211 protein-coding genes, 3 tRNA genes and 3 pseudogenes (2 of these 217 only partly in view) are annotated in these 230,686 nt (G+C 61.2%); 107 read left to right on the top strand and 110 right to left on the bottom strand.

Features of this window, described 5'->3' with window-relative positions; translation table 11 throughout:
* A protein-coding gene (locus B9N88_RS19250; RefSeq protein WP_027605619.1) for a YybH family protein crosses the window boundary here: on the bottom strand, positions 1–97 show its start. 323 nt of this gene lie to the left of the window's left edge; 97 of the gene's 420 nt are visible here — the first part of the coding sequence; its start codon is at positions 95–97; its stop codon lies off the left edge, out of view.
* 145 nt (positions 98–242) lie between these two features.
* Here B9N88_RS19250 and B9N88_RS19245 point away from each other — a divergent pair, with 145 nt between their 5' ends.
* Together B9N88_RS19245 and B9N88_RS19240 are read left to right on the top strand one after the other, a co-directional pair.
* A complete protein-coding gene (locus tag B9N88_RS19245; RefSeq protein ID WP_027605618.1) occupies positions 243–734 on the top strand; it encodes a GNAT family N-acetyltransferase in 492 nt (163 codons plus the stop codon).
* Positions 735–894: 160 nt separating this feature from the next.
* Positions 895–2,079, top strand: coding sequence for an NHL repeat-containing protein (locus tag B9N88_RS19240; RefSeq protein WP_081744426.1), 1,185 nt, complete (start codon positions 895–897; stop codon positions 2,077–2,079).
* Between the two features lie 41 nt (positions 2,080–2,120).
* Here the strand turns inward: B9N88_RS19240 and B9N88_RS19235 are convergent, their stop codons facing one another.
* Positions 2,121–2,603, bottom strand: coding sequence for a GyrI-like domain-containing protein (locus B9N88_RS19235; protein WP_027605616.1), 483 nt, complete (start codon positions 2,601–2,603; stop codon positions 2,121–2,123).
* Between the two features lie 196 nt (positions 2,604–2,799).
* On the opposite strand from B9N88_RS19235, the gene alaC reads away from it, so the two are divergent.
* On the top strand, positions 2,800–4,011 hold the full coding sequence (alaC, locus tag B9N88_RS19230; protein ID WP_027605615.1) for an alanine transaminase: 1,212 nt from the start codon (positions 2,800–2,802) through the stop codon (positions 4,009–4,011).
* Between the two features lie 95 nt (positions 4,012–4,106).
* On the opposite strand, the gene B9N88_RS19225 is transcribed toward alaC, so the two are convergent.
* On the bottom strand, positions 4,107–5,459 hold the full coding sequence (locus B9N88_RS19225) for a GntP family permease (RefSeq protein ID WP_027605614.1): 1,353 nt from the start codon (positions 5,457–5,459) through the stop codon (positions 4,107–4,109).
* Positions 5,460–5,543: 84 nt separating this feature from the next.
* A complete protein-coding gene (locus B9N88_RS19220) occupies positions 5,544–6,077 on the bottom strand; it encodes a gluconokinase (protein WP_027605613.1) in 534 nt (177 codons plus the stop codon).
* A gap of 212 nt (positions 6,078–6,289) precedes the next feature.
* Here B9N88_RS19220 and B9N88_RS19215 point away from each other — a divergent pair, with 212 nt between their 5' ends.
* The 7 genes from B9N88_RS19215 (at position 6,290) to B9N88_RS19185 (ending at position 12,455) form a co-directional block, all read left to right on the top strand.
* Positions 6,290–7,321: an HTH-type transcriptional regulator GntR gene (locus B9N88_RS19215; protein ID WP_027605612.1), complete on the top strand. Its 1,032-nt coding sequence runs from the start codon at positions 6,290–6,292 to the stop codon at positions 7,319–7,321.
* A gap of 93 nt (positions 7,322–7,414) precedes the next feature.
* Entirely contained in the window at positions 7,415–8,047 is a 633-nt protein-coding gene (locus B9N88_RS19210) for a glutathione S-transferase family protein (protein ID WP_027605611.1), read from the top strand.
* Positions 8,048–8,057: 10 nt separating this feature from the next.
* Entirely contained in the window at positions 8,058–8,795 is a 738-nt protein-coding gene (locus B9N88_RS19205; protein WP_027605610.1) for an NAD-dependent epimerase/dehydratase family protein, read from the top strand.
* A gap of 12 nt (positions 8,796–8,807) precedes the next feature.
* Positions 8,808–10,217: an MFS transporter gene (locus B9N88_RS19200; protein WP_027605609.1), complete on the top strand. Its 1,410-nt coding sequence runs from the start codon at positions 8,808–8,810 to the stop codon at positions 10,215–10,217.
* A 133-nt stretch (positions 10,218–10,350) separates the two neighbouring features.
* On the top strand, positions 10,351–10,851 hold the full coding sequence (locus tag B9N88_RS19195; RefSeq protein WP_027605608.1) for a hypothetical protein: 501 nt from the start codon (positions 10,351–10,353) through the stop codon (positions 10,849–10,851).
* Positions 10,852–11,138: 287 nt separating this feature from the next.
* On the top strand, positions 11,139–11,576 hold the full coding sequence (locus tag B9N88_RS19190; protein WP_027605607.1) for a GNAT family N-acetyltransferase: 438 nt from the start codon (positions 11,139–11,141) through the stop codon (positions 11,574–11,576).
* Between the two features lie 60 nt (positions 11,577–11,636).
* Entirely contained in the window at positions 11,637–12,455 is an 819-nt protein-coding gene (locus B9N88_RS19185; RefSeq protein WP_027605606.1) for a class I SAM-dependent methyltransferase, read from the top strand.
* Positions 12,456–12,494: 39 nt separating this feature from the next.
* On the opposite strand, the gene def is transcribed toward B9N88_RS19185, so the two are convergent.
* The 3 genes from def to B9N88_RS19170 form a co-directional block, all read right to left on the bottom strand.
* Positions 12,495–13,034 (bottom strand): peptide deformylase, encoded by a 540-nt coding sequence (gene def / locus B9N88_RS19180; RefSeq protein ID WP_027605605.1) that lies wholly within the window; start codon positions 13,032–13,034, stop codon positions 12,495–12,497.
* Between the two features lie 3 nt (positions 13,035–13,037).
* A complete protein-coding gene (locus B9N88_RS19175; protein WP_027605604.1) occupies positions 13,038–13,988 on the bottom strand; it encodes a YihY/virulence factor BrkB family protein in 951 nt (316 codons plus the stop codon).
* 167 nt (positions 13,989–14,155) lie between these two features.
* Complete coding sequence (locus tag B9N88_RS19170) at positions 14,156–14,341, bottom strand: CsbD family protein (protein WP_016973106.1); 186 nt, start codon at positions 14,339–14,341, stop codon at positions 14,156–14,158.
* Between the two features lie 201 nt (positions 14,342–14,542).
* Between B9N88_RS19170 and B9N88_RS19165 the strand changes: the two genes are divergently transcribed.
* On the top strand, positions 14,543–14,920 hold the full coding sequence (locus B9N88_RS19165) for a hypothetical protein (RefSeq protein ID WP_027605603.1): 378 nt from the start codon (positions 14,543–14,545) through the stop codon (positions 14,918–14,920).
* A gap of 55 nt (positions 14,921–14,975) precedes the next feature.
* On the opposite strand, the gene fadD1 is transcribed toward B9N88_RS19165, so the two are convergent.
* Both fadD1 and fadD2 read right to left on the bottom strand, forming a co-directional pair.
* Entirely contained in the window at positions 14,976–16,667 is a 1,692-nt protein-coding gene (fadD1, locus tag B9N88_RS19160; RefSeq protein ID WP_027605602.1) for a long-chain-fatty-acid--CoA ligase FadD1, read from the bottom strand.
* 336 nt (positions 16,668–17,003) lie between these two features.
* A complete protein-coding gene (gene fadD2 / locus B9N88_RS19155; RefSeq protein WP_027605601.1) occupies positions 17,004–18,692 on the bottom strand; it encodes a long-chain-fatty-acid--CoA ligase FadD2 in 1,689 nt (562 codons plus the stop codon).
* A gap of 223 nt (positions 18,693–18,915) precedes the next feature.
* Between fadD2 and B9N88_RS19150 the strand changes: the two genes are divergently transcribed.
* Both B9N88_RS19150 and B9N88_RS19145 read left to right on the top strand, forming a co-directional pair.
* A complete protein-coding gene (locus B9N88_RS19150; RefSeq protein ID WP_027605600.1) occupies positions 18,916–19,860 on the top strand; it encodes an alpha/beta hydrolase in 945 nt (314 codons plus the stop codon).
* Positions 19,861–19,917: 57 nt separating this feature from the next.
* A complete protein-coding gene (locus B9N88_RS19145) occupies positions 19,918–20,388 on the top strand; it encodes a MaoC family dehydratase (protein ID WP_027605599.1) in 471 nt (156 codons plus the stop codon).
* A 137-nt stretch (positions 20,389–20,525) separates the two neighbouring features.
* On the opposite strand, the gene B9N88_RS19140 is transcribed toward B9N88_RS19145, so the two are convergent.
* Positions 20,526–20,993 (bottom strand): ferritin-like domain-containing protein, encoded by a 468-nt coding sequence (locus B9N88_RS19140; protein ID WP_010208206.1) that lies wholly within the window; start codon positions 20,991–20,993, stop codon positions 20,526–20,528.
* A gap of 207 nt (positions 20,994–21,200) precedes the next feature.
* Between B9N88_RS19140 and B9N88_RS19135 the strand changes: the two genes are divergently transcribed.
* Together B9N88_RS19135 and B9N88_RS19130 are read left to right on the top strand one after the other, a co-directional pair.
* Entirely contained in the window at positions 21,201–21,437 is a 237-nt protein-coding gene (locus B9N88_RS19135; protein WP_017139191.1) for a DUF3820 family protein, read from the top strand.
* Positions 21,438–21,447: 10 nt separating this feature from the next.
* Entirely contained in the window at positions 21,448–22,623 is a 1,176-nt protein-coding gene (locus B9N88_RS19130; protein WP_027605598.1) for an aminotransferase class V-fold PLP-dependent enzyme, read from the top strand.
* A 101-nt stretch (positions 22,624–22,724) separates the two neighbouring features.
* Here the strand turns inward: B9N88_RS19130 and B9N88_RS19125 are convergent, their stop codons facing one another.
* From B9N88_RS19125 to zwf, 3 genes are read right to left on the bottom strand one after another with little or no spacing between them, the layout of a single operon-like run.
* The gene (locus B9N88_RS19125; RefSeq protein ID WP_026067364.1) at positions 22,725–23,390 is read right to left on the bottom strand and encodes a bifunctional 4-hydroxy-2-oxoglutarate aldolase/2-dehydro-3-deoxy-phosphogluconate aldolase; all 666 of its coding nucleotides are present in this window, start codon (positions 23,388–23,390) and stop codon (positions 22,725–22,727) included.
* A gap of 17 nt (positions 23,391–23,407) precedes the next feature.
* A complete protein-coding gene (gene pgl / locus B9N88_RS19120; RefSeq protein ID WP_027605597.1) occupies positions 23,408–24,121 on the bottom strand; it encodes a 6-phosphogluconolactonase in 714 nt (237 codons plus the stop codon).
* Positions 24,108–25,574: a glucose-6-phosphate dehydrogenase gene (gene zwf, locus B9N88_RS19115; RefSeq protein WP_027605596.1), complete on the bottom strand. Its 1,467-nt coding sequence runs from the start codon at positions 25,572–25,574 to the stop codon at positions 24,108–24,110. Before zwf ends, pgl begins: the two co-directional genes overlap by 14 nt.
* Before the next feature lie 220 nt (positions 25,575–25,794).
* Here zwf and B9N88_RS19110 point away from each other — a divergent pair, with 220 nt between their 5' ends.
* A complete protein-coding gene (locus B9N88_RS19110; RefSeq protein WP_169898656.1) occupies positions 25,795–26,655 on the top strand; it encodes a MurR/RpiR family transcriptional regulator in 861 nt (286 codons plus the stop codon).
* 77 nt (positions 26,656–26,732) lie between these two features.
* On the opposite strand, the gene B9N88_RS19105 is transcribed toward B9N88_RS19110, so the two are convergent.
* The 10 genes from B9N88_RS19105 to B9N88_RS19060 all read right to left on the bottom strand — a co-directional run bounded on the left by B9N88_RS19105 (position 26,733) and on the right by B9N88_RS19060 (position 37,821).
* Entirely contained in the window at positions 26,733–27,578 is an 846-nt protein-coding gene (locus B9N88_RS19105) for a D-hexose-6-phosphate mutarotase (protein ID WP_027605595.1), read from the bottom strand.
* Positions 27,579–27,678: 100 nt separating this feature from the next.
* Positions 27,679–29,025 (bottom strand): carbohydrate porin, encoded by a 1,347-nt coding sequence (locus B9N88_RS19100; protein ID WP_027605594.1) that lies wholly within the window; start codon positions 29,023–29,025, stop codon positions 27,679–27,681.
* An 85-nt stretch (positions 29,026–29,110) separates the two neighbouring features.
* Complete coding sequence (locus B9N88_RS19095; RefSeq protein WP_027605593.1) at positions 29,111–30,271, bottom strand: ABC transporter ATP-binding protein; 1,161 nt, start codon at positions 30,269–30,271, stop codon at positions 29,111–29,113.
* 2 nt (positions 30,272–30,273) lie between these two features.
* Positions 30,274–31,119: a carbohydrate ABC transporter permease gene (locus B9N88_RS19090; protein WP_027605592.1), complete on the bottom strand. Its 846-nt coding sequence runs from the start codon at positions 31,117–31,119 to the stop codon at positions 30,274–30,276.
* Positions 31,112–32,020, bottom strand: coding sequence for a carbohydrate ABC transporter permease (locus B9N88_RS19085; RefSeq protein ID WP_003175732.1), 909 nt, complete (start codon positions 32,018–32,020; stop codon positions 31,112–31,114). Before B9N88_RS19085 ends, B9N88_RS19090 begins: the two co-directional genes overlap by 8 nt.
* An 80-nt stretch (positions 32,021–32,100) precedes the next feature.
* Positions 32,101–33,387 carry an ABC transporter substrate-binding protein gene (locus tag B9N88_RS19080; RefSeq protein WP_027605591.1) on the bottom strand — a complete coding sequence of 429 codons (1,287 nt, stop codon included), beginning with the start codon at positions 33,385–33,387 and terminating at the stop codon, positions 32,101–32,103.
* A 104-nt stretch (positions 33,388–33,491) separates the two neighbouring features.
* The gene (locus B9N88_RS19075; protein ID WP_027605590.1) at positions 33,492–34,751 is read right to left on the bottom strand and encodes a D-mannose isomerase; all 1,260 of its coding nucleotides are present in this window, start codon (positions 34,749–34,751) and stop codon (positions 33,492–33,494) included.
* A gap of 152 nt (positions 34,752–34,903) precedes the next feature.
* Positions 34,904–35,749 (bottom strand): ATPase, encoded by an 846-nt coding sequence (locus B9N88_RS19070; RefSeq protein WP_027605589.1) that lies wholly within the window; start codon positions 35,747–35,749, stop codon positions 34,904–34,906.
* Between the two features lie 127 nt (positions 35,750–35,876).
* Positions 35,877–36,875, bottom strand: a complete 999-nt coding sequence (locus B9N88_RS19065; RefSeq protein ID WP_027605588.1) for an NAD-dependent epimerase/dehydratase family protein — start codon at positions 36,873–36,875, stop codon at positions 35,877–35,879.
* Between the two features lie 52 nt (positions 36,876–36,927).
* Positions 36,928–37,821: a LysR family transcriptional regulator ArgP gene (locus tag B9N88_RS19060; RefSeq protein WP_027605587.1), complete on the bottom strand. Its 894-nt coding sequence runs from the start codon at positions 37,819–37,821 to the stop codon at positions 36,928–36,930.
* A gap of 99 nt (positions 37,822–37,920) precedes the next feature.
* On the opposite strand from B9N88_RS19060, the gene B9N88_RS19055 reads away from it, so the two are divergent.
* The 6 genes from B9N88_RS19055 to B9N88_RS19030 all read left to right on the top strand — a co-directional run bounded on the left by B9N88_RS19055 (position 37,921) and on the right by B9N88_RS19030 (position 45,384).
* On the top strand, positions 37,921–38,322 hold the full coding sequence (locus B9N88_RS19055) for an ACT domain-containing protein (RefSeq protein ID WP_027605586.1): 402 nt from the start codon (positions 37,921–37,923) through the stop codon (positions 38,320–38,322).
* A gap of 5 nt (positions 38,323–38,327) precedes the next feature.
* Entirely contained in the window at positions 38,328–38,927 is a 600-nt protein-coding gene (locus tag B9N88_RS19050; protein WP_027605585.1) for a LysE/ArgO family amino acid transporter, read from the top strand.
* Between the two features lie 178 nt (positions 38,928–39,105).
* Complete coding sequence (locus tag B9N88_RS19045) at positions 39,106–39,702, top strand: superoxide dismutase (RefSeq protein ID WP_003212997.1); 597 nt, start codon at positions 39,106–39,108, stop codon at positions 39,700–39,702.
* Positions 39,703–40,239: 537 nt separating this feature from the next.
* Positions 40,240–42,291 (top strand): putative bifunctional diguanylate cyclase/phosphodiesterase, encoded by a 2,052-nt coding sequence (locus tag B9N88_RS19040; protein ID WP_027605584.1) that lies wholly within the window; start codon positions 40,240–40,242, stop codon positions 42,289–42,291.
* 126 nt (positions 42,292–42,417) lie between these two features.
* Positions 42,418–43,761: an imelysin family protein gene (locus tag B9N88_RS19035; protein ID WP_027605583.1), complete on the top strand. Its 1,344-nt coding sequence runs from the start codon at positions 42,418–42,420 to the stop codon at positions 43,759–43,761.
* A gap of 168 nt (positions 43,762–43,929) precedes the next feature.
* Positions 43,930–45,384, top strand: coding sequence for a TrkH family potassium uptake protein (locus tag B9N88_RS19030; protein ID WP_027605582.1), 1,455 nt, complete (start codon positions 43,930–43,932; stop codon positions 45,382–45,384).
* On the opposite strand, the gene B9N88_RS19025 is transcribed toward B9N88_RS19030, so the two are convergent.
* Complete coding sequence (locus tag B9N88_RS19025) at positions 45,341–46,399, bottom strand: AraC family transcriptional regulator (RefSeq protein WP_027605581.1); 1,059 nt, start codon at positions 46,397–46,399, stop codon at positions 45,341–45,343. The two genes, B9N88_RS19030 and B9N88_RS19025, sit on opposite strands and share 44 nt — an antisense overlap.
* A 162-nt stretch (positions 46,400–46,561) precedes the next feature.
* Between B9N88_RS19025 and B9N88_RS19020 the strand changes: the two genes are divergently transcribed.
* From B9N88_RS19020 to B9N88_RS19015, 3 genes are all read left to right on the top strand, one after another.
* Positions 46,562–46,873, top strand: a complete 312-nt coding sequence (locus B9N88_RS19020) for an Mpo1-like protein (RefSeq protein ID WP_027605580.1) — start codon at positions 46,562–46,564, stop codon at positions 46,871–46,873.
* Positions 46,874–47,240: 367 nt separating this feature from the next.
* A complete protein-coding gene (locus tag B9N88_RS32680) occupies positions 47,241–47,414 on the top strand; it encodes a hypothetical protein (protein ID WP_162844272.1) in 174 nt (57 codons plus the stop codon).
* A 104-nt stretch (positions 47,415–47,518) separates the two neighbouring features.
* Positions 47,519–48,715: an MFS transporter gene (locus B9N88_RS19015; protein ID WP_027605579.1), complete on the top strand. Its 1,197-nt coding sequence runs from the start codon at positions 47,519–47,521 to the stop codon at positions 48,713–48,715.
* Here the strand turns inward: B9N88_RS19015 and arfB are convergent.
* The gene (arfB, locus tag B9N88_RS19010; RefSeq protein ID WP_017139168.1) at positions 48,712–49,125 is read right to left on the bottom strand and encodes an alternative ribosome rescue aminoacyl-tRNA hydrolase ArfB; all 414 of its coding nucleotides are present in this window, start codon (positions 49,123–49,125) and stop codon (positions 48,712–48,714) included. The two genes, B9N88_RS19015 and arfB, sit on opposite strands and share 4 nt — an antisense overlap.
* A gap of 70 nt (positions 49,126–49,195) precedes the next feature.
* On the opposite strand from arfB, the gene B9N88_RS19005 reads away from it, so the two are divergent.
* Positions 49,196–49,570: a cytochrome c gene (locus B9N88_RS19005; RefSeq protein ID WP_027605578.1), complete on the top strand. Its 375-nt coding sequence runs from the start codon at positions 49,196–49,198 to the stop codon at positions 49,568–49,570.
* Between the two features lie 66 nt (positions 49,571–49,636).
* Here B9N88_RS19005 and B9N88_RS19000 read toward each other — a convergent pair whose 3' ends face one another.
* A complete protein-coding gene (locus B9N88_RS19000; protein WP_027605577.1) occupies positions 49,637–51,058 on the bottom strand; it encodes an amino acid permease in 1,422 nt (473 codons plus the stop codon).
* Positions 51,059–51,696: 638 nt separating this feature from the next.
* Between B9N88_RS19000 and B9N88_RS32675 the strand changes: the two genes are divergently transcribed.
* Positions 51,697–51,834: a hypothetical protein gene (locus B9N88_RS32675; protein ID WP_003175756.1), complete on the top strand. Its 138-nt coding sequence runs from the start codon at positions 51,697–51,699 to the stop codon at positions 51,832–51,834.
* Positions 51,835–51,907: 73 nt separating this feature from the next.
* Positions 51,908–52,867, top strand: a complete 960-nt coding sequence (locus tag B9N88_RS18990) for a M29 family metallopeptidase (protein WP_027605575.1) — start codon at positions 51,908–51,910, stop codon at positions 52,865–52,867.
* Positions 52,868–52,992: 125 nt separating this feature from the next.
* On the opposite strand, the gene rluB is transcribed toward B9N88_RS18990, so the two are convergent.
* The 5 genes from rluB to B9N88_RS18965 all read right to left on the bottom strand — a co-directional run bounded on the left by rluB (position 52,993) and on the right by B9N88_RS18965 (position 57,784).
* Complete coding sequence (rluB, locus tag B9N88_RS18985; RefSeq protein WP_027605574.1) at positions 52,993–54,240, bottom strand: 23S rRNA pseudouridine(2605) synthase RluB; 1,248 nt, start codon at positions 54,238–54,240, stop codon at positions 52,993–52,995.
* Positions 54,241–54,531: 291 nt separating this feature from the next.
* Positions 54,532–55,446, bottom strand: a complete 915-nt coding sequence (scpB, locus tag B9N88_RS18980; RefSeq protein ID WP_027605573.1) for an SMC-Scp complex subunit ScpB — start codon at positions 55,444–55,446, stop codon at positions 54,532–54,534.
* 12 nt (positions 55,447–55,458) lie between these two features.
* On the bottom strand, positions 55,459–56,157 hold the full coding sequence (locus B9N88_RS18975) for a segregation and condensation protein A (protein WP_177327731.1): 699 nt from the start codon (positions 56,155–56,157) through the stop codon (positions 55,459–55,461).
* Positions 56,158–56,277: 120 nt separating this feature from the next.
* Positions 56,278–56,907 carry an L-threonylcarbamoyladenylate synthase gene (locus tag B9N88_RS18970; RefSeq protein WP_027605571.1) on the bottom strand — a complete coding sequence of 210 codons (630 nt, stop codon included), beginning with the start codon at positions 56,905–56,907 and terminating at the stop codon, positions 56,278–56,280.
* Positions 56,908–56,920: 13 nt separating this feature from the next.
* On the bottom strand, positions 56,921–57,784 hold the full coding sequence (locus B9N88_RS18965) for a PHP domain-containing protein (protein ID WP_027605570.1): 864 nt from the start codon (positions 57,782–57,784) through the stop codon (positions 56,921–56,923).
* 87 nt (positions 57,785–57,871) lie between these two features.
* On the opposite strand from B9N88_RS18965, the gene B9N88_RS18960 reads away from it, so the two are divergent.
* The 7 genes from B9N88_RS18960 (at position 57,872) to B9N88_RS18930 (ending at position 63,378) form a co-directional block, all read left to right on the top strand.
* Entirely contained in the window at positions 57,872–58,468 is a 597-nt protein-coding gene (locus tag B9N88_RS18960; protein WP_027605569.1) for a septation protein A, read from the top strand.
* A 1-nt stretch (position 58,469) separates the two neighbouring features.
* Positions 58,470–58,769: a YciI family protein gene (locus B9N88_RS18955; protein WP_027605568.1), complete on the top strand. Its 300-nt coding sequence runs from the start codon at positions 58,470–58,472 to the stop codon at positions 58,767–58,769.
* A 106-nt stretch (positions 58,770–58,875) separates the two neighbouring features.
* On the top strand, positions 58,876–59,283 hold the full coding sequence (locus B9N88_RS18950) for an SH3 domain-containing protein (RefSeq protein ID WP_027605567.1): 408 nt from the start codon (positions 58,876–58,878) through the stop codon (positions 59,281–59,283).
* A 7-nt stretch (positions 59,284–59,290) separates the two neighbouring features.
* Positions 59,291–59,968: a response regulator transcription factor gene (locus B9N88_RS18945; RefSeq protein ID WP_027605566.1), complete on the top strand. Its 678-nt coding sequence runs from the start codon at positions 59,291–59,293 to the stop codon at positions 59,966–59,968.
* 143 nt (positions 59,969–60,111) lie between these two features.
* The gene (locus B9N88_RS18940) at positions 60,112–60,576 is read left to right on the top strand and encodes an LTXXQ domain protein (RefSeq protein ID WP_027605565.1); all 465 of its coding nucleotides are present in this window, start codon (positions 60,112–60,114) and stop codon (positions 60,574–60,576) included.
* 68 nt (positions 60,577–60,644) lie between these two features.
* Positions 60,645–61,988: a sensor histidine kinase gene (locus B9N88_RS18935; RefSeq protein ID WP_027605564.1), complete on the top strand. Its 1,344-nt coding sequence runs from the start codon at positions 60,645–60,647 to the stop codon at positions 61,986–61,988.
* A 40-nt stretch (positions 61,989–62,028) separates the two neighbouring features.
* Positions 62,029–63,378: a CoA transferase gene (locus B9N88_RS18930; RefSeq protein WP_027605563.1), complete on the top strand. Its 1,350-nt coding sequence runs from the start codon at positions 62,029–62,031 to the stop codon at positions 63,376–63,378.
* A 107-nt stretch (positions 63,379–63,485) separates the two neighbouring features.
* On the opposite strand, the gene arcD (B9N88_RS18925) is transcribed toward B9N88_RS18930, so the two are convergent.
* Positions 63,486–64,913 carry an arginine-ornithine antiporter gene (gene arcD, locus B9N88_RS18925; RefSeq protein WP_027605562.1) on the bottom strand — a complete coding sequence of 476 codons (1,428 nt, stop codon included), beginning with the start codon at positions 64,911–64,913 and terminating at the stop codon, positions 63,486–63,488.
* A 442-nt stretch (positions 64,914–65,355) separates the two neighbouring features.
* On the opposite strand from arcD (B9N88_RS18925), the gene arcD (B9N88_RS18920) reads away from it, so the two are divergent.
* From arcD (B9N88_RS18920) to B9N88_RS18895, 6 genes are all read left to right on the top strand, one after another.
* Complete coding sequence (gene arcD, locus B9N88_RS18920; protein WP_027605561.1) at positions 65,356–66,783, top strand: arginine-ornithine antiporter; 1,428 nt, start codon at positions 65,356–65,358, stop codon at positions 66,781–66,783.
* Positions 66,784–66,807: 24 nt separating this feature from the next.
* Positions 66,808–68,064, top strand: coding sequence for an arginine deiminase (gene arcA / locus B9N88_RS18915; RefSeq protein ID WP_027605560.1), 1,257 nt, complete (start codon positions 66,808–66,810; stop codon positions 68,062–68,064).
* 12 nt (positions 68,065–68,076) lie between these two features.
* Positions 68,077–69,087, top strand: coding sequence for an ornithine carbamoyltransferase (locus B9N88_RS18910; RefSeq protein WP_027605559.1), 1,011 nt, complete (start codon positions 68,077–68,079; stop codon positions 69,085–69,087).
* An 82-nt stretch (positions 69,088–69,169) separates the two neighbouring features.
* Entirely contained in the window at positions 69,170–70,099 is a 930-nt protein-coding gene (gene arcC, locus B9N88_RS18905; RefSeq protein WP_027605558.1) for a carbamate kinase, read from the top strand.
* A gap of 18 nt (positions 70,100–70,117) precedes the next feature.
* Entirely contained in the window at positions 70,118–70,480 is a 363-nt protein-coding gene (locus B9N88_RS18900; RefSeq protein ID WP_027605557.1) for a DUF5064 family protein, read from the top strand.
* Between the two features lie 119 nt (positions 70,481–70,599).
* On the top strand, positions 70,600–72,108 hold the full coding sequence (locus tag B9N88_RS18895; RefSeq protein ID WP_027605556.1) for a sigma-54-dependent transcriptional regulator: 1,509 nt from the start codon (positions 70,600–70,602) through the stop codon (positions 72,106–72,108).
* Between the two features lie 8 nt (positions 72,109–72,116).
* Here B9N88_RS18895 and B9N88_RS18890 read toward each other — a convergent pair whose 3' ends face one another.
* Positions 72,117–76,784: a hypothetical protein gene (locus tag B9N88_RS18890; protein ID WP_027605555.1), complete on the bottom strand. Its 4,668-nt coding sequence runs from the start codon at positions 76,782–76,784 to the stop codon at positions 72,117–72,119.
* Between the two features lie 347 nt (positions 76,785–77,131).
* Here B9N88_RS18890 and gcvH point away from each other — a divergent pair, with 347 nt between their 5' ends.
* From gcvH to B9N88_RS18860, 6 genes are all read left to right on the top strand, one after another.
* Positions 77,132–77,515: a glycine cleavage system protein GcvH gene (gcvH, locus tag B9N88_RS18885; RefSeq protein WP_027605554.1), complete on the top strand. Its 384-nt coding sequence runs from the start codon at positions 77,132–77,134 to the stop codon at positions 77,513–77,515.
* 10 nt (positions 77,516–77,525) lie between these two features.
* On the top strand, positions 77,526–80,366 hold the full coding sequence (gcvP, locus tag B9N88_RS18880; protein ID WP_027605553.1) for an aminomethyl-transferring glycine dehydrogenase: 2,841 nt from the start codon (positions 77,526–77,528) through the stop codon (positions 80,364–80,366).
* Positions 80,367–80,543: 177 nt separating this feature from the next.
* Positions 80,544–81,920, top strand: a complete 1,377-nt coding sequence (locus B9N88_RS18875) for an L-serine ammonia-lyase (protein ID WP_027605552.1) — start codon at positions 80,544–80,546, stop codon at positions 81,918–81,920.
* 39 nt (positions 81,921–81,959) lie between these two features.
* The gene (gcvT, locus tag B9N88_RS18870) at positions 81,960–83,084 is read left to right on the top strand and encodes a glycine cleavage system aminomethyltransferase GcvT (RefSeq protein WP_027605551.1); all 1,125 of its coding nucleotides are present in this window, start codon (positions 81,960–81,962) and stop codon (positions 83,082–83,084) included.
* A gap of 393 nt (positions 83,085–83,477) precedes the next feature.
* Positions 83,478–83,690: a cold-shock protein gene (locus B9N88_RS18865; RefSeq protein WP_014339904.1), complete on the top strand. Its 213-nt coding sequence runs from the start codon at positions 83,478–83,480 to the stop codon at positions 83,688–83,690.
* A gap of 94 nt (positions 83,691–83,784) precedes the next feature.
* Positions 83,785–84,273, top strand: coding sequence for an RDD family protein (locus B9N88_RS18860; protein ID WP_027605550.1), 489 nt, complete (start codon positions 83,785–83,787; stop codon positions 84,271–84,273).
* A gap of 75 nt (positions 84,274–84,348) precedes the next feature.
* Here B9N88_RS18860 and nadA read toward each other — a convergent pair whose 3' ends face one another.
* From nadA to B9N88_RS18755, 21 genes are all read right to left on the bottom strand, one after another.
* The gene (gene nadA / locus B9N88_RS18855; protein WP_027605549.1) at positions 84,349–85,407 is read right to left on the bottom strand and encodes a quinolinate synthase NadA; all 1,059 of its coding nucleotides are present in this window, start codon (positions 85,405–85,407) and stop codon (positions 84,349–84,351) included.
* A 281-nt stretch (positions 85,408–85,688) separates the two neighbouring features.
* The gene (locus tag B9N88_RS18850; RefSeq protein ID WP_027605548.1) at positions 85,689–86,072 is read right to left on the bottom strand and encodes a MerR family transcriptional regulator; all 384 of its coding nucleotides are present in this window, start codon (positions 86,070–86,072) and stop codon (positions 85,689–85,691) included.
* A 162-nt stretch (positions 86,073–86,234) separates the two neighbouring features.
* Positions 86,235–86,813, bottom strand: coding sequence for an NAD(P)H-dependent oxidoreductase (locus B9N88_RS18845; RefSeq protein ID WP_027605547.1), 579 nt, complete (start codon positions 86,811–86,813; stop codon positions 86,235–86,237).
* 192 nt (positions 86,814–87,005) lie between these two features.
* Positions 87,006–87,081: transfer RNA gene (locus B9N88_RS18840), tRNA-Lys, on the bottom strand.
* Positions 87,082–87,144: 63 nt separating this feature from the next.
* The gene (gene queC / locus B9N88_RS18835; protein ID WP_027605546.1) at positions 87,145–87,822 is read right to left on the bottom strand and encodes a 7-cyano-7-deazaguanine synthase QueC; all 678 of its coding nucleotides are present in this window, start codon (positions 87,820–87,822) and stop codon (positions 87,145–87,147) included.
* A gap of 1 nt (position 87,823) precedes the next feature.
* On the bottom strand, positions 87,824–88,471 hold the full coding sequence (gene queE / locus B9N88_RS18830; protein ID WP_027605545.1) for a 7-carboxy-7-deazaguanine synthase QueE: 648 nt from the start codon (positions 88,469–88,471) through the stop codon (positions 87,824–87,826).
* Positions 88,472–88,634: 163 nt separating this feature from the next.
* Positions 88,635–89,471, bottom strand: coding sequence for a tol-pal system protein YbgF (ybgF, locus tag B9N88_RS18825; RefSeq protein ID WP_027605544.1), 837 nt, complete (start codon positions 89,469–89,471; stop codon positions 88,635–88,637).
* A 6-nt stretch (positions 89,472–89,477) separates the two neighbouring features.
* On the bottom strand, positions 89,478–89,978 hold the full coding sequence (gene pal, locus B9N88_RS18820) for a peptidoglycan-associated lipoprotein Pal (protein WP_003209827.1): 501 nt from the start codon (positions 89,976–89,978) through the stop codon (positions 89,478–89,480).
* Positions 89,979–90,033: 55 nt separating this feature from the next.
* A complete protein-coding gene (gene tolB / locus B9N88_RS18815; protein WP_043293513.1) occupies positions 90,034–91,314 on the bottom strand; it encodes a Tol-Pal system beta propeller repeat protein TolB in 1,281 nt (426 codons plus the stop codon).
* A 17-nt stretch (positions 91,315–91,331) separates the two neighbouring features.
* A complete protein-coding gene (gene tolA, locus B9N88_RS18810; RefSeq protein ID WP_027605542.1) occupies positions 91,332–92,405 on the bottom strand; it encodes a cell envelope integrity protein TolA in 1,074 nt (357 codons plus the stop codon).
* Complete coding sequence (gene tolR / locus B9N88_RS18805; protein WP_161793227.1) at positions 92,405–92,857, bottom strand: protein TolR; 453 nt, start codon at positions 92,855–92,857, stop codon at positions 92,405–92,407. The genes tolA and tolR overlap by 1 nt, the downstream gene beginning before the upstream one ends.
* Before the next feature lie 23 nt (positions 92,858–92,880).
* The gene (gene tolQ / locus B9N88_RS18800) at positions 92,881–93,576 is read right to left on the bottom strand and encodes a protein TolQ (RefSeq protein ID WP_015885609.1); all 696 of its coding nucleotides are present in this window, start codon (positions 93,574–93,576) and stop codon (positions 92,881–92,883) included.
* Between the two features lies 1 nt (position 93,577).
* Positions 93,578–94,033 carry a tol-pal system-associated acyl-CoA thioesterase gene (gene ybgC / locus B9N88_RS18795; RefSeq protein WP_027605541.1) on the bottom strand — a complete coding sequence of 152 codons (456 nt, stop codon included), beginning with the start codon at positions 94,031–94,033 and terminating at the stop codon, positions 93,578–93,580.
* A gap of 140 nt (positions 94,034–94,173) precedes the next feature.
* A complete protein-coding gene (gene ruvB / locus B9N88_RS18790; RefSeq protein ID WP_003175801.1) occupies positions 94,174–95,232 on the bottom strand; it encodes a Holliday junction branch migration DNA helicase RuvB in 1,059 nt (352 codons plus the stop codon).
* Positions 95,233–95,844 (bottom strand): Holliday junction branch migration protein RuvA, encoded by a 612-nt coding sequence (gene ruvA, locus B9N88_RS18785; RefSeq protein ID WP_003175802.1) that lies wholly within the window; start codon positions 95,842–95,844, stop codon positions 95,233–95,235.
* Positions 95,845–95,911: 67 nt separating this feature from the next.
* A complete protein-coding gene (gene ruvC / locus B9N88_RS18780) occupies positions 95,912–96,436 on the bottom strand; it encodes a crossover junction endodeoxyribonuclease RuvC (protein ID WP_027605540.1) in 525 nt (174 codons plus the stop codon).
* A 157-nt stretch (positions 96,437–96,593) separates the two neighbouring features.
* Positions 96,594–97,340 (bottom strand): YebC/PmpR family DNA-binding transcriptional regulator, encoded by a 747-nt coding sequence (locus tag B9N88_RS18775; RefSeq protein WP_027605539.1) that lies wholly within the window; start codon positions 97,338–97,340, stop codon positions 96,594–96,596.
* Between the two features lie 135 nt (positions 97,341–97,475).
* Positions 97,476–99,251 (bottom strand): aspartate--tRNA ligase, encoded by a 1,776-nt coding sequence (gene aspS, locus B9N88_RS18770; RefSeq protein ID WP_027605538.1) that lies wholly within the window; start codon positions 99,249–99,251, stop codon positions 97,476–97,478.
* Between the two features lie 107 nt (positions 99,252–99,358).
* Positions 99,359–99,580: an FmdB family zinc ribbon protein gene (locus tag B9N88_RS18765; protein ID WP_010208103.1), complete on the bottom strand. Its 222-nt coding sequence runs from the start codon at positions 99,578–99,580 to the stop codon at positions 99,359–99,361.
* A 178-nt stretch (positions 99,581–99,758) separates the two neighbouring features.
* Complete coding sequence (locus B9N88_RS18760) at positions 99,759–100,100, bottom strand: ribbon-helix-helix domain-containing protein (RefSeq protein ID WP_027605537.1); 342 nt, start codon at positions 100,098–100,100, stop codon at positions 99,759–99,761.
* Between the two features lie 179 nt (positions 100,101–100,279).
* The gene (locus B9N88_RS18755) at positions 100,280–100,753 is read right to left on the bottom strand and encodes a Dps family protein (protein ID WP_027605536.1); all 474 of its coding nucleotides are present in this window, start codon (positions 100,751–100,753) and stop codon (positions 100,280–100,282) included.
* 428 nt (positions 100,754–101,181) lie between these two features.
* On the opposite strand from B9N88_RS18755, the gene B9N88_RS33065 reads away from it, so the two are divergent.
* On the top strand, positions 101,182–101,784 hold the full coding sequence (locus B9N88_RS33065; RefSeq protein ID WP_005790922.1) for a cold-shock protein: 603 nt from the start codon (positions 101,182–101,184) through the stop codon (positions 101,782–101,784).
* A gap of 70 nt (positions 101,785–101,854) precedes the next feature.
* Here the strand turns inward: B9N88_RS33065 and B9N88_RS18745 are convergent, their stop codons facing one another.
* Together B9N88_RS18745 and B9N88_RS18740 are read right to left on the bottom strand one after the other, a co-directional pair.
* The gene (locus B9N88_RS18745; RefSeq protein WP_027605535.1) at positions 101,855–102,061 is read right to left on the bottom strand and encodes a SlyX family protein; all 207 of its coding nucleotides are present in this window, start codon (positions 102,059–102,061) and stop codon (positions 101,855–101,857) included.
* A gap of 3 nt (positions 102,062–102,064) precedes the next feature.
* Complete coding sequence (locus tag B9N88_RS18740) at positions 102,065–102,490, bottom strand: HIT domain-containing protein (RefSeq protein WP_027605534.1); 426 nt, start codon at positions 102,488–102,490, stop codon at positions 102,065–102,067.
* Positions 102,491–103,235: 745 nt separating this feature from the next.
* Here B9N88_RS18740 and B9N88_RS18735 point away from each other — a divergent pair.
* Positions 103,236–104,528 (top strand): OprD family porin, encoded by a 1,293-nt coding sequence (locus B9N88_RS18735; protein ID WP_027605533.1) that lies wholly within the window; start codon positions 103,236–103,238, stop codon positions 104,526–104,528.
* Between the two features lie 190 nt (positions 104,529–104,718).
* On the opposite strand, the gene B9N88_RS18730 is transcribed toward B9N88_RS18735, so the two are convergent.
* Together B9N88_RS18730 and B9N88_RS18725 are read right to left on the bottom strand one after the other, a co-directional pair.
* Positions 104,719–105,561 carry a mechanosensitive ion channel family protein gene (locus tag B9N88_RS18730; protein ID WP_027605532.1) on the bottom strand — a complete coding sequence of 281 codons (843 nt, stop codon included), beginning with the start codon at positions 105,559–105,561 and terminating at the stop codon, positions 104,719–104,721.
* A 135-nt stretch (positions 105,562–105,696) separates the two neighbouring features.
* On the bottom strand, positions 105,697–106,182 hold the full coding sequence (locus B9N88_RS18725) for a YajQ family cyclic di-GMP-binding protein (RefSeq protein ID WP_003175814.1): 486 nt from the start codon (positions 106,180–106,182) through the stop codon (positions 105,697–105,699).
* A 123-nt stretch (positions 106,183–106,305) separates the two neighbouring features.
* Between B9N88_RS18725 and B9N88_RS18720 the strand changes: the two genes are divergently transcribed.
* Genes B9N88_RS18720 through B9N88_RS18710 form a run of 3 tightly spaced genes read left to right on the top strand, consistent with a single transcriptional unit; the run spans position 106,306 to position 109,884 of the window.
* Positions 106,306–107,223: a putative 2-dehydropantoate 2-reductase gene (locus tag B9N88_RS18720; protein WP_027605531.1), complete on the top strand. Its 918-nt coding sequence runs from the start codon at positions 106,306–106,308 to the stop codon at positions 107,221–107,223.
* A 46-nt stretch (positions 107,224–107,269) separates the two neighbouring features.
* Positions 107,270–109,303, top strand: a complete 2,034-nt coding sequence (locus B9N88_RS18715) for a sensor histidine kinase (protein WP_027605530.1) — start codon at positions 107,270–107,272, stop codon at positions 109,301–109,303.
* A gap of 2 nt (positions 109,304–109,305) precedes the next feature.
* Positions 109,306–109,884 carry a cob(I)yrinic acid a,c-diamide adenosyltransferase gene (locus B9N88_RS18710; protein WP_027605529.1) on the top strand — a complete coding sequence of 193 codons (579 nt, stop codon included), beginning with the start codon at positions 109,306–109,308 and terminating at the stop codon, positions 109,882–109,884.
* Between the two features lie 129 nt (positions 109,885–110,013).
* Here B9N88_RS18710 and B9N88_RS18705 read toward each other — a convergent pair whose 3' ends face one another.
* The 3 genes from B9N88_RS18705 to secA form a co-directional block, all read right to left on the bottom strand.
* The gene (locus B9N88_RS18705) at positions 110,014–110,958 is read right to left on the bottom strand and encodes a Nudix family hydrolase (RefSeq protein WP_027605528.1); all 945 of its coding nucleotides are present in this window, start codon (positions 110,956–110,958) and stop codon (positions 110,014–110,016) included.
* Between the two features lie 18 nt (positions 110,959–110,976).
* Positions 110,977–112,194 (bottom strand): bifunctional glutamate N-acetyltransferase/amino-acid acetyltransferase ArgJ, encoded by a 1,218-nt coding sequence (gene argJ, locus B9N88_RS18700; RefSeq protein WP_027605527.1) that lies wholly within the window; start codon positions 112,192–112,194, stop codon positions 110,977–110,979.
* 123 nt (positions 112,195–112,317) lie between these two features.
* Positions 112,318–115,053: a preprotein translocase subunit SecA gene (gene secA / locus B9N88_RS18695; RefSeq protein WP_027605526.1), complete on the bottom strand. Its 2,736-nt coding sequence runs from the start codon at positions 115,051–115,053 to the stop codon at positions 112,318–112,320.
* 294 nt (positions 115,054–115,347) lie between these two features.
* Between secA and B9N88_RS18690 the strand changes: the two genes are divergently transcribed.
* Positions 115,348–115,803: a DUF721 domain-containing protein gene (locus B9N88_RS18690; protein WP_027605525.1), complete on the top strand. Its 456-nt coding sequence runs from the start codon at positions 115,348–115,350 to the stop codon at positions 115,801–115,803.
* 4 nt (positions 115,804–115,807) lie between these two features.
* Here B9N88_RS18690 and B9N88_RS18685 read toward each other — a convergent pair whose 3' ends face one another.
* The gene (locus tag B9N88_RS18685) at positions 115,808–117,286 is read right to left on the bottom strand and encodes a helicase HerA-like domain-containing protein (protein ID WP_051429346.1); all 1,479 of its coding nucleotides are present in this window, start codon (positions 117,284–117,286) and stop codon (positions 115,808–115,810) included.
* A gap of 191 nt (positions 117,287–117,477) precedes the next feature.
* Between B9N88_RS18685 and B9N88_RS33320 the strand changes: the two are divergent.
* From B9N88_RS33320 to B9N88_RS18670, 4 genes and pseudogenes are all read left to right on the top strand, one after another.
* Positions 117,478–118,509 (top strand): annotated as a pseudogene (locus tag B9N88_RS33320) (cache domain-containing protein); the annotation flags it as partial.
* A gap of 93 nt (positions 118,510–118,602) precedes the next feature.
* Positions 118,603–119,367 (top strand): methyl-accepting chemotaxis protein, encoded by a 765-nt coding sequence (locus B9N88_RS33315; RefSeq protein ID WP_370671262.1) that lies wholly within the window; start codon positions 118,603–118,605, stop codon positions 119,365–119,367.
* A 106-nt stretch (positions 119,368–119,473) separates the two neighbouring features.
* On the top strand, positions 119,474–120,595 hold the full coding sequence (locus B9N88_RS18675; RefSeq protein ID WP_027605522.1) for a glycosyltransferase family 4 protein: 1,122 nt from the start codon (positions 119,474–119,476) through the stop codon (positions 120,593–120,595).
* Positions 120,588–121,325, top strand: a pseudogene (locus B9N88_RS18670) (DUF2334 domain-containing protein); the annotation flags it as partial. The gene B9N88_RS18675 and the pseudogene B9N88_RS18670, both read left to right, overlap by 8 nt.
* Positions 121,326–121,333: 8 nt before the next feature.
* Here the strand turns inward: B9N88_RS18670 and B9N88_RS32945 are convergent.
* Both B9N88_RS32945 and purU read right to left on the bottom strand, forming a co-directional pair.
* Positions 121,334–121,519, bottom strand: coding sequence for a hypothetical protein (locus B9N88_RS32945; RefSeq protein WP_081744424.1), 186 nt, complete (start codon positions 121,517–121,519; stop codon positions 121,334–121,336).
* A gap of 88 nt (positions 121,520–121,607) precedes the next feature.
* Positions 121,608–122,456, bottom strand: coding sequence for a formyltetrahydrofolate deformylase (gene purU, locus B9N88_RS18660; protein ID WP_027605521.1), 849 nt, complete (start codon positions 122,454–122,456; stop codon positions 121,608–121,610).
* A gap of 348 nt (positions 122,457–122,804) precedes the next feature.
* Here purU and mvaT point away from each other — a divergent pair, with 348 nt between their 5' ends.
* The gene (gene mvaT, locus B9N88_RS18655) at positions 122,805–123,179 is read left to right on the top strand and encodes a histone-like nucleoid-structuring protein MvaT (RefSeq protein ID WP_003175830.1); all 375 of its coding nucleotides are present in this window, start codon (positions 122,805–122,807) and stop codon (positions 123,177–123,179) included.
* Positions 123,180–123,268: 89 nt separating this feature from the next.
* Here mvaT and sbcB read toward each other — a convergent pair whose 3' ends face one another.
* Positions 123,269–124,696 (bottom strand): exodeoxyribonuclease I, encoded by a 1,428-nt coding sequence (gene sbcB, locus B9N88_RS18650; protein WP_027605520.1) that lies wholly within the window; start codon positions 124,694–124,696, stop codon positions 123,269–123,271.
* Between the two features lie 166 nt (positions 124,697–124,862).
* Between sbcB and B9N88_RS18645 the strand changes: the two genes are divergently transcribed.
* From B9N88_RS18645 to B9N88_RS18620, 6 genes are read left to right on the top strand one after another with little or no spacing between them, the layout of a single operon-like run.
* Complete coding sequence (locus B9N88_RS18645; protein ID WP_027605519.1) at positions 124,863–125,555, top strand: RDD family protein; 693 nt, start codon at positions 124,863–124,865, stop codon at positions 125,553–125,555.
* A complete protein-coding gene (locus tag B9N88_RS18640) occupies positions 125,552–126,532 on the top strand; it encodes a stage II sporulation protein M (protein WP_027605518.1) in 981 nt (326 codons plus the stop codon). The genes B9N88_RS18645 and B9N88_RS18640 overlap by 4 nt, the downstream gene beginning before the upstream one ends.
* Positions 126,519–128,039 (top strand): DUF4129 domain-containing protein, encoded by a 1,521-nt coding sequence (locus B9N88_RS18635; RefSeq protein WP_027605517.1) that lies wholly within the window; start codon positions 126,519–126,521, stop codon positions 128,037–128,039. The genes B9N88_RS18640 and B9N88_RS18635 overlap by 14 nt, the downstream gene beginning before the upstream one ends.
* Positions 128,036–129,193 (top strand): DUF4350 domain-containing protein, encoded by a 1,158-nt coding sequence (locus tag B9N88_RS18630; RefSeq protein ID WP_027605516.1) that lies wholly within the window; start codon positions 128,036–128,038, stop codon positions 129,191–129,193. The genes B9N88_RS18635 and B9N88_RS18630 overlap by 4 nt, the downstream gene beginning before the upstream one ends.
* Positions 129,190–130,185: an AAA family ATPase gene (locus B9N88_RS18625; protein WP_027605515.1), complete on the top strand. Its 996-nt coding sequence runs from the start codon at positions 129,190–129,192 to the stop codon at positions 130,183–130,185. Before B9N88_RS18630 ends, B9N88_RS18625 begins: the two co-directional genes overlap by 4 nt.
* A gap of 7 nt (positions 130,186–130,192) precedes the next feature.
* Positions 130,193–131,524 (top strand): DUF58 domain-containing protein, encoded by a 1,332-nt coding sequence (locus tag B9N88_RS18620; RefSeq protein WP_027605514.1) that lies wholly within the window; start codon positions 130,193–130,195, stop codon positions 131,522–131,524.
* A gap of 60 nt (positions 131,525–131,584) precedes the next feature.
* Here the strand turns inward: B9N88_RS18620 and B9N88_RS18615 are convergent, their stop codons facing one another.
* Together B9N88_RS18615 and B9N88_RS18610 are read right to left on the bottom strand one after the other, a co-directional pair.
* Positions 131,585–131,944, bottom strand: a complete 360-nt coding sequence (locus B9N88_RS18615; protein WP_027605513.1) for a PilZ domain-containing protein — start codon at positions 131,942–131,944, stop codon at positions 131,585–131,587.
* Positions 131,945–132,169: 225 nt separating this feature from the next.
* Positions 132,170–132,544 (bottom strand): tol-pal system YbgF family protein, encoded by a 375-nt coding sequence (locus B9N88_RS18610; protein ID WP_025854787.1) that lies wholly within the window; start codon positions 132,542–132,544, stop codon positions 132,170–132,172.
* Between the two features lie 175 nt (positions 132,545–132,719).
* Between B9N88_RS18610 and pyk the strand changes: the two genes are divergently transcribed.
* The gene (gene pyk, locus B9N88_RS18605; protein ID WP_027605512.1) at positions 132,720–134,171 is read left to right on the top strand and encodes a pyruvate kinase; all 1,452 of its coding nucleotides are present in this window, start codon (positions 132,720–132,722) and stop codon (positions 134,169–134,171) included.
* Positions 134,172–134,269: 98 nt separating this feature from the next.
* On the opposite strand, the gene B9N88_RS18600 is transcribed toward pyk, so the two are convergent.
* Complete coding sequence (locus B9N88_RS18600; RefSeq protein WP_027605511.1) at positions 134,270–135,019, bottom strand: enoyl-CoA hydratase-related protein; 750 nt, start codon at positions 135,017–135,019, stop codon at positions 134,270–134,272.
* 30 nt (positions 135,020–135,049) lie between these two features.
* Positions 135,050–135,982 carry an iron-sulfur-binding ferredoxin reductase gene (locus tag B9N88_RS18595; protein ID WP_027605510.1) on the bottom strand — a complete coding sequence of 311 codons (933 nt, stop codon included), beginning with the start codon at positions 135,980–135,982 and terminating at the stop codon, positions 135,050–135,052.
* A gap of 217 nt (positions 135,983–136,199) precedes the next feature.
* Here B9N88_RS18595 and B9N88_RS18590 point away from each other — a divergent pair, with 217 nt between their 5' ends.
* From B9N88_RS18590 to B9N88_RS18575, 4 genes are all read left to right on the top strand, one after another.
* A complete protein-coding gene (locus B9N88_RS18590) occupies positions 136,200–137,723 on the top strand; it encodes a fumarate hydratase (protein WP_027605509.1) in 1,524 nt (507 codons plus the stop codon).
* A 219-nt stretch (positions 137,724–137,942) separates the two neighbouring features.
* Entirely contained in the window at positions 137,943–139,709 is a 1,767-nt protein-coding gene (locus B9N88_RS18585; protein ID WP_027605508.1) for an ATP-binding protein, read from the top strand.
* Positions 139,703–141,037 (top strand): sigma-54-dependent transcriptional regulator, encoded by a 1,335-nt coding sequence (locus tag B9N88_RS18580; RefSeq protein WP_027605507.1) that lies wholly within the window; start codon positions 139,703–139,705, stop codon positions 141,035–141,037. Before B9N88_RS18585 ends, B9N88_RS18580 begins: the two co-directional genes overlap by 7 nt.
* A 167-nt stretch (positions 141,038–141,204) precedes the next feature.
* Complete coding sequence (locus B9N88_RS18575; protein WP_027605506.1) at positions 141,205–142,524, top strand: MFS transporter; 1,320 nt, start codon at positions 141,205–141,207, stop codon at positions 142,522–142,524.
* Positions 142,525–142,812: 288 nt separating this feature from the next.
* On the opposite strand, the gene B9N88_RS18570 is transcribed toward B9N88_RS18575, so the two are convergent.
* A complete protein-coding gene (locus B9N88_RS18570; RefSeq protein WP_027605505.1) occupies positions 142,813–143,568 on the bottom strand; it encodes a COG4705 family protein in 756 nt (251 codons plus the stop codon).
* 177 nt (positions 143,569–143,745) lie between these two features.
* On the opposite strand from B9N88_RS18570, the gene B9N88_RS18565 reads away from it, so the two are divergent.
* Entirely contained in the window at positions 143,746–144,378 is a 633-nt protein-coding gene (locus B9N88_RS18565) for a flavin reductase family protein (protein ID WP_027605504.1), read from the top strand.
* A 125-nt stretch (positions 144,379–144,503) separates the two neighbouring features.
* On the opposite strand, the gene B9N88_RS18560 is transcribed toward B9N88_RS18565, so the two are convergent.
* Both B9N88_RS18560 and B9N88_RS18555 read right to left on the bottom strand, forming a co-directional pair.
* Positions 144,504–144,749 (bottom strand): hypothetical protein, encoded by a 246-nt coding sequence (locus B9N88_RS18560; RefSeq protein ID WP_027605503.1) that lies wholly within the window; start codon positions 144,747–144,749, stop codon positions 144,504–144,506.
* A 42-nt stretch (positions 144,750–144,791) separates the two neighbouring features.
* Positions 144,792–145,133: a putative quinol monooxygenase gene (locus tag B9N88_RS18555; protein ID WP_027605502.1), complete on the bottom strand. Its 342-nt coding sequence runs from the start codon at positions 145,131–145,133 to the stop codon at positions 144,792–144,794.
* 328 nt (positions 145,134–145,461) lie between these two features.
* Between B9N88_RS18555 and B9N88_RS18550 the strand changes: the two genes are divergently transcribed.
* A complete protein-coding gene (locus tag B9N88_RS18550; protein ID WP_027605501.1) occupies positions 145,462–146,391 on the top strand; it encodes an AraC family transcriptional regulator in 930 nt (309 codons plus the stop codon).
* A 63-nt stretch (positions 146,392–146,454) separates the two neighbouring features.
* On the opposite strand, the gene B9N88_RS18545 is transcribed toward B9N88_RS18550, so the two are convergent.
* From B9N88_RS18545 to edd, 4 genes are read right to left on the bottom strand one after another with little or no spacing between them, the layout of a single operon-like run.
* Positions 146,455–147,924, bottom strand: a complete 1,470-nt coding sequence (locus B9N88_RS18545) for an ATP-binding protein (RefSeq protein ID WP_027605500.1) — start codon at positions 147,922–147,924, stop codon at positions 146,455–146,457.
* Complete coding sequence (locus B9N88_RS18540) at positions 147,914–148,648, bottom strand: response regulator (protein ID WP_024077192.1); 735 nt, start codon at positions 148,646–148,648, stop codon at positions 147,914–147,916. The genes B9N88_RS18545 and B9N88_RS18540 overlap by 11 nt, the downstream gene beginning before the upstream one ends.
* A 33-nt stretch (positions 148,649–148,681) precedes the next feature.
* The gene (locus tag B9N88_RS18535) at positions 148,682–149,638 is read right to left on the bottom strand and encodes a glucokinase (RefSeq protein WP_027605499.1); all 957 of its coding nucleotides are present in this window, start codon (positions 149,636–149,638) and stop codon (positions 148,682–148,684) included.
* Positions 149,635–151,461 (bottom strand): phosphogluconate dehydratase, encoded by a 1,827-nt coding sequence (edd, locus tag B9N88_RS18530; RefSeq protein ID WP_027605498.1) that lies wholly within the window; start codon positions 151,459–151,461, stop codon positions 149,635–149,637. The genes B9N88_RS18535 and edd overlap by 4 nt, the downstream gene beginning before the upstream one ends.
* Before the next feature lie 221 nt (positions 151,462–151,682).
* On the opposite strand from edd, the gene gap reads away from it, so the two are divergent.
* The 8 genes and pseudogenes from gap to B9N88_RS33305 all read left to right on the top strand — a co-directional run bounded on the left by gap (position 151,683) and on the right by B9N88_RS33305 (position 160,658).
* Positions 151,683–152,684, top strand: a complete 1,002-nt coding sequence (gene gap, locus B9N88_RS18525) for a type I glyceraldehyde-3-phosphate dehydrogenase (protein WP_027605497.1) — start codon at positions 151,683–151,685, stop codon at positions 152,682–152,684.
* A gap of 137 nt (positions 152,685–152,821) precedes the next feature.
* Positions 152,822–153,340 (top strand): RNA polymerase sigma factor, encoded by a 519-nt coding sequence (locus B9N88_RS18520; RefSeq protein ID WP_027605496.1) that lies wholly within the window; start codon positions 152,822–152,824, stop codon positions 153,338–153,340.
* A gap of 74 nt (positions 153,341–153,414) precedes the next feature.
* Positions 153,415–154,383 (top strand): FecR family protein, encoded by a 969-nt coding sequence (locus tag B9N88_RS18515; protein WP_027605495.1) that lies wholly within the window; start codon positions 153,415–153,417, stop codon positions 154,381–154,383.
* 117 nt (positions 154,384–154,500) lie between these two features.
* Positions 154,501–157,065, top strand: coding sequence for a TonB-dependent receptor (locus B9N88_RS18510; RefSeq protein ID WP_027605494.1), 2,565 nt, complete (start codon positions 154,501–154,503; stop codon positions 157,063–157,065).
* A gap of 136 nt (positions 157,066–157,201) precedes the next feature.
* Positions 157,202–157,810, top strand: coding sequence for a biliverdin-producing heme oxygenase (locus tag B9N88_RS18505; protein WP_027605493.1), 609 nt, complete (start codon positions 157,202–157,204; stop codon positions 157,808–157,810).
* A gap of 168 nt (positions 157,811–157,978) precedes the next feature.
* Entirely contained in the window at positions 157,979–158,380 is a 402-nt protein-coding gene (locus tag B9N88_RS18500) for a YbaN family protein (protein ID WP_027605492.1), read from the top strand.
* A gap of 85 nt (positions 158,381–158,465) precedes the next feature.
* Positions 158,466–159,800: pseudogene (locus tag B9N88_RS33310) on the top strand (HAMP domain-containing protein); the annotation flags it as partial.
* 102 nt (positions 159,801–159,902) lie between these two features.
* On the top strand, positions 159,903–160,658 hold the full coding sequence (locus B9N88_RS33305; protein WP_371263365.1) for a methyl-accepting chemotaxis protein: 756 nt from the start codon (positions 159,903–159,905) through the stop codon (positions 160,656–160,658).
* A 63-nt stretch (positions 160,659–160,721) separates the two neighbouring features.
* Here B9N88_RS33305 and B9N88_RS18490 read toward each other — a convergent pair whose 3' ends face one another.
* A complete protein-coding gene (locus tag B9N88_RS18490; RefSeq protein ID WP_027605490.1) occupies positions 160,722–161,285 on the bottom strand; it encodes an NAD(P)H nitroreductase in 564 nt (187 codons plus the stop codon).
* Between the two features lie 140 nt (positions 161,286–161,425).
* Between B9N88_RS18490 and B9N88_RS18485 the strand changes: the two genes are divergently transcribed.
* From B9N88_RS18485 to B9N88_RS18475, 3 genes are read left to right on the top strand one after another with little or no spacing between them, the layout of a single operon-like run.
* Positions 161,426–162,865, top strand: a complete 1,440-nt coding sequence (locus B9N88_RS18485) for a di-heme oxidoreductase family protein (protein ID WP_027605489.1) — start codon at positions 161,426–161,428, stop codon at positions 162,863–162,865.
* Between the two features lie 31 nt (positions 162,866–162,896).
* The gene (locus B9N88_RS18480; protein ID WP_027605488.1) at positions 162,897–163,961 is read left to right on the top strand and encodes an imelysin family protein; all 1,065 of its coding nucleotides are present in this window, start codon (positions 162,897–162,899) and stop codon (positions 163,959–163,961) included.
* Between the two features lie 2 nt (positions 163,962–163,963).
* Positions 163,964–165,061, top strand: coding sequence for a DUF1513 domain-containing protein (locus B9N88_RS18475; RefSeq protein WP_027605487.1), 1,098 nt, complete (start codon positions 163,964–163,966; stop codon positions 165,059–165,061).
* 121 nt (positions 165,062–165,182) lie between these two features.
* Here B9N88_RS18475 and B9N88_RS18470 read toward each other — a convergent pair whose 3' ends face one another.
* From B9N88_RS18470 to colR, 5 genes are all read right to left on the bottom strand, one after another.
* Positions 165,183–165,410 carry a hypothetical protein gene (locus B9N88_RS18470; RefSeq protein WP_027605486.1) on the bottom strand — a complete coding sequence of 76 codons (228 nt, stop codon included), beginning with the start codon at positions 165,408–165,410 and terminating at the stop codon, positions 165,183–165,185.
* Positions 165,407–166,126: a lipopolysaccharide kinase InaA family protein gene (locus B9N88_RS18465; RefSeq protein ID WP_027605485.1), complete on the bottom strand. Its 720-nt coding sequence runs from the start codon at positions 166,124–166,126 to the stop codon at positions 165,407–165,409. The genes B9N88_RS18470 and B9N88_RS18465 overlap by 4 nt, the downstream gene beginning before the upstream one ends.
* 4 nt (positions 166,127–166,130) lie before the next feature.
* The gene (locus B9N88_RS18460; RefSeq protein ID WP_027605484.1) at positions 166,131–166,811 is read right to left on the bottom strand and encodes a class I SAM-dependent methyltransferase; all 681 of its coding nucleotides are present in this window, start codon (positions 166,809–166,811) and stop codon (positions 166,131–166,133) included.
* A 188-nt stretch (positions 166,812–166,999) separates the two neighbouring features.
* Positions 167,000–168,280: a sensor histidine kinase gene (locus B9N88_RS18455; RefSeq protein ID WP_027605483.1), complete on the bottom strand. Its 1,281-nt coding sequence runs from the start codon at positions 168,278–168,280 to the stop codon at positions 167,000–167,002.
* Entirely contained in the window at positions 168,270–168,953 is a 684-nt protein-coding gene (colR, locus tag B9N88_RS18450) for a two-component system response regulator ColR (RefSeq protein WP_027605482.1), read from the bottom strand. Before colR ends, B9N88_RS18455 begins: the two co-directional genes overlap by 11 nt.
* A 201-nt stretch (positions 168,954–169,154) precedes the next feature.
* Between colR and B9N88_RS18445 the strand changes: the two genes are divergently transcribed.
* Both B9N88_RS18445 and B9N88_RS18440 read left to right on the top strand, forming a co-directional pair.
* Positions 169,155–171,104, top strand: a complete 1,950-nt coding sequence (locus B9N88_RS18445) for an LTA synthase family protein (RefSeq protein WP_027605481.1) — start codon at positions 169,155–169,157, stop codon at positions 171,102–171,104.
* A 51-nt stretch (positions 171,105–171,155) separates the two neighbouring features.
* Complete coding sequence (locus B9N88_RS18440) at positions 171,156–171,875, top strand: phosphatase PAP2 family protein (protein ID WP_027605480.1); 720 nt, start codon at positions 171,156–171,158, stop codon at positions 171,873–171,875.
* A gap of 79 nt (positions 171,876–171,954) precedes the next feature.
* Here B9N88_RS18440 and groL read toward each other — a convergent pair whose 3' ends face one another.
* The 5 genes from groL to B9N88_RS18415 all read right to left on the bottom strand — a co-directional run bounded on the left by groL (position 171,955) and on the right by B9N88_RS18415 (position 176,571).
* Positions 171,955–173,601 (bottom strand): chaperonin GroEL, encoded by a 1,647-nt coding sequence (gene groL / locus B9N88_RS18435; RefSeq protein ID WP_027605479.1) that lies wholly within the window; start codon positions 173,599–173,601, stop codon positions 171,955–171,957.
* Positions 173,602–173,651: 50 nt separating this feature from the next.
* Positions 173,652–173,948 (bottom strand): co-chaperone GroES, encoded by a 297-nt coding sequence (groES, locus tag B9N88_RS18430; protein WP_003175874.1) that lies wholly within the window; start codon positions 173,946–173,948, stop codon positions 173,652–173,654.
* Positions 173,949–174,195: 247 nt separating this feature from the next.
* Entirely contained in the window at positions 174,196–174,672 is a 477-nt protein-coding gene (locus B9N88_RS18425) for an FxsA family protein (protein ID WP_027605478.1), read from the bottom strand.
* A 66-nt stretch (positions 174,673–174,738) separates the two neighbouring features.
* Positions 174,739–175,470 carry a HugZ family pyridoxamine 5'-phosphate oxidase gene (locus B9N88_RS18420; protein WP_027605477.1) on the bottom strand — a complete coding sequence of 244 codons (732 nt, stop codon included), beginning with the start codon at positions 175,468–175,470 and terminating at the stop codon, positions 174,739–174,741.
* 93 nt (positions 175,471–175,563) lie between these two features.
* Complete coding sequence (locus B9N88_RS18415; protein WP_027605476.1) at positions 175,564–176,571, bottom strand: DUF481 domain-containing protein; 1,008 nt, start codon at positions 176,569–176,571, stop codon at positions 175,564–175,566.
* Between the two features lie 144 nt (positions 176,572–176,715).
* Here B9N88_RS18415 and B9N88_RS18410 point away from each other — a divergent pair, with 144 nt between their 5' ends.
* The 4 genes from B9N88_RS18410 to B9N88_RS18395 all read left to right on the top strand — a co-directional run bounded on the left by B9N88_RS18410 (position 176,716) and on the right by B9N88_RS18395 (position 181,499).
* Positions 176,716–177,078, top strand: coding sequence for an MGMT family protein (locus B9N88_RS18410; protein ID WP_043293512.1), 363 nt, complete (start codon positions 176,716–176,718; stop codon positions 177,076–177,078).
* 43 nt (positions 177,079–177,121) lie between these two features.
* Entirely contained in the window at positions 177,122–178,654 is a 1,533-nt protein-coding gene (locus B9N88_RS18405; protein ID WP_027605474.1) for an AmpG family muropeptide MFS transporter, read from the top strand.
* A 155-nt stretch (positions 178,655–178,809) separates the two neighbouring features.
* Positions 178,810–180,525, top strand: a complete 1,716-nt coding sequence (locus tag B9N88_RS18400; protein ID WP_027605473.1) for a proline--tRNA ligase — start codon at positions 178,810–178,812, stop codon at positions 180,523–180,525.
* A 20-nt stretch (positions 180,526–180,545) separates the two neighbouring features.
* Complete coding sequence (locus B9N88_RS18395) at positions 180,546–181,499, top strand: hypothetical protein (RefSeq protein WP_027605472.1); 954 nt, start codon at positions 180,546–180,548, stop codon at positions 181,497–181,499.
* A 68-nt stretch (positions 181,500–181,567) separates the two neighbouring features.
* Here B9N88_RS18395 and dinB read toward each other — a convergent pair whose 3' ends face one another.
* Positions 181,568–182,626, bottom strand: coding sequence for a DNA polymerase IV (gene dinB, locus B9N88_RS18390; protein WP_027605471.1), 1,059 nt, complete (start codon positions 182,624–182,626; stop codon positions 181,568–181,570).
* A 283-nt stretch (positions 182,627–182,909) separates the two neighbouring features.
* Between dinB and B9N88_RS18385 the strand changes: the two genes are divergently transcribed.
* The 4 genes from B9N88_RS18385 to B9N88_RS18370 all read left to right on the top strand — a co-directional run bounded on the left by B9N88_RS18385 (position 182,910) and on the right by B9N88_RS18370 (position 187,521).
* A tRNA-Met gene (locus B9N88_RS18385) sits at positions 182,910–182,986 on the top strand.
* Positions 182,987–183,255: 269 nt separating this feature from the next.
* Positions 183,256–183,332, top strand: a tRNA-Met gene (locus tag B9N88_RS18380).
* Positions 183,333–183,598: 266 nt separating this feature from the next.
* Positions 183,599–186,241 carry a bifunctional lysylphosphatidylglycerol flippase/synthetase MprF gene (gene mprF, locus B9N88_RS18375; protein WP_027605470.1) on the top strand — a complete coding sequence of 881 codons (2,643 nt, stop codon included), beginning with the start codon at positions 183,599–183,601 and terminating at the stop codon, positions 186,239–186,241.
* Complete coding sequence (locus B9N88_RS18370) at positions 186,241–187,521, top strand: virulence factor family protein (protein WP_027605469.1); 1,281 nt, start codon at positions 186,241–186,243, stop codon at positions 187,519–187,521. The genes mprF and B9N88_RS18370 overlap by 1 nt, the downstream gene beginning before the upstream one ends.
* Positions 187,522–187,654: 133 nt before the next feature.
* Here the strand turns inward: B9N88_RS18370 and recJ are convergent, their stop codons facing one another.
* Positions 187,655–189,364: a single-stranded-DNA-specific exonuclease RecJ gene (gene recJ / locus B9N88_RS18365; protein ID WP_027605468.1), complete on the bottom strand. Its 1,710-nt coding sequence runs from the start codon at positions 189,362–189,364 to the stop codon at positions 187,655–187,657.
* A 96-nt stretch (positions 189,365–189,460) separates the two neighbouring features.
* Positions 189,461–190,003 (bottom strand): YaeQ family protein, encoded by a 543-nt coding sequence (locus tag B9N88_RS18360; protein WP_027605467.1) that lies wholly within the window; start codon positions 190,001–190,003, stop codon positions 189,461–189,463.
* A gap of 148 nt (positions 190,004–190,151) precedes the next feature.
* On the opposite strand from B9N88_RS18360, the gene B9N88_RS18355 reads away from it, so the two are divergent.
* Both B9N88_RS18355 and B9N88_RS18350 read left to right on the top strand, forming a co-directional pair.
* Positions 190,152–191,351: a CaiB/BaiF CoA transferase family protein gene (locus tag B9N88_RS18355; protein ID WP_027605466.1), complete on the top strand. Its 1,200-nt coding sequence runs from the start codon at positions 190,152–190,154 to the stop codon at positions 191,349–191,351.
* A complete protein-coding gene (locus B9N88_RS18350; protein WP_027605465.1) occupies positions 191,351–192,235 on the top strand; it encodes a TIGR02285 family protein in 885 nt (294 codons plus the stop codon). The genes B9N88_RS18355 and B9N88_RS18350 overlap by 1 nt, the downstream gene beginning before the upstream one ends.
* Before the next feature lie 170 nt (positions 192,236–192,405).
* Here B9N88_RS18350 and B9N88_RS18345 read toward each other — a convergent pair whose 3' ends face one another.
* Positions 192,406–192,690: a DUF3509 domain-containing protein gene (locus tag B9N88_RS18345; RefSeq protein ID WP_027605464.1), complete on the bottom strand. Its 285-nt coding sequence runs from the start codon at positions 192,688–192,690 to the stop codon at positions 192,406–192,408.
* 311 nt (positions 192,691–193,001) lie between these two features.
* On the opposite strand from B9N88_RS18345, the gene B9N88_RS18340 reads away from it, so the two are divergent.
* Entirely contained in the window at positions 193,002–193,223 is a 222-nt protein-coding gene (locus B9N88_RS18340; RefSeq protein WP_027605463.1) for a hypothetical protein, read from the top strand.
* Between the two features lie 85 nt (positions 193,224–193,308).
* Here B9N88_RS18340 and thrC read toward each other — a convergent pair whose 3' ends face one another.
* The 9 genes from thrC to ffh form a co-directional block, all read right to left on the bottom strand.
* Positions 193,309–194,718, bottom strand: coding sequence for a threonine synthase (gene thrC / locus B9N88_RS18335; RefSeq protein ID WP_027605462.1), 1,410 nt, complete (start codon positions 194,716–194,718; stop codon positions 193,309–193,311).
* Between the two features lie 67 nt (positions 194,719–194,785).
* Positions 194,786–196,090, bottom strand: a complete 1,305-nt coding sequence (locus tag B9N88_RS18330) for a homoserine dehydrogenase (protein ID WP_027605461.1) — start codon at positions 196,088–196,090, stop codon at positions 194,786–194,788.
* Positions 196,091–196,219: 129 nt separating this feature from the next.
* Entirely contained in the window at positions 196,220–196,951 is a 732-nt protein-coding gene (locus B9N88_RS18325) for a thioredoxin fold domain-containing protein (RefSeq protein ID WP_027605460.1), read from the bottom strand.
* A 142-nt stretch (positions 196,952–197,093) separates the two neighbouring features.
* On the bottom strand, positions 197,094–197,990 hold the full coding sequence (xerD, locus tag B9N88_RS18320) for a site-specific tyrosine recombinase XerD (protein WP_027605459.1): 897 nt from the start codon (positions 197,988–197,990) through the stop codon (positions 197,094–197,096).
* A gap of 112 nt (positions 197,991–198,102) precedes the next feature.
* The gene (gene rplS / locus B9N88_RS18315; protein ID WP_003175895.1) at positions 198,103–198,453 is read right to left on the bottom strand and encodes a 50S ribosomal protein L19; all 351 of its coding nucleotides are present in this window, start codon (positions 198,451–198,453) and stop codon (positions 198,103–198,105) included.
* A gap of 45 nt (positions 198,454–198,498) precedes the next feature.
* A complete protein-coding gene (trmD, locus tag B9N88_RS18310) occupies positions 198,499–199,272 on the bottom strand; it encodes a tRNA (guanosine(37)-N1)-methyltransferase TrmD (RefSeq protein ID WP_177327730.1) in 774 nt (257 codons plus the stop codon).
* The gene (gene rimM / locus B9N88_RS18305) at positions 199,254–199,790 is read right to left on the bottom strand and encodes a ribosome maturation factor RimM (RefSeq protein ID WP_027605457.1); all 537 of its coding nucleotides are present in this window, start codon (positions 199,788–199,790) and stop codon (positions 199,254–199,256) included. The genes trmD and rimM overlap by 19 nt, the downstream gene beginning before the upstream one ends.
* A 5-nt stretch (positions 199,791–199,795) precedes the next feature.
* Positions 199,796–200,047 (bottom strand): 30S ribosomal protein S16, encoded by a 252-nt coding sequence (gene rpsP / locus B9N88_RS18300; RefSeq protein WP_003238923.1) that lies wholly within the window; start codon positions 200,045–200,047, stop codon positions 199,796–199,798.
* 250 nt (positions 200,048–200,297) lie between these two features.
* Positions 200,298–201,674 (bottom strand): signal recognition particle protein, encoded by a 1,377-nt coding sequence (ffh, locus tag B9N88_RS18295; protein ID WP_003175900.1) that lies wholly within the window; start codon positions 201,672–201,674, stop codon positions 200,298–200,300.
* Positions 201,675–201,908: 234 nt separating this feature from the next.
* Here ffh and B9N88_RS18290 point away from each other — a divergent pair, with 234 nt between their 5' ends.
* The 3 genes from B9N88_RS18290 to B9N88_RS18280 all read left to right on the top strand — a co-directional run bounded on the left by B9N88_RS18290 (position 201,909) and on the right by B9N88_RS18280 (position 205,531).
* Positions 201,909–202,721, top strand: a complete 813-nt coding sequence (locus B9N88_RS18290; RefSeq protein WP_027605456.1) for a cytochrome C assembly family protein — start codon at positions 201,909–201,911, stop codon at positions 202,719–202,721.
* Between the two features lie 12 nt (positions 202,722–202,733).
* Positions 202,734–203,972 (top strand): transporter associated domain-containing protein, encoded by a 1,239-nt coding sequence (locus B9N88_RS18285; protein WP_027605455.1) that lies wholly within the window; start codon positions 202,734–202,736, stop codon positions 203,970–203,972.
* Between the two features lie 245 nt (positions 203,973–204,217).
* Complete coding sequence (locus tag B9N88_RS18280; protein ID WP_027605454.1) at positions 204,218–205,531, top strand: MFS transporter; 1,314 nt, start codon at positions 204,218–204,220, stop codon at positions 205,529–205,531.
* 63 nt (positions 205,532–205,594) lie between these two features.
* Here the strand turns inward: B9N88_RS18280 and purT are convergent, their stop codons facing one another.
* From purT to B9N88_RS18255, 5 genes are all read right to left on the bottom strand, one after another.
* Positions 205,595–206,776 carry a formate-dependent phosphoribosylglycinamide formyltransferase gene (purT, locus tag B9N88_RS18275; RefSeq protein ID WP_027605453.1) on the bottom strand — a complete coding sequence of 394 codons (1,182 nt, stop codon included), beginning with the start codon at positions 206,774–206,776 and terminating at the stop codon, positions 205,595–205,597.
* A gap of 69 nt (positions 206,777–206,845) precedes the next feature.
* On the bottom strand, positions 206,846–207,313 hold the full coding sequence (locus tag B9N88_RS18270) for a VUT family protein (RefSeq protein WP_027605452.1): 468 nt from the start codon (positions 207,311–207,313) through the stop codon (positions 206,846–206,848).
* 164 nt (positions 207,314–207,477) lie between these two features.
* Positions 207,478–207,693: a DUF1289 domain-containing protein gene (locus B9N88_RS18265; protein WP_027605451.1), complete on the bottom strand. Its 216-nt coding sequence runs from the start codon at positions 207,691–207,693 to the stop codon at positions 207,478–207,480.
* Entirely contained in the window at positions 207,690–208,214 is a 525-nt protein-coding gene (locus tag B9N88_RS18260; RefSeq protein ID WP_027605450.1) for a gamma carbonic anhydrase family protein, read from the bottom strand. Before B9N88_RS18260 ends, B9N88_RS18265 begins: the two co-directional genes overlap by 4 nt.
* 35 nt (positions 208,215–208,249) lie before the next feature.
* Positions 208,250–208,852, bottom strand: a complete 603-nt coding sequence (locus B9N88_RS18255) for a CoA pyrophosphatase (protein ID WP_015885706.1) — start codon at positions 208,850–208,852, stop codon at positions 208,250–208,252.
* A gap of 146 nt (positions 208,853–208,998) precedes the next feature.
* On the opposite strand from B9N88_RS18255, the gene B9N88_RS18250 reads away from it, so the two are divergent.
* The 7 genes from B9N88_RS18250 (at position 208,999) to nagE (ending at position 217,502) form a co-directional block, all read left to right on the top strand.
* Positions 208,999–209,547, top strand: a complete 549-nt coding sequence (locus tag B9N88_RS18250; protein WP_027605449.1) for an NUDIX hydrolase — start codon at positions 208,999–209,001, stop codon at positions 209,545–209,547.
* A 37-nt stretch (positions 209,548–209,584) separates the two neighbouring features.
* Positions 209,585–210,088: a L,D-transpeptidase family protein gene (locus B9N88_RS18245; RefSeq protein ID WP_027605448.1), complete on the top strand. Its 504-nt coding sequence runs from the start codon at positions 209,585–209,587 to the stop codon at positions 210,086–210,088.
* Positions 210,089–210,350: 262 nt separating this feature from the next.
* A complete protein-coding gene (locus tag B9N88_RS18240) occupies positions 210,351–211,109 on the top strand; it encodes a GntR family transcriptional regulator (RefSeq protein WP_027605447.1) in 759 nt (252 codons plus the stop codon).
* A 10-nt stretch (positions 211,110–211,119) separates the two neighbouring features.
* A complete protein-coding gene (gene nagA / locus B9N88_RS18235) occupies positions 211,120–212,226 on the top strand; it encodes an N-acetylglucosamine-6-phosphate deacetylase (RefSeq protein WP_027605446.1) in 1,107 nt (368 codons plus the stop codon).
* A complete protein-coding gene (locus B9N88_RS18230; RefSeq protein ID WP_043293508.1) occupies positions 212,219–213,229 on the top strand; it encodes an SIS domain-containing protein in 1,011 nt (336 codons plus the stop codon). The genes nagA and B9N88_RS18230 overlap by 8 nt, the downstream gene beginning before the upstream one ends.
* A gap of 29 nt (positions 213,230–213,258) precedes the next feature.
* Positions 213,259–215,769: a phosphoenolpyruvate--protein phosphotransferase gene (ptsP, locus tag B9N88_RS18225; protein WP_027605444.1), complete on the top strand. Its 2,511-nt coding sequence runs from the start codon at positions 213,259–213,261 to the stop codon at positions 215,767–215,769.
* Positions 215,770–215,795: 26 nt separating this feature from the next.
* The gene (gene nagE / locus B9N88_RS18220; RefSeq protein ID WP_027605443.1) at positions 215,796–217,502 is read left to right on the top strand and encodes an N-acetylglucosamine-specific PTS transporter subunit IIBC; all 1,707 of its coding nucleotides are present in this window, start codon (positions 215,796–215,798) and stop codon (positions 217,500–217,502) included.
* 127 nt (positions 217,503–217,629) lie between these two features.
* On the opposite strand, the gene B9N88_RS18215 is transcribed toward nagE, so the two are convergent.
* Positions 217,630–217,893, bottom strand: coding sequence for a DUF6124 family protein (locus B9N88_RS18215; protein ID WP_027605442.1), 264 nt, complete (start codon positions 217,891–217,893; stop codon positions 217,630–217,632).
* Between the two features lie 410 nt (positions 217,894–218,303).
* Here B9N88_RS18215 and B9N88_RS18210 point away from each other — a divergent pair, with 410 nt between their 5' ends.
* The gene (locus B9N88_RS18210; RefSeq protein WP_027605441.1) at positions 218,304–224,021 is read left to right on the top strand and encodes a membrane-targeted effector domain-containing toxin; all 5,718 of its coding nucleotides are present in this window, start codon (positions 218,304–218,306) and stop codon (positions 224,019–224,021) included.
* Between the two features lie 95 nt (positions 224,022–224,116).
* Here B9N88_RS18210 and B9N88_RS18205 read toward each other — a convergent pair whose 3' ends face one another.
* Positions 224,117–224,428, bottom strand: coding sequence for a YqfO family protein (locus tag B9N88_RS18205; RefSeq protein ID WP_027605440.1), 312 nt, complete (start codon positions 224,426–224,428; stop codon positions 224,117–224,119).
* Positions 224,429–224,432: 4 nt separating this feature from the next.
* The gene (purL, locus tag B9N88_RS18200) at positions 224,433–228,329 is read right to left on the bottom strand and encodes a phosphoribosylformylglycinamidine synthase (protein WP_027605439.1); all 3,897 of its coding nucleotides are present in this window, start codon (positions 228,327–228,329) and stop codon (positions 224,433–224,435) included.
* 286 nt (positions 228,330–228,615) lie between these two features.
* Here purL and mltF point away from each other — a divergent pair, with 286 nt between their 5' ends.
* Positions 228,616–230,076, top strand: coding sequence for a membrane-bound lytic murein transglycosylase MltF (gene mltF, locus B9N88_RS18195; RefSeq protein WP_027605438.1), 1,461 nt, complete (start codon positions 228,616–228,618; stop codon positions 230,074–230,076).
* 40 nt (positions 230,077–230,116) lie between these two features.
* Here the strand turns inward: mltF and B9N88_RS18190 are convergent, their stop codons facing one another.
* Together B9N88_RS18190 and ptsP (B9N88_RS18185) are read right to left on the bottom strand one after the other, a co-directional pair.
* Positions 230,117–230,395, bottom strand: coding sequence for a PTS transporter subunit EIIB (locus tag B9N88_RS18190; RefSeq protein ID WP_027605437.1), 279 nt, complete (start codon positions 230,393–230,395; stop codon positions 230,117–230,119).
* A 2-nt stretch (positions 230,396–230,397) separates the two neighbouring features.
* A protein-coding gene (ptsP, locus tag B9N88_RS18185) for a phosphoenolpyruvate--protein phosphotransferase (protein WP_027605436.1) crosses the window boundary here: on the bottom strand, positions 230,398–230,686 show its 3' portion. It continues 2,237 nt past the right edge of the window; the window shows 289 of its 2,526 coding nt (coding positions 2,238–2,526); its start codon lies beyond the right edge, outside the window; the stop codon is at positions 230,398–230,400.

The following is a 230,686-nucleotide window of genomic DNA, read 5'->3' as shown; positions in this document are numbered from 1 at the left end:
CGATATCGTCGGCGTAATAGCTGACAATCTCATGGATATTCCGGGAAAGCACGGCTTGCTTCCATTGCTCGATCAGGGTGTTGATGGCGGTACTCATGGCGATACTCCTTCGGGTTGGAAAATCACGGAAGACACCCTTAGTCGAACGGCCCTCGGGCAAATCGACAGCCCGTTGAAAAATAATGTCGTCCAGCACAAACCCGATAGACTGCGCCCTTCCTTGCCGCTGTTCGGACACGCCGATGCAAACCCGCCTTGTCGCCTACGAGACGCTGAATGCCGTGCAACAACAGCACGTCAGCGCCATCGAAGTTCACCCTGAACAGCTGCCGTTTTGCGGCGACATGTATTGCGCCCTCAATTCGCTCCTGGCCAAGCCCAGCCCCGGCGTCAAAGGCTTTGCCCTGCTGGCCGACGACACTCCGGTGGTCTTCCTCCTGCTTAAACGCCCACCCTGCCTGCCCCACTGGGCCGATGAACACAGCGCAACGCTGCATGCATTGCAGGTGGATCGGCAGCAGCAAGGGCGTGGATTCGGCAAGGCCTGTTTGCAAGCCTTGCCGGCGGCGGCATTGCAGGTGTGGCCGCAGATCAAGGCGCTGGAGTTGTCGGTGGACACGGACAATGTGGCGGCGATGGGGTTGTATCTGGGCGCAGGATGGGTGGACAGCGGGGAGGCGTATAAGGGCCGGATTGGGTATGAGCGGAGGTTGAGGTGGGTGTTTGCCGAGTGACACTTGAAGCCTGACTGATACCCGGCCCTCGGTGTCTACTGTCAGATTTCACAGCTATACAAACATTGTTCATTGCCCTGTACTGGAATGCCAACGTTGTCGCTCATGGTTAGCAACGAGCAGGAGTGGAAACTCGCGACTTCCGGTATGGAGAACGACCATGAGTACCCCATCAACGAAAAAAAGGCGAAACACCGCAGGGCACCCAGACCTATCCTTTGGCAACTCAATGCCTAAAGACGGCACGGTTATCGCAGAGCCTTCGGGCGGACTGTCCCGTGTACTTAGCGACGGTTCGACGATTACGGTGGGCCTGACGGCTGTTGAAAAAACCAAAGTTATCGTTGTCAGCAAACACACGCTTGCCGGGGAACTGGATAAGAATTACGGGGTTTGGATGACCCCCGTTCCAAACACCTTTGTCCTCGTGGACCTGCTCATTCAGCGTGATAACAAGCCCCTCTTATTGAGCGCACAGGGAGACCTGTACACTGCATGTGTTACTCGATTCAATGCCGATCAGGGCACTGTGGACTTTTCGTTTGGCGATAAAGGTACAACTGAACTGGGCGATTCATTCAACCCGCATTTGTTGATAGCCGGCGCTATTGCAGTGCAGGCCACCGGGCATATCGTCGTTGTATTCAATGATGCTGAAACCAGCTTCATCTACCAACTCAACAGCAACGGTCAGGAAAGCAACTTCGGAAATCAGGGTCCGATTGAAGCACCCAACACCCGACTCGATAGGGTGTTGATTACCGACCGCGGTTTTGTCCTTGCCGGTTCCAGTGCAAGGAAGGCCCATATTCTAGGGCTTCTGCACGACGGCGAACTGGACCACAGTTTTGGCAGCCAAGGCGTTGTCGTATTGCCATTTACGACCAATGAAGACAGAAAAGTCGATGCGCTTGCCAAGGACCAGAATGGCCAAATCGTTGTCATAGGTGGCAGTTTCGGGATCCCGCAAGGGATGAACTTCGTAGCCGTTCTGCTTGCCGGCGGCCAACTTGATCCACAATTTAATGAAGGGAAACCTCTGGAAAGCGAAGCCAGCTACGGTAACTACACCAGTGGACTGGTCCAGCCCGATGGGAAAATTGTGGTATTGGCTCGCTACGGTAATGGCAGCATCGTCCGACTGCTGCGGTTCAATCCGAACAGTCAGCCGGACGCTACCTTCGGTATAGGAGGCATCGCGGATGCGTGGCGAGACCCACAAGGAAGACCTGAGCACACCGAAATCAACCGGGTGGAGTGGGTGACGGTCAATAGCACATTGCAAAGCAGCGGTATCCTGCACACCTCGCGCGCATCCTTCATCGGGCGCCTGCTCAGCCAGTGACGCTAGCGGCTGAACTGCCAAGGCAGCTCAGCCGTGTTGCATCAAGCCTTGGGCTCCACCGGCAACCAGATCTCCACCGTGCCCGTGCCCTTGCGCCCATCAAAATCCGCGCTATAGCGCTCGAAATCCGCCCCCGCCACCTTGTAGCCCGAGTGCGGCAACCACTCGAACATGATGCGCTCATAGGTCTGCTCCAGTGCCTGCACCGGGCCATAGTGCGGGAACACCGCGTAGTGGTGCGCAGGCAGTTCGACGGACTCGAAGTTGCTCGGCACATCGCCCTTGGACGGTACTTCCACCCCGGCCATGTAATCGAATTCACCGTGGCTGGGGTTATGGCAAACGCCGTAGGTCACCCCGCCGACGCGTTTCTTGATGTGTTTTACGCTTTCGTCGAACACACTCCACAACTTGGGGATATCGCCCACGGTGGCCTTGGAATAACGCCCTTGCACCCCGGCGATCACCAGGGCCTTGCCGTCTTCCATGCGCGGCTCTAACGGTTGTTTTGTCTGCTGATCCATCTGAACAGTCTCCTTCTTATGAGGGAACAAACCCGTATCGAGTATAGGGGCATATCCTTGCAGTACTCCACGCAGAAAATTTCCCGACACATCTGGACAACTGGCCATCATCAACCGTATTGTCTGCCCCGCAGGCCACCGCAGTGGCCGACGTCGCTCGGACGGTTCCGGGCGCTTACGTACTCTCGAGGCAACAATGGCAGACCTTGGTTCGCCGCGCCGCTTTGCGCGCATAGATCGACTCCCCCCTTACGTTTTCAATATCACTGCCGAGCTGAAGATGGCTGCGCGTCGGCGCGGCGAAGACATCATCGACTTGAGCATGGGTAACCCCGACGGCGCCACGCCTCCCCATATCGTGGAGAAGATGGTCACCGTCGCCCAACGGGAAGACACCCACGGCTATTCCACCTCCAAAGGCATTCCACGTCTGCGCCGGGCAATTTCGCGCTGGTACAAGGATCGCTACGAAGTGGACATCGACCCCGAAACCGAAGCCATCGTGACCATCGGTTCCAAGGAAGGCCTGGCACATTTGATGCTGGCCACCCTGGACCAGGGCGACACGGTGCTGGTGCCCAACCCGAGCTACCCGATTCATATCTACGGTGCCGTGATTGCCGGCGCCCAGGTGCGTTCGGTGCCGCTGGTGCCTGGCGTGGACTTCTTCGCCGAGCTGGAACGGGCGATCCGTGGGTCGATCCCCAAGCCGAAGATGATGATCCTCGGCTTCCCCTCCAACCCGACCGCGCAGTGCGTGGAGCTGGATTTCTTCGAACGGGTGATCGCCCTGGCCAAGCAGTACGACGTGCTGGTGGTGCATGACCTGGCCTACGCCGACATCGTCTACGACGGCTGGAAAGCCCCGTCGATCATGCAGGTGCCGGGGGCCAAGGACATTGCGGTGGAGTTTTTCACCCTGTCCAAGAGCTACAACATGGCCGGCTGGCGCATCGGTTTCATGGTGGGCAACCCGGAACTGGTCAATGCCCTGGCGCGGATCAAGAGCTACCACGACTATGGCACCTTCACCCCGCTGCAAGTCGCCGCGATTGCCGCACTGGAAGGCGACCAACAGTGCGTGAAGGACATCGCCGAGCAGTACCGCCAGCGCCGCAACGTGCTGGTCAAGGGCCTGCATGAGCTGGGCTGGATGGTGGAGAATCCCAAGGCGTCAATGTACGTCTGGGCGAAGATTCCCGAGGCGTATGCCGCCATGGGTTCGCTGGAGTTTGCCAAGAAGCTGCTGCTGGAAGCGAAGGTCTGTGTGTCGCCGGGGATTGGGTTTGGCGAGTATGGGGATGATCATGTGCGCTTCGCGCTGATCGAGAACCAGGACCGGATTCGCCAGGCGGTGCGCGGGATTCGCGGGATGTTCCGGGCGGATGGGCTGGTCGCTAAAGCCTGACCCGTTCCACCTGAACAAATGTTGTCAAACTGTGGGAGGGGCTTGCCCCCTCCCACAGTTGATTGGGTTTTCACCCTTGCCTTGTAGTGTGTCGGTTAGACCACCAACGACAGCAACATGATAAAGATCAGTGCCACAACGGACAGGATGGTCTCCATTGCCGTCCAGGTCTTGAAGGTCTCGGCCACGGTCATGTTGAAGTACTGCTTCACCAGCCAGAACCCCGCATCGTTGACGTGAGACAGGATCAACGAACCCGCCCCCGTCGCCAACACCAGCAGCTCACGGTTAACCCCGGGAATCATCCCCACCACCGGCACTACGATGCCCGCGCCGGTAATGGTCGCCACGGTGGCCGAACCGGTCGCCACACGAATCACCGCCGCCACCAGCCACGCCAGCAGGATCGGGTTGATCTGTGCGTTCACCGCCATGTGGCCGATCACGTCACCCACGCCGCTGGTCACCAGCATCTGCTTGAAGCCACCACCGGCACCGATGATCAGGATGATCGCGGCGGTCGGCGCAAGGCTGGCGTCGAGCAGCTTGAGGATCTGCTTGGAATGGATGCCCTGGCGACTGCCAAAGGTGTACAGCGACAGCAGCAACGCCAGCAGCAAGGCGGTGATCGGGTGACCGATCATGTCCATCCAGTTGCGCACCACGTTGCCTTCGGCAAAGGCGATGTCGGCGAAGGTTTTGAGCAGCATCAGGAACACCGGCAGCAGCACGGTGACCAGGGTGATACTGAAGCTCGGCAGGTTTTTGTTCTCAGGCTCGCGGGCCAGTTGGTCGACCAGTTCCTGGGACGGGTTGCCCGGGATGTACTTGGCGATAAACGTACCGAAGATCGGGCCAGCGATGATGGCCGTCGGCAGCGCGACGATCAGGCCGTACAGGATGGTCTTGCCGATGTCGGCGCCAAACACCCCGATGGCCAGCAGCGGGCCCGGGTGCGGCGGCACCAGGCCGTGGACTGCCGAGAGGCCGGCGAGCAGCGGGATGCCGATCTTGATCAGCGACACGCCGGTGCGGCGCGCAACGATAAACACCAGCGGGATCAGCAGTACAAAGCCGATCTCGAAGAACAGCGGAATGCCCACCAGGAACGCGGCGAACATCATGGCCCACTGGACCTTGTCCTTGCCAAAGGCGCGGATCAGGGTCTGGGCGATCTGATCGGCACCGCCGGATTCGGCCATCATCTTGCCGAGCATGGTGCCCAGCGCGAGGATGATGCCGACAAAGCCAAGCACCCCGCCGAAACCGTCCTGGAACGCCTTGATGATCTTGTCCACCGGCATGCCCGAGGTCAGGCCAAGGAAGCCGGCCGCGATGATCAGCGCGATAAACGGGTGAACCTTGAAGCGGGTGATCAAGACGATCAGCCCGATGATGGTAACGACTGCATCTAACAGCAGGTACGACTCGTGGGACATGCCAAACATGGGGGGTCTCTCCTGTTTGTTGTTGTTATTAAAGCGGGTGTTGAATTTCCTGCCGGGGATAGCGCTATCTTTTCCGGCAAAAAATCAGTTGGATGGTTCAAAACCGTGTGTCAGCCACCAGGCGTTGGTCTGCCTGGCCAACTCCTCGACGCTGTCTTCGCTGGCGTTGAGGGCCAGGGTCAGCGGCTCGCCCTTGGGCGATTCAAGGGTGGCGAACTGGCTGTCGATGAGGCTGGCCGGCATGAAATGGCCGGGGCGATGGGACACGCGGTCGGCGGCGACTTCGCGGGTCAGCTCCAGGAATACAAAGCCCAGGCCCGGCGCGGCTTCGCGCAGGTGGTCGCGGTATTTCTTTTTCAGCGCGGAGCAGGTGAGTACCGGATGTTCACCGGCCTTGAGCGAACGGCGCAGTTCATCGCACAGGATGTCGAGCCAACCGGCGCGGTCGTCGTCGTTGAGGGGGTGGCCGGCGCTCATCTTTTCGATGTTCGCGGCGGGGTGAAAGCTGTCGCCTTCAATGGCGGTGGCACCGTTCAGGCGGCACAGGGCCTCACTGACGCTGGTTTTGCCACAGCCGGCAACACCCATGATGACCAGGGCGGTAACAGGTTGACTCATGAAACACCTCAAGACGCAGATAGCGCTACCTTTGCACGCGGTGAGGCAAGTGCAAAAACAGGCTTTTCCCGCGCCGTCTTGTCATTTTTATGGAGTGACGCGTGCATCCGCTCCAATCATTTGAACCGGATCAGGCAACCCATAGTTCAATAATTTGCAGCCTTTTGGAGACAGCGCTACCTTAGTGCCTCGATTTTTGTTTGGCAAGCCGCCTGATGACCTCCAAGAACGATAAAAATACCCGCACCACCGGTCGCCCTACCCTTAACGAAGTTGCCCGCCTGGCCGGCGTCAGCCCGATTACCGCCTCCCGCGCGCTGCGCGGCATCAGCACCGTGGCCACCGAGTTGGTGGAAAAAGTCCAGCACGCCGCTGCCGAACTCAACTACGTGGTCAACCCCGCCGCCCGCGCCCTGGCTTCGGCCCAGAGCCATTCGGTGGTAGTCCTGGTGCCGTCGCTGTCCAACCTGCTGTTTATCGAAACCCTCGAAGCCATCCACCAGGTGCTGCGGCCCAAGGGCTTTGAAGTGCTGATCGGCAACTCCCACTATTCGCGCGACGAAGAGGAAAACCTGCTGCGCAACTACATGGCCTATCAGCCACGGGGGTTGCTGCTGACCGGCTTCGATCGCACCGAAAGCGCCCGACGGATGGTCGAGGCCAGCAATGTGCCATGTGTGTACATGATGGACCTGGACCCCAACGCCGGCGTGAACTGCGTGGGCTTCTCGCAGTTGGCGGCGGGTGAAACCGCGGCCGCACATTTGATCTCCCGTGGGCGCAAGCGCCTGGCGTATATCGGCGCGCAACTGGACCAACGCACCCTGCTGCGTGGTGAAGGCTTCCGCCGCGCGCTGCAACAGGCGGGCCTGTACGACCCGGCGCTGGAACTGCTGACACCACGCCCTTCCTCGGTGGGCCTGGGCGGCGAGCTGTTCCTGCAACTGCTGGCCACCCATCCGGATGTGGATGCGATCTTCTTCGGCAACGACGACCTGGCCCAGGGCGCGCTGCTGGAAGCCATGCGCCACGGCATCAAAGTGCCAGAACGTGTCGCGGTGCTGGGCTTCAACGACTTGCCGGCGTCGTCCTTCATGGTGCCGCGCCTGAGCAGCATCAGTACCCCCAGGGAAGCGATCGGGCGGCGGGCGGCGGAGCATTTGTTGACGATCATGGCGGGCAACAGGATCGCCAAGCCGGTGGTGGACATGGGATTTGAGTTGCAGGTTCGCGAGAGCACGTAGTCCCTCCCACATTTTGACCCCGCCCGCTCGGAGGCATCGCCGTAGCTTCTCCCGCCTGCTAGATTGGCTGTTCTCCATCGCAAGGAAAGCACCATGGCACATTCACTGAAAATCCTGGGTCGCACGTCCTCCATCAACGTGCGCAAAGTGCTCTGGACCTGCCAGGAACTGGGCATCGACTACGTGCGCGAAGACTGGGGCATCGGCTTCCAGCCCACCCAGTCCGCCGAATTCCTCGCCCTGAACCCCAACGCGCAGATACCCGTGCTGATCGACGACCACGGAGTGCTGTGGGAGTCCAATACCATCTGCCGCTACCTCGTGGGGCTTTACCAGCGCCACGACCTGCTGCCCATCGAGCCCGCACCACGGGCCCGGGTCGAGCAGTGGATCGACTGGCAGGCCGTCGAGCTCAACCGTGCCTGGGGCGATGCTTTCACCGCCCTGGTACGCAATAACCCGGACGGCCTGGACGCGGCGCAGATTGAAGCCGCCGTGCAACGATGGAACGACAAGATGGGCATCCTCGAGCAACAACTGAGCAAAACCGGGGCCTTTGTTGCCGGCGATGAATTCACCCTCGCCGACATCCTCATCGGCCTCTCGGTGCACCGCTGGCAGATGACGCCCATGGCGCGCCCGGCCTACCCCGCCATTGCGGCCTACTACCAGCGCCTCGGCCAGCACCACGGCTTCCAGCTCTTCGCCCTCGACGGGCATAACTAAGGACATGCCCGTGAAAGGACTCAACGTACTGCTCACCGGCGCCTGCGGCAGAATCGGCAAGACGTTTTTCGAAGCCTCGAAAGACCGCTACCGTTTCACCCTCACCGACCGCATCGCGCCTGATTTCGACCTGGGCGAACACCGCTTCGTGCACGCCGACCTCAGCGACAAAGCCAACCTCGCCAGCCTGCTCGAAGGCATCGATGTGATCGTGCACCTGTCGGGCATCCCCCACGCCAGCGCCACGTTCGACGAATTGCTGCCGAACAATATCCTCGCCACCACCTACCTGTTCGAAGCCGCCGTGGCGGCGGGTGTACAGCGCCTGGTGTTCGCCAGCAGCGCACAAACCATCGAAGGCTACCCGGTAGACCGGCAGATCACCCCAGGCATGCAGGTGATGCCGGCCAACCTGTATGGCGTGAGCAAATGCTACGGCGAAGCGCTGTGTGGCTACTACGCGGCGAAAACCCCGCTGTCGACGATTGCCCTGCGCATCGGCGCGTTCGAATTCGTTGAAACCCACGACCTGAACAACGCCCGCGACCTCAGCGCCTGGCTCAGCCCGCGGGATGCCGTGCAGCTGCTGCAGCGTGCAGTGGAGGCCGAGGGCGTGAAACACCTGATCGCCCATGGCATTTCCAATAACCGTTTCAAGCGCCTGGACCTGAGCGAAACCACGCGGGTGTTGGGTTACCATCCGCTGGACGATGCATTTCAGACCTTCGATATCCCCATCACTGACTGAGTTTCCCCCGCCATGCCTGCACTCCCTGCTACAGACGGCATCGACCCGATCCGCGCCGCCCATATCAGCGCGCGTATCGACCGCCTGCCCGCCGTCGCCACGGTCTGGCGCCTTGTAGCGCTGCTGTCGATCGGCGGCTTTTTCGAGCTGTATGACTTGTTCCAGACCGCCTACATCAGCCCCGGCCTGATCAGTGACGGGATTTTCCACACCGGCAGCGAGGGCGTGTTTGGTTTCTCCGACCAGGCGGCGTTCGCCTCGGCGACCTTCCTCGGCCTGTTCCTCGGCGCCAGCCTGCTCAGCCCCATCGCCGACCGCTTCGGGCGCCGGGCGATCTTCACCTTCGCGCTGATCTGGTACACCGTCGCCACGGTATTGATGGGCATTCAGACATCCGCGCTGGGCATTATCGGCATGCGTTTCCTGGTGGGTATCGGCCTGGGCATCGAGCTGGTGACCATCGACGCGTATCTGTCTGAACTGGTGCCCAAGCGCATGCGCAGTTCTGCGTTCGCCTTTGCGTTTTTCATCCAGTTCCTGTCGGTGCCGGCCGTGGCATTGATGTCATGGTGGCTGGTGCCCCAGGCGCCGTTCGGGGTGTCTGGCTGGCGCTGGGTGGTGCTGAGCAGTGCGGTGTTCGCGCTGTTTATCTGGCAACTGCGCAAGCGCCTGCCGGAATCACCGCGCTGGCTGGCGCAGAAAGGTCGCTTCGAAGAAGCCGGCAGGATCATGGACACCCTGGAGGCGCGCTGCCGGAAAGACCATGGCAAACCGCTGGATGAACCCGAACCCGAAGCCGTCAGCGTGCAAGGCAGTGGCCGTTTTGCCGACATCTGGCAACCGCCGTACCGCCGCCGCGCGTTGATGCTGATTGTGTTCCATGTGTTCCAGGCCATCGGCTTCTTTGGTTTCGGCAACTGGTTGCCGGCACTGCTTTCGGGCCAGGGTGTCAGCGTGACCCACAGCTTGCTGTACGCCTTTATCATCACCCTCGCCTACCCGCTGGGGCCGTTGCTGTTTGTGAAGGTGGCCAACCGCTTTGAAAACAAATGGCAGATCGTCGGCTCCGCCATGGGTGCGGTGATCTTCGGCAGCCTGTTCGCGTTGCAGACCACGGCGGTGGGGCTGGTGATCTGCGGGGTGATGATCACCTTCTGCAACGCCTGGCTGAGCTTCAGTTACCACTCCTACCAGAGCGAGCTGTTCCCGACCAATATCCGCGCGCGGGCGGTGGGGTTCTGCTATTCGTTCAGCCGCTTGTCGACGGTGTTCAGCAGCCTGTTGATCGGTTTTATCCTCGAACACCTGGGCACACCCGGTGTGTTGGCGTTTATTGCCAGCAGCATGCTGATCGTGATGATCACCATCAGTTGGTTCGGCCCGCGTACGCGCAACCTGGCCTTGGAACATATCGCCCATTGACGGCAACGGTTGGCCGCCTGCGGGACAATGTTTGCCGCGGCGGCCAGGCCAAATCCAGTCAAACCGGGGTTATCGGACCCGGCATGTTATTTGCTCCCGCTATGGCACCGAACATTTTCCCAGGTGACCGATCATGCTGGTTAACAACAATCCCCAAGCCGTGTCGACCCTTCAAAAGATCACGCGTCCCGACATGGACCCGGCCAACGCCGCCGCCAGCACGCTGTACAGCGGTGCCCTGCAAGCGGCGCAGCAAAGCGTGACCCTGCCGGCCGCGCAGAAGGATCTGGACAAGGCCGGCGATCGCATCGACGAAGCTTTCGCCAAGACCCGCGTGCAGTTGCAGGCCAGCACAGCGGCCACCACGGTGACGACGGATGTCCCCGCCACCAGCTCCGCCCGCGCAGACTTCACCGATTACATGAGCAAAACCCCGGCCGAGCGTATCCGTGAGCAATTGCTCAAGGAACAAGGGTTGACCGAGGCGGATGTGCAGAACATGTCGCAGGAAAAGCAGGACGCCATTTCCAAGCAAGTGGCCGAACGTTTGAAGCAGCAGCAAGAGCAGCAGGTAGCGGCGAAGACCACTGACCCGCAGGCGCAGGCAGTGAAAGAAACCCTGGCGGCGATCTAAGTCACAGGTGGGGCGCCGAGCGTCCCTGGCGGCATTCCCACGCGGGTGCGTGGGAATGATCATTAACTCAGTGACCGAACAGGCCCGTCTCGGTTTTCTTGGCTTTCTTGTCGGCGCGTTTTTCGTCGGCGGTCTTTGCCGGTTTCTTCTTCGCGGCTTTCTTTGAATCCATACCTTTGGCCATGATGCATGCTCCACTTACAGGGGATGTAACACTGGGTATACCACCTATTGCCGCACAGAAGGCGCTTATAATCCCCGGCCCTTGATTATGTTGCCCAAACACCATGCCCGAACTGCACATCGCCCCCCTGGCTGAGCCGCTGTGGCCGCTGCTGAACAAGTTTTATCGCCGTCATGACTCCCCGATGAAGGCGCTCAAGGGCGGGCGTTTGTGGGTAGCGCGCGACAGCGAGATTGTCGCCGGCCTGTGCCTGACACCCGTGGTCGGCGGACAGTGGTTGACCGGCGTGTTTGTCGACCCGGCGTATCGCGGCCAGGGGTTGGCGGGGCGATTGATAGCCGCGGCGGCGGCCGAGGTGCAAGGCACGCTGTGGTTGTTGTGCCATCCGGACCTGGAAGGTTTGTATCAGCGCATGGGTTTCACCCAGGACACGCTATTGCCGCAATCCCTCAGCGAGCGGCTGGTGCGCTACAAGCGCAACAAACCGATGATCGCCATGGGCTTAGATCGTTTAGTGAGGTCGTCCTCGGATAATGTGTGATCGCCCCGTATGGGCCCCATGCTAGCCTCGGCGACACAGTGGCCCACTTTTCGGATGATCATGAAAGCGACCTTTGCAGCTCTGTCCCTTACCGCACTCCTCGTTCCCACGTTCAGCCAGGCCGCCGACGCACCGATCAGCGCCCAGCAATACGCCAGCGTGTTGGCCGGCAATTGGCGCGACCCGGCCAACAGCGCCCGCGACGGCTATCGCCACCCGCAGCAGACCTTGGAATTCTTTGGCCTGGGCGCCAGGCAGACGGTGATCGAAATTACCCCAGGGGGCGGTTGGTACAGCGAACTGCTGGCGCCGTTGCTCAAGGATCACGGGCATTACATCGCCGCCGTGCAAGCGCCAAGCAGCAGCGCCTATGCGCGCACGTCCGAAGAGAACCTGAAAAACAAATTCGCCGCCGACCCGACGCGCTATGCCAAGGCAGTCGTGGTCGAGTTCGACCCCAAGGCACCGGTGTTCGGCAAACCTGCTTCTGCGGACGCCGTGCTGACGTTCCGCAATGTGCATAACTGGGTGCTGGCCGATACCGCCGAGGCCACGTTCCGCGCGTTCTACACGGTGTTGAAACCGGGTGGCGTGCTGGGTGTGGAAGATCACCGGGCCAAGGACGGGGCCGAGCTGGAGGCGATCAAGGACAGCGGTTACCTGACCACCGCCCAGGTGGTGAAACTGGCCACCGATGCGGGGTTCAAGCTGGCAGGCCAGAGTGAGGTCAACGCCAACCCGAAGGACACCAAGGATTATCCCGCCGGCGTGTGGACGTTGCCGCCGACGTTGAAATTGGGGGAGCAGGATAAGGCGAAGTATGTGGCGATTGGCGAGTCGGACCGGATGACGTTGCGGTTCGTCAAACCGGCCAAATAACCTGGTCCCGCCCACATTTTGTTCTCAACGGGCCGGCGATTACTCGTCAGCGGTTGGGTCCATGTCGGGAAACATCACTTCAATAAAGCCGAACTTGCTGAAGTCGGTAATGCGCGAGGGGTACAGCCGGCCGATCAGGTGATCGCATTCATGCTGCACCACCCGCGCGTGGAAGCCATCGGCAAAACGTACGATCGGCTCGCCCTTCGGATCAAAACCCTCGTAGCGAATCTGCTGGTAACGGTCCACCGCACCACGCAGTCCGGGCACCGACAGGCAGCCTTCATAGCCTTCTTCCAGCACCGGGCTGAGCGGCGTGATCAACGGGTTGATCAGGATGGTCTGCGGCACCGGCGGCGCATCCGGGTAGCGCTCGCTGGCTTCGAACCCAAAGATCACCAGTTGCAGGTCGACGCCAATCTGCGGCGCGGCCAGGCCGACGCCGCCCACGTGCTCCATGGTCTGGAACATGTCGTCGATCAATTGCCACAGCTCGGGGCTGTCGAACATTTCCGGCGGTACCGGTGGGGCGATACGCAGCAGGCGTTCATCGCCCATTTTCAGGATTTCACGGATCATCGATCAGACTTCATCGGTAGTGGGTTTGGAGTGGTCGCGGCCGAGGCCGGAGACATGTTGTTTTTCGTGCGCGGGCGCGGGCTCATCGAAATCCTTTGCGCCTGGCTCCTTGCCTTCGGCCGACATGTGCTCGATCACGGCATTCATCTCCGCCCCCAGCAACAGCACGGCGGCGGAGATGTAGAAGTACAGGAGCAACACGATGATCGCACCGATGCTGCCATACATGGCGTTGTAGTCGGCGAAGGTTTTGACGTAGTAGCCAAAACCGAGGGAGGCGACGATCCACACCACCACCGCAAGCACCGAACCCGGGGTAATAAAGCGAAATTTCTGCTCCACGTCCGGCATCACGTAATACATGAGGGCCACGGCAAACATCAGCAGGATCACGATCAGCGGCCATCGCACGATGGTCCACAAGGTCACCACGAATTCCTGCATGCCGATCTGGCCGGCCAGCCATTCCATCACCTGCGGGCCGAGCACCATCAGCGCGGCGGCGGCCAGCAGCATGCCGGCGATGCCGATGGTGTAGAAAACCGACAGCGGAAAACGCTTCCAGATCGGCCGGCCTTCCACGACGTCGTACGCGGCGTTCATGGCGCTCATCATCAGGCGCACGCCAGCGGAGGCGGTCCACAGGGCAATCACGATACCCACCGAGAGCAGGCCGCCCTTGGATTGCTGCAACTGGTCGATCACCGGGTTGACCTGCTCCAGGGCCTGGGGCGGCAGCACCAGTTCCGATTGCAGGCGCAGCCAGGTGAAAAAGTCCGGCAGGTGCAGGAAACCGATCAGGGCGATAAGGAACAGCAGGAAGGGAAACAACGAGAACAGCATCTGGTAGGCCAGTGCCGAGGCGTAGGTGGACATCTCGTCATCGACGAATTCCTTGACGGTGCGCACCAGCACTGTGTGGAGCTTGAGACCATCGAGAACCGGAAAAATCATAGCGTCTCCTTTCGCCGCAAAAAGGGGGGTCATGGGCGACTCAGGGGCCGTTTTCTACATCAAGGTAGCCTATTTGGCGACCTTGAAACAATTTCGAAACTTTAATCACTGCATGTGACATAAAAACGGCCATCCGTGGATGGCCGTCCGGCTGCACGATGGCAGTCTTACTTGGTCGCTTTTTTCACCGCGTCCTTGGTGTCGCCCACGGCTTTTTCAACCTGGCCTTTCTTTTCCTGCACGACGCCTTCAGCGCGCAGTTTGTCGTTGCCGGTGACTTTGCCGACGCCTTGCTTGATGTTACCGACGGCTTCGTCTTTCAAACCTTTTGCCTTATCCGCTGTGCTGCCCATGGTATTTCTCCGAAAGAACAATCAAAGGGTTTTGGTCATTACGTAGAGATTGACCCGAGGCCGTTCGGCAGAGTTTCAATTATTTTTCGGTGAACATTTCATCGCCAACGACAGGTTTGGCTTTATGTTTTGCAGCCAACCCACGAGAATGCCCGGCACATTCAGGCTCCAACGCTGAATAACAGATCCCGTAGGAAGGTTATGAAACTCAATAAAGCACAGGCCATCGCCCGCAGAAACCAGGAACTGGGCGGTGCCGTACTCGGCGTCAACAACTGCCACTTCACCGACCTGGACCGCAAACGCAACATCTGGTGGTTCGATCTGCCGGTGGGGCGTATTGCCGTCGGCCAGTACGAGTGGATTCACCTGTTGATGCACAACGCCGAGACCGACCAGCTGCTGCACCTGAAGGTGCCGACCGTGTTCCTGCGTGAAAAGCTCGAGGGGCTGGTGGTGCGCAACGCGGGCAAGCGCAAGCCGGAGATTACCCTGGAGCTGAGCGCGGATAAGGACTCGTTCTTGAAGGATGTGCGGCCGGCGGGTGCGGGTGTGAGCTTCGCGCAGTTCGCCGTGTAAGAACGCGGTCAAAAAAATGTGGGAGGGGGTAAGCCCCTCCCATATTTGGATTGGATTACTTTTTAAGACCGAGTTTCTTCAGTTCTTCATCGCGCAACTCGCGGCGCAGGATCTTGCCCACGTTGGTGGTCGGCAACGCATCGCGGAACTCCACGGCCTTGGGCACCTTGTAGCCGGTGACGTTGGCGCGCATGTGCTCCATGACCTGCTCCTTGGTCAGGGTGGCGCCCGGCTTGACCACGATGAAGAGCTTGATGTGTTCCCCGGATTTTTCATCCGGCACACCGATGGCCGCGCACTGCAGTACGCCCGGCAGGCCCGCCAGCACGTCCTCCAGCTCGTTGGGGTACACGTTGAAACCGGAGACCAGGATCATGTCCTTCTTGCGATCGACGATGCGCATGTAGCCATCCGGCTGGATGATCGCGATGTCGCCGGTCTTCAGCCAGCCTTCGCTGTCGAGCATCTCGGCGGTGGCGTCTTCACGCTGCCAGTAGCCCTTCATCACCTGCGGGCCCTTGACGCACAGTTCGCCGACTTCACCCAGGGCCAGCTCGACACCGTCGTCGGTGATGACCTTGCACAGGGTCGACGGCACCGGAATGCCGATGGTACCGATCTGGATATGCTGGATCGGGTTCACCGTGGCCACCGGGCTGGTTTCGGTCATGCCGTAGCCTTCGCAGATGCCGCAACCGGTCACCGCTTTCCAACGCTCGGCCGCCGCCAGTTGCAGGGCCATGCCGCCCGACAGGGTGACCTTCAGCGCGGAGAAGTCCAGCTTGCGGAAGGCTTCGTTGTTGCACAGCGCCACGAACAGAGTGTTCAGGCCGACAAAGCCGCTGAACTTCCACTTCGACAGTTCCTTGACCATCGCCGGCAGGTCGCGCGGGTTGCTGATCAGGATGTTGTGGTTGCCGATCAGCATCATCGCCATGCAATGAAAGGTGAACGCATAGATGTGGTACAGCGGCAGCGGCGTGATCAGGATCTCGCAACCTTCATTGAGGTTGGAGCCCATCAGCGCCTTGCATTGCAACATGTTGGCGACCAGGTTGCGGTGGGTGAGCATCGCGCCCTTGGCCACGCCGGTGGTGCCACCGGTGTATTGCAATACGGCCACATCGCCGCTGGCCGGGCAGACTTCGTTGACCGCTTGCCCCTGGCCCTTGGCGAGTACGTCGTTGAACTTGATCGCCTTGGGCAAGTGATAGGCCGGGACCATTTTCTTCACGTACTTGATGACGCTGTTGATCAGCAGGCGCTTGAGCGGCGGCAGCAGGTCGGCGACTTCGGTGACGATCACATGCTTGACGGCGGTCTTGGGCACGACCTTTTCCGCCAGGTGGGCCATGTTGGCCAGGCAGACCAGCGCCTTGGCGCCGGAATCATTGAATTGGTGTTCCATTTCCCGCGCGGTGTACAGCGGGTTGGTGTTGACCACGATCAGGCCGGCACGGATGGCGCCGAACACGGCGACCGGGTATTGCAGGACGTTGGGCAACTGCACGGCAATGCGATCGCCGGGCTTCAAGTCGGTATGCTGTTGCAGGTACGCGGCGAAGGCGCCGGACAGTTCGTACAATTCACCGTAGGTGATCGTCTTGCCCAGGTTGCTGAAGGCCGGTTTGTTGGCGAAGCGCTGGCAGGACTGCTTCAATACCGCCTGAATATTCGGATACTCGTCTGGATTGATTTCTGCAGCAATCCCGGCGGGGTACTTATCCTTCCAAAAGTCTTCGTGCATGGAAGCCCACTCCTCAGCGACGCGAATTCATCATCGCATTTGATGCGATTATTATTGGTGTATGTTTTTTTTTGGTGAATCTGGCGCTTTCAAGCAGGCCTAGACGTCACAAAGCGCGCCGAGAGTAGCAGCTTTGCCAAGGGCCGACTAGAGCCTAAAGAGGGCCCCGCAGTCATAATCACGACTGTCCTACAATATTTGGTCACACTTTAAACAGAAGTGAAATACGTTGATGAAAGGCTCTGGAATAAGGCCTTCAGGACGACACACGATAAATGTGGGAGGGGGCAAGCCGAATCGTCGCACCGCGACTCCCACATTTTTACCGAATCCACATCAGGCGATGTCGCGTAGTTCCCTGCGCAGGATCTTCCCTACCGGCGTCATCGGTAACGAGTCGCGCAAGACAATGTGCTTGGGCACCTTGTAACCCGTGAAGTTGGTCTTGCAGTACGCCTTCAACTCCTCAAGGCTCACCCCTTCTGCGCGCGCCACCACGAACAGCTTCACCGCCTCCCCCGTGCGCTCGTCCGGCACGCCGATCACCGCGCAGTTGGCCACGGCCGGATGGGCCATCACCACGTCCTCGATTTCGTTGGGGTACACATTGAAACCCGAGACGATGATCAAATCCTTCTTGCGGTCGACAATGCGCACAAACCCATCTTCGTCGATCACCGCGATGTCACCGGTCTTCAGCCAGCCTTCGGCGTCCAGGGCCTCAGCAGTGGCCGCCGGTTGCTGCCAATAGCCCTTCATCACCTGCGGGCCCTTGATACACAACTCACCGCGCTCGCCCAGGGGCAGCTCGGTGCCTTCGTCATCAATGACCTTCATCGCCGTGGCGGGCACCGGGATGCCCACGGTACCCAGGCGTGATTTGTTGCCGTAGGGGTTGGTGCTGGCCACCGGCGAGGTTTCCGTCAGGCCATAGCCCTCGCCGATCGAGCAGCCGGTGATCTGCTCCCAGCGTTCGGCCGTGGCCTTGATCAGGGCCGTGCCACCAGAGTTGGTGAGCTTGAGGTGGGAGAAATCCAGGTTCTTGAACTCCGGGTGGTCCATCAACGCCACAAACAGCGTGTTGAGCCCCAGCAGCCCGGTAAAGCGCCACTTTTTCAGCTCCTTGATAAACCCGCCGATGTCCCTGGGGTTGGTGATCAGTACATTGTGGTTACCCGAGACCATCATGCACATGCAGTTCGCGGTGAAGGCATAGATATGGTACAGCGGCAGCGGCGCGATCATCACCTCCTGCCCTTCCTTGATCAGTGGGTGGCCGTCATCGCCGGTCTGGGACATACAGGCGCGCACCTGTTGCATGTTCGCCACCAGGTTGCCATGGGTGAGCATCGCGCCCTTGGCCAGGCCGGTGGTGCCGCCGGTGTATTGCAGCACGGCAATATCGTCCAGGTTCACCGGATGGCGCGTCACGCCGAGGCCCGCGCCCATGCGCAGGGCGCGCTTGAACGACACCGCACGCGGCAGGTGGTAGGCCGGGACCATCTTCTTGACCTTGTCGACCACGGTGTTGACCAGCCAGCCTCTGGCGGCGGGCATGAAGTCGCCCATCCTGGCTTCGATCAGGTAGTCGATCTCGGTGTCTGTACACACGTCCTGCACCCGCGAACCGAACAGGTTGAGGTAGACCAGGGCACGCACGCCGGCGTCCTTGAACTGGTGGCGCATCTCGCGCGGGGTGTAGAGCGGGTTGGTGTTGACCACGATCAGCCCGGCGCGCAGTGCGCCGAACACGGCAATCGGGTAGTGCAGCACGTTGGGCATCTGTACGGCGATGCGCTCGCCGGGCTTGAGGTCGGTGTGCTGCTGCAGGTAGCCGGCGAACGCCGCACTCTGGCGCTCAAGCTCGGCGTAGGTCAGGGTGACGCCCATGTTGCTGAATGCCGGACGGTCGGCAAAGGCCTTGCACGAGCGCTCGAAGACTTCGATTACCGACTTGTAGGCCGACAGGTCGATGTCATTGGGAACGCCCGCCGCGCGTTTGTCATTCCAGAAATCAGGTTGCATTATTCTTGTCCCCTTACCTGAAGGTGTCCGGCCGCTTTTATAGAAAGCGGAGCTTGGGGGACGTTAGCAGCTATGGCCAAACAGGCAAATACAGCAAATTGCGTCATTGATTGTATGAATCTTGTCCCTGATGCGCAGGCAGATACCCCGTCGCCTGACAGATGAGCTATACACTGCAACAACGTCGATCAGACCTTGAGCAGACCTTGAGAAAGGGAACCCCATGAACCACAGCACCTTCTGGCTGACCGCGAATGACCGCAGCCGCCTGTACGTCAATCATTGGATGCCCGACGGGCCGGCCAAGGCGGTGGTCATGCTGTCCCACGGCATGGCGGAGCACAGCGGGCGCTATGCGCGGCTGGCCGAAGCCTTGTGCAGTGCAGGCTATGGCGTGTATGCGCCGGACCAGCGTGGCCACGGCCGCACCGCCGACGAAGGTACGCTGGGCCTGTATGCCGAAAAGGACGGCTGGAACAAAGTGGTGGGCGACCTGGCCAGCCTCAACCAGCACATCGGCCAGCAGCATCCGGGGCTGCCGATCATTTTGCTCGGCCACAGCATGGGCAGCTATATCGCCCAGGCCTACCTGCTGCACCACAGCGCCAGCCTGCATGGAGCGATTCTCAGCGGTTCGAATTTCCAGCCGGTGGCGCTGTACCGCGCCGCACGGCTGATCGCTCGCGCCGAACGCCTGCGCCAGGGTGTCCGTGGGCGCAGTGCGTTGATCGAGTTCCTGTCCTTCGGCTCGTTCAACAAGGCATTCAAGCCCAACCGCACCGCGTTCGACTGGCTCAGCCGTGACCCGAACGAAGTCGACAAATACATCAACGATCCACTCTGCGGTTTCCGCTGTACCAACCAACTATGGATCGATCTGCTCGGCGGCTTGCAGCAAATCAGCAAAGCGTCCAATCTCGCCCAGATCGATCCGGGCCTGCCGATCCTGGTGATGGGCGGCGAATGTGATCCGGTCAGTGAGGGCAAGCGTCTCAAAAGCCTGGCCCATGCCCTGCGTGAGGCCGGCAGCCAGCACCTGCAACTGAATATCTACCCGCAGGCACGTTACGAAGTGTTCAACGAAACCAATCGCGACGAAGTCACCGCCGATGTGCTGAGGTGGCTCGACCAGGCCCTGACCTTGCGCAGGCCGGCCCACTGCGAATAAATTTACGTTTAAAATCAGATAGTTAAATTACCGATTAGCCACAGGATGCACCTTTAGATGACCCAGGTAACCAACACCCCGTACGAAGCCCTTGAAGTCGGCCAGACCGCCAGCTACAGCAAGACCGTCGAAGAGCGTGATATCCAGCTGTTTGCCGCCATGTCCGGCGACCACAACCCGGTGCACCTGGATGCCGAATACGCCAAGGCGACCATGTTCAAGGAGCGTATCGCCCACGGTATGTTCAGCGGCGCCCTGATCAGCGCAGCCGTTGCGTGTGAGCTGCCCGGGCCGGGCACTATCTATATCGGCCAGCAGATGACCTTCCAGAAGCCGGTGAAAATCGGCGATACCCTGACCGTGCGCCTGGAAATCCTCGAGAAGCTGCCGAAGTTTCGCGTACGTATTGCCACCCGTGTGTTCAACCAGCGCGATGAGCTGGTCGTGGATGGCGAGGCGGAAATTCTTGCACCACGCAAGCAGCAGATCGTGACCTTGACCGAGCTGCCGCCGATCAGCATTGGCTGAGTACGGTTTTCAAGGCCAACACCCTGCAAATGTGGGAGGGGGCTTGCCCCCGATGGCGGTGTGTCAGTCATTGAAATATCGACTGATCCACCGCTATCGGGAGCAAGCCCCCTCCCACATGTGTTACACAGCAGCGCTTAGGACTGAGCGCGAGCCTGGTTACGCAGGGCTTTTACCTGGTCGTGATTGCGTTGCACGCCGTGGTACTGACGCTCAACCAGGTCACGAATGCCCAGCAGGTTGTGCTTGTTGATCTTCTCGATGGCTTCTTTGTAAGCCTTCAGTGCGTGGTCTTCGCCGCGCTCGGCTTCGTTCAGCACAGCCTCTTCGTCCTTACCGGTCAGCATCGACTTCACGTCGACCCAGCCACGGTGCAGGGCGCCGGCTACGCTGCCGGAGTCTTCCGGATCACCGCCCAGGGCACGCACGGCGGTCTTCAATTCGGCGGCAGCGGTAGCGCAGTCAGCGGAACGCTTGGCAAACAGCGCCTTGAGTTCCGGATGCTTGATGTCTTCTGCGCATTCCTTGAAGCCTTTCTGGCCGTCGATGCTGGTCTCGATCAGGTCGTTCAGTACGGAGATCGATTCTTTGTTGATGTCAGTCATTTTTCAATTCCTTAGGCAGGTGAAGAAGGGTTGTCTTAATGATTGCAGCGCTCGTGCCAGGTTTTGAAAAATTACTTTTATGTTTATTTTCAATAACTTAAAAATATTTGAACCATCTGTATGTACGTTATTTGCATGATCTGTCATTTGGCCTTCATGCAGAATGCCTGTATTTTCGAAGACCTCGCCTCACTTCACATGAAGCCCATGAATCCCGAAAAACTCGAACTGCTGATCACCCGCGAAATGCCCTTCGGCAAATACAAGGGCCGGATCATCGCCGACCTGCCGGGTCCCTACCTGAACTGGTTCGCCCGCGAAGGCTTTCCCCACGGCGAACTGGGCGGGTTGCTGGCATTGATGCAGGAAATCGACCACAACGGCTTGTCCGAATTGTTGGAACCGCTGCGCGTTAAACACGGCAAACCCGCCCCCCGCCATTAAGAGACTCACCATGCCAAGGAATGCCGACAACGAACCTCACTGGCAGGCCATCGCCCAGCGCTATGCGCTGGAGCCCGGCCCGATCAACCTGGAGAACGGCTACTTCGGGCGTATGAGCCGCGAGGTGCAGGCGCAGTACCTGGAGCACGTGGCTTTTATCAACCGCAGCAACTCGCTGTATGTGCGCCAGCGCTTCGAGCAAGGTGAAAACGTCGAGATCCGTCGCCAACTGGCGGGCCTGATCGACGTCGACCCCGAGGCAGTCGCCTTTACCCGCAACGCCACCGAAGCCTTGCAGTCGCTGATCCGCAACTACAACCGCCTGCAACCCGGCGATCAGGTGCTGATCAGCGATCTGGAATACGACACCGTCAAAGGTGCGATGCGCTGGTTGGCGGGTGTTCGCGGTGTAGAAGTGATCGAGTTGTCCCACACTCATCCGGCCAGTTTCGACAGCCTGGTGCAGACCTATCGCGATGCGTTCGCCCGGTACCCGCGCCTGAAGCTGATGGCACTCACCCATGTGACCCACCGCACCGGCCTGGTGATGCCCGTAGAGGCCATCGCCAAGGCCGCGCGTGAGCATGCCATCGACGTGATCCTCGACGGCGCCCATGCACTGGGCCAGATCGAGTTCAACCTCGCCGAACTGGGCATTGCGTTCGCCGGCTTCAACCTGCACAAATGGATCGGCGCGCCGCTGACCCTGGGGTTCCTCTATATCGCCCCCGAATGCCTGGCTGATATTGATCCGGACATGGGCGAGTTCCACTACCCCGCCACCGACGTGCGTGCGCGTACGTCGTACAGCACGCCGAATTTCCCCGCGTTAATGACGTTGCCGTTGGTGCTTGAAGAACATCGCGCCATGGGCGGCGCGGCGGCCAAGGGTGCGCGGGTCAGTTATCTGCGGGATGTATGGGTGAGCCAGGTGCGACCGTTGCCGGGGATCGAGGTGCTGACGCCGGATGATCCCCGGCTGTATTGCGGGATCACGGCATTCAAGTTCAGCGGGCGGGATCAGCAGGTGATGGTGGATCGCATGCTCAAGGACTATGGGCTGTTTACCACCACGCGCACCGGTGCGGCGTTTGGTACCTGTATCCGCGTGACACCGGGGTTGGTGACGTCGGCGGAGGACATCAATGTCCTGGTCAATGCCATTACCGAGCTAAGCAGAGACTAAAGGCGGGCCTCAGGTTTTTACCGGCAAAAAAAAGCGGTACACCGACCAAGTGCACCGCAAAAATGCCGTTAAGCACAGCAACAACGATTCGATGAATCAGATCAATCCAGCAGCGCCAGCGCCTGCGCGGTGACTTCCTGGATACGGGCCCAGTCGCCGTTCTTGACCCACTCCGGGTCAAGCATCCAGCTACCGCCCACGCACATCACGTTTTTCAACGCCATGTAGCTCTTGATATTGGCCGGGCCGACGCCGCCGGTCGGGCAGAACTTCACTTCGCCGAACGGGCCGCCCAGGGCCTTGATCGCGGCAACACCGCCGCTGACCTCGGCCGGGAACAGTTTGAAGCGGCGGTAGCCCAGGCCGTAGCCTTCCATGATGCCGGAGGCGTTGCTGATGCCTGGCAGGAGCGGGATCGGGCTGTGCACCGAGGCTTCCAGCAGGTCGCGGGTGATGCCGGGGGTGACGATAAATTGCGAACCGGCGACTTCAGCCGCTTCAAGCATGTGGCGGTCGAGTACGGTGCCGGCGCCGGTGCACAGTTCAGGCCGCTGCTCACGCAGCACCTGAATGGCCTTGAGGCCGAACTCGGAACGCAAGGTCACTTCCAATGCGGTCAAACCACCGGCTGCCAGGGCATCGGCCAGCGGCAGGATGTCCTGCTCGCGAGCGATGGTGATCACCGGCAGGATCCGCGCCTTGGCGCAGAGGCTGTCGATCAGGGCAACTTTATCCGCCATGGACACGGTCGGTTGAGGGCTTTTCATAGCGGCTGATCCTTGGCTCATGGGCACCAGTAAATCTCTAAAGTAGGTTGCAAAAACGCGCGAATCGGCATGGCAGCAACGTCGTCACTGGCCAGCGCGGCGCTCAAGGTGGTCAATTTCGAACTGCCGGAAATCGACAGCGCGGTGTAGTGGGCCGTGGCCAGCAATGCGCGACTCATGGTCAGGCGCTGGTGCGGCACGGTCGGCGCCAGCATCGGCCAGCAACGGCGGGTACCGTCGGCCTGCAGTGCAGCGGCGAGGTTCGGGCTGTTGGGAAACAGCGATGCGGTGTGGCCGTCATCGCCCATGCCCAGCACCAGCACATCAATGGCCGGCAGCTCGGCCAGCAGGCGATCGGCCTGCTCGGCAGCGTCTTCAAGGTTGGCGGCGGCGCTGTACAGGCTGAGGAACCTGGCCTTGGCCGCCGGGCCTTGCAACAGGTGCTGCTTCAACAGGCCGGCATTGCTGTCGGCGTGTTCCACCGGCACCCAGCGCTCATCGGCCAGGGTGATGGTGACCTTGGACCAGTCCAGGCCTTGCTTGGCCAGGTTCTGGAAAAACGCCACGGGGCTGCGGCCACCGGACACCACCAGGGTCGCCTCGCCACGGGCACTGATGGCCGCGCGCAGTTGCTCGGCCACGTCGTTGGCCAGGCCGTCCGCCAGCAGCACAGGCGTGCGGTACTCGTGGGCAGTCACGCCCCGAGGCAGTTTCAATTCAGATATCGCCATACCAAGACCTCCCATCCCGCGTGATCAGTGCAATCGAGCTCATCGGCCCCCAGGACCCCGCCGCATACGGCTTGGGCGCATCACCGGATTTTTTCCACCCGGCGATCAACTGGTCACACCACTTCCACGCGGCTTCGATTTCATCTTTGCGAACAAACAGGTTCTGATTGCCGCGCATCACTTCCAGCAACAACCGCTCGTAGGCATCGGGGATGCGTGCGCTGCGGTAGGTGTCGGAAAAATTCAGTTGCAGAGGCCCGCTGCGCAGTTGCATGCCCTTGTCCAGGCCCTGCTCCTTGGTCATCACGCGCAAGGAAATGCCTTCGTCCGGCTGCAGGCGGATGATCAACTTGTTGCTGATCTGCAAGCGCTGCTCGGGGGCGAAGATGTAATGAGACGGTTCCTTGAAGTGAATGACGATCTGCGACAGCTTCTGCGGCATACGCTTGCCGGTACGCAGGTAGAACGGCACCCCGGCCCAACGCCAGTTACGGATATCGGCCCGCAGCGCGACGAAGGTTTCGGTGTCGCTCTGGGTGTTGGAATTCTCTTCTTCCAGGTAACCCGGCACCGGCTTGCCGGCGCTGTAGCCGGCGATGTACTGGCCACGCACCACTTGAGTGGTAAGGCCATCCGGGCTGATCGGCGCCAGGGCCTTGAGCACCTTGACCTTCTCGTCACGGATGCTGTCGGCGGACAGGTCGGCCGGCGGGTCCATGGCGATCAGGCAAAGCAGCTGCAGCAAGTGGTTCTGGATCATGTCGCGCAGCTGGCCAGCCTTGTCGAAATAGCCCCAACGGCCTTCGATACCGACCTGTTCGGCCACGGTGATTTCCACGTGGGAGATGTAGTTCTGGTTCCACTGGGTTTCGAACAGGCTATTGGCGAAACGCAGGGCGATCAGGTTCTGGACGGTCTCTTTGCCCAGGTAGTGGTCGATACGGTAGGTGCGGTTTTCCGGGAAGAACTGCGCCACGGCATCGTTGACCTTGCGCGAGGATTCCAGGTCCGAACCGATGGGTTTCTCCAGCACGACGCGGGTGTTTTCCGCCAGGCCGACCTTGGACAGGTTCTCGCAGATCGCACCGTACACCGCCGCAGGCGTGGCGAAGTAGGCAATCAGGCGTTGCTCGGTGCCGGCCTTTTCCGCCAGGGCCACGTAGTCATCGGCTTTCATGAAGTCGACGTGGACATAGGTCAGGCGCGCCAGGAAGCGCTGGGCGATGCTCTCGTCCAGTTCCTTGCCGACGTATTTACGCAATTCTTTTTCGATATGGGCCAGGTGTTGCTGCTCGGAACCGGCTTCCCGGGCCAGGGCCAGGATACGGGTATCGTCGTGCAGCAGCCCGGCGCCATCCAGCTGATAGAGGGCAGGAAATAACTTGCGCAGCGCCAGATCACCCAAGGCGCCAAACAGGGCAAAGGTGCAGGGTTCTACGGTTATCGAAGGCATGATGTTTGTTCTTTTATCAAGTTAAGCTACAAATACCTTTTTTCAAGGCATCACTCAAGGAAAAATGTAGTAATAACCACAACATTTTCCGGAAATACGCATTCCGAGTGGTGGTGTTCAGCTACCCTCAGTAGGATAGGCCACCGCAAAAGGCCACTCGTCGATTGGTTGCCACCCTTTTATTTGCATCGTCGCCCGAAGGAAAGACTGAATGGACCGCGTGCGAAATCTTCTGGAACAGATCCGGAACCGCCTCGAAGAATTGAACAAGGCTGAGAAAAAAGTGGCCGAGGTCATCCTGCTCAACCCGCAGCAGGCGACCCGCTTCTCCATCGCAGCCCTCGCCCAGGCCGCCTCGGTCAGTGAACCGACGGTCAACCGTTTCTGCCGTTCGTTCGGCGTCAGCGGTTACCCTGAACTTAAATTGCAGTTGGCGCAAAGCCTGGCCAGTGGCGCAGCGTATGTCAGCCGCGCCGTGGAGGCCGATGATAACCCCGAGGCCTACACCCAGAAGATCTTTGGCAGCGCCATCGCCTCGCTGGACGCCGCCTGCCAGGCCCTGGACCCGGCCCTGATCAGCAAGGCCGTGGACCTGTTGATCCAGGCGCGGCAGATCCACTTCTTCGGCCTCGGTGCTTCGGCGCCGGTGGCCATGGACGCGCTGCACAAGTTTTTCCGCTTCAACCTGGCGGTCACCGCCCACGCCGACGTGCTGATGCAACGCATGATCGCCTCGGTGGCCCACACGGGCGAGCTGTTCGTGATCATTTCCTACACCGGGCGCACCCGTGAGCTGGTGGAAGTGGCGCGTATCGCCCGGGAAAACGGTGCGTCGGTGCTGGGCGTAACCGCCGAGAACTCGCCGCTGGCCAAGGCCAGTACCGTAAGCCTGAACATTCCGCTGCCCGAAGACACCGACATCTATATGCCGATGACCTCGCGGATCATTCAGTTGACGGTGCTGGATGTACTGGCCACCGGCATGACCTTGCGCCGCGGGGTGGATTTCCAGCCGCATTTGCGCAAGATCAAAGAGAGCTTGAATGACAGCCGGTATCCGGTGGGGGATGAGTTCAACTAAGCCAGCCTGTGTGCTGGCTTCACTGGCCTCATCGGGGACGATTCAACTTGCCCCCGATGAGGCCATAAGCCACGACGCTAGACTCCCGCCCGTGCCTGCAGACTGAGATGCGCCCGCTCCCCCGGCGCCAGGCTCGCCCCGGCCATCGCCGACTCCACGCACACAAACCCCGACGCCTCGTTAAAACTAACGCCCAATAGTGGCCGGCTGCCCGGATGCCATACGACGGTGTCGGCGCTGTCGCCGGTATCGATGCACAGTTCACGCTGCCAGGCGTGATCCTTGAGCTGCAGTTCGCCATCGTGCTGGAACACCCGCTGGCACCCGCCATCCACCCTTAGTTCGCCTTCCTGCTGGCACGCCTGGCGATTGAGCTGGTCGTAACCGTGCGCGCCGTCGAGCCCAGACAGCGCTATCTCATCAACGTGTCCAATACGCCAGTAAGCGTGCAAAGCATGGCTCAACTGGCACGGCAACTCGTCCTGATGCTCGGTGCTCAGGCGCAGTTCCAGGGTGTCGCCCAGGTGCGCGTGCAGGTCGACCTGCCAGTCGCACAGCTGCAATTGCCAGTGCAGGCGCACGCCGTCGTCGTCGCTGCTGCTGTCGAGCAGTTTCCAGTCGATCAACCGCGCCCAACCATGGGACGGCCAAGCGTTTTCGCTCGGATGGCGGCCATACCATGGCCAGCACACCGGTATGCCGCCACGGATGGCGCCGACTTGCGGCCACTTGGCTGCGCACCACAGCCAGGGTTTCTGGCCACGGGGCTGAAAGTGCAACAGTTGCGCGCCCTGGCGACTGAACACCGCCTGGCACAGCGGATGGTCGATTACCAACACGTCGCGCATCTGAAAGCGCTCCCAGGCGAACACCGGACGCTCGCGCAGGGATTTGAAAAAGCGTTGCAGCGGTTGCTCATGCATGTGCCACGGTCCCAAATATCACAGTGCCACCCAAAAAAAAGCGGATAGCCATGGCTACCCGCAAAATGCGCACAGAGAGAAGGAGCTTATCGCAACAGCGTTAGAACGTAGACTGAATTTTCAGGCCCGCCACCAGCGCGTTGTCGACTTTATCCACGCCGCCCGGTTGGACAACGTATTGCAGGTTGGGACGCACGGTCAGCCAGTTGGTGACGTGGAAACCGTAGTTGATTTCGAAGTTGTACTCAGTTTCGCGGATCGGCGAGAACAGCGGGTTGTCGTAATCGGCCACGCCGTTGGCGGCATTCAGCAGTTCGGCGTTTTTCTTCACGTCATCGTTGACGTGCAGACGCGCGGCACCAATACCGACGTCATCTTTCGGACGCGCGTCGAATGGGCCTTTGTACACCAGCATCAACGACTGGTAGTTGTCGACCAGGTTGGTTTCCTTGTCGTGGAAGGTCGCGTTGGCGGCGATGTTCAAGCCACGGGAAGCGTCGCCGTTATGGGTGGTGAGTTGCTGCTGGGCAACGAACCAGTAGCCTTTTTTGCTGCTGCGGGTACGGTAGGCCGCACCGGTGGTAGCAGCATCGTTGCCATTGACGTCTTCACGAACGTCAGCAGCATCGGCGGCGCTCTTGTAGTAACCCACACGGTATTCGCCCGGCAGGTTATTCACCTTCGGCGACCAGACCAATTCCACCGGAATCACGGTGCCCTTGGTGCCGCTGCCGCTGAGCTTGAAGCCGTTGCCGTGCTCCAGCTGCGACGGGTTCTGGTTGTACGCACCGATTTGCGCATACAGCTCAGGCGTGATGTTGTACTTCACGCGGATCGCGGCCTGGCTGACCGGCCAGTTGTACCAGGTGTTTACATAGTTGCCGACCTGGGAGCCACAGAACGACAGGTTCTGGAAGTCGCACGGGAAGGTGTTGAAGTCTTCGCCTTCACCGAAGTAGCCGAGCTTCACGTCCAGCTTGTTGTCGAACATCTGGTGCTGAATCCAGAACTGGGTCAGACGCACCATGTGGCCACGACCGTAGACTTCCATGGACGAGCTCAGCGTGCCGGCACGCGGGTCGCCAATGCGGTCGTTGGAGATGTTCTGGCCATTACGGTTAGTCAGCTGGATCTTGGCCTGGGTGTTATCCCAGCCCCACAGCTTTTGCAGGTCCAGCGCCACGCCCAACCCAAACTGGTCGGAGTAACGGCCGGTCTTGTCGTCGTTGTAGCCGCCGCGCAGGTTGGCGCCCATTTCCCCTACGTAGTCAGCCTTGATGTCGATACCTTGCTCGATCAGCTTGGTACGCTCGCCGCCCCAATCACCGGTCATCCACTTGGAGTCGGCACTGAATGCATCGGCCGCCATCGCATTGGCGGACAGTACAAGGGCTGCTGCTGCTGACAGTTGGCAGATCAGCCGAGTGTTGTTGTGTTGCTTTTTCATCCCTACATCCTCGTCTTTATTGTTATTAAACTGTTTTTATCTAACGCGGGTTACTTTTTTCATCTAAAACAACAACTTATCTACTTCAGCGACCTTTGAATTGGGCCACGTTGTCCGCATGCCCCTGTGCGGGCAATGAAGAAGCAGTGCCGAGGCGCTCGCCCGTGTTGGCGTCGAACAGCAATACCTTGGATGGATCGAATTGCAGTGTCAGGGTCTCGCCCACCTGCGGCGCCACATCAGGCGCCAAACGGCAGCAGACCTTGGTGTCATTGAGCTGCACAAACACCAGTGTGTCCGGGCCGGTCGGCTCGGTGACCTGGACCTCGGCACGAATGCTCGACGAACCATTACCCTCACCCGACGCCAGCACGATCTGCTCCGGGCGCAGGCCCAGAATCACATCACGGTCTTCCAGGCCGGCGTCGTTCATACCCAGCGGCAATTCGCATCGCGCCTGGCCGCTGTCGAGCAGCGCCACCAACTTCCCGTCCTTGCGTTTTAGGCGCATAGGAACGAAGTTCATCGGTGGTGAACCGATAAAGCTTGCCACAAATAGGTTAGCAGGGTCGTTGTAAATTTCTTTCGGCGTGCCGAATTGTTGGATGATGCCGTCCTTCATCACCGCCACTTTATCGCCCAGGGTCATCGCTTCGATCTGGTCGTGGGTCACGTAGACCGTGGTGGTCTTGAGGCGCTGGTGCATCAGCTTCATTTCGGTACGCATCTCGACGCGCAGCTTGGCGTCGAGGTTCGACAGCGGTTCGTCGAACAGGTAGATCTTCGGCCGACGTGCCAGGGCCCGGCCCATGGCCACGCGCTGTTGCTGGCCGCCGGAGAGCTGGCCCGGCTTGCGGTTGAGCAGGTGTTCGATCTGCAGCAGCTTGGCCACCCGCGCCACTTCGGCGTCGATGTCGGCCTGGGGCATCTTGCGGATCTTGAGGCCGAACTCGATGTTCTCGCGCACGCTCATGGTCGGGTACAGCGCGTAGGACTGGAACACCATGGCGATGTCACGGTCCTTGGGGCTCATGCCGCTGACGTCCTGGTCGCCGATCATGATCGCGCCGCCGGTGATGGTCTCCAGGCCGGCGATGCAGTTCATCAGCGTGGACTTACCGCAACCCGAAGGACCGACCAGGATCAGGAACTCCCCTTCCTTGATCGACAGTTCGATGTTCTTCAAGGTGTCGGGCAGGCCGGCGCCATAGGTCTTGTTTACATTGCGAAGTTCAAGCGTAGCCATGATTACCCCTTGACCGCGCCGGCCGTCAGGCCGCGCACGAAATACTTGCCTGCGATCACATAGACCAGCAGGGTCGGCAGCCCGGCGATCATCGCCGCCGCCATATCCACGTTATATTCCTTGGCCCCGGTGCTGGTGTTGACCAGGTTGTTCAGCGCCACCGTGATGGGCTGGGAGTCGCCACTGGAGAACACCACACCGAACAGGAAGTCGTTCCAGATCTGGGTGAACTGCCAGATCAGGCAGACCATGATGATCGGCGTGGACATCGGCAGAATGATCTGACGGAAGATGGTGAAGAAACCGGCCCCGTCCAGGCGTGCCGCCTTGATCAGCGCATCCGGGATGCTCACGTAGTAGTTACGGAAGAACAGCGTGGTGAACGCCAGGCCGTACACCACGTGCACAAACACCAGGCCGGTGGTGGTGCTGGCCAGGCCCATCTTGCCGAGGGTGAACGACGCGGGCAGCAGCACGGTCTGGAACGGCAGGAAGCAGCCGAACAACAGCAAGCCGAAGAACAGCTGCGAACCACGGAAGCGCCAGAACGACAGCACATAACCGTTCAATGCACCGATGGCGGTGGAAATCAGCACGGCCGGCACGGTGATCTTGAGCGAGTTCCAGAAGTAGCCATCCACGGTGGCCCAGGCCTTGACCCAGCCGATGCCGCTGACCACGGTCGGCCAGCTCAACAGGTTGCCGGTGCTGATGTCTTCCGGGGTCTTGAAGCTGGTGAGCAACATCACCACCAGCGGTACCAGGTACAGCAATACAGCGAGGATCAACACCGCGTAGATCGCGATGCGGCTCAGGCTGATGGCAGGTTTGGCAGCGAGACTAGTCATTACGCTTGGTCCTCAGCTCGGAGTAGAGGTAAGGCACGATGATCGCGAGGATCGCACCGAGCATCAGGATTGCACTGGCCGAGCCCATGCCCATCTGGCCACGGCTGAAGGTGAACGAGTACATGAACATGGCGGGCAGGTCGGACGAATAGCCCGGGCCACCGGCCGTCATGGCCGCCACCAGGTCGAAGCTCTTGATCGCAATGTGCGCCAGGATCATCACCGCACTGAAGAACACCGGACGCAGGCTCGGCAGCACCACGCTCCAGTAGATGCGCGGCAGGCTCGCGCCGTCGATCTGGGCGGCACGGATGATCGACTGATCAACCCCACGCAGGCCGGCGAGGAACATCGCCATGATGAAACCGGAGGCTTGCCACACGGCGGCAATCACCAGGCAGTAGACCACCCGGTCCGGGTCGATCAGCCAGTCGAGACGGAAGCCTTCCCAGCCCCAGTCACGCAGGAGTTTGTCCAGGCCCATGCCCGGGTTGAGCAGCCATTTCCAGGCGGTACCGGTGACGATCATCGAGAGCGCCATCGGGTACAGGTAAATGGTGCGGATAAAACCTTCGCGGCGGATTTTCTGGTCGAGGAAAATCGCCAGCGTCACGCCGATCACCAGGGTGATGCCGATGAACATCCCGCCGAACAGCGCCAGGTTCTTGCTCGCCACCCACCAACGGTCGTTGTCGAACAACCGCTCGTATTGCGCAAGACCCGCCCATTTGTAGCTTGGCAGGAACGTAGAGGTGGTGAACGAGAGCACAAACGTCCACAGGATGTAGCCGTAGAAACCCACCAACACGATGAACATGCTGGGCGCCAGCACCAGTTTGGGTAGCCAGCGCTGCAGTGCATCGAACGGCGAGGCTTTGCTGAACACAGCAACAGAACTCATGGGGAAATCCAATACAGGGAAAAAGGACTACAGAAGCACGCCTTGTGAGGGGTCAGGGATCCCCCTCACAAGGTCAACCGTTACTTGGCAGACTTGATCGCAGCGCCGAGTTTCTTGGCGGTGTCGGCCGGGTCGGCTTTCGGGTCGTTGATGTAGTTGGTCACGACATCGAAGAACGCACCTTGCACCGCCAGGGTGGTGGCCATGTTGTGCGCCATGCTTGGCTGCAGGCCGCCGGTCTTGGCGTCAGCCAGGAAGTCCTTGGCGGCGGTCTGGGCGCAGGAGTCGAAACCGTAGGAGTCCATTTTGTTCAGCATGTCGTTGCGAACAGGGATCGAGCCCTTGTTGATGCTGAACACCTTCTGGAAGTTTTCACCCAGCACGACTTTGGCGATGTCCTGCTGGCCAGCGGCAGTGCCTTTGTCTTTCTGCTTGAACACCGCCAGGGAGTCGATGTTGTAGGTGAAGGCTTTGTCGGTGCCCGGGAAGGCTACGCACTCGTAGTCTTTGCCGGCGACTTTCTTCGCGGCGGTCCATTCGGACTTGGCCCAGTCACCCATGATCTGCATACCGGCCTTGCCGTTGATGACCTTGCCTGCTTCGAGGTTCCAGTCCTGGCCTTTGCCGTCGACGTCCATATAGGTCGCGACTTTCTTCAGCTCGGTCAGGGACTTGACCATTTCCGGGCCGGTCAGCGCAGCGTTATCGAGGTCGACCAGGGCTTTCTTGTAGCCATCGGCGCCCATTACCGACAGGACCACCGCTTCGAACACGGTGCTGTCCTGCCAAGGCTGGCCACCGTGGGCAAGCGGGATGAAGCCCGCGGCCTTGAGCTTGTCGCCGGCGGCGTAGAATTCTTCGAGGGTGGTGGGGTTCTTGGTGATACCGGCTTTCTTGAAGACTTCCGGGTTGATCCACAGCCAGTTCACGCGGTGGATGTTGACCGGTACGGCAACGTAGTCGCCGTCGTACTTCACGGTGTCGGAGACTTTCTTGTCGAGCAGGGAATCCCATTTTTCGTCTTTGGCGACGGACTTCAGGACGTCGGTGTCGAGCAGGCCGGTAGAGGCCCACTCCTGGATGTCGGGGCCTTTGATCTGGGCAACGCCTGGCGGGTTGCCGGCGACCGCGCGGCTTTTCAGCACGGTCATGGCCGTGGCGCCACCGCCACCTGCGACGGCGCCGTCTTTCCAGGTGAAGCCGTCTTTCTCTACTTGGGCCTTCAGGACATCTACAGCCGCTTTTTCGCCACCCGAGGTCCACCAATGCACAACTTCAACCGTCCCTTTGGAGTCGGCGGCAAATGCACTGAGGGGAAACAACGAGGCAACGGAAATAGCTACGGCGAGGCGATTAATCGCGTTCATCTGAATACCTTTTCTTGTTGTTATGCATGCAAGTCTGGAGCTTGCGCTGCACGGAGTTTAAACATGGTTTTTTCGAGCACAGGTAACAAAGGGATGCACAAATGTCACCACTTGGTGACATAACACCCAGCGCCTAAAGCGCTGGCCATGCTTGGGGCCAGGGGCAGTGCAGGCAGCACAACCGCTTGCCAGGCATGGTACAGGTCCGGTTTACCGCCCCAGATGGTGCTGCTGGGCTGGTTGTGCGGGCTGAGTTCGTGGTGCCAGCTGCCGTGGAGGCGGTCGATGAAATGGGTGTCGCAAAACTCCCAGAAACGCCGGTACCAGGTTTCGTAATGCAGCTCACCCGTGCGTTTGAGCAAGGCCTGGGCAGCGGCGCTGGCTTCGGCGTGGGTCCAGTGCAGACGCTCACGCACGACCGGGCGGTGGCTCCAGTCCAGGGTGTAGACGATACCGGGGGCGCCATCCACGGCCCAGGCATAGTCGCAGGCGCTGGCGAACAGGCCCTTGGCGGCGCTCAGCAGCCAGTCCGGCGTGGCCAGCCCGGCCTGCAGGCGCGCGGCTTCCAGGTGCAGCACCAGCCGCGCCCACTCAAAGCCATGGCCAGGGGTGATGCCATACGGGCGGAAGCCATCGGCGGGGTTGTCTTCGTTGTAATCGAGCAGGGGTTGCCATTGCGCGTCGAAATGCTCGATCACCATGAACTGGTTGGCGGCGGCGTGGGTATGAATCACTCGTTCGACGATGCGCAGGGCGCGGTCCAGCCAACGAGTGTCGGCGGTGACATCGGCCAGGGCCAGGAAGGCTTCGGTGGCGTGCATGTTGCTGTTGGCGCCGCGATAGGCTTCGACGCCGTTCCAGTCCCGGGCGAAGGATTCGAGCATCACGCCCTCCTCTTCGCTCCAGAAGAACTGGTCGATGATATGAATGGCGTCGCTCAGCAGATTTTGCGCGCCAGGCGCGCCCGCCACCACGGCAGAGCTGGCGGCCAGGGCGACAAAGGCATGCAGGTAGGCCGCCTTGCCGGTGTTGCCGTCCAGGGCCTGGGGTGCGGCGAACCAGCCACCGTGTTCGCTGTCACGCAAAGGTCCGCCCAGGGCCGCAACACCGTGCGCCACCAATTCGGCATAACCCGGCAAGCCCATGGCATGGGCCATGGCGAAGCTGTGGGTCATGCGCGCGGTATTCATGGTTTCGGCGTGGGCATCGGCCGGCAACTGGCCTTTGTCGTCGAGGTTGCCAAACCCCTCAGGCAGACGGGAGGCCTTGGCGAATGCCAGCAGGCGTTGGCCTTCGGCGGCGAGCCAGGCGTGATGGGCAGGTGCATTCAGCCAACTGCTGGCAGGCAGTGGTTGCGTGGTCATGGGTGGCCCTTATTATTGTTTGTGGGATGACGCGGAGTCTAAACAAGGGCGAGGTGGGGGCAAGTAACGAAGGGGATGGGAAATGTCACCAGATGGTGACATTCAAGCCGCTCAGTCGGCCTGTGGCGAGCGGGCTTGCCACAGGCCCGATATTACTGGCCGAGCGGCGTGACAGCCGCTGGCGCGTTGAGGCGCTGATTCAGGTTCTGCACCTGGCTCTGCAAGGTGGTGATATTGCGGGTGGTCTGGATGCGAAACACGTCGAACTCCTTGTTGGTCGGCGCATCGCTGTTGGCCGGCTGGCTGTCCTGGGCGCTTTTGAGTACCACGAGGTCCTGCTCAAGACGGGCGATGGCTGCGCTCGGGTTACCTTGCTTTTTCAAGGCGGCCACATCAGCAGCCAATTCCTTTATCTCGGTATCGCGCTTGCCGGCATCGCCCTGCGCTGCCTTCAGGGTGGCCACTGCATCGGTCAAGGCTTGCACCTGGCCCTGCAGCTTGGCATTGGCGCCCGACAGCTCAGTGGTGCTGGCAGTCATTTGCGCCAGGCGCTTGTCCAGCTCGGTGGCCTGGCCGGCAACGCCGAGTTGCTGCTTGCCCTGCTCCAGCAGCTGGGTTTCCAGCTGTTTGATCTGCAGTTTCAGTGCTTCGCTGCCGTTGTTCACGTTGGCTTCACTGGCTACGACCTTGCCGGAAATGTCCTGCAGGCGCCCTGCCGCTTCTTCGCTGATGCGCGCAAAGCTTTCCTGGGTAGCAACCAACTGCTGGCCCATCAGGGAAATCTGCTGGAAGCTCCACCAGGCCAGGCCGGCGAAGGCGATCAGCAGCGCGCCGATCAATGCCCACAGCGGGCCGGTGCTGGCGCCCTTGACCTTGACCACGGGCGTGTTGCGCGAACGCACCGAGGTGGCCGGGGAAGGCTCGAAATCATCGTCATCCCCAAGATCGGCCCGCAGGCTGGGAATGTTGTCGAAATCGTCTTTGGCATCGTTACGCATGAATCAACCCTGAATCAGTGAGTTAGCCGGCTGGAAAGCCGAGCGACGGGAGTATAAACCCCAACCCCATCGCGTTGATCGACCCGGAACCTGGAATTCGGTTCCCGATGTGTTGCCTGTTGTGACCTTATTTGAACCCGGGATCCTGGGCCTTCCACCAACTGCAGAACTCGTCGAGGGCGGTCCACAGGCTGACCTTGGGCTCGTAATCCAGATAATGCCTGGCCCGGCTGATGTCGAGGGTGAAATCTTTGTTCATTACCTGCATGCCCAGGCGCGATAACGCCGGCTCCGGACGACCGGGCCACATTGCGCAAAAGGCTTCGTTAAGCGCCGCCACGCTGTAGGACAAGCCGTAGGAGCGATAACGGGTCACCTGGGGCAACTCCATTTGGCGCATCACGTAATTGACCACATCCCACACCGGCACCGGCGTGCCGTTGCTGATGTTGTAGGCCTTGCCCAGGGCCGAACCGGTGGCCAGCAAACTGCTGAGCAGCGCTTCGTTGAGGTTGTGCACACTGGTGAAGTCGACCTTGTTGAGACCGTCGCCGACGATAGCCAGGCGGTTCTTGCGCTGCATTTTCAGCAGGCGCGGAAAAATACTCATGTCACCGGCACCGGTGACGAACCGCGGGCGCAGGGCCAGCACCTCGAGGCCGAACTCCTGGGCGCCGAACACTTTCTGTTCGGCCAGGTACTTCGTGGCCGCATAGGGATGCTTGAAGCGCTTGGGGACTTGCTCTTCGGTCAACCCGAGGTGATCGCGCCCGTCGAAGTAGATCGACGGCGACGACAGGTGCACCAGACGGCCCACGCGCTGCTTGAGGCAGGCTTCCACGACGTTTTCAGTCACCAGCACGTTGCCTTGATGGAAGTCCTGGTACTTCCCCCACAAGCCCACGGCGCCTGCACAATGCACAACGGCTTCGACATCGCGGCACAGGTCGCGCACCAGGTCGGCATCACTCAAGTCACCCTGGATAAACTCGGCACCGCGTCGAACCAGGTGCTCCACCCCCTCGGCGCGCCGCCCGTTGACCCGCACGTCCAGGCCCTGCTCCAGGGCGAAACGCGCAAAGCGCCCGCCGATGAAGCCGCTTGCGCCGGTGACCAGAATCTTCATGTATTACCCCGTGTTCTTTCATTTTTCATCGCTGTTGCCTTGACGACCGCCATCAGTCCAACGGCACCAACCATTGTCCACAGGCTTGGGCCAGGTGGTCGGTCAACAGGCCCAACAGCTGCCCGCCGCTGCGCCAATGATGCCAGTACAACGGCACATCGATGGGCTTATCTGGCATCAACTCGACCAGCACGCCTTTTTCCAGCTGGTCGCGCACCTGCAGTTCAGGCACCAGCCCCCAGCCGAGCCCGGCTTCCGCCAGGCGGATAAAGCCTTCGGACGATGGGCATAAATGGTGTTCGAAACCACCGTCCACGCCCAGAGACGCCAAATAGCGATGCTGCAGGAAATCATCCGGGCCAAACACCAGCGCCGGTGTGCGCGCCAGTTGGTCGGCACGCACACCTTCGGGGAAATGCCGTGCAACAAATGCCGGGCTGGCCAACGCCCGATAACGCATGGCGCCGAGCAACAGGCTGCGGGCTCCGGCCACCGGGCGCTCGCTGGCGCAGATACAGGCGGCCACCTCGCCGGCGCGCATGCGCTTGAGCCCCACCGTCTGGTCTTCTACCACCAGATCCAGCAGCAAATGCTGCTCGGCACAGAAGTCGCTGACCGCCTCGGCCCACCAAGTGGCCAGGCTGTCGGCATTCAGGGCGATGCGCAGGCGTTCGGGCATGCCTTCTTCGTCCAGCGCCGGCACCTGGCTTTGCAGGTCGCGCTCCAGCAGCCGCACTTGCTGCACATGGTTAAGCAAACGCCGACCGATATCGGTGGGCGCCGGCGGCGTAACCCGCACCAGCACCGGCTGGCCGATGCGTGCTTCCAATAACTTGATGCGCTGGGAAATCGCCGATTGCGACAGCCCCAATACCTGGGCACCGCGCTCGAAGCCGGCCTGTTCCACCACCGCCGCCAGGGCGGAAAGCAATTTATAGTCGAACATCAGTTTCTCTAATGAGCGATCAGCAATATTGGTTTTTCTTATACAGCCTGGGCCATGAGAATAGCCAGCATCGCTTCTCTCTTCATAAGGACCTTCAGCATGGCTGGCGAAACCGCCCTGGCAACCCTGCTGCGCAGCATGAGCCCGCAGCTCAATGACGGTGACTACGTGTTCTGCACCCTGCCTGACCATCGGATTCCGGCCGGTTGCGAGGCCATCGGCAGCTTTCGCGAACAGGAAGGCCTGACCCTGATCCTGGAGCGCCGGCAGGCGGAACAGGCCGGCCTGGCGTTCGACTACATCGCGGCGTGGATCACCCTGAATGTGCATTCAGCGCTGCAAGCCGTGGGCCTGACGGCCGCCTTCGCCAGCGCACTCGGCAAGGCCGGGATCAGTTGCAACGTGATCGCCGGCTACTACCACGACCACCTGTTCGTCGGCCGCGCGGATGCCGAGCGAGCCATGGACGTATTGCGGCAACTGGCAGCGACTTCGGAGTAATGGTTATGTGGCAAAGCTATCTGAACGGATTATTGGTGGCCCTGGGGCTGATCATGGCCATCGGCACGCAAAACGCATTTGTATTGGCGCAAAGCCTGCGCCGTGAACATCACCTGCCAGTGGCAGCGTTGTGCGTGGTGTGCGACGCCTTGCTCGTGGCAGCCGGGGTATTCGGCCTGGCGACGGTACTGGCACAAAACCCGCTGCTGCTGGCAATTGCCCGCTGGGGCGGCGCCGCGTTCCTGCTGTGGTACGGCACCCTGGCGCTGCGCCGGGCGTTTTCGACACAGGGCCTGGAGCAAGGGGGCGACCTCAAGGTCCGCTCATTGCGCGCCGTATTGCTCAGTGCCCTGGCGGTCACGTTGCTCAATCCGCATGTGTATCTGGACACGGTGCTGCTGATCGGCTCGCTGGGCGCGCAACAAACCGAACCCGGCGCCTACGTGGCCGGGGCCGCGAGTGCATCGTTGCTGTGGTTCGCCACCCTGGCGCTCGGCGCGGCCTGGTTGGCGCCGTGGCTGGCACGCCCGGCGACATGGCGCCTGTTGGACCTGTTGGTAGCAGTGATGATGTTCAGCGTGGCCTATCAATTGATCAGCGCCTGATGAATATTCCAAAACGCTCTGGAACCTCTATCCCACACAGTTGTTGCGTGGTTTTGCCGCACCCCCGGTGCTATGATCCGGACCCTGCGCCGCAAAGAGTACAAACTCCCCGGCGCTTGTTTGGCCGCCCGTGATCGGCCTTGCGCTCACCGCAACTGACCTGATTAGGAGAATCATCATGGCTTTCGAATTGCCGCCGCTGCCCTACGCACACGATGCCCTGCAGCCGCACATCTCCAAGGAAACCTTGGAGTACCACCACGACAAGCACCACAACACCTATGTCGTGAACCTGAACAACCTGGTGCCAGGCACCGAGTTCGAAGGCAAGACCCTGGAAGAAATCGTCAAGTCTTCTTCGGGCGGCATCTTCAACAACGCCGCTCAGGTCTGGAACCACACCTTCTACTGGAACTGCCTGGCACCAAACGCCGGCGGCCAACCTACCGGCGCGCTGGCTGAAGCCATCAACGCCGCGTTCGGTTCGTTCGACAAGTTCAAGGAAGAATTCACCAAGACGTCCGTCGGCACCTTCGGTTCCGGTTGGGGCTGGCTGGTGAAAAAGGCTGACGGTTCCCTGGCCCTGGCCAGCACCATCGGCGCCGGCAACCCGCTGACCAGCGGCGACACCCCGCTGCTGACCTGCGACGTGTGGGAACACGCCTACTACATCGACTACCGCAACGTGCGTCCAAAGTATGTGGAAGCGTTCTGGAACCTGGTCAACTGGAAGTTCGTCGCTGAGCAGTTCGAAGGCAAGACCTTCACTGCCTAAGCAACCCTTGCAGTAGAAAGAGCCCGGCGAATGCCGGGCTTTTTTATGCGAGGCAGGAATGATGGAACTCAGCAATGGGAACTTGCCACCTATACGGCGAGAGGAATCCCCCTCTTATCCAATATCGGAGAGTTCTCATGCCAATAGCAGAAACCGCAGCAGTCGGATTAGCCGTCGGGGTCGCCACCCAAGCGGCTCAAACCGCGCTCCCCGTAGTCGCTGATGTAGCCGCTCCTGTACTGGACAGCGCCGCACCAGGCGCAGGGCAAGCGCTCAAAGGAACAATCAACTTTGCATCTTCCGCCGCAGAGGTACTGCCGAAGATAGGAGGATAAAGAGGGAATGGCGGATCTCAATCCGCCTACAGCCCCCTCGCGCCCCAGTTTTATTTCTCACCCCACGCGACGCTGAGCCACAACGCTCCTCGACATTTTTCCCAAACCATCCCCAGCCGCAATGTTCCTTTGACTGCCAACCTCAGATTGCCAATACTCATGGCATATTGAAGGCCACCCGCATGAGACAAGGAATGCCCCTTTGAAGCTGGAACTCAAAAACAGCTTGTCGGTGAAGTTGCTACGGGTCGTGCTGCTGTCGGCGTTGATCGTGGGCGTGACGCTGAGCGTGGCGCAGATCGTGTTCGATGCCTACAAGACGCGCCAGGCCGTGGCCGGTGATGCCCAGCGCATCCTTGACATGTTTCGCGACCCCTCGACCCAGGCCGTCTATAGCCTGGACCGCGAGATGGGCATGCAGGTGATAGAGGGGCTGTTCCAGGACGAGGCGGTGCGCATGGCCTCCATCGGCCATCCCAACGAAACCATGCTGGCAGAAAAAAGCCGCGCCTTGCAGCACTCCCCCAGCCGCTGGCTCACCGACCTGATTCTTGGCCGGGAACGCACCTTCACCACGGCCTTGGTCGGCAAAGGCCCCTACAGCGAATATTACGGCGACCTGAGCATTACCCTCGACACCGCCACGTACGGCCAGGGTTTTATTGTCAGTTCGGTGATCATCTTCATTTCCGGCGTGTTACGCGCCTTGGCCATGGGCCTGGTGTTGTACCTGGTTTACCACTGGCTGCTGACCAAGCCGCTGTCGCGGATTATCGAACACCTGACATCGATCAACCCGGACCGTCCCAGCGAGCACAAGATCCCGCAACTCAAGGGCCACGAGCGCAACGAGTTGGGGTTGTGGATCAACACCGCCAACCAGTTGCTCGAATCCATCGAGCGCAACACCCACCTGCGCCATGAGGCGGAATCCAGCCTGCTGCGCATGGCCCAGTACGATTTTCTCACCGGCCTGCCCAACCGCCAGAAACTGCAGGAGCAACTGGACAAGATCCTCATCGACGCCGGCCGCCGCCAGCGCCGCGTAGCGGTGCTGTGCGTGGGACTGGATGACTTCAAAAGCGTCAACGAGCAGTTCACCTACCAGGCCGGCGACAAATTGCTGCTGGCCCTGGCCGACCGTCTGCGCGCCCACAGCGGTCGCCTCGGCGCCCTCGCCCGCCTGGGGGGCGACCAGTTCGCGCTGGTACAGGCCGATATCGACCAGCCCTACGAAGCGGCCGAACTGGCGCAAAGCATCCTCGACGACCTGGAGGCGGAGTTCGCCCTCGACCACGAGGAAATTCGCCTGCGCGCCACCATCGGCATCACCTTGTTTCCCGAAGATGGCGACAGCACCGAGAAGCTGCTGCAAAAAGCCGAACAGACCATGACCCTGGCCAAGAGTCGCTCTCGCAACCGCTATCAGTTCTATATCGCCAGCGTCGACAGCGAAATGCGCCGCCGCCGCGAGCTGGAAAAAGACCTGCGCGATGCCCTCAGCCGCGACCAGTTCCACCTGGTCTACCAGCCGCAGATCAGCTACCGCGACCAGCGTGTGGTAGGCGTGGAAGCCCTGATCCGCTGGCAGCACCCGGAACACGGCCTGGTGCCGCCGGACCTGTTCATCCCGCTGGCAGAACAGAACGGCACCATTATTCCGATTGGCGAATGGGTACTGGACCAGGCCTGTCGACAATTGCGCGAATGGCATGACCTGGGCTTCACCGAACTGCGCATGGCGGTCAACCTGTCCACCGTGCAGTTGCACCACACCGAGTTGCCACGGGTGGTCAACAACCTGATGCAGATCTACCGCCTGCCGCCGCGCAGCCTGGAACTGGAAGTCACCGAGACCGGCCTGATGGAAGACATCAGCACCGCCGCCCAACACCTGTTGAGCCTGCGCCGCTCCGGGGCATTGATCGCGATTGATGATTTCGGCACCGGCTATTCCTCCTTGAGCTATTTGAAGAGCCTGCCCCTGGACAAGATCAAGATCGACAAAAGCTTCGTCCAGGACCTACTGGACGACGATGACGACGCCACCATCGTTCGCGCCATTATCCAACTGGGCAAAAGCCTGGGCATGCAGGTCATCGCGGAAGGCGTGGAAACCGCGGAGCAGGAGGCCTACATCATCTCCGAGGGTTGCCATGAAGGTCAGGGTTACTACTACAGTAAACCCCTGCCGGCCCGGGAGTTGGCGGCTTTTTTGAAGCAGGCGGAGCGCAATGGCGCGGCTATTCTCTGAGCGGACAAAACGATACTGAAGATTTCCCGCGTATAACCCTTTACACAAAATGCAAATCTTTCGCATTATGTCGCAGTTTTGCGCGACCCCCGCGCGCCCATCAACAACCGAAGCAGGATGTTCGCCATGATTCGTATGCCCCTGGCCACCGCCAGTCTGCTGGCCATTGCCATTTCTCTCGCCGGTTGCGGCGAAGGTAAAGACAAGCCCGCAGCCAACCAGGCGCCGACCCCGGCTGCCAGCACCACCGCTCCAGCGGCTGCCACCCCTGCCGGCCAGGTCGATGAAGCGGCCGCCAAGGCCGTGGTTGCGCATTACGCCGACATGGTCTTCGCGGTGTACAGCGATGCCGAGTCCACGGCAAAAACCCTGCAAACCGCAATCGACGCCTTCCTCGCCAAACCGAACGACGAAACCCTGAAAGCCGCCCGCGCCGCCTGGGTTGCCGCGCGCGTTCCGTACCTGCAGAGCGAAGTGTTCCGCTTCGGCAACACCATCATCGATGACTGGGAAGGTCAGGTTAACGCCTGGCCTCTGGACGAAGGTCTGATCGACTACGTCGACAAATCCTACGAACACGCTCTGGGCAACCCGGGCGCTACCGCCAACATCATCGCCAACACCGAAGTCCAGGTCGGCGAAGACAAGGTCGACGTGAAGGACATCACCCCGGAAAAACTCGCCAGCCTCAATGAGCTGGGCGGTTCCGAAGCCAACGTCGCCACCGGCTACCACGCCATCGAATTCCTGCTCTGGGGCCAGGACCTGAACGGCACCGGCCCAGGCGCCGGCAACCGCCCTGCGTCGGACTACCTGACCGGCGACGGCGCAACCGGCGGCCACAACGAGCGCCGCCGCGCCTACCTGACCGCCGTGACCCAACTGCTGGTCAGCGACCTGCAGGAAATGGTCGGCAACTGGAAACCCAACGTCGAAGACAACTACCGCGCCACCCTGGAGGCAGAACCTGCCACCGACGGCCTGCGCAAAATGTTGTTCGGCATGGGCAGCCTGTCCCTGGGCGAACTGGCCGGTGAACGCATGAAGGTTTCCCTGGAAGCCAACTCGCCGGAAGACGAACAGGACTGCTTCAGCGACAACACCCATTACTCGCACTTCTACGACGCCAAGGGCATCCGCAACGTCTACCTGGGCGAGTACACCCGCGTCGACGGCACCAAACTGACCGGCGCCAGCCTGTCGTCCCTGGTGGCCAAGGCCGACCCGGCGGCCGATACCGCGCTGAAAGCGGACCTGGCGGCGACCGAAGCGAAAATCCAGGTCATGGTTGATCATGCCAACAAGGGTGAACACTACGACCAGTTGATCGCCGCCGGTAACGACGCGGGCAACCAGATCGTGCGTGACGCCATCGCCGCCCTGGTCAAGCAGACCGGTTCGATCGAAGCCGCTGCCGGCAAGCTGGGCATCAGCGACCTGAACCCGGATAACGCTGATCACGAGTTCTGATCAGTGCGGTGTTAAATGAGGCGGCCTTCGGGTCGCCTTTTTTTACCTGCCTTTCACAGTAGGACCGCCACCCCCTCCCACATTTGATTTGCGTCGCCTTCAAGGCCCGGTTTACATGCCCGGCACCCCAGGTAGAATGGCGCCTCTGCCCTATTTCGAGCTCACTTCATGGCGTTGCCGACCCTACGCATCATCGGTTTCATCATCGGCATCTTCCTGATCACCCTTGCGATCGCCATGGTCGTGCCCATGGCCACCCTGGTGATTTTCGAACGGACCAGCGACCTGCCCTCGTTCCTCTGGGCCAGCCTGATCACCTTTGTCGCCGGGCTCGCCCTGGTGATTCCCGGGCGTCCCGAACACGTGCACCTGCGTCCGCGAGACATGTACCTGCTCACGGTCAGCAGTTGGGTGGTGGTATGCGTATTCGCCGCGCTGCCGTTCCTGCTGACCCAGCACATCAGCTACACCGACTCGTTTTTCGAAAGCATGTCCGGCATCACCGCCACCGGTTCCACGGTGCTGAGCGGCCTGGACACCCTGTCCCCTGGCATTCTGATGTGGCGCTCGCTGCTGCACTGGCTCGGCGGCATCGGCTTTATCGGCATGGCGGTGGCGATCCTGCCGCTGCTGCGCATCGGTGGCATGCGCCTGTTCCAGACCGAATCCTCGGACCGCTCGGAGAAGGTCATGCCCCGCTCGCACATGGTGGCGCGGCTGATCGTGGCGGCCTACGTCGGCATCACCATCCTCGGTAGCCTGGCGTTCTGGTGGGCCGGCATGGGCCTGTTCGATGCGATCAACCATGCGATGTCGGCGATTTCCACCGGTGGGTTCTCCACCTCGGACGAGTCCCTGGCGCACTGGAAACAACCGGCGGTGCACTGGGTGGCGGTGGTGGTGATGATCCTCGGCAGCTTGCCGTTTACCCTGTACGTGGCCACCTTGCGGGGTAATCGCAAGGCATTGATCAAGGATCAGCAAGTACAGGGCTTGCTCGGTTTGTTGCTGGTGACCTGGCTGGTGCTCGGCACCTGGTACTGGTGGACCACCAACCTGCATTGGCTGGATGCCCTGCGCCATGTGGCGTTGAACGTCACGTCGGTAGTGACCACCACCGGTTTTGCACTGGGGGACTACAGCCTGTGGGGCAATTTCTCACTGATGCTGTTTTTCTACCTGGGCTTCATCGGTGGCTGTTCCGGCTCCACGGCGGGCGGGATCAAGATTTTCCGCTTCCAGGTCGCCTATATCCTGCTCAAGGCCAACTTGAACCAGCTGATTCACCCGCGCGCGGTAATCAAGCAGAAGTACAACGGCCACCGCCTCGACGAAGAGATCGTGCGTTCGATCCTGACCTTTTCGTTTTTCTTCGCCATCACCATCTGCGCCATCGCCCTGGCCTTGTCGCTGCTGGGCCTGGACTGGATGACCGCACTCACCGGCGCCGCCAGCACCGTGTCCGGTGTCGGCCCGGGCCTGGGGGAAACCATTGGCCCGGCCGGCAACTTCGCCAGCCTGCCGGATGCGGCCAAGTGGATCCTGTCCCTGGGCATGCTGCTGGGCCGGCTGGAAATCATCACAGTCTTTGTTCTGTGCATTCCGGCGTTCTGGCGTCACTGACCGTCGACGCGTCCTGCAGTCGCGCCCGGTATTCGCCGGGCGTGGCATCGAACCAGCGGCGAAACGCGCGAAAGAAGTTGCTCGGGTCGGCAAAGCCCAGCAGGTAGGCGATCTCTAACAGGGTCATGCTCGGCTGCGCCAGGTACTGCTCGGCCAGTTCGCGGCGGGTGTCGTCGAGCAGGGTCTGGAAACTCGTGCCTTCTTCCTGCAGGCGCCGCTGCAAGGTGCGCTGGGACAGGTGCAGGGTCTGGGCCACCACTTCGCGCTTGGGCTCGCCCTGGGGCAGCAGTCGGCACAGCACCTGCCGCGCCTTGTGGGTCACGCGGCTTTCGGAGAACCGCGCCAGGTATTCACCGGCAAATCGATCGTGCAACAGCGCCATGGCCTCGTTGGCCGTGGGCAGCGGCGCGTCCATGTCGGCGCGCTCAAAGATCAGCGCGTCATACGGCGCATTGAACTCCAGCGGGGCATGGAACGCTTGTTTATAGGGGGCCAGGTCCCCCGGCTGATCGCCCTGCAACAGCACTTTGCGGGGTTGCAGGGTCCGCCCGGTGAGCCAGCCGCACAGCGCCAACGCACAGGCCAGGGAGGCTTCGGCGCTTTGTCGGGTCGGCGGAAGATGATCGCCATGCACCGTCAGAATCAGCGCATAGCCTTCAGGTAATAGTCGGAAACTCAAATCGGCACTTTCGGCGATGATCCGCTGGTAACGCACCAGGCGCATAAAGCCCTCGGCCAGGGTGTTGCTGGACATCAAGGCGTAACCGGCCACATGAAACGACGCCGGGCGCACCACCTTGCCCATGTTCAGGCCAATCGCCGGGTTACCCGACAGCTCGACCGCGCGCTGCCACAGGCGAGTCATGGAGTCTTGCGGGAACCGTGCATCGGGGTCACTCAGGGCGGCGTAGTCCAGGCCCAGTTGCTTGAACAAGGCGCGGCAATCCAGGCCGTCCATTTCCAGTGCCTTGACTATCCCCATCGCCCAGCTTGCAGAAGTTGTTCGTTCGCTCATGGCGTCTTCTTAATAAAGCAGGCTCAAAATGGCAGCCAGGAAAGCCAAGGATACTAAAGTGGCATCTATTGTCACTGGCTGTTACCACTGATCACTCTAGACTCAAATAAGCTCCCCGCCGAACATCTGTTCGGCGGCACAACAATCAAAGGGCCGGCTGCAGTGGAAAACCTCAAGCGATTCAATAGCTTTGCCGAGTTTTACCCCTATTACCTGACCGAGCACGGCAACAGCACCTGCCGGCGCCTGCACTTTATCGGCACTACCCTGGTGATCGGCATCCTGGCCTATGCCATCGGCCGAGGTTCACTGGGGCTGTTATTGGCCGTGCCGATTGCCGGCTACAGTTTTGCCTGGATCGGGCACTTCTTCTTCGAAAAGAACCGTCCGGCGACCTTCCAGCACCCGTTCTACAGCTTGCTGGGGGATTTTGTGATGTACCGCGACATGATCCTCGGCAAGGTGCCGTTCTGAGCGATGTGACCTCTTGTCACTTGCGTAAAAACGATAAAAGGTTCGTACACCCGGCGATATAAAAGTCTTTTTGTCATTTACAGTGCTGTATCCTGCCAAGGCTTTTTGAGAGCGCGGAATCACCTGCGATTGAAAAAACAGACTTTGCGAGGAGCGACGACGATGCACGAGATACCTAATCTCCCCTTCCCAAGCCTGCACGAAACTGAGCAGCCAACACCGCAGCAGGCCAGCGCGAAGCAGCCTGAGGCCAAAGAAGCAAAACCAGTCGACAGCAAGAGCCAGGACTGACGCCGTACCAGACCGTGTGGAAAGCGTACCTTTGAACGCTTTCCACACTGCCTGAATCACCCCCGAGGTACCCGCCATGACAGACACCCTCCCGGACACCGCCGTACTCGACACCGCCCTGCAGATGGTCGACGTGTGGAACCGCCTCAGCGCGGACAAACAAGCCTTGCTGCTCAAGCGCTTCGGCACCCAGGAAAACGCCCTGGCCGCCCTGGTCACCACCCAGTTACTCGCCCCCCTTCAAGCCTGACGTCTTTTTGATCTGACGTTTTTGCGTTTTACCGCCCTGCGCACGCCCAAGCCCCGGTATCATTAGCAGCCTATCTTTACCTGCTGCGACAGTGGACCTCTCCCATGCCAGATACCCAGCGCCCCCTGGCGGTAACGCTGCAAGTTGTTTCCATCGTGTTGTTCACCTTTATCGGCTACCTGAATATCGGCATTCCCCTGGCCGTGTTGCCGGGCTATGTCCACAGTGAACTGGGCTACGGGGCGGTGATCGCCGGCCTGGTGATCAGCGTGCAGTACCTGGCCACGCTGCTGAGCCGCCCGTATGCAGGCAAAATCATCGATAACCTGGGCAGCAAGCGGGCGGTGCTGATCGGCCTGGTGGGGTGCGGCGCGAGTGGCGTGTTCATGTTGCTTGCGGCGTGGTTTTCAAGCGTGCCGGCCGTCAGCCTGGCCAGCCTGCTCATTGGTCGATTGATACTGGGCAGCGCAGAAAGCCTGGTGGGCTCAGGTGCCATCGGCTGGGGCATCGGCCGGGTGGGCGCGGCCAATACCGCCAAGGTCATTTCGTGGAACGGCATCGCCAGTTACGGCGCGCTGGCGGTCGGTGCGCCGTTGGGTGTGCTGCTGGTGCGGAATTTCGGACTGTGGAGCATGGGTGTCAGCATTATCCTGCTGGCGGTCGTCGGCGTGCTGCTGGCCTGGAACAAAGTGGCCGCCCCCATCGTCGCCGGCGTGCGCCTGCCGTTCATGAACGTACTGGGCCGAGTCCTGCCCCACGGCTGCGCGCTGGCCCTGGGCTCCATCGGCTTTGGCACCATCGCCACCTTTATCACCCTGTATTACACCACCCAGCACTGGGATAACGCGGTGTGGGCATTGAGCCTGTTCGGCGCCAGCTTTATCGGTGCGCGCCTGCTGTTCGGCAACTTGATCAACCGTATCGGCGGCTTTCGCGTAGCGATCGCCTGCCTGTCGGTGGAGATCCTCGGCCTGCTGCTGTTGTGGCTGGCGCCGGATGCCAACCTGGCCCTGGCCGGCGCGGCGTTGAGCGGTTTCGGCTTCTCCCTGGTGTTTCCGGCGCTGGGGGTGGAGGCGGTCAACCTGGTGCCCGCATCCAGCCGTGGTTCGGCGGTGGGCGCCTATTCGCTGTTTATCGACCTGTCGCTGGGCATTACCGGGCCGCTGGCCGGGGCCGTGGCGGCAGGTTTCGGTTTTGCGTCGATCTTCCTGTTCGCCGCCCTCGCCGCCCTCGGTGGGCTGCTGCTGAGTGTCTACCTGTACCGGCAAGCACCCAAGGCCCGCGAAGCGCGCGATGCCTAGAAGTCGACCTTGCCGCGCCCGGCCTTGATGCTGCCGCGCTTGGTCTTGGATTCCAGGCGCCGCTTTTTCGAGCCCAGGGTGGGCTTGGTCGGGCGGCGCTTCTTCTCGACCTTGGTGGCACTGAGGATCAGCTCCACCAGGCGCTCCAGCGCGTCGGCGCGGTTCTGTTCCTGGGTCCGGTACTGCTGGGCCTTGAGCACCAGCACGCCTTCGCTGGTGATACGGCTGTCACGCAGTGCCAGCAGTCGCTCCTTGTAGAACGCCGGCAGCGACGACGCCGGAATATCAAACCGCAGGTGCACCGCGCTCGACACCTTGTTGACGTTCTGCCCGCCGGCGCCCTGGGCGCGGATGGCGGTCAGCTCGATTTCGGCATCGGGCAGGTGCACGTTGTTGGAAATAACCAGCATCACTCAATAAACCCTAGGCAACAGACACACCCAATCAGGACAACAGCCTCAACAACAAGGACGCATGACAATGAAAAGACTATTGATCACTTTGCTCGGCACCTTATCACTCATTCAAACGTCACTGTCCTTTGCAGATAACGCCAATGGCAAAAACCTCTATTCACAGCGCTGCGCCATGTGCCACGGGCCGGACCTCAAGGCAACGGGGCCGTTGGCCAATAAAAGCAACCCGCCTACACCTGACCTGACAACCCCAGCCTTCAAAAAACGGCTGGCGGCTTACCCGGGCGTTATTGTGTCGTCGGTCATACTTCGCCCGAATGGAGACCTGATCCCAAAAACGCTGCGCGAGAATGGGGTGAAGGTCGCGCCGCATGCCTGGAACGTTAAGGACTTTCGCGACTTGAATGAATACATGAGCGGTGTGATTTCAAAAAGTTGACGGCTTCAAACCGCAAAAAACCCCGCGCCCTATGCAGGATTCGGGGTTTTCCAGGTAGGCGCCTGTTTACTTCAACGCTGCACTCGCGGTGCTCAACGCCGCTTCAGCACTGCGCTTGTTCTTGATCCAATAACACACAGCCATAAACGCCACCCACAGCGGGATCGCGTACACCGACACCTGGATTCCCGGAATCATCAGCATGATCACCAGGATAAACACCACGAACGCCAGGCACACATAGTTGCCATACGGGTACCACAGCGCCTTGAACAGCGGCACCTGGCCGGTGCGGTTCATGTGCTGGCGGAACTTGAAGTGGGAGAAGCTGATCATCGCCCAGTTGATCACCAGCGTGGCCACCACCAGGGACATCAGCAATTCCAGCGCATGTTGCGGGATGAAGTAGTTCATCAACACCGCCACCAGCGTGACCGCCGCCGACGCGAGGATCGAACGCACCGGCACGCCGCGCTTGTCGATCTTGGCCAGCGCCTTGGGCGCATCACCCTGCTCAGCCATGCCCAGCAGCATGCGGCTGTTGCAGTAGGTGCCGCTGTTGTACACCGACAACGCCGCCGTCAACACCACGAAGTTGAGGATATGCGCGGCGGTGTTGCTGCCCAGCATGGAGAACACCTGCACGAACGGGCTGCCACTGTAGGCATCGCCGGAGGCGTTGAGGGTGGCCAGCAGGCTGTCCCATGGTGTCAGCGACAGCAATACCACCAGGGCGCCGATGTAGAAGATCAGGATGCGGTAGATCACCTGGTTGATCGCCTTGGGGATCACGGTGCGTGGCTGGTCGGCTTCGGCGGCGGTAAAGCCGAGCATTTCCAGGCCGCCGAAGGAGAACATGATGATCGCCATGGCCATCACCAAGCCGCTGACGCCATGGGGGAAGAAGCCGCCGTGTTCCCACAGGTTGCTCACCGAGGCTTGCGGGCCGCCGCTGCCGCTGACCAGCAGGTAGCTGCCCAGGGCGATCATGCCGACGATGGCCACCACCTTGATGATGGCGAACCAGAACTCCGCTTCACCAAAGACTTTGACGTTGGCCAGGTTGATCAGGTTGATCAGCACGAAGAACGCCGCCGCCGACACCCAGGTCGGGATCTCCGGCCACCAGTAGTGCACGTATTTGCCGACGGCTGTCAGCTCGGACATGCCCACCAGGATGTACAGGATCCAGCAGTTCCAGCCCGACAGGAAGCCGGCGAAACCGCCCCAGTACTTGTGGGCAAAGTGGCTGAAGGAACCGGCGACCGGCTCTTCGACGATCATTTCGCCGAGCTGGCGCATGATCATGAAGGCAATGAAGCCGCAGATGGCATAACCCAGGATCATCGACGGGCCGGCGGATTTGAGCACGCCGGCCGAGCCCAGGAACAGGCCGGTGCCGATGGCGCCACCAAGGGCGATCAACTGGATATGCCGATTTTTCAGGCCGCGTTTCAGCTCGCCTGAAGAGGAATGGGGTTCACTCATGAAAAGGGTCTCACGCAAGGTTTGATGATGTTGAATGCAGGTTGCTGCCTTGAATTACCGACTCAAGCAGCGCCGCTCAAACCCCAGCGCAGGCACCAGGAGTACAGCGTCTTTCTAATGGTCATGCGTCACCTGTTTGTTTTTATCTGTGACGAAATCGAACCCGCCGGGCTCGTGGCCAGGCGGAGTGATCAGGGTGGGTAAACCCTGAGGTCTTGGCCTTTTGCGTGGTTACGCAAGGGGGTCACAGTAAAACGCGGCGCATTGTACACCGCTCGACAGCTTCAAGCCGTACCCGCAGCGCACGTGCGACGATCTGTCAGGTATTCCTTACAGCGGTAAATAGGCCAATCATGCCGCGAGCTACACGTAAATTAATCGTTACAGCCTGGAAAATCGGCGTTACAGCTGTAAGTTTTTGAAAAAATGGCGGTAAGAAAATTCATCACCATTAGCGACGCCAGCTCACTGTATTTGCTGAAGAAAAAAAGCCGGCGAAAAAACAGAAGAAAAAATCCAAATGAGACCGTGTCAATAAATTTTTTGCATTACCAAACACTCTCACCTAGGTTCTTTCACTTGCCCAGCGAAGCCCGCTGGCAAGCCGTTCTCAAACAACGTCCTCTAGGAGATACACCATGCAAGCACTGGAAAACGACCTGGAAACCGAACTGCAACTCGACGATTGGTTTGAAGCGCCGACCCACGAGGCCGCCGTTGAAATGATGCAAGCCGATGCCGTGGTGCCATTTGGCACGGCGATGTGGCCTTTCTGACACCCGGCACGTATTCGGCAGGTGCTGTGCACGGCACCTGCCTCCTTACCCAAGGCACACAAGGACATACGTCATGGACAAGGCCCGCGCCGTTGAACACTTTCTCTACTACCTTGCACACCATCCGGCCCTCGGCGGCCTGAACTGCCCCACCGTGCTGCTGGGCCACACCGAGCGCTACGACGCCATCGCCCAGGCGATCGCCCAGAGCAGCGCTGCCCGTTTCAACTTCCAGGTGCAGCGCCTGGACCTGGCCGACAGCGACAGCCTGGCGCAGGCCATCGAAGCCTGCGACCTGTACCTGTTCCTCTACGATTCCTCCACCCTGCCCAACCCGCGCGCCGAAGGCCCGGACTTTATCCGTGCCCTGCAAGGCGTGATGGCCGAACACTGGAAGAAATCCCTGCTGTTCAAGGATTACGGCGACTACTTCTACGACACCTTCAGCGTCGAGCCGCAGCGCATCGCCGACCTCAACGCCACACTGATCCGGCGCATGTCCCAAGCCGCTGTGCTGAGTTTTACCGACAAACACGGCTCACGCCTGCAGGCGCCCATGAGCAGCATCAAGAAGTGGACCAATATCAACGGCATCGGCAACCACGACCTGGCCCCCGGCGAAATCGCCACCCACAGCGAAGCCATCAATGGCCAGGTGCGGTTTGTCGGCACCTTTCTCAGCACCATCCCCTTCGCACGCAAGTACGGCGTGCTGCAGTCACCACTGGAACTGTGGATCGAAAACTCGACCATCTGCAGCGTGGCCAGTGACGTACCGGGGCTGGCCGACGACTTCAATAAATACCTGAATGCCAACCCGTCCAATCGCCGGGTGGAGGAACTGGGGATTGGCACCAATGAAGGGGTGAAGGACCTGTACGCGCGCAATGCCGGGTTCGAGGAGCGCCATTGCGGCTTGCACCTGGGCTTGGGTGGCGGGCAGAAAGGCAGCCATCACCTGGACCTGATCTTTGCCAGTGGGGTATTGGCGCTGGATGACAAACCGGTGTTTGACGGCACTTTTGCGTTCTGAACACCGAACTTGAAAATGATGGAGAACCAACTGTGGGAGCAAGCCCCATCCCACATGTTTTACCTGTATTCCAAGGCAAAAAAAAACGCCAACCCTAGGGTTGGCGTTTGTGTGCAGCGGTTACATCACTGCGGCTTCTTGCGACCGAAGCCTGGACGCTGACCCGAACCGGCCGGTGCGCCACGGCGCTTGCCCGATGGCTCGTCCGCCACCAGCTTCAGGCCTGGGCGCTTTTTCGGCGCGGGCTTGGCCGGGCGCTTGGTGTTGGCACTGTCGGCTGGGTGATCGGATGCAGGAGCACCGCGACCGGCGTCACCACGGTTGCTGCGACCACCGCTTGGCGCGTCACCACGACCGGCTGGGCGTGGGGTGCGTGGCGCACGTTCGCCTTCCTGGCGCGATGGCGCGGTGGGGCGACGCTCGCCTTCGATATGCGGTTGACGCGAGATACGCCCGCCGGTCGCCGGTGCATCCAGCGCCGGGCGCAGGGTGCGGGCAACACGTTCGGTGCGGGCCACGGGGCGCGACGATTTACGCTGCATACGATCGAGCTTGTCTTTGCTCTTGGCGTTCATCTGCGGCATGGCGACCGGCGTCAGGCCGACTTCGGCGCTGAGGATGTCGACTTCGTACTGGCTCATTTCACGCCAGCGGCCCATCGGCAGGTCGGAGTTGAGGAACACCGGACCAAAACGCACGCGCTTCAGGCGGCTGACCACCAGGCCCTGGGATTCCCACAGGCGACGCACTTCACGGTTACGGCCTTCCATCACCACGCAGTGGTACCAGTGGTTGAAACCTTCACCGCCCGGCGCCTGCTTGATGTCGGTGAACTTGGCCGGGCCGTCTTCCAGCACCACGCCGGCCTTGAGGCGTTCGATCATCTCGTCATCGACTTCACCACGCACACGCACGGCGTATTCGCGGTCCATCTCGTAGGACGGGTGCATCAGGCGGTTGGCCAGTTCACCGTCGGTGGTGAACATCAGCAAGCCGGTGGTGTTGATGTCGAGACGACCGATGTTGATCCAACGGCCTTCCTTGGGCTTGGGCATCTTGTCGAACACGGTCGGACGGCCTTCCGGGTCGTCACGGGTGCAGATCTCGCCATCGGGCTTGTTGTACATGATCACGCGGCGCACCGATTCGGCGGCCTCTTCACGCTTGATGACCTTGCCATCAATGGTGATTGCATCGTGCAGGTCGACGCGCTGGCCAAGGGTGGCCTCGACGCCGTTGACCTTGATGCGCTTCTGGGTGATCCAGGCTTCGACGTCGCGGCGCGAGCCCACGCCGATACGCGCCAGCACCTTTTGCAGCTTTTCGCCTGCAGGGCCGATTTCCTGGCTGTCGTTCTGGTCTTTGTCGTTCATCTTAAGCACCTCCCGGTGGGTCGATTCAGGCGTGGCCTGAAGAGTGTTGAAAGCGGGGCTTTGGCCGAATAGGTCGGCAAAGGGTCGCGAATCATACGCCCATGGCGCGCATTGCGCATCAGAGACTAGTCGATAAGCACCAGGTCATTGGTTTTTCCGCCGACCGGCGATGCCCAGGGCACCACTGAACCCTTGTGGGAGGGGGCTTGCCCCGATTGCGGTGTGTCAGTCTCAATCTCTTTAACTGAACCACCGCTATCGGGGGCAAGCCCCCTCCTACATTGGACTGCGTCAGTCTTCGAACTGGCGGCGTTCTGCCTCGATGGCCTCGGCCAGTGCCCGGGCTTCGTCTTCTTCGTCGCTCAGGGGCGGTTGTTCGAGGGCGGCGACGGCGGCCAGGAGTTTTTCGCGGGCTTCGGCCACGCCGAGGATATCGTCCTCAGGTTCAGGCTCGACCTCCACGCTCACCTGGGCGTCCGGCTCGGCCGCACCATCGCGCAGCAAGTCATCAAAGTCGGTCTTGATGCCCTGCTCCATGTCGTCCAGTTCCAGCAACAACGTATGGAAACTGGTTTCGTCCTTGGGCTCTTCCGGCTCGGCGGTGGCGTCGGCCAGTTCCTGCAGGCTCGCCGGGACCGGGGCGTCGTCGAAGTCGAGCACCGGCTCGGCCTCCATCTCGCGCAATTCGGCCAGGGGCGGCAGGTCGTCGAGGTTTTTCAGGTTGAAATGGTCGAGGAACACCTTGGTGGTGGCGAACATCGCCGGTTTGCCGGGCACGTCGCGGTAGCCGACGATGCGGATCCACTCACGCTCCAGCAGCGTCTTGACGATATGGCTGTTGACCGCCACGCCCCGCACGTCCTCGATTTCGCCACGGGTGATGGGCTGGCGATAGGCGATCAGCGCCATGGTCTCCAGCATCGCCCGTGAATAGCGCTGCGGGCGCTCTTCCCAGAGGCGGCCGACCCACGGGGAAAACTTCTCACGGATCTGCAGGCGATAACCCGACGCCACCTCGCGCAGTTCAAAGGCGCGGCCGTCGCAGGATTTGCGCAGGATTTCCAGTGCCTTCTTGAACACCGGCGGTTCAGGGCGCTCGGCTTCCTCAAACAGTTCGAACAGACGCTCCAGGGATTGCGGCTTACCCGAGGCCAGGAGAAAGGCCTCCAGTAACGGGGCCAGTTCGCGGGGTTCAGTCAGATTCATCGTTTCAGCTCTTTATTCGGCTCGCGCCCGCACGTGGATAGCCGCAAAAGGCTCATTCTGGACCAGCTCGACCAAGGACTCCTTGACCAGTTCGAGGACCGCCATAAAGGTCACCACCACCCCCAGGCGCCCTTCTTCCGCCGTGAACAGCTCCACAAACGGCACAAACCCGCCGCCCTTGAGGCGTTCGAGTACATCGCTCATGCGCTCGCGGGTGGACAGGGCCTCGCGGCTGACCTGGTGGTGCTCGAACATATCGACACGGCGCAGCACCTCGGCCATGGACATCAGCAACTCTTCCAGGCTCACGTCCGGCAGCAGCTTGCGTGCACGGGCCTCGGGGGCGTCGAGCTTGGGTACCACCACGTCGCGACCGACGCGGCTCAGGCCGTCGATACCTTCGGCGGCGGCCTTGAAGCGCTCGTATTCCTGCAGGCGGCGGATCAGTTCGGCGCGCGGGTCGTCCTCTTCGGCCTCGACCGTCTCCGCGCGCGGCAACAGCATGCGCGACTTGATCTCGGCGAGCATGGCGGCCATCACCAGGTACTCGGCAGCCAGTTCCAGGCGTACCGACTGCATCAATTCGACATAGCCCATGTACTGGCGGGTGATTTCCGCCACCGGGATGTCGAGGATGTTGATGTTCTGCTTGCGGATCAGGTACAGCAGCAAGTCCAGCGGGCCCTCGAAAGCCTCAAGGAAGACCTCCAGGGCGTCCGGCGGAATGTACAGGTCCAGCGGCATTTCCAGCACCGCCTGGCCGTAGACCATGGCAAACGGCAGCTCCTGCTGGGCGCCCGCCTGGCTGTCGACGGTTTCCACGGCTGACATTCAGGCCTCGGCCATAAAGGGCGCAGGATCGCCGCAACCGACACGGATCACTTCAGGTTCGCCGTCGGCCAGGTTGATCACGGTGGAGGCCTTGTTGCCGCCGAAACCGCCGTCGATGATCAGGTCGACCTGTTTTTCCAGCAATTGGCGCATTTCGTATGGGTCTTCCAGGGGCTCGGTGTCGCCGGGCATGATCAGCGACACACTCATCAACGGCTCACCCAGCTCGGCCAGCAACGCCAGGGCGATGGGATGCTCCGGCACCCGCAGGCCAATGGTGCGTTTTTTCGGGTGCAGCAGCAGGCGCGGCACTTCGCGGGTCGCGTTGAGGATAAAGGTGTAGGGCCCTGGCGTGTGGGCCTTGAGCAGGCGGAAGGTGCCGGTGTCGACCTTGGCGAACAGGCCCAGCTGGGACAAGTCGCTGCAGATCAGCGCGAAGTTGTGCTTGTCATCCAGCTGGCGCAGGCGTCTGACACGCTCGACAGCGCCCTTGTCACCGATCTGGCAACCGATGGCGTAGGACGAATCGGTCGGGTAGATCACCACACCGCCGGCGCGAATGATCTCTACGGCCTGCTTGATCAGGCGCGCCTGGGGGTTTTCCGGATGAATCTGGAAGAATTGACTCACGGGTTCTACCTGTTCAGACGGTGGCAATAATGGGGTCATGCTTGAATCTCCCCCACAACAGCGGCAAATCTTCCGGGACCGCGCGGTACTCGCCGATCTCGGACCAGCCGCCAGGGCCATGAAAGTCACTGCCGGCGCTGACCAGCAGACCAAATTCGCGAGCAAGGATCGACAGGCTGCCCACCTGTTCGGCGGGTTGAAAGCCGTTGACCACTTCAATCGCGTGACCGCCAGCTCCAATATAGTCGCCAATCAGCTTGCGACGCTTGCTGCGGGTGAAATCGTAATGCCAGGGATGGGCCAGGCTGACCCAGGCTCCGGAGGCCCGCAGGGTCTCGACGGTGTCTTCGAGGGTCGGCCAATGTTGCTTCACATCGCCCAACTTGCCGGCGCCCAGCCACTTGCGAAAGGCTTCGGCGCGGTCTTTGACAAAACCCTCACGCACCATCCAGTCGGCAAAGTGCGGACGGGCCGGCGCGTTGCCGCTGTCACCCAGTTCCTGCTGGATGGCGCGGGCGCCGTCGAGGGCGTTGGGCATGCCTTTGAGGCTGAGTTTTCGGCTTATTTCTTCGGACCGCAGCCAGCGGCCATCGTGCAATTGCGCGATAGCCTCCACCAGCGGCGGCGCTTTTTGATCGAAGCCGTAGCCGAGCACATGAATGGTGGCGCCGCCCCAGGTGCAGGACAATTCCACCCCGTTGACCAGCTGCATGCCCAGGGCATGGGCCGTTGTACGGGCTTCGTCGAGGCCTTCGAGGGTGTCGTGGTCGGTCAACGAGAGGACTCGCACGCCTTTTTCAAACGCACGCGCAACCAGTACCGCGGGCGCCAGGGCGCCGTCGGAGGCCGTGCTGTGGCAGTGCAAATCAACATTCACGGGGGGGTGTAACCTCAAGTCAGCTGGCGCTATCGCAACCAAGGATGTTTGTTATTATGCCGCCACATCCAGCTTCTGGCTCTTACTGTGAAACAATTCATCGACTTCATCCCGCTGTTGCTGTTTTTCATCGTTTACAAACTCGACCCCAGGGTCATCGACCTGGCCGGCCATGAGCTGACTGTCGGCGGCATCTACAGTGCCACCGCCGTGCTCATCATCAGCTCTGTGGTGGTCTACGGCGCCATCTTCATTTCCCAGCGCAAACTGGAAAAAAGCCAGTGGCTGACCCTGGTCGCCTGCCTGGTCTTCGGCAGCCTGACCCTGGCCTTCCACAGCGAAACCTTCCTGAAATGGAAAGCGCCGGTGGTGAACTGGCTGTTCGCCCTGGCGTTCATCGGCAGCCACTTCATCGGTGATCGCCTGCTGATCAAGCGGATCATGGGCCACGCGCTGACCCTGCCGGAACCGGTGTGGACACGCTTGAACCTGGCCTGGATCGCGTTTTTCATCTTCTGCGGCGCCGCCAACCTTTTCGTGGCGTTTACCTTCCAGGACTACTGGGTCGACTTCAAAGTGTTCGGCAGCCTGGGCATGACCGTGCTGTTCCTGGTCGCCCAGGGCATCTACCTGTCGCGCCACCTGCATGACACCGAGCCTACTACGCCGAAAACCGAGGACTGACATGCTCTACGCCATCATTGCCACCGACGTCGCCAACTCGCTGGAAAAACGCCTGTCCGTGCGCCCGGCCCACGTCGAGCGCCTGAAAGTCCTTCAAGCCGAAGGCCGCATCGTGCTGGCCGGCCCGCACCCGGCCGTGGACAGCAACGACCCGGGCGACGCCGGTTTTACCGGTAGCCTGATCGTCGCCGAGTTTGCCTCGCTGGCCGATGCCCAGGCCTGGGCCAAGGCCGATCCCTATGTCGCCGCAGGGGTCTACGCCGACGTAGTGATCAAACCCTTCAAGCAAGTCCTGCCCTGATCCCGATTGCGCCGAACCTATTGAGTACGGCGCACTCCTAATTGCTCATTATTTTCGGCAACCTGCCGACAACGTTCTGAATATTCGTGTGGAATCAGGAGTTCCGATGCGCTTACGTCAGTTGTGTCTGTTGGCAGTGTTAATGATCGGGGCTACGGCCCACGCTGAAGAAACCTCGAGCACCGGCAGTTCCACGCCCCTGTCCTTGAGCGCCGGCGCCCAGATCACCGAGTTGCAGCAACGTTTGAAAGAAAGCGAACGGCAACGTGAAGAACTGAGCAAGCAACTGCAAAGCGCGGATGCCACCCGCGAAAGCGCTCAATTGAGTCGCCTTCGCCAGGAGAACCAACGCCTGGCCCAGCAACTCAAAGATGCACAGGGCGGCGCCTTGACCCGCTGGCTGACCGAGCAGCAACAATGGTTCGTCACCGGTGGGGCCGTCGCACTGATCGCCCTGTTGTGCGGGATCTTCGCCAGCGGTGGGCACCGTCGCCGTCGACAATGGCTAAATTGAGTGAGTCATGAGCGAGCTGTTACTGATAGATGATGACCAGGAGCTCTGCGAGCTGCTGAGCAGTTGGCTGAGCCAGGAAGGTTTCCAGGTGCGCGCCTGCCACGACGGCTTGAGCGCACGCAAGGCCTTGGCCGACAGCGCCCCGGCAGCGGTAGTGCTGGATGTGATGCTGCCCGACGGCAGCGGCCTGGAGCTGCTCAAGCAATTGCGCAACGACCACCCGGAGCTGCCGGTGCTGATGCTTTCGGCGCGGGGCGAACCCCTGGACCGCATCCTCGGCCTGGAATTGGGCGCCGACGACTACCTGGCCAAGCCCTGCGACCCGCGCGAACTCACCGCGCGGCTGCGCGCGGTATTGCGCCGCAGCCACCCGGCCGCCGTGTCCAGCCAACTGGAACTGGGCGACCTGTGCTTCAGCCCGGTGCGCGGCGTGGTCAGCATCGATGAGCAGGAGTTCACCCTCACCGTCTCCGAAAGCCGCCTGCTGGAAGCATTATTGCGCCAGCCCGGCGAACCGCTGGACAAGCAGGAACTGGCGCAGATCGCCCTGGGCCGCAAGCTGACCCTTTACGATCGCAGCCTGGACATGCACGTCAGCAACCTGCGCAAGAAGATCGGCCCGCACCCCGATGGCCGGCCACGGATCGTGGCGTTGCGCAGCCGGGGCTACTACTACAGCCTCTAAGTCCCCTTCGCTCCTGCAGGGTTTTGTCAGTTCACAACAAAACCCTCTTTACCCAAGCTTTACCCACACCTGACCGCCGCTGACCTTGATCTCCGTAATCTACTCACATCCGGACTCACCGGAATAGAGACAGGAGAATCACCATGCGCAAGACCCTTATCGCTTTGATGTTCGCCGCCGCCCTGCCGACCGTTGCCATGGCCGCACTGCCTGAAGGCCCGGGCCCGATGGGCGGCCCTGAAGGGCACATGATGGGTGGCCCGGGCCACGGCGGTGAACACGGTCCGCGTGGCAAAGGCGGCCCTTTCAGCCAACTGGACCTGAGCCGCGAACAGCGCGAGCAGATCGGCAAGCTGATGGGTGACCAATGGCACGCTCGCAAAGACCTGGTCAAAAAGTACCTGGACAAGCTCCCGGCCGCCGACCAGAAAGCCATGCAGGATGAAATCGCCGCCGGCAAGCAGAAGACCCAGGCCGATATCCGTGCCGTGCTCAAGCCTGACCAGCAGAAGAAGTTCGACGAGATCGTCAAGAAGCAAGAACAGCGCCGTGCCGAATGGAAGGAATTCCAGGCCTGGAAAGCGCAACAGCCGCAAAAAGCGCAATAATGCCCCCGCGTTAACACTCCCAGCCCAGTGGCCACCGCCACTGGGCTTTTCCTGTTTGAGGGTTTCCTGTGCGTTCATTGTTCTGGCGCATCCTGGCCAGTTTCTGGCTGGCCATCGCCCTGGTTGCCGGGTTGTCGATCCTGCTTGGGCACATGCTTAACCAGGATGCCTGGATTCTCAGCCGCCACCCCGGCCTCAATAACCTCGCGCAAGAGTGGACCCAGCTCTACGAAGCCCAGGGCGAGGATGCTGCCCAGGACCTGCTGCAACAGCGCAAGCGCCAGTACCACATCGACGTGCAAGTGCTCAACGAAAGCGGCGAGCCGGTGGTGCGCGGCACTTTCCCGCGCCGCGCCGCTGCCTTTGAAGCCCGGCAGAACGACAGCAAGGAAGGCCATCTGCCCTGGCGACGCCTGACCGCCGAGTACACCAGCGAGAAGACCGGCGACACCTACCTGTTGATCTACCGCATCCCGCACCCGGAGCTGGACGAGTGGCACCGCAGCAGCCTGGCATGGCCCTTGAGCGCACTGGTGATTGCCCTGGTGGTGCTGACCTTGTTCAGCCTGTTCGTCACCTTGTCCATCACCCGTCCACTGAGCCGCCTGCGCGGCGCGGTGCATGACCTCGGCCAGGCCACCTACCAGCAGAACAGCCTGGCGCAACTGGCCAACCGCCGCGATGAGTTCGGCGTACTCGCCACCGACTTCAACCGCATGGGCGCACGCCTGCAAAGCCTGATCGGCAGTCAACGCCAGCTGCTGCGCGACGTGTCCCATGAGCTGCGCTCGCCCCTCGCGCGCCTGCGCATCGCCCTGGCCCTGGCCGAACGCGCCAGCCCCGAAGAACGGGAAAAACTCTGGCCACGCCTGACCCGCGAATGCGACCGCCTGGAAGCGCTGATCAGCGAGATCCTGGTACTGGCCCGCGTCGATGCCGACAATGCCAGCGCCGAAGACGTCGACCTCATCGCCCTGCTCAAAACCCTGCAAAAGGATGCCCAACTCAGCGCGCCGGACCAGGTGGTGCAACTGAGCACCGACGCCGACCTGCAACTGAAGGGCTGGCCGACCATGATCGAACGGGCTGTGGATAACCTGCTGCGCAATGCCCAGCGCTTCAACCCGCCGGGGCAACCGATCGATTTGCACGCCCAGCTCCAGGGCGAACGTATCCTGATCAGTGCGCGCGACCATGGCCCCGGTGTGGACGCCGAACACCTGAGTCAACTCGGTGAACCGTTCTACCGCGCTCCCGGCCAGACCGCCCAAGGCCACGGCCTGGGCCTGGCGATCGCGCGACGCGCGGCCGAACGCCACGGTGGCAGCCTGATCCTGGCCAATCACCCAGCCGGTGGTTTTATCGCCAGCATCGACCTGCCGTTGGAACCGGGAGTTGTCACGCCGGTGTGATGATCTTCTATAGTGGCCCTTCTCTTACGGAGGGCCTTTGATGACTGACCTGCTGACTCCCATCCAAGCCGCACTCGATCTACCCCACACCCCGCTGACCTTCACCGAGGCTGGCGCCCTGCCCTCGACCTTCGCCGTCACCGAACTGGCCAGTGCCAGCATCGGCGCCGCCGGGCAGGCCGTCGCCCAGTTGATCCGGCAACGGACCGGGCGCCTGCCCGACGTGAGTGTGGACCGGCGTCTCGCCTCTTTCTGGTTCTCGTCCTCGATCCGCCCGCTGGGCTGGCAAGTGCCACCGTTGTGGGATCCGGTGGCCGGCGATTACGCCAGCGCCGATGGCTGGATTCGCCTGCACACCAACGCGCCTCATCACCGTGCCGCCGCCGAACGGGTGCTGGGCACGGTCGCCGACCGCGCCGGAATGGCCGGCAAGGTCGCGGCGTGGAACGCGGCAGAACTGGAACAGGCGATTGTCGACCAAGGTGGCTGCGCCGCGCAGATGCGTGCCTGGCAAGCCTGGCAGCAGCACCCGCAGGGGTTGGCGGTGAACGCCGAGGCGTTGGTCCAACGCCAGACCTTCGAAACCACGACCGACAAACCCTGGCACGGTTCGCTGGCACGCCCGCTGGCCGGCCTCAAGGTGCTGGACCTGACCCGCGTATTGGCCGGCCCGGTGGCCAGTCGTTTCCTTGCCGGCCTCGGCGCGGATGTACTGCGCATCGACTCACCCACCTGGAACGAGCCCGGCGTAGTCCCGGAAATGACCCTGGGCAAACGCTGCGCGCGCCTGGACCTGAAAACGCCCGAAGGTCGGCGGGTTTTCGAGCATTTGCTCAGGGACGCCGACATCCTGTTCCACGGTTACCGCGCTGACGCCCTGGAGCATCTGGGCTACACCGCCCCCGAACTGCAACACCTCGCCCCAGGCCTGATCGACGTCAGCCTCAACGCCTACGGCTGGAGCGGCCCGTGGCGTAATCGCCGGGGCTTCGACAGCCTGGTGCAGATGAGCAGCGGGATCGCCGAGGCCGGCATGCTCTGGAAACACGCGGATAAACCGCTGCCACTGCCGTTGCAGGCGCTGGATCACGCGACCGGGTATCTGATGGCGGCCAGTGCGATTCAGGCGCTGGGCGAACGGTTGCAGTCGGGGCGCGGTGGTTCGGCGCGGTTGTCGTTGGCACGCACCGCAACGTTACTGGTGCAAGCAGGCCAAGTGCCCGACCAACCGGCGTTGCGCGAGGAAGAACCAGGGGATCAAGGCCTGGTCGTCGAACAGACCGCCTGGGGCCAGGCCTATCGGCTGCTGCCCCCGCTGACCATCAGCGGTACGCCATTGCAATGGGATTTGCCGGCGGGAGAATTGGGCTCCCACCGGCCTCAATGGTGACTTGACGGCCGCTATCGGGAGCAAGCCCCCTCCCACACTTTGATGGGTGAACATATTCAAAATGTGGGAGGGGGCTTGCTCCCGATGAGGCCAGTACCGTCATCCCATCACAACGACAACACCCCGCTGTACAACCCATACGCCGCCAGCCCCGCGCCGGCGATCACGCAGCTGAAAATGCCTTTCTCAACGTGGGTGAACAACGGCTGGCCCTGTTCGCGCTTGGCCAGGGCGAACAGGATCACGCCCGGCGCATACAGCAGCGCCGACAGCAGCAGGTATTTAAGGCCCCCGGCGTAGAGCAACCATACGGCGTAACCCAGGGCGATCAACCCCACCAGCAGGTCCTTGATGCGATGGCGGTGGGCACCTTCATAGGTTTCACCACGCCCGCTCAGCAACACCGCGTAGGCCGCCGACCACAGGTAAGGCACGAGGATCATCGACGACGCCAGGTAGATCAGGGTGGTGTAGGTGCTGTGGGAAAACAGCGTGATCACCAGGAAGACCTGGATCATCACATTGGTCAGCCACAAGGCGTTGACCGGCACCTGGTTGGCATTTTCCTTTTTCAGGAAGGCCGGCATGGTCTTGTCATGGGCGGTGGCATAGAGGATCTCGGCACACAGCAGCGCCCAGGACAGCAAGGCGCCCAGCAATGAAACCGCCAGGCCGATACTGATCAGCAACGCGCCCCAGGGCCCGACGATATGCTCGAGCACACCGGCCAGGGACGGGTTTTGCAGGCCGGCCAGCTCCGCCTGGCTCATGATGCCCAGGGACAACACATTCACCAGCACCAACAGCGCCAGCACGCCGAGAAAGCCGATCACCGTGGCCCGCCCTACGTCCGCGCGCTTCTCGGCCCGCGCCGAATACACACTGGCGCCTTCGATGCCGATAAACACAAATACCGTGACCAGCATCATATTGCGCACCTGGTCCACCACACTGCCGAATTGCGGCTTTTCCAGGCCCCAGATGTCAGCCGTGAAGATATCGGCCTTGAACGCCACGGCGGCGATCACCACGAACATCAACAGCGGTACCAGCTTGGCCACGGTGGTGATCTGGTTGATGAACGCGGCTTCCTTGATCCCGCGCATCACCAGGAAATGCACGGCCCACAGCAGCAACGATGCGCAGCCGATGGCCACCGGCGTATTGCCTTGGCCGAATACCGGGAAAAAATAGCCGAGGGTGCTGAACAGCAACACGAAATAACCGACGTTGCCCATCCACGCGCTGATCCAGTAACCCCAGGCCGATGAAAAACCCATGTAGTCGCCGAAACCCGCCTTGGCGTAGGCGTACACCCCGGAATCCAGTTCCGGCTTGCGATTGGCCAGGGTCTGGAAGACAAACGCCAGGGTCAGCATGCCCACGGCGGTGATCGCCCAACCGATCAACACCGCGCCCACCTCCGCGCGCGCGGCCATGTTCTGCGGCAACGAGAAAATCCCCCCGCCGATCATCGAGCCCACCACCAGGGCAATCAGGGCGCCAAGCCGAAGTTTCTGGGCCGGTTGAGACATGCAGACTCCTGAATAAGATTTGAGCGGACAACCGTGCACTCAACTAATTAACTCAGCGAGTGTAGCGTTTATTAAAGACAGCGATAAAACCGCCACGCTCATAACTCAGCGGCATGACAGTTTGCATAGTTTAGGCTTATTTAGATTTTAAATACGCCGAATACTTTGTCGCTTCCAAGCTATTTATTGTCGCCGTTGCGAAAAGTTTGCACATTCGGGAAAACGGGCTAGTTTCAAACGTCCATACGCAGCACTAAATGATTGACCAAACCGCAGAGATCGCTCTGGAAAGCGCCTTTGCGCGGAAAACTATTGCCCACGACTTTCCAGTCTAAGTCATTAATTCACAATGGAATGTGCCAATGAAGTGATCTGAGTCAGCTGTTTGATTAGCGCACGGAATTATTCTGTGGTCTCTCTTCTCCTGCATTGGAGTTATGCGATGTCTGAATCTCCCGGAAAACTTCGATTGGGTGCATTGGTTGCACTTGTCGTCGGCTCAATGATTGGCGGCGGGATCTTCTCTCTGCCGCAAAACATGGCCGCCAGTGCCGATGTTGGCGCGGTATTGATCGGCTGGGTGATCACCGCCGTGGGCATGCTGACCCTGGCGTTTGTCTTCCAGACCCTGGCCAATCGCAAACCTGATCTGGACGGCGGCGTCTACGCCTATGCCAAGGCCGGCTTCGGTGACTACATGGGCTTTTCGTCGGCCTGGGGTTACTGGATCAGCGCCTGGTTGGGCAACGTCGGTTACTTCGTCCTCCTGTTCAGCACCCTCGGTTACTTCTTCCCGATCTTCGGCGAAGGCAATACGCCTGCGGCGGTGATTGGCGCGTCGGTCTTGCTCTGGGCCGTGCACTTTCTGGTACTGCGCGGGATCAAGGAAGCGGCGTTCATCAACCTGGTGACCACCGTCGCCAAGGTGGTGCCCCTGGTGCTGTTCGTGTTGATCGCCGTGTTCGCCTTCAAGCTGGACATCTTCACCGCTGACATCTGGGGCGTGAAGAACCCGGACCTGGGCAGCGTGATGAACCAGGTGCGCAACATGATGCTGGTCACCGTGTGGGTGTTCATCGGCATCGAAGGCGCGAGCATCTTCTCGGCACGCGCCGAAAAACGCAGCGACGTCGGCAAGGCCACCGTGATCGGTTTTATCACCGTGCTGCTGTTCCTGATGCTGGTGAACGTGCTGTCCCTGGGCATCATGACTCAACCGGAGCTGGCCAAGCTGCAGAACCCGTCGATGGCCGCCGTGCTGGAGCATGTGGTGGGCCACTGGGGTGCGGTGCTGATCAGCGTCGGCTTGATCATCTCGTTGCTGGGTGCGCTGCTGTCGTGGGTGCTGCTGTGTGCGGAGATCATGTTCGCCGCCGCCAAGGACCACACCATGCCGGAGTTCCTGCGCAAGGAAAACGCCAACCATGTGCCGGCCAACGCCCTGTGGCTGACCAACGCCATGGTCCAGATATTCCTGGTGATCACGCTGTTTTCCGCCAGTACCTACCTGTCGCTGATCTACCTCGCCACCTCGATGATCCTGGTGCCTTACCTGTGGTCGGCGGCCTACGCGCTGCTACTGGCGGTACGCGGCGAAACCTACGAAAACGCCCTCAAGGAGCGCAGGAAAGACCTGTTTATCGGCGCGATCGCACTGATCTACGCGGTCTGGCTGCTCTATGCCGGCGGCACCAAGTACCTGCTGTTGTCCGCCCTGCTCTATGCCCCCGGCGCGATCCTGTTCGCCAAGGCCAAGCATGAACTGGGCAAACCGATTTTCACCAACGTCGAGAAGCTGATTTTCGCCGCAGTCGTCATTGGCGCCCTGGTGGCTGCCTATGGCCTCTACGACGGCTTCCTGACTCTGTAACTGATGTTCACTGGAGGATCTGTAATGACCACGGAAAAAGTGAAGTACGGCGTACATTCCGAAGCCGGCAAACTGCGCAAAGTCATGGTGTGCTCCCCAGGCTTGGCCCACCAGCGGCTGACCCCTAACAACTGCGATGAACTGCTGTTCGATGACGTGCTCTGGGTAGCCCAGGCCAAGCGCGACCATTTCGACTTCGTGACCAAGATGCGCGAACGGGACATCGATGTGCTGGAAATGCACAACCTGCTGACCGATATCGTTGCCAACCCCGAAGCCCTGGACTGGATCCTGGAACGCAAGATCACCTCCAACACCGTGGGCCTGGGCCTGGTCGAGGAGGTCAGCTCCTGGCTGCGCAGCCTGGAGCCACGCAAGATCGCCGAGTTCCTGATCGGTGGCGTGTCGGCCGATGACCTGCCGAGCAGCTTCGGTGGCAAGACCATCGAGATGTTCCGCGACTTCCTCGGCCACGCCAGTTTTATCCTGCCGCCGCTGCCCAACACCCAGTTCACCCGCGACACCACCTGCTGGATCTACGGCGGCGTGACGCTCAACCCGATGTACTGGCCGGCGCGACGCCAGGAAACCCTGCTGGCCAGCGCCATCTACAAATTCCACCCCGAGTTCACCAACGCGGACTTCCAGATCTGGTACGGCGACCCCGACCAGGAACACGGTGCCGCCACGCTGGAAGGCGGTGACGTCATGCCGATTGGCAATGGCGTGGTGTTGATCGGCATGGGCGAGCGCTCGTCCCACCAGGCCATCGGCCAACTGGCGCGCAACCTGTTCAAGAACAAAGCGGTGGAACGGGTGATCGTTGCCGGTCTGCCTAAGTCCCGCGCGGCGATGCACCTGGACACCGTGTTCAGCTTCTGCGACCGCGACCTGGTGACCATCTTCCCCGAAGTGGTCAACCAGATCGTGCCCTTCACCCTGCGCCCTGACGAAAGCAAACCCCACGGCATCGACATTCAGCGGGAGAAAACCAACTTCCTCGAGACCGTGGCCGCCGCGCTCAACCTCAAGGCCCTGCGCGTGGTCGAGACCGGCGGCAACAGCTTCGCCGCCGAACGCGAGCAGTGGGACGACGGCAACAACGTGGTGGCCGTGGAGCCTGGCGTAGTGATCGGCTACGACCGCAACACCTACACCAACACCCTGCTGCGCAAGGCCGGCGTGGAAGTCATCACCATCAGCGCCGGTGAACTCGGCCGTGGCCGTGGCGGCGGCCACTGCATGACCTGCCCGATCATCCGCGACCCTATCGACTATTAAGGAGATTCCATCATGGCTTTCAATATGCGCAACCGCAGCCTACTGTCGCTGATGCACCACACCACCCGCGAACTGCACTACCTGCTGGACCTGTCCCGCGACCTCAAGCGCGCCAAATACACCGGCACCGAGCGTCCGCACCTGCAAGGCAAGAACATCGCGCTGATCTTCGAAAAAACCTCGACCCGCACCCGTTGCGCCTTCGAAGTGGCGGCCCACGACCAGGGTGCCCACGTCACCTATATCGACCCGGTGTCGTCGCAGATCGGCCACAAAGAAAGCATGAAAGACACCGCCCGCGTACTCGGTCGCATGTTCGACGCCATTGAATACCGTGGCTTCGAGCAGGAAATCGTCGAAGAACTGGCCAAGTTCGCCGGCGTGCCGGTGTTCAACGGCCTCACCGCCGAGTTCCACCCGACCCAAATGATCGCCGACACCCTGACCATGCGCGAACACAGCGACAAGCCGCTGCATGACATCAGCTACGCCTACCTGGGCGACGCGCGCTACAACATGGGTAACTCGCTGCTGATGATCGGCGCCAAGCTCGGCATGGACGTGCGCATCGGCGCGCCGAAAGCCCTGTGGCCCCATGAAGACTTCATCAAACAGTGCCAGGCCTTCGCCGAGGAAAGCGGCGCACGCATTACCATCACTGAAGACCCGAAAGAAGCCGTCAAAGGCGTGGACTTCATCCACACCGATATCTGGGTGTCCATGGGTGAGCCGGTGGAAGCGTGGGACGAACGCATCGAGCAACTGCTGCCGTACCAGGTCAACGCCAAGATGATGAAAGCCTCGGGCAACCCTCGGGTGAAATTCATGCACTGCCTGCCGGCGTTCCACAACAGCGAAACCAAGGTCGGCAAGGACATCGCCGCACGTTATCCGAACCTGGCCAATGGTGTGGAAGTGACCGAGGAAGTCTTCGAGTCGCCGGCCAACATCGCCTTTGAGCAGGCGGAAAACCGCATGCACACCATCAAGGCGATCCTGGTGTCGGCACTCGCGGATATCTAAAGGCTACACGGTCAAATGTGGGAGGGGGCTTGCCCCCCTCCCACATTGGCCTCTGTGTTCACACCTATAGAAGGATTGCATTATGCGCATCGTCGTAGCCCTGGGCGGCAACGCCCTCCTGCGCCGTGGTGAACCCATGACCGCAGACAACCAACGCGCCAATATCCGCATTGCCACCGAACAGATCGCCAAGATCCATGCCGGCAACGAACTGGTCATCGCCCACGGCAATGGCCCGCAGGTCGGCCTGCTGTCGTTGCAGGCGGCGGCCTACACCAGCGTTTCGCCGTACCCGCTGGACGTGCTCGGTGCCGAGACCGAAGGCATGATCGGCTACATCATCGAACAGGAACTGGGCAACCTGCTGGACTTCGAAGTGCCGTTCGCCACCCTGCTCACCCAGGTGGAAGTGGACGCCAAGGACCCGGCCTTCCGGAACCCGACCAAGCCCATCGGCCCGGTGTACTCCAAGGCCGAAGCGGAAAAACTCGCCGCCGAGAAAGGCTGGGCCATCGCCCCGGATGGCGATAAATATCGCCGCGTCGTGGCCAGCCCACGGCCCAAACGCATCTTCGAGATTCGCCCGATCAAGTGGCTGCTGGAAAAAAGCGCCATCGTGATCTGCGCCGGTGGTGGCGGTATCCCGACCCTGTACGGTGAAGACGGTAAGCTCAAGGGCATCGAAGCCGTGATCGACAAAGACCTGTGCTCCTCGTTGCTGGCCACGCAACTGGACGCCGATTTGCTGGTGATCGCCACCGACGTCAACGCCGCTTTTATCGACTTCGGCAAGCCGACCCAGAAAGCCATCGGCCAGGCCCACCCCGACGACATGGAAAAACTCGGCTTCGCCGCCGGTTCCATGGGGCCCAAGGTGCAAGCCGCCTGCGAGTTCGCCCGCCAGACTGGCAAAACCGCGGTGATCGGTTCACTCTCGGACATCGAAGCCATCGTCCAGGGCAGCGCCGGCACACGCATCAGCACGGCGACACCTGGCATCACCTATCTGTGAAGTAGAGGAGATACGCCTATGGCCACCTTTGAACCCGGTCACCTGCACGTCGAACGTCACGCGCTGAACAAGGACGACTACAGCTACAACCTGTGTATCGACTACGAAGTCAGCCAGGATCCAAAGGAAGGCAAGGGCATGCTGTTCAAGCTGCACGGCTCGGTGCAGGGCAAGGACCTCAAGGAAGAGTTCTTCTTGCCCAAGGACCAGGCATTCGACTTTGCCCGGCATGCGATGAACATCGCGCAGAAGTATGGGATGCCGAAGATTGCGGTGTTGAATGGCTCGATGCACAAACAGTACGACCTGATGTTCGAGGATGTGCGGCATCAACTGGATGTGAAATCCGGGGACCCGATCAAGCCTGAACACCTGGAATAACCCGACGCCCCCGACTCCAACCCTCATATGTGGGAGCAAGCCCGCTCCCACATTTTTGATCTCCATCACCTGTCAGGCATACTGGCCACCCTCAGTACGCCAGAACCAACATTCGCCCCATGCGTATCCACGTCAGCTTTATCGACCGCGTCGGTATCACCCAGGAAGTCCTGGCCTTGCTCGGTGGGCGCAATCTCAACCTGGATGCGGTGGAAATGGTGCCGCCCAACGTCTATATCGATGCGCCGACCCTCAGCGCCGACGTGCTCGAAGAGCTGCGTGACGCGCTGTTCAGCGTGCGCGGCGTACAAGCGGTGACGGTGGTGGACATTCTCCCCGGCCAACGCCGCCACCTGCAACTCGATGCCCTGCTGGCAGCCATGACCGACCCGGTGCTGGCCCTGGACAGTGCGGGCAAGATCCTGCTGGCCAACCCGGCGCTGATCGCGCTGTACGGTCGCGAACCGGCCGGGGAAAGTATCGCCGAGCTGTTCAATGATCCGGCCTTGCTGGACACCTTGCTGGAAAACGGCTTTCGCCTGCCCTTGCGTGAAATCAGCGTCAACGGCCAGACGTTTTTGCTCGACGCCACGCCGATCACCGATGCCGGCGCCCTGCTCACCCTGTACCAACCCAACCGCATCGGCGAACAACTGTCGGCGCTGCACCACGATCATGCCGAAGGCTTTGATGCGCTGCTGGGCGAATCCCCGGTGATCCGCACCCTCAAGGCACGCGCACAACGGGTTGCCGCACTCGATGCGCCGCTGTTGATCCAGGGCGAAACCGGCACCGGCAAGGAGTTGGTGGCGCGGGCCTGCCACGCCATCAGCGCACGTCACAGTGCGCCGTTTTTGGCGCTGAACTGCGCGGCGTTGCCGGAGAATCTCGCCGAGAGTGAATTGTTCGGTTACGCCCCCGGCGCCTTTACCGGTGCCCAACGCGGCGGCAAGCCGGGGCTGATGGAGCTGGCCAACCAGGGCACGGTGTTTCTCGATGAAATCGGCGAAATGTCGCCCTATTTGCAAGCCAAGCTGCTGCGTTTTCTCAACGACGGCAGCTTCCGCCGGGTCGGCGGCGACCGCGAGGTGAAGGTCAATGTGCGCATCCTCAGCGCCACCCACCGCGACCTGGAAAAAATGGTCAGCGAAGGCACCTTCCGCGAAGACCTGTTCTACCGCCTCAACGTGCTCAACGTCGAAGTGCCGCCCCTGCGCGAACGCGGCCAGGACATCCTGTTGCTGGCCCGCTACTTCATGCAGCAGGCCTGTGCGCAGATCCAGCGCCCGGTGTGCCGCCTGGCGCCCGGCACCTATCCGGCGCTGTTGGGCAACCGCTGGCCGGGCAATGTGCGCCAGTTGCAGAATGTGATCTTCCGCGCCGCCGCCATCTGCGAAAGCAGCCTGGTGGACATCGGTGACCTCGACATCGCCGGCACCTCCGTGGCCCGCCAGAACGACGGCGAAGTCGATAGCCTGGAACAGGCCGTCGAGGACTTCGAGCGCAGCCTGCTGGAGAAACTCTACGTCAGTTACCCCTCGACCCGGCAGTTGGCCAGCCGCCTGCAAACCTCACACACCGCCATCGCCCACCGCTTGCGCAAGTACGGCATTCCCGCAAAACCCTAGCGCCTGCCTCACCAGAACGCACGCCGGCCACGATGCTTGATAACGCCGGTGGCGCTGAAAAACAGTTGCGTGGCCATGGGCGGGCTGATGCGCGAATAGTAGATCGCGATGGCCTCGTTGTCGGTTTTGTCGAGCAGGCTGCGAAAACTCATGAAGCGCTGCTCCGGCCTTTTCAGATGGCCGGCGTTGTAGGGTAAATCGGGGTCCGTGGGCGACGAGTAATGAAAGTGCGCATAAGCCAGGACCTTGCCCTGCCTGTCCTTGACCACATACTCCTGCAGGAAATCATCCACCCGCTTGAGCGCAATACGCCCCTCGATGCGCAGTATCTGCACCTGGTCCTGGGCCTGGAGCCAGGCAATCCCATCCTCATCGGGCGGCAAGCGCTTGATCATCTCGATGCGCAACCCTCGCCCCTGCTCCAGAGAGTCGCTGGCGGCCTGTTCCAGTTCATCGAGCAGCGCCTGGGCCGCGGTATCCGGCGTTGACGGCAGCGCCTTGCGGATCTTTTCGGCAACCGCCTTGATGCCCTCGGACTGCCGCGTCAACCGGGCTTCGACGCTGGCCGGCAGCGTGGCACTGCGCGCTTCATCGCGGGCCTGCTGCAGCACCAGCGGTGCCCTGGCCAACAAGCGGCGCGCGTCGGCCTTGAGGTTTTCCAGGGAACGCGTCGGCCGCGGCATCACCGCGCCAGCCTCGGTGATCGCTTCGAACGTATCCGAACCCGGCTGCTGATGCAGGCTGACCACCACGGCCTGGTCAATCGGGTTGATGACATCAACGATGTCTTCGGTCGCTTCCGGCGTGCGGGCGCGAACCCGCCCCAATTGATAGCGCTTTTTCGAATCGCGGATCAGCCGTTGATCAGCTTCAAGGGGCCGTACCCGGCCAGGCTGAGGGTTGCGCTCGTGCTCGCGCAGCAGCTTTGCCAGGGCGATTCTCGACTCCTGTTCCAGGCTGAGGATCGTGGCTTGCACCGGCACCTCGGCATCCCCATGGATCAATTCCGGCGCGGCGGCACGGTATTCATCCAGGAGCGCCAGGGTTTTCGCGTATTCGTGCAGCACCGCCCGGGTACCGTCGATGCGCTGTTGCACACTCAGCACGCCTGGCTCATCGATGGTTTTCTGGGACTGGGCCGACTGGATCGCCTCATCCATGGCCGCGTCGATCCGACTGTAATCATCCTGTTCTTCAGGCAGGGGCAGCCGGCGCCACAGCTGCTCCTTGAGCACCTGCAACTGCACGGTCCGCCAGTCCAATGGCAGCCCGTATGAGGACGGTTGCAACTCACCGATGTAGGACTTGTAGGCAGGAATGCTGAGCAACCGCTCGTAATTGACCCGCTCCCAGAAGCTCAGGTTGACTATCTTGTCGTGAAACTCGCCGATCCTGCGGCTCTCTTCGGTCAAGGTCCCGATCACCGCCTGGGCCGCGGTCGCGTCCTCCCCCGCCACTCGCTCCGACAGTTGCGCGAGATGCGCTGCGGAGAACTGCTCCTCGCGGCGACTGAAGGTCAGCACGAACATCTGCCGGCGCATGTTCAGCACGATATCTTCCAACTGCAGGCACTGTTCCCGTTCAAAGCCGTCCAGGGGCTTGTTGGCGTTTCTGCGCATCAGCACATTGAGTTTTTTCTGTTGCGCATCGGCCTTTTTTTCCAACTCGCGCAGGTAACGCGCCCTGGCATCGCGCCGGTGCTGCTCGGTAAAGGCCGCCTCGGAGGTCAGGTGCGCCTTCTCACACAGGTCTTCGGCCGCGGTCACGACACGCTCCAGGCTCTGCAATTCGCGGCTTGCCGCGCTGTATTCGTGCTCAAGCTCAAGCTTTTGCCGCTCGATGTGGGCACGCCGCTGGGCCACCGTGCTCTTTGGCTGCCCGCCAACCAGGCGCAGGCCCAGGTCGACTTTCCACACCCCATGGGCATCCTTGTCCAGCCACGGGCCGAGACGCTGGGGTTGCCGCAGATCGACGACCCGCCAGCCATCCCTGACCGTCCTCACGCCATAGACTTTGCTGTCTATCAAGGTGTACTGCTCGTGACGGGCCGCGCTGCCGTCGCGCTGGACCAGCACCCGACCACGCACCGGGCTGGCCGCCGAGGCCAGTGTCGGCGAGTCGGGCCAGCGCTCGCCCTGCCTGGGTGACCATTGGAAAGTCTCGAGCTGGACACGCTGCCGGGTCGTAAGCCTGGACCTTGAGTTGGCCCAGGAAAAATCCATTGCCGTGACGTCGGCGAATGAACGCTGCCAGGCAAACGTCGACGCCGAGTGGCGCGTGTGGCTGGCCGGGATCAAGTCATGTGCCTGGGCAGCGCCCGAACTCAAGCGCAGTCGTTGATCCAGCGTGACCACCGGGCTCATCAGCAGGCCGGCCACGCTGCCGATCAGCTCGGCGAAGGCATTGGCGGAATCTTCGCGGCTCGTCTCGGCCGGCAGCGCCAGCACCGCCTGGAATGTCCTGAAGGTCTGGGACAACCAGCCCGCCACCGCCACCGGGCCCCTGACCATCGGCAAAAGCGCATTGAACACTTGCCACAGATCATTCTTGAACAGGGTCCAACGCAGCGCCTCGTTGGAAACCGACTGCTTGACAGCGCGCTGCCACAGGTCTCGGGCGTTTTCATCGAAGACGCTCTCAAGGAACTCGCCACGCACCGGTTCGTCACTCAGCAACGCCGGGCTCGATGCGGGCAGCACGTCGAACTCATCGCCCTGCAGCACACGCTGGACATGGGGACGCAGAAAACCGCCGTTGGCAAACAGGGTACGGCTATCCTGCGGTAAACGCTGCAGCACCACGGGTTGAAGATCGCTGCCCACCGTTGCGATCGCGTCGAGCAACGCCTGGCGACTGGGAAATTGTTGCAGCATCGCGTCGGTTTGATCCGGCCGATAGAGAATATGCGGCAACGTGCTGTTGTCGCGGGGACCGATGACAAACAGGTTGTGCGCTTGATGGGCCAGCCCGCCTGCATGGGCCAGGAATGCCAGGGGCCTGGCGACGATCACCTCACCGTCGACCACACGCTGGAGCGGATCTTCCCGCAGCAACGCGTGCACCACCCGAGCGCCGGAGCGGGTAAAGCCGTTGCGTTGGCGCAGGCTGTTTTCAAGGGCGCGCATCGGCAGTTGCAGCGCCATCTGATCGACAAACAAGCGACGCCGCCGTGCAGACTGCGTCGGGCCGGTGATCAGTGCGTGCTCCAGCAATGGCGGATAGTGCTTGCCCACGTCCACCCGTTCGATCAGCCCCTTGAGATAGGCCGGCGTGACCCAGCGCGGTACGTTACCTGGCGTGACCTGGTGGCTGATGTGCACACTGGCATAGGCGGTGGCGAAGGGGTTTTCCAGCGACCACTGGGTCAAGGTCCGGGTGGTCCGTTGCGTCCAGCCAACCGTGCCGCCCTGGGTGCGCTCGAAGGTCAGGAGGCAGTCGTCCGGGTTGATGGGAGCCTGCGCTGGATGATCCAGGCGCATTTGCCGTTGCAGCGCCTTGCGCGCATACACATCGATCGGCTCAAGGCCATCGAGGAACGTTGCACCGCCGGTACTGCGCTGCAGCTGCGCCAGGCGCTCCAGCCACTGCCCGTAAGCCAGGCGATCCGCGCTGCTGGCCCGCTGCAACCAGAGCGGCAGCTGTTCTTCATGGGGCTGTTCGAGAGCGTCCGGGTCGAACCAGGCCAGTGGCGAGGTGAGCGTGGTGAACAGCTGTTCATAGCTGCCGATGTCGGGCAATGCCGACCAGTCAACCCGCCGCACATCGCGAAGTTGGCGTTCGAGCAAGGCCTGGGCCAACGCATCGAACACATCGCCCTCGGGCTCGCGCAGTACCCATTGCAGCGGCGCCCCTGGCCGGTAACGGCCCATATAGCGCGGCAGCAGGTCACCCAAGGCGTCCAGGGACTCGAGCTGCACCAGGTTCATCGCCGGGATATAGACGAGGGTGACCTGTTGCCCCACGACCCGACGCTGCAAGACCAACAGCGGCAGCCATTCGCCCGTTGTCCCGGCCTGGGCCGCATAGACTTGATAGATATGCAGCGCATCGGCGCCACCCAAGGCCTCTCGATCCGCCCGATGCCCCCAAAGCTGCTGTGCCTGCTCATCGCCCAGCCCCAGAAGCAATCGCGCCTGCTCCGGCGTCAATGGCGGGTTCTGCCGCGCCGTGAGCAGGCATGCACGTAACTGGCTGCTGACCGCGTGCCAACGGCTGTCGGCCGAACCGTCCGACACGCGCGCGTTCCAGTATTGCACCAAGCGCTCGGCAAAACCCGCCAGCACATCGGGCGCCAGGGTGTTGAGCATCCACTCGATATCGTCCACGGTGATGGCGCCGCTCGCCGGTTCGAACACCTGCGGTGCAGACTGCACCAACAGCACATGATGGCCTGGCGTGTAGTTCAGCGCGTCACCCTTCATGCAGCGCTGGATCAGTGCGTCGCTCAAGGTCATAAGCGGCATGTGGCGGCGGCCGGTCGAGGTTGGCTGGATCACACCGATCCAGCTGTTACCGGCCTGCAGGCCGGAACCGGCAAACCACTGCCCGATCCATTCCTGGATCATTGCGCGGGCCACTTGGGTCAGGCCCAGGCGCCGGGCGAAGACCTTGGATAAATAGTCGCGAGACGTCCGCGCCTGGGAAATCTCTGGGGGAATAACCTTTGAAGCACTCATGGGGCGCATCCTGATGACGAAGTGCGCGAACGGTAAAACGCCGGCCGGCCTCCCGGACGGTAGATAAATCGCGAAAAACGACGTCCATGCGTACTGAAAGCGCTACAGTGGAACGATATCGCTACAACCTTGTTTTTTGCGCGCCATGCAAGGCTTTGATCCACATAGGCTTTTTTTCGACGGCCGGAGTGTAGCGAAATCGCTACACACAAAGGCGCTATCGTTATAACCGTTTTTATCAAGCCATTGATTAATAAAGGATTAATCACATTGGCCGCGATATTGCTAAGCAACTCCCCATTATTCCAATCCCGCCCACCAGACGATTCTGGCCCTGAGGAGTTTCCATGAGCGAGTTGCGTTTCACTGAAGATCACGAATGGCTGCGCGCCGAAGCTGACGGCAGCGTCACCGTGGGTATCACCGCTTTCGCGCAGAACGCGCTCGGTGATGTGGTGTTCGTGCAACTGCCGGAGTTGCAGGCCTATGACAAGGGCGCAGAAGCGTCCACGGTTGAATCGGTCAAGGCCGCCAGCGGCGTGTACATGCCGTTGGACGGTGAAGTGCTGGAAGTGAACGCCAAGCTCGATGGCAGCCCGGAACTGGTCAACGAAGACCCGCTGGGCGAAGGCTGGTTCTTCCGCTTTAAACCGGCCGATGCCGGGGCAGTCGCTAAACTGTTGGATCAGGACGCGTACGACCGTCTGATCAAAGCCAACGCCGAAGCCTGAGGAGCGCGCCATGACCATCAATCTCAGCACCGCCAATGAGTTCATCGCCCGCCACATCGGCCCGCGCCAGGAAGATGAGCAGCAGATGCTCGCCAGCCTGGGCTTCGATTCCCTGGAAGCCCTGAGCGCCAGCGTGATCCCGGAGAGCATCAAGGGCACCAGCGTGCTCGGCCTGGAAGACGGCCTGGGCGAAGCCGAGGCCCTGGCCAGGATCAAGGCCATCGCCAGCCAGAACCAACTGTTCAAGACCTACATCGGCCAGGGCTACTACAACTGCCATACGCCGTCGCCGATCCTGCGCAACCTTCTGGAAAACCCGGCCTGGTACACCGCCTACACACCTTATCAGCCAGAGATTTCCCAAGGCCGCCTGGAAGCGCTGCTGAACTTCCAGACCCTGATCAGCGACCTCACCGGCCTGCCGATCGCCAACGCCTCGCTGCTCGATGAAGCCACCGCCGCCGCCGAAGCCATGACCTTCTGCAAGCGCCTGAGCAAGAACAAGGGCAGCAACGCCTTCTTCGCCTCGGTCCACAGCCACCCGCAAACCCTCGACGTACTGCGCACCCGTGCCGAGCCGCTGGGCATCGACGTGGTGGTCGGCGATGAGCGCGAACTGACCGATGTCAGCCGGTTCTTCGGCGCCCTGCTGCAATACCCGGCCAGCAACGGTGACGTGTTCGACTACCGCGCGCTGACCGAGCGTTTCCATGCCGCCAACGCCCTGGTGGCCGTGGCTGCCGACCTGCTGGCCCTGACCCTGCTGGCCCCGCCGGGTGAGTTCGGCGCCGACGTGGCCATCGGCAGCGCGCAACGCTTCGGCGTGCCGCTGGGCTTCGGTGGCCCGCACGCGGCGTACTTCTCCACCAAGGATGCGTTCAAGCGCGACATGCCGGGGCGCCTGGTCGGCGTGTCGGTAGACCGCTTCGGCAAGCCGGCCCTGCGCCTGGCCATGCAGACCCGCGAGCAACATATCCGCCGCGAGAAAGCCACCAGCAACATCTGCACCGCGCAAGTGCTGCTCGCCAACATCGCCAGCATGTATGCCGTGTACCACGGGCCCCAGGGCCTGACCCAGATCGCCAAGCGCATTCACCAGCTGACCGCGATGCTCGCCAAGGGCCTGACCGCCCTGGGCCTCAAGGTCGAGCAGGCACACTTCTTCGACACCCTGACCCTGCACACCGGCGCCGACACCGCTGCGCTGCACGACAAGGCCCGCGCCCAGCGCATCAACCTGCGCGTGGTGGACGCCGAGCGGGTTGGGCTGTCGGTCGACGAAACCACCACCCAGGGCGATATCGAAACCCTGTGGGCGATCTTTGCCAATGGCAAAGCCCTGCCGGACGTCAACGCCACGGTGGACAGCCGCCTGCCCGACGCCTTGCTGCGCCAGTCACCGATCCTCAGCCATCCGGTGTTCAACCGTTATCACTCGGAAACCGAGCTGATGCGCTACCTGCGCAAGCTGGCGGACAAGGACCTGGCCCTGGACCGGACCATGATCCCGCTGGGCTCGTGCACCATGAAGCTCAACGCCGCCAGTGAAATGATCCCGGTGACCTGGGCCGAGTTCGGTGCCCTGCACCCGTTCGCCCCGGCCGAGCAAAGCGCCGGCTACCTGCAACTGACCTCCGACCTGGAAGCCATGCTCTGCGCGGCCACCGGGTATGACGCGATCTCCCTGCAGCCGAACGCCGGTTCCCAGGGCGAGTACGCCGGCCTGTTGGCCATCCGTGCCTATCACCAGAGCCGTGGCGAAGCACGTCGTGACATCTGCCTGATCCCATCGTCGGCCCACGGCACCAACCCGGCCACCGCCAACATGGCCGGCATGCGTGTGGTGGTTACCGCCTGCGACGCCCGTGGCAACGTCGACATCGAAGACCTGCGCGCCAAGGCCATCGAGCACCGTGAGCACCTCGCCGCGCTGATGATTACCTACCCGTCCACCCACGGCGTGTTCGAGGAAGGTATCCGCGAAATCTGCGGGATCATCCACGACAACGGCGGCCAGGTGTACATCGACGGCGCCAACATGAACGCGATGGTTGGCCTGTGCGCACCGGGCAAGTTCGGCGGCGATGTGTCCCACCTGAATTTGCACAAGACTTTCTGCATCCCCCATGGCGGTGGCGGCCCGGGCGTTGGCCCGATTGGCGTCAAGTCCCACCTCACGCCCTTCCTGCCCGGCCACGCGGCCATGGCGCGCAAGGAAGGCGCGGTGTGTGCGGCACCGTTCGGCAGTGCAAGCATCCTGCCGATCACCTGGATGTACATCAGCATGATGGGCGGCGCAGGCCTCAAGCGCGCGTCGCAGTTGGCGATACTGAATGCCAACTACATTTCCCGTCGCCTCGAAGAGCACTACCCCGTGCTGTACACCGGCAGCAATGGCCTGGTGGCGCACGAATGCATCCTCGACCTGCGCCCGCTGAAGGACAGCAGCGGCATCAGCGTGGATGACGTGGCCAAGCGCCTGATCGACTTTGGCTTCCACGCCCCGACCATGTCGTTCCCGGTGGCCGGCACGCTGATGATCGAGCCGACCGAAAGCGAGTCCAAGGAAGAACTGGACCGCTTCTGCGACGCGATGATCGCCATCCGCGAAGAAATCCGCGCGGTGGAAAACGGCACCCTGGACAAGGACGACAACCCGCTGAAAAACGCACCGCATACCGCGGCGGAACTGGTTGGCGAATGGAGCCACCCATACAGCCGTGAACAAGCGGTGTACCCGGTCGCTTCGTTGATCGAAGGCAAGTACTGGCCACCGGTTGGCCGGGTCGACAATGTGTTTGGTGATCGCAACCTGGTGTGTGCGTGCCCGTCGATCGAGAGCTACGCATAACCCGACTGGCTGAGCGCGGTCAAAAATGTGGGAGGGGGCTTGCCCCCGATAGCGGTGTGTCAGTCACCAGAACTTTCTACTGACCCACCGCTATCGGGGGCAAGTCGAATCGTCGCACCGCCCCTCCCACATTGACCGAGTACACCCAATACATAACAAGAAACCGGAGAACAACTCATGTCCTTAAGCGTGTTCGACCTGTTCAAGATTGGCATCGGCCCCTCCAGTTCCCACACCGTCGGCCCCATGCGCGCGGCCGCTCGATTCGTCGAAGGCCTCAAGCGTGACAATCTGCTGAGCGCCACCACCGGCATCAAGGTGGAACTCTATGGCTCCCTCGGCGCCACCGGCAAAGGCCACGGCAGCGACAAGGCCGTGCTGCTCGGCCTGGAAGGCGAACACCCGGACACCGTGAACACCGAAACCGTGGCCACGCGCCTGGCGCAGATGCGCGGCGATGGCCGCTTGAACCTGCTCGGCGAACACAGCATTGCGTTCAACGAGAAAGAACACCTGGCGATGATTCGCAAACCCCTGGCCTACCACCCCAACGGCATGATTTTTCGTGCCTTTGATGCGGCGGGCATCCAGATCCGCAGCCGCGAGTACTACTCGGTGGGCGGCGGTTTTGTGGTGGATGAAGACGCCGCCGGCGCCGACCGGATCGTCGAAGACGCCACCCCACTGACGTTCCCGTTCAAGCATGCCAAGGACTTGCTCGGCCATTGCACCACCTACGGTCTGTCCATCAGCCAGGTGATGCTGACCAATGAAAGCGCCTGGCGCCCGGAAGCGGAAACCCGTGCCGGCCTGTTGAAGATCTGGCAGGTGATGCAGGACTGCGTGGCAGCCGGCTGTCGCAACGAAGGCATCTTGCCCGGCGGCCTGAAGGTCAAGCGTCGTGCCGCCGCCTTGCATCGCCAGTTGTGCAAGAACCCGGAGTCGGCCCTGCGCGACCCGCTGTCGGTGCTGGACTGGGTCAACCTGTACGCCCTGGCCGTCAACGAAGAAAACGCCAACGGCGGGCGCGTGGTCACGGCGCCCACCAACGGCGCGGCCGGGATTGTGCCGGCGGTGCTGCATTACTACATGCGCTTTATCCCTGGCGCGAATGAAGACGGCGTGGTGCGCTTCCTGCTCACCGCCGCCGCCATCGGCATTCTCTACAAGGAAAACGCCTCCATCTCCGGTGCCGAAGTCGGTTGCCAGGGTGAAGTCGGCGTGGCCTGTTCCATGGCCGCTGGCGCGTTGTGCGAAGTATTGGGCGGTACGGTTTCCCAGGTGGAAAACGCCGCCGAGATCGGCATGGAACACAACCTCGGCCTGACCTGCGACCCGATTGGCGGCCTGGTGCAGGTGCCCTGCATCGAGCGCAATGCGATGGGCTCGGTGAAGGCCATCAATGCGGTGCGCATGGCCTTGCGTGGCGACGGGCAACACTTCGTCTCGCTGGACAAGGTCATCCGCACCATGCGCCAGACCGGCGCCGACATGAAAAGCAAATACAAGGAAACCGCCCGTGGCGGTTTAGCGGTCAACATTATCGAGTGCTGACGCCTAAAGGCGCGCCGGCACGTTTTTCAGGAGCTGAACATGTCCACCGAAACCCTGTTGAAAACCCCATTGCACGCCCTGCACCTCGAGCTGGGTGCACGCATGGTGCCCTTCGCCGGCTACGACATGCCGGTGCAATACCCACTGGGCGTGATGAAGGAGCACCTGCACACCCGTGAACAGGCCGGGCTGTTCGACGTGTCCCACATGGGCCAGATCCGCCTGACCGGCGCCAATGCCGCAAAGGCCCTGGAAACCCTGGTACCGGTCGACATCATCGACCTGCCGGTCGGCATGCAGCGCTACGCCATGTTCACCAATGACCAGGGCGGCATCCTCGACGACCTGATGGTGGCGAACCTGGGTAACGACGAACTGTTCCTGGTAGTCAACGCGGCCTGCAAGGACCAGGACCTGGCGCACCTGCGCCAGCATATCGGCGAGCAGTGCAGCATCGAGCCGCTGTTCGAAGAACGCGCGCTGCTGGCCCTGCAAGGCCCGGCTGCGGTGAAGGTACTGGCGCGCCTGGCCCCGGAAGTCACCCGGATGACCTTCATGCAATTCGCCCCGGTGCGCCTGCTGGGCGTGGACTGCTACGTCAGCCGCTCGGGCTACACCGGTGAAGACGGTTTTGAAATCTCCGTGCCTGCCGCCAGCGCCGAAAGCCTGGCGCGCAGCCTGCTGGCCGAGGACGAAGTGCAGGCCATCGGCCTGGGCGCCCGTGACTCGCTGCGCCTGGAAGCCGGCCTGTGCCTGTACGGCCACGACATGAACACCGAGACCACCCCGATCGAAGCCAGCCTCCTGTGGGCAATCTCCAAGGCCCGGCGCACCGACGGTGCGCGTGCCGGTGGCTTCCCGGGTGCCGACCGCATCTTCACCCAGCAGCAAACCGGTGTAAGCCGCAAGCGAGTAGGCCTGCTGCCCCAGGAACGCACACCTGTACGTGAAGGCGCAGAGATCGTCGACGAACACGGCAGCGTGATCGGCAGCGTGTGCAGCGGTGGCTTTGGCCCGAGCCTGGGTGGCCCACTGGCCATGGGTTACCTGGACAGCGCATTCACCGCACTGGACACCGAAGTCTCTGCGTTGGTGCGTGGGAAAAAAGTGCCACTTCGTGTAAGCAAAATGCCATTTGTGCCGCAACGTTACTATCGTGGCTGATTGACTGTTCCTATAAGTAACGCGGTTGCGTTAACGTGCACTAATCTGTAACGCAACCGCCATAAAACAGTGCAGCAACGATAGGCATTATTATAGGAATTAACCTATAACAAGTGACCCATTCTATCGAATAAGTCGGTTTCACATTATTCAACGAAGTGTCATGCGGCCGAGCAAAACCTGGGCTTTTGCCAGGGCTTGTTTTTTCTCCATTAGTTGGCGTAGAGTTTGCCCACTGTGTTTGCATGGGTCGCTTGGAACCTGGACCTGGGCAGTAGCTGAAGTAGTTGTGCTACAACCCGTTCGACGTCTCTTACTTTCCTGCAACCCAGCCCAGTACTCTTTCATGTGAAAGGGGCTGTCATTAATTTTTAGCGTCAAGGAAATAAGAAAATGGCTGATCGTCAGAGCGGTACCGTCAAGTGGTTTAACGACGAGAAAGGGTTTGGTTTTATCACTCCAGAAAGCGGTCCGGATCTGTTCGTGCATTTCCGCGCTATTCAAGGCAACGGCTTCAAAAGCCTGAAGGAAGGCCAGAAGGTCACCTTCGTTGCAGTTCAAGGCCAGAAAGGCATGCAGGCTGACGAAGTACAAGCAGAAGGCTGATCCTTCCTGCGACAAAAAGCCCCTGACATGACATCAGGGGCTTTTTTATGGGCGCTATTCCGTAAAATGATTTTTTTCCTCTGAGAGCCCTGCCATGTCTAAACCCTTGCTGAGTCCCCAAGGCGAGTTCCCCGCCGTTGGCCTGGGCCGTCGCCTGGCAGCGATGTTCTATGACTTCCTGTTGTGCACCGCGCTGCTGATCGTCACCGCGTTTATCTACAAGCTGGTGTGGATCGCGTTCGTGGGCGAAGCCAGGATGCGCACCCTCACCGAATCCGGCGCACTGGACGGTGACCCGCTGCTGTCGACGATTCTGTTGTTTGTGCTGTTTGGTTTCTTTGCCAAGTTCTGGACCCATTCCGGGCAAACCCTGGGCATGCAGGTCTGGGGCGTGCGCGTGCAAAACGCCGACGGCTCGCGGATCAGCCTGTGGCAGGCGCTGTTGCGCTTTGTAGTGTCGATTGCGTCGTGGTTATGCGTGGGGCTGGGGTTTGTCTGGTCGTTGTTCGACAAGCACAAACGCAGCTGGCATGACATCTACTCGGATACGCAGTTGGTGCGCATCCCGAAGCAAAAGAAATAAACCGCTGCCTGAACGAAATCAAAATGTGGGAGGGAGCTTGCCCCCTCCCACATTTTCAACCGAGCTCGCCTCGATTCAGGCGTTACCCGCCAGCTTCAGGCGCGCCGCCTGGGTGAAATCCAGCATGCGCTTGAGCGGTCGCACGGCGTGCGGAATCACCGACGGCTCGACGAATATCTCATTACTGCCCTCACGCAGGCACTGCAGCGTACGCTCCAGCGTATTCATCGCCATCCACGGGCAGTGCGCGCAACTGCGGCACGCAGCGCCGTTACCGGCCGTGGGCGCCTCGACGAAGACCTTGTCCGGGCACAGCTGCTGCATCTTGTAGAAGATGCCGCGGTCGGTCGCCACGATGAAGGTCTTGTTCGGCAGCCGCTGTGCCGCCGCAATCAACTGGCTGGTGGAGCCCACCGCGTCGGCCAGTTCGATTACCGAGGTCGGCGATTCCGGGTGCACCAGGATCGCTGCGTCCGGGTACAGCGCCTTCATGTCTTCCAACTGCTTGGACTTGAACTCCTCGTGGACGATGCACGCACCGTCCCACAGCAGCATGTCGGCACCGGTCTGGCGCTGGATGTAGGTACCCAGGTGCTTGTCCGGGCCCCAGATGATGGTCTCGCCGTTGTCCATCAGGCTTTCGACGATTTCCAGCGCACAGCTGGAGGTCACCACCCAATCGGCCCGGGCCTTGACCGCCGCCGAAGTGTTGGCATACACCACCACGGTGCGCTCGGGATGCTGGTCGCAGAACGCCGAAAACTCATCCACCGGACACCCCAGGTCCAGGGAGCACGTGGCTTCCAGGGTCGGCATGAGGATGCGTTTTTCGGGGGTGAGGATTTTGGCGGTCTCGCCCATGAAACGTACACCGGCGACCAGTACGGTCTTGGCCGGGTGGGCTGCGCCGAAGCGGGCCATTTCCAGGGAGTCGGAGACACAGCCGCCGGTTTCTTCGGCCAGGGCCTGGATCACAGGATCGCAATAGAAGTGGGCAACCAGCACCGCGTCCTGAGCCTTGAGCTCGGCAGCAATGGCGGCACGCAGGCTCGCCTCTTCCTCGGCGCTGAGGGCCTTGGGCTGCTTGGCGTCGAGGTGGGCTTGAACCAGTAGGCGTTCGGAAATGTGCGTCATGTTCGCAAGACCTGCAGGCGCAGTAGCGCGAAAGTCGAGTGTACCACCGGCTCTGGAGCCCTTCGGGCGCCGCCGGACGAAGTGATTGTGTTCATCAAGCACGGGTAAAGGTGAAGCTGCGCAAGGCTACAGAATATCCAATGGTTTCAAAAGCCTAATCTGGCTTTGACGCGTGCGCCTGTCGATTAAAAAACCGCAATAGTACCTTGGGTCTCCCCCGCCTTCAGAAATCACCTCAAGCACATAGCCGTCAGCGGGCAGAGTTCATGCAGCAAGTTCGTTCAGACCGTTTTGGAAAGAGGCTCAAACTGGCATTGGTACCGGGCGTCCTTGAGGTTGCTTTCGAACTGTTCAAGACCGTCGTAGATGTTTTGCAGCCCTTCGATCTGGGCTTTCAGCTCGAGCTTTTTATCGGCAATGGCCTGGTTGCCCAAATCCCACGGCAGCTCCAGGCCCCGGTGGTCCTGAAGAATCGCCTGCATTTCCTTAAGCTTGAAACCCAGCTGCTGAGCACACTTGATGAACGTCAACAGCTCAACGCCTTGCTGGTTATAGACCCGATACTTACCTTCGCGTACAGGCGGCGGCAGCAAGCCAATGTCTTCATAGTGGCGGATCGTCTTGACGGTAGTGCCCGATAGCTGGGCGGCTTTGCCGATATACATGAAAAGTCCTTTTTTGGCACAAGAGTGGGGAGAGCACTTTGGCGCGCCGCATCTTCACACATGTCTACGGGGTCGGAAACCCGAAGGTGGCAAAAGGCAGTGTACTTGGCAGGGATAAAGCCGGCATCGCCTGCTGCAAGGCGATGCTGTGCAACGGCTATGTCAGCGGCAAGCGATAGCCTGGGCTTGCTTGAGCCAGGCTTCGCGCTGGGAGTCGCCGGAACCGAGGATCGGCCCGAACGTAAGGGTCTTCAATGGTTTGATGCCGCAGAACTCCAGGGTGGTCTTGCGCATCTGGTGCAGGCCCGGCATGCGGTAGACCCACTTGTAGTACCACGGCGGGGTATCCATCGTGACCAGCAGGTGAGCCGTGCGCCCCTTCAAAAGCTTGTCGGGAAAGGCTTTGCCTTCGCGGTACTTGAAGGCAAAGCCGGGAAGGAATATCCGATCGAAGAAGCCTTTCATCAGGGCCGGAATTCCGCCCCACCAGATGGGATAGACAAACGCCAGGTGCTCAGCCCAGGTGATATCGGCCTGGGCCTTGAGCAGATCGGGCTCCAGCAACTGAACCTGTTTGTAGCCATCGTGCAGCACTGGATCAAACCGCAGAGCATCCAGGCGTAACAGACGCACATCGTGCCCGGCCTCCGTGGCCGCCTTCACATAGGTGTCGGTCAATGCCCCACAGAAACTGTCGGTTGAGGGGTGCCCCAGAATCACCAGTACTCGCTTGCTCATCATCACTTCATCCTGAAAAGTCGAGCGGGCAGGATAGGGTGTGCCCGTAACAGGAGAGTCAACAGGGAGGTTTGCCAAATGCTGGTATAGCTTGGGTGCATTGCGCACCGGCAGGTAAGCACCAAATCGCGGGCAAAAAAAAACCCGGAAATCCTCACTTGCGTGGGCCTTCCGGATTTTCTAAACCGCCAAAAATGGTGGGTCGTGTGGGATTCGAACCTACGACCAATTGGTTAAAAGCCAACTGCTCTACCAACTGAGCTAACGACCCGCTGTGTGGTGGCGCGTATAATACTGATTTCTAAGGATTATTCAACACCTTATTTGAAATAAATCAGAAATAACGCGTCGGGTCCGTAATTCCGGCCATTTGGAAGCCCTCTGCACGCAGTCGGCAGCTGTCGCATTTCCCACAGGCACGGCCGTCATCGTCTGCCTGATAGCAGGAAACTGTCAGCGAGTAATTGACACCGAGTCCTACGCCAACCTTCACGATAGCGGCCTTGCTCAGGTTTTGCAGCGGTGCCTGGATCCGGAAACCCTGCCCTTCTACCCCGGCTTTTGTCGCCAAATTGGCCATGCGTTCGAACGACTCGACGTATTCCGGGCGGCAGTCCGGGTAGCCGTTGTAATCAAGGGCATTAACCCCGATGAAGATGTCCCGCGCATTCAGAACCTCCGCCCAGCCCAGGGCCAGGGACAGGAACACGGTGTTGCGTGCCGGTACGTAGGTGACCGGGATGCCTTGGGTGGGGGCCTCCGGGACGTCGATAGTGCTGTCGGTCAAGGCCGAGCCACCCATGCCGTCGAGGTTCAGGCCAATCACCTTGTGTTCGACCACGCCCAGGTCTTGGGCAACACGGGCGGCGGCCTCCAGCTCGGCGCGGTGACGCTGGCCGTAGTCGAAGCTCATGGTGTAACAGCTGTAACCTTCGGCGCGAACCATGGCCACTAACGTCGCGGAGTCGAGGCCACCGGACAGCAGGATGACCGCGCGCTTTTGATCAGTCATCTCAGCGCCCCGGTTCGTCGTTCCACAGATATTTATGCAGCTGCAATTGCAGGCGTACGGGCAGGTTATCGGCAACCACCCAGTCGGCCAGATCGCGCGCGTTCAGGTCGTGGTGGCTGGGAGAGAACAACACCTCACCGGCACGGCGGTCAAGGCCGTACTGGATCAGCTTGGAATTGGCCCAGTCGTAGTCTTCACGGGAACAAATCACGAACTTGACCTGATCGTTGGGCGTCAGCAGTTCGATGTTCTCGTAGCGGTTGCGATGCACTTCCTTGGAGCCCGGCGTCTTGAGGTCAACCACTCGGCTGACACGCGGGTCTACAGCGGAAATATCCAGGGCCCCGCTGGTTTCCAGGGAGACCTCGTAACCGGCATCACACAGCTGTTTGAGCAAGGGGATGGCGTTGGGCTGGGCCAGGGGCTCGCCACCCGTTACACAGACGTAGCGGGGCCGGTAGCCGGCAACCTGTTCCAGGATGTCTTCGAGGGTGCGCACGGTGCCGCCACTGAAGGCGTAGGCGCTGTCACAGTATTGGCAACGCAAGGGGCAACCGGTCAGGCGCACAAAAACCGTGGGCAGGCCAGCGGTTCGCGTTTCACCCTGTAACGAGTAAAAAACTTCGGTGATGCGTAATGTGTCTTGCATAGTCGCCACGGGCGTAACAGCTAAACAGGCTGTCCGCCTCCGTCAGGCACTTCAAGGAACCCCGCCAACGCGTAGGCCCCAGGAAGCGTGTGTCATAAAAGGGCGTGGATTCTAACGAAAAAACCCGCGCCAGGCGCGGGTTTCTTCTAAACGGCTGCATCGCTTACAAGCGTTGCAGATCCCGTTGGGCCAACTGTGCAGCGGAGGTACCCGGATACTGGGCTACGACCTGCTGCAGAATGCCTTTGACCTTGTCGGTATGACCCAGGCGGCGTTCTACGTCAGCGAGTTTATACAGCGAGTCGGGCACCTTGGCGTGCTTGGGGTACAGTTGACTGACCTTGGCAAATGCCTGGCCCGCCCCCTGCAGATCACCCTTTGCCAGATTCACCTCGCCCAACCAGTATTGGGCATTGCCCGCGTACTGGCTGTTTGGGTAGCGGCCCAGGAAGGCGGTAAAGGCTTTGCTGGCCTTATCGAAATCCTTGGCCTTGATCAGGTCGAAGGCTGCATCGTAATACAGCTTTTCCTTCGCCGGATCACCCGGTTCACTGCTGGCGGCAGGGGCTTGGCTCGCAGCGGCGGCCCCTGCTGCTGCACCACCGATAGCCGCGCTGGGCGCGCCACCGGCAGAAGAATTATCAGGAGTAGCGGCAGGTGTAACACCGGCTCCTATACGTCGATCAAGATCCTGGTAACGCTCCAGGCCTTCCTGCTTCAGCTGACGCACCTCATTTTGCAGAACTTCAATGGTGCCTTGTTGCTGCGCCAATTGATCCTGCATGCGTTGCAGCTGGTTGAACAGTTCGCCCTGTGCCGAGGGAGCGGACGTAGCCGCCCCCCCAGCATAGGCGCCGTTCGTGCCATAACCCGCTGGCGGATAGCTGCTCCCGCTATTGTTATAGCCAGAGTTGCTGTCTTCCACAGGAACCGCAGCCCACACCGCAAGCGGGGCGAGGCTGAGAGCCAATACAGTTAGAGCACGACGGCACGTTCGCATGACGAATTACTTACGCAGTTCGACGCGACGGTTTTGAGCCCAGGACTGCTCGTCGTGGCCAGTAGCAACTGGACGCTCTTTACCGTAGGAAACCAGTTCCAGTTGGCCTGGAGCAACACCTTGCAGTACCAGGTAGCGCTGAACGGCTTTCGCACGACGCTCGCCCAGTGCCATGTTGTACTCACGAGTACCACGTTCGTCAGTGTTACCTTCCAGAACAACGCGAGCGCCGTTAGCTTTCAGGTCCTTCGCGTGAACGTCCAGAGCGCGCATGGCTTCTGGCTTCAGGTCCGAACTGTCGTATTCGAAGTAGAAAGTGGTGATAGCGCGCAGAGCAGCTTCTTCGCTCAGGGAGCCGTCAACTGCACCAGTGTTAGCGCCGTAACCAGCGTTTGGATCAACAGCTGCGCCTTCACCGGCATTGTCGCCGCCTTTAGACGAGCAACCAACGGCTACGGACAGAGCCAGAGCCAGAGCAGCAAACTTACCAAACTTCAGCATTTCCATCGTGAAACTCCTAATGAACCCCAGTGTGTTAAGTACTTCTTTTTGTAGCGCCGCGTCAGTTCAGGTAAGGGGACCAGGACGGTTCTCTGACTTCGCCTTGTGCGGTAGGAAGCGGGAGCCTTACGCGTCCATTAATGGACACGAGCATCAAGACTCCCCGGCCCTGCTGGCGGGTGGCGTAGATTACCATGGTGCCGTTGGGCGCAACAGTAGCTGACTCATCAAGGTTGGTATCTGTGAGGATTTTTACCGTTCCACGCTGCAAATCCTGGGCCGCAACCCGGAAATTAGTGAAACCATCCTGACGGTGAATCATCACCAACGTCTTTTCATCAGCCGAAAGCTTAGGATTGGCGTTGTAGTTACCGATAAAGGTCACGCGTTCCGCGCCCCCACCGCCAACGCTGGTCTTGTAGATCTGTGGCTTGCCGCCGCGGTCCGAGGTGAAGTAGATGGTCGAACCATCCTTGCCCCAGAACGGTTCGGTGTTGATACCAGGACCGCTGGTCACACGGCTGATCTGACGCGAAGCCATGTTCATCACGTAGATGTCCGGGTTGCCGTCCTTGGACAGTACGAATGCCAGGCGCGAACCATCCGGCGACCAGGCCGGTGCACCGTTGAGGCCTTCGAAGTTGGTGATCTGCTCACGACGGCCAGTATCGATGTGCTGGACGAAGATACGCGGACGCTTCTGTTCGAAAGACACGTAGGCAATACGCTTGCCGTCCGGCGCGAACCGCGGCGACAGGATTGGCTCACGGGACTGCAGCAAGGTCACTGCCCGCGCACCATCGTAGTCCGAACGCTGCAGGGTGTAGCGAGTGTTGTCTACGGAGAAACGCTCGGCCGTTACATAAAGCAGGCGTGTCGAGAACGCGCCCTTGATACCGGTGAGCTTTTCAAACGACTGGTCCGAGATGTAGTGGGCCATGTCGCGCAGTTGTTCGGCGGTACCCGATACGCTGCCGGTCAGGACCTGCTGCTCGGTGGCCACGTTGAACAAGGTGTACTGGATCTGCAGGCGACCGCCGGCCGGCGTGATGCTGCCGACCATCAGGTACTGCGCGCCCACCGCTTTCCAATCACGGAAGATGACTTCGCTGGCCTGGGTCGGCTGGCTGATCATGTTGCCTTTCGGAATCGGTGCGTAGTAACCGGAGTTGCGCAGGTCGTCGCTGACGATCTGGGCCATGTCGTCCGGCAGCACGCTGCCGCCCTGCCAGCCAAACGGCACTACCGCGATCGGGGTAGCCCGATCGCTGCCGCTGGTGACCAGGATGTTCTTTTCATCCGCCGCCGCTATCCCTGCCATACAGCAAATAACGACAAGCATTCCTCGAAGAAGGTTTCTCACAAGGCTAGATCCTCAGGTGTGAATGTCATCTTGAATGAACGATAGGGAGCGAAGTCGCTTGGTTTCATTCCCTGCATCTCGGTCAACCGGCCAATATTCTTGACCGCGGCAACCGCCGAACTGTCGAACGAACCGTCACCACTGGACTTGGCCACGCTGACCGAAGTCACCGTACCGTCCGGCAACATGCCGATCTGCAGCACTACTGTCATGCCTTTGCGTGCCGAAGGTGGACGTGTCCAGCCTTCTGCTGCCCGCGCCCGAATCAGGTCGTCGAAACTGCCCGCGACTTCATCGCCACGTTCATCGGCCAAGGCTTGCTGACGCTGCGGCGTGTCGGAGAGCAAATCTGCCAAGGCCTGGGCCTTTTTCTCTTCGGCGGATTTACGCGCTGCTTCCTGGGCCTTTTTCTTGCTGGCATCGGCGGCAGCTTTCTTCTTCGCGTCGTCGGCGATTTTCTTCTTCGCCTCGTCTGCTTCAGCTTTTTTCTTGGCGTCTTCGGCGGCTTTCTTCTTCGCGTCTTCGACTATTTTCTTCTTGGCGTCTTCAGCGGCCTTTTTCTTGGCCTCTTCTTCGGCAGCCTTCTTGGCTTCTTCTTCAGATTTCTTCTTGGCTATATCAGCCAATTGTTTCTCTTCAGCTTTTTTAGCTTCGGCAGCTTTCTCGGCTTTCTTGGCTTCATCAGCCTTTTTCGCCTCGTCGGCCTTCTTGGCTTCGTCAGCCTTTTTCGATTCCTCGGCCTTTTGAGCCGCCTCTTCTTTCTTTTGTTCCGCAGCAGCCTTCACCGCTTCCTGCTCGACCTTCTTCTGTTCCATCTGTTCGACTTCAGTCTGGCGCGCAGCCGACTTCTGGGCCTCACCCGCAATCTTCTGATTGGTCTGGGTGGTGGCCTGGCTTTTCGATTTCAGCTGATACAGGGTCGCCTGCACGATCGGCTTGGCTGGCGGCAGGTCCGGGGTCATGGCAAAGCTGACGAACAGCATGCCAAAGACCAGGACGTGCAGGGCAATTGCCCAGACGCTAGGCCAGAAGAAGCTTTCCGAGGCGGACGGCTCTCGCTGTTGGTGCATCAGGGCGCCTCGGTAATCAAGCCAACGTTACCGACGCCGGCCTTCTGCAGCCCGCCCATGGCGCCCATGACGGAACCGTAGTCGACCGACTTGTCGCCGCGGATGAACACCTGGGTGTGCTTGCCGCCTTCGTTGCCGGAGCGAATGATCTTGGTCACCGCATCGGTCATCGCCGGCAGGGTCAAGGCCTTGTCCTGCTGTTTCTGCGTGTCGACTTCGCTGCCAAGGTTCCAGTAATAGGTCTTGTCAGCCTTGATCGAAATGGTCAGGACCTGAGTGTTGTTGTCCTGCGGCAAGGCTTCACTGGAAACCTTGGGCAGATCAACCTTCACGCCCTGGTTGAGCATCGGCGCGGTCACCATGAAGATCACCAGCAGCACCAGCATCACGTCGATGTAGGGCACTACGTTCATCTCGGCGACCGGCTTGCGCTTTTTGCGAGCTCGAGCGATTAAAGCCATTGGGAATTACCTGCTTATTCTTCGCTGGTGTGCACTTTACGGTGCAGGATCGCCTGGAACTCATCGGCGAAGGTGTAGTAACGGCCGATCAACGTTTCGCTGGTGGCAGCAAAGCGGTTGTAGGCAATTACTGCGGGGATAGCGGCGAACAGGCCGATCGCGGTGGCGATCAGGGCTTCGGCAATACCCGGGGCCACGGTGGCCAGGGTCGCTTGCTGGGCCTGGGCCAGGCCGCGGAACGAGTTCATGATCCCCCACACGGTACCGAACAGGCCGATGTACGGGCTGACGGAACCGACGGTAGCGAGGAACGGCAGGCTCTGCTCCAGCTTCTCTTCTTCACGGGAAATGGCGACGCGCATGGCACGGGCCACGCCTTCCATGACCGCTTCCGGATCAACACCCGGCTGCTGGCGCAGGCGCGAGAATTCCTTGAAGCCGGCGCGGAAGATCTGCTCGACGCCCGAGTCCGGGTCCGGGTTGCTGCCGGCCTGGCGGTACAGCTTGGACAGGTCGATACCCGACCAGAAGCGCTCTTCAAAGCTCTCCAGGGCACGTCGACCGGCACGCAGCAGGTTGCTGCGCTGAAAAATCATGACCCAAGAGGTAACCGATGCGGCTACCAGGGTCAGCATCACCAGTTGAACCACGACACTGGCATTGCTGACCAGGCTCCACATGGAGGAATGGTCGACGACGGTAGGTTCCACGCTAAATCTCCTGCTTTGATTGTTTACCCGCGCCGCTCACGGCGGCAAAGGCCGCACGTAGAGTTTCGGGAATGGCCCGAGGTTTCAAACTGTTGGTGCGCACACACGCCACCAGGAACTGCCCCTCACAGAGCAGCGTTGCATCCGTTGCCCGCCTGACCTGCTGCTTGAAACGCAGGCTGGCACGGTTCAATTCGATTACTTCAGCGCTGACCAGCAACTCGTCGTCCAGTCGCGCCGGTGCGTGGTAGCGCGCCTCGCTGGAATGCACGACGAATAACAGTTCCTCCCCTGCCAGCTGGGATTGGGCAAAGCCCAGCTCCCGTAGCCGCTCGGTACGAGCCCGCTCCATGAACTTGAGATAATTGACGTAATACACGATGCCGCCGGCATCGGTGTCCTCGTAATAAACGCGACAGCGATGTGCGAACGACTGATCCCCGTTTTGCGCGCGCATACTCTAGTGCTTACTCCTCAGGTTGCCAATCCGCTGGGGCAACTGTTTTTTCATTCTCGAAAAACATATCCAGTGACTGAATGACGACGCCAGCCACTAGGACAGCACAAACATCGAATAAATCGACTGGCGTGAAGCTTTTAATCGTCCACTGCATCAAGGAATTCGTCTACCACGGGCATCTCACCCAATCGTGACGGAATGTTTAACCCGAAGTGCAGATAGGCATGGCGCGTCACCACCCGCCCCCTTGGCGTGCGCATGATATAGCCCTGCTGGATCAGGTACGGCTCCAGCACATCCTCGATGGTATGGCGCTCTTCACTGATGGCCGCCGCCAGGCTGTCGACACCTACCGGACCGCCGTCGAACTTCTCGATCATGGTCAAGAGCAGGCGTCGATCCTGATGATCGAAGCCGTGCTCGTCCACATCCAGCAGGTTCAGGGCCAGGTCCGCCACGGCCTTGGTGATATGCCCCTTGGCCCGGACTTCGGCAAAGTCACGCACGCGACGCAGCAGGCGGTTGGCAATCCGTGGCGTGCCCCGGGCCCGACGGGCAATTTCGAACGCGCCTTCCGGGTCCAGGGGCAAGCCGAGAATACTGGCCGAACGGCTGACGATGGTCGCCAGATCGGCGGTGCTGTAGAACTCAAGACGTTGAACAATGCCGAAACGGTCTCGCAGCGGGTTGGTCAACATGCCCGCGCGCGTGGTCGCGCCCACCAGCGTAAACGGTGGCAGGTCGAGCTTGATCGAGCGCGCCGCCGGGCCTTCGCCGATCATGATGTCGAGCTGGAAATCTTCCATCGCCGGGTACAGGACTTCCTCGACGATTGGCGAGAGCCGGTGGATCTCGTCGATGAACAGCACATCATGGGGCTCGAGGTTGGTGAGCAACGCCGCCAAATCACCTGGCCGCTCCAGCACCGGGCCGGAGGTGGACTTGATCGACACACCCATTTCCTGGGCAATGATGTTGGCCAGGGTGGTTTTACCCAGCCCCGGCGGGCCGAAGATCAAGGTATGGTCCAAGGACTCACTGCGCCCGCGCGCGGCCTGAATAAACAACTCCATCTGCTCGCGCACGGTGGGCTGGCCGATGTAGTCGGCAAGGCTAAGGGGGCGGATGGCGCGGTCCTGGACTTCTTCACGATCACGAGGCCCGGTGGCCGCGATCAGACGATCAGCTTCAATCACTTAAATCATTCCCTTCAGGGCTCGGCGGATCATGTCTTCGCTGCTCAGGTTCTTGTCCTTGATGGCCGAGACGGCCTTGCTGGCCTCCTGGGGTTTGTAGCCCAGGGAGATCAGCGCACTGACGGCGTCGCTTTCAGCACTCGCGACCTGGCCCGCCGGCATGTCCGGCTGGTTCGGCACCAGGGCGAACATGCTCGGCACCACTTCCCAGGCCTTGAAGCGGTCCTTGAGTTCTACCAGCAGGCGCTCGGCGGTTTTCTTGCCCACGCCCGGTACCTTGGTCAGCGCCGAGGTGTCCTGGGCCGACACGGCACGTACCAGCTCATCCACTTCCAGGCTCGACATCAACGCCAGGGCCAATTTAGGCCCCACGCCATTGAGGCGAATCAACTCGCGGAAGAAGTCGCGGTCACGCTTGCCAATGAAACCATAGAGTAGTTGCGCATCTTCGCGCACCACCAGATGGGTATGCAGCGTTATGGGTTCACCGACCGACGGCAGGCGGTACAGGGTGGTCATGGGCACTTCCAGCTCATACCCCAGCCCGTTTACATCCAGAATCAGGTGCGGCGGCTGTTTCTCAGCCAGGGTGCCGCGCAAGCGTCCAATCACGGTTCAGATCCTTAAAGCTTGGGGTCAGAGCGAGGCCTGACCGGAAATAACGATTGCGCTGATGCTATCAGAGACGCAGGCGCCCGCCACGACTGCGTGCCGTGCCCAGGCCGTGAGGCAGCAGGCTGGAGCGCGTGTGTGCATGGCAAATGGCAATGGCCAGGGCGTCGGAGGCATCGATCTGCGGCTTTGAGGTGAGCTTGAGCATGTGCATGACCATCATCTGCACCTGCTCTTTATTGGCCGCGCCGGTGCCGACCACGGACTGCTTGACCTGGGTCGCGGTGTACTCGGCGATCTCCATGCCCTCCTCGGCGCCGGCGACGATGGCGGCGCCACGAGCCTGGCCGAGCTTCAACGCCGAATCTGCGTTTTTTGCCATGAACACCTTTTCGATGCCCATGGTCACCGGTCCGTAGGTCTGGATCACTTCACGCACGCCGCGATAGACGATCTGCAGGCGCTCAGCCAACTCGCCTGCGCCGGTACGGATACAGCCCGAAGCGACGTAGACGCAGCCGCGCGGGGTGTGTTGCACCACACCAAAACCGGTGATGCGCGAACCGGGGTCGATACCTAGGATTAAAGTCATAACGCCTGCAGGTCGGATAAACACATTTTTTGATACACCGTAGTTCTAATGTGGGAGGGGGCTTGCTCCCGATGGCGATCGTCCAGTTAGACATAGGCTGACTGATACACCGCCATCGGGAGCAAGCCCCCTCCCACATTTGGATCTACTTCATTCTTCAGCCTAGCTGTTCGGCCACGGATTCCGGGATGTCGGCGTTGGAATACACGTTTTGTACATCATCCAGGTCTTCGAGCATATCGAGCATCTTCAGCACTTTCTGCGCACCGTCCAGGTCCAGCTCGGCACTGGTGGTCGGCAGCATCACAATCTCGGCGTCGGAGCCTTTGAAACCGGCCGCTTCCAGGGCGTTACGCACGGCGTAGAAACCGGCGAACGAGGTAAACACGTCGATGGAGCCATCTTCATTGGTCACCACGTCGTCGGCATCCGCCTCCATCGCCGCTTCCATCAGTGCATCTTCATCCACACCCGGCGCGAAGGAGATCTGCCCCTTGCGTTCGAACAGGTAGGCCACCGAACCGTCAGTCCCCAGGTTGCCGCCACACTTGCTGAACGCATGACGCACGGCGGCGGCAGTACGGTTGCGGTTATCGGTCATGCATTCGACCATCACCGCCACGCCACCCGGGCCGTAGCCTTCGTAGGTCAACTCGACCATGTCGTCGGTGTCGGCAGCGCCGGCCCCACGGGCCACGGCACGGTCGATAATGTCACGACTCATGTTGGCGCCGAGGGCCTTGTCCAGGGCCAGGCGCAGACGCGGGTTGGAGCCCGGGTCACCACCACCCTGGCGGGCAGCGACCGTCAGCTCACGGATCCACTTGGTGAAGATCTTGCCTTTCTTGGCATCCTGACGCTCTTTGCGGTGCTTGATGTTCGCCCACTTGGAATGGCCAGCCATAACACAACTCCGAAATTCTCTAGAAACCTTATCAACCCCACCCGGGGTGGGATACAACCCTTGTAACGCAAAGGCGCATCCGAAGATGCGCCTTTTTAGACTGCGTAAACCTCAGTGCGCTTTCACGCAGCAGCCTTACTCAGCCTTCGGCGTCTCGCGCAGGCGAATATGCAGCTCGCGCAATGCCTTGGCATCCACCACACCCGGAGCCTGGGTCATGACGTCCGCAGCACTCTGGGTTTTCGGGAAGGCGATCACTTCACGGATCGACTGGGCGCCGGTCATCAGCATCACCAGGCGGTCGAGGCCGAAAGCCAGGCCACCGTGGGGTGGCGCGCCGTATTTCAGGGCGTCGAGCAGGAAACCGAACTTCTCTTCCTGTTCCGCTTCGTTGATGCCCAGCAGGCGGAAGACCGCTTGTTGCATCTCTTTGCGGTGGATACGGATCGAACCGCCACCCAGCTCAGTACCGTTCAACACCATGTCATACGCGCGGGACAGCGCGCCTGCCGGGTTGGCTTCCAGCTCTTCGGGCGAGCACTTCGGCGCGGTGAACGGGTGGTGCAAGGCGCTGAAGCTACCGTCATCATTCTCTTCGAACATCGGGAAGTCGACGACCCACATCGGTGCCCACTTGCAGGTCAGCAGGTCCAGGTCGTGGCCCAGCTTGATCCGCAGCGCGCCCAGGGCTTCGCTGACGATCTTGGCTTTGTCGGCGCCGAAGAACACGATGTCGCCGTCGACCGCGCCCACGCGATCCAGGATCACATTGAGGTTGGCTTCCGGGATGTTCTTCACGATTGGCGACTGCAGGCCTTCAACACCCTTGGCGCGCTCGTTGACCTTGATGTACGCCAGGCCCTTGGCACCGTAGATGCCGACGAACTTGGTGTAGTCGTCGATCTGCTTGCGCGGCATGCTCGCGCCGCCAGGCACGCGCAGGGCGGCGATGCGGCATTTCGGGTCGTTGGCCGGGCCGCTGAACACCTTGAAATCAACTTCGGTGAGCTGGTCGGCCACGTCCACCAGTTCCAGCGGGTTACGCAGGTCGGGCTTGTCCGAACCGTAGCGGCGCATGGCCTCTTCGAAGGTCATGTGCGGGAATTCGCCGAACTCCAGGTCCAGTACTTCCTTGAACAGGTTGCGGATCATCTGCTCGGTGATGCCCATGATCTCTTTCTCATCGAGGAAGCTGGTCTCGATGTCGATCTGGGTGAATTCCGGCTGGCGGTCGGCGCGCAGGTCTTCGTCGCGGAAGCACTTGGCGATCTGGTAGTAACGGTCGAAACCGGCCACCATCAGCAGCTGCTTGAACAGCTGCGGCGACTGCGGCAAGGCGAAGAAACTGCCGGCGTGGGTACGGCTAGGCACCAGGTAGTCACGCGCGCCTTCCGGGGTGGCCCGGGTCAGGATAGGCGTTTCGACGTCAAGGAAGCCGTTCTCGTCGAGGAAGCGGCGGATGCTGGTGGTCATGCGCGAACGCAGGCGCAGCTTCTCGGCCATTTCCGGACGACGCAGGTCCAGGAAACGGTAGCGCAGGCGGGTTTCTTCGCCGACGTCGGAGTATTCGTTCAGCGGGAACGGCGGGGTTTCCGATTCGTTGAGTACTTCCAGCTCGTAGCCCAGCACTTCGATCGCACCGGACGCCATGTTCGCGTTCACGGCACCGGCAGGACGCAGGCGAACCTTGCCGGTGATCTTCACGACGTACTCGCTGCGCACACGGTCAGCAGCGGCGAAGCTTTCGGCGCGGTCCGGATCGAACACCACCTGGGCCAGGCCATCACGATCACGGATATCGAGGAAGATCACCCCGCCGTGGTCGCGGCGACGGTGAACCCATCCGCAAAGGGTGATTTCCTGACCATCCAGGGTCTCGTTCAGTTGGCCGCAATAGTGGCTGCGCATCATGGTAGTGGTTTCACTTCTCGTAATTCGAAATTCGGTGGAGGCCTGCCTCGTCACCGTACATTAAAGCAGGGGACGGATAATGCAGGAGCCTGCGCATGGAGTTCAACTCAGTCTGCTTTGTCGCCGCCCGCAAGGTTCTTCTTCGAACCGGTCTTGAAATCGGTCTCGTACCAGCCGCTGCCGCTCAGGCGGAAGCCCGGCATGGACAACATCTTCTTGAGCTCGGGTGCCTGGCAGGCCGGGCAATCGACCAGCGGCGCTGCGCTGATCTTCTGGATGGCTTCCAACTGATGTCCACAGGAAGCACATTGATAGTCGTACATGGGCATGGCGATGTCTCGGCGGTCGATCGTTACTGTGCCGCGCCCGCTCTTGATAGAGAGCAGAGGGAGAAAGCCCCGGCAGCAGCAAAGCGCGGGATTATATCTGGTAAATCAAGGCAGCGCAGCCGGCTTTCTGCCCGGGGCAGGCCCACCTCGACAGCGGACCAGCCCCGAGGCCTGCCGATTACTCAGGGCTTGGCGAGACAGCACGGCCCTTTAACAGATGAACCACACACACTACCCTGACCAACCCACTGAAGTTCTTCACTCCTCCATACCGCAAGTGCACTTCCCGATCGACATAGGACAGCAATGCGCTGACAGAGCAGGCATTGATCCTGGCTATTTCCGTGAGGATATTCCAATAGATCTGCTCAAGCCGAAGACAAGTGGAAAACCCATTGAGCCTTACCGATCGGGACAATGGCTTGGCCAGCCCCATATCGAACCCCTTGGCGAAGGGGTCGACGCTTATCTTGTGGAAACCACCGGTTTCCATCACTCCCACATCCACTCCACGTGACATACACCTGACACTCCATTGCCAAACAACAGCCCATGGGTTCTCCCATTGGACAGTGGCCCTATAAGACAGCAGGACGAAGCAGGCAGCCAGAAGACGGGGCGTTGATAGGCGTAGGACAACGCCAGGAAATGCGTGGAAACAAGCAAGTGGCGCCACAACGGCGCCACTGTGGGTGACGGTTACTGGTTTTCGAGCAGGGAGCGCAGCATCCACGCGGTTTTCTCGTGAACCTGCATGCGCTGGGTCAGCAGGTCCGCGGTCGGCTCATCGCTGACCTTGTCGAGCAACGGGAAAATACCGCGTGCGGTACGCGTGACCGCCTCCTGGCCCGCCACCAGTTGCTTGATCATCTCTTCTGCGCTGGGAACTCCCTCTTCTTCCTTGATGGAGGAAAGACGGGCGTAGATCGAATAGGCGCCCGGTGCCGGGAAACCCAGGGCACGGATACGCTCGGCTATGGCGTCCACCGCCAGCGCCAGCTCGTTGTACTGCTCTTCGAACATCAGGTGCAGCGTACGGAACATGGGGCCCGTGACGTTCCAATGGAAGTTGTGGGTCTTCAGGTACAGTACATAGGTATCGGAGAGCAGTCGTGAAAGCCCATCGACGATGGATTTACGATCTTCTTCACTGATACCGATATCGATTGCCATGTTTATCCCCTTCAATTGACAAGCATTCATTGATCAGGTGCACGACCACTCTAGCAAGAGCGCCGCGTAGACGCAGCCCGACACCCTCGGGCGACATGCGACAAATCGCCCCTGCACGACCTTTCAGCCCGTGCAGTACAAGCCTTTGGACACGTCGGAAATTTCCTTTAAGGCCGCCAGAAACACCTGCACATGTCTAGGACAAGCGTTTCACGCAGAAATGCCACGCCCCTTTCAACCGCGGAAAATGCTCGATTTGAGTAGGCACGGCCTTTGCTGTTAAATAGGCAGCGTGTCGCCGTCGTTAATTTCCACGGCAAGCGGCATAGGCTGATACCCGCGCACGTGCCCAACGCCTCCCATTGTTCAGAAGCGAACCGTGCCAGTCAGCTCTTCCTTGTGATCCGTCTTAACGTGAGTTAATCAAAATGTTGAAAATCGTCCACCTGCTAACGGGCGTTGCAGCGTTGCTGCTGTCCTTTATCCCGAGCCTGCAGCCTGAAAGCCTGCCCTACCTGCAACAACACGACGCTCTGTACCTGGCCTTGTTCGGCCTTCTTAACCTGACGCTCGCTCCCGTAATCCCTTACTGGAACAAAGGCACACGTCATCAACTGCAAAACCTGGTCAGCGCACTGCTGGTACTGACCGTTGTCGTACAAACCCTCACCCTCCTGGCACCTATGCCTGAAGTGGGCGGCCATCCGGCCATCCTGCTCAGCCTGGTGATTGCTGTGGTCGCTATCGTTCTTCACCTGGCCATCAGCTTCTACCGTTCGTCCCCGGCGGCCGCGTCGCAAAACTACGACATGACCAATCGGGATACCGGTACCGTCAAGTGGTTCAACACCTCCAAAGGCTTCGGCTTTATTTCCCGCGATTCGGGCGACGACATCTTCGTCCACTTCCGGGCTATCCGTGGCGAAGGCCATCGCGTCCTGGTGGAAGGCCAGCGCGTGGAGTTCTCCGTGATGAATCGCGACAAAGGCCTGCAAGCCGAAGACGTGATCGCTGCCCTGCCGCGTCGCTGATTCCAGCCGTCGCAGCAAAAAAAACCGCGATCCAGCCTTGGCTGGGTCGCGGTTTTTTATTGCACTCGGATTAATAGTGCGGTGGCGGCGCCTCTTCTTCGGACGTCTCGAACTGGCCGCCCATTTCTTCCTGACGCTTGAGCAGCGCGGTCATCTGCAGCTGCAGGCGTTCAACCGCGCGCTGCTGGGCGACCAGGATGTCATTGAGGGTCTCGATGGTGTCGTCCTGAAAAGCCAGGCGGCTTTCCAGATCGGTAACGCGGTCTTGCAAGTCCATGGTTCAACCCTGGGTAAAGATAAAGTCGGCAGGCAGCAACGCGCGCAGGCGCACACGAATGGCCGCCACTTGTTCGTCAGTGTACGGCCGGGCCGGATGCTTGCCCCACACCGGCGCAGGCCACGCAGCATCATCACGCTTGCGTACGATCACATGCACGTGCAATTGGCTGACGACATTGCCCAGCGCACCGATATTCATCTTGTCGGCGCCCAGGCCTTCGTTGAGTAACTGCGCCAGCAACGTAGTTTCCTTCCAGAGGATCTGTTGATCTGCGACATCCAGCTGAAACACTTCGCTGATACCGTTGATGCGCGGCACCAGGATGAACCACGGGTAATTCGAGTCATCGGACAGCAGCAGGCGGCACAACGGGAAGTCCCCGATCACCAGTGTGTCTTGTTGCAGGCGTTGGTCTAAGGCGAACACCACGGGCACTCCGTTTGGCAGGTCAGGTTCTGGCGCCCAGCATACCTTTGAATGCGGGCGGCTTCACGGCGAATGCGGGAGAGCCCCGGCGCATCCGGAGAAAAAAACCGCACCCTTTCGATGCAGGCGAATAATTGAGCTACGCTAACTCGGGCCTCACCGGGATGCACCAAAATGACCCACTTGTGCCTCAAAGAGATCCGCCAACTACCCACCCATGGGGGTGGACCGGTAACGTTTTTCTCGGGCAAGGTTTTTTTGCACCCCCGAACAGCGGTAACACACGGGCGTCAAGCCCAAACCAAACGGCGTAAAAAGCCCGTGCTTATGCGGTTTTTACCACGTCGTAACGTTTTTCACGAAAAAATGACATTCAGTTACCGATTTGGGCGCGCTTGTTGCATTCACCCCCCTATCGTCGACAACGGCACCTGCAGGGAAGTGAGTGTTTCGCGATAAATAACAGTGGCGTTTCAATGTATACCAAGGAAGACGACAAACGCTGAAAGGCGTTTGAAAACAGCATTGAAGTTGTCAGTCCCGTTACATTCGGACTGTGAATTTGCGACATGGAACTAGCAATTTACGACAGCCTCGTAAAGAAGCTGAAAGGAAAGATGGGTAAGTATCGTCAATAGAGTCTGCGTGATATAACTTTGCGCCGACACAAAAAAGAAAGAGCCGCCCAGATAAAAATACAGGTGGGACGGCAGTACTCTTCCTAAAACCAAAGGAGCAAATCACGATGCGCGTGATGAAGTGGAGCATGATCGCCCTGGCTGTTTCAGCAGGCACCTCGCAGTTCGCAATGGCGTCCGCCCAGGACGATTCCAAGGGCTTTATCGAGGACAGTACAGCCAGCATTCTGACACGGGCCCTGTATTTCAGCCGTGACCGCCGTAACCACGGTGCAGAACAAAGCCGTATCGAAGAAACCGGCCTCGGCTTCCACGGCCTCTTCAGCTCGGGTTACACCCAAGGCACCATCGGTGTCGGTGTCGACGTGATCGGTCTGCTGGGCGTCAAGCTGGACAGCGGCAAAGGCCGTGCCGGCACCGGTCTGTTCCCAGAGGGTTCCGACGGCCGTTCGCAGGATGACTACTCCAAAGGCGGCGCAGCCATCAAGTTCCGTATGTCCAATACGGTCCTGAAGATCGGTGATCAGTACACCACCGCTCCAGTGTTCGCTTCCGATGACAGCCGTTTGCTGCCGGAACTGCCGCAAGGCATCTCCATCACCAGCAACGAAATCAAAGATCTGAAACTGGAAGCCGGTCACTTCACCTCGATCGTTGCTCAGGATCAAACCTACCGCGACAGTATCGCCAGCTCCGAACCAGGCTCGAGCCGTGGCCTGCGAGACGCCAACTTCGTCGGCGGTGTGTACTCCTGGACCCCAGAGTTCACCACCAGCCTCTACTACTCGAAAGTGGAAGACTACTGGAAGAAGATCTACGCCAACGTCAACTGGACCCACGCGCTCAGCGATGACCAGTCCGTGGCTGTCGACTTCAACATCTACGACACCAAGAGCGACGGCGCCGGCCTGGTACGTGCTGACAAAGACAGCACCACCAAGCTCGACAACCGTGCGTTCAGCCTGCAAGGCGCGTACACCATTGGCGCTCACACCTTCACCCTGGCAGCACAGAAGGTCAGCGGCGACGGCCAGTACGGCTACGGCGTAGACGGTGGCGGCACGATTTTCCTGGCCAACTCCATCGCCCGTTCCGACTTCAACGCTGAAGACGAGAAGTCCTACCAGGCTCGCTATGACCTGAACATGGCGACCTTTGGTATCCCAGGCCTGAGCTTCATGACTCGTTATGTGAAAGGTACTGGCGCCAACACCTCGACCACTAACAATGGTAAAGAGTGGGAACGCGATATCGAAGCCAAATACGTGATCCAGAGCGGTCCAGCCAAAGACCTGAGCCTGCGCGTACGTCAAGCGACCTATCGCTCGTCTGATCAGGTTTACTCGGGTTCCCTCGACGAACTGCGTCTGATCGCGCAATACCCGCTGAACATCTTGTAATTGCCGGTTCAATTACAACGATGACTTAAGGCCCCGGCCTTAAACAAAAAAGCCGCTCCCCTGTTTACAAGGGAGCGGCTTTTTTATTGCAGTTTTATTTCAGCGAATAAATAACTAGCAAGCTAACTAACGAGATTCAGATGACACGTTTAACCTGACCTTTCGGCCAAGTTAAACGCGCTTCTTTCACTTACTTCGGAGCTGCTTCCTGCATCACTCGAATAACGCGCTGCGGAAATGGAATATCAATCCCCGCTGCCTTTAAACGATCACGCGCCAGTTCATTCAGCATGAACACTACATCCCAATAATCCGGGGTATTGGTCCAGCAGCGCAGGGAAACCGTGATCGAGCTATCGCCCAAGGTCGACACCACGGCCACCGCAGCAGGATCCGTCAGTACGCGCGGATCTTTTGCCAGGTCCAGCAGTACTTCACGGGCCTTTTGCAGATCCGCCTCGTAGTCCACACCCACGTCAAACACCACCTTGCGGGTCGGCTGACGGTTGGTGTTGGTGATGATGCCGTTGGACAGGATGCCGTTGGGTACGATGACAGTCTTGTTGTCGCCGGTGCGCAGCACGGTGTGGAAGATCTGGATACTGTCGACGGTCCCGGAAGTGCCCTGGGCTTCGATCCAGTCACCAATGCGGAACGGGCGGAACAACAGGATCAGCACCCCACCGGCAAAGTTGGCCAGGCTGCCTTGCAACGCCAGGCCGATGGCCAGGGTAGCGGCACCGATGGCGGCGACGAACGAGGTGGTCGCCACGCCGATCATCGAGGCCACGCTGACAATCAGCATGACTTTCAGCGCAATGTTCGCCAGGCTGGTGATGAAGTGCTGCAGCGCCAGGTCCGCGTTACGCATGGCCAGCAGACGGCCCACACGATGGGTCAATACGTTGATCAGCCACCAGCCAATGGCCAGGGTGATTACCGCCAGCAACACCCGGCTGCCGTATTCCATGATCATCGGGATCCATGACTGCGAGGTCTTGATCAAGTGATCCATTTCAGCGTTTAAATCCATGTAGCTTCTCCTGTGTGGCAGATGTGCGGCTTACTGACTGCCTGAAAACGCAAATGAGCCCCGTAGGGCTCAAGTGCAGGCGCTGGCTCTGGGGCGTGGGACGCCGAAAACGTCCACAGGTTCCCCACTGTGCCATCAGTCGCGGAAGTTATTGAACTGCAGCGGCATGTCGAAGGTCTTGGCGCGCAGGGCGGCAATGGCCTCCTGCAGGTCATCACGCTTCTTGCCGGTGACACGAACCTGCTCACCCTGGATGGCAGCCTGGACTTTCAGCTTGGCATCCTTGATATGGGCGACGATCTTCTTCGCCAGCTCCTTGTCGATACCTTCCTTGAGTACGGCTTCCTGCTTCATCAGCTTGCCGGAGGCGTAGGCGTCCTTGATTTCAAGGCACTGCGCGTCGATCTTGCGCTTGACCAGCGACAACTTGAGTATCTCGATCATCGCTTCCAGCTGGAAATCGGCTTCAGCGGTCAGGTTGACGGTCAGTTCCTTTTCCTTGAATTCGAAGCTGCCCTTGCCTTTCAAGTCATAGCGGCGGTCCAGCTCCTTGACGGCGTTCTCGACGGCGTTGGTGACTTCGTGTTTGTCCAGTTCAGATACCACGTCGAACGAAGGCATGTGATTTCTCCAATATAAGGGGCGGGTTCAGTAGAGATGGAGCGCGCCCGAGCTAAAATGCCGGGGCATTATAGCGGTTCTTTCGTCCCGTTCACTGTGAGCGACCCTACGGAGCAAAAACTGATGTCGACCACCTGGCATATTCTCGGCGCGGGCAGCCTGGGCACACTGTGGGCCACCCGCCTGGCTCGTGCCGGCTTGCCCGTCAGGTTGATCCTGCGCGATGCCAGGCGCCTGGCCAGCTACCGGGCTTCACCCGGCTTGACCCTGGTGGAACACGGCGTCGCCCATACCTACCCGGTGTTGGCTGAAACGCCCGACAGCCCCGAGCCGATTCATCGCCTGCTGGTAGCGTGCAAGGCCTACGACGCCCAGGGCGCTGTCGCACAACTGCAACACCGTCTGGCACCGGACGCCGAGCTGATCCTGCTGCAGAACGGCCTCGGCAGCCAGGACGCGGTGGCCGCGCAACTGCCCCAGGCGCGCTGCATTTTTGCCTCCAGCACCGAAGGCGCGTTTCGCGACGGTGACTGGCGCGTGGTGTTCGCCGGCCATGGCTACACCTGGCTGGGAGACGCGAGCCACCCTACTCCGCCGCTGTGGCTGGATGACCTGCACGCTGCGAGCATCCCCCACGAATGGAGTACCGACATCCTGACGCGCCTGTGGCGCAAACTGGCGCTCAATTGCGCGATCAACCCGCTGACGGTGCTTTACCAGTGCCGCAACGGCGAACTGCAGAGCCATCAATGTGAAGTCGCGACCCTGTGTGCCGAACTTGGCGAACTGCTGGAATGCTGCGGCCAACCCGCCGCCGCGCGGGATCTGCACCAGGAAGTGGAACGGGTCATCCAGGCCACGGCCGCCAATTATTCCTCCATGTACCAGGACGTGGCCAACGCCCGCCGCACCGAGATCAGCTACTTGTTGGGCTATGCTTGCCAGGCGGCCGCCCGTCACCAATTGAGCCTGCCCCATGTGCAACAGCTGCAAGTGCGCCTGGTCGAGCAGTTACTTGCACGCGGATTGCCCCGCGACTGAACCACGCGCTACCCTGCCCGCCTGTCTATCACCTGGGAAAACCCTGATGCCGCTGCGCCAGCGTCTAGAAAACCTACCGGTCGGGCAGAAACTGCTGGCCGCCCTGCTGGTGCTGCTGACCACCGTCCTGCTGGTGGCTAACCTGACCTTTATCAGCGCCGCCTACTGGATCTCCCAGGAAAGCATGGCGCCCCAGGCCTTGCAGGCCATCGGCCGGCTGGTGTCCAACCCGGCCCTGGCCGCCGAAGCCCTTGAATCCCCAGCCAAGGCCGATGCGCTGCTCAATGAACTGACCAGCTATTCTCCCCTGCGCGCCGCCGCCCTGTACGACGGCGAAGGCAATCGCCTGGCGCAGATGCAACACGGCGATCGCCTGCACCTCCCGGACAACTACCGGCATATCGAAGCCTGGCGAGTGACCGAATTTCGCAGTAACCAGGTCATCACCCTGCCCCGCCCCGGCCAACCGTCCGGCCACCTGCTGCTGGTGGCCAGCAGTGAGCTGCCGGTGGCCTTCTATACCGGCACATTGACGGCGAGCCTGGGCATCCTGATTTTCAGTGTGCTGCTGTGGTTGATCATCGCCCGGCAAATCAAACGCCTGATCACCCGGCCGATCCATGAACTCGAAGAGCTGTCACGCCAGGTCACCCGCGAAGAGAACTACGCCCTGCGCGCCGGCCCAGGCAACCACGACGAAATCGGCAGCCTGGCCGAAGCCTTCAACACCATGCTGTCGCGCATCGAAGCCCGGGAGCAGCAGCTCAAGCGCGCGCGGGACGACTCCCAGGCGGCCTACGACCAGGCACAAGGCCTGGCCGAAGAGACGCGCCACACCAACCGCAAGCTGGAGCTGGAAGTCCAGGTACGCAGCAAGATCGAGAAAAAGCTCACCGGTTTCCAGAACTACCTGAACAGCATCATCGACTCGATGCCTTCGGCACTGATCGCCCTGGACGAACAGCTCTACGTCACCCAATGGAATCAGGAAGCCACGGCTCTGTCCGGCACGCGCCTGGATGAAGCGCTGAATCAACCGATCTACCTCGCCTTCCAGCCGCTCAAGCCGTACCTGCCGCAGATCAAGGCCACGGTGGAGCAACACACGGTGGAACGCATCGAGCGCGTCACCTGGGTCAAGGACGACGAACCCAAGCATTACGCCCTGACCTTCTACCCGCTGATGGGCGGTGCCGGGCGCGGCGTAGTGATCCGTATCGACGACATCACCCAGCGCCTGTCACTGGAAGAGATGATGGTGCAGTCGGAAAAAATGCTTTCCGTCGGCGGACTTGCCGCCGGCATGGCCCACGAGATCAACAACCCGCTGGGGGCGATCCTGCATAACGTGCAGAACATTCGTCGGCGCCTGTCCCCTGACCTGCCCAAGAACCTGGAACACGCCGAGCAGGTGGGGGTTGAGCTGGACACCGTCAACCGCTACCTGCAAAGCCGCGAAGTGCCGCAACTGCTCGACGGTATCCAGCAGGCGGGGGCACGGGCGGCGAAAATCGTCACCCACATGCTCAGCTTCAGCCGCCGCAGCAACCGGCAGATGGCGCCTTGCGACTTGCCGGCGCTGATCGACCAGGCGGTAGAAATCGCCGGTAACGACTTTGACCTGGCCATTGGCTTCGATTTCAAGGGCCAGGCGATCATCCGCCAGTTCGACCCGCAACTGGGCCCCGTGCCCGGCACGGCCAACGAACTGGAACAGGTGCTGCTCAACCTGCTGAAAAACGCCGCCCAGGCCATTCATCTGCGCGAAGACGACAGCGAACCGGGGCGCATCATCCTGCGCACGCGCCTTAACCCACCGTGGGCGGAAATCCAGGTGGAAGACAATGGCATCGGCATGAGCGAAAACGTGCGCAAACGCACCTTCGAGCCGTTCTTTACCACCAAGGAAATCGGCCAGGGCACCGGGCTTGGGCTGTCGGTGTCGTACTTCATCATCACCAACAACCACAAGGGCCAGATGGAGGTGCATTCCACCCTCGGCCAAGGCACCTGCTTCACCTTGCGCCTGCCCCTGGCGGGCCAACTGCCACCTTACGAACTCACCCAACTGGAGCACTGACCATGGGCTTTCGCCTGTCGAAGATTTACACCCGCACCGGCGATAAAGGCGAAACAGGCCTCGGCGACGGCCGCCGCGTGCCCAAGGACCATCCCCGGGTGGAGGCCATCGGCGAGGTCGATACGCTCAATAGCCAGTTGGGGTTACTGCTGGCGTATCTCGAAGCCCTCGGCGGACAGCATCCAGGCTTACAGGACGTGATCGAGGTGCTTACGCCTTGCCAGCATCGATTGTTCGATCTGGGTGGGGAGTTGGCAATGCCGGAGTACAAGGCATTGAACGCGGCGGAAGTGGATCGGCTGGAAGCGGCGATCGATCGCTGGAACGAAGAGCTCGGGCCCCTGGAGAATTTCATCTTGCCCGGTGGTTCAGCGCTGATTGCCCAGGCCCATGTGTGCCGCAGCCTGGCGCGCAGTGCCGAACGGCGCTGTCAGCATTTGAATGCTGTCGAGCCGTTGGAAGGGGTGGGGTTGGCGTATATCAATCGGCTGTCGGATTTGCTGTTTGTGGCGGCAAGGGTGATTGCCAGGCGCCAGGGTGTTGCAGAAGTGTTGTGGCAGGCGGCGGCGAAGCCGCACTGATGATGATTCGGTGACTGATAGGGCCTCATCGGGGGCAAGCCCCCTCCCACACTTTGATCACATTCCAAAGTTGGAACCCGGTCGAATGTGGGAGGGGGCTTGCTCCCGATAGGGCCCTTCAGAACAGCATCAAACCTCAGGCCAGAACGCCCGAATCCCTGCGATACCTTGAGCGCCGGCTTCCCAAGCCTGTTCCCGCTCAGCAGGCCCTACCCCACCCAATAGAAACACCGGTTTGCTGAACCCACGGATCAACTCTGCCGCCTGCTCCCAGCCCAACGGCTGCGCATCGGGATGGGTCTGGGTCGGCTGCACCGGCGACAGCGTGACAAAATCCACGTCCATCAACTCCGCCAACGCCAGTTCTTCCGCGTTATGGCATGACGCCGCCAACCAGCGGTCCTTCGGCAACGGCCGGCCCTTGCTCGCATACTTGCGCAGTTGGGCCGAAGTCATATGCCAGCCGGCCGCCGGGAAGTCCCCGAGCCATTCAAACGGACCCTTGAGCATCAACTGCGCCTTACCGGCGCACAGGCCCACCGCATCTACCGCAAGATCGCGGTATTTGGGGTCGTAACCGTTGGGCGCCCGCAACTGAATCAGCTTGATGCCACCGGCGATAGCCTTCTGGATCCCGCGCAGGAGCGTGGGCGTTTCCAGCTCGCCCGGCGTGATCAAGTAGTCGGCCGGCAAGCGCGCAGCCGCCACGATTGGCGCATTGGCGGCCGGGAACTCATAGTGGGGCAGATCGCGCGGGGTCACCCATTCCAGCGGTTGTCCCTCGGCGCCGTGGGGCTCGCCGGTAAAGGCCGAGACTTCCCAGACATCCAGCAACACCTGCTTGTCCGGGTAGTCATGTTGCACCTTGATCAGCGGTCGCGCCGTGGAGACCTGAATACCCAGCTCTTCCTGCAACTCACGGGACAGGGCCGTGGCGACCGACTCATCGGCCTCCACCTTGCCACCGGGAAACTCCCACAGGCCGCCCTGATGCTGGGTATCGGCACGGCGCGCCAGCAGGATCCTGCCGTCGACACCGCGGATCACCGCTGCTGCTACATGCACTCGTTTCACCGCGCTTATCCTCTTCTATCAGGTGCGGTATTCCGCATTGATCTTCACGTACTCGTGGGACAGGTCGGTGGTCCAGATGGTTTCGCTGCACTCACCGCGACCGAGCTCGATGCGGATAGTGATTTCTTCCTGCTGCATCACCGCCGAACCCTGGGCTTCGGTGTAGGTCTCGGCACGGGCGCCACGGCTGGCGATGCATACGTCACCCAGGAACACGTCGATCTTGCTCACGTCCAGGTCCGGCACGCCGGCACGGCCGACGGCAGCCAGAATGCGGCCCCAGTTCGGGTCGGAGGCGAACAGCGCGGTCTTGATCAGCGGCGAGTGGGCCACGGTGTAGCCGACATCCAGGCATTCCTGGTGGTTGCCGCCGCCGTTGACTTCAACGGTCACGAACTTGGTCGCGCCTTCACCGTCACGCACGATGGCCTGGGCCACGTCCATGCACACCTCGAACACCGCCTGCTTCAACGCCGCGAACAGCGGGCCGCTGGCTTCGGTGATTTCCGGCAGGTTGGCCTGGCCGGTGGCGATCAGCATGCAGCAGTCATTGGTGGACGTATCGCCATCAATGGTGATGCGGTTGAACGACTTGTTGGCGCCGTCCAGGATCAGGCTGTGCAACACATCGCGGGAAACCTTGGCGTCGGTGGCGATATAGCCAAGCATGGTGGCCATGTTCGGGCGAATCATGCCCGCGCCCTTGCTGATGCCAGTCACGGTAACCGTCACACCGTCGTGCACGAACTGGCGGCTCGCGCCTTTTGGCAGGGTGTCGGTGGTCATGATGCCGGTGGCGGCTGCCGCCCAGTTATCCACAGACAGGTCGTCCAGCGCGGCTTGCAGGGCGCCTTCGATTTTTTCGACCGGCAGCGGCTCACCGATGACGCCGGTGGAGTATGGCAGCACTTGGCTGGCGTCCACGCCGGCCAGTTGGGCCAGCTTGGCACAGGTACGTGCGGCGGCGACCAGCCCAGGCTCACCGGTACCGGCGTTGGCATTGCCGGTGTTGGTCAGCAGGTAACGAATCGAGCCGGCAACACGCTGCTTGGCCAGGATCACCGGCGCGGCGCAGAAGGCGTTGAGGGTGAACACGCCCGCAACGGTCGAGCCTTCGGCACAGCGCATCACCACCACATCCTTGCGCCCTGGACGCTTGATGCCGGCCGAAGCGATACCGAGCTCAAAACCGGCAACCGGGTGCAATGTGGGCAAAGGACCAAGACCAACAGCCATGAATGCGCTCCTTAAAAATAGGTGATGTCTGTGCCGTCGTGATCGACGGTGAAGTTAATGGCAAAACGCCGCGACGGCAGGGGCCGGTCGCGGCGCGGGGTGTAGCAGCGTCAGGCAAAAATCTTAGTTGATTTCGCCGTGGCAGTGTTTGTACTTCTTGCCCGAACCGCACCAGCACAGTTCGTTGCGGCCCAGCTTCTGCTCGTTGCGAACCGGGGTCTGGGCCAGGGCCACATCGACCTCTTCACCCAATACTTCAGGCGCTTCCAGACCGGGTGCCTCGTCGTGCTGGAACTGCATGCGCGCAGCCAGTGCCTCGGCCTCCTGGCGCAGGCGCGCTTCTTCCTCGATCGGGTCTTCGCGACGCACCTGAACGTGGGACAGCACGCGAATCGAATCGCGCTTGATCGAATCCAGCAACTCGGAGAACAGCGTGAACGACTCGCGCTTGTACTCCTGCTTCGGGTTCTTCTGGGCATAGCCACGCAGGTGGATGCCGTGACGCAGGTGGTCCATGGTCGACAGGTGGTCTTTCCACAGGTCGTCCAGCACACGCAGTACGATTTGCTTCTCGAAGGTGCGCAGTGCTTCGGCACTCGCCTGCTCTTCTTTCTCGTTGTACGCGGCCAGCAGCTCGGTCATGAGCTTCTCGCGCAGGGTTTCTTCGTACAGGTGGTCGTCTTCGTCGAGCCATTGCTGGACCGGCAAGTCGACACCGAAGTCGCTCTTCAACGCCGCTTCCAGGCCAGCGACATCCCACTGCTCAGGCAGCGATTGTGGCGGGATATGTGCGCTGACAGTGGCGTTGAGCACGTCCTGACGGAAATCGGCGATGGTTTCGCCAATGTTGTCGGCGGCCAGCAACGTGTTACGCATGTGATAAATCACTTTACGCTGTTCGTTGTTGACGTCATCGAACTCGAGCAGTTGCTTACGAATGTCGAAGTTACGGCCTTCTACCTTGCGCTGGGCCTTCTCGATGGCGTTGGTCACCATGCGGTGCTCGATCGCTTCACCGGACTGCATGCCCAGGGCCTTCATGAAGTTCTTCACCCGATCCGAGGCGAAGATACGCATCAGGCTGTCTTCCAGGGACAGGTAGAAACGGCTGGAACCGGCGTCACCCTGGCGGCCGGCACGACCGCGCAGCTGGTTGTCGATACGACGGGATTCGTGGCGCTCGGATGCGATCACCTGCAAGCCACCGGATTCCAGCACGGCCTGGTGGCGTTTCTGCCAGTCTGCCTTGATCTGGGCGATCTGCTCAGGGGTCGGATCGTCCAGCGAAGCCACTTCCACTTCCCAGTTGCCGCCCAGCAGGATGTCGGTACCACGACCGGCCATGTTGGTGGCGATGGTCAGCGCACCCGGGCGACCGGCCTGGGCGATGATCTCGGCTTCTTTTTCGTGGAACTTGGCGTTGAGGACCTTGTGCTCGATGCCTTCCTTGTTGAGCAGGTTGGACACGTGCTCGGAAGTCTCGATGGTGGCGGTACCTACCAGGATCGGACGGCCCTGGGCCATGCCGTCCTTGATGTCGTTGATGATCGCCGCGTATTTCTCTTCGGCGGTCAGGAACACCAGGTCGTTGAAGTCTTTACGGGCCAGCGGCTTGTTCGGCGGGATGACCACCACCGACAGGCCATAGATCTGGTGGAATTCGAACGCTTCGGTGTCGGCGGTACCGGTCATGCCGGACAGCTTGTTGTACAGGCGGAAGTAGTTCTGGAAGGTGGTGGACGCCAACGTCTGGCTTTCGGCCTGGATGTTGAGCATTTCCTTGGCTTCGATGGCCTGGTGCAGGCCTTCGGACAGACGACGGCCCGGCATGGTACGCCCGGTGTGTTCGTCGACCAGTACGACCTGGCCATCCTGCACAATGTATTCGACATTGCGATGGAACAGCTTGTGGGCACGCAGGCCGGCATACACGTGGGTCAGCAGGCCCAGGTTGTGGGCCGAGTACAGGCTCTCGCCTTCGGCCAGCAGGCCGATCTGGGTCAGCATGTCTTCGACGAACTGGTGACCGGCTTCGTTGAGTTCGACCTGGCGGGTCTTCTCGTCGATGGTGAAGTGACCTTCTTTGGTCACCACGCCTTCCACTTCCTCGATGTGCTGCTCAAGGCGCGGGATCAACTTGTTGATCTCGGTGTACAGGCGCGAGCTGTCTTCGGCCTGGCCGGAGATGATCAGCGGGGTACGGGCTTCGTCGATGAGGATGGAGTCGACTTCGTCGATCACGGCAAAGTTGAGTTCGCGCTGGAATTTTTCTTCCATGCTGAACGCCATGTTGTCGCGCAGGTAGTCGAAACCGAATTCGTTGTTGGTACCGTAGGTGATGTCGGCGGCGTAGGCGGCGCGCTTCTCTTCCGGCGGCTGGAACGGCGTTACCACGCCGACGGTCAGGCCGAGGAATTCATACAGCGGGCGCATCCAGTTGGCGTCCCGACGAGCCAGGTAGTCGTTCACCGTCACAACGTGCACGCCCTTGCCGGACAGTGCGTTGAGGTAAACACCCAGGGTTGCTACCAGGGTCTTGCCTTCACCGGTACGCATTTCGGCAATCATGCCTTCATGCAAGGTCATGCCGCCGATCAACTGCACGTCGAAGTGGCGCATGCCCATGACACGCTTACCGGCTTCACGGGCAACCGCAAAGGCTTCGGGAAGCAGCTTGTCGAGGGTTTCACCTTTGGCTATGCGGGCCTTGAACTCTTCGGTCTTGGCGCGCAATTGCTCGTCCGAAAGGGCAACCATCTGCTCTTCGAAGGCATTGACCAGCTGCACCGTCTTGAGCATGCGTTTGACTTCGCGCTCATTCTTGCTTCCAAAAAGTTTCTTTAACAAAGGCGCAAACATATCGGCAGGTTCTTCCACACATAGGGATGGAGGGCGCACCGTGAGTGGCCCGAGCAGCCCTCACGGCCGCATGCGAACGCGCATTCTACCCGGAATCGTGGGTGAGGAAAGTGGCGTTGTTCCCCGAGGCGGGCAAGGGGCTGTGAGAGGGCTTGTTTAAAATAAGGGCTTTTGCGCGAACTTCAACCCGTGGAGCTCATTGATTTTGTGGATAAAGCCCCGGCAATGCATTGCCCGGGGCCGCGTAGACGCTTTCTGCTAAGATGGCCGCTCTGTTACTTAAGGTGTCCAATCATGGCATTTCGCCCTCTTACAGCCCGCGCGCCCAGCGTGTTGCTTCGCGAAGCCAAGCCGTTGAAAGCCATCTTTGGCCATGCGCAACGCTTGGGCCATTTGCAACGCCTGCTCGAAAGCCAACTGCAACCGGCGGCCCGTGAGCACTGCCACGTGGCGTCCTGGCGTGAAGGCAACCTGCTGCTGATTGTCACAGATGGCCACTGGGCGACCCGCCTGCGCTATCAGCAAAAACGCCTGCAGCGTCAATTGATGGCGTTCGATGAGTTCGCCAGCTTGACGCGCATCCAGTTCAAGGTGCAGCCGCCGACCGTGCAGCAAGGCGCGGCGGGCCACACGATGGACTTGTCGGAGACGGCGGCCGAGACGATTCAGGCCACGGCCGACGGGATCAGCGATCCGGGCCTGCGCGCGGCACTTGAGCGGCTGGCCGCCCATGGCAAGCCCAAGCCCTGAACCGTTACTTGCGCTTACTGCCGCCCAGCAAAGACCCCAGCAAACCACGCACCAGTTGGCGCCCCATCTGATTGGCGGCCTGCTGCATCGCGGACTTCAGCGCCTTGCCTGCGGTGGTTCCCAGAAACGCCCCGGCCTTGTCGGTGAAGCTGGGCTCCTCGTCGGCCTGCCTGGCCTCTTCGGTCGGTCCAAGCGCCTTGCGCGCCATCAATACTTCATAGGCCGACTCGCGATCAATCGGCTTGTCATAGCGCCCCTGCAAGGGCGAACCGGCCACCAATGCAGCGCGTTCAGCGACGCTGAGCGGCCCGATTCGCGATTGCGGCGGCGCGACCAGCACGCGCTGGACCACTTCCGGCGTACCTTTTTCCTGCAAGGTGCCCACCAATGCCTCACCCGTGCCCAACTCGGTCAACACCGATAACGCATCAAACGCCGGGTTCGGCCGGAACCCGTCTGCGACCGCCCGCAAGGATTTCTGTTCTTTCGTGGTGAACGCCCGCAGGCCATGCTGGATGCGCAAACCCAGTTGCGCCAGCACGGAGTCCGGCAGGTCGCCCGGCGATTGGGTGACGAAATACACCCCCACCCCCTTGGAACGGATCAGCCGCACCACTTGTTCCAAGCGCTCTTGCAAGGCCTTGGGCGTGTCGGCAAACAACAAATGCGCCTCGTCGAAAAACAGCGCGAGCAACGGTTTGTCGGCGTCGCCGCGCTCGGGCAGTTGCTCGAACAATTCCGCCAACAGCCACAACAGGAAGGTCGCGTACACTTTCGGGGCTTCATGCACCAGGCGGCTGGCATCCAGCAGATGGATACGCCCGCGCCCCTCGCGGGTGGGCTGCAAGATGTCTTCAAGCTGCAGGGCCGGCTCGCCAAACAACGCCTCGGCGCCCTGCTGCTCCAATACTGCCAGACGCCGCAACAGCGCCTGGCTGGAGCCGGTGGTCATCAGCGCCGCATCTTCGCCGAGCAACTCCGGGTGATAACGCAGGTGGTTGAGCAGGGCCTTGAGGTCCTTGAGATCCAGCAGCAACAGGCCTTCGCGATCCGCCACCTTGAACGCCGCGTAAAGGGCCGACTGCTGGCTGTCCGTGAGTTCCAGCAAACTGCCGAGCAACAAAGGCCCCATTTCGCTGATGGTGGTGCGCAATGGATGACCGGACTGCCCGTGGATGTCCCATAGCGTGACCGGATACGCCTTGGCCGTGTAATTAAGGAACGGCATGCCGGCGATGCGCTCTGCGACTTTGCCCTGAGGGTTGGCGGCGGCACCCAGGCCACAGAGGTCACCTTTGATATCCGCGGCAAATACCGCGACGCCCGCATCACTGAACGCTTCTGCCAGACGTTGCAACGTGACCGTCTTGCCTGTGCCCGTGGCGCCGGCGATCAAGCCGTGACGGTTGGCCAGGCGCATGGCCTGGGCAATGGGCTGGCCGTCAAGACCGGCACCGATAAGGAGTTGCGTGGAGTCAGGCATTTCGTCACCCATGGTTAATCTTTAATGTCGCCAGGTCGATAAGACAGATGTGAGACCCACAAAGTCTAAAAAACGCTCAGATAGTTCCTACAGGGACCAACGGAAATATCAAACTTTTTTTGACGCTACCCTCCCGCGTGTTCCACAAGGACGCGCTTCGGATATTAAGACCTTAGCGGACCCTTCAAGCTATGAATAAAAATCTGCGTTTCAGCCATAAAATCCTGCTTGCAGCCTCCCTTATCGTCATCGCGGCATTTACGCTGTTCACCCTTTATAACGACTATTTGCAACGTAACGCGATACGCGAAGACCTCAATAGCTACCTGCACGAGATGGGCGACGTCACCGCCAACAGTATCCAGACCTGGCTGACCGGACGTATCGCATTGGTGGAAAACGCCGCACAGAACATCGCCATCAACCCTGAACCCGCTGCGGTTGCAAGCCTGCTGGAGCAGAAAACCCTGACGTCATCGTTCATGGCCACCTACGTGGGTGACAGTCAGGGCGCCTTCACCATCCGTCCCGACACCAAGATGCCGGACGGCTTCGATCCACGCGTTCGCCCCTGGTACAAAGGTGCCCAGAGCAGCAACGGTTCGACCCTGACCGAGCCCTACATCGACGCAGCCACCGGGCAATTGATCATCTCCATCGCCACCCCCAGCGCCAAGGGCAGCCAGAGCATCGGCGTGGTCGGCGGCGACCTGAGCCTGCAGACCCTGGTGGACAACATCGGTGCACTGAACTTCGGTGGCATGGGCTATGCGTTCCTGGTCAGTGCCGACGGCAAGGTGCTGGTACACCCGGACAAAAGCCTGGTGATGAAGTCCCTCTCCGATGTCTACCCAAAACACACGCCCACCATCAGCGGCGACTTCAGCGAAGTCGAAGCCAACGGCAAGGACAACATCGTTACTTTCACACGGATCAAGGGGCTGCCCTCGGTGAACTGGTACCTCGGGGTATCGGTGGACAAGGACGAAGCCTACGCAATGCTCAGCAAATTCCGCACCTCCGCCGTAATCGCCACCGTGATTGCCGTGGTGATCATCATCGCTCTGCTCGGCATGCTGATACGCGTGCTGCTGCAGCCGCTGCACGTGATGACTCGCGCGATGCAGGACATCGCCGACGGCGAAGGTGACCTGACTCGCCGCCTGGCCATCCAGAATCACGATGAGTTCGGCACCCTGGGTAACGCATTCAACAGCTTCGTAGAGCGCATTCATACATCGATCCGCGAAGTGTCCTCAGCCACCCAACAGGTGAACGAAGTCGCACTGCGGGTTGTCAGTGCGTCCAACTCGTCGATGGTCAACTCCGACGAACAGGCCAACCGCACCAACAGCGTTGCCGCCGCGATCAACGAACTGGGCGCCGCCGCACAGGAAATCGCGCGTAACGCCGCACAAGCCTCCAACCAGGCCAGTGACGCACGGCAATTGGCCGAAGACGGTCAACAGGTAGTTGAACGCAATATCAAGGCGATGACTCAGCTGTCTGCAATGATCAGTGCCTCAAGCAGCAATATCGAAGCACTTAACAGCAAGACGGTGAATATCGGCCAGATTCTTGAGGTAATCACCAGTATTTCCCAGCAAACCAACCTGCTGGCACTGAATGCCGCCATCGAAGCCGCACGCGCTGGGGAAGCCGGGCGCGGGTTTGCGGTGGTCGCCGATGAAGTGCGCAACCTGGCCCATCGCACCCAGGAATCGGCACAGCAAGTACAAAAGATGATCGAGGAGCTGCAAATCGGTGCCCGTGACTCGGTCAGCACCATGAGCGACAGCCAGCGCCACAGTCATGACAGCGTGGAAATCGCCAACCTGGCCGGCGAACGCTTGAACAGCGTGACCCAGCGCATTGGCGAGATCGACGGCATGAACCAGTCGGTGGCCACCGCGACCGAAGAGCAGACCTCGGTCGTGGAGTCGATCAACATGGACATCACCGAGATCAACACCCTCAATCAGGAAGGCGTGGAAAACCTGCAATCGACGCTGCGCGCCTGCGCCGACCTGGAACAGCAGGCGGCACGGTTGAAACAGCTGGTGGGCAGCTTCCGGATCTGAACTACCGCAGGAGCCGGTCAGGCTCCCGCACTGTTTTCACGATGAACGCCAACCGAACATCTATCCTTAGCTCAGGTCCACGTTAGGAGAGCAATGGATCGGAGGGATGTTCATCGTGCATATCGCTGACATAACCATGTTCTACGCCCCGACAAGCGGCGGCGTGCGCACTTACCTGGACGCCAAGCACCGACGCCTGAGGCTTAAGCCCGGCATTCGCCATAGCCTGTTGATTCCTGGCGCGCAATGGAGCAACCAGGATGGCATCTTCAAGGTACCGGCTCCCGCGCTGCCCTTCGGCAAAGGCTACCGCTTCCCCCTTCGCCTCGCCCCTTGGCGAAATGTCCTGCACGATTTACAGCCCGATCTGATCGAGGTAGGTGATCCCTATCTCACCGCCTGGGCCGCGCTGGATGCCCGGCGCCAGCTGGATGTGCCGGTGATCGGCTTTTACCACTCCGACTTACCGCTACTGGTGAGCAACCGCATGGGGTCTTGGTTTGCCCCGAACGTTGAAGCCTATGTCAGCAAACTCTATGGAAGTTTCGACCGAGTACTGGCGCCCAGCCAGGTAATGGCCGACAAGCTCATGGGGCTCGGCGTGAAGAATGTGTTCGTCCAACCACTGGGCGTGGACCTGCAAACCTTTACCCCTGACGCCCGCGACCCAGGCCTGCGCGCCGAGCTGGGGATCGGCGAAGACACCCGCCTGCTGATCTTTGCCGGGCGCGGCTCCAAGGAAAAAAACCTGCCGATCCTGCTTCGCTGCATGAAACGCCTGGGGGACGGCTATCACTTGGTGCTGGTGGGCTCCGGCATGCCGACCAGCGTGCCGGCCAATGTCACCGTCATCGAGGGGTTTCGCCCGGCACAGCATGTCGCCCGGCTGATGGCCAGTGCCGATGCCTTGCTGCATGGCGGCGACCAGGAAACCTTTGGCCTGGTCATCCTCGAAGCCATGGCTTGCGGCATACCGGTAATCGCGGTGGCGGCTGGCGCGTTCACGGAGATAGTCGACGAACGCTGCGGCCTGCTGTGCGCACCGAACAACCCAAGGGCGATGGCCGATACGGTGCGCGAGCTGTTCAACCTCGGCAGCAGGCGCCTGGGCGCGCAGGCTCGGCGTCATGTAGAACAACATTACGCCTGGTATACGGTGGTCGACAGCCTGCTCGGCCACTACCACGCGGTACTGGGCAGTCACAAGCCGATGCCTTCCCATGCATGAGCGCTCGGTATTACTGGTGCTGCACGATGTGGCGCCGCACAACTGGGCCGATTATCGGCCCTTTGTCGAAGCCGTCGATGCCCTGGGCGCCGTGCCAATCACATGGTTGGTGGTGCCGGACTTCCATCATCGCGACGCCTTGACTGCCCACGGCGATTTTCAACGCCTGCTGGATCGCCGCGTGACCAAGGGCGATGAACTTGCCTTGCACGGTTACTACCATTGCGATGACCAACCGGCACCGCGCACACCCAAAGACTGGTTCATGCGCCGCCTCTACACCCATGAGGCTGAGTTCTATCAACTGTCTCAAGCCCAGGCCATTGATCGTCTTCAGGATGGCATTGAAGTATTCCGGCGTCATGACTGGCCGTTGCACGGCTTCGTCGCACCCGCCTGGTTAATGAGCCAAGGCACTCGCGAGGCCCTGCGCCAACTACCGCTGAGCTACACCAGCAGCCCGCAGCATCTGTATCGACTGCCCGATTTCACGCCGATCGAAGCCCCGGGCCTGACCTGGAGTGCGCGCAGTGCATGGCGCCGAGGGGTGTCCAGAGTCATCAGCGATCGTCGCGAACAGCGCTGGCACGCCGCCCCGGTGATTCGCCTGGGCGTGCACCCGGTAGACATGCGCCACGCATTCTCTCGCGGCTATTGGCTTGAAACCGTACAACGCCTACTCGACGCAGGGCGAACACCGCAGACCAAGGCTGCCTGGCTGGCTGAACAGGTGGTCGCTCAAGCACCTCGGCCAGGGGCTCCGGGCAATTCATCGGCCTCCTGCAATTGCTCCCACAGCTCGGCGGCTCCCGGAAAGTCCGTACCGTCTTCCGGCTCCAGCGCATCCGGGTCGTAACGACTCAGGCAGCCCTCACCCAACGTCGCAGGCGCCTTGGACGTGGCTTTATCAAGTGGGTCGGTCATGGCCTGGTCCTGAAAAGTGCGGGGAATGAAAAAGGGCCTGCAGCGATTTAACGCCCAGGCCCTTCTTTGTTCAACCAAGACGCTTGAATCAGAATACGACCGTCTTGTTGCCGTGCACCAGCACGCGGTCTTCCAGGTGATAGCGCAGGCCACGGGCCAGCACCATCTTCTCGACATCACGGCCAAACCGCACCATGTCCTCAATGCTGTCACTGTGGCTGACACGCACCACGTCCTGCTCGATGATCGGACCGGCATCCAGCTCTTCGGTGACGTAATGGCAGGTTGCGCCAATCAACTTCACGCCACGCAGGGAAGCCTGGTGGTAAGGCTTGGCCCCCACGAACGACGGCAGGAAGCTGTGGTGAATGTTGATCACCTTGCCTGCGTATTCGCGGCACAGCTCAGGCGGCAGGATTTGCATGTAGCGCGCCAGCACGACCACATCGGCCTCATGCTGCTTGACCAGGCGAGAGACCTCGGCGAACGCCGGCTCCTTGTCCTGCGGGTTGACCGGCACGTGGTAGTAAGGGATGCCATGCCACTCGACCATGCTGCGCAGGTCGTCATGGTTGGAGATCACGCACGCGATCTCGCAGTCCAGCTCGTCGCTGTGCCAGCGGTGCAGCAAGTCGGCCAGGCAGTGGGATTCGCGGCTGGCCATCAACACCACGCGCTTTTTCTGCTCGGTGTCGGTGATGTGCCAGGTCATCGAAAACTCTTCCGCGATGGGCGAAAATGCCTCGCGGAACGCTTCAAGACCAAAGGGCAGCGTGTCGGCACGGATTTCGTGACGCATGAAGAACCAACCGCTGAGGTTGTCCGAGTGATGGCTCGCCTCGGTGATCCAGCCGTTGTGGGAGGCCAGAAAGTTACTGACTTTGGCAACGATGCCGACCCGGTCCGGGCAAGCAATCACCAGCCGAAAAGTGCGCATTAGGGGGGAACTCCAGAACTTCACAAAGGCCGCCATTCTAGCGATTGTGCAGAAAAACTGCAGTATTCGATGAGCCTTATTCTGATCCGTTGCCCTGGCCACATCCCTTAATAGCGCATGGTTTTACCATTGCTATATGAATGAACAACGCACGCTGCAGCAATTATGCGAATTTCAAGGAGATTATTTTCGGGGTAGCCCCTACTAATTAACTCGATTGCATAGCGTCTTCACAAACATTCAAAGTAATTCACCTGAATACGCGCTTAAATGTTTACTTGGGGAAACCGCCTGACTATTATTGGGCCACTATCCCTGTCAATCAGCGTTCTACATAAGGTAGTCCACATGTCTCTGATCAACGAATACCGTGCCACCGAAGAAGCTATCAAAGAGCTGCAAGCTCGTTTGAAGAACCTGTCCCAAGATGACAAACTGAAAACCGAGCTGGAATTCGAAGGCAAACTGCGCACCCTCATGGGTGAATACTCCAAATCCCTGCGTGACATCATCGCGCTGCTGGATCCAGAGTCGAAAGTTAAAGCACCCCGTGGCGCCGTGAAAACTACCGGTACCAAGCGTGCGCGCAAGGTCAAGCAATACAAAAACCCGCACAACGGTGAAGTGATTGAAACCAAAGGCGGCAACCACAAAACCCTGAAAGAGTGGAAAGCCAAGTGGGGCGGTGACGTGGTTGAAGGCTGGGCTACCCTGCTGGGCTAAGCCTCACCCGGTCTGCGCTTGATACGCAACCCATTAAAAACGCCAGCTTGCTGGCGTTTTTTATTGACCGTCTTTTCTACAAACCGCTATTACCGATTCACACGAGCGGCTAAAGAGTCGGCATATCTCTGCCATTGCTCCAGCACCTGCTGCTGAAACGGCGTCGCACTAACGGCCAACTCCTGCCGAGCGTGATTAAATGCCTCCAGGGTATTCGGCGCGCCGAATTCAGGATTTGCCAAACGTTGCTGACAGAAAAGTTTCCAACGTTGTAGCTCCTCGCCGTTCAGCGTATCGGGGAAGTTACGCGCCCGGTAACGAAACAATAATTCAGGCAAACGGTGATCATCAAAAGGCCACTGCTGGCTGGCTAACTGCGCAGGTTCCGCCGCCCGGACTTGCTCACATAACCGTCGATCACGATCCCCGATAAAACCTTCGTAAAGCTGCTGTTCCGGGTCTGCGCTCGGGGCAAAATCTTCCTCGGCGTAAATAACCGCCAACTTATCGCGCCAAAGTGCCTGTGCGTCAGTTAGCCGCAGGGCTCGCGCCTGGCAAATATCCATATCCAATTGCAGGCGTTCACGATCCTCGGTCCGCAGTACGTTCAAGGGCGCGACCACGGGGCAACGGTTGATATGCACCAACTTGAGCGGCACCGGCAGTTCACCTTCGGCAAGGTCCTCGCGACGGGTATACAGGCGTTGGCGCAAGGCAGCGGCATCCAGGTCCAGCAGCCCCTGGGGATCGAGCCCAAGGTCGCAGACAATCAGTGCATTGCGGTTGCGCGGGTGCCAGGCCAGGGGCAGCACGACCCCCAGGTAATGACGCTCGGCGGAAAAACGTCCGGAGATATGCACCATGGGTTGCAGCAGGCGCACCTGGTCCATCACCCGTTGCTTGCTGCGCAGTTGAAACAGCCAGTCGTACAGCTTGGGCTGCTTCTCGCGCACCAGGCGCGCCAGGGCGATGGTGGCACGCACGTCGGATAACGCATCGTGGGCCTGGCCATGGTCAATCCCGTTGGCGGCGGTCAGGCGCTCGAGCTTGAGGGTCACGCGCCCATCCTGCTGCGGCCACTCGATGCCTTCCGGGCGCAGGGCGTAGGCAGTGCGAACCACATCGATCAGGTCCCAGCGGCTGTTACCGCCCTGCCACTCCCGCGCGTAGGGGTCGAAAAAGTTGCGATACAGGCTGTAGCGCGTCATTTCGTCGTCAAACCGCAAGGTGTTGTAACCTGCGCCGCACGTCCCCGGGGCCGCCAGTTCGGCATGTACACGGGTCATGAAATCGGCCTCGGCCAGGCCTTTTTCCGCCAGTATTCCAGGGGTTATACCGGTAATGGCACAGGCGGCGGGATGGGGCAGGATGTCGTCGCTGGGCAGGCAGTAAAGATTGACCGGCGGGCCGACCTCGTTGAGATCGAGGTCCGTACGAATGCCGGCAACCTGAAGTGGGCGATCGCTGCGCGGGTTGATGCCGGTGGTTTCATAGTCGTACCAGAAAATGGTGGTCACGGGCTATTCCTGTGCTGAAGATCGACAAAGTCTAGGCGTTCAGCCGTGTTCGGGGCCAGCACCAATTCCACTGTACAAACATCCAGCAAAACCTTGAGTAGTTGCTTCCATCACGGACACTGTTAGCATCCGTGTCTCCAGCCGCTCTGCACTGCCAAGGATCGCGATGCCATCAGCCCCATTGGACACCCTCTACCAGATCGAGACCCCGGAGGGCATCGACCTGCCACTGCGCCCAGCCGGCCTGGTGCCACGGGCGCTGGCATTTGCCTTCGACCTCGGCGCACGCGCAGTGATCATGGGCGTGCTGCTGGTGCCATTGGCGTTGCTCGGCAATATCGGTATCGGCCTGGGATCGCTTCTGCTGTTCCTGGTCAGTTGGTGGTACATGGTGCTGTTCGAGGTGCTCAACCAGGGCTGCTCACCGGGCAAACAGGTCATGGGCTTGCGGGTCGTGCAGGACGACGGCACCCCCATAGGCTGGTCGGCGTCGCTGATCCGCAACCTCCTGCGGTTTGTCGACATGCTGCCTTTCGGCTACTTTCTCGGCGCCATCAGTTGCCTGCAGCATCCTCACTTCAAACGCCTTGGCGACCTGGCCGCTGGCGCCCTGGTGGTTTACCGCGAACAGCCGCTGGCACGTCCCCAGGTGCCCCACGCTGCAGCCCTGCGCTTGCCGTTTGCCCTGGACCTGAGTGAACAGCGAGCGATTCTTGGCTTCGCCGAACGCCAGGGCGAACTGTCCCCTGAACGGGTACACGAACTCGCCTCGATCCTTGCGACGCCGCTGCAGGTGTCCCCGGCCCGCGCCGTGGAGCAACTCAACGGTGTGGCCCGCGGCCTGCTGGGGCCGACATGAAGCAGAGTCTTTTCGAAAGCCGTTACCAACACCAATGGCAAGCGTTTGCCGAACAACTGAAGCAGTTGGAACACGGCAAGGCCAAGGCCAGTGATATGGCCGATTTCCCTCATCAATACCGGCGTCTATGCCAGCTCCTGGCCCTCGCCCAGGAGCGCGGCTACAGCAGTTACCTGGTGGATCCCCTGCAACAACTGGCATTGCGCGGCCATCAACAACTGTATCGCCACCGCAGCCAATTGGCCGCGAACGTGCTGAGTTTCGTCCTGGCCGATTTTCCGCGTCTGGTGCGAGAACAGTGGCGTTTCGTGTTGATTGCCAGCCTGCTGTTCTTTGGCAGCCTGCTGGGCATTGCCCTGCTGGTCTACCTGTTTCCCGACCTGATCTACAGCATTGTCAGCCCCCAGCAGGTGGCAGAGATGCAGGGCATGTATGACCCCGAGGCCAGCCGGCTGGGGCGCGCTGCCGAACGTGCTTCGAGCGAAGACTGGATGATGTTTGGCTACTACGTGATGCACAACATCGGTATCGCCTTTCAGACATTTGCCGCCGGCTTGCTGTTCGGCCTGGGCAGTGTGTTTTTCCTGATATTCAATGGGCTGATCATCGGCGCGATTTCCGGGCACCTGACCGAAATCGGCTATGGGCAGACCTTCTGGTCATTTGTCATCGGCCATGGGGCCTTTGAGTTGACGGCCATTGCACTCGCCGGTGCCGCGGGCCTGCAACTGGGCTGGGCGTTGATCGCCCCGGGGCAACTGACCCGTGGCGAATCCCTGCGGCTCGCCGCTCGCAAGAGTGTGCAACTGCTGTGCGGTGTCATGGTGTTCCTGCTGATCGCAGCATTTATCGAGGCCTACTGGTCTTCCACCACCCAGATCGCCCCTTGGATCAAATACCTGGTGGGTGCTGCACTTTGGCTACTGGTGGCGGCTTACCTGACCCTTGCCGGACGGACTCGCCATGCGCCTGAGTAATGCCAGCGTGGCGATTCGCCCGCGTACCGCATGGGAGGCCATGGACCTTGGGGTATTAATGGCCCGGGAGCATCGCCTGCTGTTGATGAGCAGTTGGGCGCTGGTGACCCTGCCGGTTTTTGCCCTGCTTACCGCGTTGCTATGGAAATACCCGTCCACAGCCATGTTCCTGTTCTGGTGGCTCAAACCGGCGTTCGACCGCTTGCCTTTATATATCCTCTCCAAAGCCCTGTTCGGCGAAACACCCAGCCTTAAGCAGGCCGTGCGCCAATGGCCAAGACTGCTTAACCACCAACTGCTGGCCAGCCTGACCTGGCGCCGACTTAGCCTCAGCCGCAGTTTTATAATGCCGGTCAGCCAGCTCGAAGGCCTGGACGGCCAGGCGCGCCAGAAACGCCTGGGCGTGCTGCAGCAGCGCAATGCCGGTGCAGCGCGCTGGTTGACCACCGTTGGGGTGCACCTGGAAATCGGCTTGTGGTTCGGCTGCATGGCGCTGTTCTATCTATTCATTCCGCAACAGCTTGAACTGGATTGGGATTGGCAACGGTTGGCGCTGGCGACGGGCTCCGAGGGTGTCTGGCTGGAACACTTGAGCAATGCCTTCTACGCCTTGATCCTGGTGTTTTGGGAGCCCATCTATGTCGCCTGTGGTTTCAGCCTTTATCTCAATCGCCGCACCCTGCTGGAGGCGTGGGACCTGGAGCTGGTATTCCGCCGCCTGCGCCAGCGTCTGAGCAGTGTGGCGCCACTGTTAGTGCTGGTGATCGGGCTGACCTTGCTGCCATTCAACCCGCCCGCCATGGCGGATGACGCCAAGCCACTGCCCCCCCAGAGCGCAAGCCAGTCCATCAAGTCGTTGCTGGACAAGCCGCCCTTCAAAAATCCGGAAACCGTCACCCGCTATCGCTTTGGCGAAGAAAAGTCCGTCGTTAAAAACAAGGCACACAGTGACGGCAAACTTCCGGCGTGGCTGCAGGCACTGCTGGACAACCTCAACAGCAACACGTTCAAGCCTGTCGCCCAAGGCCTGGAAGTGCTGTTATGGAGCCTGCTGATCGGTGGCGTGGCCCTGGTGGCCTGGCGTTATCGGGACTGGTTGCGCACCTTTGTCAGCCTGCGCGGGGCACGCACACCCAAAGCAGCGAAACCACCACCCGCGCAATTGTTCGGCCTGGAACTGGGCGCCGAGACCCTGCCCGAGGATATCGCCAGCGCCGCCGAGCAACTCTGGTCTACCCAGCCACGGGAGGCCCTCGGCCTTTTGTATCGTGGCCTGCTGAGCAGGTTGCTGCATGACTTCAACCTGCCCCTTAGAAGCGCTGACACCGAAGGCGAGGTCCTGCAACGGGTTCACCAGTTGCAGCAGCCGCAGTTGCTGGCCTTCAGTGATGAATTGACGCGGCACTGGCAAAACCTCGCCTATGGCCATCACCTGCCCCCGGTCTCAGTCCAGCAGACATTGTGCAACGATTGGCGTGCCCTGTTCAGTGCGGGAGGCGCCCGATGAACCGGCCATTACTGTGGGTGGGGCTGCTGTTGGCGTGCCTGCTTGGAGCGGGCGGTTTTTACGCATGGAGCAAAGCGATCCCCTATGAAGAAGTGGTGGACCGCGGCCCCTCCCCGGAAGCCCTGGCCAATCCTTACCTGGCAGCCGAACACTTTCTGCGCCTGCAAGGCCTGGCCGTTGAGCGCGCCAATGGCCTGGAACGCCTGGCGAGCCTGCCCGCCAAGGGCAACAGCCTGCTGTTGCTGGGCGAACGCGGCAACATGTCGCCACGCCAGGCAGGGCAACTCCTGGACTGGGCCAGGTCCGGCGGCCATCTACTGGTGGTCGCCGAGGCCCTGTGGGACGAAGAAACCGGCAAGAGCGGCGACCTGCTGCTCGATCGCCTGCCTATCCACCAAGTCCTCAGCGATGAACCCGATGCCCCGGCCCCAGCCCGCAAAAATAAAGCACCGGACCTGACCAAACTGTATGTCGACAACGACACAGCCCCGGTCTATTTCAGTTTCGACACCGACTTCAACCTTATCGACCCCAAGCACCTGGCACAATTTTCAGCCAATAGCGCCCGGTCGAGCCACTTGATGCAACTCGACCTCGGGCAAGGCCGCGTAACGGTGATCACCGACAGCGAGCTGTGGAAAACGCCGGACATTGGCAAACACGACAATGCCTGGCTGCTGTGGCATCTGACCCAGGGCACTGCCGTAACCTTGTTGTTCAACGGCGATGTAGATGACCTGTTCACCCTGCTGCTGCGTTATTTCCCCCAGGCGTTGGTGGCGCTTATTGCCCTGATTGCCCTGGCACTCTGGCAGGCAGGTATGCGCCAGGGCCCAATCCAGGCGCCCGCCCCCAAGGCACGCCGGCAATTGCAGGAGCACCTGAAAGCCAGCGCCGACTTCCTGCTGCGTCGCAGCGGCCAAGGCACCCTGTTGCAGGCCTTGCAGCGCGACATCCTGCGCGCCGCACGGCGGCGTCACCCCGGCTTTGAACATCTCGACAACACGGAACAGGGGCGAGTACTTGCCCACCTGACGCGCCAACCCTCCCACGTCATCAGCCAGGCCCTCGGCCCACTCCCGACGAAACGGCTTTCCAGTGCCGATTTCAGCCGGCAGGTGGCGTGCCTGCAAACTCTCAGGAATGCCCTATGAGCGAATTTCCCAGCGCTACCACCCTGCCCGGCGACTCTCTGCAACGCGCCAGCCAGCAGGCCCAGGCCCTGCGCATTGAACTGCGCAAGGCAGTGATCGGGCAGGATCAGGTAATCGATGATGTACTCACCGCGCTGATCGCCGGCGGCCACGTATTGCTCGAGGGTGTCCCCGGGCTGGGCAAGACCTTGCTGGTACGTGCCCTGGCCCGTTGCTTTGACGGCGAATTCGCGCGGATCCAGTTCACCCCGGACCTGATGCCCAGCGATGTCACCGGCCACGCGGTGTACGACCTGCACACCGAACAGTTCAAGCTGCGCAAGGGGCCAGTATTCACCCACTTGTTGCTGGCCGACGAAATCAACCGCGCTCCGGCCAAGACCCAGGCAGCCCTGCTCGAAGCCATGCAGGAACGGCAAGTCACCCTCGAAGGCGAGGCGCTGCCCATTGGCCAGCCGTTCATGGTACTTGCCACGCAAAATCCCATCGAACAGGAAGGCACCTACCCCCTGCCGGAAGCCGAACTGGACCGTTTCATGCTCAAGGTACGCATGGACTACCCCGATGCGCAGCAGGAACTGGATATGGTGCGCGAAGTGACACGCTCATCACGGGCCGACATGCTGGACGTGCACCCGTTGCGCACCGTGCTGAAGGCCGAGGACGTGCTGCAACTGCAGCTGGTCGCCAGTGAACTGGCCCTGGATGAACACGTGCTCGACTATGCCGTGCGCCTGGCGCGAGCAACCCGCAGCTGGCCGGGACTGGCCATAGGCGCCGGCCCGCGAGCCTCCATCGCCCTGGTACGCGGCGCCCGCGCACGGGCCTTGTTACGTGCAGGCGAGTTCGTCACACCGGATGACATCAAGGACTGTGCCCTGGCGGTACTGCGTCATCGGGTACGTCTTGCGCCAGAACTGGATATAGACGGGCTGGAGGTCGACCAGGTGCTCAAGCAGCTGCTGGACCAGATTCCGGCCCCCCGGCAATGACCCGTCCATGAAACCGACCCGTCTGTTATTAGCCTGGCTCAGCGTACTGCTGGGCTTGAGCATCCTGCTGGGCGCTGCGGCCGCCTTGCAGCTCAAGGTACCCGAGACCTTGCACTCAATAACATGGGGCTTGCTCCTGGCGCTGTTGCTGCTGGCCATGCTCGACGCGCTGCGACTGCGCCGCCGACCCTCACCACGCGTGCACCGGCAGATGCCCGGCAGCCTGGCGCTGGGGCGCTGGGGCGAAGTCCGCCTGTCCCTGGAACATGACTACCCACAGGCGCTGACAGTGCAGGTGTTCGATCACGTCCCCGACGGGCTGAGCGTGGAAAACCTGCCCCAGTCCATCGAACTGCACCCTGGTGAACGCAGTGAGCTGGGTTATCGCCTGCGCCCCTTGCGGCGTGGGCATTTCGCGTTCAGTCGCTGCGAAGTCCACCTGCCCAGTCCCTTGGGGCTCTGGTCTGCACGGCGTTTTATCGAAGCCGAGGATGCCACCCGCGTCTACCCGGACTTCGCCCGCCTGTACGGGGCACAACTGCTGGGTGTGGATAACTGGTTGAGCCAACTGGGGGTCCGTCAACGGCAACGACGAGGATTGGGACTGGAGTTTCATCAGCTGCGCGAGTTTCGTGAGGGCGACAGCCTGCGGCAAATCGATTGGAAAGCGACCGCGCGGCAACGTACCCCCATCGCCCGGGAGTATCAGGACGAGCGCGACCAGCAGATCGTGTTCATGCTCGATTGCGGCCGACGCATGCGCAGCCAGGATGACGAGCTGTCCCATTTCGACCACGCCCTCAATGCCTGCCTGCTGCTTAGCTACGTGGCCCTGCGCCAGGGCGATGCGGTGGGGTTGTGCACCTTTGCCACTGACCAGCCACGCTACCTGGCACCGGTCAAGGGCAGCAGCCAATTGAACCTGTTGCTCAATACGGTCTATGACCTGGACACCAGCCGCCGAACCGCCGACTACCAGGCAGCGGCCAGCCAACTGCTGGCCCGGCAAAAACGGCGGGCATTGGTCATTATTGTCAGCAACCTGCGGGATGAGGATGATGAAGCCCTGCTCTCCGCCGTCAAGCGCATCAGTCGTCAACATCGGGTGCTGGTGGCAAGTATGCGTGAGGAAGTACTCGATCGACTGCGCCAATCCCCCGTACAAACCTTGCCCGAAGCCCTGGCCTACAGCGGTACTGTCGACTACCTCAATACTCGGGATGAATTGCATGACCGCATGAACGCCCACGGTCTGTCGGCGTTGGATACGTTGCCATCAGAAATGGGGGCGGCCCTGGTGACACGCTACCTGGGTTGGAAGAAAGCCGGAGTATTCTAAAAAAGCGCACGACTGCGGCAGGGATGGCAGCACCCCGGCCGCGTCGACAGCGCGCCGCTTCTAGGCCGAAGCCTGCAAGGAATCAAAACTGAAGTACTGCAACAGCACGTTGATCAGTTGCCCATATTCCTCGGGGGCTTCAAGCACGCTGAACCCGGAATCATAGTGCTGCGGGTTGATATCTTCATGGCTCCACAGGCAGGTCGCCGTGATGTCAATGGCATGGAACGTGTCGTCAGCCCCGGGTATCTTCAAACGCAACTCGAAGTCCACATCGACCATCATGGGTAACTGGCTGACCAACATCAGCCCGTCGTCAGAGACGTTACCCAGAAAACCTATGGGTTTGTCGGTGACACGGTTAAACACTTGCAGGAAATACGGTAGTTGATGCCGCTCGATCCGTCGGTCGGTAAACATGGTGAGATCGCCATCCAGTGGCCATGACTCTGGCCGTGCCAGTGATTCGGAACGAGCGCAATTGCTCGCTCTCCCTGGATCTCGGTGTGACAACGGACAACATTTTGTCACTCGACAGCTGCCGAATCCGGGCCCTGCATCCGTTCGAATAGAAACTTGTACAAACGAACGTTGAAAGAATAGCCCAAGACTGGCAACGGGCCAGTTATTAAATGACGAATGCCATTACAAAGAGGCGGGCCGCGGCTGTGCCACGCTCGCACCGGGGTAATGGCCCAGTTGCTGCAAGGTATCCAGCCTCGCGCGGGCACGGTAGGCGTACTCGCTCGACGGGTACTGGTTAATGATGAATTGATAGGTTTGCACGGCGTCGACGAACAGTTTCTGGCGTTCCAGGCATTGCCCGCGCAACATCGAAACTTCCGGCTGAACATAACGCCGGGTACGGCTCTCGCGGTCGACCTGGGATAGTTCCAAAGTGACACGCTCGCAATCACCGACCTTGTACGCACGGTAGGCATTGTTCAAATGGTGGTCCATCGACCAACGGGTGCAGCCGACAACACTGACGGCCAGGGCAGCAATGAGCAAAATTCGCATGAAGGTTCTCCTGTCTTGTGCAGTGTATCGACCCCTCGTCAAAAATCTTCAAGGATGTTCATCTATTCAACCGGCGCGAAAACAAGCGAATCGTCGATAAGTAGTGCAAACGAACAATGACTACAACCAAAGAGCATAGTAGCCTTCCTCAGCGCTTGAACTCAGGAGTCTGTGCATGTCCGTCCGTCGTACCAAAATCGTCGCCACCCTTGGCCCGGCCAGCAACTCGCCGGAAGTCCTCGAACAGCTGATTCTGGCTGGTTTGGACGTTGCCCGTCTGAACTTCTCCCACGGCACCCCGGACGAGCACAAGGCTCGCGCCAAGCTGGTGCGTGACCTGGCCGCCAAGCATGGCCGCTTCGTCGCACTGCTGGGTGACCTGCAAGGCCCGAAAATCCGTATCGCCAAATTCGCCAACAAGCGTATCGAGCTGAAGATCGGTGACAAATTCACCTTCTCCACCAGCCACCCGCTGACCGAAGGCACCCAGGACGTCGTGGGTATCGACTACCCGGACCTGGTCAAGGATTGCGGCGTCGGTGACGAGCTGCTGCTGGACGACGGTCGCGTGGTGATGCGCGTCGACACCGCGACCCCGACTGAATTGAATTGCACTGTGATCATCGGCGGCCCGCTGTCCGATCACAAAGGCATCAACCGTCGCGGCGGTGGCTTGACCGCCCCAGCCCTGACTGAAAAAGACAAGGCCGACATCAAGCTCGCCGCTGAAATGGAAGTGGACTACCTCGCCGTGTCCTTCCCGCGCGACGCTGCCGACATGGAATACGCCCGTAAACTGCGCGACGAAGCCGGCGGTACCGCCTGGCTGGTGGCGAAGATCGAACGCGCCGAAGCCGTGGCCGATGACGAAACCCTCGACGGCCTGATCAAGGCGTCCGACGCGGTGATGGTTGCCCGTGGCGACCTGGGTGTGGAAATCGGCGACGCCGAGCTGATCGGCATCCAGAAAAAGATCATCCTGCACGCGCGCCGCCACAACAAAGCGGTGATCGTCGCGACCCAGATGATGGAGTCGATGATCCAGAACCCGATGCCGACCCGCGCCGAAGTGTCCGACGTGGCCAACGCCGTGCTCGACTACACCGACGCCGTGATGCTCTCGGCCGAAAGTGCCGCCGGCCCGTACCCACTGGAAGCCGTGCAGGCCATGGCGCGTATCTGCGTCGGTGCCGAAAAGCACCCGACCAGCAAGACCTCCAGCCACCGCATCGGCAAAGTGTTCGAAAGCTGCGACCAGAGCATCGCCCTGGCCGCCATGTACACCGCCAACCACTTCCCGGGCGTGAAAGCGATCATTGCCCTGACCGAAAGTGGCTATACGCCGTTGATCATGTCGCGTATCCGTTCTTCGGTACCGATCTACGCGTTCTCCCCGCACCGCGAAACCCAGGCCCGTGCGGCCATGTTCCGTGGCGTATACACCGTGCCGTTCGACCCGGCGTCGTTGCCGCCCCATGAAGTCAGCCAGGCGGCCATCGACGAGCTGATCAAGCGCGGCGTAGTGGAGAAAGGCGACTGGGTCATCCTGACCAAAGGCGACAGCTACCACACCATCGGCGGCACCAACGGCATGAAGATCCTGCACGTTGGCGACCCAATGGTCTGAGTGACAGGCTGAAAACCAAAAGCCCCGCCATGTGAATGGCGGGGCTTTTTGCTTTCCGTGTGGCAGGGAGCATGTCGAATCGTCGCACCCACATCGGGTTAACGCTTGTCCATAAACCCCGACAGCGCCGCAATCGCTTCCGGCGACTTCAAGCGCTGCACAAACAACGCCCCCTCTTCCTCGATCACTTGCCGCAACTGCTCACGGTCCACGCTCTTCATCAACTGCTTGCAGACCTGCACCGCTCCCGGCGCCAGGGTTTCAAAGCGCTCGGCCATCTCCCGCGCCTTGGCCAACGCCGCCTCGCCACTGCCCAACGCTTCGGTAGCAATCCCCCACGCGGCCGCTTGTTCGCCGCTGAAGCCCTCACCCAGCAACAGCAGTTCAGCCGCCTTCGCGTGCCCCAATAAACGCGGGAGGATCAGGCTCGACCCAAACTCCGGGCACAGCCCCAAATTGACGAACGGCATGCGTAACCGTGCATCGCGGCTGATGTACACCAGGTCGCAATGCAGCAGCAGGGTCGTGCCGATCCCCACCGCCGCACCCGCTACGGCTGCGATCACCGGCTTGCGGCAGTTGAGCAGGCTTTTCATAAAGTGAAACGGCGGGCTGTCGAGGTCGCCGGGCGGCTGTTCAAGAAAATCGCCGATATCGTTGCCAGCGGTAAAACACTCGCTGCTGCCCTGGATCAGCACGGCATTGATCTGCGGGTCCGCATCGGCCTGCTCCAACGCCTCGGCCAATTGGCTGTACATGGCTCGGGTCAGGGCGTTTTTCTTATCCGGGCGATTGAGCTGCAGGGTCAGCAGCCCGCGCTCGCGTTGCAGCAGGATGGCGTCGGTCATGGCGAATCTCACGGCAGTGGAATTCAGCACTCAACCACGGGGCAGGAACACATCGGCCAGCAGTTGATTGCGCGGCAGCCCCGCCAGGAACAGGCGCTTGGAGAAGGCCTCGACGCTGACAGGATGCCCGCAGAGTAAGGCCAGGGTTTGCCGGGAAACAAGCCGCAGTTGCGCCAATGCCTGGGCCGACTGCGCCGCAGTCCACAGCTCCACCGTCAGGTTCGGATGACGCGCAGCCAGTTCGGCCAGGGGCTCGGCCAGGTAATGACCGTCGGCATCATGGGCCAGGTGAATCATACGGATGGCGCCCTGGTGATCCTGGCGCAACGCCTCGCGCAGCACACCCCACAGCGGCCCCAGGCCGGTACCGGAAGCCAGCAGCCACAGCGGCCGGGATTGCCAGTCGGGATCGTATTGCAGTGCTCCGCCACGCAGTTCTCCCAGGCGCAGGCGATCACCCACCGACAACGCGCGCGCGGCATCGCTGAATGCGCCGGGCTGGCGGCAATCGATATGAAACTCCAGGAAGGCATCCTCCTGAGGCAGGCTGGCCAGGGAATAAGGCCGTGCCACCTGCCCGGCCCACAACACCATGTGCTGCCCGGCGCGATACCGCAGTCCACGCTCCGGTTGCAGCCGCAGGCGCAGCACCGAGGTATTCAACCAATCGGCCCCCACCACCTGGGCCGGCAGGCCGTCCCGCAGCGGGTCGAACGCCTCGACCTGCAGATCGCCGATCACCTGGCACTGGCACGCCAGGCGCCAGCCCTCCTGGCGTTGTGCCGGGCTCAAAGCAGCGGGCTGCCGGTCCTCGACCTCGCCCTGGCACCGCACCAGGCAAGCATGGCAGCTGCCGGCACGGCAACTGTAAGGCACGGCCACACCCGCCTGGTTCAAGGCATCCAGCAGGTTGCTGCCGGTGGCTACCGACCAATGGTGTTCGCCGACGTACAGTTCAGGCATAGCAGGACTCGATCACAAGGGGCGCGCACAGGGAATCATGCCTGCGACAGTTTGACCATAGTCGGGTGTATCGGCCACCGTGCCGGGTTATACTGCCGCGCCTTTTTAGCGTCGCGCCTGCACCACTTGGCGTGCCTTGGAAAGGTGGACTCAGCCGACCGATGCACCCCACTGAGCCCACCTTTATTGAATGTTCCCTTATAGAGGAGCGCGACTCATGACCGTGATCAAGCAAGACGACCTGATTCAGAGCGTTGCCGACGCCCTGCAATTCATTTCCTACTACCACCCCGTTGATTTCATCCAGGCGATGCACGAGGCCTACCTGCGCGAAGAATCGCCGGCAGCCCGTGACTCCATCGCGCAGATCCTGATCAACTCGCGCATGTGCGCCACCGGCCATCGCCCGATCTGCCAGGACACCGGTATCGTCACCGTGTTCGTGCGCGTGGGCATGGACGTACGTTGGGATGGCGCCACCATGGGCCTGGACGACATGATCAACGAAGGCGTGCGTCGCGCCTACAACCTGCCGGAAAACGTCCTGCGCGCCTCCATCCTGGCCGACCCGGCCGGTGCGCGTAAAAACACCAAGGACAACACCCCGGCCGTGATCCACTACTCCATCGTCCCGGGTAACACCGTGGAAGTGGATGTGGCGGCCAAGGGCGGCGGTTCCGAGAACAAGTCGAAGATGGCCATGCTCAACCCGTCCGACTCGATCGTCGACTGGGTGCTCAAGACCGTTCCGACCATGGGCGCCGGCTGGTGCCCACCGGGCATGCTCGGCATCGGCATCGGCGGCACCGCCGAGAAAGCCGCGGTGATGGCCAAGGAAGTGTTGATGGAATCCATCGACATCCACGAGCTGAAAAAGCGCGGCCCGCAGAACCGTATCGAAGAGATGCGCCTGGAGTTGTTCGAGAAGGTCAACCAACTGGGCATCGGCGCCCAGGGCCTGGGTGGCCTGACCACCGTGCTCGACGTGAAGATCATGGACTACCCGACCCACGCCGCTTCGCTGCCGGTGTGCATGATCCCCAACTGCGCCGCCACCCGTCACGCGCACTTCGTGCTCGACGGTTCGGGCCCGGCGTCGCTGGAAGCGCCACCGCTGGACGCCTACCCGGAAATCGTCTGGGAAGCCGGCCCATCGGCCCGCCGTGTCAACCTCGACACCCTGACCCCGGAAGAAGTACAGAGCTGGAAGCCGGGCGAAACCGTGCTGCTCAACGGCAAGATGCTCACCGGTCGCGACGCCGCGCACAAGCGCATGGTCGAGATGCTGAACAAGGGCGAAAGCCTGCCGGTGGACCTCAAGGGTCGCTTTATCTACTACGTCGGCCCGGTTGATCCGGTGCGCGAAGAAGTGGTTGGCCCTGCCGGTCCGACCACCGCGACGCGGATGGACAAGTTCACCCGCCAGATCCTCGAGCAAACCGGCCTGCTGGGCATGATCGGTAAATCCGAGCGCGGCCCTACCGCGATCGAAGCGATCAAGGACCACAAGGCCGTGTACCTGATGGCGGTGGGCGGCGCCGCTTACCTGGTGGCCCAAGCCATCAAGAAGTCGCGTGTAGTGGCCTTCGCCGAACTGGGCATGGAAGCGATCTACGAGTTCGACGTGAAAGACATGCCGGTCACCGTTGCGGTGGACAGCAAGGGCGAATCCGTCCACATCACCGGTCCTGCCATCTGGCAGAAAAAGATCAGTGAAAGCCTGGCGGTAGAAGTGCAGTAAGCACCCTCCCCCAAGACTGAGGCGACCGCGGCCCATGGCCCGGTCGCTTTTTTATTGCCTGCTGATTCACCTATGGCAAGCGGGTTTATTGTGGTGAGCGGGCTTGCCCCGCTCACCACAAGAAGCCCACTCTCCCTTCAGCCACGACAGCCCCTCACCACAAGACCCAAGCCGCTCATGCTATGGTGCACTCCCCTTACCGTGCCTGCCCATCACCGTATGATCGTGATCCCTCGCCCGCTGCGCCTGACCTTCTACTCCCTGCTGATCATCGCCGGTGCGCTGCTGGCCGCGGCCTTGGCCACGCGCCATGCCGAACGCCAGGCTTTGGTGGACGATGCGGCCCGCGCCAACCAGCAGCTGGCGCTGTACGCCAATTCCCTGCACACCCTGATCGAACGCTACCGCGCCCTGCCCGCCGTGCTGGCGCTGGACTCGGAGATGATCAACGCGCTCAAAGGCCCGTTGGACGCCGGCACCCAGGACCTGCTCAACCGCAAGCTCGAACGCATCAATGGAGCGGCGCAGTCCTCCACCCTGGAGTTGATGGACCGCACCGGCCTGGCCGTGGCCGCCAGCAACTGGAACTTGCCGAGCAGTTATGTCGGGCACAACTACGCGTTTCGGCCGTATTTCAGCCAGACCAAGAGCCAGGGCACCGGGCGCTTTTACGCGGTCGGCGTAACCACCGGGATCCCGGGGTATTTCCTCTCCAGCGCCGTGCTGGATGAACACGAGCAGTTCCTTGGCGCCATGGTGGTGAAACTGGAATTCCCTGAGCTGGAGCGCGAATGGGCCCAGGGCGATGACCTGTTGCTGGTCAGCGACGCACGCGGCATCGTGTTTATCGCCAACCAACCGGGCTGGCGTTATCGCAACCTGCACCCGTTGTCGGCCAGCGATCTGGTCGAACTCAAGGCCACCCGCCAATACGACAAGAAACAACTGCAGCCGCTGGACACCCAGACGTTGCAACGCTTCGACGAAAACAGCCACCTGATGCGCGTCAACGGCCCCGATGGCAACGCCAATTACATCTGGGAGTCCCTGCCGCTGAAGGCCGAGGGCTGGACCCTGCACCTGTTGCGCAAACCCCAGTTCGCTTTTGAAGACCAGCGCAACGCCGGCCTTGCCGCCGCCGGCTCCTGGCTGGCGCTGGTGTTCCTGGTGCTGTTCCTCAGCCAACGCTGGCGCCTGGCCCGTTTGCGCCAGCGCAGCCGCGAAGAACTCGAACAGCTTGTTGAAGAGCGCACCCAGGCCCTGCGCACGGCCCAGGATGGCCTGGTGCAATCGGCGAAATTAGCGGCGCTGGGGCAGATGTCCGCCGCCCTCGCCCATGAGATCAACCAGCCCCTGACCGCCCAGCGCATGCAGTTGGCGACCCTGCGGTTGCTGTTGGACCACGGTCGGGTGGACGACGCCTACAAGGCGCTGACCCCACTGGACGATATGCTCACACGCATGGCCGCGCTGACCGGCCACCTCAAGACCTTTGCGCGCAAAAGCCCCAGCGGCCTGCGCGAACGCCTTGACCTGGCCACCGTGGTCGACCAGTCCCTGCACCTGCTCGACGCGCGCCTGCGTGATGAAGCCATCGGCACCGTGCTGGACCTGACCCGCCCCGCCTGGGTACGCGGCGACGCGATCCGCCTCGAACAGGTGCTGATCAACCTGCTGCGCAACGCCCTCGACGCCATGGCCGACAAACCCCGCAAGCGCCTGGAAATCCGCCTGCATGCCGACCAGCAACTGTGGCAACTCACGGTCAGCGACAGCGGCGGCGGGATTGCCGAAGAGCACCTCAACAGCGTGTTCGACCCGTTCTTTACCACCAAGCCGGTGGGCGACGGGCTCGGCTTGGGCCTGGCGGTTTCCTACGCTATCGTGCACGAATTGGGCGGGCGCCTGAGCGCCAGTAACCGTGGCGACGGCGCGGTATTCACCCTGACCTTGCCTATCGCGCTGGAGACACCCGACTTATGTTGAACGCGGTGATTGTGGTCGATGACGAAGCCAGCATTCGTACGGCCGTCGAGCAATGGCTGAGCTTGTCGGGGTTCGAGGTGCAGTTGTTCAGCCGCGCCGAAGCCTGCCTGGCGCAACTGCCCAAGGACTTTCCCGGGGTGATCCTGAGCGACGTGCGCATGCCCGGGCTCAGCGGCCTGGAGCTGCTGGCCGAAGTGCAGCGCCGTGACGCCGACCTGCCCGTCATCCTGCTGACCGGGCATGGCGATGTACCGATGGCCGTCGAAGCCATGCGCGACGGCGCCTACGACTTCCTGGAAAAACCCTTCAGCCCCGATGCCTTGCTCAACAGCCTGCGCCGCGCATTGGACAAGCGCGGGCTGATCCTCGAAAACCGCCGCCTGCACCAACAGGCCGATCATCGGGCGCAGTTGGAGTCGAGCCTGCTCGGCGTGTCCCGTGGCTTGCAGAACCTGCGCCGACAGGTACTCGACCTGGCGACCTTGCCGGTCAACGTGCTGATCCGTGGCGAGACCGGCAGCGGCAAGGAGCTGGTCGCCCGCTGCCTGCATGACTTCGGCCCCCGTGCGAAAAAACCGTTTGTGGCGCTCAATTGCGCGGCGATTCCCGAGCAACTGTTCGAGGCCGAACTGTTCGGCCACGAAAGCGGCGCCTTCACCGGTGCCCAGGGCAAGCGCATCGGCAAACTGGAGTACGCCCATGGCGGTACCCTGTTCCTCGATGAAATCGAAAGCATGCCCCTGGCCCAGCAAGTGAAGCTGTTGCGGGTGTTGCAGGATCAGAAGCTGGAACGCCTGGGCTCCAATCAAAGCATTCATGTGGATTTACGCATCATTGCCGCGACCAAGCCGGACCTGCTGGAAGAAGCCCGCGCCGGGCGCTTTCGCGAAGACCTGGCCTATCGGCTGAACGTTGCACAACTGCGCCTGCCGCCCCTGCGCGAGCGCCGCGAAGACATCCCGCTGCTGTTCGATCACTTTGCCCAAAGCGCCGCCGAGCGCCTGGGCCGCAGCGCGGAACCGCTGAGCGGCGCGCAGTTGGGCCGCCTGCTCAGCCATGACTGGCCGGGCAACGTGCGTGAGCTGGCCAACGTCGCCGAACGCCAGGTGCTGGGCCTTGGCGAGCCGGAGCCGGAAGGGATCGAAGCCGGGCAATCGCTGGCCGCGCAGCAGGAGGCGTTCGAGGCCCATTGCCTGAAGGCTGCATTGACCCGGTATAAAGGCGATATCAAGGCGGTGCTGGCGGAGTTGCAGTTGCCACGGCGCACCTTCAACGAAAAGATGCAGCGCCATGGGTTGGCCAGGGACATGTTCCTGAAAGACGAATGAGCGGATTTCCGCTCATCACCCTCAAAAACATCAGCGACTTTCCGCCCAAAATAAAACCCAGCCCCTTCTAGACCGGGCCTTCATCTACCTGGCACAGCTCCTGCTATAGCCCCAGCCAGGCTGCGCTCGCGCCGCTCCATAAAAACAACTAGATGAAGGATCCTTCAATGGATAACTCCAACACCTTGCCCCTGGGGTCGGCGGCCGCGCCGGCTAAAGAACGCACCACCACCAGCCGCATCAAATCGATCTTCAGCGGATCGGTCGGCAACATGGTCGAGTGGTACGACTGGTATGTCTACGCCGCTTTCTCGCTGTACTTCGCCAAAGCCTTTTTCCCGAAAGGCGACACCACCGCCCAACTGCTCAACACCGCCGCGATCTTCGCCGTGGGCTTCCTGATGCGCCCCATCGGTGGCTGGCTGATGGGCCTGTACGCCGACCGTGCGGGTCGCAAAGCAGCACTGATGGCGTCGGTCCTGCTGATGTGCTTTGGCTCGTTGATCATCGCCCTGAGCCCCGGTTACGAAACCATCGGCGTCGGCGCACCGATCCTGCTGGTGTTCGCCCGCCTGCTGCAAGGCTTGTCGGTCGGTGGCGAATACGGCACCTCGGCCACCTACCTGAGTGAAATGGCCACCAAGGAACGTCGCGGTTTCTTCTCCAGCTTCCAGTACGTGACCCTGATCTCCGGCCAGCTTATCGCCCTGGCAGTACTGATCGTGCTGCAACAAGTGCTCACCACCGAGCAACTGTACGACTGGGGCTGGCGTATCCCGTTCGCCATCGGCGCCCTGTGCGCAGTGGTCGCGCTGTACCTGCGTCGCGGCATGGAAGAAACCGAGTCGTTCACCAAGAAGGAAAAAGCCAAGGAAAGCGCCATGCGCACCTTGATGCGCCACCCCAAGGAACTGATGACCGTGGTCGGCCTGACCATGGGCGGCACCCTGGCCTTCTACACCTACACCACCTACATGCAGAAGTACCTGGTGAACACCGTCGGCATGAGCATTTCCGACTCCACCACGATCTCGGCGGCAACGCTGTTCCTGTTCATGTGCCTGCAACCGATCGTCGGTGGGCTGTCGGATAAAGTCGGGCGTCGGCCGATCCTGATCGCCTTCGGCATCCTCGGCACGCTGTTCACCGTACCGATCCTCACCACCCTGCACACTATCCAGACCTGGTGGGGCGCGTTCTTCCTGATCATGGCCGCGCTGATCATCGTCAGCGGCTACACCTCGATCAACGCCGTGGTCAAGGCTGAACTGTTCCCAACCGAAATCCGCGCCCTGGGCGTGGGCCTGCCCTATGCACTGACCGTGTCGATCTTCGGCGGTACCGCTGAATACATCGCGCTGTGGTTCAAGAGCATCGGCATGGAAACCGGTTACTACTGGTATGTGACTGCGTGTATTGCAGTGTCGCTGGCGGTCTATGTGACCATGAAGGACACACGCAAGCATTCGCGCATCACCACGGACTAACGGTTGGATGCAGTAACAAATGTGGGAGCGGGCAAGCCCCAATGCCAGTCAGTTAAGAGATAGAACGGGCACACAGTAACCTGTGGCGAGCGGGCTTGTCGAATCGTCGCACCGCCCGCGTTGGGCTGCGCAGCAGCCCCAATAAGCGCGCCGCAGTGTGCCAGACAGGTCCGGGGCTGTGTTTTGGGGCTGCTTCGCAGCCCAACGCGGGGCAAGCCCGCTCACCACAGTTACAGTGTTCCTCCTTAACTGACTGGCATTGGGGCTTGCCCGCTCCCACCTGTTGAATCAGGACACCTCTGCTACCGGGCTCCGGCCATACCGTCGCTGTGCATACGACGCCCCTGCAATCATCACCACCAGCACCGCCGCCAATACCGCCGACGATCCAATGGTGCCGAAATCCAACCCGCCCTTTTCATGGGGCTTGGTCAGGAAGTCGCCCAGGGTTGCACCAAACGGCCGGGTCAGTACAAACGCCACCCAGAACAACAGCACCGACGAGATTTGGGTGAAGTACTTGAGCGCCACCACCGCGGCAATGGTCGAGCCAATCAACAAGGCGCCACCGGCAAAGCCGAGCCCCGAATCGTCCGCCAGGAAGTCGCCCAACGCAGTGCCCAGGGTGTTGGAGAACAGGATCGCCATCCAGTAGAACAGCTCGCCTCGGAAAGTCTGCACCTTGTTCACGTTCAGCGAGTCACCACTGAGGTGCCACAAGGCAAAGATGATCATCAGGATCACGATCAGGATCATCGACCCGGTGGCGTAGCCCAGGCCCAGGGTGCGGTCCATGAAGTCCGACATGGTGGTGCCGGCGGTGCTGGTGGAAAGGATCACGATCCAGTACAGCACCGGGTTGTAGGTTTTCGACCAGAGTTGTGTCACCAGAGTGACCAGGAACACGCTGATAAGGATCATCGAGCTGATGGCGTAACCGACGTTCAGGGTCATCGACAACAAGTCCCCGGCGGTTTCGCCCAGGGTGGTTGCGCAGATTTTCATGACCCAGAACGCCAGGGTGATCTGAGGAAGTTTATTCATGCGGTAGAAGGCTCCGAGGCTCAGTCTTATAGGGGGTATCGACCTTGGGCGCAGACTGAACGGGCCGCTGTGAAAAATAGGTGGCCGCTGAATGAAAATTCCATAGGGCCGATGGAAATTCGTCGCCGTGGATTGCACTATGACGGCCTCCCAGAACCCCGCAGCAGGAACCCGGCCATGCCTGACGATATCCACTTCTACGAACCGGCCAACGGCCACGGCCTGCCACACGACCCGTTCAATGCCATTGTCGGGCCACGGCCGATTGGCTGGATTTCATCCCACGACAGTAACGGGCGCCTGAACCTGGCGCCCTACAGTTTTTTCAATGCGTTCAACTACATTCCACCGATCATTGGGTTTTCCAGCGTCGGGCGCAAAGACAGCCTGAACAACATCGAACAGACCGGCGAGTTTGTGTGGAACCTGGCCACCCGCCCGCTGGCCGAGCAGATGAACCAGAGCTGCGCGGCCGTCTCGCCGGAGGTGAATGAGTTCGAGTTGTCCGGCCTGACACCGGTGGCGTCGAAAATCGTCGGCGTGCCGCGAGTGGGCGAGAGCCCGGTGTCGTTCGAGTGCAAGGTGACGCAGATCATCCAGCTGCAGCGCGCCGACCAGCAGTTGGTGCCCAGCTGGCTGGTGCTGGGCGAGGTGGTCGCGGTGCACATTGCCAAGTGGCTGCTCAAGGATGGGGTGTACGACACCGCAGCCGCGGAGCCGATTTTGCGTGGCGGTGGCCCGGCAGACTACTTCCAGCTGGGGCCGGAGGCGTTGTTCAAGATGTATCGCCCAGGCGCCAGCAAACCCTGACTGAAATACACCAAAAAAGTGGGAGGGGGCTTGCCCCCGATGGCAATGGCACATCCAACATCGTTGTTGACTGACACACTGCTATCGGGAGCAAGCCCCCTCCCACATTAGAGGGTCGGCGTTGTTCAGCTGGCGGCGCTCGCCCAGGTCAGTTGACCCTCTTCATCCACACCGATCAACCGTTCAAGCTGCACGGTGGCTGCATCATCGGCATCGGAGGCGGTCTTGAACGTCTGTCCATCCAGGATCTTGTGAAACTGCGGGGCGCCCATGCCATCAAGTGCCTTGACGGCGACGGCGGCGCTGTAGCCCCCTTCACCCGGTACTACGGCGGAAACGGCTTCGTGGTGGGCAAATTGTTTACGTGCCATGTTGCAGGTCCTGGCCAATGGAAAAGTGGGCCATTCTAACCATTAACCGGCCAGTTGCAGGTACTCGCCGTAGGCATTGGCGGCAGAGGCATCGGTGAAGGTCTGGAAGTCCATGCTGCGCACGACCATGTCGTTCAACAGCTCGGTGAAGATCATCAGGGCCGGCGAGTTGAAGTAGGCGCTCATCGCCTGCTCGCTGCTCCAGAAACCCCAGATCAACCAGACATCGGGATCGACCTGGGAATGCTGCAACGAAAATTGCAGGCAACCCTGAGCCTGGCGGCCCGGTTCGATCAAACTGCTCAAGCGTGCACCCAGTTCGGTGCTGCACCCGGTGCGGGCGCGGATAAAGGCCATATGGCTCGCGGGAATGGGGGTGGACATGTTCGACTCTCCCGTTGAGAAGTGATGCTCGGCAAGCACTGTGGGGGCGTGTTGCCACAGGATCAAAGATAACGGCGCGGGTGCGGGCGCGGTTAGTCAATTCCTGCAGGCTTATTGCACAATCCTGCGAGAAGCGTAGGAAGGACGGAGGGACCGCCGACTCGATTCCACAGGCAAACGCCTTGTTTCAGGGACATGACAGCCCGAGAACTTGCCTGATTCGCGACGCTTCGCAGGATCAGGCAAGGATTGTGCAGAATCGACCTAACACTGCTTGAAAAGCCGCCGCTAAGCTGAGCCCATCAAAAAAGCATGCAGAGGACGCCTTATGCCGTCGCCCGAACATCAGTCCATGCCCCTCGACGCCGAGACGGAAAAACAGCGCGCCGAGCTGGCGAGCATCGTGCATCGTCATACCTGGGAAGACGGCTCCTATGGCACGGCGATTACGTCACTGTTCCTGAACCGCCACAATACACCGCGTGACTTCATGCCGGTGCTGGTGGAGCCGGCGTTGTGCATCCTTGCCAACGGCAGCAAGGAAGTGCGCCTGGCCGACGAAATCTTTGCCTACGACCCGCTCAATTACCTGGTGTTCTCGGTGGCGATGCCCGTGGCCGGGCGGATCATCGATGCCACGCCGGAAGATCCAAACCTGTCAGTACGCATCAATATCGACCCGGCGCAGCTCACTGCCTTGATCGCCGAGGCCGGCCCCATGGGCGTGCCCACGCGCCCGACATCGCGCGGGATGTATGTGGACCGCATCGATCCCCAGTTGCTCGACGCCGTGCTGCGCCTGGCGCGCCTGCTGGATACGCCCAAAGACATTGCCATGCTGGCGCCGCTGATCAACCGTGAAATCCTCTACCGCCTGCTGCGCGGTCCCCAGGGTTATCGCCTGTATGAAATTGCCGTGGCCAACAGCCAGAGCCATCGCGTCAGCCAGGCGATCAAGTGGCTCAATGGCAACTACGAACAACCGCTGCGCATCGATGACCTGGCCAAGGAAGTGAACCTCAGCGTCTCGACCCTGCATCACCGTTTCAAGGCAATTACCGCCATGAGTCCGTTGCAGTACCAAAAGCAGCTGCGCTTGCAGGAGGCACGTCGGCTGATGATTGCCGAAGGGCTGGAAGCGTCGGCGGCGGGGTATCGGGTGGGGTATGAAAGCCCGTCGCAGTTCAGCCGGGAGTACAGCCGGTTGTTTGGGGCACCGCCGCTGAGGGATTTGGCACGACTGCGCCAAAGCGTCTGACACACAGACGATCAAAATGTGGGAAGAGGCTTGCCCCCTCCCCTATTTGTCCAATGGTGTTTTTCAGTCCAGGGTCCGGGGCAGTTGCAGGGTGACCCGCAAGCCGCCCTCACGCAAATTCTGCAAACTCACTTCACCGCCATGGCTATGGGCAATATTGCGCGCAATCCCCAAGCCCAAACCGTAGCCCTGCTGCTGGCCGGCCAGGCGAAAATGCGGTTCGAAGACCTGTTCCAAACGCTGTTCCGGCACGCCAGGGCCTTCGTCGTCGACGTGCAGGATGAACTCCGCGCCATCGTCCTCAATACGCAAATGGGCGTTCTGCCCGTACTTCAAGGCATTGTCGATCAGGTTGCCGATGCAGCGCTTGAGCGCCAGCGGCTTGCCCGGGTACGCCGCCACCGCTGCGCCGTCCAGGGTGACCCGGCCGTTGCCGTTGGGGGCCACATAAGGCTCCACCAGGCATTCGAGCACATGGTTGAGGTCGACCGGCTGGATGTTCTCGTGGATATCGGTGTCTTTCACACATTGCAGCGCGCCTTTGACCAGCAACTCCAACTCATCCAGGTCACGGCCGAACTTGGTTTGCAGGTTCTCGTCTTCGAGCAATTCCACGCGCAGGCGCAGGCGGGTAATCGGTGTGCGCAGGTCGTGGGAAATCGCGCTGAACAACTGGCTGCGCTCCGTGAGGTAACGGCTGATGCGTTCGCGCATGGCATTGAACGCGCGGCCCACTTCCACCACTTCACTGCCGCCGCCTTCGGCCACCGGCTCCACATCGGCCCCCAGGGACATGTCTCGCGCCGCCCGCGCCAGGCGCTTGAGCGGCCGGCTTTGCCAGTGCACCAGCAGGCCGATGAACAGCAGCAAGAAGCCGCTGGTCAGCACGATAAACCACACCTGCTGGGACGGCAGGCCCTGTTCTTCCAGGCTGGTGTATGGCTCGGGCAACAGCGAAGCGATGTACAGCCATTCGCCGGGGGCGAGTTCGATCTGGGTCACCAATACCGGCGGGTTGACCGGTTCCAGGGTCAGCGCGTAATGGGCCCAGGAGCGCGGCAACTCATCCAGTTTCAAGCCGGCGTTGAAGATGCGCAGGTCTTCGGCGCTGACGAACTCCACCGAGATAGGCACGTCGGCGCCCAGGGTCTGGCGCAGGACTTCATCCACGGCCACCAGCACCGCCTGTTTACGCGGGGTTTGCGGCAACACTTGCATGTCGAGGGGCCGATCATTGAGGGTCACGACAAAACGGGTGCCGCCCATACTGCGCAGCTGGTCAAGGACCAACGGCCGATAGGCCACCGGCAACGAACGGAAATAACTCACGCTGGCGGTCATCGAGTGCGCCAGGCTACGGGCGCTGGTGACCAGGCCTTCTAGCTGGGTGGCGCGCAACTGCGAGACCCAGATCACGCTGGACAGCGCCTGGGCGAACAGCACTGCAAGCAAGGTCAGCAACAACATGCGCCCCAGCAGCGAGCGCGGTACCGGGAAGCGCCGGCGGCGTTCGCTCAGCGGCTCAGTGGGCATTGCCGGCAACCACGCTGGCTGCCAGTTGATAGCCGCTGCCGCGCACGGTGCGGATCAGCCTCGGGGGTTTTTCGGTGTCGCGCAGGCGTTGACGCAGGCGGCTGACAGCCATGTCGACGATCCGGTCCAGCGGCATCAGGTCGCGGCCACGGGTGGCATTGCCGATGGTGTCGCGGTCGAGAATCTGCTGCGGGTGATCGAGAAACAGCTTGAGCAGGGCAAAGTCGGCACCGGAGAGGATCACCTCTTCGCCATCCACGTGGAACAGCCGATGACTGATCATATCCAGGCGCCACTCATCGAACACCAGCACATCGCCATTGCCGCTGCGCTCCTGGCCGAACTGGCAGCGGCGCAACAAGGCCTTGATCCGCGCCTGCAACTCACGGGGGCTGAAGGGCTTGCCGATATAGTCGTCGGCCCCCAGTTCCAGGCCGATCACACGGTCGGCTTCGTCGGAACTGGCGGTGAGCATGATGATCGGCACCTGCGCCTGGCGCGGGTGCTGGCGAATCCAGCGGCAAAGGCTGAAACCGTCTTCGTCCGGCAGCATCACATCGAGGATGACCAGATCGCACGGCGCCTCGTTCATCGCCTGGCGGAACCCCGCGCCATCCGGCACGCCACGCACCTGGAAACCGGCGCGACTGAGGTAGGTCTGCAGCAATTCGCGGATTTCCTGGTCGTCGTCGACGAGGAGAATCGATTTACTGATTACGCTCACGGGGTCCTCCTTGTTGTTATTAGGTGGTGCGGGTCAGGCAAACGCCTGCTCCAATGCGACGCCCGCCCCGGTCAACCCGGAATACGGCGCGGTCACCAGCCACACCGGGATGCCCTTGAAGTAGTCGCTCATGCAGCCTTTGTCACTGAAGCTCCTGGCAAAACCGCTGTGGATGAAGAAGTCGGCAAACCGCGGAATCACCCCACCCACGATATACACACCACCGCGTCCACCGGTGGTCAGCACATTGTTGCCGGCCACCCGGCCCAGCCAGATGCTGAATTGATCCAACACTTCCATGGCCACCGGGTCGCCCGCCAGGCCCGCCGCCGTGATGGCTTCGGGGGTGTCGAGCACGGGTGTGTGGCCATCGACCGCGCAAATCGCCCGGTACAGACGCGGCAGACCGCCACCGCTCAAGGCGGTTTCGGCGCTGACGTGGCCGATCTCGGTGTAGATATGCTGCCACAGCTGGGTTTCCCGTGGGCTGCTCAGGGGCAGGTCGACGTGGCCGCCCTCCCCCGGCAACGCCGCGTAACGGCCTGCGCCGAGGTCCAGCAGGGTACCGACGCCCAGGCCGGTACCCGGACCGATCACCACCGCCGGGCGCAACGGTTCCGGCGTGCCAGGGCAGACCACGCGGAATTCGTCGGGTTTAAGACGCGTCATGCCCAGGGCCATGGCCGAGAAGTCATTGACCAGCAGCAGTTCATCCACCTGTAAGGCCTGGCAAAACGCAGTCTTGCTCAAGCGCCAGTGATTGTTGGTGAATTTGAATTCATCCCCGCTCACCGGCCCGGCGACCGACAGGCACACCGCACCGATGTCGCCGATTTGCAGGCCTTCTTCCTTGAGGTAGACCTTGATCGCGTCCTCAGGGCTTTGGTGATCAGCCGTGGCATGCACCCGGATCGAATGCAGTGCCTGATCTCGCCACAACGCAAAACGGGCGTTGGTACCCCCGATGTCACCGACCAGCGCTAGCTTCACTTAAGCGTCTCCAAGGCACAGGTAAAGGCGCTGGCGCCCTGCTCTGCGGAGCTTGCGGCCAAGCGCATAAATGCAAACAGCTCGCGACCGGCCCCCACGTTATTGCCCAACAGGCCCGTGGCAGGCGTGCGCGCTGCAAATTCTTCGGCGTCCACCTTAAGCTCCAAGGTGCCCTTCACGCCATCCACGCGAATGATATCGCCATCTTTGACCCGTGCCAGTGGCCCGCCGCTCTGGGCTTCGGGGTTGACGTGAATCGCGGCGGGGATCTTACCCGACGCGCCGGACATACGCCCGTCTGTCACCAGTGCGACTTTGAAGCCACGGTCCTGCAGCACGCCGAGGAACGGCGTCATCTTGTGCAGTTCCGGCATGCCGTTGGAGCGCGGGCCCTGGAAGCGCATCACGGCGACAAAATCCTTTTCCAGCTGGCCGGCCTTGAACGCATCGGCCAGGTCCTGCTGGTCCTGGAACACCACCGCCGGCGCTTCGACGATCTGATGCTCAGGCGCTACGGCAGAGACTTTCATGACACCGCGGCCGAGGTTGCCTTCCATCACACGCAGGCCGCCTTCCGGCGAGAACGCACGCGCCACAGGGCGCAGGATGGTTTCGTCGAGGCTTTCGATCGGGCCGTCGCGCCACACCAGCTCGCCGTCGACCAGGAATGGTTCCTGGACATAACGGCTCAGGCCCTTGCCCGCCACGGTGTTGACGTCGTCGTGAAGCAGGCCGGCTTCAAGCAGCTCGCGGATCAGGAACGACATGCCGCCCGCTGCCTGGAAGTGGTTGATGTCGGCCTTGCCGTTTGGATACACGTGGGACAAGGTCGGCACCACCTCGGAGAGGTCGGCCATGTCGTCCCAGGTGAGGATGATGCCCGCCGACATGGCGATGGCCGGCATGTGCAGGGTGTGGTTGGTGGAGCCGCCCGTCGCGTTGAGCGCAACGATGGCGTTGACGATGGATTTCTCATCGACGATCTCGCCGATCGGCGTGAAGTTGCCGTTGGCCTTGGTCAAGCGCGTGACCTGGTGCGCGGCTTCGCGGGTCAGGGCGTCACGCAGCGGCGTGTACGGGTTGACGAACGAGGCACCCGGCAAATGCAGGCCCATCACTTCCATCAGCAGTTGATTGGTGTTGGCGGTGCCGTAGAAGGTGCAGGTGCCGGGGCTGTGGTAGGACTTCATCTCCGATTCCAGCAGCTCTTCGCGAGTGGCCTTGCCTTCGGCGTAGCGCTGGCGCACATCGGCCTTCTGCTTGTTGGAGATGCCCGAAGGCATCGGCCCGCCCGGTACGAAGATCATCGGCAGGTGGCCGTAGCGCAGCGCGCCCATCATCAGGCCGGGCACGATCTTGTCGCAGATGCCCAGCATCAGCGCGGCGTCGAACATGTTGTGGGACAGCGCTACCGCCGTGGACATGGCGATGACTTCACGGCTGAGCAGGCTCAGCTCCATGCCGGGCTCGCCCTGGGTCACGCCGTCGCACATGGCCGGGGTGCCGCCAGCGAACTGGCCGACCGAGCCGACTTCGCGCAGGGCTTTCTTGATTTGTTCCGGGAAATGTTCGTACGGCTGGTGCGCCGAGAGCATGTCGTTATATGACGAAACAATTGCCACGTTGGCGGCGTTCATCATGCGCAGGCTATTTTTATCTTCGGTGCCGCAACCGGCCACGCCATGGGCGAAGTTGGCGCATTGCAGCTTGCCGCGCATCGGACCGTCGCTGGCTGCGCCGCGAATGAGCGCAAGGTAAGCCTCACGAGTGGCGCGGCTGCGGGCGATAAGCCGTTCGGTGACCTCAAGGACGCGGGGATGCATGTGTAGAACTCCAGGCTAACGGATGTGGCGACCTGAGTGTCTATGCTGATCAAACGCCCGCAGCTCATGGGATGGCAGAGAGTCGTTTGGATCATCGGACCAGTTGATTCAGGTCACTCGTTGTAGATTGAACAAAATATTGCCACTAAAAAGGCTTGTTTTCTATTTTTATGCGAATAATCTTGTAATTCTTACAACAAATCGACGACAGGCACTTTCCAATGACTCTTCGTATCGCAATCAATGGTTTTGGCCGTATCGGCCGTAATGTCCTGCGCGCACTGTATACCCAAGGCTATCGCCAGGATTTGCAGATCGTCGCCATCAATGATTTGGGCGACAGCTCGATCAACGCCCACCTGCTCAAATACGACACCGTGCACGGCACTTTCGATGCAGAGGTCGCCCACGATCAGGAAAGCCTGACCGTCAATGGTGACCGGATTGCCGTCAGTGCCATTCGCAACCCGGCCGACCTGCCGTGGGCGGCGCACAAGGTCGACGTGGTGTTCGAATGCACCGGTCTGTTCACCGACCGTGACAAGGCTGCCGCCCATATTACCGCCGGCGCACGCAAGGTGATCATCTCCGCCCCGGCCAAAGGCGCGGACGCGACCGTGGTCTACGGCGTGAACCACGACATCCTGCGTCAATCCCACCAGATCATCTCCAACGCCTCGTGCACCACCAACTGCCTGGCGCCGGTCGCCCAGGTGCTGCATCGCGAATTGGGTATCGAAAGCGGCTTGATGACCACGATTCATGCCTATACCAACGACCAGAACCTGACGGACGTCTACCACACCGACCCGTACCGCGCGCGTTCGGCCACCCAGAACATGATCCCAAGCAAGACCGGCGCCGCCGAAGCGGTGGGCCTGGTGCTGCCGGAGCTGGCAGGCAAGCTGACCGGCATGGCCGTGCGTGTACCGGTGATCAACGTGTCGCTGGTGGACCTCACCGTGCAGTTGAAGAAAGACGCCACTGCCGACGAAGTCAACGCACTGATCAAGGAAGCCAGCCAACACTCGAAGATCCTCGGCTATAACACCCTGCCGCTGGTCTCCAGTGACTTCAACCATAACCCGCTGTCGTCGATCTTCGATGCCAACCACACCAAGGTCAGCGGCAAGCTGCTGAAAGTGCTGGCCTGGTATGACAACGAGTGGGGCTTCTCGAACCGCATGCTGGATAACTGCCTGGCGTTGTGCAACGCCGAGTAATGCGGTCCTGCGGGAGGGGCATTCGAATCGTCGCACCGCCCTTCCCACATTGTTCTATGTAGACACAGAGGAATAGCCACTTGCCATTTGAGTTGATGATAAGCATTATCATTAACTCAAATCGGTCTGGTATCACTGTGAGCCAATCTCGCTTCAACCAAGTCTTTCTCACCCAACGGGTGATTCTGCTACGCACCTTGCAGCGGATGGTGAATAACCACAGCACCGCCGAGGACCTGTTGCAGGAAACCTACCTGCGCGTCACCCGGGCCCTCAGCGAGCGGCCGATCGATCACCTCGAACCCTTCGTCTACCAGACCGCACGTAACCTGGCGCTGGATCACTTGCGTTCACGCAGGATTCAAGCGCGCACCCTGCAGGAAGATGTGCCACTGGAGATCCTGCAAAGCGTCGCCGCCCCCATCAGCACCCCCGAAGACGCAACCCAGGCCGAGCAATTGCTTGAACACCTGAGCATCAGCCTCGGCCAGTTGAGCGCGCGCCAGCAGCAGATTTTCATCCTCAGCCGCCTGCACGGTTGCAGCTACCAGGAGATCGCCGATCAGTTGGACGTGTCCTTGAGCACCGTGCAAAAGGAACTGAAATTGATCATGGCCATTTGTGTAGGTGTGGCCGAAAGACTGGATCGGCCTTAAGCTTCAACCGACAGAATTGTCGACCCAAGCTGTAGGAAAGATGAATAAAACGTGGCGAAGACCCGAGGAACACCGTGACGGACCCGAATAAACTGCGCCCCCATGAGCTGGCTCATGAGGTGTTGCAAGATACAGCTATGGACCAGGCCCTCGATTGGCTGATCGCCTTGCAGTGCCCAGCGCCCGGGCAGCAGGCCGAGTTTGAAGCCTGGCTGGCCCAAGACCCCGCCCACGTCCACGCCTTCGGCAAGGCCCAGGCCGCCTGGGGTGGCGCGCCGGTGCACAGCGCCGCCGTCGCCCTGGCCGCGCCGCGCAAGCCCAGGGGCTGGCGCCGGATCAAGCCGCACTGGAAACCGCTGGCCACCGCCGCCGTGCTGTTGATCGGCCTGTTCAGCTTCAGCAACCTGCCGGTACGCCTGCAAGCCGACCATCTCACGGTGGTGGGCGAACGCCAGCGCCTGCAATTGGACGATGGCTCGAAAGTGTTGCTGAACACCAATTCGGCGTTTTCCAGCAGCATCAAGGACCACCAGCGGATCGTTCGCCTGTACCAGGGCGAAGCCTTTTTCGAAATCATGCCCGGCCATGGCCTGCCCCTGGAAATCGACGCCGGCCCCGTGCGCGCCAGCGTGCGTGATACCGCCTTCGCCGTGCGCTACCTCAACGGCGAAGCCCAGGTGCAGGTGCAGCGTGGCGATGTCGACCTGAGCAACACCTTCGACGATGCCCGCGTGCGCCTGAGTGCCGGCGAAAGCATCCGCATCGGGCCCAAGGGCTTTGGCCAACCGGCCAGGCTGGATGCCAACAAGGACCTGGCCTGGGTGCAAGGCCGGCTGATTTTCGAAAACTGCCCGATGAGCGAAGTGCTCGCCGAACTGCGTCGTTACTACCCCGGCTGGATCGTCAACACCAACGACAAGCTCGCCAGCGTCGCCGTCACCGGCAACTACCGCCTCGACCAACCCCTGGATGTGGTGCGCTCCCTGGCACACATCACCTCAGCGAAGTTGTCGGAATACCCCGCGCTGGTGATTTTGAACTAAATGAGAATTATTTTTACTCGATAGCCTTCGGCGGTACGTCTCGTCTTAGCCAATGCAACTGATTCCTATTTGGTTCGGTTCGCAACTATAAGATTCGTACCTTCCGGAGCGCTCTCGATGTCCTCTCGTTTCAACCGCCGGTCCTCCTCCCCCGTGCTGTCCTTGCTGACCGCCGCCATCCTGCTGGCCGGTTCGCCAGTGATGGCCGCCACTGCCGCCGAACCTGCCGCCCGCAGCCACGGCAACTACAGCTTCAGCATCGAGCAACAGCCACTGGTTTCGGCGCTGAACGCCTTTACCAGCGTGACCGGCTGGCAAGTCGGCCTGCCCGCCGAGCTGGGCCAGGGTGTGTCGTCCCCTGGGGTGCGCGGCGCCCTGTCGCCGGAGAAAGCCCTGGACCGGCTGTTGGTGGGGACCAACCTGAGCTACCGCAAGCTGGGCAATAACAACATCGTCCTGGAAAAGCGCACGGCGGGCAGCACCCTCAACCTGCAACAGGTGACCATCAGCGCTACCCGTAACGCGCAGGATGTGAACAGCGTACCGAGCACCGTCAGCGTGCATGATCGCGAAGAACTGGACCGCCAGAACGTCAACACCATCCGTGAGCTGGTGCGCTACGAGCCCGGCGTCTCGGTAGGCGGCGCAGGCACCCGCGCCGGCAATGCCGGGTTCAACATCCGCGGGATCGACGGCGACCGCATCCTTACCCAGGTGGACGGTGTGGAAGTGCCCGACAACTTCTTCAACGGCCCCTACGCCAAGACCCGCCGCAACTACGTCGACCCGGAAGTCGTCAAGCGCGTCGAGATCCTGCGCGGCCCGGCCTCGGCCCTCTACGGCAGCAGCGCCATCGGCGGCGCCGTGAGTTACTTCACCCTCGACCCGGACGACATCATCAAGCCCGGCCAGGACGTCGGCGCACGCTTGAAGACCGGCTACAGTTCCGCCGACGAAAGCTGGCTGACCTCCGGCACCGTCGCCGGCCGCGTGCAGGACTTCGATGGCTTGCTGCACCTGAGCCAGCGCAATGGCCATGAGACCGAATCCTACGACGGCAACAACGCCACCGGCCTGGCCCGTACCGGCGCCAACCCCGAGGACGCGCGCACCACCAACATCCTGGCCAAGCTCGGCTGGAACTATGGCGATGACAACCGCCTGGGCCTGACCTATGAGAAGTACAAGGATGATCGCGACGTCAACCTGAAGAACGCGGTGGGCGGCCCGTTCATCGGCGGCCGAGGCTTCAACCTCTACCGTGATCGCCGTGGTAACGACACCATTACCCGCGAACGTTTCGGCCTGGAAAACAGCTTCGCCCTTGAGTCGCCGATTGCCGACCGGATCAAGACCAGCCTCAACTACCAGATCGCCAAGACCGACCAGACCACTGCCGAGATCTATCAGTCAGGTCGTCGTGTCCTGCGCACCCGCGACACGCTGTACCAGGAAAAACAGTGGATTTTCGATGCGCAGTTGGACAAAGCGTTCAGCCTCGGTGAAACCGATCACCAAGTGACCTACGGCACTACCCTCAAGCAGCAGAAAGTCACCGGCTCGCGCGAGGGCGGCGCGACCTGTGTGGCCGTCGGCAGTGGCTGCACCGCCATCGGCGCCCCCAGCCCGATGGCCTCCGACAGTGTGAAAAAGTCCAGCGACTTCCCCGACCCGACCATCAACACCTACTCGCTGTTCGCACAGGACCAGATCAGTTGGGACAAATGGACCTTCCTGCCCGCCGTGCGCTACGACTACACCCAGCTCAAACCCAAGCTGACCCAGGAGTTCCTCAACACCGTCAACCCGACTGGCGCGGACCCGGTGAGCGATAAGGAAAAAACCTGGCACCGTGTGACGCCCAAGTTCGGCCTGACTTACGCCCTGACGGATCAATACACCTGGTTCGGCCAATATGCCGAAGGTTTCCGTACGCCATCCGCCAAGGCGTTGTACGGCCGCTTTGAAAACCTCAACCTGGGCTACACCGTCGAGCCGAACCCCGACCTCAAGCCAGAAACCAGCAAGGGCATCGAAACCGGGATTCGCGGCAAATTTGACGAGGGATCCTTTGAAATCGCCGTGTTTTACAACAAGTACCGCGACTTTATCGATGAGGACAACGCCGTCGTCGGCGGCACGGTCGAACAGTTCCAGGCCATCAATATCAAGCGCGCCACCATCAAGGGGGCCGAAGCCAAAGGGCGCCTGAACCTGGATGCATTCGGCGCCCCGCAGGGCCTCTACACCCAGGGTTCGGTGTCCTATGCCTACGGTCGTAACGACGATAACGGCGAGCCGCTGAACAGCGTCAACCCGCTCAAGGGCGTATTTGGCCTGGGCTACGATCAGGACAACTACGGTGGTCTGTTGAGCTGGACCCTGGTGAAAAAACAGGATCGCGTCGACAGCAGTACCTTCCACGCGCCGGACGGCGACACCAGCGGCCCCTTCAAGACCCCGGGCTTCGGGGTTGTCGACCTGACCGCCTTCTACAAAGTCACCCAGGACGTGACCATCAACGGCGGCCTCTACAACCTCACCGACAAGAAATACTGGAACTGGGATGACGTACGCAGCTACGACAGTGTCGGCGAAGCCGCGGTGACCGGACCGGCCAACCTCGACCGCCTGACCCAGCCGGGCCGCAACGTTGCGATCAACCTGATCTGGGACATCTGACGACACCCGACTCACCTCGTCGAAATTTCAGCGGCGAGGTGAGGATTTTTTACTGTGCCGCGTCTTCTTGTTCGTCTAGTTGATAACAGCTCTCTTTAAGGGCCATAAGGCGCTCCCCCTTCTCAAGGACTTTTTCATGACCGCTTCTTCTACCGCAGAACGCCCAAGCCTGCGCTCCCAGCGCCTGAACCAGATTACCCACGAGCCACACACCAGGCTGGACGCGTTGGTGAAGGCCCACGCGCCGTTTGAAACCCAGGCCAACTTCGCGCGTTTCGTAGTGGCGCAGTACCTGTTCCAGTCGGAACTGGTGGCCCTGTACAACGATGCCGAACTGATCAAGATCGTGCCTGACCTGGCCGAACGCTGCCGCGCCGAAGCCGCCAGGCTGGACCTGGCTGACCTGGATACCGAAGTGCCAGCACCGCTCCCCGGCGCGCTGAAAAACCCGAGCAAGGCCGAAGCCCTGGGCTGGTTGTTCGTGTCCGAAGGTTCCAAGCTGGGCGCGGCGTTCCTGATCAAGCGCGCCGTAGGTCTGGGCCTGAGCGAAACCTTCGGTGCCCGCCACCTGGGTGAGCCGGCCGGTGGTCGCGCCGAAGGCTGGAAAAGCTTCACTCGCACCCTGGATGCGTTGCAATTGAGCGCCGAGGAAGAAGCCGCAGCGGAAAAAGGCGCGGTGGATGCATTTGTGCGCTTCACCGTGCTGCTGGAACAGGCGTACGCTAGCGCCCCTGAACTGGCCTGATCGCCCACATTGAAATGCGGTTTAAATGTGGGAGGGGGCTTGCTCCCGATAGCGGTGCATCAGTCAACAAATAGGTACCTGACCCTCCGCCATCGGGGGCAAGCCCCCTCCCACAGTTGATTGCATTTCAATGCCGACTCTTTTGTTATCCCCTACTTTGCACACACCATGACCCGCAAACCCCAATCCACCTCGAAAATCGCACAGATCCTCTTCGGCCTGCTGGCCTACGTCAGCCTGGGCATCGGGCTGGTGGCGATTGTGGTGCCGGGTTTGCCCACCACCGAGTTCATCCTCCTGGCCGCCTGGGCCGCGACCAAAAGCTCACCGCGCCTCAGTGCCTGGCTGGAAAACCACCGCCTGTTCGGACCGATCCTGTTCAACTGGCGCAACGGCAGGATCATCGCGCGCCGGGCCAAAGTCAGTGCCACCGTGAGCATGCTGCTGTGCGCCATCCTGATGCTGGTGATGCTCGACCACGGCTGGCCGATCTACCTGGCGATTGCCGGGATGAGCCTGGGCAACCTATGGATCTGGTCACGCCCGGAACGGCTCGCACAGCCCGTGTGACGCCGGCTGTAGCCGTTCTCCTACCGCTCATCGCCTGCCTCTCATGAATTAATTTGTTACGCCGATGTTTCAGACATAGCGCTGAATGGACTTGGCCTGCACTGCGAGCCCTCCAACATGCCCATTCGTGAGTGAACCTATGTTCGACACCCTCTCTATCCGCTTGAAAATCGTGCTGCTGTCCGGGCTCTGCCTGTTGGGGGTGATTGCGCTGGTGGTCGGCATCAACATCTACAACACCAACCAGAACGATCAGTTGGTCAGCGACTCAAGCTCGCGCATGCTTACCGACGGCGTGGAACAACTGCTGCAAGCCAGGGCGGCCGAACAGGCAGTGCAACTGCAGAAAACCTTCGGCGACAGCCTGCTGGCGCTGACCGCACTGGCCGACCAGGTCAAGGACCTGCGCACCATGGCCAGCAAGCGTGGCCTGGACGCCGGCGCGCTGCGCGAAGAAATCAACCAGAGCCTGAAAACCACGTTCGATCGCAACAGCAAAGTGCTGGGTTTCTGGCTGTCGTTCGAACCCAACAGCCTGGATGGCAAGGACAGCGAATTCGTCGATGACAAAGCGCGCGCCTCCAACGAAAAAGGGCGCTTCTCCAGTTATTGGAGCCGTGCCGGCGGCGAAGGCTTGAACACCGTCATGGTCGAAGAGGACCTGAACAAGACCACCCTCACCCTCAACGGTACGCCCTACAACATCTGGTACACCTGCCCACGGGACACCCGCACTACCTGCCTGCTGGACCCGTATGAAGACACAGTGGGGGGCAAAAAGGTGCTGATGACCACCATCGCTTCGCCGCTGATCGTCGACGGCAAACTCATCGGCGTCATCGGTGTGGACATTGCCCTCACCGCCCTGCAAGCCACCACCGACGCCGCACAGAAAGACCTGTTCAACGGCGCGGCGCACCTGGAGATTCTTTCCAGTACCGGCCTGATTGCCGCCTACAGCGGCGAACCGGACAAGGTCGGCAAGAACCTGATCGACACCCTTGGCGCCGAAGGCAAGGAAATCGTGCAATTGCTGGCCAGTGACAACCGCATGATCCGTGAACAGGGCGACACCATTCGCGCCGTGTACCCGGTCAAGCCACTCGCCGATGCCAAGCCATGGGGCGTGGTGATCAAACTGCCCAAAAGCGTGATGCTGGCCGATAACGTCAAGCTGCAGGCGGTACTCGACGACGCCCAGGCCAGCGGCACGCTCAAGGCCTTGCTGGTCGGCGCCGCCGCCGGCCTGCTCGGCTTGCTGCTGATCTGGCTCACCGCCACCGGCGTGACCCGCCCGATCAACAGCGTGGCCGCCATGCTCAAGGACATCGCCAGCGGCGACGGCGATCTCACCCAGCGCCTGGCCTATGCCAAGAAAGATGAACTGGGCGAGTTGGTGAACTGGTTCAACCGCTTCCTCGACAAACTGCAACCAACCATCGCGCAGATCAAGCAAAGCATCACCGAAGCCCGTGGCACGGCTGACCAGTCCTCGGCCATCGCACGCCAGACCAGCGAAGGCATGCAGGTGCAGTTCCGCGAAATCGACCAGGTGGCCACGGCGTCCAACGAAATGAGCGCCACCGCCCATGACGTCGCCAACAGCGCCTCCAATGCCGCCAGCGCGGCACGCGGCGCCGACCACTCGGCCCGTGAAGGCATGTCGATCATCGAGCAGAGCACCCGCGACATCACCACCCTCGCCGAAGAAGTCAGCAAGGCGGTGGGCGAAGTCGAAGCCCTGGCGGTCAACAGCGAACAGATCGGTTCAGTCCTGGAAGTGATCCGCAGCATTGCCGAGCAAACCAACCTGCTGGCGCTCAACGCGGCGATCGAAGCCGCACGCGCCGGGGAAAGCGGCCGGGGGTTTGCGGTGGTGGCCGACGAAGTGCGCAACCTGGCCAAGCGCACCCAGGATTCGGTGGAGGAAATCCGCCAGGTGATCGAACGTATCCAGAGCGGCACCCGTGGCGTGGTGGCAACCATGCACTCGAGCCAGAGCCAGGCCCAGAGTAACGCAGGGCAGATCCATCAAGCCGCGCAGGCCCTGGGCAAGATCAGTGATGCCGTGACGGTGATCAGCGACATGAACCTGCAAATCGCCAGCGCCGCCGAGCAGCAAAGCGCCGTGGCCGAAGAGGTCAACCGCAACGTCTCGGCGATCCGCACCGTGACCGAAACCCTCACTGGCCAGGCCACCGAGTCGGCGGCCATCAGCAGCCAGCTCAATGCGTTGGCCAGCCAGCAGATGAAACTCATGGATCAGTTCAAGGTGTAAGACACACCAACGGTCAAATGTGGGAGGAGGCTTGCCCCCTCCCACATTTTGACCGCCTACTGCTTAGAGACCCGTCCAGGCCTGCACAAACGCCGCCACATCTTCCTTCGGCGCCGTACGCGGCGGGTTCTGCGGTGTACCCAAATAAAGGAAGCCAATCACCTCCTCATCCGCCGTCAGCCCCAGGCCTTTGGCGACATGAGCCGAGTAGGACAGTTCACCCGTGCGCCACACCGCACCAATCCCCTGGGCATAGGCCGCCAGCAGAATACCGTGGGCCGCGCAGGCGGCTGCCAACAGTTGTTCAGACTTGGGCACCTTGAAGTGTTCCTGCAGGCGGGCAATCACCACCACCACCAGCGGCGCCCGCAGCGGGCCGTTCTGGGCCTTGTCGATGACAGCCTGGGGAGCATCGGCGTCCTGCAGGCGAGCGGCTTCGGCCAACAGCGTGCCCATCTGCTCACGGGCGGCACCTTCCACGGTGAGGAAACGCCAAGGGCGCAGTTGGCCGTGGTCGGGCGCACGCATGGCTGCGGCGAACAGCACATCGCGCTGCTCCTGGGTCGGTGCCGGTTCCAGCAAACGCGGCACGGAAACACGGTTGAGCAAAGCGTCGAGAGCCTGCATTGGCCACCTCCAGAAAAAAATGTGCGGTCATTCTAGCGGGAATGAATCGGGATGCCACCAAACGATAATTGCTCTTATTCAATCCGCCCCGCCCTGTTAGACTTTGCGACCTTATTTTCAGCCTTGGTCCGGGAAACTCGATGTTTCGTTCGCTTTTTCGCCTGTGCGCAGCGTTGATGGCCTTGAGCCTGGCCGCCTGCGACGACGCCCCACGCTTCACCAAGGCCGAGCCGGGTGAAGCGCGAGCGGGCGGCGCGACGACGGTGAACAAGCGCGACCAGAATGCGTTTTCCCTGCCCTCGGCCAACCTGTCGCCCACGCGCCGCCTGGATTTCAGCGTGGGCAACAGCTTCTTCCGCAGCCCCTGGGTGATCGCGCCGTCCACCACCACCGCCCGCGATGGCCTGGGCCCGCTGTTCAATACCAACGCCTGCCAGAACTGCCATATCAAGGACGGCCGTGGCCACCCGCCGCTGCCCGACGCGGCCAATGCGGTGTCGATGCTGGTGCGCCTGTCGATTCCCCTGTCTACCCAGGACCAGCCGCCCTACGCCAAGCTCATCGAGCAAGCCGGGGTGGTACCCGAGCCCGTCTACGGCGGGCAACTGCAGGACATGGCGGTGCCCGGCGTGCCGCCGGAAGGCAAGGTGCGCGTCGACTACACGCCGGTCAACGTCACCTTCAAGGACGGCACCGTCGTCGAGTTGCGCAAGCCCGACCTGCAAATCACCCAGCTCGGCTATGGCCCGATGCACCCGGACACGCGCTTCTCCGCACGCATCGCCCCACCGATGATCGGCCTGGGCCTGCTCGAAGCCATCAGCGACGCGGACATCCTGCGAAATACCGACCCGAAGACCGCCGACGAGGAAGCCCTCGTCGGCCGCGCGAATCGGGTCTGGGATGACGCCGAGCAAAAAACCGTACTCGGGCGTTTTGGCTGGAAAGCCGGGCAACCCAATCTCAATCAACAAAATGTTCACGCGTTCTCTGGTGATATGGGCCTTACCACCTCCCTGAGACCCTTCGATGACTGCACCGACGCCCAAGTCGCCTGCAAACAGGCACCCAACGGCAATGGCCCCGATGGCGAGCCGGAAGTCAGCGACAACATCCTGCGCCTGGTGCTGTTCTATACGCGCAACCTGGCAGTGCCCGTGCGCCGCGACGTCGACACGCCGCAGGTGCTGGCCGGGAAAAACCTGTTCTACCAGGCCGGTTGCCAGGGTTGCCATAAACCGACGTTCACCACCGCTGCGAATGCCGCCGAACCCGAGTTGGCCAACCAGGTGATTCGCCCCTACAGCGACCTGCTGTTGCACGACATGGGGCCAGGCCTGGCCGACAACCGCACGGAATTCAAGGCCGGTGGCCGCGACTGGCGCACGCCGCCGTTGTGGGGCATCGGCCTGACGCAGACCGTCAGTGGCCATACCCAGTTCCTGCATGACGGCCGCGCCCGCAACCTGCTCGAAGCCGTGCTGTGGCACGGCGGCGAAGCACAAGCGGCGCAGCAGCATGTGTTGTCCTTCAATGCCGAGCAGCGCGCTGCGTTGCTGGCGTTCCTGAATTCTTTATAAGCTTCGCCCCAATTACAGAAGGGAGCTCGACATGTTCCGTCCCAAGTTGTTGTTCACCAGCCTGGCCGCCCTCGCCCTGGGCGCCTGCTCGCCACAAGACCCGCAAGCCGTGACCTCGGCGGCGATCGCCAAGCAGGTGATCCTGCCGACCTACAGCCGCTGGGTCGAAGCCGACCGTCAGTTGGCCGTCAGCGCCCTCGCCTACTGCCAGGGCAAGGAAAGCCTGGACACTGCCCGCGCCGACTTCCTCCACGCGCAAAAAGCCTGGGCCGAGTTGCAACCGCTGCTGATCGGCCCGCTGGCCGAGGGCAACCGCTCGTGGCAGGTGCAGTTCTGGCCGGACAAGAAGAACCTGGTGGGCCGCCAGGTCGAGCAACTGGTCGCCGCCCAGCCGCAGATCGACGGTGCCGCACTGGCCAAGTCCAGCGTGGTGGTGCAGGGCCTGTCGGCCTACGAATACATCCTCTACGACGCCAGGACCGACATCGCCGACGAGGCGCAGAAAGCCCGTTACTGCCCGCTGCTGGTGGCCATCGGTGAGCGCCAGAAAGCCCTGGCCGAAGAGATCCTGGCCAGTTGGAACAGCACCGACGGCATGCTCGCGCAGATGAGCAAGTTCCCGAACCAGCGCTACGCTGATTCCCACGAAGCCATCGCCGATCTGCTGCGCGTACAAGTGACCGCACTGGACACCCTGAAGAAAAAACTCGGCACGCCCATGGGCCGCCAGACCAAGGGCATCCCGCAGCCGTTCCAGGCCGATGCATGGCGTAGCCAGTCGTCCCTGCAAAGCCTGGAAGCCAGCCTCGCCGCCGCCCAGACCGTGTGGGTGGGCGTGGACAACAAGGGCCTGCGTGGTTTGCTGCCGGCGGATCAGAAGCCGTTGGCCGACAAGATCGACGCAGCCTATGCGGCCGCGCTGAAACTGTTCGCCAGCAACCAGCGTACCCTCAACGAACTGTTGAACGATGACGCCGGGCGCCAGCAGCTCAACGACATCTACGACAGCCTCAACGTCGTCCACCGCCTGCACGAAGGCGAGCTGGCCAAGGCGCTGGGGATTCAACTGGGCTTCAATGCCAACGACGGTGACTGATGATGCTCAGGCGACAGGCTTTGGCGATCGGCAGCGTGCTGCTCAGCGCACTCACGTTGGGTGGCTGGACGCTGTTCAAAGGGAAAGGCAAGCGCCCGCTGCTGCTGTCGGCCCGCGATGATGCAGACGGCAAGCACTATGCCGTGGGCTTTCAGCTGGACGGCAAGCAGGTGTTCGCCACCCAGGTCGGCCAGCGCTGCCACGACATCATCAACCACCCGACGCTGCCGATTGCGCTGTTTGTTGCCCGCCGCCCGGGCACCGAGAGTTACCTGATCGACCTGCGCGATGGCGCGCTGTTGCAAACCCTCACCTCGAACGCCAACCGCCACTTCTATGGCCATGCGGTCATCCACAAGAGCGGCGATTGGCTGTACGCCACCGAGAACGACACGTCCGATCCCGGCCGTGGCCTGCTCGGTGTGTACAAGTTCGAAGGCGAGCGCCTGGTGCACAGCGGCGAGATCTCCACCCATGGCATCGGCCCGCACCAGGTGTCGTGGATGCCCGACGGCGAAACCCTGGCGGTGGCCAACGGCGGCATTCGCACCGAAGCCGAAAGCCGCGTGGAGATGAACCTCAACGCGATGGAACCGAGCCTGGTGCTGATGCACCGTGACGGCACGCTGATCAGCAAGGAAACCCTCGGCCAGCAGATGAACAGCGTGCGCCATATGGGCATCGCCAGCGATGGCACCCTTCTCACCGGCCAGCAGTTCATGGGACCGTCCCAGGAGCGCTCCGAGTTGCTGGCGATCAAGCGCCCGGGCGAGCCGTTCATGGCGTTCCCGGTGGCCGATGAGCAGTTGCAGGCCATGGGGCATTACACCGCCAGCGTCGCCGTGCACAGCGAATTGCGCCTGGTGGCGTTGACCGCACCCCGTGGCAACCGCTTCTTTATCTGGGACATGGACACTGCCGAGCTGCGCCTGGATGGACCGCTGCCCGACTGCGCAGGCGTCGGTGCAGTGGCAGACGGGTTTGTCGTCACCTCGGGCCAAGGGCGTTGCCGCTACTACGATTGCCGCCAGAAACAGTTGGTCGCCAAACCGTTGGAATTGCCGGCAGGGCTCTGGGATAACCACCTGCATCTGATCTGAGCTGCGTAGATACCGCCTAGCCAACGCCGCGCCCCCGTAGCAGCCGCGTTGCGGATAAGGTTTGAAAGGCAAAAAAAAGGGCCTCGCATCGCAAGGCCCTTCTTCGGGGGTTTGAATCGTTTCAACTCTGCGGCCTCATCCCTTGGGACATCCCAAACATGAACAACAGCAACTCATGATCAGGCTTGACCGCCGCACTCGCCTTGGCGACCCGGGGCAGCAGGCATTGCCCGCCGCCTTGCACCGCACTGAGTACCTGTGTGCGAGGTTGCTCCCATGCGGCCAGGGCCAGGGCGGCAATGCCCATCGCCCCGACCAGGAACAGACCTCGTGCTATTTCTAGCTTCATCTGGTTAAACCCTTGATAGCGCTGCCAAACGCCGCTTCATAAAAGTAGCTGAGTTTTTCCCAGTCGGTGCTGTTCCACGACGAATGGCGACGCAGCTGCAACATGTCATGGGAGGCTGCCCGATAAGCGGTCAAGCGCTGGCGGCATTTCTCGAAGTCCAGCAGCGCCACTTCCACCTGGGCCGAGTCGCCCTCGCCCGTCACCCGCACGAAAATATGCTTGATGTACAGGCAACCGTGCTGCCAGCGTCCCTTGTGCATGCGGGCCAGGGTAGCGGCCAACGCCTTGAGCAAGCGCTCGTGCACCTGCTCGCCATACTGTTCGCGACCACCGGCGGCGTACCAGTTTTCAATTTCGTCGAAGCCGTCGAGGGCGGCGGTCACCAGCAGCGCCTTCCAGCGGTGCTCGGGGTCACGACGCGCCTCACAAAAGACCATTTCGGGCACGCGAACATCCAGCAGTCGCAGGCCCCTGAGGGCATCCCGCTCGCGCAGCACCGTGGGGCGTCCGAACGGGTGCAGCCAACTGCGGTAGATATGGCCCGTCTGGCGCTTGCTGTAGAGCAAACGGCCATTAGCGGTCATGACCCGCTGTACACCACTTTCACCGCCACGCCGGCGATTGGGCTCTTCGACCCATTCGCCTTGCTGACGCCAGAAATAATCGAAGCGTTCTTCGGGAGCTACGTGACTGCCTGCTACGCACTCAACTGCCATCCTGTTACCTCTTGCGCAATACATACACCCGCCACATGGCGTAGAGCGGTATGAAGTCCAGGGATTCCTGAACACGGAATCCGGCTTGCTCGAACTCTGATTCAACAGTAGCAGCCGGTAACACAAATCTGTTCTGGTAACCTTCCTGCTCACCTGTCTTGCGACGCTTTCCTTCCAGACGCTTGCGTTTCCAGGCTTTGAAATTGCCATCGACCCACAGCGAAATGATCACGCTGTCACGGGTAACCCGCTGAAACTCCCGCAGAATTGCCTGACGGTGCGCCGGATCACCGATGTGGTGGAGCAGGCGCATACAGAAAATGCTGTCGACCGAGTTATCCGGCAAATCGATATCGAAGGCAGATGTCTGCAAGGGCCGTACCCGTTTCACCACTTCTGCGGGCTGGGCGGCCATCGCGACCTTCAACATGGAGGCCGAATTGTCGGCGCCGATGATCACACGGTTGGGTTTTTCCGCCAGCAGCGGCCAGAAGCGCCCGGCGCCACACGGCAGGTCCAGCACCAGGCCTGGCTCGCCGGCCATCGCCAACGCGCCACGGGCCAGTTGCTCGTCGCGTTTGTGGGACAACCGGCGCGCCAGATTGTCCTGATGCTTGAGCAAATATTCGTGGGCGTGCTGGTCGTCGTACTTTTCGGAAAATTCGAGCTTGATCGGGGTAGGCATCAACGGATCTCCTGTTGCTGATGCCTACAACCTTAAGCAGCGTCCTGTGATCAACAGGTCAACCCCTTGTGAAAAACTTGTCCTGTCCAATCCCATACATTTCAAGACTTTACAGACACAAGCAATATCATGGGGCCATCTTCGCCGATTTACGGGGATCTCTGGCAGGATAACGGCAGGGGGAACGCTCAGGCGTTGACCTGACTCAACTGGACGTGAAAGCGACAGCCATTGGGCTCCATGGTGCTGAGGGTAACGCTCCAGCCCTGGTTCTCGCAGATGCGCTGGACCAGTGACAACCCCAACCCCAGGCCCTCACCGCGCTTCTCACTGCCGCGGACGAACGGCTCGAACATCGCTTCGCGCTTGTCTTCGGGAATGCCGACGCCGCTGTCTTCCACCACAAACCCGGTCGGCTCCAGGGTCAGCCGGATGAAGCCGCTTTCGGTGTAATGCAGGGCATTGCGCAACAGGTTGCCCATCACGGCATGCAGGAAGGTCGCGTTGTAGCGCGTATCCAGCGGGTCGCCCGGCTGGTAGATCAACTCCAGGCCCTTGTGCTCGATGGGCTCGCGCCAGATGCCGAGCAGATCATCAGCGACCTGGGACAGATTGGCCTTGGGTGACATGCTGCCGTCATCATGTTGAGCCCGGGCCAGCATCAGGAAGGTTTGTACCAGTTCGCGCATTTCTTCGCAGGCCCGGGCGATTCGCTCGACCTGGTTACGCCCACGCTGATCGATAGCCGGGTTTTCCAGCAACAATTCGCAGGAGCTGGCCAGGACCATCAAAGGCGTGCGCAGTTCGTGGCTGACATCGCTGGTGAACAACTGCTCACGGGACAATGCCTGGCGCAGGCGCCCCAGCGTGGCGTCGAAGGCCACCGCCAGCTCACCCACTTCGTCGGCTGCGTAGTCCGGGGCCAGGGGCGGCGCCAGGCCCAGCAACTGGTCGCGGTGCCGCACCTGGCGGGCCAGGCGCACCACCGGCGCCATCACTTTACGGGCCAGTACCCAGCCGAGGAATACCGCCAGCGCCAGGCTGAGCACGAAGCCCACCAGCACCACGGCAAACAGCACGCGCTCGCGCTCTTCGAAATCGCTTTGATCCTGCAGCAGCACATAGCGCCGACCGTCGACCACTTCGACCATGGCGTGGTACGACAGCGCCTCGCGAAACACCTCATGAAACCCTGGTTCCAGATGCCGCAGGTCCTTGGGCAATTCAAAATCCCCCGGGCCACCGCTGAAGTAAAACAGCTGGTCGGGCTCGGGCCGGTGCCGCCAGTCCTCGACGGTGTCCATCAGCAGCAGGCGCTGCAGGTCACCGCCCAAGCCTGCCGAGATCAGCTTCTCTTCCACCAGGTGCACGGTGGCGACGATGCCCATGGCGAAGGCCCCCGCCACCAACGCACTCATCAAGGCAAAGGCGATGATGATCCGCTGGGCAAGGCTTTGCTTAAACTCCATCACGGCCCTCGGCCAGGCGGTAACCCACACCATGCACGGTTTGCAGCAACGGCTTGGCGAACGGCTTATCGATCACCTGGCGCAATTGGTGCACGTGGCTGCGCAGGCTGTCGCTGTCCGGGCAGTCATCGCCCCACAGGGCCTCTTCCAGCACTTCCCGACGCAGTACGTGGGGACTTTTCTGCATCAAGACCGCGAGCAGCTTGAGGCCGACCGGGTTGAGCTTGAGCAGGCGCCCTTCGCGGGTCACTTCCAGGGTATCGAGGTCGTAATTCAGATCGGCCACTTGCAGGGCGCGGCGACCGCCGCCTTGGGCACGGCGCAGCACCGCTTCGATGCGCGCGGCCAGTTCCGACAGGGCAAACGGTTTGAGCAAGTAATCGTCGGCACCGGACTTGAAGCCCTGCAGCCGGTCATCCAACTGGTCGCGGGCGGTGAGCATGATCACTGGCGTGTCGCGGCGGGCGTCTTCACGCAGGCGCTTGCACAAGGTGTAGCCATCGATGCCAGGCAGCATGATGTCGAGCACGATCAAGTCGTAATGCTCGGTGGCGGCCAGGTGCAGGCCCGACAAACCGTCCTGCGCACAGTCCACGGTGTAGCCTTTTAGCCCCAGGTAGTCGGCCAGGTTGGCCAGAATATCGCGGTTGTCTTCAACCAATAGAATTCGCATGGGCAGTGTCTCCGTACGCGGTAACGGCCGTGTTGGCTCGCGCAGCTTAAGGCCAAGTGTGGCTCAGGGATAGAGCGGAAAGGCGTGCCAATAAAGGTTTTCAACCGATTCAGCCTACCAACGAGTTTTTCACTATAGCTTCACAAACTGACTACAGTGTCAGGCAGAAGATCGCCACCCATTGATATAAGGAACATGGACATGGGGTTTCTCAAGACGGCGCCAATGCGCTATCTGCTGTTGGTAACCGGTGCCTGGCTGGTTATTTTCCTGCTCACTCGCAGCGTGCTGCTCATCACCCATTTGGATGAAGTCGGCGGCAACCTGCTGCCAGTGTTTGGCGTGGGCCTGCTGTACGACCTGGGTTTCCTGGCCTATGCGGCACTGCCGCTGGGCCTGTATTTGCTGCTGTGCCCGCCCGCGCTGTGGCGCCGTCGCGGTCACCGCTGGTTCCTGCAGGCCGTGCTCACCGTCAGCCTGTTCGCCATGCTGTTTACCTCGGTGGCCGAGTGGCTGTTCTGGGATGAGTTCGGCGTGCGCTTCAACTTCATTGCCGTCGATTACCTGGTGTACTCCGACGAGGTGTTGAACAACCTGCTCGAGTCCTACCCGATCGGCAAACTGCTGAGCCTGCTCGCCATGCTGGCGATTGTCTTGAGCCTGGCCTTGCGCAAACCGTTCAATGCAGCGATGAGCGCCCCACTGCCGCCGATGCGTGGCCGGCTAGTGAATGCCTTGGCCCTGTTGGTCGTTGCCGGCCTCAGCCTGCAACTGATCAGCCAGGACAGCCCGCGTGCTCAGGGCGGCAATGCCTACAAGAACGAACTGGCCAGCAATGGTCCGTATCAGTTTTTCGCCGCATTCCGTAACAACGAACTGGATTACCCACAGTTCTACAAAACCCTGCCGACTGAGGTTATCGCCACGCAACTGCGTGCAGAGCTGAGCGAACCCAACGCCCGCTTTATCGGCCAGGACCCGCTGGATATCCGCCGCGCCATCACCAATCCGGGCACGCCGCGCAAACCCAATGTCGTGCTGGTGACCATCGAAAGTTTCAGCGCCAAGTACATGGGCAGCAACGGCGACGAGCGCAACCTCACGCCTAACCTGGATGCGCTGCGTAAACAGAGCCTGTATTTCAATAATTTCTATGCCACCGGCACCCGCACCGACCGTGGCCTGGAGGCGATCACCCTGGCGATTCCACCCACGCCCGGGCGCTCGATCGTCAAGCGCATCGGTCGTGAAAGCGGCTTCGCCAGCCTGGGGCAACAGCTCACGGCCGTCGGTTACGACAGCGTGTTTGTGTACGGCGGGCGCGGGTACTTCGATAACATGAACGCGTTTTTCAGCGGCAATGGTTATCGCGTCGTGGACCAGAGCAGCGTGCCCGAGTCAGAAATCTCGTTCAAGAACGCCTGGGGCATGGCCGACGAGGACCTGTACAACCAAACCCTGAAACTGGCCGACACCGACTACGCCAAGCAGCAGCCCTTTTTGCTGCAACTGATGACCACCTCCAACCACCGCCCCTACACCTACCCGGATGGGCGTATCGACATCAAATCCGGGAATGGCCGCGACGGCGCGGTGAAATACACCGACCACGCCATCGGCCAATTCCTGGAAGCCGCCCGCCAAAAACCCTGGTTCGATAACACGATCTTCATCTTCGTCGCCGACCACACCGCCGGCAGCGCAGGCAAGGAAGACCTGCCCATCACCAACTACCAGATTCCGCTGTTCATCTATGCGCCCAAGCTGATCGACGCACGGGAAAGCGCACAACTGGCCAGCCAGATCGACCTGGCGCCCACGCTGCTGGGCCTGCTCAACCTGAGCTACGAATCCACCTTCTTTGGTCGCAACCTGTTGCAGGACAACCCACTGCCACCTCGGGTGGTGGTCGGCAACTACCAGCACCTGGGCCTGTTCGACGGCAAGGACCTGGCCATTCTCAGCCCACGCCTGGGCCTGCGCCGCCACGACCAGGCCCTGGGTGAGAGCCAGGAGTTGCGGGTCGGCAGCGATGACCCGTTGATCCAGCGGGCGATCACCTACTACCAGGCCGCCAGCTATGGCTTCAAACAACAGTTGCTGAGCTGGAGAGCGCCCAAGGAAGAGGCCCCGGCACTGAGCACGCGCTAACCAAAACGTCCCGTACAGGTCAGTACGGGACGTTTTTCACCAGGGTCCACCATGGGCACAACCCCCGCCGTCCCCGTCTCCAAACCTCTCAACCTATGGCTCTGCCTGGGCATCCCCGGCGGCGCTGCGCTCCTATTGCTGCTGCTGGAGCTGACCTCACTGGACATGGACCTCGCCAAGCTGTTCTACAACGGTGCGGAGGGCGGTTTCATCGGGCGTTACAGTTTCTTCCTCGAAGACATCCTGCATGATCGTGCCAAACAGTTGGTCATCCTGTTCTCGGTCCTGGCGATCCTGGGATTTGCCGGCACGTTTATTCTCCGACGGCTCAAACCCTATCGTCGTGAACTGGGCTGCCTGGTGCTGTCACTCGGGCTGGCGACCGCGTTTGTCGCTCCGCTGAAAACCATCACCGGCGTCCAGTGCCCGTGGAGCGTCCAGGAATTCGGCGGTCAGGAAACCTACAGCAAATTGCTGAGCCCTCGCCCGCCCACCGATAAACCCGGGCGCTGCTGGCCAGGCGGTCATGCCGCCACCGGGTTCGCCTTGTTTGCCCTGTTTTTTGCACTGCGTGACCGGCAGCCACGGATGGCGCGCAGCGCATTCATCTTCGCCGTCGGCTTGGGCAGCGTGTTTTCCGTCAGCCGCATGATGCAAGGCGCACACTTCTTTTCCCATAACGTGTGGACGGCAATTTTCTGCTGGCTGATCTGCCTGGGGCTGTATTGCCTGTTGCTGTACCGGCCCTCCACGCGCGCAACGCCCATCTGAAGCCAAAGACAGCGCCCACAAAAAAGCCCCGCCTGCATCACTGCAGGCGGGGCTTTTTCAGTACAGGGGTAAGGCTGGCTTACATCATGCCGCCCATGCCACCCATGCCGCCCATGTCTGGCATACCGCCGCCAGCCGAGCCTTCAGCCTTCGGCTTGTCAGCGATTGCAGCTTCGGTGGTCAGGATCAGACCACCGATGGAGGCTGCGGCCTGCAGCGCGGAACGAGTCACCTTGGTAGGGTCCAGGATGCCCATTTCGATCATGTCGCCGTAGACGCCAGTCGCAGCGTTGTAACCGTAGTTACCTTTGCCGTTCTTGACTTCGTTGACCACAACGCTTGGCTCGTCGCCGGAGTTGGCAGCGATCTGGCGCAGCGGTGCTTCAACCGCACGACGCAGCACAGCGATACCGACGTTCTGGTCAGCGTTGTCGCCGGTCAGGTTGGTCAGGGCTTCCAGGGCACGGATCAGCGCAACGCCACCGCCAGGTACCACGCCTTCTTCGACGGCTGCGCGGGTTGCGTGCAGGGCGTCTTCAACGCGGGCTTTCTTCTCTTTCATTTCAACTTCGGAACCCGCGCCAACCTTGATCACTGCAACGCCGCCGGACAGCTTGGCCAGGCGCTCTTGCAGTTTTTCACGGTCGTAGTCCGAGGACGTCTCGGCAACCTGGGCACGGATCTGAGTGATGCGCGATTGGATGTCGCCGTCAACGCCAGCACCGTCAACGATGATGGTGTTTTCCTTGGAGATGGTCACGCGCTTGGCGCTACCCAGGTTTTCCAGGGTGGCGCTTTCCAGGCTCAGGCCGATCTCTTCGGAGATAACGGTACCGCCGGTCAGGACGGCGATGTCCTGCAGCATGGCCTTGCGACGGTCGCCGAAGCCTGGAGCCTTGACGGCTGCGACTTTAACGATGCCACGCATGTTGTTCACAACCAGGGTCGCCAGGGCTTCGCCTTCAACGTCTTCGGAAACGATCAGCAGTGGGCGGCCGGCTTTGGCAACGGCTTCCAGCACTGGCAGCATTTCGCGGATGTTGGAGATCTTCTTGTCGACCAGCAGGATCAGCGGGCTGTCCAGCTCGGCAACCATGGTTTCCGGCTTGTTGACGAAGTACGGGGACAGGTAGCCACGGTCGAACTGCATGCCTTCGACAACCGACAGTTCGTTTTCCAGGCCAGTGCCTTCTTCAACGGTGATCACGCCTTCTTTACCGACTTTTTCCATGGCTTCGGCAATGATGTCGCCGATGGAGCTGTCGGAGTTGGCGGAGATGGTGCCTACCTGGGCAATAGCCTTGGTGTCGGCGCAAGGCTTGGACAGGTTTTTCAGCTCAGCGACGATGGCGATGGTGGCCTTGTCGATGCCGCGCTTGAGGTCCATCGGGTTCATGCCGGCAGCAACGGCCTTGTAGCCTTCGTTGACGATCGCCTGAGCCAGAACGGTGGCGGTGGTGGTGCCGTCGCCTGCGTCATCGTTGGCACGGGAGGCAACGTCTTTGACCAGCTGCGCGCCCATGTTTTCGAAACGGTCTTCCAGTTCGATTTCTTTGGCGACGGAAACGCCGTCCTTGGTGATGGTCGGAGCGCCGAAGCTCTTCTCGATGATCACGTTACGGCCTTTCGGGCCCAGGGTCGCTTTTACTGCGTCAGCCAGGATGTTGACACCGGTGAGCATTTTCTTACGGGCGGAATCGCCGAATTTAACTTCTTTAGCAGCCATGATCGATATTCCTTAAATACTTTGTAGTAACGGGAAAATGAGCGGGGAAATCAGTCTTCCAGAACGGCGAGAATCTCGTTCTCAGCCATAACCAGCAGGTCTTCGCCGTCGACTTTCACAGTGTTGCTGCCGGAGTAAGGGCCAAATACAACCTTGTCACCGACTTTAACGGCCAGCGCACGTACGTCACCGTTTTCCAGAGTCTTGCCTGGGCCTGCAGCGACGATCACACCGTGGTTGGCTTTTTCAGCAGCCGAACCTGGCAGAACGATACCGCCAGCGGTTTTCTTTTCTTCTTCGCTGCGACGGATTACGACGCGGTCGTGCAGAGGACGAAGCTTGCTCATTGTCGATCTCTCCTAATTGTGTTTTTCATCGGCCGGTATCGATACCGGCGGGTTGTATTCCGGCAGTGCCGGTCGCGGTTCGCTGGGCGAAACACGGAAGTCTGTCCGGTGTCGCCACCAGAAACCTTGCGGTGACCGTTACATAAGGGCGCATAAGCTTATTACAAGGGGCCGGCGATGATTTTTTTTGCGTCTGCCAGCCTATAAAAGCAACACGGCACCCGAAGGTGCCGTGCCAGTGAAGCGGTTATTTGCTGTCGCGGTGTTCGAACTCGCCTTCGATCACGTCGCCTTCTCGCCCCAACGGTTGGCGCGGAGCCGGGCCGCCACGGGGTTGCAGGTCGTCGGCGAACGCACGTTGGCGAAGAGCGGCCTCTTCGGCGCGCTGGCGCATCTTGCCCGCCAGCAATTTGCGGGTGAACGGCAGCAGCATCACCAGGCCCACTACGTCGCTGATAAAGCCGGGCAGGATCAACAGGCCGCCCGCCAACGCCATCATCAGGCCTTCGAGCATGGTCTGGGCCGGCAGTTCGCCGCGGTTCAGGCTCTCACGGGCGCGCAGCGCCGTGGCCAGGCCGGCGACACGCAGCACCAGGACGCCGAGCATCGAGCCGAGAATGATCAGCAACAGGGCCGGGAAAAACCCGATCGCACCGCTGACTTGAACGAATACGAACAGCTCCAACACCGGGAACAGCAGAAAGAGCAATAAAAAAGGGCGCATCAAAAGGTTCCTCAACGCAAGAATGCCTTGCCAGTCCACCCTAGATGACGTCGCCGTTTCGTGAATTCAAGCTTCAGCGGCGGCTTTTTTCGGCCAGACCTCGGCGTGGGCCAATGAAACCAGGGCTTCGCGTACTTGTGTCGGCGTGTTGCAAGATGCCGCAAACGGCAGCCAGTGCAAAGCCTGGCCGATGCGCAGGTGCAGGCCTTCGCTGTCGATGCCGGCCAATTGCGCAGGTTCGAAAGCAGGCAAGCCGGCCAACTCGACGTAGTGGGCAATGGCCTTGGTGTGGTCGCTGTTCATGTGCTCGATCATGCTGCGCTCGGCCTTGCCCGCGAAGGGGTTGGCCAGGGTCAATTGGTCGATCCAGTGAATCGCGCCAAACCCGCCGATATAACGGTGGCGCACCGGCTTGAGCACCCAGAAATCGAAATCGTGGGCCTGGTGGTAGTTGGCCGAATCGGGGAAGTAGCGGTAATAGCGCTCGGCCGCTGCTTCGATGGCGGCCGGGTCCTCGAGTTTCTCGGCTTCGGCCAGGTAGGTCAGGCGCCCCACGGCCTGCACGTCATCCGCTTCGCGCTCGCCGACCAGCAGCGAGCACTTGGGATCTTTTTGCAGGTTATGGGTGTGCTGGGCAATACGGCTGATCAGGATCAGCGGGCGGCCCTGCTCGTCGAGGCAATACGGCACGACCGAGCCGAACGGAAAGCCGGGCATGGCCTTGGAGAGTGTGGAGAGAGCCCCACGGTATTCCTTGAGCAACAGCTCTCGGGCGTTCTTGGCAACCTGCGCGCTCAACGTATGACTCCTCGGGTATTCAGCCGCCCATAGCGTATGGGAATGGATCTCAACACAAGGTAATCAATCTACGCGCCGGTTGCCAGGGCTCGATTACCAGGCGACGCCGAAGCCTGCGGTATAGCGGGTTTTGCTCAGGCTGCTTTCCGAATCGCCGCTGATCACGTCGCGCTCGGCCTTGAGGTTGAGCGATGCCCACTCTGTGACTTTATAGCGCAGGCCCATTTCCGCATCCAGGGAGTACTCGGCCGGGCCGTCGATAGGCTTGCCCACCTCGCCATTGGTGAAGAACTCAACGGTCTTGCCCACCAGGTAGCGGTTGTAGTTCCACTTCATGGCCAGGGAATAGAAGTTGTCCTTGCCGCCATCGGCGTACTCGTAATCGGTGCGGTTGACCAGCGAGCCGAGGGAGAATGCCCCCAGCTCGTCGTCCCAGAACTGGTAGCCCGGGCCGGTACCGACGGTACGTTGGCGCGCCAGGTCTTCAACCTTGTCGCGCTTGTAGGTCAGGCGCCCCTGCCAGAACCAGTGCTCGGTGATGAAGCGGTCCAGGTCATACTCCAGCGCCCAGTTGTCGGTGGTGGTGACGTCGTCCTGGAACTCGCGGTTGTATTCGCCCTGCCCGGTATGGCGCCATTGGCCATGGCGCGCGGTGGTCTTGAAGTCGATGTCGTAGTCGTTGGTGTCTTTTTCGGCGCGCTTGTAGTCCAGCGCCATGTCGACATTGCCCTTCCACACCAGGTCTTCGATCACCGGCTTGGGCTTGATGATCTGCTGGATACTTGCCAGCTCGACAGTCTTGGGCGCCTCGCCATTGGCCAGCACCACCTTGCCATCGTCCGCCGCCTGCAGGGACTTGGCCTTCTCGCCGGTGTAGGCGTCCTGCTTGACCAGCAGCTCCTGGTCGCTCTCCAGGGTTTTCACCTGCTTCCAGTCCACCGGAATGGCGCCGGCGTAGTCGGTCTGGATCAGCAGCTTGCCACCGTCGAAGACCTTGATCTTGCCGGTCAGGCGGTCACCGTTTTTTAACCAGACGGTATCGGCCAGCAGGGGCGTGGAGGCACTGAAGACAGCGAGGCACAGCAGGGTTCTGGACAACATAAGCGGATGGGGAGCTCAAGGTTGGCGAAAAGGGGCGATTATCGTGTTAGATAGCTAGGACTGACTCAAGGATTTGTGTTGAGTTCAATTCTCAACAGCATACTTACAGACGTTTCTTACAAAAGACCGACGATCCCAACGGATATGCCCACAGTGAATCAGCCTGCCGATGCCCCACAAACCCCCGCCGAGATGCGCCGCACCGCGCTGTACCTGACCCTGGCGCAAGTCCCCGCCGGTTGCGTGGTGAGTTATGGCGAGCTGGCGCAACTGGCCGGGCTGGGGCGCGCCGCGCGCTGGGTGGGTCGTACCTTGAGCCAACTTCCCGAGGGCACCACATTGCCCTGGCATCGTGTGCTGGGTGCCGGTGGTCGGATAAGTCTGCCGGTGGGCAGCGCCTCGGGCGACGAGCAACGGGCACGCTTGCGCGATGAGGGCGTCACGGTGCGCAACAATCGCGTGGATATTCAGCGCCATGGCTGGCGCCCGGTAGAGCACAGCGGTTAGAGTGCGCGCTTTGTTTCCGTGAATCTGAGGCAGACTCCAGCCCATGCCCCGTAAAACCTGGCGCGCCGCGCTCGCCGCCTATGCCAGCCCCTCGACGTTAGTGCTGTTGTTGCTCGGCTTTGCCGCCGGCTTGCCTTACATGTTGGTGTTCTCGACGCTTTCGGTGTGGCTGCGTGAGGCCGGTGTGGCCCGCGAGACCATCGGCTATGCGAGCCTGATCGGTTTGGCGTATGCCTTCAAATGGGTCTGGTCGCCGCTGCTCGACCAATGGCGCCTGCCACTGCTCGGTAAACTCGGACGTCGTCGCTCCTGGCTGGTGCTTGCACAGTCGCTGGTGATCCTCGGATTGATCGGCATGGGGTTCTGCGACCCGCAGAAACACCTGTCCTGGCTGATCGCCATTGCCGTCGTGGTGGCCTTTGCTTCCGCCACCCAGGACATCGCGGTCGACGCCTATCGCCTGGAAATCGCCGACGACAGCCGCCAGGCCGCCCTGGCCGCCAGCTATATGTCCGGCTACCGCATCGCCGCCCTGCTGGCCACGGCCGGTGCGCTGTTCTTTGCCGAAGGCTTCGGCTCCACCGGCTTCAACTATAAGCACTCGGCCTGGACCGGTACCTATGTGCTGTTCGGCGTGCTGATGATCCCGGCGCTGCTGACCACGCTGTTCATGCGCGAACCGAATGTACCGCTGCGCACCCAGTTGCAGGCCGGGCGCTATAGCTTCGTGCATCAACTGGTGTCGGTGTTTGTGCTGATCGTGTTGCTGGTATCCGTACCGGCGATGTTCACCCAGTTGTTCAACACCGACTTCGCCAGCGTGCTGTTTCACGGCGTCAGCCTGTGGGACTTGCTGATGGACGACCGCGCGTTCCTGCGCGCCATTCTCTATATCATTCTCACCACGCTGTGCCTGTCGGCAATGGGCCGGCGGGGCCTGGCGCCGGTGCTCACGCCGGTCAACGACTTTATCCTGCGCTACCGCTGGCAGGCATTGCTGCTGCTGGGGCTGATCGCCACCTATCGTATGTCCGACACGGTGATGGGCGTGATGGCCAACGTGTTCTACATCGACCAGGGTTTTACCAAGGACCAGATCGCCGGGGTCAGCAAGATCTTCGGCCTGATCATGACCCTGCTCGGCGCCGGCATGGGCGGCCTGCTGATCGTGCGCTTCGGCATCCTGCCGATCCTGTTTATAGGCGGCGTGGCGTCGGCGGGGACCAACCTGCTGTTCGTGATGCTCGCCGACATGGGCCCCGACCTGCAGATGCTGATCTTTACCATCTCCCTGGATAACTTCAGCTCGGGCCTGGCCACGTCGGCATTCGTGGCCTACCTGTCGAGCCTGACCAACCTCAAGTTTTCCGCCACCCAATATGCGCTGCTCAGTTCGATCATGCTGTTGCTGCCGCGCCTGATCGGCGGGTACTCGGGGGTGATGGTGGAGAAGTTCGGGTACCACAACTTCTTCCTGATCACCTGCATGCTGGGCGTACCGACACTGCTGCTGATTGCGTTGCACTGGTATCAGGAAAATCGGCGGATGCGGTTGAATCCGCCGGTAGAGGACTGATTCTGGGGGCCCTTTAAAAGCCAGACCGCGGCGCCCCCATCGCGAGCAAGCTCTGCGCCTACAGACAGCCCTGCATTCTGATGCCTGTACGGCGGCAGTTTGCGCCCGTACAATCCCAAGTCATTTCAAGTTCAAGCAACCGACAACGGCCTACCATGCGTACCAGTCAATATTTGCTCGCCACACAGAAAGAAACGCCTTCCGATGCGGTCGTGATCAGCCACCAGCTGATGCTGCGCGCCGGCATGATTCGCAAACTGGCCTCGGGCCTGTACACCTGGCTGCCCATGGGCTTGAAGGTGATGCGCAAGGTCGAAGCCATCGTTCGCGAAGAAATGAACGCCGCCGGCTCTCTCGAAGTGTTGATGCCGAGCACCCAACCGGCCGAGCTGTGGCAGGAATCCGGGCGCTGGGAAGAGTACGGCCCTGAGTTGCTGCGCTTCAAGGACCGTCATGGCCGCGACTTCTGCGCCGGCCCGACCCATGAAGAAGTGATCACCGACCTGATGCGCAACGAGTTGAGCAGCTATAAACAGTTGCCTCTGAACCTGTATCAGATCCAGACCAAATTCCGCGATGAAATCCGCCCACGCTTCGGTTTGATGCGCGGCCGCGAATTCATCATGAAGGACGCCTATTCGTTCCACGCCGACCAGGCATCGCTGCAGGTCACCTATGACCGCATGCACCAGGCCTACTGCAATGTGTTCACGCGCCTGGGCCTGAAGTTCCGGGCGGTTGAAGCGGACAATGGCTCCATCGGCGGTGCCGGCTCCCACGAATTCCACGTACTGGCCGAGTCCGGCGAAGACGATATCGCGTTCAGCAACGGTTCCGACTACGCGGCGAACATCGAGAAAGCCGAAGCCGTGCCACGGGAAACCTCCCGTCCAGCCCCGGCTGAAGAACTGCGCCTGGTGGATACGCCAGAGACCAAGACCATCGCGGCCCTGGTGGAGAAATTCAATCTGCCGATTGAAAAGACCATCAAGACCCTGATCGTGCATGCCGAAGAAGAAGGCAAGCTGATCGCCCTGGTGATCCGTGGCGACCACGAACTCAACGAAATCAAGGCCGCCCAGCAACCTGGCGTGGCCAGCCCGCTGGTCATGGCCAGCGATGCCGAACTGCGCGACGCCATCGGCGCCGGTGCCGGTTCCCTCGGCCCGCTGAACCTGCCGTTGCCGATCATCATCGACCGCTCGGTCGAGCTGATGAGCGACTTCGGTATCGGCGCGAACATCGACGACAAGCACTACTTCGGCGTGAACTGGGAGCGTGACCTGCCGGTGCCGACCGTTGCCGACCTGCGCAACGTGGTGGCCGGTGACCCAAGCCCGGACGGCAAGGGCACCCTGGAAATCAAGCGCGGCATCGAAGTCGGGCACATCTTCCAGCTGGGCAACAAGTACAGCAAGGCGATGAAGTGCGAAGTGCTGGGCGAGAACGGCAAGCCGATCACCCTCGACATGGGCTGCTACGGCATTGGCGTTTCCCGCGTGGTTGCCGCTGCCATCGAGCAGAACAACGACGAGAAAGGCATTATCTGGAGTGACGCCCTCGCGCCTTTCCAGGTGGCCCTGGTACCGCTGCGTTACGAAACCGAGCAAGTACGCGAAGCCACCGACAAACTGTATGCCGAACTCACGGCAGCTGGTTTTGAAGTGCTGCTGGATGACCGGGACAAGAAAACCAGCCCGGGCATCAAGTTCGCCGACATGGAGCTGATTGGCATCCCGCACCGGATCGTGGTCAGTGACCGCGGCCTGGCCGATGGCAATCTGGAATACAAGAGCCGGACCGAAGCCGAAGCCCAACCCTTGCCGGTGGCTGACGTGCTGTCTTTCCTCCAGGCGCGTATTCGTCGCTGAAAACCAGATCAAGAGAAGTCATGTTCAAGCGAAACACCAGAGCCCTGGGGGGCGCCGCCTTGTGCGGCGCCCTGCTGGTCAGCGGCTGCGCCAATCAGATGTCGCAACGCAGTGAGCACGAGGAGCGGGTCGAACGTAAGTTGCTCGACCACAGCCTGCAGATCGATGTAGGCGAACCCAAAGTGCTGGAACTGCCGCAACGCCGGGTTCGCATTCACGAGCAAAAGACCTTTGAGATCACCGAATTCGAAGTTACCCGTCGTTACGATCGCTACACGCCTTACCAGCCCTGGCGCAAACTCTATGAGATGCCCCTGGGTGCAGTGGCTTTGGTCGCGGGTGCGGGCGCCAACGTGGCGAACATCTTCGCCCTCGGCAACCTGCCGACCAGCATGACCCACGACTGGCTGACCTACGGCGTGGACGGTCTCAACCCGTTCATGAACGTGCAATCCCATGGGCGCGCGCAACAGAACCTGGCGGGTATCGATGAAGTCCAGCGCGACAAACGCGTGGAGTATTCGAGCCTGCCCTGGAGCGAGCGCCCGGTCCAGGTCACCGCCGGCAAACAGACCCATGATCTGACCACCGACCGCAACGGCGTGCTGCGCCTGAACCTGTTGGACAGCCCGTTTGCCGAGCAGGACCTGAACCGCGTCACGACCTTGAAGATCAGCGTGGAAGATGGCCAGGACGACGTGCACTCGGACTCGACCCTGGCGATCAGCAGCACCCTGCGCGGCAAGTTGCTGGAAGCCCACGGCCTGATCTACGACGACCTGGAAGACGATGAAGTCAGCCAGTGGGTGCACCGGGTCAAGCGCCTGTCGGAGCTGGGCCTGGAGGAAGAAGCCAGCGAACTGGAACAAAGCCTGATCGAACTGACCCGCAATGATCCCGAGCTGCAGCAGGAATTCCTGCAGGCGTTGACCAAGGATGCAGGGCGGTTGGTGGCGGATCCCGGAGCACGCTGAGGCTTCGAAAACGCTGCAGATCCAAATGTGGGAGGGGGCTTGCTTCCTCCCACATTTTTTCCCGGCTTCTACCAGGAGAACTCTAACTGTTCGTTCCCGCCACTCAGGTCCAGCAGCCGCACCCCAATCCCCAACAACCGCACCGGTTTCCCACCGCGATTGAACGCCTGGGTCATCAACTGTTGATAACTCTCCAGATCCCGCGCCGCGCCCGCCTGCTCCAGCGTCGTCTGGGTAAAGTCATGGAACTTCACCTTAACGAACGGCTTGCCCGCCTTGTAGCTGCTGTCGATACGCGCCATGCGCCCTGCCAGGGTCTCCATCAACTCTGGAAGTTTCGCCAGGCAGCTTGAGAGATCCGGCAAATCCACATCGTAGGTATTTTCCACACTGATGGACTGCCGCCGGCTGTCGTTCTGCACCACACGTTCATCTATCCCACGGGCCAGGCTCCACAAGCGCTCGCCAAAGCTGCCGAACTCACGCACCAGCGCCAACTTGTTCCATTCGCGCAATTGCAGGCAGTCTTCGATGCCCAGGCGCGCCAGCTTGTCTGCCGTCACCTTGCCCACGCCGTGCAACTTGCTTACCCGCAGTTGGGAGACAAAGTCCTCGACCTGATCCGGGGTGATGACAAACAGGCCGTTGGGCTTTTTCCAATCACTGGCGATCTTGGCCAAAAACTTATTCGGCGCCACGCCGGCGGACACAGTGATGTGCAATTGGTTGGAGACCCGGCGCCGAATGTCCTGGGCGATGCGTGTGGCGCTGCCGCCAAAGTGCGGGCTGTCGGAGACATCCAGGTAGGCCTCGTCCAGCGACAGGGGCTCGATCAGGTCGGTGTAGTCGCGAAAGATCGTCTGGATTTCCTTCGACGCCTCCTTATAGGCATCCATGCGCGGCTTGACGATGGTCAGGTCCGGGCAGAGCTTCAGGGCATGCCGCGACGACATGGCGGAACGCACCCCATACGCCCGCGCTTCGTAGTTGCATGTAGCGATCACGCCCCTTCGATCTGCCGACCCACCTACCGCCAGGGGCTTTTGCGCCAGGCTCGGGTCATCGCGCATCTCAATGGCGGCGTAGAAGCAATCACAGTCAACGTGGATGATTTTGCGCTGCGTCATAAGTAGAAAGGCGGGTGTAATCCAACGGATGGCCAGTATCGCATTCACCCCTGTATATAGCACCAGTAGTTTGAATCTTCCGCCTGAGTGGTAGGAAATTTCCCAGATGAATTTATTTTCTCAATCGAAATCAGCCTTCCAATAGAGCTGAAACCCTTGGCCCCACTGGCCCGAACCCCTCAAACGGCTCTACATGGAGAGCTAACCGATTGAACCACAAGCGCTTTTCTTCGATTCACCGGTTGACACACTCGCGATCCTCTGTAGAATGCCGACACACAGACGCGGGATGGAGCAGTCTGGTAGCTCGTCGGGCTCATAACCCGAAGGTCGTCGGTTCAAATCCGGCTCCCGCAACCAAACATCAAAAAAGGCTACTCGAAAGAGTGGCCTTTTTTGTTTTAGCGAGCGGGCTTGCCCCGCGCTGGACTGGCAAGCAGCCCCACACAAGATAGTGTGCACTTCACCACGGACTGCTCCGCAGCCCGGCGCGGGGCAAGCCCGCTCACTACAAAAAGCGTTTTCAATCGCGAACTTAGGTTACATGTCAGCTATTTCACACTTATTTGACCCATCGGCTCATTAACGGTTGACACCTCGCCATCTGGCTGTAGAATGCCGCCCACAGACGCGGGATGGAGCAGTCTGGTAGCTCGTCGGGCTCATAACCCGAAGGTCGTCGGTTCAAATCCGGCTCCCGCAACCAAACATCAAAAAAGGCTACTCGAAAGAGTGGCCTTTTTTGTATCCGATGAAAAAGTTCTTCTGAAACAATGGTATGGCATCTTTCATGAAACCGTACGCGGTTTGTTGAGTCCATCTCATTGCACGCTATGCTTACGCCTCTACGACCAATGGCCGCAGTCGCCGCACCCGGTGATCCGCGTTAATATTTGTAATTATTTTGTCCATAGGGATTGGTAACTTGGCTGGATACCTCCATCCTGTCGCGCACAATCCACGAGGTGATTGATGCGCGCCAACTCGTCTGAACCACAAGACACCGTCACAGCAGAACAACCTATCGCCCCCACCCGCTTGCGCTGGCTGGATCTGTTGAGCAAATACCGGCAACCCATCGGGCTGGCCGTGACCTTGTTGCTGTTCGCAATCGCCCTGATCGCCTGTCGGCACCTGCTATTGGAGCTGGATCTCTACGCCCTCCACGACTCGATCCTGGAAGTGCCCAAACCCGCGTTGCTCGGTGCGTTCGCCGCCGCCGTCGCCGGGTTCGTCATTCTGCTGGGCTATGAGTTTTCCGGCGCACGTTATGCCGGGGTGAACCTGCCTGCCAAGACCTTGGCCCTTGGCGGCTTTACTGCCTTTGCGATCGGCAATGCCATTGGCCTGTCGATGCTCTCGGGCGGCTCGGTACGCTACCGTTTATATGCACGCCATGGCATCGGGGCTTCGGAAGTCGCCCACATGACCGTGTTCGCCAGCCTGGCACTGGGCTGCGCCCTGCCCCCGCTGGCTGCACTGGCCACGCTGAGCAACTTGCCGGCAGCGTCGACCTACCTGCATTTGCCACAAACGGTGCTCGGCGGCGTTGCCGGCGCAGTGCTGTTGCTGTCGGCCATGTTGTGCATCGGCATCTACCGCCGCCGCCTGCCGGAACAGCCCTACCCGGACAACCTGCTGGTAAAGGCCGGGCGTCGGACCCTGCGTCTGCCCGGTCGCCGCCTGACATTCCTGCAACTGATCATCACCGCACTGGACGTTGCCGCCGCCGCTACTGTCCTTTATATGCTGCTGCCGGAAGCACCGCCTTTCGGCCCGTTCCTGCTGGTGTATCTGCTGGCGTTGGCCGCCGGTGTACTCAGCCATGTGCCAGGGGGCGTGGGCGTATTCGAAGCCATCCTGCTCGCCGCATTCGCCGACAAGCTCGGCGCCGCGCCCTTGGCCGCCGCCCTGCTGCTGTACCGAATGATCTACGTGGTCCTGCCGCTGCTGATCGCCTGTGTGTTCCTGCTGGTCAACGAGGCCCAGCGCCTGTTCCAGACTCAGCAAAGCCTGCGGGTAGCCTCGGGTTTGGCGGCGCCGGTGCTGGCCGTACTGGTTTTTTTGTCCGGCGTGGTCCTGCTGTTTTCCGGCGCCACGCCAGAAATCGACTCACGCCTGGAAAACATCGGCTTCCTGATTCCCCACCGCCTGATTGACGCCTCGCACTTCGGTGCCAGCCTGATCGGCGTGCTGTGCCTGTTGCTGGCCCAGGGCCTGCGTCGACGCCTGTCGGCTGCGTGGATGCTGACCATGGTGCTGCTGCTGGTGGGCGCCCTGCTCTCGCTGCTCAAGGGCTTCGATTGGGAAGAAGCCAGCCTGATGACCATGACGGCGATACTGCTGGCGATCTTCCGCCGCTCGTTCTATCGCGCCAGCCGCCTGACCGAGCTGCCTTTCTCACCGCTGTACCTGGTAGCCAGCGTCTGTGTGCTGGGGGCTTCTATCTGGCTGCTGCTGTTCGCGTATCAAGATGTACCGTACAGCCATCAACTGTGGTGGCAGTTCACTCTCGACGCCAACGCCCCGCGCGGCCTGCGCTCGTTGCTGGGCGCCGCCGTGCTGCTGGTCATCGTCTCGCTGACCTGGCTGCTGCGCACCGCACGCCCGGTGATCCACCTGCCGACTCCCGAGGAGCTGGAACGCGCCAGCAAGATCCTGATGGCATCGTCGCAACCCGACGGCGGCCTGGCGCTGACCGGCGACAAGGCGCTGCTGTTCCATCCGAATGACGAAGCGTTCCTGATGTATGCCCGTCGCGGCCGCAGCCTGGTGGCCTTGTATGACCCGATCGGTCCGACCCAGCCCCGTGCCGAAATGATCTGGCAGTTCCGCGATCTGTGCGACATCCATCATGCACGCCCGGTGTTCTATCAGGTACGCGCCGAGAACCTGCCCTATTACATGGACATCGGCCTCACCGCGATCAAGCTGGGCGAAGAGGCGCGCGTCGACCTGAAACGCTTTGACCTGGAAGCCAAGGGCAAAGAGATGAAGGACCTGCGCTACACCTGGAACCGTGGCACCCGGGACGGCCTGTCCCTGGAGATCTTTGAACCCGGCACGGCACCGATGGATGAATTAAAAGTCATCTCGGACGCCTGGCTTACCGGTAAGAATGTGCGGGAAAAAGGCTTTTCCCTCGGACGCTTCAGCGACGACTACCTCAAGCACTTTCGTATCGCGATCATTCGCTTCGAAGGCCGCCCGGTGGCCTTCGCCAACCTGCTCGAGACCTACAACCACGACCTGGCCAGCCTCGACCTGATGCGCGCCCACCCGGATGCGCCCAAGTTGACCATGGAATTCATGATGGTCGGCCTGATTCAACACTATAAGAATCACGGCTACGCCCGCTTCAGCCTCGGCATGGTGCCGTTGTCGGGCCTGCAACCGCGACGCGGCGCGCCACTGACCCAGCGCCTGGGCTCGATGGTGTTCCGTCGCGGCGAGCAACTGTATAACTTCCAAGGCTTGCGCCGCTTCAAAGACAAGTTCCAGCCTGACTGGGAACCCCGTTACATGGCCGTGCCCGCAGGACTTGACCCGCTGGTGGCACTGGCCGATACCGCCGCCCTGATCGCGGGCGGCTTGACTGGATTGGTGAAACGCTGATGATTCGACGCTCCTGGCGGTATGTATTGGCCTTTGTAGTGCTGCTCGCCCTGGTCCTGGGTGGCGGCTTTTGGTTCTGGAACCGCCCTGCCCCGCAGCCGACCCTGGAGCAACTGCCCCAGGCCGACGGCTCGGTGATGACCCGCGTGACCCCGGCCGGCACCCCGAAAGCCCGCGTCGCGGTGGCGGTGATGGCTGACGAAACACTGACCGATAGCCAGTTGATTACCCTGAGCCAGGGCGGCAAGGCGCAGATCGTCCAGGTGATCCTGCCAAAGGATGACTGCAAGCTGCAGGAACAAGCGCTGCAAAGCGCCCTGGGCCAGCTCAAGGGCCCCGCGACCCTGGTCAGCGGCATCGGCCCTGGCGCCGCCCTCGCCTGGCGCTGGCTGGCCACTCAGAGCGACGACAAGGCCAACGCCATCTCCGTCGGCTTCGCGTTGGTGCAGGAAGGGTGCAAGGACCCACTGCCGAAAACCGCCGCACACGGTAATTGGTTGGTGGCCTGGAACGACAACCCTGACGATGAAAGCGCCAGTTTCGTACGTGACACCCCGCGCGCCACCACCAGTATCAGCGACTACGACATTCACTATCCGCAAGTGCTGAACAACGAACTGCGCAAGCAACTGGTGGGTTCGGACAACGGCGGCCTGGCGATTCCCGTGGTGGAAGTGCCGGCTGGCCAGGCCAAGGACACCGTGACGCTGTTCCTTTCCGGGGATGGCGGCTGGCGTGACCTCGACCGCGACGTGGCCGGCGAAATGGCCAAGATCGGCTACCCGGTGGTCGGCATCGACACCCTGCGCTACTACTGGCAGCACAAGACCCCGGAACAAAGCGCCAAGGACCTCACCGAGCTGATGCAGCACTACCGGCAGAAATGGGGCACCAAGCGCTTCGTGCTGACCGGTTACTCCTTCGGCGCGGACGTCCTGCCGGCGATCTACAACCGCCTGCCGGAAAACGAACAACAGCGTGTGGACGTCATCATCCTGCTGGCCTTCGCCCGCACCGGCAGCTTTGAAATCGAAGTGGAAGGCTGGCTGGGCAACGCCGGCAAAGAAGCCGCGACCGGCCCGGAAATGGCCAAGCTGCCGGCTGACAAGGTGGTGTGCATCTACGGTGCCGAAGAAGTCGACGAGAGTGGCTGCACCGACAAGACCGCCGTGGGCGAGGCGGTGAAACTGCCGGGCGGGCATCACTTCGATGAGAACTACCCGGCACTGGCCAAGCGTCTGGTAGACATCATCGTGAAGCATCAGGCCAAGTCCGAGTAATTCCGGGCGGTACGCCAAACAAACTGTGGGAGGGGCTTGCCCCCGATAGCGGTAGGTCAGTCACAGCATTGTTGACTGACACTCAGCTATCGGGGCAACCCCCTCCCACAGTTTTTTGCGGCGTCGGTAAGATCTAGCGCGGCTCGATGTGGGCAATCATCAGTTGCACGGTTTCATTGCCACGAAACTCGTTCACATCCAGTTTGTAGGCCAACTCCACCCAACGTACGGTCGGGTTCGGCCAGACTTCCCGGTCGACGCCGAAGGCAATGCCATCGAGCTTCACCGACCCGCATTCGCTCTTGAGCACCACTTTCAGGTGCCGTTCCCCTACTACCCGCTGCTCGACCAGCTGGAACACGCCATGGAACAACGGTTCGGGAAAGTGCTGCCCCCACGGTCCGGCGTGGCGCAGTGCGCGCGCCAGCTCCAGGTGAAACTCTTCCACCGCCAGGGTACCGTCGGACAGCAGGCGCCCGGTGAGGTCTTCTTCGCGCAGCTGCCGACGCACTTCGGCGTCAAAGGCCTCGGCAAACAGTGGGAAATTTTCCTCGGGCAAGGTCAACCCCGCCGCCATGGCGTGGCCGCCGTATTTGGCGATCAGGTTGGGGTGCTGGCTCGCAACCACCGCCAGGGCATCGCGGATGTGGAAGCCTTGCACAGAGCGCCCTGAGCCCTTGAGCAGCCCATCGCCTGCATCGGCGAAGGCAATGGTGGGGCGGAAATAGCGCTCCTTCATGCGCGACGCAAGAATGCCGATCACACCTTGGTGCCAGTCCGGATCAAACAGGCACAAGCCGTAGGGCATTGAGTCCACCGGCAAGTCCTTGAGCTGAGCCAGGGCTTCGCGCTGCATGCCCTGCTCGATGGATTTGCGGTCCTGGTTCATGCCGTCCAGTTGTGCGGCCATTTCCCGTGCCGCGGCGAAATCCGTGGTGAGCAGGCATTCGATGCCCAGGCTCATATCGTCCAGGCGCCCGGCGGCGTTCAAGCGTGGCCCGAGGATAAAGCCGAGGTCGGTGGAGGTGATGCGCGCCGCATCCCGCTTGGCCACTTCGAGGATCGCCTTGATCCCCGGCCGTGCGCGACCGGCACGAATACGCTCCAGGCCCTGATGCACGAGGATGCGGTTATTGGCGTCCAGGGGCACCACGTCGGCGACGCTGCCCAGGGCGACCAGGTCGAGCAGCTCGCCAATGTTGGGTTGAGGCTTGTTTTCATACCAGCCCAAACTGCGCAAACGCGCGCGCAGGGCCATCAGTACGTAGAAGATCACGCCCACGCCGGCCAGGGCCTTGCTCGGGAACTCACAGCCCGGCTGGTTCGGGTTGACGATGGCATCCGCCGCCGGCAGCTCATCCCCGGGCAAGTGGTGGTCGGTCACCAGCACCTTCAGCCCCGCCGCTTTTGCCGCCGCCACGCCTTCGACACTGGAGATGCCATTGTCCACGGTGATCAGCAACTGCGGCTCGCGCTGCAGGGCCACCGCGACGATTTCCGGGGTCAGGCCATAGCCGTATTCGAAGCGGTTGGGCACCAGGTAATCGACATGGGCCGCACCGAGCAAACGCAGGCCCAGGGTGCCTACGGTGCTGGCGGTGGCACCATCGGCGTCGAAGTCACCGACGATGAGGATGCGCTGGCGCTGCTCCAATGCCGTCACCAGCAAGTCCACCGCCGCGTCGATACCCTTGAGCTGCTGATAGGGAATCAACCGCGCCAGGCTCTTGTCCAGCTCGGCCTCGGACCGCACGCCACGTGCGGCGTAGAGACGGGTCAACAGCGGTGGCAATTCCCCCAGGAAGGGCAGGACGGCGGGCAACGGGCGGGGATCGATACGCATGGGTGACGGGAGCTTCTCTTTAATACAACGGTTAAACGACAACTCTGAAGGGAACACAGATCAAATGTGGGAGGGGGCAAGCCCCCTCCCACATTTTCAACCGCGTTCGCCGACCAGCCATTGCAGTTGCACTTCGTGCTGGCCACGGTCGTCGGTGACGAAGATCGTGCCTTCACTGATCATCACGTCCCACTTGATCACGCGGGGCATGTCCTTGGCCAGGACCTCCAGAATCTCCTGGGGCACTGCTGCGATGTGGACATTCTTCAGGGTGTTCGCCACCGGCACCACTTTGCCTTCCCAAACGCGCAAGCTGCCGTATGCCAGCAGGCTGGTACGCTCAGTGCGACGCGAGCACCAGGTCAGGCGGTCGGCATCCGGCTGGCCGACTTCAATCCAGTGCAAAACCCGATCATCCAGGCTTTTTTCCCACAGGGCTGGCTCGTCTACATCTGACAGGCCACGGCCGAACGCCAACTGTTCGTTGTAAAAAAGGGCGTAGGCCAGCAGACGCACGGTCATGCGTTCTTCAGTTTCCGAGGGGTGGCGAGCGATGGTCTGCTTGACGCTCTCGTACACCGAACGGTCGAGGTCGGTGAGGTTGAGTTCGAATTTGTAGGTCGTGGACGGCTGGGCCATGAACGGGCTTCTAGAGACAGGGAAAGGCGGCCAGTCTAACCGATGGCGAGGTCATTCAACGAATCCTGCGCTGCATCATCCTTATCCCTGGGCTGCTCGCCTATGTTAAAAGGCTTCACACCACCGTTCCGCGCAGACAAGGATCCCCATGTCGTTTAATGCCAAACCGCTTGCCGGCCTGAAAGTCATCGAACTCGGCACCCTGATCGCCGGCCCCTTCGCCTCACGCATTTGTGCTGAATTCGGTGCCGAGGTGGTCAAGGTCGAGTCCCCGGACGGCGGCGATCCGTTGCGCAAATGGCGCAAGCTGTACGAAGGCACCTCGTTGTGGTGGTTTGTGCAGGCGCGCAACAAAAAGTCCCTGACGTTGAACCTCAAGCACCCGGACGGGCTGGCGATTCTCAAGCAACTGCTGGCAGACGCCGACATCCTGATCGAAAACTTCCGCCCCGGCGTACTGGAGAAGCTTGGCCTGAGCTGGGAAACCCTGCATGGGCTGAACCCGAAACTGGTGATGGTGCGCCTCTCGGGTTTTGGCCAGACCGGACCGATGAAAGACCAGCCCGGGTTTGGTGCAGTGGGTGAGTCCATGGGTGGGCTGCGCTATATCACCGGTTTCGAAGATCGCCCGCCGGTGCGCACCGGAATCTCCATTGGCGACTCCATCGCCGCGCTGTGGGCGGTCATCGGCGCCTTGATGGCGCTGCGTCATCGCGAGGTTAACGGCGGTGTGGGCCAGGTGGTCGATGTGGCGCTGTATGAAGCCATCTTCGCCATGATGGAAAGCATGATCCCCGAGTTCGACGTATTCGGGTTTATTCGCGAACGTACCGGCAACATCATGCCCGGCATTACGCCGTCGTCGATCCACACCAGCGCGGACGGCAAGCACGTACAGATCGGTGCCAACGGTGATGCCATCTTCAAACGTTTCATGAGCGCCATCGGCCGGGAAGACCTGGCGAACGATCCACAATTGGCCAGCAATGACGGGCGCGACAGCCGTCGCGATGAACTCTATGGCGTGATTGATCGCTGGGTGAACTCGCTGCCGCTGGAGCAGGTGGTGGAGCAACTCAACAAGGCTGAAGTGCCCGCCAGCCGTATCTACAGTGCCGAGGACATGCTGGGCGACCCGCAATTCCTCGCGCGCGAGATGTTCCTCAAGGCCCGGCTTCCCGGCGGCAAGGACTTCAAGATGCCGGGCATCGTGCCCAAGCTGTCGGACACACCGGGCAGTTGCGAATGGGTGGGGCCGCAACTGGGTGAACACAACGGCGTGGTGCTGGGCGAGCTGGGATACGACGCCGCCGCCATTGTCCGCCTGCGTGAGCAAGGTGCAATCTGATGCCCCACGGCTGCAAACACTGGCTCATTGCGCTGTACCTGGCCGCCATGCTGGCCAGCGGCTGGTCCGTACCGGCGAGTGCAGAGGGCACGTTGATCTGGTTATTGCGCGACTTGCCGCCGCTGACCATCTTCGAAGGGCCAGGCAAAGGCCAGGGTGCCCTGGACCAGTTGCTGCCGATACTGATCGGACACTTGCCGGAGTATCGCCATCAGGTAATGCACGTCAATCGCGCGCGCGGCATGCAGATGCTGCGCGAGCCCACGCTCACCTGCGATCCATCCTTGCTGTGGACGGCCGAGCGGGCCAGGTACATCGTATTTTCCAGGCAGGCGTTTGTGGTCGCCAGTAATGGCATCACGATCCGGCGCAGCCAACAGGGCGCCCTGGCGGCGTTTATCGTAGACGGCCAGTTCGACCTGCAGGCCTTCTTCGACGCCCATGAGGCAAGGGTCGGCGCGATCGCGGAACGCAGCTACGGCGCCGTTATCGATGAGCGACTGAAACAGGCCGACACACACAAACTCGCACTGCACTACGGCAACGATGCCCTTGGCAGCTTGCTGCAGATGCAGCGCCTGGGCCGGCTGGAGGCGGTGCTGGGCTATTGGCCGGAAATCCGCTACCACGCGATGCAACAGGGGATCGCAGCCGACGACCTCAGCTTCTACCCCATCAAGGGCACAGCGCCTTACCAGCGCACGCATATCGGCTGCTCGGATACACCTGAGGGGCGCGAGGCCATGGAACGGATCAACCAGGTCCTGCTCAGCCTCCCGCTGGAACACGTACAGCAGTCCTACGCTGCCTGGCTGGACCCTGCCATGCGTGAACACTACCTGCGAGACAACCCGAGCTTTTTCCAGGACTCGCCAGCGCCGTGACAAATCCCAGGCAAAAAGAAACCCCGAAGAGTGGGGAGACACTTCGGGGTTAAACGTGGCCTACAAAGACCAGTACAACAAGGCACAAACACCGGAGCACAATGTTTGCTCTTGCTGTTACGAAATCTGACCGGCCATGACGTGGGAAGTTTCCATCTATAAACAATTCTTCATGCAACGGCAGCGCTGCGGGTCTGGGCGGCATTGCGCAAGGCCGCGATGACCGAGGGTTCCAGGCGTCCTTCAGCGATCTTGAGGTCACGCAGCAGGCAATCCACCACATCCACCAATAGGCGCTTATCGAGCAATTGCGCCCGGTCGACTTCACGCTCGACCATGATCGCACCGGCGGGGTTCTTTACGGTTACCAGGCACTCGTCCTGCACACCTGCGGTGGTCAATGTCACCTGATAAGGGCTCAGTGCTTCTTCGAGCAATAGGCTGATACTTTCCATCTCGATCACCACTCAATAGTTCGCAAACATTCTTGTAAACGGGAGCTGCATCTATCCTAAGTGACTGGTTGTGACGTAGGAAAGTTCGCTTTTTCGTTTATGCGGGGTTGTCGGGGGATGACGTTTCCAGCATGCGCTTGCAACATGACAGGCAAAAAACGGCGGCACATAAATGCTTACGCAATGGGCTGCTGTTTTGGGCTCCCCCTGCCGCGCAGGCCATGGGTGAATCCTATACTCGATGAGCGCTGATCACGGTGCCACGTGGGTAAAGCGTATGCCAAAGGCCCTTATTGCGAAGGAGGAATGCGATGGTGGAAAACGATGAGCGACTGGCGACGATGGAGAAAATGCATGCCGATGTAAGGCGCATCTACGCAGAAATATCACGCATGCAGGCTGAGCAAGACAAGCTCAGATCGGAATCCCTGAAAATAAACTGTGAAACTTTCTGGTACCCCATGGGCGTAGCAATGGCCGTGGTCGCAACGATTGCTTCGATTACTGGAGTAGCGATTAAGTTGCTCTTGTAACCGGCACGCCGTCGGGCCTGCCAGAAACAAAAAACGCCGCTGACCCAAGGAAGGGAAAGCGGCGTTTTTGTCTGGGTGACCTGCCTTACAAAGGCTTGCCACGATTGCCATGCTGGCTGACAAACGCCTGCATCGCCTTCAAGTCATTCGGCAGCACCGTGCAGCGCTCTTCACGCTCGAACAGGTCGGTCAGATGCACCGGCAGTTCCAGCGCCTTGCCGACACCCGCCTTCTCCACCGCTTCCGGGAATTTCACTGGATGGGCGGTGCCGAGGATCACCATCGGGATATCCAGGCTGCGACGGCATTCGCGGGCGGCCTTGACCCCAATGGCGGTGTGCGGGTCGAGCAACTCGCCGGTCTGGGCGTAGACCTCGGCGATGGTTTCACAGGTCTGCGCGTCATCCACGGCCAGGGAGTCGAACAGCTTGCGGGTTTCGGTCCAGCGCTCTTCATCAACGCTGAAACCGCCGCCGCTCTTGAAGGTGTCCATCAAACCGGCGATGGCTGCGCCGTTGCGACCGTGCATGTCGAACAGCAGGCGTTCGAAGTTCGACGACACCATGATGTCCATGGACGGCGACAGGGTGGCGTGCAGGGTTTCCTTGACGTACTGGTTGCCGCTCATGAAGCGGTGCAGGATGTCGTTGCGGTTGGTGGCGACGATCAACTGGTTGATCGGCAGCCCCATGTTACGGGCCAGGTAGCCGGCGAAGATGTCGCCGAAATTGCCGGTCGGCACCGAGAACGATACCGAGCGCGCCGGGCCGCCCAACTGCAGCGAGGCGTGGAAGTAGTAGACGATCTGGGCCATGATCCGCGCCCAGTTGATCGAGTTCACCGCCACCAGGCGTGTGCCTTTGAGGAAGCCCTGGTCGGCGAAGCTGTTCTTGACCATTTCCTGGCAGTCATCGAAGTTGCCTTCGATGGCGATGTTATGGATGTTCTCACCGAAGATGGTGGTCATCTGGCGGCGCTGTACTTCCGACACACGCTTGTGCGGGTGCAGGATGAAGATGTCGACGTTTTCGCAGTGCTTGCAGCCTTCGATGGCGGCCGAACCGGTATCACCGGAGGTGGCGCCGATGATCACCACGCGCTCGCCGCGCTTCTCCAGCACGTAGTCCAGCAGACGACCCAGCAGTTGCAGGGCGAAGTCCTTGAACGCCAGGGTCGGGCCATGGAACAGCTCGAGCACCCATTCGTTGCCGTTGAGCTGGCGCAGAGGCGCGATGGCGCTGTGGGAAAACACGCCGTAGGTCTCTTCCAGAATCTTTTTGAAATCAGCATCGGGGATGCTGCCGGTGACGAATGGGCGCATCACCCGGAACGCCAGCTCGTGGTACGGCAGGCCGGCCCACGAAGCGATTTCTTCCTGGGTAAAGCGTGGCAGGTTTTCCGGCACGTACAGGCCGCCGTCGGTGGCAAGGCCTGCCAGCAAGACATCTTCGAAATTCAGGGCCGGTGCCTGGCCGCGGGTGCTGATGTAACGCATGACTGGCTCCTCTAAAACATTCTCGAACAGAGGCCGCCGCACACACGGGGCCTCTGGAACAAATCGGTTAGTTCAGGTGTTCGACGCGAATCCGCACCACCGGGCCCACGACGCCTTGCAAGGCTTCCAGCGCGGTGATGGCATCGTTGATGTGCTGCTCGAGCACCCGGTGGGTCAGCAGGATCATCGGCACCTGGCCGTTCTGCTCCTCGACTTCCTTCTGCATGATCGACTCGATGTTGATACCGCGCTCCGACAGGATACTGGCCACCTGGGCCAACACGCCCGGGTGATCCTTGGCCTGGATGCGCAGGTAGTAGGCGCTTTCGCAGGCCTCGATCGGCAGGATCGGGTGGGCCGACAGCGAATCCGGCTGGAAGGCCAGGTGCGGCACGCGGTTTTCCGGGTCGCTGGTCATGGCGCGAACCACGTCCACCAGGTCGGCGATCACCGACGAAGCGGTCGGCTCCATGCCGGCACCGGCGCCGTAGAACAGGGTGGACCCGGCAGCGTCACCGTTGACCATCACGGCGTTCATCACGCCATTGACGTTGGCGATCAGGCGGTCGGCCGGGATCAGCGTCGGGTGCACACGCAACTCGATACCCGCCGGGGTGCTGCGTGCGACACCGAGGTGCTTGATGCGGTAGCCCAGGGCTTCGGCGTAGTTCACGTCGGCAGTGGTCAGCTTGGTGATGCCTTCGGTGTAGGCCTTGTCGAACTGCAGCGGGATACCAAAGGCGATGGACGCCAGGATGGTCAGCTTGTGCGCCGCGTCGATGCCTTCCACGTCGAATGTCGGGTCGGCTTCGGCGTACCCCAGGGCCTGGGCTTCGGCCAGTACGTCTTCGAAGGTACGGCCCTTCTCGCGCATTTCGGTGAGGATGAAGTTACCGGTGCCGTTGATGATGCCAGCCACCCAGTTGATGCGGTTGGCGGACAGGCCTTCACGGATCGCCTTGATCACCGGGATACCGCCGGCAACCGCGGCCTCGAACGCCACGATCACGCCCTTCTCGCGGGCCTTGGCGAAGATCTCGTTGCCGTGTACAGCGATCAGCGCCTTGTTGGCGGTGACCACGTGCTTGCCGTTTTCGATCGCCTTGAGCACCAGCTCACGAGCCACGGTGTAACCGCCCACCAGCTCGATGACGATATCGATTTCAGGGTTGGTGGCCACGGCGAAGACATCGTTGGTAATCGCAATACCGGTCGTTTGGAACTGAGGCTTTGGCGAACGCGTGGCAATTTGCGCCACTTCAATCCCGCGCCCTGCACGGCGGGAAATTTCTTCAGCATTACGCTGAAGTACGTTGAAGGTGCCGCCACCGACGGTCCCTAACCCACAGATGCCTACTTTGACCGGTTTCACTGAAGAACTCCCCATGAAACGGCCGACGCTAGGTCGGCCGTGGAAAACAGCCGCACAACTGCGGCTTTCAATTAATGGCCCGTCGACTTATCCACAGGCCATGATCGTCAAAGGTTCGACGATGCTGGTTTATTTGGCACCCAGCGCCAGTTTGGCAACTTGTGGTGCCGGCTGGTAGCCCGGAATCACCTGGCCGTCAGCCAAAACGATGGCCGGTGTACCGTTGACGCCGATGGACTGGCCCAGGGCAAATTGCTTCGACACCGGGTTGGCGCACTTGGCGGCCTTGATTTCCTTGCCATCGACCATCTTGTCCATGGCCGCTTTCTTGTCGGCCGAGCACCATACGGCCTGCAACTGCTCGTCGCCCGGCGAACCCAGGCCCTGGCGCGGGAACGCTACGTAGCGGACTTCCACACCCAGCTTGTTCAGCGCAGGCACTTCGGCATGCAACTTATGGCAGTACGGGCACGTGGTGTCGGTAAACACGGTGATATGGGTCTTGGTCTCGCCGATGGCCGGGTAAACCACGGTTTCAGCCACCGGGATGCCGTTGATCAGCTTGGACACGCCCAGGCGCTCGGCTTTCTCGGTCAGGTTGACCGGCTTGCCGTCCTTGAGCTGGAACAGGTAGCCCTGGACGATGTACTGACCGTCTGCACTGGCGTACAGCACGCGGCTGCCCTTGAGCTTGACTTCATACAGGCCGGCCATCGGGCTGGCACTGATGCTTTCGATTGGGGTATCGAGCTGCAGGTTGGCCAGGCTCTTGCGGATGGTCTGCTCGGCAGCGTCATCGGCGACGGCAAAGGTGGAAACCAACGCAATGGCTGCGGCGGCAATAATCTGGGTCAAGCGCATGGAAACTCCTGAAGGCAGATGCAGGGACGGGTGCAGGCGCGCCAATACGGAAACACGAGTGCGGGCGGTCCCCTTTGCTAACCGGCAAAGCCTACCACAGTTGGGCCGCAGGGCAGCCCGTGGCGGCATAAATTGGCGCTTTTCAGCCTCGCGGGTGGTGCTTGGCATGCATATCCTGCAAGCGCGCACGCGCCACATGGGTGTAGATCTGGGTGGTGGATAAGTCGCTGTGCCCGAGCAGCATTTGCACCACGCGCAAATCCGCACCGTGGTTGAGCAAATGGGTGGCGAATGCATGGCGCAAGGTGTGGGGCGACAGGCTCTTGCCGATCCCCGCGACCCTGGCCTGGTGTTTGATGCGATGCCAGAACGTCTGGCGGGTCATCTGTTCGCCACGCTGGCTGGGAAACAGCACATCGCTGGGCCGCCCGCCCAGCAGCTCGCTGCGAGCATCGCGCATATAGCGCTCGACCCACACAATCGCCTCCTCCCCCATCGGCACCAGCCGTTCCTTGCTGCCCTTGCCCATTACCCGCAGCACCCCCTGGCGCAGATTGACTTGCTCCAGGGTCAGGCTGATCAGCTCCGTGACCCGCAGGCCACAGGCATACAACACTTCCAGCATGGCGCGGTCACGCTGGCCGATGGCTTCGCTGAGGTCGGGCGCAGCGAGCAAGGCATCGACGTCGGCTTCCGACAGGGATTTGGGCAAGGGCCTGCCCAGTTGCGGCATATCGATTTGCAGGGTCGGATCGAGGGCGATCAGTTTTTCCCTCAGCAAATAACGATAAAACCCACGCACACCGGAGAGAAATCGTGCAGTGGAACGGGGCTTGTAATTCTGTTCCAGGCGCCAGGCCAGATGATCGAGGATCAGCTCGCGACCGGCATTGATCAGTTCCAGGTTTTTTTCCTGCAGCCAGCCGTTGAACAGCGCCAGGTCGCTGCGGTAGGCCTGGCGGGTGTTATCTGACAGGCCTTTCTCCAGCCATAGGGCATCGAGGAAACGGTCGATCAGGGGGTGGTCGATGGCAGGCATAGGGACTCGAACAGAAAAGTGGCGGAACCAGGTAGATCCTATCCCGGACCTCAAATCGCGGGCACAAAAAAGCAGCCCGTAGGCTGCTTTTTTCTGCATCGGGAAGCTGGACTTAAGCCAGTTTTTCCTTGATGCGAGCTGCTTTACCGGACAGGTCACGCAGGTAGTACAGCTTGGCTTTACGTACGTCACCGCGACGCTTGACGGCCATGCTGTCGATTTGCGGGCTGTAGGTCTGGAAAGTACGCTCTACGCCAACACCGTTGGAGATTTTACGAACAGTGAAAGCACTGTTCACACCACGGTTACGCTTGGCGATTACCACGCCTTCGAACGCTTGCAGACGCGAACGGTCGCCTTCCTTCACTTTCACCTGAACGACAATGGTGTCGCCCGGGGCAAAGGTAGGGATCTCTTTGGTCATCTGCTCTGCTTCGAGTGCAAGGATGATTTTGTTAGTCATGCTGTGCTCCTAAGGTAAGTCAATGGACCTACCATCGATACGTTGTTAACTATCGTCCCGCGCGAGGATATATTCCTCGAGCAGCTTCTTCTCTTCTCCAGAAAGCGAGCGGCTTTCCAGAAGATCGGCGCGTCGTTCATAGGTCCGACCAAGGGACTGCTGTAAACGCCAACGCCGGATGTGTGCGTGATTGCCACTTAGCAATACGTCGGGAACACGCTGATCCGCATACACCTCCGGTCGGGTGTAGTGCGGGCAATCCAGCAAACCGTCCGTGAAGGAATCTTCCTCCGCGGAGTCCGCATGCCCTAAAGCTCCAGGCAGCAGTCGTGTAACCGCATCTATCAGGACCATCGCCGGCAGCTCGCCGCCAGACAGGACATAGTCCCCAATCGACCACTCTTCATCGACATGAGCATCAATAAAACGCTCGTCAATGCCTTCATAGCGACCGGCAATCAGGATCAGTGCTTCCTCATTCGCCAGTTCGCGGACCCCAGCCTGCTTCAGCTGACGGCCTTGAGGGGACAGGTAAATTACCTTCGCCTTCTCCCCGGCGGCTGCCTTGGCCTGAACCAACGCATCTTCCAGGGGCTTGATCTTCATCACCATGCCCGGGCCACCGCCAAATGGGCGATCGTCCACAGTGTGATGTCGATCCGTCGTGTAGTCTCGCGGGTTCCAACAGGTGAGCTGCAACAGCCCCTGCTTCACCGCCCGACTGGTGATGCCGTACTCGCTGATGGCGGAGAACATCTCGGGAAACAAACTGATCACTTCAATGCGCAAATTAGCCACGCTTAGAAGTCCGCGTCCCATTCCACCTTCATCTCGCCCGCCGCCAGGTCAACAGCCAACACGCATTGCTCGGTATAGGGCAACAGGCGTTCGCGATCATCCAGGCTGCCAGCGCAAGGCTTGACCACCATTACATCATTGGCGCCGGTTTCCAGAAGATGATCGATTTTCCCGAACAATTGCCCGAGTTGATCAATAACCTTCAGACCTTCCAGCTGGTACCAGTAGTACTCGCCGTCGGTCAATTCAGGGAACAGGTTGCGCGGCACGCAGATCTCATAACCGGCCAGAAGACGAGCTTCTTCACGATCATCAAGACCCTTGAGCTTCGCGACCAGGAACTTATCGCTCCCGCGTCCACTGACCAGCTCGACCTGTTTCACACTACCTTCGCGCTTGAGCGTCCAGGTCTTGTACTGCAACAGGTTTTCAGTCGGATCAGTAAAGGAATACACCTTCACTTCGCCGCGAACGCCATGAACAGAATAAATCTTGCCGATAACGATCAAATCATCAGCAACAGTTGGCGTCGCGTTCATATTGCTCAGGCTGCGGCCTTAGCCGAGTCCTTCAACAACTTGGCAACACGCTCAGACGGTTGTGCACCAACGCTCAGCCAGTAGGCTACGCGCTCTTGGTTCACGGACAGGCGGACTTCTTGACCACGAGCGATCGGGTTGAAGAAACCTACTTGTTCCTTGTGAGAGCCGTCACGTGGGTTGCGGCTGTCAGTTACGGTCAAGTGGTAAAACGGGCGCTTTTTGGAGCCGCCAAGGGCAAGACGGATTGTTAGCATGTGAACATCGTTCCTGTAGTCGGTGCTGCAAATCTAAATGCACAGCGGGCATAGGTGCCCGAAAGGCCGCATATTCTAAGGAATATCCGGACTTTTGCAAATGTCTTTTTCTGGCGCCTATCAGCGTGCCATTCAGATCTGCTAGAGAGCCGTCGGTTAAAACGGCAGGTCAGCCCCCGCCAACGGCGGGTTTGCTGGAGATCCCACATCCCTGTGGGTCGGAGCAGGAGTGAACTCCCGCTCGAATACTTTACATTTTCGGCATGCCGCCGCCGGGCAACATACCGCCCATGCCGCGCATCATCTTGGCCATTCCGCCCTTGGCGGAGAATTTCTTCATCATCTTCTGCATCTGCTTGTGCTGCTTGATCAAGCGCCCGATGTCCTGCACCTGGGTGCCGGAACCCATGGCGATCCGACGCTTGCGCGAACCGCTGATCAGCTCAGGGTCGCGGCGCTCGGCCGGGGTCATGGAGTTGATGATGGCTTCCATCTGCTTGAACTGCTTCTCTGCCGCGCCCTGGGCATTGCCCATTTGCGCCAGGTTCACGCCGCCGATGTTCGGCAGCTTGTCCATCAGGCCGCCGAGGCCGCCCATGTTCTTCATTTGTTGCAGCTGGTCGCGGAAGTCTTCGAGGTCGAAGCCTTTGCCCTTCTTCAACTTTTTCGCAAGCTTATCGGCTTTGTCCTTGTCGAGCGTCGCTTCGGCCTGCTCGATCAGGCTGAGCACGTCACCCATGCCGAGGATACGCGAGGCGATACGCTCAGGGTGGAACGGCTCGAGCGCTTCGCTCTTCTCGCCCATACCGATGAACTTGATCGGCTTGCCGGTGATGGCACGCACCGACAGCGCGGCACCGCCACGGGCGTCGCCGTCGACCTTGGTGAGGATCACGCCGGTCAGCGGCAGCGCGTCGCCGAAGGCCTTGGCGGTGTTGGCCGCATCCTGGCCGGTCATGGCATCGACCACGAACAGCGTCTCGACCGGGTTGATCGCGGCATGCAGCGCCTTGATCTCGCCCATCATCTCTTCATCGATGTGCAGGCGACCGGCGGTATCGACGATGACCACGTCGATGAACTTGAGCCTTGCTTCTTTAATAGCAGCGTTGGCGATGTCGACCGGCTTCTGGCTCAGGTCGGACGGGAAGAAGGTCACGCCCACTTCGCCCGCGAGCATTTCCAGCTGCTTGATGGCCGCCGGACGGTACACGTCGGCCGACACCACCATCACGGACTTCTTCTTGCGCTCTTTAAGGAAGCGCGCCAGCTTGCCGGCGGTGGTGGTCTTGCCCGCACCTTGCAGACCGGCCATCAGCACGACGGCCGGTGGCACGGCACTGAGGTTCAAATCTTCGTTGGCCGCGCCCATCAGGCTTTCGAGCTCGGCCTGGACGATCTTCACAAAGGCCTGGCCCGGGGTCAGGCTGCGGGACACTTCAGTGCCGACCGCGCGCTCCTTGACCGAGTTGACGAAGTCCTTGACCACAGGCAAGGCGACGTCGGCTTCCAGCAACGCCATGCGCACTTCGCGCAGGGTGTCTTTAATATTGTCCTCGGTCAGCTTGGCCTTGCCGGTTACATGGCGCAGCGTCTGCGAGAGACGGTCAGTCAGGTTTTCAAACATGCGCGATCCTTTCAGGCCCTATTCATCGAAATGCATTGGTAGACCGAGGTAATGGCGGCCCAGGCTGTGGTAAATCGCTATTAAACACAGCGTTCGGCGAGCCTGCGGCGTGGGCTGGTCGCGGATTATAGCGAAGACTGCGCCCATGCACACCCGCTGTCTGGCCCTGGAGTCTTTCGTGGAGCGCAGGTGTGTGCCAAACTCAGCGCCTTTCGGGCTTGTCTATCAGGATTTATGCTCCCCTTGTCACCCAGTTTGCTACCCAGCCTCGCCGCCGCCATCGTGTATGCCGCTGCGACCCTCTATCAGGGCTCTCGTCTGGCCCAAGGCGCCAAGGCGGACAAACGCCTGCTGGTCGGCCTTGGCGTCCTCGCCCTGCTGGCCCATGCCGCGAGCCTGTTCACCCACCTGATGACGCCGGTTGGCCTGGGCCTGGACTTCTTCAGCGCCGCCAGCCTGATCGCCGCGGCGGTGATTGCGCTGACGCTGATGGCCTGCTATCGGATTCCTGTCGAGAACCTGCTGGTCCTGCTCTTCCCATTGGGCGTGCTGACGGTGCTGCTCGCGCAGTTCGCCCCCACCGGTACGGTGCAGGTGATCGATGAGGAGCCAGGCATCCTCGCCCATATCCTGCTGTCGATCCTGGCCTACGGCATGTTCACCATCGCGGTGTTCCAGGCCTTGCTCCTGTTGTTGCAGGACCACCAGCTCAAGCACAAGCACCCTTCCGGGCTGATCAAGAACTTCCCGCCGCTGCAAACCATGGAAAGCCTGCTGTTCGGTTTCCTGTGGGCCGGCTGGACGCTGCTGTCGCTGTCGCTGATTTCCGGTTGGCTGTTCGTCGAAAACCTGTTTGCCCAACACCTGGTGCACAAGACCCTGCTGGCGTGCCTGGCCTGGGTGGTGTTCAGCGTATTGCTGTGGGGCCGCAACCGCCTTGGCTGGCGCGGGCACAAGGCGATTCGCTGGACCCTGGCCGGTTTCTGCCTGCTGATGCTGGCCTATTTCGGCAGCAAGCTGGTTCGCGAATACATCCTGCATATCTGACGGGCAGCCAAAATGGACAACTTGCCCCTGGGGCCGATGCTCGCGGTAATCGCCTTGCTGGTGTTATGGGCGGCGCTGTTTACCGCCATCGAAGCCGCACAACAACACCTGCTGGCCTTGCGCCCCGGTACGCGCCAGGGCGACAAGGCTGCCGCCCGCCTGAGTTTCCCGCGCCACAGCCTGATCCTGTGCAACAGCCTGTGCCGTGCGGCCGTGGTCATCCTCTGCACCCTGCTGGCGATTTATGCCTGGGCACAGAACGGCCCGTGGCTCGGCTGGCTGATCTCCTGCGCCGTCCTGCTGATCCTGGCCGACTACCTGCCCCGCGCCCTGGCAACCCGGCATCCGCAAGCGGTGCTGGGCTTCGGCAACACGCTGCTGGGCGTGCCATTGAAAATCCTCTATCCCGCCGCCTGGCTGCTCAATGGCATCAGCCTGTTGCTGCTGCGCCCGTTTGCCCGCAAGCCCGGCGTGGTGAAAAACAGCGACGAGCCACAGCCCGACCACGACGATGAACCGCAACCCGAGGCCGACGACAGTCGTACCCCTGGCATGCCGGGCATCCACGCCCTGGACAACATCACCGTCAATGACATCCTGGTGCCCCGCAGCGAAGTGGACGGTATCAACCTGGATGACTCGATCGAAGAAATCATCGAGCAACTGCGCACCTCCCCGCGCACTCGCCTGCCGGTGTTCCACAGTGACATCAACCAGGTCGAGGCCGTACTGAACACCCGGCTGATCCAGCATCTGCTGCCGGACGCCAGCCTGACCAAGGAAGCCTTGCTCGAGGCCTCCTACGAACCCTACTTCGTCCCGGAAAGCACGCCCCTGCAACTGCAATTGCTGAACTTCCACAAGCAGCAGCGGCGCCTGGGCATGGTGGTGGATGAATACGGCGAAGTCCTGGGTATCGTCACCCTGGAAGATATTCTCGAAGAAATCGTCGGCGAATTCGAAAACGAGCAAAGTGCGGACAACCCGCATATCGAAGCGCAGCCCGATGGCCGCTATATCATCGACGGCGCCGCGTCGATCCGCGAATTGAACAAGAGCCTGGGCTGGCACCTGCCCAGCGACGGCCCCAAGACCCTCAACGGCCTGGTCACCGAGGCCCTGGAAACCATTCCGGATTGCGCGGTGTGCCTGAAGATCGGCCGCTACCGCCTGGAAATCCTCGAGACCGAGGATAACCGCGTCAGCAAGGTGCTGATCTGGCATACCAGCCACATGCCTGTGGCCGCATGACTTCCTGATAAACCGCAATCCAGTCACTTGTTGTAATTCCAAACCCCTTCCTATAATCCCTGCGGCTTACCCAAGCCCCGCCCGACCGCGTGCTACCCGCACTCAGCGTGTCCAGGCACCGCTTTACCATGTCCGACCGGTGTTCGCTCCCATCCCGAGCCGCCCCGCGCACAACCCTGATCCAAGGGTGTTCGACCCAATAATAATCCGCGTCCAAACGCGCAATGACCGTCAGGGATACCGCCATGAGCACCACCTATAAAGAGGCCGCGACCGCCGCCCCGACCAACTCGACCGCACGTGTCGCCACCGCGAGCATCGTCGGCACCGCCATCGAGTTCTACGACTTCTATATCTATGCCACGGCTGCCGCGCTGGTGATCGGGCCGGTGTTCTTTCCGCAGACTTCCGGTACCGCGCAGATGCTGGCGTCGTTCCTGACCTTCGGTATCGCCTTTATCGCCCGCCCTCTGGGCTCGGCGCTGTTCGGCCACTTCGGCGACCGCATCGGCCGCAAGTCGACCCTGGTGGCCTCGCTGCTGCTGATGGGCGTGTGCACCACGCTGATCGGCCTGCTGCCCGGTTATGACAGCATCGGTGCCTGGGCACCTATCCTGTTGTGTGTGCTGCGCTTCGGCCAAGGCCTGGGGCTAGGCGGGGAATGGGGCGGTGCAGCGTTGCTGGCCACCGAGAACGCACCGAAAGGCAAGCGCGCCTGGTTCGGCATGTTCCCGCAACTGGGCCCATCGATCGGGTTCCTGGCGGCCAACGGCTTGTTCCTGATCCTGGCGATGAGCCTGAATGACGAGCAGTTCCGCAGTTGGGGCTGGCGCATCCCGTTCATCCTCAGCGCAGCCTTGGTGATGGTCGGCCTGTATGCGCGCCTGAAGCTGCATGAAACCCCGGTGTTCGCCAATGCCGTGGCGAAGGAAGCCCCGGTGAAAGTGCCGCTGGTGGAGCTGTTCAGCCAGCATTGGTTGCCGGTCCTGCTGGGCGCCGCGTCGATGGTGGTGTGCTACGCGCTGTTCTACATCACCACGGCCTTTTCCCTGAGCTACGGCGTTTCGACCCTGGGCTACAGCCGCGAGACGTTCCTGGGGTTGCTGTGCTTTGCAGTGCTGTTCATGGGCCTGGCCACACCGTTGGCGGCCTTGGCCAGTGATCGCTACGGGCGCAAACCGGTGCTGATCGTCGGCGCGGTCCTGGCGATTCTGTCGGGCTTCACCATGGAGCCATTGCTGACCCACGGTTCGACCTGGGCCGTAGCGCTGTTTTTGGCCCTGGAGCTGTTCCTGATGGGGGTGACCTTCGCGCCGATGGGTGCGCTGTTGCCGGAATTGTTCCCGACTCGCGTGCGTTATACCGGGGCTTCGGCGGCGTATAACCTGGGTGGGATCGTGGGTGCTTCGGCCGCACCGTTCTTCGCAACCAAGCTGGTGGCGATGGGTGGGCTGAGTTATGTCGGTGGGTATGTGTCGGCGGCGGCGTTGCTCAGCTTGATTGCGGTGCTGTGCCTGAAAGAGACGCGGGATAATGATTTGAACAGGGTTGCCGGATAAACAGCTATCGGGGCAGGCCCCCTCCCACATTCGAGTGTGGGAGGGGGCTTGCTCCCGATGCTTTTAGAGCTCTACCACAACCGCTTGGGAAGCACGGGTCGCCTTGGCACGAGCCGCTTCAATCGACTCATCCCGCGCCAACGCCACGCCCATGCGGCGCTGGCCATTCACTTCTGGCTTGCCAAACAGACGCAACGCCGTGTCCGGCTCACTCAAGGCCGCGCCGAGGTTGGCGAATGCGGTCTGGGTCGACTGCCCTTCCACCAGAATCACCGCCGAAGCCGAAGGCCCGAACTGACGGATCAACGGGATCGGCAGGCCGAGGATGGCGCGCGCATGCAGGGCAAACTGTGACAGGTCCTGGGAAATCAGGGTCACCAGGCCGGTGTCATGGGGGCGCGGCGACACTTCGCTGAACCACACCTGATCGCCTTTGATGAACAGCTCCACGCCAAACAGGCCACGACCGCCCAACGCCTCGGTCACTGCCTTGGCCACGCGCTCGGACTCGGCCAGGGCAACCGGGCTCATGGCTTGCGGCTGCCAGGATTCCTGGTAGTCGCCCTTCTCCTGACGGTGGCCGACCGGCGCGCAGAAGGTGGTGCCGCCGATGTGACGCACGGTCAGCAGGGTGATTTCGTAGTCGAAGTCGATAAAGCCTTCGATGATCACCCGGCCTTTACCGGCACGCCCGCCTTCCTGGGCGTAGTCCCAGGCTTTCTGCACGTCGTCGACGCTGCGCAGCAGGCTCTGGCCCTTGCCCGACGAGCTCATCACCGGCTTGACCACGCAGGGGAAGCCCAGGTCCTGGACGGCCTTGCTGTAGTCTTCGAAGGTGTCGGCGAAGTGGTACGGCGAGGTCGGCAGGTCCAGCTCTTCGGCGGCCAGGCGACGGATGCCCTCACGGTTCATGGTCAGCGACGTGGCGCGGGCGGTCGGGATCACCGTGAAGCCTTCGGCCTCCAGCTCCACCAGGGTGGCGGTGGCGATGGCTTCGATTTCCGGCACGATGAAGTGCGGTTTTTCCGCTTCGATCACCGCACGCAGGGCGGCACCGTCGAGCATGTTGATCACATGGCTGCGATGGGCAACCTGCATGGCCGGCGCGCTGGCGTAGCGATCCACGGCAATCACTTCAACGCCCAGGCGTTGCAGTTCAATCACCACTTCCTTGCCCAGCTCACCGCAGCCACACAGCAAAACGCGGGTCGCGGTTGGCGACAATGGAGTTCCGATTCGGGTCATCTCAGGTCCTCAGGGGAGCGGATCATGGGGAGAAAGGCCGGCATTTTACATGAACTGTAAAAATTGGCCTCAGTTGGCGACGGCCCGCTTGCGGATGCGCCAGGCCATGATCAGCCACACCACCGTGACCCCGGCGAACTTCGACGCCAAGGCAGTGCCCACCACGGCAGGGGTGAGCGCACCGATCAGGCCGAAGAAGATAAAGGTATCAAGGGGAATGCTCAGCGCCGAACTTATCCACAGGCGGTCGTGGAGCGGGCGCTTGGTGATGCTGAACACCAGCCAGTCGATGCACTCGGACACCGCGAATGCCGTGGCGCTGGCCAGGGCGATGGAGGGATCGGAGGTGATATACGACAATGCCAGCGCCGCCAGCATGGCGATGATCGCCCCATGGCCGAAGCGGGTCTGCACCATGTCGCGCAGGATAAACACCAGGCCGCCCCAAGCCGACCAGATGACGTCCAGGTGCGGGGCGGTGGAGAAGGCGAAGTTGATCAGCACGACGCTGCTGATGTAGGCGATCAGGAAGAGCATGGGGCGAGGGACCTGTGAACAAGGGGCACAGGGTACTTCACATTTGGAAATATGTCGTCTGGGCGGACCTCATCGGGGGCAAGCCCCCTCCCACACTTAACCGCGTTTAATCTGTAGGAATGCGGTCAAAATGTGGGAGGGGGCTTGCCCCCGATGGCGATCCATCAGGCTCCGGATTTACCAGAAGCCATAAACACCAACCCACCCGCCACCGCCCGCTCATGACACAAACCCAACACCACCCGGCGCTCGGCGTTGTCCATGCGGCTCCAACGCGTAATCTCATCCACGGTGCGCTGGCAGCCGGTGCAGATATCGTCATCATCCAGCGCACAAATACTCACGCAGGGCGAGGCAACAGGTCGTTCAACTGCACTCATTCTTCCTGCTCTGCCAGATCCCGCGCGTAACGCTGGGCGTTATGCACATAGTGCGCAGCGCTGGCTTCCAGCATCCGCTTCTGTGCGTCGGTCAATTCACGCACCACTTTGCCCGGCGAGCCCATCACCAGGGAACCATCGGGGATTTCCTTGCCTTCACCGATCAACGAGTTGGCGCCGATGATGCAGTGCTTGCCGATCTTGGCGCCGTTGAGGATCACCGCATTGATACCGATCAGGCTGTAATCGTCGACCGTGCAGCCATGCAGCATGGCGTTATGGCCGATGGTCACGCCGGTGCCCAGGGTCAGCGGGTAGCCCATGTCGGTGTGCATCACGCTGCCGTCCTGCACGTTGCTGTTCTTGCCGATCAGGATCAGCTCGTTGTCGCCACGCAGCACCGCGTTGAACCAGACATTGGCGCCCTCCTCCAGCTTGACCTTGCCCACCAGCGTGGCATTCGGCGCCACCCAGCTGTGCGGATGGGTCTCGACGCGGGCATCGCCCAGACGGTATTTCATGCTGTTCCCTCACGGCTGGCCGTTCAAACGACGGCTTAGGTATTGATGAAGCTCTTGGGCGGCTGGTGCAGGCTGATCTGGGCGTCGTCATAAAGCAGGTTGATCAACTCGACGATCATGATTGCCGTCAGGCCCCAGATCTTGTATTCGCCGAAGCGATAACTGGGCACGTACCAACTGCGGCCCTGGTAATCGATGCGGTGGGTATGTTCGCGCGGGTCCTGTCGGAAAAAATCCAAAGGCACGCTGAAGACGGCGGCAATCTCGGCATCGTTGGCCAGGTATTCGACATAGTCGGGGATCACCCCCACATAGGGCGTGACCCGGATGCCGTGCAGGGAGATCAACGGACTCAGCGGGCCGATGACCTCCACCAGGCCGGGGGGCAGGCCGATTTCTTCTTCGGCTTCACGCAGGGCGGTGAAGATCAGGTCCGGGTCTTCGGGGTCGCGGCGCCCGCCGGGAAAGGCCACTTCGCCACCATGGGTCGACAGGCCGCTGGCGCGCAGGGTCAGGATCAGCTCAGGTTCGTCACTGCGGGTAATCGGCACCAGCACCGCGGCCTCGGGGAAACGCCCGTCGGTTTCCAGCGTGTGGGGGGTGTGATTGCTTACCCGGCGAAGTAGCTCGTCCAGCATGAGTCATCTCGGTCTGTTGGCTACCTTGCATCATGCACCAAAGCCGCCGGGCGCCCAACCCCAAAACCCGGAGCATGTCGCTAAACGACAACTTGCAGGGCCCTGCCAGCCAAGCCAAGATAGACGCACTTTCCAGGAACCCCAGCATGAATTTCTGCAGCCAGTGCGGTAAACCGGTTACCCAGCGCATTCCCGAAGGCGACGCCCGCCTGCGTTTTGTGTGTGATCACTGCTCGACCATTCACTATCAGAACCCCAATATCGTCGCCGGCACCCTGCCGGTATGGGGCGATAAAGTGCTGCTGTGCCGCCGCGCCATCGAGCCGCGCCTGGGTTACTGGACCCTGCCCGCAGGCTTCATGGAGAACGGCGAGACCGTGGAACAGGCCGCCATGCGCGAAACCCTGGAAGAGGCCTGCGCCCGGGTGCGCAACCTGAGCCTCTATACCCTGATCGATGTGCCGCACATCAGCCAGGTGCATATCTTCTACCGCGCCGAACTGGTCGACCTGGACTTCGCCGCAGGCCCCGAAAGCCTCGAAGTGCAGCTGTTCGACGAGGCGGACATCCCTTGGTCCGAGCTGGCTTTCCGCACGGTCGGGCGTACCCTAGAATACTTTTTCGCTGACCGCCGCCAGCAGTCGTTCCCGGTGCGCAGCGAAGCCGTGCCACCTCTTTCCAAGCCCGCCCAATAACCATTCGGCAGCTCGTCGCCACAGGGATACCGTTTTAATGCGTTGGTTGCTTGCTCTGATCTGCCTGTCGTTCGCCACGCTTTCGCCGGCCTCTACCGTGGAAACCCTGGGCGGCAAGACGGTCGAAAAAGTCCTGGTGCTCAAGTCCGCCCACCAATTGCAGTTGATCAACGACGGCAAGCCCCTCAAGACCTATCGGATTTCCCTGGGCAAGAACCCCAAGGGCCACAAGCTGATCGAGGGCGACCGCCGCACGCCGGAAGGCCTGTACTGGATCGACTGGCGCAAGACCAGCGACCGCTACTACCTGTCCATGCACATCTCCTACCCGAATATCAGCGATGCCGCCCGCGCCCGCCGCGAAGGGGTGAAGCCCGGCAGCATGATCATGATCCACGGCACGCCCGACACCGAAGAGTACCCGGAGCAGTGGTTCCACACCCTGGACTGGACCGACGGCTGCATCGGCATGCGCAACGTCGACATGCGCGAAGTCTGGAACCTGGTCAAGGACGGCACGCTGATCGAGATCCGCCCGTAAATCTTCGACCGTTCGTAATTTAATTAAAAATATTTCCCTCCCCCTCCCACGCCTGCCGGTGAATACCAGTTCACCGCGCAGGCTGCGCATTTCTGCGCGCGATAAAGACCTCTCTAATACCACTTGATACCAGGCACCATTAAGGCGCCCTGAAACCGGTACTTGCACCGTTTTAGCGGCATTGACATGGTATTTAAGTGGTATTAGCTTCCGGCCAATACCGGGCGACAACACTCCAATAACCGCATCGGAAACTTCATAGATGAACCCCATCCTGACGCTGCGTCCCGACGACAAGCAATCCACGCCGCTGTACCTGCAATTGGCCCGCAACCTCGAAGCGGCGATCCATGCCGGCCAGTGGAAATCCGAACAGGCCCTGCCCTCGGAGCGCGCCCTCAGCGAACAGCTGAGCATTTCGCGGGTCACCGCCCGTAAAGCGTTGGAAGTGTTATTCGCCCAAGGCCTGATCCGCCGCAGCCAGGGCTCCGGCACCTTTATCACGCCACGCCTGGAACAGCCGCTGTCGCGCTTGTCGGGGTTCAGCGAGATGTTGCGCCTCAAGGGCTTTGTGCCCAGCTCCCAATGGCTCGAGCGCGAGATCACCCCGCCGACCCACGAAGAACTGATCCGCCTGTGCCTGTCGCCGACCGACAAGGTGGCGCGTCTCAAACGCCTGCGTAAGGCCGATGACACCGTGATGGCCATCGAGATGACCGCCATGCCCGCCTCGGTACTGCCGCAGCCGCAAGCCATCGGCCATTCGCTGTACGAATACCTGGAAGGCATCGGCAAACCCATCGTTCGCGCCCTGCAACACATCCAGGCGATCAACGCCTCGGACGAATTCGCCAGGCTGGTGGGCATCGCCCCCGGCACCGCCATGCTGCTGATGACCCGGGTCGGCTACACCGCCGACAACACGCCGATCGAAATCACCGACACCTACTGCCGCAACGACTACTACGACTTTGTCGCAGAGCTTCGCCGTTATGACTTTGCCGCCGAGTTGCGGCCTTAGAGAACTGCCCATGTCCGAAGACAATATCCTCACGCCCCACGGCTGGATGCGCGGCCGCCTGGTGCACCAGCACGGCAAGGTCATCGCCATCGAGGGCGAACCTTGCGACCCGGCTGAAAACGACCTGCCCTACCTGCTGCCGGGTTTTATCGACCTGCACGTCCACGGCGGCGGCGGTAAAGACATCATGGAAGGCGCCGACGCTTTCGAGACCATCACCCGCACCCATGTGCGTTTTGGTACGACGTCGCTGTTGGCCACCACCATGACCGCGCCGGTGGATGAAATCTCCAGCGTGCTCGGCCAACTCGGGCGCTTCTGCGAGCAGCGTCCTACGGGCAGCGCCCGGGTACTCGGCGTGCACCTGGAAGGCCCCTACATCAACCCGGGAAAACTCGGCGCGCAACCCAACTTCGCCCACACCGCCTTGATGGCCGAAGTCGAAGCCTACCTGCGCCTGGCGCCGATCCGGGTGATCACCATCGCCCCGGAAATCGCCGGCCACGACGCCCTGATCCGCGCCCTCAGCGAACGCGGCGTGCGCATGCAGATCGGCCACACCCTGGGCAGCTATGAAGAAGGCGTCGCCGCCCTCGCCGCCGGCGCCACCAGCTTCACCCATTTGTACAACGCCATGAGTCCGTTGCATCACCGCGAACCCGGCATCGTCGGCGCGGCACTGGCCCACGCCAAGTACGCCGAGCTGATCCCGGATCTGCTCCACGTGCACCCCGGCGCCATGCGCGTGGCCCTGCGCGCGATCCCGTGCCTGTACTGCGTCACCGATTCCACCGCCGCCGCCGGCATGCCCGACGGCGAGTACAAGCTGGGCAGCCACACCGTGACCAAATGCCTGGGCGGCGTGCGCCTGGCCGACGGCACCCTGGCCGGCAGCACCCTGACCATGGATCAGGCGCTGCGCAACCTGGTGAAGATCGGCCTGCCCATCAGCGAAGCCTCACAACGCCTGTCGCAATTTCCGGCGGACTACCTGGGCCTGGAACAACGCGGTCGCCTGCAACCCGGCAGCTTTGCCGACTGCGTGCGCCTGGACCGCTCCCTGCACCTCACCGACGTCATGGTCGAAGGAGAAACCATTGTCTTCAAAAATGCTTGAAGAGGCCTTGGCCTCCGGTGACGCCGTCGCGGCGCAACTGCAACGCCTGGGCCCACGGCTGGAAGAAGTCGCCGGCCGCCTGCGCCGCCAGCCGCCGCAAGTGGCGATGACCATTGCGCGGGGCAGCTCGGACCACGCCGCCAGCTACTTCGCCTACCTGGCCATGCAGCATGTCGGCATCCCGGTGGCGTCGTTGCCGATGTCGGTGGTGACCTTGTTGCAAGCACCCATGAAAGTCAGCGGCCAGGTAGCGTTCGGTTTCTCCCAGTCGGGGCAGAGCCCGGACCTGGTCAACAGCCTGCGCCTGTTGCGCAAGCGTGGCGCCTTGAGCATCTCGCTGGTCAACGCCGAAGACTCGCCGCTGGAAGCCGCCTGCGAATTCCATGTGCCCCTGTGCGCCGGGCCGGAACTCAGCGTGGCCGCGACCAAGAGCTTTATCGCCACCCTCAGCGCCAGCGCGCTGTTGATCGGCCACTGGAACCAGGAGCCCGACTTGCTGCAAGCCTGCCAGGCCCTGCCCGAAGGCCTGCGTGAAGCCGCCAGGCAGGACTGGACCCACGCAATCGAGGCGCTGCGCGGCTGCCAGCAACTCATGGTGATCGGCCGGGGCGCCGGTTTTGCCATCGCCCAGGAAGCGGCGCTCAAGCTCAAGGAAACCTCGGCGATCCAGGCCGAAGCCTTCAGCAGCGCCGAGGTGCGCCACGGGCCGATGGCCTTGATCGGCGCGGACTACCCGCTGCTGGTCTTCGCACCACGGGGTGCCGAGCAAGCCGGCCTGTTGAGCCTGGCCGCCGATATGCGCCAACGCGGTGCCCGCGTGCTGCTCGCAGCACCGGACGATATCGCCGAACGCGACTTGACCCTGAGCCGCGCCGAACACCCGAGCCTGGACCCGATCCTGGCGATCCAGAGTTTCTATGTCATGGCGGCCGGCCTGTCCGTCGCCCGAGGCCTGGACCCGGACCAGCCGCGCCACCTGAGCAAAGTTACCCGCACTCACTGAGTCGCGCTTTCCTGATGAGTACCGTGCCCATGCCCAACAACAATAATGAACTGACCCTCAACGCCCCCCTCAGCGGGCCGTTACTGGCCCTGGGCAACGTGCCTGACGACGTGTTCGCCAGCGGCGCCCTGGGCGACGGCATGGCTATCGACCCGCTCAACGATTGCCTGCATGCGCCGTGCGATGGTGTGGTCATCCATGTCGCCCGCACCGGCCACGCCTTGACGATACGCGCCGACAACGGCGCCGAAGTGTTGCTGCACATCGGCATCGACACGGTCGAATTGAACGGCGAAGGGTTTGCCCTGCTGGTCAAGGACGGCGCCCGGGTCAGCAATGGGCAGGCGCTGGTGCGCTTTGACCTGGACCGTATCGCCCGCCAGTGCAAAAGCCTGGTCAGCCTGATCATCCTCACCAATGGCGAACACTTTGAACTGCGCCCGCTGGCCGCGAAAACCGTCAGGCTGGGCGACCCCCTGGTGCAGGTTGTGCCGCGTGCGAACGCAGCGCAGCAAGCGGCGGTGGATAACGCCGTCGCCGAAGCCAGCGCCAGCGTGCGCGTGACTCACCGTGGCGGCCTGCACGCGCGGCCGGCGGCGTTGATCCGCAAGACCGCCCAGGGTTTCAGCAGCCAGGCGCAGGTGCACTTCGGCGCCAGGTCGGCCGCCTGCGACAGCCTGATCGGCCTGATGGGGCTGGGCATTGGCGAAGGCGACGAGGTGCGCGTGAGCTGTCGCGGCAAGGACGCCGAGGCCGCGCTGCAGGCGCTGGTCGCGGCCTTGTCCGCCGCCGTCAAGGCAGAACACCACGCACCGGTCGTCGCCATGCCGCGCCGGGCAACGACGGAAGTTGATGTGTTGCAGGGCGTGTGCGCGGCACCGGGCCTGGTCTGCGGGCCGTTGTTTCGGCTGGCCGGTATCGAGTTGCCGTCGGACCCCGGCCATCACGTCACTGACGAACAACTGCAACGCCTGGACGCAGCCCTGGAGCAGGTGCGCGGTGAAATCCGCAGCACCCTGGACCAGGCGCGCCAACGCAAGGCCGTCGAAGAAGAAGAGATCTTCGCCGCCCACCTGGCCCTGCTCGAAGACCCCGCCCTGCTGGAAGCCGCCGCCGACGCCATCGAACACGGCAGCGCCGCGACCCACGCCTGGCGCGATGCGATCCAGGCGCAGTGCGCGGTATTGCTGGCCCTGGGCAAGCCGCTGTTCGCCGAACGCGCCAACGACCTGCGCGACCTGCAGCAACGGGTCCTGCGCGCACTGTTGGGTGAAGCCTGGCATTTCGAATTGCCTGCGGGAGCGATTGTCAGCGCCCATGAACTGACTCCTTCGGATTTGCTGCACCTGAGTGCGCAACAGGCTGCCGGGATCTGCATGGCCGAAGGCGGCGCCACGTCCCATGTCGCCATCCTGGCGCGGGGCAAAGGCTTGCCATGTGTCGTCGCGTTGGGCGCTGAGGTACTCGATGTGCCGCACGGCCAGCGCGTGGTGCTCGACGCCGGCAACGGCCGCCTGGAACTGGCCCCCAGCGAGGCGCGTCATGCCGAAGTCCACCGGATCCGCGACGCGCAGACACTGCGTCGTCGGCAGCAACAGGCCCAGGCCCAACAACCGGCGCAAACCCGCGATGGCGTGAACATCGAAGTGGCCGCCAATGTCGCCTCCAGCGCCGAGGCCCAGGTGGCCTTTGAAAACGGCGCCGACGGCGTCGGCCTGCTGCGCACCGAGTTCCTCTTCGTCGACCGCCGCACCGCGCCGGATGAACAGGAACAATGCCACGCTTATCAAGCCGTGCTGGACGCCATGGGCGACAAGTCGGTGATCATCCGCACCATCGATGTCGGTGGCGACAAGCAGCTCGACTACCTGCCGCTGCCCGCCGAAGCCAACCCGGTGTTGGGCCTGCGCGGCATCCGCATGGCCCAGGTACGTCCAGAACTGCTCGACCAGCAACTGCGGGCGCTGCTGCAAGTCTCCCCGTTGGCGCGCTGCCGCATCCTGCTGCCGATGGTCAGCGAAGTCGACGAACTGCTGCAGATCCGCCAGCGCCTGGATGAGTTGAGTGCAGAGCTGGAACTGAGCCAACGCCCCGAGCTGGGGGTGATGATCGAAGTGCCCGCTGCGGCGCTGATGGCCGAACAATTGGCCGAGCACGCAGACTTCCTGTCCATCGGCACCAATGACCTGTCCCAGTACACCCTGGCCATGGACCGCGACCATGCGGGCCTCGCCGCGCGTGTCGATGCCCTGCACCCGGCGCTGTTGCGGCTGATCGCCCAGACCTGCGCCGGCGCGGCGAAAAACGGACGTTGGGTCGGCGTGTGCGGCGCCCTGGCGTCCGACCCGTTGGCCACGCCGGTGTTGATCGGCCTGGGAGTCAGCGAACTGTCGGTGAGCCCGCCGCAGATCGCAGAAATCAAGGACCGCGTCCGTCACCTGGACGCGGCGCAATGCCGGCAACTGAGCCTTGGCCTGCTTGACCTGAGCAGCGCCAGGGCGGTTCGCCAAGCCTGTCAACACCACTGGCCGCTGAGCTGACAACAACAAGAAAAAGGAGACCCGCCATGCACCAATTATTCATCGAAGGCCTGCAACGCCTGGGCCGCGCGCTGATGCTGCCCATCGCCATCCTGCCGATTGCCGGCCTGCTGCTGCGATTGGGTGACACCGACCTGTTGAACATCGCGGTGATGCACGACGCCGGGCAGGCGATTTTCGCCAACCTGGCACTGATCTTCGCCATCGGCATCGCCGTGGGCTTTGCCCGTGACAATAACGGCACGGCGGGACTTGCCGGTGCGATTGGCTACCTGGTGATGATCTCCACCCTCAAGGTGATGGACAGCAGCATCAACATGGGCATGCTCGCCGGTATCGCCAGCGGCCTGATGGCCGGTGCGCTGTATAACCGCTTCAAGGACATCAAGCTGCCGGAGTACCTGGCGTTCTTCGGCGGGCGGCGGTTTGTGCCGATTGTCACCGGGTTCTCGGCGGTGGCGCTGGGGGTGATCTTCGGCCTGATCTGGCCGCCGATCCAGCACGGTATCAACAGCTTCGGCGTATTGCTGATGGAGAGCGGCAGCTTCGGCGCGTTCGTATTTGGCGTGTTCAACCGCCTGCTGATCGTCACCGGTTTGCACCATATCCTCAACAATATGGCGTGGTTTGTGTTCGGTACCTTCACCGACCCCGTCACCGGTGCCGTCGTCACCGGCGACCTGACCCGCTATTTTGCCGGCGACCCCAAAGGCGGCCAGTTCATGACCGGCATGTTCCCGGTGATGCTGTTCGGCCTGCCCGCCGCCTGCCTGGCGATGTACCGCAACGCCCTGCCGGAGCGGCGCAAAGTGATGGGCGGGATTTTCCTGTCGATGGCCCTGACGTCGTTCCTCACCGGGGTGACCGAGCCGATCGAATTCGCCTTCATGTTCCTCGCGCCGTTCCTGTACCTGATCCATGCACTGCTCACCGGCCTGTCGATGGCGGTGACCAATCTGCTGAATATCCACCTGGGCTTTACCTTCTCCGGTGGGTTTATCGACATGGTGCTGGGCTGGGGCAAATCCACCAATGGCTGGCTGGTAGTCCCGGTGGGCCTGGCATACGCGGCGATCTACTACAGCGTGTTCAGCTACTGCATCCGCCGCTTCAACCTGAAGACCCCGGGCCGTGAGGATATCCAGGTGGCACAGGCTGAAGCGATGACTGATAACCAGCGCGCCACGGCTTATATCCGGGCCTTGGGCGGTGCGGCCAATTTGCTCAGTGTGGGCGCCTGCACCACGCGCCTGCGGTTGGACATGGTCGACCGCAACAAAGCCGTGGATGCCGAGTTGAAAGCCCTGGGCGCCATGGCCGTGGTGCGGCCTGGCAATGGGGGAAGTTTGCAGGTGGTGGTCGGGCCGCTGGCGGACAGCATTGCCGATGAGATTCGGTTGGCGATACCAGGGTTTGTGGCCTCTGCACCCGTAACGGCTGCGCCTGTGGATAAGCCGGCTGCGGTGAATGTGCAGGAGGCCGAACAGTGGCTGGCCGCACTGGGCGGTCGAGGCAATGTGCGCCAGCTGGAAGCGGTGGCGATGACGCGGCTGCGGGTGGAGTTGGGTGATGATTCGGTGGTGTCCGAAGCGCAACTGACGGCGTTGGGTTGCCAGGGTGTGCGCCAGTTGGATAGCGGGGTCTGGCACCTGTTGATGGGTGACCAGGCGTCGGGGTTGGGAGAAGCATTGGAGCGCTTGGTTGGTGGTCGTGAGGTAGGCGCCGGGGTATAGAACTGCGGTGACAGTACTGGCCAATCGCGAGCAAGCCCGTTCCCACATTTTGATCGTATTGCCAAGTCGGGCACCGATCAAAATGTGGGAGCGGGCTTGCTCGCGAATGGGCCTCATCGGCGCCGAATTACTGCTGCGCAGGCACCTCGGATAAATCCAGCACTCGATCCACCATCAACTGGATCCCCTCCACCATCCGGTGAATCCCCAGCACCGCATCACGCTGCGAGCCGTCGATGCCAAACGCCAGATGGGCCGCAAGCGCCTGCACGGACGCCAGGTCCTGGGATGCATTGGCAAGCAAGGTTTCGCTGTTCAGATGGGGAAGTACGGTGAAGAGTTGGTCGGTGGGTTGAGAGGCGGATGGGGGATTTTGACTGTCTTTGATCATGGTAAACCTCTGGTGTGAAGTAAGCGCTACCAGCATCACTTGCAGTTGATGGGTGGCAGCTGTGTGCAGGCCTGCAAGACCGAGAATCACCAGTAAATCTCGGTAGACCCGAAGGTCTCCCGCACACAGCCACCATAGGATGACCATGAAAAAGCGCCGCAATTATAAAGGCGCTTGTGACTAACTGGTGAGGTTTCGGCGGGCTTGCAGTCCCGGTCGCTGAATAAGCAGCGACTGGCGAAGGTTAGTGAGGTGAGTTCCTAGGGACAACCTGAAAGGGTTGTAGGAAACATGCAGGTCGCAGTCGGGTAGATTCATTCCCACCAATCAAAAAACTACTTATCTACCTCCCTGCCAATGGCCCGCCTGCGCATGCTCAAGGTTCTTACCCCCGCATGGAGAGCGTACCTGTGAGCACAACATCCCAGACCTTTGAAGGTATCAAAGGCCACCTCAATCAGATCGGGCACCACCTGCTCCAGATCGAAAAGCCGCTGGTGCCCGAACACACACCGTCTACCGAACTGGCCTACCTGGAAAAAACCAACGGCATCCTGAAGCGTTACCGCCAGCAGTTCCTGGCCAAGAGCCGCGCGCTCTATCAGGACATCACCCAGGGCGATCTGCTCACTCGAGTCGAAGCACTCAAGTCCAGCTTGAATACCTATCTGCTGGCACTCGATCGCAACGAGCAAATCGACGGCAAGCCGCGCAAATCCTTCATGACCTTTGAAGCCGGCTACACCGCCCTGGCCAATGAAACGGCGGTCAGTACCCAGGACCGCCTGCTGCATCCGCAGCAACAGGCCATGCTTGCGCGTGTACCGCTGGGCGCCACGTTGCGCCCAGGCCTGTATGCGCTGAGCTTTCGTTACCAGGAGCGGACGGTGGAGCTGGCCGGCGCCTTTGTGCTGACTGAAACGTCCCGCCCCGTGGTCACCGACCTGAGCGCTGTGCCGGTAGGGGAAGTGATGCTGTTCACGCCTTCGCGCGGGATCGAGGCATTCGGCTCGCTGACACAACTCAATACGCACGTGCTCCAGGGCCTGGAGGATGCCGGGCAGCGACGCGACTTCATGGCACTGTTGCCCGTGCGTTATCGCGATGTGACGCCCGGTGCCATCTGGCCGCTGCAACTGACGCCGATCACCGACAAACCGCTGTTCGAACACACCTACAACGCCCTGCTCGACAAGCGCACCGAGGACATCGAGCGCGCCTTGAGCCTGGTAGACAATCCGGCCCACGAGGCCGCTGTGCTGATCGACGCCCTGGACCAGGCCATCGCGGCGGCCTTGCCGGACTTAGAAGCACGTCTGCAATGGCGCAGCCGACGCCTGCTGGAGCGTCACCTGCGCCACAGCGCACCGGACTGGTATCGCAGCGCCAGCGAACCGCGGCGGGCCGCGCTCGCCGCTCACTTGGCGAGCTATAACGTGGCGCGTCAGGATCTGCTCGACGTGCTGGGCCCGGTCGCTACCCCTGAGGCCCTGGCCCGCTATCGACTGCTTGAACGCTTGAGCGATGAGCTGGACATCCACGACCTGGCGCCGGAACACCTGCTGGTCAACACCCGGCGCTACGTCGACCCCATCGGTGAATACGAACACGACCGCAATCTGGTTGACCTGGCCCTGCGCGGGCTGCAGGCCGGTGATGCCGAGCCGGGTTCGGACTTCCTGAACAAAACCACGCTGACCTACCACGAGGCACCGCTGCCGCCGGCCTATCAGGACCTGACCCCCGCCTGGCTGGCACAGGTATTGACCACCCTGCAGCCGCGTATCGAGTTCGGTGAGTTGCAACAGCAGATGCATGCCAAGCCTGCGCTCAGCCGCGCGATCGAACAGATGCTCGACCAGCGGATCAACGCGCTGGCCTATACCGCCATGCTCCAGGGTCATCTCAGTGAAGAGGACTTTCAGTTGGTGCAGAATCTGCGCCAGGGCACCGACGCGCGCCTGAGCGCCGCCACCCTGTCACTGCATGCGGCCCAGTTGCAGGACATATGGGTATTGCGCCAAACCGACGCCAGCGGCACGGTCACCCGCCTGCTGCTGTGCACGCCCGAGGCACCACGGGAGCAGCAATTCCAGGCCTTCGACACTGAGCTTGCGTGCCAGCAGCACATCCTCGGCTGGAGCCTGGACAACGGTGAAAAACATCCGCCTGGCACCCTGACCGACTACCTGATCAAGCGGGTCGCCCTGCGTTTTCGCGCAGCGATGAAGCGGGTGTTGAGCGGCTTGAGCTTCAAGGTTCAAGACCGCGAGTACCAAGAGATCAGCTTTGGCAACGTCGGCAGCCATGCCGACTGCCTCAAGGCCATGTCCGCCCATGTGCTGGCGAGCCGCGTCGACGATTACGAGTTCAGCACCCCGAACTGGTACCGCTCCACCCACGCCGACAACCGCCGCAAGCTGTTGAAACTGGCCGAGGACAGCGAAGGCGCGTTGCTCACCTACCAGGACTTTCCGCTGTCTGACGCGCAGTTTCCCAGCTTCGCCGACTACCTGCATGAACAGGCAAAAAAACGCCTGAACCTGCTGCTGGGACGGCCTCAGAACGATGTCGACCCCGACACCGTCTGGGCATTTTCACCGCCGGCGCTGCTCGGCTCATTGACCCCGCCGCCCCTGACCTATACCCAGCTGTACCGCGACGGTTATGCCGACGGTGTGGGGTTCCTCGACGAGAAGTTCTCCCGCGCCGCCCAATTCAAAGGCCCCAAGGGGATTGACCTGAGCGCGTTGACCGCGGAAAAAGTCGCCCGCTCGGTCACCGGCACCTGGGTCGGCGCGCGCTACATCAGCGAGGTGCGGACCCGATTGCTGAATGTCGGCAGCGCGGACTATGACCTGCGGCGCAATGCAACGCTGAGCATCACCCAGCGCCAGATGCAGAACGCCGCCCTGGAGTGCCGGCTCGAGGGCCACATCGCCGGGGTCGATTGGACCTGGCTGGAACGCAGTATCGCCAGCATGGATGAAACGGCCACCGACACACGCGGCACCTACGCCATTCATCGCCTGCTGATCAATGGCGAATGGGTGATGGGCACTTTCCTCTTCAGCCATGCTGATTTTCCGACGCTGCTCTACACCCCCAACGCACCGGATGGCATCAGCTTTCGCGAGGCCAGGCAGTTCAACTACCTGTTGAAAAAGGTGCCCGGCATGGTCGCCTATTTCACCCTGCGGGTCGGCGCCCAATCCCAGGCCAACGTGCGCACCTTTCTGGAGACCGCCAAGGCGCAGTTGCCCGAGGACCTGAACAAAACCGACACCAGCCCGGCACGCTATGACGCAACCCGCGCCCAGCCGCCCCTGCTGGATCTGCGTCGGGCGCTGTACGACATGAAGCTGCAGCGCAGGATCGACGACGTTGAAGGCACCACGGCCAATCGCACCCAGATGATCACGGGCATCCTCTGGACCTGCGTGGAATGGGTCACCGCCATTGCTACCGCACCGTTTCCCATCGTCAGCCTGAGCCTGGGCATGCTGCTGGCGTTCAAGGACGGCATGCTGGCCCTGAACGCCTATCAACAAGGCGACACGAGCGCCGCCGTGGCACACCTGATCGGTTATGTACTGAACAGCGCCGGCGCGGCATTCACCGACCTGCGTCCGGCATTGGTTTCCCTTAAACAGCTGGCAACACCGGCCCTGCGCGAGGCCGCCCAGAGCGCCACCGCGGCCAGCGAGGCCCTGAAACTGGTGCATCCCCTGCAACCCCCGGCACTGGCGCCGGCAGACATGCAGGCGGTGTTGTTCGATGGCGAGTTGCTTTGGGCGAAGAACACCCCGGACCCGATCGGACGTTATTTGTTGTACCGACTCGATCCGCCTACCGGCAAACTGATCTCCACGACTCGCGTGGCCGCGCCCGATGCACAAGGCGTCTGGCGCCGCACCGGCGTCACCGGTGGCGCGCCCAAGTATGAAAAATTGCCCGACACACCGGAGCCGCTCAAGCCTTATGAGATGCCGGCAAAGTACGCCAACAAACTGGAACTGGTGCTCGACCCGGATGTGCGCACCGGGATACTGCTGCGGTCGGAGTGGGATTTCGGCTCGCAAGACGTGATCCTGGGAAGCGCCGCCATTGAACTCAAATCCCTTCGCACCGCTTACCTGCAACAGGCCGAACGCCTGGCCACCGACGCCCAGGACTTTTTCAAGACCCTTGACCCGTTGCCGGCCCGCGCCGAGCTTCCGGCCCTGGACGCCAGCACGTCGTTTGCACAACTGATCGCCAGCGATGCCTTCAGCGGTAACAAGAACCTGGTCATTGGCGCGGTGCCCGGCTCCATTGCCAGTAAACAGCTGCTGGTCACACACATGGACGCGTTGATCAGCAAGGGTTTCAAACACCTTTATATCGAGTACCTGCCCGGTGATGTGTTTCGTCCAAAACTGGAGAAGCTCAACAGCGGAAAATCCTGGCAGCACATCGAGCGGCACCTGAAGACCGTCGACAAAGCCTTTGGCTTGGCCGACAACGCCGAGTACTCCTACGTCGCCCTGGTACGCAAGGCTCAGGAAAAGGGCGTGAAGATCAAGGCCCTGGATGCCTCAACCTCGTACTTGCTGGACGACGCCCTGCAAATGGGCGACACCCCACCGACGACGCCACGCGGCAACAGCATCAGAAACTATTACTCCCACAAAGCCATTCAGGCCGATGCCCTCGACGAGCAGGATGAACGCTGGGTGGCCCTGGTGGATCATTCCCGGCTGCGTACTTTCGAGCAAACGCCTGGCCTGGCGGACCTGCAGGACGCGGTCGCACTGCGCGTGGTGGATGTGGGTACGGACCAACCCGTGGGCGTGTGGATCGACACCCCCTTGGCGGGTGAAGCGCTGGCCAGAGGCGATTACCAATTGGCCATGCGCACCCCGTACAAAGCCCCCGAACCGGCAGCATCGCCCAGTACTGCGCCTGCGGCCGCCGCGCATTACAGCGAGTACGACATTGCCGTCCCGCTCCGGGATAGCATCGTCCGACAGACCAGCACACGGCATGGCCTGGACACGCGCTACTTCCCGCAGAATCCGGAGCATCAGGAAGCCTTCAGGGCGTTTGTGGATACCCGCGCGCGCCTGAGTGCGGATGCCGACACGTACCTGGCCAGCCACGTGCCGCCAGCCCGGCCCGAGCCATCCGTCCTGGGCCTGCCGAACACCCCCGAGGCATTGCTGGAGAAAATCCGTCACAGCGAGTTTTCGGGGCTGGTGATCGGTGAAGGGCATAACGCGCAATCGAGCAAACGCTTGCTGCGCGATTACATGGGAAAGCTCAAGGACCTGGAGTTCAAGACGCTGTACGTGGAGCACCTGCTGACCGATTTGCACCAGCACGAGCTGGATATTTTTCTGCAGACCCAACGGCTGCCGGACAACCTCAAGCGCTACCTCACCCAGCTGGATCGGGGCCATATGCCGGGCTACAAAGGCAGCGATACCTATACCGAAGTGATCCAGATCGCGGCAAGGCACGGCATGCGCATTCGCGCCCTGGACTGCACCGCCAGTTACCACATCAAGGGGTTGGGGGACGCGGATGTCTCACGCAACCAGCTGTTCAGTTACTTCGCCTCCAAGGTCATCGACGCCGACCAGGCCGCACACGGGCCCCACAAGTGGGTGGCCTTCGTGGGCAGCGCGCACACCAACACCCACCTGAGCGTGCCTGGCCTCGCGGAACTCCAGGGCGCGGTCAGCCTGCATGTGCGGGACACCGCCCCGGCCCTGGCCCGGAACATTCGAGCGGGGGCCTGGGAGACCGTTTCCGAAGGCATCAGCCCTTACACCAGGGCCTTGCGCAGCGACTTGATCCTCGACGCCGGGGTTGCCGGCACCAAAGCCCCGGCGCCCTTCGTAGCGGTGGACAGGACACGCCTGAGCCGGCCCGGCCTGTTCCTGATCGAACGCCCGTCGCCCTCGCAGAACATCCTGCTGCATCGTTCGCGCACCGGGGAAATCGTGTCGACGCCGATCAAGGTCGACCACAATGGCCTGTTTTATGTCGACCGCTGGGAGCCGATGCAGGGCAAGCGGTTCAGCTACGAAAACATGTTGATCAGTGCATTGAAGGCAGAAGTCGGGTTGACCCCCGCGCCCTGAGCCATTGAGGCTTTGACACCGGATTCATGAGCACCCACAAAAAAACCCGCTGGCCAAACTGGCCCAGCGGGTTTCTTGTTTCTACAGCGGGCGGATCAGAAATCCGCCAACGACCACACTTCATAAGCCGGTGTCTCATAGGGGTGGCTGAGCTTCAACGCGGCGACCACTGCGTTGATCAACTCATCGGTCACCACCAGCTCGACCTTCCATTCTTCAACCACCTCAACCTGGCCAACCTGCCCGATAAACGGCTGGCTGCCGTCCAACGCGCGAAACTGGCCCTGGCCCAGCACTTGCCAGGCGCAGCTGTCGTAGTCGCCGATGCGCCCGCCACCAGCGGCGAAGACGGCGGCTTTCACCGTCTCCACATGGCTGTCGGGCACAAAGAAGGCAAGCTTGTACACCGCCTTAGTTCACCCACACGCGGGCGTTGCGGAACATGCGCATCCACGCGCCGTCTTCGTTCCACTCTTCCGGGCGCCACGAGTTCTGCACGGCGCGGAACACGCGCTCCGGGTGCGGCATCATGATGGTCACGCGACCGTCGCGGCTGGTGAGGCCGGTGATCCCGCGCGGCGAGCCGTTCGGGTTGGCCGGGTAGCTTTCGGTGACCTTGCCGTGGTTGTCGACGAAACGCATGGCCACGCAGCCGGACAAGTCGGCTTCGAGCAAGGCTTCTTCGCTTTCGAACTCGGCATGGCCTTCACCGTGGGCGATGGCGATTGGCATGCGCGAACCGGCCATGCCCTGCAGGAAGATCGAGTTGGATTCCTGCACCTGCACCATGGCGACGCGGGCTTCGAACTGCTCCGAGCGGTTACGCACGAAGTGCGGCCAGAACTCGCTCCCCGGGATCAGCTCGTGGAGGTTGGACATCATCTGGCAACCGTTGCACACACCCAGGGTGAAGCTGTCGTTGCGCTCGAAGAAGCCCTGGAACGCGTCGCGGGCACGGCTGTTGAACAGGGCCGACTTGGCCCAGCCTTCGCCTGCACCCAATACGTCGCCGTAGGAGAAACCACCGCAGGCCACCAGGCCCTTGAACTCATTGAGGTCAACGCGACCGGCGAGGATGTCGCTCATGTGCACGTCGATCGCATTGAAGCCGGCGCGGTCGAACGCGGCCGCCATTTCCACCTGGCCGTTGACGCCCTGCTCACGCAGCACGGCAACCTGTGGGCGGATGCCTTTCTTGATGTACGGCGCGGCGATGTCCTGGTTGACGTCGAAGCTGAGCTTGGTGCTCAGGCCCGGGTTGTCTTCTTCCAGGATCACGTCGAATTCCTGCTCGGCGCAGTCGGCGTTGTCACGCAGGCGTTGGATCTGGTAGCTCGTCTCGGCCCACTGGCGTTGCAGCAAGCGGCGCTGGCCGGCAAACACGGTGTCGCCGTTGAACGAGATGTTGATCTCGCCGTTGTTGATCGGCTGGCCGATCACCGCCACGCAGTCGTCCAGGCCAGCGGCGCTGAACTGTGCGAGTACGTCCGGGGTTGCGTCCTGGCGAACCTGGATCACTGCACCCAACTCTTCGTTGAAGAGGATGCCGTTGATTTCAGAGGCGTCCTCGGCAACGCTGTCGAGCACGATGTTCAGGCCGCAGTGACCGGCGAAGGCCATCTCGACCACGCTGGTCAGCAGGCCACCATCGGAACGGTCGTGGTAAGCCAGCAGGTGGCCGTCGGCGTTGAGGCCCTGGATCACGGCGAAGAAGGCTTTCAGGTCTTCGGCGTCATCCACGTCCGGCGCCTGTTTGCCAAGCTTGCCGTGGGTTTGCGCGAGGATCGAGGCGCCCATGCGGTTCTGGCCACGGCCGAGGTCGATCAGGATCAGGTCGGTGGTGCCCTTGTCCATGCGCAGTTGCGGGGTCAGGGTCTGGCGGATGTCGGTGACCGGCGCAAAGCCGGTGACGATCAGCGACAGCGGCGAGGTGACGCTCTTGTCCACGCCTTCATCGTTCCAACGGGTGGCCATGGACATGGAGTCCTTGCCCACCGGAATGGTGATGCCCAGTTCCGGGCACAGCTCCATGCCGACCGCTTTTACGGTGTCGTACAGACGCGCATCTTCACCGGGGTGACCGGCAGCGGACATCCAGTTGGCCGACAATTTGATGTCGGACAGCTTGCCGATGCGCGACGCGGCGATGTTGGTGAGGGTTTCACCAATGGCCATGCGGCCCGACGCCGGGGCGTCCAGCAGGGCCAGCGGCGTACGCTCGCCCATGGCCATGGCTTCACCGGTGTAGACGTCGAAGCTGGTGGCGGTGACGGCAACGTCGGCCACCGGCACCTGCCATGGGCCGACCATCTGGTCACGGGCCACCAGGCCGGTGATGGTGCGGTCGCCGATGGTGATCAGGAAGCTTTTGCTCGCCACGGCCGGGTGGTGCAGCACACGTTCGATGCTGTCGGCCAGGTCCAGGGCGCTTGGGTCGAAATCATCGCCCAGCTCGGTTTCACGTACCGCCGAACGGTGCATGCGCGGGGCCTTGCCCAGCAGCACTTCGAGGGGCATGTCCACCGGGCTGTTGCCGAAGTGGCTGTCGGTGACCGTCAGTTGCGGCTCGGCAGTGGCTTCGCCGACCACGGCAAACGGGCAACGCTCGCGTTCGCAGATGGCCTGGAAGCGCGCGAAGTCTTCAGGGCCGACCGCCAGTACGTAACGTTCCTGGGATTCGTTGCTCCAGATTTCGTGCGGGGCCATGCCCGGCTCGTCGTTTGGAATGTTGCGCAGTTCGAAGCGGCCACCGCGGTCGCCATCGTTGACCAGCTCCGGGAAGGCGTTGGACAAACCGCCGGCGCCGACGTCGTGGATAAAGCTGATGGGGTTCTTGTCACCCAACTGCCAGCAACGGTCGATGACTTCCTGGCAGCGGCGTTCCATCTCAGGGTTTTCGCGCTGTACGGAAGCGAAGTCGAGGTCTGCCGAGCTGGTGCCGGTGGCCATGGAGGAAGCCGCGCCGCCGCCCAGGCCGATCAGCATTGCCGGGCCGCCGAGCACGATCAGCTTGGAGCCGACCAGGATCTCGCCTTTCTTGACGTGTTCTTCACGGATGTTGCCCATGCCGCCAGCCAGCATGATTGGCTTGTGGTAGCCGCGCACTTCATCGCCACGGGGGGTGGTGATGGACTGTTCGAAAGTACGGAAATAACCGGTCAGCGCCGGACGCCCGAATTCGTTGTTGAACGCGGCGCCGCCCAGCGGGCCTTCGATCATGATGTCGAGCGCCGTCACGATGCGCTCAGGCTTGCCGTACGGCACTTCCCATGGCTGTTCGAAGCCCGGGATCTGCAGGTTGGACACGGTGAAACCGGTCAGGCCGGCCTTTGGCTTGGCGCCACGGCCGGTGGCACCTTCGTCGCGGATCTCGCCGCCGGAACCGGTGGCTGCGCCCGGGAACGGGGCAATCGCGGTCGGGTGGTTGTGGGTCTCGACCTTCATCAGGATGTGCACCGGCTCCTGCACCGCGCCGTACTGGCGGGTTTCAGGGTCCGGGAAGAAACGGCCGGCAACCGAGCCGACGATCACCGAGGCGTTGTCCTTATACGCCGACAGAACGCCTTCGCTGTGCATCACGTAGGTGTTCTTGATCATGCCGAACAGGCTTTTTTCCTGGCTCTCGCCGTCGATGTCCCAACTGGCGTTGAAGATCTTGTGACGGCAATGCTCGGAGTTGGCCTGGGCGAACATCATCAGTTCGATGTCGTGGGGGTTGCGCTTCAAGCCGGTGAAGGCGTTGACCAGGTAGTCGATCTCGTCTTCGGCCAGGGCCAGGCCCAGCTCGGTGTTGGCCTTCTCCAGCGCAGCGCGGCCACCGCCCAGCACGTCAATCGCGGTCAGCGGCTTGGGTTCGGCGTGGCTGAACAGGCCGGCAGCCTGTTCCAGTTGGCTGACGATGATCTGGGTCATGCGGTCGTGCAGGCTGCTGGCGATCAGCTCGGCCTCGGCGTCGCTGACCCCACCTTCGACGTAGAACGCGATACCACGCTCCAGGCGCTGGATCTTCTCCAGGCCGCAGTTGCGGGCGATATCGCTGGCCTTGCTCGACCAGGGCGAGATGGTGCCGAACCGTGGCAGAACCAGGAACAAGCGGCCGGTCGGCTCTTGAACGGGAACGCTTGGGCCGTACTTCAGAAGGCGTGCGAGCACTTGCTGTTCGTCGGCGGTCAAGACGCCGGTAACGTCGGCGAAGTGAGCAAATTCAGCATACAGGCCTGTAACCGCTGGAACCTTCTGGCTCAGTTGTTCAAGGAGTTTGCTGTGGCGAAAGGCAGAAAGGGCAGGAGCGCCGCGCAGGATCAACATCTTCGGGACAGCCTCGGGAAGGGGTGTGCTTTGAGGCCGTGCATTCTAGCGTAAACCATCGCCAACGGCACCCGAAACGGCACCGCTGGCGGCTGCCGAACGTCAGTTAACACGGTTTGCACGCTATCGGGGCGTTATCCAAGGCATTCCGCGCAGTTATTTTAACCGTCACAATCGGGCGCCAAGCCACGTTTCTGCGGGCTGCAGCACAGTTTTGGCGGCGCTAGCAGACAAGTCCGCCGCTGTCGAGATATGGCGCCGTGGGCCGTTTGCGTATACTGCGCAGATGTTCTCCCCAACTGCTTTGCGCCCGCGATGCGCCAGATGGCTCATCGTCACCGGACTCTTCCTGATGCTCAGCGCCTGTGTTGATAAACCCAGCACGCTCGAGCGAATCAAGGAGGATGGCGTATTGCGGGTGATTACCCGAAACAGCCCGGCGACTTACTTCCAGGACCGCAACGGTGAAACCGGTTTCGAATACGAACTGGTCAAGCGTTTTGCCGATGACCTGGGCGTGAAGCTGGAAATCGAGACCGCCGACAACCTCGACGACCTGTTCGGCCAGTTGGGCAAACCCAACGGCCCGGTGCTCGCCGCGGCCGGCCTGGTCAGCAGTGAGCAACGCCAGCAACAGGTGCGGTTCTCCCACCCTTACCTGGAAGTCACCCCGCAGATCATCTACCGCAACGGCCAGTCACGCCCGACGAACGCGGCGGACCTGGTGGGCAAGAAGATCATGGTGCTCAAGGGCAGCACCCACGCCGAACAACTGGCCGCGCTTAAGAAGCAGAACCCGGCCATCGAATACGAAGAATCCGATGCCGTCGAGGTGGTCGACCTGCTGCGCATGGTGGACGAGGGGCAAATCGACCTGACCCTGGTGGACTCCAACGAAGTGGCGATGAACCAGGTGTACTTCCCCAACGTACGGGTGGCGTTCGACCTCGGCAATGCCAGCAACCAGAGCTGGGCCGTGGCCGCCGGCGACGACAACAGCCTGCTCAACGAGATCAACAGCTACCTGGACAAGGTGGAAAAGAACGGCACCCTGCAACGCCTTAAAGACCGCTATTACGGGCACGTCGATGTGCTCGGCTATGTCGGCGCCTACACCTTCGCCCAGCATTTGCAGCAGCGGCTGCCCAAATACGAGAAGCACTTTCGCGCCTACGCCAAGGAAGAAAAAGTCGATTGGCGCCTGCTTGCAGCTATCGGTTATCAGGAATCGCTGTGGCAACCGGCGGTCACCTCAAAGACCGGCGTGCGCGGCCTGATGATGCTGACCCAGAACACCGCCCAGGCCATGGGCGTGTCCAATCGCCTGGATGCCAGGCAAAGCATCATGGGCGGCGCCAAGTACCTGGCCAAGATCAAGGACGAGCTGGACGACAAGATCGCCGAGCCCGACCGCACCTGGTTCGCCCTCGCCGCTTATAACGTCGGCACCGGCCATCTGGACGACGCGCGAATCCTGGCGAAGAAGGAAGGCCTGAACCCGAACAAGTGGCTGGACGTGAAGAAGATGCTGCCGCGCCTGTCGCAGAAGCAGTGGTACAGCAAGACCCGCTACGGCTACGCCCGGGGCGGCGAGCCGGTGCACTTCGTGGCGAACATCCGGCGCTACTACGACATCCTGACCTGGGTGACCCAGCCGCAGCTGGAGGGTAACCAGGTGGTGGAAGGTAATCTGCATGTGCCGGGTGTGGATAAAACCAAGCCGCCGGAAGACACTCCGCAACTCTGACCGCAACATTTCAGACACCACCTTTTGATCGCTACATGGATCAGAGGCCGGTGATCAGGTGGACCACTCCTCCCGCCAACACCATCACGCCCGCCACACCCGCCGCTTTCAACGCCGCCTCATCCAACCGCCCCGCATCCTGCAATTGCACCCGCACCCGCGTCAGCGCCACACGCTGCTGCGACCTGAGGTTATTCGCACCGCCCAGCGCACTCAGCACCTCGGCCGACAACAGCCCCTGTGTCGGCACCGCCACCGTCTCGGCAATCAAATCCGGGGTCAGGGCTTTCCAGAACGCCCGCTGCAATTTCTCGAACATGCTCAGTGCTCCACGACAGGTGAGGTTTCAACGGTGGCCGCGTGGTAGAGGCGCAAGGCCTCGCGTACCTGGACGGCCTCTTCCAGGCCCAGTACCTGACGGGCAATGGTCTGGCAGCCGGCCAGGTCCAGCCCGCGCACGGTGGCCTTGATGGTAGGGATCAGCGGCACACTGACCGACAGTTCATCCACCCCCAGCCCGAGCAACACCGGCACCGCCAGGGCTTCGGACGCCAGTGCGCCGCATACGCCCACCCACTTGCCATGGGCATGGGCGGCCGTGACGGTGGTG

The organism is Pseudomonas sp. LAMO17WK12:I1 (genome assembly GCF_900177315.1).
Taxonomy (GTDB): Bacteria; Pseudomonadota; Gammaproteobacteria; order Pseudomonadales; family Pseudomonadaceae; genus Aquipseudomonas; species Aquipseudomonas marginalis.
The sequence above is the reverse complement of the archived record's forward strand: the minus strand, read 5'-3'. Positions and strand labels throughout refer to the sequence as shown.

Bases quoted from the DNA above. Each gene is read 5' to 3' on its own strand.
- B9N88_RS18730 (WP_027605532.1), bottom strand. From the start codon at position 105,561: ATGGATTTAAACGCTGAAATGGATCACTTGATCAAGACCTCGCAGTCA.
- B9N88_RS18465 (WP_027605485.1), bottom strand. From the start codon at position 166,126: ATGGCAGTTGAGTGCGTAGCAGGCAGTCACGTAGCTCCCGAAGAACGC.
- B9N88_RS18735 (WP_027605533.1), top strand. From the start codon at position 103,236: ATGCGCGTGATGAAGTGGAGCATGATCGCCCTGGCTGTTTCAGCAGGC.
- pal (WP_003209827.1), bottom strand. From the start codon at position 89,978: ATGGAAATGCTGAAGTTTGGTAAGTTTGCTGCTCTGGCTCTGGCTCTG.
- B9N88_RS18425 (WP_027605478.1), bottom strand. From the start codon at position 174,672: ATGCGCCCTTTTTTATTGCTCTTTCTGCTGTTCCCGGTGTTGGAGCTG.
- B9N88_RS18890 (WP_027605555.1), bottom strand. From the start codon at position 76,784: ATGAGTGCTTCAAAGGTTATTCCCCCAGAGATTTCCCAGGCGCGGACG.
- B9N88_RS19170 (WP_016973106.1), bottom strand. From the start codon at position 14,341: ATGGGCAGCACAGCGGATAAGGCAAAAGGTTTGAAAGACGAAGCCGTC.
- recJ (WP_027605468.1), bottom strand. From the start codon at position 189,364: ATGCGTATCGATCCCCGCCCGTTGCCCGCCGTCCTGCCCTTCCTGGGG.
- B9N88_RS18620 (WP_027605514.1), top strand. From the start codon at position 130,193: ATGAAACCGACCCGTCTGTTATTAGCCTGGCTCAGCGTACTGCTGGGC.
- mvaT (WP_003175830.1), top strand. From the start codon at position 122,805: ATGTCTCTGATCAACGAATACCGTGCCACCGAAGAAGCTATCAAAGAG.
- B9N88_RS18910 (WP_027605559.1), top strand. From the start codon at position 68,077: ATGGCTTTCAATATGCGCAACCGCAGCCTACTGTCGCTGATGCACCAC.
- B9N88_RS18245 (WP_027605448.1), top strand. From the start codon at position 209,585: ATGCGTTGGTTGCTTGCTCTGATCTGCCTGTCGTTCGCCACGCTTTCG.
- B9N88_RS33305 (WP_371263365.1), top strand. From the start codon at position 159,903: ATGCAGGTGCAGTTCCGCGAAATCGACCAGGTGGCCACGGCGTCCAAC.
- rimM (WP_027605457.1), bottom strand. From the start codon at position 199,790: ATGAACGCGACGCCAACTGTTGCTGATGATTTGATCGTTATCGGCAAG.
- B9N88_RS18325 (WP_027605460.1), bottom strand. From the start codon at position 196,951: ATGCGCTTGACCCAGATTATTGCCGCCGCAGCCATTGCGTTGGTTTCC.
- B9N88_RS19085 (WP_003175732.1), bottom strand. From the start codon at position 32,020: ATGAGTTCTGTTGCTGTGTTCAGCAAAGCCTCGCCGTTCGATGCACTG.
- nadA (WP_027605549.1), bottom strand. From the start codon at position 85,407: ATGACGCACATTTCCGAACGCCTACTGGTTCAAGCCCACCTCGACGCC.
- B9N88_RS18395 (WP_027605472.1), top strand. From the start codon at position 180,546: ATGTTCAAGCGAAACACCAGAGCCCTGGGGGGCGCCGCCTTGTGCGGC.
- B9N88_RS18600 (WP_027605511.1), bottom strand. From the start codon at position 135,019: ATGACCGACGCCATCCTGCTGCAACGCGAGCGCGGGCTGCTGACCCTG.
- B9N88_RS19015 (WP_027605579.1), top strand. From the start codon at position 47,519: ATGCCAGATACCCAGCGCCCCCTGGCGGTAACGCTGCAAGTTGTTTCC.
- B9N88_RS18635 (WP_027605517.1), top strand. From the start codon at position 126,519: ATGCGCCTGAGTAATGCCAGCGTGGCGATTCGCCCGCGTACCGCATGG.
- B9N88_RS18845 (WP_027605547.1), bottom strand. From the start codon at position 86,813: ATGATGAGCAAGCGAGTACTGGTGATTCTGGGGCACCCCTCAACCGAC.
- rpsP (WP_003238923.1), bottom strand. From the start codon at position 200,047: ATGCTAACAATCCGTCTTGCCCTTGGCGGCTCCAAAAAGCGCCCGTTT.
- purL (WP_027605439.1), bottom strand. From the start codon at position 228,329: ATGTTGATCCTGCGCGGCGCTCCTGCCCTTTCTGCCTTTCGCCACAGC.
- B9N88_RS19035 (WP_027605583.1), top strand. From the start codon at position 42,418: ATGATTCGTATGCCCCTGGCCACCGCCAGTCTGCTGGCCATTGCCATT.
- B9N88_RS33065 (WP_005790922.1), top strand. From the start codon at position 101,182: ATGTTGAAAATCGTCCACCTGCTAACGGGCGTTGCAGCGTTGCTGCTG.
- B9N88_RS18490 (WP_027605490.1), bottom strand. From the start codon at position 161,285: ATGCAGGCTCTCGACGCTTTGCTCAACCGTGTTTCCGTGCCGCGTTTG.
- B9N88_RS19195 (WP_027605608.1), top strand. From the start codon at position 10,351: ATGCTGGTTAACAACAATCCCCAAGCCGTGTCGACCCTTCAAAAGATC.
- B9N88_RS18350 (WP_027605465.1), top strand. From the start codon at position 191,351: ATGCCCCACGGCTGCAAACACTGGCTCATTGCGCTGTACCTGGCCGCC.
- trmD (WP_177327730.1), bottom strand. From the start codon at position 199,272: ATGGGACGCGGACTTCTAAGCGTGGCTAATTTGCGCATTGAAGTGATC.
- B9N88_RS18560 (WP_027605503.1), bottom strand. From the start codon at position 144,749: ATGGCACGTAAACAATTTGCCCACCACGAAGCCGTTTCCGCCGTAGTA.
- B9N88_RS19130 (WP_027605598.1), top strand. From the start codon at position 21,448: ATGCCAAGGAATGCCGACAACGAACCTCACTGGCAGGCCATCGCCCAG.
- B9N88_RS18405 (WP_027605474.1), top strand. From the start codon at position 177,122: ATGCCCCGTAAAACCTGGCGCGCCGCGCTCGCCGCCTATGCCAGCCCC.
- B9N88_RS18900 (WP_027605557.1), top strand. From the start codon at position 70,118: ATGGCCACCTTTGAACCCGGTCACCTGCACGTCGAACGTCACGCGCTG.
- B9N88_RS18410 (WP_043293512.1), top strand. From the start codon at position 176,716: ATGCCCACAGTGAATCAGCCTGCCGATGCCCCACAAACCCCCGCCGAG.
- B9N88_RS18940 (WP_027605565.1), top strand. From the start codon at position 60,112: ATGCGCAAGACCCTTATCGCTTTGATGTTCGCCGCCGCCCTGCCGACC.
- gcvT (WP_027605551.1), top strand. From the start codon at position 81,960: ATGTCCACCGAAACCCTGTTGAAAACCCCATTGCACGCCCTGCACCTC.
- ptsP (WP_027605444.1), top strand. From the start codon at position 213,259: ATGCCCAACAACAATAATGAACTGACCCTCAACGCCCCCCTCAGCGGG.
- mltF (WP_027605438.1), top strand. From the start codon at position 228,616: ATGTTCTCCCCAACTGCTTTGCGCCCGCGATGCGCCAGATGGCTCATC.
- B9N88_RS18485 (WP_027605489.1), top strand. From the start codon at position 161,426: ATGTTTCGTTCGCTTTTTCGCCTGTGCGCAGCGTTGATGGCCTTGAGC.
- rplS (WP_003175895.1), bottom strand. From the start codon at position 198,453: ATGACTAACAAAATCATCCTTGCACTCGAAGCAGAGCAGATGACCAAA.
- B9N88_RS18360 (WP_027605467.1), bottom strand. From the start codon at position 190,003: ATGGCCCAGCCGTCCACGACCTACAAATTCGAACTCAACCTCACCGAC.
- purU (WP_027605521.1), bottom strand. From the start codon at position 122,456: ATGCGCACTTTTCGGCTGGTGATTGCTTGCCCGGACCGGGTCGGCATC.
- B9N88_RS18445 (WP_027605481.1), top strand. From the start codon at position 169,155: ATGGGGTTTCTCAAGACGGCGCCAATGCGCTATCTGCTGTTGGTAACC.
- B9N88_RS18590 (WP_027605509.1), top strand. From the start codon at position 136,200: ATGACCGTGATCAAGCAAGACGACCTGATTCAGAGCGTTGCCGACGCC.
- B9N88_RS18545 (WP_027605500.1), bottom strand. From the start codon at position 147,924: ATGCCCACTGAGCCGCTGAGCGAACGCCGCCGGCGCTTCCCGGTACCG.
- mprF (WP_027605470.1), top strand. From the start codon at position 183,599: ATGCGCGCCAACTCGTCTGAACCACAAGACACCGTCACAGCAGAACAA.
- B9N88_RS18550 (WP_027605501.1), top strand. From the start codon at position 145,462: ATGCCGTCGCCCGAACATCAGTCCATGCCCCTCGACGCCGAGACGGAA.
- B9N88_RS18625 (WP_027605515.1), top strand. From the start codon at position 129,190: ATGAGCGAATTTCCCAGCGCTACCACCCTGCCCGGCGACTCTCTGCAA.
- argJ (WP_027605527.1), bottom strand. From the start codon at position 112,194: ATGGCTGTTGGTCTTGGTCCTTTGCCCACATTGCACCCGGTTGCCGGT.
- B9N88_RS18345 (WP_027605464.1), bottom strand. From the start codon at position 192,690: ATGGAAAGTATCAGCCTATTGCTCGAAGAAGCACTGAGCCCTTATCAG.
- B9N88_RS19135 (WP_017139191.1), top strand. From the start codon at position 21,201: ATGAATCCCGAAAAACTCGAACTGCTGATCACCCGCGAAATGCCCTTC.
- zwf (WP_027605596.1), bottom strand. From the start codon at position 25,574: ATGCCTTCGATAACCGTAGAACCCTGCACCTTTGCCCTGTTTGGCGCC.
- B9N88_RS19200 (WP_027605609.1), top strand. From the start codon at position 8,808: ATGCCTGCACTCCCTGCTACAGACGGCATCGACCCGATCCGCGCCGCC.
- tolB (WP_043293513.1), bottom strand. From the start codon at position 91,314: ATGCTTGTCGTTATTTGCTGTATGGCAGGGATAGCGGCGGCGGATGAA.
- B9N88_RS18240 (WP_027605447.1), top strand. From the start codon at position 210,351: ATGAACCCCATCCTGACGCTGCGTCCCGACGACAAGCAATCCACGCCG.
- B9N88_RS19245 (WP_027605618.1), top strand. From the start codon at position 243: ATGCAAACCCGCCTTGTCGCCTACGAGACGCTGAATGCCGTGCAACAA.
- B9N88_RS18475 (WP_027605487.1), top strand. From the start codon at position 163,964: ATGCTCAGGCGACAGGCTTTGGCGATCGGCAGCGTGCTGCTCAGCGCA.
- arcA (WP_027605560.1), top strand. From the start codon at position 66,808: ATGACCACGGAAAAAGTGAAGTACGGCGTACATTCCGAAGCCGGCAAA.
- B9N88_RS19090 (WP_027605592.1), bottom strand. From the start codon at position 31,119: ATGACTAGTCTCGCTGCCAAACCTGCCATCAGCCTGAGCCGCATCGCG.
- arcD (WP_027605562.1), bottom strand. From the start codon at position 64,913: ATGTCTCAACCGGCCCAGAAACTTCGGCTTGGCGCCCTGATTGCCCTG.
- B9N88_RS19105 (WP_027605595.1), bottom strand. From the start codon at position 27,578: ATGCATGAGCAACCGCTGCAACGCTTTTTCAAATCCCTGCGCGAGCGT.
- scpB (WP_027605573.1), bottom strand. From the start codon at position 55,446: ATGAATCTGACTGAACCCCGCGAACTGGCCCCGTTACTGGAGGCCTTT.
- B9N88_RS18775 (WP_027605539.1), bottom strand. From the start codon at position 97,340: ATGGCTGGCCATTCCAAGTGGGCGAACATCAAGCACCGCAAAGAGCGT.
- B9N88_RS18710 (WP_027605529.1), top strand. From the start codon at position 109,306: ATGGGCTTTCGCCTGTCGAAGATTTACACCCGCACCGGCGATAAAGGC.
- B9N88_RS19075 (WP_027605590.1), bottom strand. From the start codon at position 34,751: ATGACCACGCAACCACTGCCTGCCAGCAGTTGGCTGAATGCACCTGCC.
- B9N88_RS18455 (WP_027605483.1), bottom strand. From the start codon at position 168,280: ATGGAGTTTAAGCAAAGCCTTGCCCAGCGGATCATCATCGCCTTTGCC.
- B9N88_RS19220 (WP_027605613.1), bottom strand. From the start codon at position 6,077: ATGAGTCAACCTGTTACCGCCCTGGTCATCATGGGTGTTGCCGGCTGT.
- fadD2 (WP_027605601.1), bottom strand. From the start codon at position 18,692: ATGCAACCTGATTTCTGGAATGACAAACGCGCGGCGGGCGTTCCCAAT.
- B9N88_RS32675 (WP_003175756.1), top strand. From the start codon at position 51,697: ATGCAAGCACTGGAAAACGACCTGGAAACCGAACTGCAACTCGACGAT.
- B9N88_RS18645 (WP_027605519.1), top strand. From the start codon at position 124,863: ATGCCATCAGCCCCATTGGACACCCTCTACCAGATCGAGACCCCGGAG.
- B9N88_RS18215 (WP_027605442.1), bottom strand. From the start codon at position 217,893: ATGATCAAAGACAGTCAAAATCCCCCATCCGCCTCTCAACCCACCGAC.
- pgl (WP_027605597.1), bottom strand. From the start codon at position 24,121: ATGGCGATATCTGAATTGAAACTGCCTCGGGGCGTGACTGCCCACGAG.
- B9N88_RS18725 (WP_003175814.1), bottom strand. From the start codon at position 106,182: ATGCCTTCGTTCGACGTGGTATCTGAACTGGACAAACACGAAGTCACC.
- arcC (WP_027605558.1), top strand. From the start codon at position 69,170: ATGCGCATCGTCGTAGCCCTGGGCGGCAACGCCCTCCTGCGCCGTGGT.
- B9N88_RS18290 (WP_027605456.1), top strand. From the start codon at position 201,909: ATGCTCCCCTTGTCACCCAGTTTGCTACCCAGCCTCGCCGCCGCCATC.
- B9N88_RS18765 (WP_010208103.1), bottom strand. From the start codon at position 99,580: ATGCCCATGTACGACTATCAATGTGCTTCCTGTGGACATCAGTTGGAA.
- B9N88_RS18265 (WP_027605451.1), bottom strand. From the start codon at position 207,693: ATGAGTGCAGTTGAACGACCTGTTGCCTCGCCCTGCGTGAGTATTTGT.
- B9N88_RS19060 (WP_027605587.1), bottom strand. From the start codon at position 37,821: ATGTTCGACTATAAATTGCTTTCCGCCCTGGCGGCGGTGGTGGAACAG.
- colR (WP_027605482.1), bottom strand. From the start codon at position 168,953: ATGCGAATTCTATTGGTTGAAGACAACCGCGATATTCTGGCCAACCTG.
- B9N88_RS19175 (WP_027605604.1), bottom strand. From the start codon at position 13,988: ATGATTTTTCCGGTTCTCGATGGTCTCAAGCTCCACACAGTGCTGGTG.
- alaC (WP_027605615.1), top strand. From the start codon at position 2,800: ATGGCAGACCTTGGTTCGCCGCGCCGCTTTGCGCGCATAGATCGACTC.
- B9N88_RS18630 (WP_027605516.1), top strand. From the start codon at position 128,036: ATGAACCGGCCATTACTGTGGGTGGGGCTGCTGTTGGCGTGCCTGCTT.
- groES (WP_003175874.1), bottom strand. From the start codon at position 173,948: ATGAGCAAGCTTCGTCCTCTGCACGACCGCGTCGTAATCCGTCGCAGC.
- B9N88_RS18480 (WP_027605488.1), top strand. From the start codon at position 162,897: ATGTTCCGTCCCAAGTTGTTGTTCACCAGCCTGGCCGCCCTCGCCCTG.
- B9N88_RS19225 (WP_027605614.1), bottom strand. From the start codon at position 5,459: ATGTTTGGCATGTCCCACGAGTCGTACCTGCTGTTAGATGCAGTCGTT.
- B9N88_RS19080 (WP_027605591.1), bottom strand. From the start codon at position 33,387: ATGAACGCGATTAATCGCCTCGCCGTAGCTATTTCCGTTGCCTCGTTG.
- B9N88_RS19240 (WP_081744426.1), top strand. From the start codon at position 895: ATGAGTACCCCATCAACGAAAAAAAGGCGAAACACCGCAGGGCACCCA.
- B9N88_RS18850 (WP_027605548.1), bottom strand. From the start codon at position 86,072: ATGTATATCGGCAAAGCCGCCCAGCTATCGGGCACTACCGTCAAGACG.
- B9N88_RS19185 (WP_027605606.1), top strand. From the start codon at position 11,637: ATGAAAGCGACCTTTGCAGCTCTGTCCCTTACCGCACTCCTCGTTCCC.
- arfB (WP_017139168.1), bottom strand. From the start codon at position 49,125: ATGCTGGTTATTTCCAACAACGTGCACCTGCCCGATGCCGAAATCGAG.
- B9N88_RS18955 (WP_027605568.1), top strand. From the start codon at position 58,470: ATGCTCTACGCCATCATTGCCACCGACGTCGCCAACTCGCTGGAAAAA.
- B9N88_RS19150 (WP_027605600.1), top strand. From the start codon at position 18,916: ATGAACCACAGCACCTTCTGGCTGACCGCGAATGACCGCAGCCGCCTG.
- B9N88_RS18595 (WP_027605510.1), bottom strand. From the start codon at position 135,982: ATGCCTGAACTGTACGTCGGCGAACACCATTGGTCGGTAGCCACCGGC.
- B9N88_RS18555 (WP_027605502.1), bottom strand. From the start codon at position 145,133: ATGTCCACCCCCATTCCCGCGAGCCATATGGCCTTTATCCGCGCCCGC.
- B9N88_RS18930 (WP_027605563.1), top strand. From the start codon at position 62,029: ATGACTGACCTGCTGACTCCCATCCAAGCCGCACTCGATCTACCCCAC.
- B9N88_RS19210 (WP_027605611.1), top strand. From the start codon at position 7,415: ATGGCACATTCACTGAAAATCCTGGGTCGCACGTCCTCCATCAACGTG.
- B9N88_RS32945 (WP_081744424.1), bottom strand. From the start codon at position 121,519: ATGACCGACCCACTTGATAAAGCCACGTCCAAGGCGCCTGCGACGTTG.
- B9N88_RS19190 (WP_027605607.1), top strand. From the start codon at position 11,139: ATGCCCGAACTGCACATCGCCCCCCTGGCTGAGCCGCTGTGGCCGCTG.
- B9N88_RS18715 (WP_027605530.1), top strand. From the start codon at position 107,270: ATGCCGCTGCGCCAGCGTCTAGAAAACCTACCGGTCGGGCAGAAACTG.
- ffh (WP_003175900.1), bottom strand. From the start codon at position 201,674: ATGTTTGAAAACCTGACTGACCGTCTCTCGCAGACGCTGCGCCATGTA.
- ybgF (WP_027605544.1), bottom strand. From the start codon at position 89,471: ATGCGAACGTGCCGTCGTGCTCTAACTGTATTGGCTCTCAGCCTCGCC.
- ybgC (WP_027605541.1), bottom strand. From the start codon at position 94,033: ATGCGCGCGCAAAACGGGGATCAGTCGTTCGCACATCGCTGTCGCGTT.
- B9N88_RS33315 (WP_370671262.1), top strand. From the start codon at position 118,603: ATGGTCAACTCCGACGAACAGGCCAACCGCACCAACAGCGTTGCCGCC.
- B9N88_RS18950 (WP_027605567.1), top strand. From the start codon at position 58,876: ATGCGCTTACGTCAGTTGTGTCTGTTGGCAGTGTTAATGATCGGGGCT.
- B9N88_RS18370 (WP_027605469.1), top strand. From the start codon at position 186,241: ATGATTCGACGCTCCTGGCGGTATGTATTGGCCTTTGTAGTGCTGCTC.
- B9N88_RS18570 (WP_027605505.1), bottom strand. From the start codon at position 143,568: ATGAATAAACTTCCTCAGATCACCCTGGCGTTCTGGGTCATGAAAATC.
- edd (WP_027605498.1), bottom strand. From the start codon at position 151,461: ATGCATCCCCGCGTCCTTGAGGTCACCGAACGGCTTATCGCCCGCAGC.
- B9N88_RS18615 (WP_027605513.1), bottom strand. From the start codon at position 131,944: ATGTTTACCGACCGACGGATCGAGCGGCATCAACTACCGTATTTCCTG.
- groL (WP_027605479.1), bottom strand. From the start codon at position 173,601: ATGGCTGCTAAAGAAGTTAAATTCGGCGATTCCGCCCGTAAGAAAATG.
- thrC (WP_027605462.1), bottom strand. From the start codon at position 194,718: ATGCGTTACATCAGCACCCGCGGCCAGGCACCGGCCCTGAATTTCGAA.
- B9N88_RS18865 (WP_014339904.1), top strand. From the start codon at position 83,478: ATGGCTGATCGTCAGAGCGGTACCGTCAAGTGGTTTAACGACGAGAAA.
- dinB (WP_027605471.1), bottom strand. From the start codon at position 182,626: ATGACGCAGCGCAAAATCATCCACGTTGACTGTGATTGCTTCTACGCC.
- purT (WP_027605453.1), bottom strand. From the start codon at position 206,776: ATGACCCGAATCGGAACTCCATTGTCGCCAACCGCGACCCGCGTTTTG.
- B9N88_RS18355 (WP_027605466.1), top strand. From the start codon at position 190,152: ATGTCGTTTAATGCCAAACCGCTTGCCGGCCTGAAAGTCATCGAACTC.
- B9N88_RS18945 (WP_027605566.1), top strand. From the start codon at position 59,291: ATGAGCGAGCTGTTACTGATAGATGATGACCAGGAGCTCTGCGAGCTG.
- B9N88_RS19140 (WP_010208206.1), bottom strand. From the start codon at position 20,993: ATGACTGACATCAACAAAGAATCGATCTCCGTACTGAACGACCTGATC.
- B9N88_RS18280 (WP_027605454.1), top strand. From the start codon at position 204,218: ATGAGCACCACCTATAAAGAGGCCGCGACCGCCGCCCCGACCAACTCG.
- B9N88_RS18580 (WP_027605507.1), top strand. From the start codon at position 139,703: ATGTTGAACGCGGTGATTGTGGTCGATGACGAAGCCAGCATTCGTACG.
- B9N88_RS32680 (WP_162844272.1), top strand. From the start codon at position 47,241: ATGACAGACACCCTCCCGGACACCGCCGTACTCGACACCGCCCTGCAG.
- B9N88_RS18585 (WP_027605508.1), top strand. From the start codon at position 137,943: ATGATCGTGATCCCTCGCCCGCTGCGCCTGACCTTCTACTCCCTGCTG.
- B9N88_RS18400 (WP_027605473.1), top strand. From the start codon at position 178,810: ATGCGTACCAGTCAATATTTGCTCGCCACACAGAAAGAAACGCCTTCC.
- nagA (WP_027605446.1), top strand. From the start codon at position 211,120: ATGTCCGAAGACAATATCCTCACGCCCCACGGCTGGATGCGCGGCCGC.
- queE (WP_027605545.1), bottom strand. From the start codon at position 88,471: ATGCAAGACACATTACGCATCACCGAAGTTTTTTACTCGTTACAGGGT.
- B9N88_RS18500 (WP_027605492.1), top strand. From the start codon at position 157,979: ATGACCCGCAAACCCCAATCCACCTCGAAAATCGCACAGATCCTCTTC.
- B9N88_RS19005 (WP_027605578.1), top strand. From the start codon at position 49,196: ATGAAAAGACTATTGATCACTTTGCTCGGCACCTTATCACTCATTCAA.
- tolA (WP_027605542.1), bottom strand. From the start codon at position 92,405: ATGCACCAACAGCGAGAGCCGTCCGCCTCGGAAAGCTTCTTCTGGCCT.
- B9N88_RS18260 (WP_027605450.1), bottom strand. From the start codon at position 208,214: ATGAAATACCGTCTGGGCGATGCCCGCGTCGAGACCCATCCGCACAGC.
- rluB (WP_027605574.1), bottom strand. From the start codon at position 54,240: ATGAACGACAAAGACCAGAACGACAGCCAGGAAATCGGCCCTGCAGGC.
- B9N88_RS18505 (WP_027605493.1), top strand. From the start codon at position 157,202: ATGACCGCTTCTTCTACCGCAGAACGCCCAAGCCTGCGCTCCCAGCGC.
- B9N88_RS19100 (WP_027605594.1), bottom strand. From the start codon at position 29,025: ATGAAAAAGCAACACAACAACACTCGGCTGATCTGCCAACTGTCAGCA.
- B9N88_RS19235 (WP_027605616.1), bottom strand. From the start codon at position 2,603: ATGGATCAGCAGACAAAACAACCGTTAGAGCCGCGCATGGAAGACGGC.
- B9N88_RS18990 (WP_027605575.1), top strand. From the start codon at position 51,908: ATGGACAAGGCCCGCGCCGTTGAACACTTTCTCTACTACCTTGCACAC.
- B9N88_RS19000 (WP_027605577.1), bottom strand. From the start codon at position 51,058: ATGAGTGAACCCCATTCCTCTTCAGGCGAGCTGAAACGCGGCCTGAAA.
- fadD1 (WP_027605602.1), bottom strand. From the start codon at position 16,667: ATGCACGAAGACTTTTGGAAGGATAAGTACCCCGCCGGGATTGCTGCA.
- B9N88_RS18510 (WP_027605494.1), top strand. From the start codon at position 154,501: ATGTCCTCTCGTTTCAACCGCCGGTCCTCCTCCCCCGTGCTGTCCTTG.
- gap (WP_027605497.1), top strand. From the start codon at position 151,683: ATGACTCTTCGTATCGCAATCAATGGTTTTGGCCGTATCGGCCGTAAT.
- B9N88_RS18340 (WP_027605463.1), top strand. From the start codon at position 193,002: ATGGTGGAAAACGATGAGCGACTGGCGACGATGGAGAAAATGCATGCC.
- B9N88_RS19045 (WP_003212997.1), top strand. From the start codon at position 39,106: ATGGCTTTCGAATTGCCGCCGCTGCCCTACGCACACGATGCCCTGCAG.
- B9N88_RS18250 (WP_027605449.1), top strand. From the start codon at position 208,999: ATGAATTTCTGCAGCCAGTGCGGTAAACCGGTTACCCAGCGCATTCCC.
- B9N88_RS18565 (WP_027605504.1), top strand. From the start codon at position 143,746: ATGCCTGACGATATCCACTTCTACGAACCGGCCAACGGCCACGGCCTG.
- B9N88_RS18875 (WP_027605552.1), top strand. From the start codon at position 80,544: ATGTCCTTAAGCGTGTTCGACCTGTTCAAGATTGGCATCGGCCCCTCC.
- B9N88_RS18860 (WP_027605550.1), top strand. From the start codon at position 83,785: ATGTCTAAACCCTTGCTGAGTCCCCAAGGCGAGTTCCCCGCCGTTGGC.
- B9N88_RS18640 (WP_027605518.1), top strand. From the start codon at position 125,552: ATGAAGCAGAGTCTTTTCGAAAGCCGTTACCAACACCAATGGCAAGCG.
- B9N88_RS18895 (WP_027605556.1), top strand. From the start codon at position 70,600: ATGCGTATCCACGTCAGCTTTATCGACCGCGTCGGTATCACCCAGGAA.
- xerD (WP_027605459.1), bottom strand. From the start codon at position 197,990: ATGCCTGCCATCGACCACCCCCTGATCGACCGTTTCCTCGATGCCCTA.
- B9N88_RS19095 (WP_027605593.1), bottom strand. From the start codon at position 30,271: ATGGCTACGCTTGAACTTCGCAATGTAAACAAGACCTATGGCGCCGGC.
- B9N88_RS18255 (WP_015885706.1), bottom strand. From the start codon at position 208,852: ATGCTGGACGAGCTACTTCGCCGGGTAAGCAATCACACCCCCCACACG.
- B9N88_RS18415 (WP_027605476.1), bottom strand. From the start codon at position 176,571: ATGTTGTCCAGAACCCTGCTGTGCCTCGCTGTCTTCAGTGCCTCCACG.
- B9N88_RS18285 (WP_027605455.1), top strand. From the start codon at position 202,734: ATGGACAACTTGCCCCTGGGGCCGATGCTCGCGGTAATCGCCTTGCTG.
- B9N88_RS19145 (WP_027605599.1), top strand. From the start codon at position 19,918: ATGACCCAGGTAACCAACACCCCGTACGAAGCCCTTGAAGTCGGCCAG.
- B9N88_RS18230 (WP_043293508.1), top strand. From the start codon at position 212,219: ATGCTTGAAGAGGCCTTGGCCTCCGGTGACGCCGTCGCGGCGCAACTG.
- B9N88_RS18755 (WP_027605536.1), bottom strand. From the start codon at position 100,753: ATGGCAATCGATATCGGTATCAGTGAAGAAGATCGTAAATCCATCGTC.
- B9N88_RS18575 (WP_027605506.1), top strand. From the start codon at position 141,205: ATGGATAACTCCAACACCTTGCCCCTGGGGTCGGCGGCCGCGCCGGCT.
- B9N88_RS18470 (WP_027605486.1), bottom strand. From the start codon at position 165,410: ATGAAGCTAGAAATAGCACGAGGTCTGTTCCTGGTCGGGGCGATGGGC.
- B9N88_RS19055 (WP_027605586.1), top strand. From the start codon at position 37,921: ATGGCTGGCGAAACCGCCCTGGCAACCCTGCTGCGCAGCATGAGCCCG.
- ruvC (WP_027605540.1), bottom strand. From the start codon at position 96,436: ATGACTTTAATCCTAGGTATCGACCCCGGTTCGCGCATCACCGGTTTT.
- gcvH (WP_027605554.1), top strand. From the start codon at position 77,132: ATGAGCGAGTTGCGTTTCACTGAAGATCACGAATGGCTGCGCGCCGAA.
- aspS (WP_027605538.1), bottom strand. From the start codon at position 99,251: ATGATGCGCAGCCACTATTGCGGCCAACTGAACGAGACCCTGGATGGT.
- B9N88_RS19030 (WP_027605582.1), top strand. From the start codon at position 43,930: ATGGCGTTGCCGACCCTACGCATCATCGGTTTCATCATCGGCATCTTC.
- nagE (WP_027605443.1), top strand. From the start codon at position 215,796: ATGCACCAATTATTCATCGAAGGCCTGCAACGCCTGGGCCGCGCGCTG.
- B9N88_RS18190 (WP_027605437.1), bottom strand. From the start codon at position 230,395: ATGTTCGAGAAATTGCAGCGGGCGTTCTGGAAAGCCCTGACCCCGGAT.
- B9N88_RS18720 (WP_027605531.1), top strand. From the start codon at position 106,306: ATGTCGACCACCTGGCATATTCTCGGCGCGGGCAGCCTGGGCACACTG.
- B9N88_RS18690 (WP_027605525.1), top strand. From the start codon at position 115,348: ATGGCATTTCGCCCTCTTACAGCCCGCGCGCCCAGCGTGTTGCTTCGC.
- B9N88_RS18675 (WP_027605522.1), top strand. From the start codon at position 119,474: ATGTTCATCGTGCATATCGCTGACATAACCATGTTCTACGCCCCGACA.
- gcvP (WP_027605553.1), top strand. From the start codon at position 77,526: ATGACCATCAATCTCAGCACCGCCAATGAGTTCATCGCCCGCCACATC.
- B9N88_RS19165 (WP_027605603.1), top strand. From the start codon at position 14,543: ATGAAACTCAATAAAGCACAGGCCATCGCCCGCAGAAACCAGGAACTG.
- B9N88_RS18460 (WP_027605484.1), bottom strand. From the start codon at position 166,811: ATGCCTACCCCGATCAAGCTCGAATTTTCCGAAAAGTACGACGACCAG.
- pyk (WP_027605512.1), top strand. From the start codon at position 132,720: ATGTCCGTCCGTCGTACCAAAATCGTCGCCACCCTTGGCCCGGCCAGC.
- B9N88_RS18685 (WP_051429346.1), bottom strand. From the start codon at position 117,286: ATGCCTGACTCCACGCAACTCCTTATCGGTGCCGGTCTTGACGGCCAG.
- queC (WP_027605546.1), bottom strand. From the start codon at position 87,822: ATGACTGATCAAAAGCGCGCGGTCATCCTGCTGTCCGGTGGCCTCGAC.
- B9N88_RS19125 (WP_026067364.1), bottom strand. From the start codon at position 23,390: ATGAAAAGCCCTCAACCGACCGTGTCCATGGCGGATAAAGTTGCCCTG.
- B9N88_RS18745 (WP_027605535.1), bottom strand. From the start codon at position 102,061: ATGGACTTGCAAGACCGCGTTACCGATCTGGAAAGCCGCCTGGCTTTT.
- B9N88_RS19070 (WP_027605589.1), bottom strand. From the start codon at position 35,749: ATGCGTAACGATGCCAAAGACGATTTCGACAACATTCCCAGCCTGCGG.
- B9N88_RS18270 (WP_027605452.1), bottom strand. From the start codon at position 207,313: ATGCTCTTCCTGATCGCCTACATCAGCAGCGTCGTGCTGATCAACTTC.
- B9N88_RS18610 (WP_025854787.1), bottom strand. From the start codon at position 132,544: ATGCGAATTTTGCTCATTGCTGCCCTGGCCGTCAGTGTTGTCGGCTGC.
- def (WP_027605605.1), bottom strand. From the start codon at position 13,034: ATGATCCGTGAAATCCTGAAAATGGGCGATGAACGCCTGCTGCGTATC.
- B9N88_RS19050 (WP_027605585.1), top strand. From the start codon at position 38,328: ATGTGGCAAAGCTATCTGAACGGATTATTGGTGGCCCTGGGGCTGATC.
- B9N88_RS18440 (WP_027605480.1), top strand. From the start codon at position 171,156: ATGGGCACAACCCCCGCCGTCCCCGTCTCCAAACCTCTCAACCTATGG.
- B9N88_RS18760 (WP_027605537.1), bottom strand. From the start codon at position 100,100: ATGTCACGTGGAGTGGATGTGGGAGTGATGGAAACCGGTGGTTTCCAC.
- secA (WP_027605526.1), bottom strand. From the start codon at position 115,053: ATGTTTGCGCCTTTGTTAAAGAAACTTTTTGGAAGCAAGAATGAGCGC.
- B9N88_RS19025 (WP_027605581.1), bottom strand. From the start codon at position 46,399: ATGAGCGAACGAACAACTTCTGCAAGCTGGGCGATGGGGATAGTCAAG.
- arcD (WP_027605561.1), top strand. From the start codon at position 65,356: ATGTCTGAATCTCCCGGAAAACTTCGATTGGGTGCATTGGTTGCACTT.
- B9N88_RS19065 (WP_027605588.1), bottom strand. From the start codon at position 36,875: ATGAAGATTCTGGTCACCGGCGCAAGCGGCTTCATCGGCGGGCGCTTT.